Annotated in this window: 211 protein-coding genes, 1 tRNA gene and 2 pseudogenes (2 of these 214 running past the window's edge); 123 read left to right on the top strand and 91 right to left on the bottom strand. The window is 70.2% G+C overall.

The genetic code is table 11. From position 1 onward, the window contains the following. Both tet(V) and AC1MEY_RS15520 read right to left on the bottom strand, forming a co-directional pair. Positions 1-444, bottom strand: the 5' end (the start) of a protein-coding gene (gene tet(V), locus AC1MEY_RS15525) for a tetracycline efflux MFS transporter Tet(V) (RefSeq protein WP_480226385.1). 822 nt of this gene lie to the left of the window's left edge; the window shows 444 of its 1266 coding nt (coding positions 1-444); its start codon is at positions 442-444; its stop codon lies beyond the left edge, outside the window. Between the two features lie 61 nt (positions 445-505). Continuing rightward, positions 506-1315, bottom strand: coding sequence for an enoyl-CoA hydratase (locus AC1MEY_RS15520; protein ID WP_480226384.1), 810 nt, complete (start codon positions 1313-1315; stop codon positions 506-508). Between the two features lie 107 nt (positions 1316-1422). Here AC1MEY_RS15520 and AC1MEY_RS15515 point away from each other — a divergent pair, with 107 nt between their 5' ends. From AC1MEY_RS15515 to AC1MEY_RS15505, 3 genes are read left to right on the top strand one after another with little or no spacing between them, the layout of a single operon-like run. Next, positions 1423-2526: a CaiB/BaiF CoA transferase family protein gene (locus AC1MEY_RS15515; protein ID WP_480226383.1), complete on the top strand. Its 1104-nt coding sequence runs from the start codon at positions 1423-1425 to the stop codon at positions 2524-2526. Between the two features lie 54 nt (positions 2527-2580). After that, the gene (locus AC1MEY_RS15510) at positions 2581-3333 is read left to right on the top strand and encodes a 3-hydroxyacyl-CoA dehydrogenase (RefSeq protein WP_480226382.1); all 753 of its coding nucleotides are present in this window, start codon (positions 2581-2583) and stop codon (positions 3331-3333) included. 5 nt (positions 3334-3338) lie between these two features. Continuing rightward, on the top strand, positions 3339-4334 hold the full coding sequence (locus AC1MEY_RS15505) for an NAD(P)H-dependent flavin oxidoreductase (RefSeq protein ID WP_480226381.1): 996 nt from the start codon (positions 3339-3341) through the stop codon (positions 4332-4334). A 116-nt stretch (positions 4335-4450) separates the two neighbouring features. Here the strand turns inward: AC1MEY_RS15505 and AC1MEY_RS15500 are convergent, their stop codons facing one another. Both AC1MEY_RS15500 and AC1MEY_RS15495 read right to left on the bottom strand, forming a co-directional pair. After that, entirely contained in the window at positions 4451-4573 is a 123-nt protein-coding gene (locus AC1MEY_RS15500) for a hypothetical protein (protein ID WP_480226380.1), read from the bottom strand. Between the two features lie 247 nt (positions 4574-4820). After that, positions 4821-4943 carry a hypothetical protein gene (locus AC1MEY_RS15495; protein WP_480226379.1) on the bottom strand — a complete coding sequence of 41 codons (123 nt, stop codon included), beginning with the start codon at positions 4941-4943 and terminating at the stop codon, positions 4821-4823. 229 nt (positions 4944-5172) lie between these two features. On the opposite strand from AC1MEY_RS15495, the gene AC1MEY_RS15490 reads away from it, so the two are divergent. The 3 genes from AC1MEY_RS15490 to AC1MEY_RS15480 are packed head-to-tail and all read left to right on the top strand — an operon-like array spanning position 5173 to position 8786. Next, positions 5173-7470 carry an MMPL family transporter gene (locus tag AC1MEY_RS15490; protein ID WP_480226378.1) on the top strand — a complete coding sequence of 766 codons (2298 nt, stop codon included), beginning with the start codon at positions 5173-5175 and terminating at the stop codon, positions 7468-7470. A 1-nt stretch (position 7471) separates the two neighbouring features. Further along, positions 7472-8155, top strand: a complete 684-nt coding sequence (locus AC1MEY_RS15485; protein WP_480226377.1) for a TetR/AcrR family transcriptional regulator — start codon at positions 7472-7474, stop codon at positions 8153-8155. Further along, on the top strand, positions 8148-8786 hold the full coding sequence (locus tag AC1MEY_RS15480; protein ID WP_480226376.1) for a class I SAM-dependent methyltransferase: 639 nt from the start codon (positions 8148-8150) through the stop codon (positions 8784-8786). Before AC1MEY_RS15485 ends, AC1MEY_RS15480 begins: the two co-directional genes overlap by 8 nt. 102 nt (positions 8787-8888) lie before the next feature. Here AC1MEY_RS15480 and AC1MEY_RS15475 read toward each other — a convergent pair whose 3' ends face one another. Beyond that, positions 8889-9602, bottom strand: coding sequence for an NAD-dependent deacylase (locus AC1MEY_RS15475; protein ID WP_480226375.1), 714 nt, complete (start codon positions 9600-9602; stop codon positions 8889-8891). Between the two features lie 37 nt (positions 9603-9639). Between AC1MEY_RS15475 and AC1MEY_RS15470 the strand changes: the two genes are divergently transcribed. Next, positions 9640-10005 carry an Rv1152 family transcriptional regulator gene (locus tag AC1MEY_RS15470; RefSeq protein ID WP_480231511.1) on the top strand — a complete coding sequence of 122 codons (366 nt, stop codon included), beginning with the start codon at positions 9640-9642 and terminating at the stop codon, positions 10003-10005. On the opposite strand, the gene AC1MEY_RS15465 is transcribed toward AC1MEY_RS15470, so the two are convergent. From AC1MEY_RS15465 to AC1MEY_RS15455, 3 genes are all read right to left on the bottom strand, one after another. Next, on the bottom strand, positions 10006-10779 hold the full coding sequence (locus tag AC1MEY_RS15465; protein ID WP_480231510.1) for a class I SAM-dependent methyltransferase: 774 nt from the start codon (positions 10777-10779) through the stop codon (positions 10006-10008). It lies immediately after the preceding gene. 101 nt (positions 10780-10880) lie between these two features. Further along, the gene (locus AC1MEY_RS15460; RefSeq protein WP_480226374.1) at positions 10881-11405 is read right to left on the bottom strand and encodes a DUF1697 domain-containing protein; all 525 of its coding nucleotides are present in this window, start codon (positions 11403-11405) and stop codon (positions 10881-10883) included. Then, a complete protein-coding gene (locus AC1MEY_RS15455; protein ID WP_480226373.1) occupies positions 11402-12223 on the bottom strand; it encodes a class I SAM-dependent methyltransferase in 822 nt (273 codons plus the stop codon). Before AC1MEY_RS15455 ends, AC1MEY_RS15460 begins: the two co-directional genes overlap by 4 nt. A gap of 70 nt (positions 12224-12293) precedes the next feature. Between AC1MEY_RS15455 and AC1MEY_RS15450 the strand changes: the two genes are divergently transcribed. Both AC1MEY_RS15450 and AC1MEY_RS15445 read left to right on the top strand, forming a co-directional pair. Further along, the gene (locus AC1MEY_RS15450; RefSeq protein WP_480226372.1) at positions 12294-12737 is read left to right on the top strand and encodes a PPOX class F420-dependent oxidoreductase; all 444 of its coding nucleotides are present in this window, start codon (positions 12294-12296) and stop codon (positions 12735-12737) included. A gap of 58 nt (positions 12738-12795) precedes the next feature. Next, positions 12796-12975 carry a DUF5302 domain-containing protein gene (locus tag AC1MEY_RS15445; protein ID WP_480226371.1) on the top strand — a complete coding sequence of 60 codons (180 nt, stop codon included), beginning with the start codon at positions 12796-12798 and terminating at the stop codon, positions 12973-12975. On the opposite strand, the gene AC1MEY_RS15440 is transcribed toward AC1MEY_RS15445, so the two are convergent. From AC1MEY_RS15440 to AC1MEY_RS15405, 8 genes are all read right to left on the bottom strand, one after another. Next, entirely contained in the window at positions 12972-14276 is a 1305-nt protein-coding gene (locus AC1MEY_RS15440) for an acyltransferase family protein (RefSeq protein ID WP_480226370.1), read from the bottom strand. The two genes, AC1MEY_RS15445 and AC1MEY_RS15440, sit on opposite strands and share 4 nt — an antisense overlap. 49 nt (positions 14277-14325) lie before the next feature. Continuing rightward, positions 14326-15561, bottom strand: a complete 1236-nt coding sequence (locus AC1MEY_RS15435) for an MFS transporter (RefSeq protein ID WP_480226369.1) — start codon at positions 15559-15561, stop codon at positions 14326-14328. Positions 15562-15620: 59 nt separating this feature from the next. Next, entirely contained in the window at positions 15621-17252 is a 1632-nt protein-coding gene (locus tag AC1MEY_RS15430; RefSeq protein WP_480226368.1) for a solute symporter family protein, read from the bottom strand. Beyond that, a complete protein-coding gene (locus AC1MEY_RS15425) occupies positions 17249-17611 on the bottom strand; it encodes a DUF485 domain-containing protein (RefSeq protein ID WP_480226367.1) in 363 nt (120 codons plus the stop codon). Before AC1MEY_RS15425 ends, AC1MEY_RS15430 begins: the two co-directional genes overlap by 4 nt. Before the next feature lie 147 nt (positions 17612-17758). Next, complete coding sequence (locus AC1MEY_RS15420) at positions 17759-19495, bottom strand: sodium/solute symporter (protein WP_480226366.1); 1737 nt, start codon at positions 19493-19495, stop codon at positions 17759-17761. Between the two features lie 10 nt (positions 19496-19505). Next, a complete protein-coding gene (locus AC1MEY_RS15415; protein WP_480226365.1) occupies positions 19506-19871 on the bottom strand; it encodes a hypothetical protein in 366 nt (121 codons plus the stop codon). Beyond that, positions 19864-20685 carry a LytR/AlgR family response regulator transcription factor gene (locus AC1MEY_RS15410; protein WP_480226364.1) on the bottom strand — a complete coding sequence of 274 codons (822 nt, stop codon included), beginning with the start codon at positions 20683-20685 and terminating at the stop codon, positions 19864-19866. The genes AC1MEY_RS15415 and AC1MEY_RS15410 overlap by 8 nt, the downstream gene beginning before the upstream one ends. A 1-nt stretch (position 20686) precedes the next feature. Next, a complete protein-coding gene (locus AC1MEY_RS15405; RefSeq protein ID WP_480226363.1) occupies positions 20687-21895 on the bottom strand; it encodes a sensor histidine kinase in 1209 nt (402 codons plus the stop codon). Between the two features lie 57 nt (positions 21896-21952). Between AC1MEY_RS15405 and AC1MEY_RS15400 the strand changes: the two genes are divergently transcribed. Continuing rightward, on the top strand, positions 21953-22543 hold the full coding sequence (locus AC1MEY_RS15400) for an HhH-GPD-type base excision DNA repair protein (RefSeq protein ID WP_480226362.1): 591 nt from the start codon (positions 21953-21955) through the stop codon (positions 22541-22543). A 104-nt stretch (positions 22544-22647) separates the two neighbouring features. Then, positions 22648-22797 carry a DUF1059 domain-containing protein gene (locus AC1MEY_RS15395; protein WP_480226361.1) on the top strand — a complete coding sequence of 50 codons (150 nt, stop codon included), beginning with the start codon at positions 22648-22650 and terminating at the stop codon, positions 22795-22797. Between the two features lie 85 nt (positions 22798-22882). Here the strand turns inward: AC1MEY_RS15395 and AC1MEY_RS15390 are convergent, their stop codons facing one another. Next, entirely contained in the window at positions 22883-23953 is a 1071-nt protein-coding gene (locus AC1MEY_RS15390; protein WP_480226360.1) for an Rv1157c family protein, read from the bottom strand. 47 nt (positions 23954-24000) lie between these two features. Next, entirely contained in the window at positions 24001-24624 is a 624-nt protein-coding gene (locus tag AC1MEY_RS15385) for a hypothetical protein (protein WP_480226359.1), read from the bottom strand. A gap of 170 nt (positions 24625-24794) precedes the next feature. Here AC1MEY_RS15385 and AC1MEY_RS15380 point away from each other — a divergent pair, with 170 nt between their 5' ends. Further along, positions 24795-25994 (top strand): mannosyltransferase, encoded by a 1200-nt coding sequence (locus AC1MEY_RS15380; protein WP_480231509.1) that lies wholly within the window; start codon positions 24795-24797, stop codon positions 25992-25994. Here AC1MEY_RS15380 and AC1MEY_RS15375 read toward each other — a convergent pair. After that, complete coding sequence (locus tag AC1MEY_RS15375; RefSeq protein ID WP_480226358.1) at positions 25972-26256, bottom strand: 4a-hydroxytetrahydrobiopterin dehydratase; 285 nt, start codon at positions 26254-26256, stop codon at positions 25972-25974. The two genes, AC1MEY_RS15380 and AC1MEY_RS15375, sit on opposite strands and share 23 nt — an antisense overlap. 256 nt (positions 26257-26512) lie before the next feature. Here AC1MEY_RS15375 and AC1MEY_RS15370 point away from each other — a divergent pair, with 256 nt between their 5' ends. Continuing rightward, on the top strand, positions 26513-26923 hold the full coding sequence (locus AC1MEY_RS15370; RefSeq protein WP_480226357.1) for a (deoxy)nucleoside triphosphate pyrophosphohydrolase: 411 nt from the start codon (positions 26513-26515) through the stop codon (positions 26921-26923). A 190-nt stretch (positions 26924-27113) separates the two neighbouring features. Here AC1MEY_RS15370 and AC1MEY_RS15365 read toward each other — a convergent pair whose 3' ends face one another. Beyond that, positions 27114-27278 (bottom strand): hypothetical protein, encoded by a 165-nt coding sequence (locus AC1MEY_RS15365; RefSeq protein ID WP_480231739.1) that lies wholly within the window; start codon positions 27276-27278, stop codon positions 27114-27116. 72 nt (positions 27279-27350) lie between these two features. Between AC1MEY_RS15365 and typA the strand changes: the two genes are divergently transcribed. Further along, the gene (gene typA / locus AC1MEY_RS15360) at positions 27351-29246 is read left to right on the top strand and encodes a translational GTPase TypA (protein WP_480231508.1); all 1896 of its coding nucleotides are present in this window, start codon (positions 27351-27353) and stop codon (positions 29244-29246) included. A gap of 70 nt (positions 29247-29316) precedes the next feature. Continuing rightward, positions 29317-31131 carry an ABC transporter family substrate-binding protein gene (locus AC1MEY_RS15355; protein WP_480231507.1) on the top strand — a complete coding sequence of 605 codons (1815 nt, stop codon included), beginning with the start codon at positions 29317-29319 and terminating at the stop codon, positions 31129-31131. Here AC1MEY_RS15355 and AC1MEY_RS15350 read toward each other — a convergent pair. Beyond that, positions 31115-32350 (bottom strand): chloride channel protein, encoded by a 1236-nt coding sequence (locus AC1MEY_RS15350; RefSeq protein WP_480226356.1) that lies wholly within the window; start codon positions 32348-32350, stop codon positions 31115-31117. The two genes, AC1MEY_RS15355 and AC1MEY_RS15350, sit on opposite strands and share 17 nt — an antisense overlap. 22 nt (positions 32351-32372) lie before the next feature. Here AC1MEY_RS15350 and mshB point away from each other — a divergent pair, with 22 nt between their 5' ends. Beyond that, the gene (gene mshB / locus AC1MEY_RS15345) at positions 32373-33236 is read left to right on the top strand and encodes an N-acetyl-1-D-myo-inositol-2-amino-2-deoxy-alpha-D-glucopyranoside deacetylase (protein ID WP_480226355.1); all 864 of its coding nucleotides are present in this window, start codon (positions 32373-32375) and stop codon (positions 33234-33236) included. 129 nt (positions 33237-33365) lie between these two features. Further along, positions 33366-33794, top strand: a complete 429-nt coding sequence (locus AC1MEY_RS15340) for a hypothetical protein (RefSeq protein WP_480226354.1) — start codon at positions 33366-33368, stop codon at positions 33792-33794. 4 nt (positions 33795-33798) lie between these two features. Here AC1MEY_RS15340 and AC1MEY_RS15335 read toward each other — a convergent pair whose 3' ends face one another. Next, positions 33799-34953 carry a hypothetical protein gene (locus AC1MEY_RS15335; RefSeq protein ID WP_480226353.1) on the bottom strand — a complete coding sequence of 385 codons (1155 nt, stop codon included), beginning with the start codon at positions 34951-34953 and terminating at the stop codon, positions 33799-33801. 192 nt (positions 34954-35145) lie between these two features. Here AC1MEY_RS15335 and AC1MEY_RS15330 point away from each other — a divergent pair, with 192 nt between their 5' ends. The 3 genes from AC1MEY_RS15330 (at position 35146) to AC1MEY_RS15320 (ending at position 39088) form a co-directional block, all read left to right on the top strand. Beyond that, entirely contained in the window at positions 35146-37758 is a 2613-nt protein-coding gene (locus tag AC1MEY_RS15330; RefSeq protein ID WP_480226352.1) for a bifunctional FO biosynthesis protein CofGH, read from the top strand. A 221-nt stretch (positions 37759-37979) separates the two neighbouring features. Then, positions 37980-38447: a hypothetical protein gene (locus tag AC1MEY_RS15325; protein WP_480226351.1), complete on the top strand. Its 468-nt coding sequence runs from the start codon at positions 37980-37982 to the stop codon at positions 38445-38447. Between the two features lie 92 nt (positions 38448-38539). Further along, on the top strand, positions 38540-39088 hold the full coding sequence (locus tag AC1MEY_RS15320) for a YceI family protein (protein ID WP_480226350.1): 549 nt from the start codon (positions 38540-38542) through the stop codon (positions 39086-39088). A gap of 146 nt (positions 39089-39234) precedes the next feature. Here the strand turns inward: AC1MEY_RS15320 and AC1MEY_RS15315 are convergent, their stop codons facing one another. Together AC1MEY_RS15315 and AC1MEY_RS15310 are read right to left on the bottom strand one after the other, a co-directional pair. Next, positions 39235-41250: an FAD-dependent oxidoreductase gene (locus AC1MEY_RS15315; RefSeq protein WP_480226349.1), complete on the bottom strand. Its 2016-nt coding sequence runs from the start codon at positions 41248-41250 to the stop codon at positions 39235-39237. Next, complete coding sequence (locus AC1MEY_RS15310) at positions 41247-41813, bottom strand: PadR family transcriptional regulator (protein WP_480226348.1); 567 nt, start codon at positions 41811-41813, stop codon at positions 41247-41249. The genes AC1MEY_RS15315 and AC1MEY_RS15310 overlap by 4 nt, the downstream gene beginning before the upstream one ends. A 267-nt stretch (positions 41814-42080) precedes the next feature. Here AC1MEY_RS15310 and fdxA point away from each other — a divergent pair, with 267 nt between their 5' ends. Together fdxA and dapC are read left to right on the top strand one after the other, a co-directional pair. Then, positions 42081-42404 carry a ferredoxin gene (gene fdxA / locus AC1MEY_RS15305; protein WP_480226347.1) on the top strand — a complete coding sequence of 108 codons (324 nt, stop codon included), beginning with the start codon at positions 42081-42083 and terminating at the stop codon, positions 42402-42404. Positions 42405-42430: 26 nt separating this feature from the next. Then, entirely contained in the window at positions 42431-43519 is a 1089-nt protein-coding gene (gene dapC, locus AC1MEY_RS15300) for a succinyldiaminopimelate transaminase (RefSeq protein WP_480231506.1), read from the top strand. 96 nt (positions 43520-43615) lie between these two features. Here the strand turns inward: dapC and AC1MEY_RS15295 are convergent, their stop codons facing one another. Then, positions 43616-45190, bottom strand: a complete 1575-nt coding sequence (locus tag AC1MEY_RS15295) for a PucR family transcriptional regulator (RefSeq protein ID WP_480226346.1) — start codon at positions 45188-45190, stop codon at positions 43616-43618. A gap of 83 nt (positions 45191-45273) precedes the next feature. Between AC1MEY_RS15295 and pruA the strand changes: the two genes are divergently transcribed. Both pruA and AC1MEY_RS15285 read left to right on the top strand, forming a co-directional pair. Then, complete coding sequence (pruA, locus tag AC1MEY_RS15290) at positions 45274-46908, top strand: L-glutamate gamma-semialdehyde dehydrogenase (RefSeq protein WP_480226345.1); 1635 nt, start codon at positions 45274-45276, stop codon at positions 46906-46908. 2 nt (positions 46909-46910) lie between these two features. Next, entirely contained in the window at positions 46911-47864 is a 954-nt protein-coding gene (locus tag AC1MEY_RS15285; protein ID WP_480226344.1) for a proline dehydrogenase family protein, read from the top strand. Between the two features lie 100 nt (positions 47865-47964). Here the strand turns inward: AC1MEY_RS15285 and AC1MEY_RS15280 are convergent, their stop codons facing one another. From AC1MEY_RS15280 to AC1MEY_RS15270, 3 genes are read right to left on the bottom strand one after another with little or no spacing between them, the layout of a single operon-like run. Next, the gene (locus AC1MEY_RS15280) at positions 47965-49617 is read right to left on the bottom strand and encodes a nucleobase:cation symporter-2 family protein (protein WP_480226343.1); all 1653 of its coding nucleotides are present in this window, start codon (positions 49615-49617) and stop codon (positions 47965-47967) included. 56 nt (positions 49618-49673) lie between these two features. Further along, positions 49674-50528, bottom strand: coding sequence for an endo alpha-1,4 polygalactosaminidase (locus AC1MEY_RS15275; RefSeq protein WP_480226342.1), 855 nt, complete (start codon positions 50526-50528; stop codon positions 49674-49676). Further along, positions 50495-51043 (bottom strand): NUDIX domain-containing protein, encoded by a 549-nt coding sequence (locus tag AC1MEY_RS15270; protein ID WP_480226341.1) that lies wholly within the window; start codon positions 51041-51043, stop codon positions 50495-50497. The genes AC1MEY_RS15275 and AC1MEY_RS15270 overlap by 34 nt, the downstream gene beginning before the upstream one ends. A 37-nt stretch (positions 51044-51080) precedes the next feature. Between AC1MEY_RS15270 and AC1MEY_RS15265 the strand changes: the two genes are divergently transcribed. After that, positions 51081-52490, top strand: a complete 1410-nt coding sequence (locus AC1MEY_RS15265; protein ID WP_480226340.1) for an acyl-CoA synthetase — start codon at positions 51081-51083, stop codon at positions 52488-52490. After that, positions 52487-52837 (top strand): VOC family protein, encoded by a 351-nt coding sequence (locus AC1MEY_RS15260; RefSeq protein ID WP_480226339.1) that lies wholly within the window; start codon positions 52487-52489, stop codon positions 52835-52837. The genes AC1MEY_RS15265 and AC1MEY_RS15260 overlap by 4 nt, the downstream gene beginning before the upstream one ends. A 3-nt stretch (positions 52838-52840) precedes the next feature. Here AC1MEY_RS15260 and AC1MEY_RS15255 read toward each other — a convergent pair whose 3' ends face one another. Beyond that, on the bottom strand, positions 52841-55717 hold the full coding sequence (locus tag AC1MEY_RS15255; RefSeq protein ID WP_480226338.1) for an Ig-like domain-containing protein: 2877 nt from the start codon (positions 55715-55717) through the stop codon (positions 52841-52843). Here AC1MEY_RS15255 and AC1MEY_RS15250 point away from each other — a divergent pair. After that, on the top strand, positions 55686-56048 hold the full coding sequence (locus AC1MEY_RS15250; RefSeq protein ID WP_480226337.1) for a hypothetical protein: 363 nt from the start codon (positions 55686-55688) through the stop codon (positions 56046-56048). The genes AC1MEY_RS15255 and AC1MEY_RS15250 overlap by 32 nt on opposite strands. A gap of 527 nt (positions 56049-56575) precedes the next feature. Here the strand turns inward: AC1MEY_RS15250 and dapD are convergent. After that, positions 56576-57532: a 2,3,4,5-tetrahydropyridine-2,6-dicarboxylate N-succinyltransferase gene (gene dapD, locus AC1MEY_RS15245; protein WP_480231505.1), complete on the bottom strand. Its 957-nt coding sequence runs from the start codon at positions 57530-57532 to the stop codon at positions 56576-56578. Positions 57533-57610: 78 nt separating this feature from the next. On the opposite strand from dapD, the gene dapE reads away from it, so the two are divergent. Together dapE and AC1MEY_RS15235 are read left to right on the top strand one after the other, a co-directional pair. Then, positions 57611-58678 (top strand): succinyl-diaminopimelate desuccinylase, encoded by a 1068-nt coding sequence (gene dapE, locus AC1MEY_RS15240; RefSeq protein WP_480226336.1) that lies wholly within the window; start codon positions 57611-57613, stop codon positions 58676-58678. 141 nt (positions 58679-58819) lie between these two features. Continuing rightward, positions 58820-60436: an ABC-F family ATP-binding cassette domain-containing protein gene (locus AC1MEY_RS15235; protein WP_480226335.1), complete on the top strand. Its 1617-nt coding sequence runs from the start codon at positions 58820-58822 to the stop codon at positions 60434-60436. Here AC1MEY_RS15235 and AC1MEY_RS15230 read toward each other — a convergent pair. Then, positions 60425-61291: a type VII secretion target gene (locus tag AC1MEY_RS15230; protein WP_480226334.1), complete on the bottom strand. Its 867-nt coding sequence runs from the start codon at positions 61289-61291 to the stop codon at positions 60425-60427. The genes AC1MEY_RS15235 and AC1MEY_RS15230 overlap by 12 nt on opposite strands. 103 nt (positions 61292-61394) lie before the next feature. After that, positions 61395-62621: pseudogene (locus AC1MEY_RS15225) on the bottom strand (tetratricopeptide repeat protein); the annotation flags it as partial. 87 nt (positions 62622-62708) lie between these two features. On the opposite strand from AC1MEY_RS15225, the gene AC1MEY_RS15220 reads away from it, so the two are divergent. The 7 genes from AC1MEY_RS15220 (at position 62709) to AC1MEY_RS15190 (ending at position 68393) form a co-directional block, all read left to right on the top strand. Next, a complete protein-coding gene (locus AC1MEY_RS15220) occupies positions 62709-63281 on the top strand; it encodes an LOG family protein (protein ID WP_480226333.1) in 573 nt (190 codons plus the stop codon). Between the two features lie 34 nt (positions 63282-63315). Continuing rightward, complete coding sequence (gene fadD6 / locus AC1MEY_RS15215; protein WP_480226332.1) at positions 63316-65127, top strand: long-chain-acyl-CoA synthetase FadD6; 1812 nt, start codon at positions 63316-63318, stop codon at positions 65125-65127. A 115-nt stretch (positions 65128-65242) separates the two neighbouring features. After that, on the top strand, positions 65243-66073 hold the full coding sequence (folP, locus tag AC1MEY_RS15210) for a dihydropteroate synthase (protein ID WP_480231504.1): 831 nt from the start codon (positions 65243-65245) through the stop codon (positions 66071-66073). Further along, entirely contained in the window at positions 66070-67011 is a 942-nt protein-coding gene (locus AC1MEY_RS15205; protein WP_480226331.1) for a glucosyl-3-phosphoglycerate synthase, read from the top strand. The genes folP and AC1MEY_RS15205 overlap by 4 nt, the downstream gene beginning before the upstream one ends. Before the next feature lie 48 nt (positions 67012-67059). Beyond that, on the top strand, positions 67060-67440 hold the full coding sequence (locus AC1MEY_RS15200) for a DivIVA domain-containing protein (RefSeq protein ID WP_480226330.1): 381 nt from the start codon (positions 67060-67062) through the stop codon (positions 67438-67440). Continuing rightward, positions 67437-68066, top strand: a complete 630-nt coding sequence (locus AC1MEY_RS15195) for a DNA-3-methyladenine glycosylase I (protein WP_480226329.1) — start codon at positions 67437-67439, stop codon at positions 68064-68066. The genes AC1MEY_RS15200 and AC1MEY_RS15195 overlap by 4 nt, the downstream gene beginning before the upstream one ends. Positions 68067-68222: 156 nt before the next feature. Further along, on the top strand, positions 68223-68393 hold the full coding sequence (locus AC1MEY_RS15190) for a DUF3117 domain-containing protein (protein ID WP_480226328.1): 171 nt from the start codon (positions 68223-68225) through the stop codon (positions 68391-68393). Between the two features lie 82 nt (positions 68394-68475). Here the strand turns inward: AC1MEY_RS15190 and glgA are convergent, their stop codons facing one another. Next, entirely contained in the window at positions 68476-69648 is a 1173-nt protein-coding gene (gene glgA / locus AC1MEY_RS15185) for a glycogen synthase (protein ID WP_480226327.1), read from the bottom strand. Between the two features lie 134 nt (positions 69649-69782). Here glgA and glgC point away from each other — a divergent pair, with 134 nt between their 5' ends. After that, positions 69783-70997, top strand: a complete 1215-nt coding sequence (gene glgC / locus AC1MEY_RS15180) for a glucose-1-phosphate adenylyltransferase (RefSeq protein ID WP_480226326.1) — start codon at positions 69783-69785, stop codon at positions 70995-70997. Between the two features lie 9 nt (positions 70998-71006). Here glgC and AC1MEY_RS15175 read toward each other — a convergent pair whose 3' ends face one another. Next, on the bottom strand, positions 71007-71591 hold the full coding sequence (locus AC1MEY_RS15175) for a DUF4126 domain-containing protein (RefSeq protein WP_480226325.1): 585 nt from the start codon (positions 71589-71591) through the stop codon (positions 71007-71009). Positions 71592-71692: 101 nt separating this feature from the next. Between AC1MEY_RS15175 and AC1MEY_RS15170 the strand changes: the two genes are divergently transcribed. Beyond that, positions 71693-72136 carry a hypothetical protein gene (locus tag AC1MEY_RS15170; protein WP_480226324.1) on the top strand — a complete coding sequence of 148 codons (444 nt, stop codon included), beginning with the start codon at positions 71693-71695 and terminating at the stop codon, positions 72134-72136. Between the two features lie 16 nt (positions 72137-72152). On the opposite strand, the gene AC1MEY_RS15165 is transcribed toward AC1MEY_RS15170, so the two are convergent. Then, complete coding sequence (locus AC1MEY_RS15165) at positions 72153-72353, bottom strand: hypothetical protein (protein WP_480226323.1); 201 nt, start codon at positions 72351-72353, stop codon at positions 72153-72155. 4 nt (positions 72354-72357) lie between these two features. Continuing rightward, positions 72358-75399, bottom strand: a complete 3042-nt coding sequence (locus AC1MEY_RS15160; RefSeq protein WP_480226322.1) for an ATP-binding protein — start codon at positions 75397-75399, stop codon at positions 72358-72360. A 128-nt stretch (positions 75400-75527) separates the two neighbouring features. On the opposite strand from AC1MEY_RS15160, the gene AC1MEY_RS15155 reads away from it, so the two are divergent. Together AC1MEY_RS15155 and AC1MEY_RS15150 are read left to right on the top strand one after the other, a co-directional pair. Next, the gene (locus AC1MEY_RS15155) at positions 75528-75686 is read left to right on the top strand and encodes a hypothetical protein (protein ID WP_480226321.1); all 159 of its coding nucleotides are present in this window, start codon (positions 75528-75530) and stop codon (positions 75684-75686) included. Positions 75687-75715: 29 nt separating this feature from the next. Continuing rightward, the gene (locus tag AC1MEY_RS15150; protein ID WP_480226320.1) at positions 75716-76012 is read left to right on the top strand and encodes a hypothetical protein; all 297 of its coding nucleotides are present in this window, start codon (positions 75716-75718) and stop codon (positions 76010-76012) included. Positions 76013-76034: 22 nt separating this feature from the next. Here AC1MEY_RS15150 and AC1MEY_RS15145 read toward each other — a convergent pair whose 3' ends face one another. The 6 genes from AC1MEY_RS15145 to AC1MEY_RS15120 form a co-directional block, all read right to left on the bottom strand. Further along, positions 76035-77393 carry a neutral zinc metallopeptidase gene (locus AC1MEY_RS15145; protein ID WP_480226319.1) on the bottom strand — a complete coding sequence of 453 codons (1359 nt, stop codon included), beginning with the start codon at positions 77391-77393 and terminating at the stop codon, positions 76035-76037. 74 nt (positions 77394-77467) lie between these two features. Continuing rightward, positions 77468-78142, bottom strand: coding sequence for a methyltransferase family protein (locus tag AC1MEY_RS15140; RefSeq protein WP_480226318.1), 675 nt, complete (start codon positions 78140-78142; stop codon positions 77468-77470). 10 nt (positions 78143-78152) lie between these two features. After that, complete coding sequence (locus AC1MEY_RS15135) at positions 78153-79781, bottom strand: ABC transporter permease (RefSeq protein WP_480226317.1); 1629 nt, start codon at positions 79779-79781, stop codon at positions 78153-78155. Then, entirely contained in the window at positions 79778-80686 is a 909-nt protein-coding gene (locus AC1MEY_RS15130) for an ABC transporter ATP-binding protein (protein ID WP_480226316.1), read from the bottom strand. The genes AC1MEY_RS15135 and AC1MEY_RS15130 overlap by 4 nt, the downstream gene beginning before the upstream one ends. Beyond that, positions 80679-81341, bottom strand: coding sequence for a TetR/AcrR family transcriptional regulator (locus tag AC1MEY_RS15125; RefSeq protein WP_480226315.1), 663 nt, complete (start codon positions 81339-81341; stop codon positions 80679-80681). Before AC1MEY_RS15125 ends, AC1MEY_RS15130 begins: the two co-directional genes overlap by 8 nt. A 199-nt stretch (positions 81342-81540) precedes the next feature. After that, positions 81541-82200 (bottom strand): O-methyltransferase, encoded by a 660-nt coding sequence (locus AC1MEY_RS15120; RefSeq protein ID WP_480226314.1) that lies wholly within the window; start codon positions 82198-82200, stop codon positions 81541-81543. Between the two features lie 178 nt (positions 82201-82378). Here AC1MEY_RS15120 and sigE point away from each other — a divergent pair, with 178 nt between their 5' ends. The 4 genes from sigE (at position 82379) to tatB (ending at position 85656) form a co-directional block, all read left to right on the top strand. Beyond that, on the top strand, positions 82379-83170 hold the full coding sequence (sigE, locus tag AC1MEY_RS15115) for an RNA polymerase sigma factor SigE (protein WP_480226313.1): 792 nt from the start codon (positions 82379-82381) through the stop codon (positions 83168-83170). 96 nt (positions 83171-83266) lie between these two features. Further along, entirely contained in the window at positions 83267-83662 is a 396-nt protein-coding gene (rseA, locus tag AC1MEY_RS15110; protein ID WP_480226312.1) for an anti-sigma E factor RseA, read from the top strand. Positions 83663-83761: 99 nt separating this feature from the next. Beyond that, entirely contained in the window at positions 83762-85258 is a 1497-nt protein-coding gene (htrA, locus tag AC1MEY_RS15105; protein WP_480226311.1) for a serine protease HtrA, read from the top strand. 2 nt (positions 85259-85260) lie between these two features. Continuing rightward, entirely contained in the window at positions 85261-85656 is a 396-nt protein-coding gene (tatB, locus tag AC1MEY_RS15100) for a Sec-independent protein translocase protein TatB (protein WP_480226310.1), read from the top strand. A 10-nt stretch (positions 85657-85666) separates the two neighbouring features. Here the strand turns inward: tatB and AC1MEY_RS15095 are convergent, their stop codons facing one another. The 4 genes from AC1MEY_RS15095 to AC1MEY_RS15080 all read right to left on the bottom strand — a co-directional run bounded on the left by AC1MEY_RS15095 (position 85667) and on the right by AC1MEY_RS15080 (position 90135). Beyond that, positions 85667-86809: an Mrp/NBP35 family ATP-binding protein gene (locus AC1MEY_RS15095; protein ID WP_480226309.1), complete on the bottom strand. Its 1143-nt coding sequence runs from the start codon at positions 86807-86809 to the stop codon at positions 85667-85669. A 42-nt stretch (positions 86810-86851) separates the two neighbouring features. Further along, complete coding sequence (locus tag AC1MEY_RS15090; RefSeq protein ID WP_480226308.1) at positions 86852-88144, bottom strand: lytic transglycosylase domain-containing protein; 1293 nt, start codon at positions 88142-88144, stop codon at positions 86852-86854. A 93-nt stretch (positions 88145-88237) separates the two neighbouring features. Next, positions 88238-88816, bottom strand: coding sequence for a DUF1003 domain-containing protein (locus tag AC1MEY_RS15085; protein ID WP_480226307.1), 579 nt, complete (start codon positions 88814-88816; stop codon positions 88238-88240). Continuing rightward, on the bottom strand, positions 88813-90135 hold the full coding sequence (locus AC1MEY_RS15080) for a magnesium transporter MgtE N-terminal domain-containing protein (protein WP_480226306.1): 1323 nt from the start codon (positions 90133-90135) through the stop codon (positions 88813-88815). The genes AC1MEY_RS15085 and AC1MEY_RS15080 overlap by 4 nt, the downstream gene beginning before the upstream one ends. Positions 90136-90160: 25 nt before the next feature. Here AC1MEY_RS15080 and AC1MEY_RS15075 point away from each other — a divergent pair, with 25 nt between their 5' ends. Beyond that, positions 90161-91117, top strand: a complete 957-nt coding sequence (locus AC1MEY_RS15075) for an HpcH/HpaI aldolase/citrate lyase family protein (protein WP_480226305.1) — start codon at positions 90161-90163, stop codon at positions 91115-91117. Here AC1MEY_RS15075 and AC1MEY_RS15070 read toward each other — a convergent pair. Both AC1MEY_RS15070 and AC1MEY_RS15065 read right to left on the bottom strand, forming a co-directional pair. Beyond that, the gene (locus AC1MEY_RS15070; RefSeq protein WP_480226304.1) at positions 91114-91569 is read right to left on the bottom strand and encodes a DUF4190 domain-containing protein; all 456 of its coding nucleotides are present in this window, start codon (positions 91567-91569) and stop codon (positions 91114-91116) included. The two genes, AC1MEY_RS15075 and AC1MEY_RS15070, sit on opposite strands and share 4 nt — an antisense overlap. Then, positions 91566-92264 (bottom strand): DUF4190 domain-containing protein, encoded by a 699-nt coding sequence (locus AC1MEY_RS15065; RefSeq protein ID WP_480226303.1) that lies wholly within the window; start codon positions 92262-92264, stop codon positions 91566-91568. Before AC1MEY_RS15065 ends, AC1MEY_RS15070 begins: the two co-directional genes overlap by 4 nt. 119 nt (positions 92265-92383) lie before the next feature. On the opposite strand from AC1MEY_RS15065, the gene AC1MEY_RS15060 reads away from it, so the two are divergent. The 6 genes from AC1MEY_RS15060 to AC1MEY_RS15035 all read left to right on the top strand — a co-directional run bounded on the left by AC1MEY_RS15060 (position 92384) and on the right by AC1MEY_RS15035 (position 97948). Beyond that, positions 92384-92884, top strand: coding sequence for a YflT domain-containing protein (locus AC1MEY_RS15060; protein ID WP_480226302.1), 501 nt, complete (start codon positions 92384-92386; stop codon positions 92882-92884). A 166-nt stretch (positions 92885-93050) separates the two neighbouring features. Then, entirely contained in the window at positions 93051-94448 is a 1398-nt protein-coding gene (locus AC1MEY_RS15055; protein ID WP_480226301.1) for an ABC transporter substrate-binding protein, read from the top strand. Next, complete coding sequence (locus tag AC1MEY_RS15050; RefSeq protein ID WP_480226300.1) at positions 94445-95350, top strand: carbohydrate ABC transporter permease; 906 nt, start codon at positions 94445-94447, stop codon at positions 95348-95350. The genes AC1MEY_RS15055 and AC1MEY_RS15050 overlap by 4 nt, the downstream gene beginning before the upstream one ends. Before the next feature lie 8 nt (positions 95351-95358). Next, positions 95359-96183 carry a carbohydrate ABC transporter permease gene (locus AC1MEY_RS15045; protein ID WP_480231503.1) on the top strand — a complete coding sequence of 275 codons (825 nt, stop codon included), beginning with the start codon at positions 95359-95361 and terminating at the stop codon, positions 96181-96183. A 2-nt stretch (positions 96184-96185) separates the two neighbouring features. Next, positions 96186-97358: an ABC transporter ATP-binding protein gene (locus AC1MEY_RS15040; RefSeq protein WP_480226299.1), complete on the top strand. Its 1173-nt coding sequence runs from the start codon at positions 96186-96188 to the stop codon at positions 97356-97358. Beyond that, the gene (locus AC1MEY_RS15035) at positions 97355-97948 is read left to right on the top strand and encodes a suppressor of fused domain protein (RefSeq protein WP_480226298.1); all 594 of its coding nucleotides are present in this window, start codon (positions 97355-97357) and stop codon (positions 97946-97948) included. Before AC1MEY_RS15040 ends, AC1MEY_RS15035 begins: the two co-directional genes overlap by 4 nt. Before the next feature lie 83 nt (positions 97949-98031). Here the strand turns inward: AC1MEY_RS15035 and corA are convergent, their stop codons facing one another. Beyond that, positions 98032-99129, bottom strand: coding sequence for a magnesium/cobalt transporter CorA (gene corA, locus AC1MEY_RS15030; protein ID WP_480226297.1), 1098 nt, complete (start codon positions 99127-99129; stop codon positions 98032-98034). A gap of 135 nt (positions 99130-99264) precedes the next feature. On the opposite strand from corA, the gene AC1MEY_RS15025 reads away from it, so the two are divergent. Both AC1MEY_RS15025 and AC1MEY_RS15020 read left to right on the top strand, forming a co-directional pair. Further along, positions 99265-100452 carry an NAD(P)-dependent malic enzyme gene (locus AC1MEY_RS15025; RefSeq protein WP_480226296.1) on the top strand — a complete coding sequence of 396 codons (1188 nt, stop codon included), beginning with the start codon at positions 99265-99267 and terminating at the stop codon, positions 100450-100452. 8 nt (positions 100453-100460) lie between these two features. Continuing rightward, positions 100461-101291, top strand: a complete 831-nt coding sequence (locus AC1MEY_RS15020) for a glycine betaine ABC transporter substrate-binding protein (RefSeq protein ID WP_480226295.1) — start codon at positions 100461-100463, stop codon at positions 101289-101291. A 5-nt stretch (positions 101292-101296) separates the two neighbouring features. Here the strand turns inward: AC1MEY_RS15020 and AC1MEY_RS15015 are convergent, their stop codons facing one another. Then, positions 101297-102127 (bottom strand): SDR family NAD(P)-dependent oxidoreductase, encoded by an 831-nt coding sequence (locus AC1MEY_RS15015; RefSeq protein ID WP_480226294.1) that lies wholly within the window; start codon positions 102125-102127, stop codon positions 101297-101299. Between the two features lie 103 nt (positions 102128-102230). On the opposite strand from AC1MEY_RS15015, the gene AC1MEY_RS15010 reads away from it, so the two are divergent. Beyond that, a complete protein-coding gene (locus AC1MEY_RS15010; protein WP_480226293.1) occupies positions 102231-102605 on the top strand; it encodes a DUF732 domain-containing protein in 375 nt (124 codons plus the stop codon). 63 nt (positions 102606-102668) lie between these two features. On the opposite strand, the gene AC1MEY_RS15005 is transcribed toward AC1MEY_RS15010, so the two are convergent. The 3 genes from AC1MEY_RS15005 to AC1MEY_RS14995 form a co-directional block, all read right to left on the bottom strand. Next, positions 102669-103100 (bottom strand): VOC family protein, encoded by a 432-nt coding sequence (locus tag AC1MEY_RS15005; protein WP_480226292.1) that lies wholly within the window; start codon positions 103098-103100, stop codon positions 102669-102671. Positions 103101-103298: 198 nt separating this feature from the next. Then, positions 103299-107093: a multifunctional oxoglutarate decarboxylase/oxoglutarate dehydrogenase thiamine pyrophosphate-binding subunit/dihydrolipoyllysine-residue succinyltransferase subunit gene (locus tag AC1MEY_RS15000; RefSeq protein WP_480231502.1), complete on the bottom strand. Its 3795-nt coding sequence runs from the start codon at positions 107091-107093 to the stop codon at positions 103299-103301. A 245-nt stretch (positions 107094-107338) separates the two neighbouring features. Then, positions 107339-108082: a hypothetical protein gene (locus AC1MEY_RS14995; protein WP_480226291.1), complete on the bottom strand. Its 744-nt coding sequence runs from the start codon at positions 108080-108082 to the stop codon at positions 107339-107341. A gap of 158 nt (positions 108083-108240) precedes the next feature. On the opposite strand from AC1MEY_RS14995, the gene AC1MEY_RS14990 reads away from it, so the two are divergent. After that, positions 108241-109554: a multidrug effflux MFS transporter gene (locus tag AC1MEY_RS14990; protein ID WP_480226290.1), complete on the top strand. Its 1314-nt coding sequence runs from the start codon at positions 108241-108243 to the stop codon at positions 109552-109554. 278 nt (positions 109555-109832) lie between these two features. Then, a complete protein-coding gene (locus tag AC1MEY_RS14985) occupies positions 109833-111896 on the top strand; it encodes an MFS transporter (protein WP_480231501.1) in 2064 nt (687 codons plus the stop codon). Positions 111897-111986: 90 nt separating this feature from the next. On the opposite strand, the gene AC1MEY_RS14980 is transcribed toward AC1MEY_RS14985, so the two are convergent. The 3 genes from AC1MEY_RS14980 to AC1MEY_RS14970 all read right to left on the bottom strand — a co-directional run bounded on the left by AC1MEY_RS14980 (position 111987) and on the right by AC1MEY_RS14970 (position 117465). Then, positions 111987-113345 (bottom strand): FAD-binding oxidoreductase, encoded by a 1359-nt coding sequence (locus AC1MEY_RS14980; protein ID WP_480226289.1) that lies wholly within the window; start codon positions 113343-113345, stop codon positions 111987-111989. A 12-nt stretch (positions 113346-113357) separates the two neighbouring features. Further along, entirely contained in the window at positions 113358-116792 is a 3435-nt protein-coding gene (locus AC1MEY_RS14975; protein WP_480226288.1) for a TM0106 family RecB-like putative nuclease, read from the bottom strand. 127 nt (positions 116793-116919) lie between these two features. Continuing rightward, a complete protein-coding gene (locus tag AC1MEY_RS14970; RefSeq protein WP_480231500.1) occupies positions 116920-117465 on the bottom strand; it encodes an LppP/LprE family lipoprotein in 546 nt (181 codons plus the stop codon). Between the two features lie 151 nt (positions 117466-117616). On the opposite strand from AC1MEY_RS14970, the gene AC1MEY_RS14965 reads away from it, so the two are divergent. From AC1MEY_RS14965 to AC1MEY_RS14955, 3 genes are all read left to right on the top strand, one after another. Continuing rightward, positions 117617-119302: a DEAD/DEAH box helicase gene (locus tag AC1MEY_RS14965; protein WP_480226287.1), complete on the top strand. Its 1686-nt coding sequence runs from the start codon at positions 117617-117619 to the stop codon at positions 119300-119302. Positions 119303-119388: 86 nt separating this feature from the next. Continuing rightward, complete coding sequence (locus tag AC1MEY_RS14960; RefSeq protein WP_480231499.1) at positions 119389-120489, top strand: acyltransferase family protein; 1101 nt, start codon at positions 119389-119391, stop codon at positions 120487-120489. Positions 120490-120628: 139 nt separating this feature from the next. Continuing rightward, complete coding sequence (locus AC1MEY_RS14955) at positions 120629-122989, top strand: arylsulfatase (protein ID WP_480226286.1); 2361 nt, start codon at positions 120629-120631, stop codon at positions 122987-122989. 1 nt (position 122990) lies between these two features. On the opposite strand, the gene AC1MEY_RS14950 is transcribed toward AC1MEY_RS14955, so the two are convergent. Together AC1MEY_RS14950 and AC1MEY_RS14945 are read right to left on the bottom strand one after the other, a co-directional pair. Beyond that, positions 122991-123563 (bottom strand): TetR/AcrR family transcriptional regulator, encoded by a 573-nt coding sequence (locus AC1MEY_RS14950; protein WP_480226285.1) that lies wholly within the window; start codon positions 123561-123563, stop codon positions 122991-122993. Then, positions 123563-124816, bottom strand: a complete 1254-nt coding sequence (locus AC1MEY_RS14945; RefSeq protein ID WP_480226284.1) for a cytochrome P450 — start codon at positions 124814-124816, stop codon at positions 123563-123565. The genes AC1MEY_RS14950 and AC1MEY_RS14945 overlap by 1 nt, the downstream gene beginning before the upstream one ends. Positions 124817-124953: 137 nt before the next feature. On the opposite strand from AC1MEY_RS14945, the gene AC1MEY_RS14940 reads away from it, so the two are divergent. From AC1MEY_RS14940 to AC1MEY_RS14930, 3 genes are read left to right on the top strand one after another with little or no spacing between them, the layout of a single operon-like run. Further along, positions 124954-127524, top strand: a complete 2571-nt coding sequence (locus tag AC1MEY_RS14940; RefSeq protein WP_480226283.1) for an ABC transporter ATP-binding protein/permease — start codon at positions 124954-124956, stop codon at positions 127522-127524. Then, positions 127521-129251 carry an ABC transporter ATP-binding protein gene (locus tag AC1MEY_RS14935; RefSeq protein ID WP_480226282.1) on the top strand — a complete coding sequence of 577 codons (1731 nt, stop codon included), beginning with the start codon at positions 127521-127523 and terminating at the stop codon, positions 129249-129251. Before AC1MEY_RS14940 ends, AC1MEY_RS14935 begins: the two co-directional genes overlap by 4 nt. Positions 129252-129270: 19 nt before the next feature. Continuing rightward, positions 129271-129561, top strand: a complete 291-nt coding sequence (locus AC1MEY_RS14930) for a Dabb family protein (protein ID WP_480226281.1) — start codon at positions 129271-129273, stop codon at positions 129559-129561. On the opposite strand, the gene AC1MEY_RS14925 is transcribed toward AC1MEY_RS14930, so the two are convergent. Further along, positions 129558-130922 carry an FAD-binding oxidoreductase gene (locus tag AC1MEY_RS14925; RefSeq protein ID WP_480226280.1) on the bottom strand — a complete coding sequence of 455 codons (1365 nt, stop codon included), beginning with the start codon at positions 130920-130922 and terminating at the stop codon, positions 129558-129560. The two genes, AC1MEY_RS14930 and AC1MEY_RS14925, sit on opposite strands and share 4 nt — an antisense overlap. A 119-nt stretch (positions 130923-131041) precedes the next feature. Here AC1MEY_RS14925 and AC1MEY_RS14920 point away from each other — a divergent pair, with 119 nt between their 5' ends. Further along, a complete protein-coding gene (locus AC1MEY_RS14920; protein ID WP_480226279.1) occupies positions 131042-131692 on the top strand; it encodes a winged helix-turn-helix transcriptional regulator in 651 nt (216 codons plus the stop codon). Here the strand turns inward: AC1MEY_RS14920 and tap are convergent. Beyond that, entirely contained in the window at positions 131689-132915 is a 1227-nt protein-coding gene (gene tap / locus AC1MEY_RS14915; RefSeq protein ID WP_480226278.1) for a multidrug efflux MFS transporter Tap, read from the bottom strand. The two genes, AC1MEY_RS14920 and tap, sit on opposite strands and share 4 nt — an antisense overlap. Before the next feature lie 75 nt (positions 132916-132990). Between tap and AC1MEY_RS14910 the strand changes: the two genes are divergently transcribed. Continuing rightward, positions 132991-133812 (top strand): uracil-DNA glycosylase, encoded by an 822-nt coding sequence (locus AC1MEY_RS14910; protein WP_480226277.1) that lies wholly within the window; start codon positions 132991-132993, stop codon positions 133810-133812. 74 nt (positions 133813-133886) lie between these two features. Next, positions 133887-134930, top strand: a complete 1044-nt coding sequence (locus AC1MEY_RS14905) for an LLM class flavin-dependent oxidoreductase (protein ID WP_480231498.1) — start codon at positions 133887-133889, stop codon at positions 134928-134930. Positions 134931-134967: 37 nt separating this feature from the next. Here AC1MEY_RS14905 and AC1MEY_RS14900 read toward each other — a convergent pair whose 3' ends face one another. The 3 genes from AC1MEY_RS14900 to AC1MEY_RS14890 form a co-directional block, all read right to left on the bottom strand. Continuing rightward, positions 134968-135213: a hypothetical protein gene (locus tag AC1MEY_RS14900; protein ID WP_480226276.1), complete on the bottom strand. Its 246-nt coding sequence runs from the start codon at positions 135211-135213 to the stop codon at positions 134968-134970. Positions 135214-135430: 217 nt separating this feature from the next. Next, the gene (locus AC1MEY_RS14895; RefSeq protein WP_480226275.1) at positions 135431-135883 is read right to left on the bottom strand and encodes a nitroreductase family deazaflavin-dependent oxidoreductase; all 453 of its coding nucleotides are present in this window, start codon (positions 135881-135883) and stop codon (positions 135431-135433) included. Between the two features lie 12 nt (positions 135884-135895). Beyond that, the gene (locus AC1MEY_RS14890) at positions 135896-137584 is read right to left on the bottom strand and encodes a helix-turn-helix domain-containing protein (protein WP_480226274.1); all 1689 of its coding nucleotides are present in this window, start codon (positions 137582-137584) and stop codon (positions 135896-135898) included. Positions 137585-137688: 104 nt separating this feature from the next. On the opposite strand from AC1MEY_RS14890, the gene AC1MEY_RS14885 reads away from it, so the two are divergent. Genes AC1MEY_RS14885 through AC1MEY_RS14855 form a run of 7 tightly spaced genes read left to right on the top strand, consistent with a single transcriptional unit; the run spans position 137689 to position 143798 of the window. Further along, complete coding sequence (locus AC1MEY_RS14885) at positions 137689-138732, top strand: ABC transporter substrate-binding protein (protein WP_480226273.1); 1044 nt, start codon at positions 137689-137691, stop codon at positions 138730-138732. Continuing rightward, positions 138729-139559, top strand: coding sequence for an ABC transporter permease (locus AC1MEY_RS14880; protein WP_480226272.1), 831 nt, complete (start codon positions 138729-138731; stop codon positions 139557-139559). The genes AC1MEY_RS14885 and AC1MEY_RS14880 overlap by 4 nt, the downstream gene beginning before the upstream one ends. Then, positions 139556-140353, top strand: a complete 798-nt coding sequence (locus AC1MEY_RS14875; RefSeq protein WP_480226271.1) for an ABC transporter permease — start codon at positions 139556-139558, stop codon at positions 140351-140353. The genes AC1MEY_RS14880 and AC1MEY_RS14875 overlap by 4 nt, the downstream gene beginning before the upstream one ends. Positions 140354-140389: 36 nt before the next feature. Further along, positions 140390-141145, top strand: coding sequence for an ABC transporter ATP-binding protein (locus tag AC1MEY_RS14870; RefSeq protein WP_480226270.1), 756 nt, complete (start codon positions 140390-140392; stop codon positions 141143-141145). After that, complete coding sequence (locus AC1MEY_RS14865) at positions 141142-142128, top strand: amidohydrolase family protein (RefSeq protein WP_480226269.1); 987 nt, start codon at positions 141142-141144, stop codon at positions 142126-142128. The genes AC1MEY_RS14870 and AC1MEY_RS14865 overlap by 4 nt, the downstream gene beginning before the upstream one ends. Continuing rightward, positions 142121-143332, top strand: a complete 1212-nt coding sequence (locus AC1MEY_RS14860) for an FAD binding domain-containing protein (protein WP_480226268.1) — start codon at positions 142121-142123, stop codon at positions 143330-143332. The genes AC1MEY_RS14865 and AC1MEY_RS14860 overlap by 8 nt, the downstream gene beginning before the upstream one ends. Positions 143333-143342: 10 nt before the next feature. Further along, positions 143343-143798 carry a cupin domain-containing protein gene (locus AC1MEY_RS14855; protein WP_480226267.1) on the top strand — a complete coding sequence of 152 codons (456 nt, stop codon included), beginning with the start codon at positions 143343-143345 and terminating at the stop codon, positions 143796-143798. A 916-nt stretch (positions 143799-144714) separates the two neighbouring features. On the opposite strand, the gene AC1MEY_RS14850 is transcribed toward AC1MEY_RS14855, so the two are convergent. From AC1MEY_RS14850 to AC1MEY_RS14835, 4 genes are all read right to left on the bottom strand, one after another. Further along, positions 144715-145140 carry an HIT family protein gene (locus tag AC1MEY_RS14850; RefSeq protein WP_480226266.1) on the bottom strand — a complete coding sequence of 142 codons (426 nt, stop codon included), beginning with the start codon at positions 145138-145140 and terminating at the stop codon, positions 144715-144717. Between the two features lie 33 nt (positions 145141-145173). After that, positions 145174-146127 carry a hypothetical protein gene (locus AC1MEY_RS14845; protein WP_480226265.1) on the bottom strand — a complete coding sequence of 318 codons (954 nt, stop codon included), beginning with the start codon at positions 146125-146127 and terminating at the stop codon, positions 145174-145176. A gap of 118 nt (positions 146128-146245) precedes the next feature. Next, positions 146246-147199 (bottom strand): alpha/beta hydrolase, encoded by a 954-nt coding sequence (locus AC1MEY_RS14840; RefSeq protein WP_480226264.1) that lies wholly within the window; start codon positions 147197-147199, stop codon positions 146246-146248. A 59-nt stretch (positions 147200-147258) separates the two neighbouring features. Beyond that, positions 147259-147750 (bottom strand): DNA-deoxyinosine glycosylase, encoded by a 492-nt coding sequence (locus AC1MEY_RS14835; protein ID WP_480226263.1) that lies wholly within the window; start codon positions 147748-147750, stop codon positions 147259-147261. Positions 147751-147782: 32 nt separating this feature from the next. Between AC1MEY_RS14835 and AC1MEY_RS14830 the strand changes: the two genes are divergently transcribed. Next, positions 147783-148049, top strand: a complete 267-nt coding sequence (locus tag AC1MEY_RS14830) for a ribosomal protein L7/L12 (protein ID WP_480226262.1) — start codon at positions 147783-147785, stop codon at positions 148047-148049. A gap of 59 nt (positions 148050-148108) precedes the next feature. Here AC1MEY_RS14830 and AC1MEY_RS14825 read toward each other — a convergent pair whose 3' ends face one another. Then, on the bottom strand, positions 148109-149926 hold the full coding sequence (locus tag AC1MEY_RS14825) for an NAD(P)-binding domain-containing protein (RefSeq protein WP_480226261.1): 1818 nt from the start codon (positions 149924-149926) through the stop codon (positions 148109-148111). 95 nt (positions 149927-150021) lie between these two features. Here AC1MEY_RS14825 and AC1MEY_RS14820 point away from each other — a divergent pair, with 95 nt between their 5' ends. The 4 genes from AC1MEY_RS14820 (at position 150022) to AC1MEY_RS14805 (ending at position 154269) form a co-directional block, all read left to right on the top strand. Continuing rightward, complete coding sequence (locus tag AC1MEY_RS14820; RefSeq protein ID WP_480226260.1) at positions 150022-151071, top strand: 2,3-butanediol dehydrogenase; 1050 nt, start codon at positions 150022-150024, stop codon at positions 151069-151071. Between the two features lie 34 nt (positions 151072-151105). Beyond that, positions 151106-152392 (top strand): GAF domain-containing protein, encoded by a 1287-nt coding sequence (locus tag AC1MEY_RS14815; protein ID WP_480226259.1) that lies wholly within the window; start codon positions 151106-151108, stop codon positions 152390-152392. A gap of 4 nt (positions 152393-152396) precedes the next feature. Further along, on the top strand, positions 152397-153530 hold the full coding sequence (locus AC1MEY_RS14810; protein ID WP_480226258.1) for an adenylate cyclase regulatory domain-containing protein: 1134 nt from the start codon (positions 152397-152399) through the stop codon (positions 153528-153530). 130 nt (positions 153531-153660) lie between these two features. Next, positions 153661-154269, top strand: a complete 609-nt coding sequence (locus tag AC1MEY_RS14805; RefSeq protein ID WP_480226257.1) for a GIY-YIG nuclease family protein — start codon at positions 153661-153663, stop codon at positions 154267-154269. Between the two features lie 3 nt (positions 154270-154272). On the opposite strand, the gene AC1MEY_RS14800 is transcribed toward AC1MEY_RS14805, so the two are convergent. From AC1MEY_RS14800 to AC1MEY_RS14785, 4 genes are read right to left on the bottom strand one after another with little or no spacing between them, the layout of a single operon-like run. Then, complete coding sequence (locus tag AC1MEY_RS14800) at positions 154273-156441, bottom strand: heavy metal translocating P-type ATPase (protein ID WP_480226256.1); 2169 nt, start codon at positions 156439-156441, stop codon at positions 154273-154275. Continuing rightward, the gene (locus AC1MEY_RS14795) at positions 156438-156638 is read right to left on the bottom strand and encodes a copper ion binding protein (RefSeq protein ID WP_480226255.1); all 201 of its coding nucleotides are present in this window, start codon (positions 156636-156638) and stop codon (positions 156438-156440) included. The genes AC1MEY_RS14800 and AC1MEY_RS14795 overlap by 4 nt, the downstream gene beginning before the upstream one ends. A 49-nt stretch (positions 156639-156687) precedes the next feature. Continuing rightward, positions 156688-158253, bottom strand: a complete 1566-nt coding sequence (locus AC1MEY_RS14790) for a class I adenylate-forming enzyme family protein (protein ID WP_480226254.1) — start codon at positions 158251-158253, stop codon at positions 156688-156690. 3 nt (positions 158254-158256) lie between these two features. Continuing rightward, complete coding sequence (locus tag AC1MEY_RS14785; protein WP_480226253.1) at positions 158257-159177, bottom strand: AIM24 family protein; 921 nt, start codon at positions 159175-159177, stop codon at positions 158257-158259. A gap of 142 nt (positions 159178-159319) precedes the next feature. Between AC1MEY_RS14785 and AC1MEY_RS14780 the strand changes: the two genes are divergently transcribed. Together AC1MEY_RS14780 and AC1MEY_RS14775 are read left to right on the top strand one after the other, a co-directional pair. Beyond that, the gene (locus AC1MEY_RS14780; RefSeq protein ID WP_480226252.1) at positions 159320-159529 is read left to right on the top strand and encodes a hypothetical protein; all 210 of its coding nucleotides are present in this window, start codon (positions 159320-159322) and stop codon (positions 159527-159529) included. Positions 159530-159596: 67 nt separating this feature from the next. Then, entirely contained in the window at positions 159597-160151 is a 555-nt protein-coding gene (locus AC1MEY_RS14775; protein WP_480226251.1) for a hypothetical protein, read from the top strand. 90 nt (positions 160152-160241) lie between these two features. Here AC1MEY_RS14775 and AC1MEY_RS14770 read toward each other — a convergent pair whose 3' ends face one another. The 3 genes from AC1MEY_RS14770 to AC1MEY_RS14760 form a co-directional block, all read right to left on the bottom strand. Further along, complete coding sequence (locus tag AC1MEY_RS14770) at positions 160242-162467, bottom strand: molybdopterin-containing oxidoreductase family protein (RefSeq protein WP_480226250.1); 2226 nt, start codon at positions 162465-162467, stop codon at positions 160242-160244. A gap of 84 nt (positions 162468-162551) precedes the next feature. Continuing rightward, positions 162552-164444: an ABC transporter ATP-binding protein gene (locus tag AC1MEY_RS14765; RefSeq protein WP_480226249.1), complete on the bottom strand. Its 1893-nt coding sequence runs from the start codon at positions 164442-164444 to the stop codon at positions 162552-162554. Next, positions 164441-166228, bottom strand: coding sequence for an ABC transporter ATP-binding protein (locus AC1MEY_RS14760; RefSeq protein ID WP_480231497.1), 1788 nt, complete (start codon positions 166226-166228; stop codon positions 164441-164443). Before AC1MEY_RS14760 ends, AC1MEY_RS14765 begins: the two co-directional genes overlap by 4 nt. Before the next feature lie 130 nt (positions 166229-166358). Here AC1MEY_RS14760 and AC1MEY_RS14755 point away from each other — a divergent pair, with 130 nt between their 5' ends. Next, on the top strand, positions 166359-166943 hold the full coding sequence (locus tag AC1MEY_RS14755; RefSeq protein ID WP_480231496.1) for a DUF3558 domain-containing protein: 585 nt from the start codon (positions 166359-166361) through the stop codon (positions 166941-166943). Further along, on the top strand, positions 166940-167497 hold the full coding sequence (locus AC1MEY_RS14750) for a DUF3558 domain-containing protein (protein ID WP_480226248.1): 558 nt from the start codon (positions 166940-166942) through the stop codon (positions 167495-167497). The genes AC1MEY_RS14755 and AC1MEY_RS14750 overlap by 4 nt, the downstream gene beginning before the upstream one ends. A gap of 4 nt (positions 167498-167501) precedes the next feature. On the opposite strand, the gene AC1MEY_RS14745 is transcribed toward AC1MEY_RS14750, so the two are convergent. Continuing rightward, positions 167502-167984 carry a SixA phosphatase family protein gene (locus tag AC1MEY_RS14745; RefSeq protein ID WP_480231495.1) on the bottom strand — a complete coding sequence of 161 codons (483 nt, stop codon included), beginning with the start codon at positions 167982-167984 and terminating at the stop codon, positions 167502-167504. A 168-nt stretch (positions 167985-168152) separates the two neighbouring features. Between AC1MEY_RS14745 and AC1MEY_RS14740 the strand changes: the two genes are divergently transcribed. Genes AC1MEY_RS14740 through AC1MEY_RS14730 form a run of 3 tightly spaced genes read left to right on the top strand, consistent with a single transcriptional unit; the run spans position 168153 to position 173548 of the window. Continuing rightward, positions 168153-169304 (top strand): metallophosphoesterase family protein, encoded by a 1152-nt coding sequence (locus AC1MEY_RS14740; protein WP_480231494.1) that lies wholly within the window; start codon positions 168153-168155, stop codon positions 169302-169304. After that, positions 169301-171949 carry an AAA family ATPase gene (locus tag AC1MEY_RS14735; protein WP_480226247.1) on the top strand — a complete coding sequence of 883 codons (2649 nt, stop codon included), beginning with the start codon at positions 169301-169303 and terminating at the stop codon, positions 171947-171949. Before AC1MEY_RS14740 ends, AC1MEY_RS14735 begins: the two co-directional genes overlap by 4 nt. A gap of 57 nt (positions 171950-172006) precedes the next feature. Then, positions 172007-173548: a GMC family oxidoreductase gene (locus AC1MEY_RS14730; RefSeq protein ID WP_480226246.1), complete on the top strand. Its 1542-nt coding sequence runs from the start codon at positions 172007-172009 to the stop codon at positions 173546-173548. A gap of 154 nt (positions 173549-173702) precedes the next feature. Here the strand turns inward: AC1MEY_RS14730 and AC1MEY_RS14725 are convergent, their stop codons facing one another. Further along, complete coding sequence (locus tag AC1MEY_RS14725) at positions 173703-174914, bottom strand: acyl-CoA dehydrogenase family protein (RefSeq protein ID WP_480226245.1); 1212 nt, start codon at positions 174912-174914, stop codon at positions 173703-173705. A 90-nt stretch (positions 174915-175004) separates the two neighbouring features. Here AC1MEY_RS14725 and AC1MEY_RS14720 point away from each other — a divergent pair, with 90 nt between their 5' ends. Beyond that, complete coding sequence (locus tag AC1MEY_RS14720) at positions 175005-176255, top strand: alpha/beta hydrolase (RefSeq protein ID WP_480226244.1); 1251 nt, start codon at positions 175005-175007, stop codon at positions 176253-176255. Here the strand turns inward: AC1MEY_RS14720 and AC1MEY_RS14715 are convergent. Then, positions 176245-177912 (bottom strand): ABC transporter family substrate-binding protein, encoded by a 1668-nt coding sequence (locus tag AC1MEY_RS14715; protein ID WP_480226243.1) that lies wholly within the window; start codon positions 177910-177912, stop codon positions 176245-176247. The two genes, AC1MEY_RS14720 and AC1MEY_RS14715, sit on opposite strands and share 11 nt — an antisense overlap. A gap of 236 nt (positions 177913-178148) precedes the next feature. Between AC1MEY_RS14715 and AC1MEY_RS14710 the strand changes: the two genes are divergently transcribed. Further along, positions 178149-178979 (top strand): hypothetical protein, encoded by an 831-nt coding sequence (locus AC1MEY_RS14710; RefSeq protein ID WP_480226242.1) that lies wholly within the window; start codon positions 178149-178151, stop codon positions 178977-178979. Between the two features lie 113 nt (positions 178980-179092). Here AC1MEY_RS14710 and AC1MEY_RS14705 read toward each other — a convergent pair whose 3' ends face one another. The 3 genes from AC1MEY_RS14705 to AC1MEY_RS14695 are packed head-to-tail and all read right to left on the bottom strand — an operon-like array spanning position 179093 to position 182825. Further along, a complete protein-coding gene (locus AC1MEY_RS14705; RefSeq protein ID WP_480226241.1) occupies positions 179093-180916 on the bottom strand; it encodes a dipeptide ABC transporter ATP-binding protein in 1824 nt (607 codons plus the stop codon). Continuing rightward, positions 180913-181797, bottom strand: a complete 885-nt coding sequence (locus AC1MEY_RS14700) for an ABC transporter permease (RefSeq protein WP_480231493.1) — start codon at positions 181795-181797, stop codon at positions 180913-180915. The genes AC1MEY_RS14705 and AC1MEY_RS14700 overlap by 4 nt, the downstream gene beginning before the upstream one ends. A 47-nt stretch (positions 181798-181844) precedes the next feature. Beyond that, complete coding sequence (locus AC1MEY_RS14695) at positions 181845-182825, bottom strand: ABC transporter permease (protein WP_480226240.1); 981 nt, start codon at positions 182823-182825, stop codon at positions 181845-181847. A gap of 232 nt (positions 182826-183057) precedes the next feature. Here AC1MEY_RS14695 and AC1MEY_RS14690 point away from each other — a divergent pair, with 232 nt between their 5' ends. Continuing rightward, positions 183058-183309, top strand: a complete 252-nt coding sequence (locus AC1MEY_RS14690) for a hypothetical protein (protein ID WP_480226239.1) — start codon at positions 183058-183060, stop codon at positions 183307-183309. Positions 183310-183430: 121 nt separating this feature from the next. Next, the gene (locus AC1MEY_RS14685) at positions 183431-183697 is read left to right on the top strand and encodes a hypothetical protein (protein ID WP_480226238.1); all 267 of its coding nucleotides are present in this window, start codon (positions 183431-183433) and stop codon (positions 183695-183697) included. Here the strand turns inward: AC1MEY_RS14685 and AC1MEY_RS14680 are convergent. Then, complete coding sequence (locus AC1MEY_RS14680; RefSeq protein ID WP_480226237.1) at positions 183694-184140, bottom strand: hypothetical protein; 447 nt, start codon at positions 184138-184140, stop codon at positions 183694-183696. The genes AC1MEY_RS14685 and AC1MEY_RS14680 overlap by 4 nt on opposite strands. Before the next feature lie 175 nt (positions 184141-184315). On the opposite strand from AC1MEY_RS14680, the gene AC1MEY_RS14675 reads away from it, so the two are divergent. From AC1MEY_RS14675 to AC1MEY_RS14600, 16 genes and pseudogenes are all read left to right on the top strand, one after another. Further along, positions 184316-185020 (top strand): response regulator transcription factor, encoded by a 705-nt coding sequence (locus tag AC1MEY_RS14675; protein ID WP_480231492.1) that lies wholly within the window; start codon positions 184316-184318, stop codon positions 185018-185020. Then, on the top strand, positions 184998-186551 hold the full coding sequence (locus AC1MEY_RS14670) for a sensor histidine kinase (RefSeq protein WP_480226236.1): 1554 nt from the start codon (positions 184998-185000) through the stop codon (positions 186549-186551). Before AC1MEY_RS14675 ends, AC1MEY_RS14670 begins: the two co-directional genes overlap by 23 nt. A 23-nt stretch (positions 186552-186574) precedes the next feature. Then, the gene (locus tag AC1MEY_RS14665) at positions 186575-188431 is read left to right on the top strand and encodes a glycosyltransferase family 39 protein (RefSeq protein WP_480226235.1); all 1857 of its coding nucleotides are present in this window, start codon (positions 186575-186577) and stop codon (positions 188429-188431) included. 62 nt (positions 188432-188493) lie between these two features. After that, a complete protein-coding gene (locus tag AC1MEY_RS14660) occupies positions 188494-189765 on the top strand; it encodes a bifunctional glycosyltransferase family 2/GtrA family protein (RefSeq protein ID WP_480226234.1) in 1272 nt (423 codons plus the stop codon). Beyond that, positions 189762-191684: an ArnT family glycosyltransferase gene (locus tag AC1MEY_RS14655; protein WP_480226233.1), complete on the top strand. Its 1923-nt coding sequence runs from the start codon at positions 189762-189764 to the stop codon at positions 191682-191684. Before AC1MEY_RS14660 ends, AC1MEY_RS14655 begins: the two co-directional genes overlap by 4 nt. Before the next feature lie 68 nt (positions 191685-191752). Further along, a pseudogene (locus AC1MEY_RS14650) lies at positions 191753-191898 on the top strand (carbonic anhydrase); the annotation flags it as partial. Between the two features lie 220 nt (positions 191899-192118). Further along, positions 192119-192334 (top strand): ferredoxin, encoded by a 216-nt coding sequence (locus AC1MEY_RS14645; protein ID WP_480226232.1) that lies wholly within the window; start codon positions 192119-192121, stop codon positions 192332-192334. Next, positions 192331-193728 (top strand): NAD(P)/FAD-dependent oxidoreductase, encoded by a 1398-nt coding sequence (locus AC1MEY_RS14640; protein ID WP_480226231.1) that lies wholly within the window; start codon positions 192331-192333, stop codon positions 193726-193728. The genes AC1MEY_RS14645 and AC1MEY_RS14640 overlap by 4 nt, the downstream gene beginning before the upstream one ends. A gap of 12 nt (positions 193729-193740) precedes the next feature. Continuing rightward, positions 193741-195012, top strand: a complete 1272-nt coding sequence (locus AC1MEY_RS14635) for a cytochrome P450 (RefSeq protein ID WP_480226230.1) — start codon at positions 193741-193743, stop codon at positions 195010-195012. Between the two features lie 2 nt (positions 195013-195014). Then, complete coding sequence (locus AC1MEY_RS14630) at positions 195015-196049, top strand: NAD(P)-dependent alcohol dehydrogenase (RefSeq protein WP_480226229.1); 1035 nt, start codon at positions 195015-195017, stop codon at positions 196047-196049. Positions 196050-196240: 191 nt separating this feature from the next. After that, positions 196241-197167, top strand: a complete 927-nt coding sequence (gene cysD / locus AC1MEY_RS14625) for a sulfate adenylyltransferase subunit CysD (RefSeq protein ID WP_480226228.1) — start codon at positions 196241-196243, stop codon at positions 197165-197167. A 32-nt stretch (positions 197168-197199) separates the two neighbouring features. Beyond that, complete coding sequence (gene cysN, locus AC1MEY_RS14620) at positions 197200-199050, top strand: sulfate adenylyltransferase subunit CysN (RefSeq protein ID WP_480226227.1); 1851 nt, start codon at positions 197200-197202, stop codon at positions 199048-199050. After that, a complete protein-coding gene (locus tag AC1MEY_RS14615) occupies positions 199047-199793 on the top strand; it encodes a 3'(2'),5'-bisphosphate nucleotidase CysQ (RefSeq protein WP_480226226.1) in 747 nt (248 codons plus the stop codon). The genes cysN and AC1MEY_RS14615 overlap by 4 nt, the downstream gene beginning before the upstream one ends. A 93-nt stretch (positions 199794-199886) precedes the next feature. Continuing rightward, on the top strand, positions 199887-200558 hold the full coding sequence (locus tag AC1MEY_RS14610; protein WP_480226225.1) for a hypothetical protein: 672 nt from the start codon (positions 199887-199889) through the stop codon (positions 200556-200558). A gap of 9 nt (positions 200559-200567) precedes the next feature. Further along, positions 200568-201164: a cysteine hydrolase family protein gene (locus AC1MEY_RS14605; RefSeq protein ID WP_480226224.1), complete on the top strand. Its 597-nt coding sequence runs from the start codon at positions 200568-200570 to the stop codon at positions 201162-201164. A gap of 5 nt (positions 201165-201169) precedes the next feature. After that, complete coding sequence (locus tag AC1MEY_RS14600; protein ID WP_480226223.1) at positions 201170-201823, top strand: pyridoxamine 5'-phosphate oxidase family protein; 654 nt, start codon at positions 201170-201172, stop codon at positions 201821-201823. Here AC1MEY_RS14600 and AC1MEY_RS14595 read toward each other — a convergent pair. After that, the gene (locus AC1MEY_RS14595; RefSeq protein ID WP_480226222.1) at positions 201812-202639 is read right to left on the bottom strand and encodes a nitrilase-related carbon-nitrogen hydrolase; all 828 of its coding nucleotides are present in this window, start codon (positions 202637-202639) and stop codon (positions 201812-201814) included. The two genes, AC1MEY_RS14600 and AC1MEY_RS14595, sit on opposite strands and share 12 nt — an antisense overlap. A 92-nt stretch (positions 202640-202731) precedes the next feature. Here AC1MEY_RS14595 and AC1MEY_RS14590 point away from each other — a divergent pair, with 92 nt between their 5' ends. Next, positions 202732-203202: an Rrf2 family transcriptional regulator gene (locus tag AC1MEY_RS14590; RefSeq protein WP_480231491.1), complete on the top strand. Its 471-nt coding sequence runs from the start codon at positions 202732-202734 to the stop codon at positions 203200-203202. Between the two features lie 12 nt (positions 203203-203214). Here the strand turns inward: AC1MEY_RS14590 and AC1MEY_RS14585 are convergent, their stop codons facing one another. The 5 genes from AC1MEY_RS14585 to AC1MEY_RS14565 all read right to left on the bottom strand — a co-directional run bounded on the left by AC1MEY_RS14585 (position 203215) and on the right by AC1MEY_RS14565 (position 208449). Further along, positions 203215-204735 carry a sensor histidine kinase gene (locus AC1MEY_RS14585; RefSeq protein ID WP_480226221.1) on the bottom strand — a complete coding sequence of 507 codons (1521 nt, stop codon included), beginning with the start codon at positions 204733-204735 and terminating at the stop codon, positions 203215-203217. Further along, a complete protein-coding gene (locus AC1MEY_RS14580; protein WP_480231490.1) occupies positions 204732-205496 on the bottom strand; it encodes a response regulator transcription factor in 765 nt (254 codons plus the stop codon). The genes AC1MEY_RS14585 and AC1MEY_RS14580 overlap by 4 nt, the downstream gene beginning before the upstream one ends. A gap of 87 nt (positions 205497-205583) precedes the next feature. Then, positions 205584-206486 carry a DUF4097 family beta strand repeat-containing protein gene (locus tag AC1MEY_RS14575; RefSeq protein ID WP_480226220.1) on the bottom strand — a complete coding sequence of 301 codons (903 nt, stop codon included), beginning with the start codon at positions 206484-206486 and terminating at the stop codon, positions 205584-205586. 20 nt (positions 206487-206506) lie between these two features. Further along, positions 206507-207151, bottom strand: a complete 645-nt coding sequence (locus tag AC1MEY_RS14570; protein WP_480226219.1) for a response regulator transcription factor — start codon at positions 207149-207151, stop codon at positions 206507-206509. Beyond that, the gene (locus AC1MEY_RS14565; RefSeq protein WP_480226218.1) at positions 207139-208449 is read right to left on the bottom strand and encodes a sensor histidine kinase; all 1311 of its coding nucleotides are present in this window, start codon (positions 208447-208449) and stop codon (positions 207139-207141) included. Before AC1MEY_RS14565 ends, AC1MEY_RS14570 begins: the two co-directional genes overlap by 13 nt. A gap of 147 nt (positions 208450-208596) precedes the next feature. Here AC1MEY_RS14565 and AC1MEY_RS14560 point away from each other — a divergent pair, with 147 nt between their 5' ends. The 12 genes from AC1MEY_RS14560 to AC1MEY_RS14505 all read left to right on the top strand — a co-directional run bounded on the left by AC1MEY_RS14560 (position 208597) and on the right by AC1MEY_RS14505 (position 219525). Next, on the top strand, positions 208597-209007 hold the full coding sequence (locus AC1MEY_RS14560) for a DoxX family protein (RefSeq protein WP_480226217.1): 411 nt from the start codon (positions 208597-208599) through the stop codon (positions 209005-209007). 58 nt (positions 209008-209065) lie between these two features. Continuing rightward, the gene (locus AC1MEY_RS14555; protein WP_480231489.1) at positions 209066-209947 is read left to right on the top strand and encodes an LLM class flavin-dependent oxidoreductase; all 882 of its coding nucleotides are present in this window, start codon (positions 209066-209068) and stop codon (positions 209945-209947) included. A gap of 74 nt (positions 209948-210021) precedes the next feature. Beyond that, positions 210022-211347 (top strand): alkaline phosphatase, encoded by a 1326-nt coding sequence (locus AC1MEY_RS14550; RefSeq protein WP_480226216.1) that lies wholly within the window; start codon positions 210022-210024, stop codon positions 211345-211347. Between the two features lie 53 nt (positions 211348-211400). Beyond that, positions 211401-211823: a nitroreductase family deazaflavin-dependent oxidoreductase gene (locus AC1MEY_RS14545; RefSeq protein ID WP_480226215.1), complete on the top strand. Its 423-nt coding sequence runs from the start codon at positions 211401-211403 to the stop codon at positions 211821-211823. 34 nt (positions 211824-211857) lie between these two features. Further along, complete coding sequence (locus tag AC1MEY_RS14540) at positions 211858-212625, top strand: glutaminyl-peptide cyclotransferase (RefSeq protein WP_480226214.1); 768 nt, start codon at positions 211858-211860, stop codon at positions 212623-212625. A 72-nt stretch (positions 212626-212697) separates the two neighbouring features. Then, entirely contained in the window at positions 212698-214077 is a 1380-nt protein-coding gene (locus tag AC1MEY_RS14535) for an FAD-binding oxidoreductase (protein WP_480226213.1), read from the top strand. A 238-nt stretch (positions 214078-214315) separates the two neighbouring features. Then, positions 214316-215461: a tyrosine-type recombinase/integrase gene (locus tag AC1MEY_RS14530; protein WP_480226212.1), complete on the top strand. Its 1146-nt coding sequence runs from the start codon at positions 214316-214318 to the stop codon at positions 215459-215461. A 191-nt stretch (positions 215462-215652) separates the two neighbouring features. Then, positions 215653-215850 (top strand): helix-turn-helix domain-containing protein, encoded by a 198-nt coding sequence (locus AC1MEY_RS14525; RefSeq protein WP_480226211.1) that lies wholly within the window; start codon positions 215653-215655, stop codon positions 215848-215850. A 136-nt stretch (positions 215851-215986) separates the two neighbouring features. Further along, the gene (locus AC1MEY_RS14520; protein ID WP_480226210.1) at positions 215987-217438 is read left to right on the top strand and encodes an AAA family ATPase; all 1452 of its coding nucleotides are present in this window, start codon (positions 215987-215989) and stop codon (positions 217436-217438) included. Between the two features lie 230 nt (positions 217439-217668). After that, complete coding sequence (locus tag AC1MEY_RS14515) at positions 217669-217956, top strand: hypothetical protein (protein ID WP_480226209.1); 288 nt, start codon at positions 217669-217671, stop codon at positions 217954-217956. Beyond that, positions 217956-218525 (top strand): hypothetical protein, encoded by a 570-nt coding sequence (locus AC1MEY_RS14510; protein WP_480226208.1) that lies wholly within the window; start codon positions 217956-217958, stop codon positions 218523-218525. The genes AC1MEY_RS14515 and AC1MEY_RS14510 overlap by 1 nt, the downstream gene beginning before the upstream one ends. Before the next feature lie 151 nt (positions 218526-218676). After that, a complete protein-coding gene (locus AC1MEY_RS14505; RefSeq protein ID WP_480226207.1) occupies positions 218677-219525 on the top strand; it encodes a phage major capsid protein in 849 nt (282 codons plus the stop codon). A gap of 239 nt (positions 219526-219764) precedes the next feature. On the opposite strand, the gene AC1MEY_RS14500 is transcribed toward AC1MEY_RS14505, so the two are convergent. The 3 genes from AC1MEY_RS14500 to AC1MEY_RS14490 all read right to left on the bottom strand — a co-directional run bounded on the left by AC1MEY_RS14500 (position 219765) and on the right by AC1MEY_RS14490 (position 222506). Further along, positions 219765-220079, bottom strand: coding sequence for a hypothetical protein (locus AC1MEY_RS14500; RefSeq protein WP_480226206.1), 315 nt, complete (start codon positions 220077-220079; stop codon positions 219765-219767). Between the two features lie 313 nt (positions 220080-220392). Next, positions 220393-222105: an ATP-dependent nuclease gene (locus tag AC1MEY_RS14495; RefSeq protein ID WP_480226205.1), complete on the bottom strand. Its 1713-nt coding sequence runs from the start codon at positions 222103-222105 to the stop codon at positions 220393-220395. Between the two features lie 328 nt (positions 222106-222433). After that, positions 222434-222506: transfer RNA gene (locus AC1MEY_RS14490), tRNA-Arg, on the bottom strand. A 267-nt stretch (positions 222507-222773) separates the two neighbouring features. On the opposite strand from AC1MEY_RS14490, the gene argS reads away from it, so the two are divergent. From argS to rho, 6 genes are all read left to right on the top strand, one after another. Continuing rightward, positions 222774-224426, top strand: a complete 1653-nt coding sequence (gene argS, locus AC1MEY_RS14485; protein ID WP_480226204.1) for an arginine--tRNA ligase — start codon at positions 222774-222776, stop codon at positions 224424-224426. Continuing rightward, positions 224426-225847, top strand: a complete 1422-nt coding sequence (gene lysA, locus AC1MEY_RS14480; RefSeq protein ID WP_480226203.1) for a diaminopimelate decarboxylase — start codon at positions 224426-224428, stop codon at positions 225845-225847. Before argS ends, lysA begins: the two co-directional genes overlap by 1 nt. Further along, positions 225844-227169 (top strand): homoserine dehydrogenase, encoded by a 1326-nt coding sequence (locus AC1MEY_RS14475; RefSeq protein ID WP_480226202.1) that lies wholly within the window; start codon positions 225844-225846, stop codon positions 227167-227169. The genes lysA and AC1MEY_RS14475 overlap by 4 nt, the downstream gene beginning before the upstream one ends. Continuing rightward, complete coding sequence (gene thrC, locus AC1MEY_RS14470) at positions 227166-228248, top strand: threonine synthase (protein ID WP_480226201.1); 1083 nt, start codon at positions 227166-227168, stop codon at positions 228246-228248. Before AC1MEY_RS14475 ends, thrC begins: the two co-directional genes overlap by 4 nt. Then, positions 228245-229186 carry a homoserine kinase gene (thrB, locus tag AC1MEY_RS14465; protein ID WP_480226200.1) on the top strand — a complete coding sequence of 314 codons (942 nt, stop codon included), beginning with the start codon at positions 228245-228247 and terminating at the stop codon, positions 229184-229186. The genes thrC and thrB overlap by 4 nt, the downstream gene beginning before the upstream one ends. A 293-nt stretch (positions 229187-229479) precedes the next feature. After that, positions 229480-230686, top strand: partial view of a transcription termination factor Rho gene (gene rho / locus AC1MEY_RS14460; protein WP_480226199.1) — the 5' portion only. Its footprint extends 1055 nt past the window's final position; 1207 of the gene's 2262 nt are visible here — the first part of the coding sequence; the start codon lies at positions 229480-229482; its stop codon lies off the right edge, out of view.

Below are 230686 nucleotides of genomic sequence, written 5' to 3'. Positions count from 1 at the left end.
GTGTTCGGCGGGCAGGATCCGCGGCAGCAATGCGCTGTACGCGGGAAAGAAGAACGCCGCCGCGATGCCCAGCGTGCCCGCCGCCACCGCCATGTGCCAGATCCGTAGCACGCCAACCGAACCCAGCACCGCCGCCGTCGTCACGACGAAGACGTTCACGGTCTCGACGGCGATGATGATCGCACGCTGATCGATGCGATCGGCCGCGATGCCACCGACGAGGACGAAGGCCACCAGGCCCGCGCCCAGGCACGTGGCGACGATCGACAGCGACGTGGGATCGTCGTCGAGCGCCATGACCTGCAGTGCCATCACCACCGCCCACATGCCCTCGGCGAAGATCGACAGGGACACGGCGATGATCAGCAGGCGGTACTCGCGGAACCGGAACGGTGCGAGCACGCGCCAGCCACTCACCGGCCGGGTGTCGAATTGCGTACTCACACAGCAGATGGTCGCGTACCGAGGCGCCCCCAGTCGAACGATTTATCGCGCCGCGGTGTGGCTAGTGATCGGTGAACGTCGCGGAGCGACGCTGCTGGAACGCCCGGGTGCCCTCCCGGAAGTCCGGCGCGACGAGCAGTTCCAGCTGGCCCTCGGTCTCGCGGTCGAAGGCGCCCTCGAGTTCGGTCAGGGTCGCGGAGTTGATCGCCTGCTTGGTCTTGCGCAGCGCCACCGCGGGTCCGGACTTCAGCGTGGCGAGGACGGCGTCGACCCCGGCGTCGAGTTCGTCGGCGGGGTACACCGCACTGACGAGCCCGGCGGTGAAAGCGTCGGTGGCCGAGAGTCGTTCGGCCAGCAGCGCCATCCGCATCGCGCGCGTGCGGCCGATCGAGGCGGCCACCAGAGCCGAGGCGCCGCCGTCGGGCATGAGGCCGATCTTGGTGAACGCCAACAGGAAGTACGCTTTCTCCGACGCCAGGATGACGTCCGCGGCGATCGCCAGCGAGACGCCGACACCGGCGGCCGGCCCGTGGACCACCGACACCACCGGCTTGGGCAGCGCCACCATCGCGCGCACCACCAGGTTGGCGGCGGCGAGCACGTCCTCGGGCGCGCCACTCGCGCTGGGATCGGCGTGGTCCTCCGCGCTGATGCCTGCGCCCGAACTGAATCCGCGTCCGGCGCCGCCGAGTCGGACCACCCGCACGGCCGGATCGGTCGCGGCGCGATCCAGGTTGTCGCCGATGGTCTGCAGCATGGCCGCCGTCAAGGAGTTCAGGCTGTCCGGCCGGTTCAGGGTCAGCGAGAGCACCCCGTCGTCGAGGGACACCGCCAGATGGTCGATTCCGGTGTAGGACTCGGTCGCGGTCATGTGCCTCGCCTCGGTTGGGGCGAGCCGAAGGCCCGCAGCGGATTGACTTGGTTATACAAGTAGGCTTTGGCGGCGGTCAACTAGGTCTACTTCTGGAGGACAGGGCAATGGCAGGACCACTTCACGGATTGCGGGTCGTCGAGCTGGCCGGTATCGGCCCCGGACCACACGCGGCGATGATTCTGGGCGACCTCGGCGCCGACGTCGTACGCATCGAACGGCCGAACAAGGGTGGTGGCATCCCGGGTGGCAGCCGCGACTCGATGCTGCGGAACCGTCGCTCGGTGGCCGCGGACCTCAAGAGCGACGAGGGCCGCGACCTCGTGCTGACGCTCATCGCGAAGGCCGACGTGCTCATCGAGGGATTCCGTCCCGGCGTCACCGAGCGCCTCGGTCTCGGACCGGAGGACTGCGCCAAGGTCAACGAACGACTGGTCTACGGCCGGATGACGGGCTGGGGACAGGACGGTCCGCGGGCGCTGCAGGCCGGGCACGACATCAACTACATCTCGCTCAACGGGCTGCTGCACGCGGTCGGCCGCAAGGGCGAGCGTCCGGTGCCGCCGCTCAACCTCGCCGGCGACTTCGGTGGCGGATCGATGTTCCTGCTCGTCGGGATCCTGTCCGCCCTGTGGGAACGGCAGACGTCGGGCAAGGGCCAGGTGGTCGACGCGGCGATGATCGACGGCTCGAGCGTGCTGATGCAGATGATGTGGGGCTTCCGTGCGAGCGGGATGTGGAACGACGAGCGCGGCACGAACATGCTCGACACCGGAGCGCCGTACTACGACACCTACGAGACGGCCGACGGCAAGTACGTCGCCGTCGGGGCCATCGAGCCGCAGTTCTACGCCCAGCTGCTGGCCGGTCTCGACCTCGATCCGGCGACGCTTCCCCACCAGCAGGACATCGGCCGCTGGCCGGAGCTGAAGGAGACGTTCACCGCGGCGTTCGCGGCCAAGGACCGCGACCACTGGGCGTCGGTGTTCAACGGGACCGACGCGTGCGTCACCCCGGTGCTGAGCTTCGCCGAGGTGGAGACCGAACCGCACATCACCGAGCGCAAGACCTTCTTCCACGACGTGTCCGACGCCGGCGACAACCTGGAGCCGGCGCCCGCGCCGCGTTTCTCCCGCAGCAGGCCCGACGCGCCGACGCCGCCGCCGGTCAGTGGCGCCGACAACGACGCCGTGCTGAGCGACTGGGTATAGTCCCAACCAACCAGTAGGTCGGCACTGGCGCCGGCCCGGAGAGAGGAACGATCAGTGCAGATCAAAGACGCCGTTGCCGTCGTCACGGGCGGTGCGTCCGGGCTCGGCCTGGCCACCACGAAGCGACTGCTGGACGCCGGGGCGAGTGTGGTCGTGATCGACCTGCGCGAGGGCGACGAGCTGGCCAAGCTGGGCGAGCGGGTGCGCTTCGCCTCGGCCGACGTGACCGACGAGGCAGCCGTGACCCAGGCTCTCGACCTCGCCGAGTCGCTCGGCCCGGTGCGCATCAACGTCAACTGCGCGGGCATCGGCAACGCCATCAAGACCCTCGGCAAGGAAGGCGCCTTTCCCCTCGCCAAGTTCACGAAGGTCATCGAGGTCAACCTGATCGGCACGTTCAACGTGCTGCGGCTGGCAGCCGAGCGGATCGCCAAGACCGAGCCCATCGGCGAGGAGCGCGGCGTGATCGTCAACACCGCGTCCGTCGCGGCGTTCGACGGACAGATCGGCCAGGCCGCCTACTCCGCATCCAAGGGCGGCGTCGTGGGCATGACGCTCCCGATCGCCCGGGACCTGTCGCGCAGCCTGATCCGCGTCTGCACCATCGCGCCCGGCCTGTTCAAGACCCCGCTGCTGGGTTCGCTGCCCGAGGAGGCGCAGCGCTCGCTGGGTCAGCAGGTGCCGCACCCCGCGCGCCTCGGCGATCCCGACGAGTACGGCGCGCTCGCCGTGCACATCGTGGAGAACGCGATGCTCAACGGCGAGGTGATCCGCCTCGACGGTGCGATCCGCATGGCTCCGAGGTAGACGCGATGACGATCAGGACGAAGTTCACCGAGGTGTTCGGGGTCGAGCACCCCATCGCCCAGGGTGGCATGCAATGGGTGGGTCGCGCGGAACTGGTTGCGGCCGTGGCCAATGCGGGCGGCTTGGGTTTCATCACCGCGCTGACGCAGCCCACGCCCGCGGACCTGGCGCGCGAGATTGCCAAGACCCGCGAGCTGACCGACAAGCCGTTCGGGGTCAACCTGACGATCCTGCCGTCGATCAATCCGCCGCCGTATGACGAGTACCGGCAGGTGATCGTCGACGAGGGCGTGAAGGTGGTCGAGACCGCCGGCTCGAATCCGGCGCCGCACCTGCCGATGTTCCACGACCACGGCATCAAGGTGCTGCACAAGTGCACCTCGGTGCGGCACGCGGTCAAGGCGCAGAGCCTCGGCGTCGACGGCATCAGCATCGACGGCTTCGAGTGCGCCGGACACCCCGGTGAGGACGACGTGCCGGGACTGGTGCTGATTCCCGCGGCGGCCAAGCAGATCGAGATCCCGATGATCGCCTCGGGTGGCTTCGGCGACAGCCGGGGTCTGGTGGCCGCGCTGGCGTTGGGTGCCGACGGTGTCAACATGGGCACCCGCTTCATGTGCACCCAGGAGTCCTGCATCCACCAGAACGTCAAGGATGCGATCGTCGCCGGTGACGAGCGGGGCACGGAGCTGATCTTCCGCAGCCTGCGCAACACCGCCCGGGTGGCGAGCAACACCGTGTCCCGCGAGGTCGTGGAGATCCTCGCCGGCGGCGGTCAGTTCGAGGACGTCAAGGATCTGGTGGCCGGTGTCCGTGGTCGCAAGGTCTTCGACGACGGCGACCTGGACGCGGGGATCTGGACGGTCGGCACCGTGATGGGCCTGATCGACGACATCCCGACCTGCGAGGAGCTGATCTCGCGGATCGTCAGCGAGGCCGAGGAGATCATCGGCGGGCGGCTCGGCGGCATGCTGTCGGCCTCCGCTGCGGCCACCGTCTGACCCCTGAACGCACGAGAGCCGCCGACCCATGGGTCGGCGGCTCTTCGTGCATCGAGTCGGCGCGTCCGCTCGGTGACGCGCGCCGGCATCAGGCGGGCTCCAGGGCCCGCTTCGGCTCAGACAGCGAAGGCGAGTTCCGGGAACTGTTCGGTGGTATCACCCTCGATGAGGACGTCGCCGTGGTAAAGGGCGTCGAAATCAACCTTGATGACGTTGTCATTGCTCTCGTCGATCCACATGTACTGAACAGTAACCACGGGGATTGAGAGAACTCTGAGCCTGCTCTCTGAGTTTGGTGGCATTTCTTACCGCTCAGTAGGGTCCGACGCCGGTTCGCGCCCCTAGAACGAAGAAAGCCGCCGACGAATATGTCGGCAGCTCGTGTCAGGGCTGGTCGAGCCCGGTGCGCGCGTCATGGCGCGTCTCTCGTCCCGCGCGCGTGCGCGCGGCATCTCGGCCGAACCGGGCGGGCGAACCCGCCGTCGGTCAGACCGCGGCGGCGAGGTCGGGGAACTGCTCGGAGCAGTCACCCTCGACCAGGACGTCGCCGTGGTACAGCGCGTCGAAATCAACCTTGATGACATCGGCACTGGTGTCGTCGATCCACATGTACTGGACAGTAACCATCACCTTTAAGAGTTCTTTGAGTCACAGTTCAGAAAACGTTGGCAATTACTACCCGCGGGTAGGTTCGGCGCCGCGGGTGACGACCGGTGTAGCGGGTTGGTGCCGTTCAGCCGGGCCCCCCTTGCTCCGCTCGTCGGCTGCTGCGACACGCCGTTGACCAGCTGAGTTACCGCTGATAAGTTACCGCCGGTATCCGTAGGGGGGGTCGTTCGTGCTTCGCAGAATCGCCATGCTTGCCATCGCCGCGCCGAAGCGCATCCTCGCCGCCGCCGCGGTACTCCTGGTGGCCGCCGCCGTGTTCGGGATCCCGGTGGCGAAGAGCCTGTCCGCGGGCGGCTTCCAGGACCCGACGTCGGAGTCCGCGCAGGCCACCGAACTGCTGACCCGCACGTTCGACCAGGGTGACATGCAGATGCTCGTCACCATCACCTCGCCCGACGGCGTCGACGGTCCGGCGGCCCGGGCCGTGGCGGACGACGTCGTCACCCGGCTCGAAAAGTCACCGCACGTCGCGAACGTGACGTCGGCCTGGACCGTGCCGCCGCAGGCCGCCGCCGAGCTGACCAGCCGTGACGGCGCCACCGGGCTGATCGTCGCCGGCATCACCGGCGGGGAGAACGACGCGCAGAAGTTCGCCAAGACCCTCGCCGACGAGGTGGTCTACGACCGCGACGGGGTCGAGGTGCGCGCCGGCGGCGTCGCCATGGTCTACGCGCAGATCAACGCCCAGTCGGAGAAGGATCTGCTGCTGATGGAGTCGATCGCGATTCCGTTGAGCTTCCTCGTCCTGGTGTGGGTCTTCGGCGGGCTGGTGGCGGCGGCGCTGCCCATGACGATCGGCGCGCTCGCGATCGTCGGATCGATGTCGGTGCTGCGGCTGATCACGTTCAGCACCGACGTGTCGATCTTCGCGCTCAACCTGTCGACCGCACTGGGGCTGGCGCTGGCGATCGACTACACCCTCCTGATCGTCAGCCGGTACCGCGACGAACTCGCCGACGGCGTCCCCCGGGAGAAGGCGCTCATCCGGACCATGTCGACCGCGGGCCGCACGGTGCTGTTCTCCGCGGTGACGGTCGCCCTGTCGATGGCGGCGATGCTGCTGTTCCCGATGTACTTCCTCAAGTCGTTCGCCTACGCGGGCGTCGCGACGGTGGCTTTCGCGGCCGCCGCGGCGGTGATCGTGACCCCCGCGGCGATCTGGTTGCTCGGCGACCGGCTCGACGCGCTGGACGTCCGACGCCCGATGCGGCGGCTGTTCCGCCGACAGGCGCCCACGCCCAAGCCCGTCGAGCAGCTGTTCTGGTACCGGTCCACCCGCTTCGTCATGCGCCGCGCCGTGGTCATCGGCCTCGCGGTGGTGGTGCTGCTGCTCGCGCTCGGTGCGCCGTTCCTGTCGGTCAAGTGGGGCTTCCCCGACGACCGCGTGCTGCCCACCACCGCGTCGGCGCACGAGGTCGGCGACCAACTGCGCGACGACTTCGCCGATGACTCGTCGACGGCGGTCACCGTCGTGATCCCCGACGCCGAGGGACTCGCGCCGGCGGCTCTCGACGGCTACGCGGCGCAACTGTCCCGGGCGCCGGACGTCGCCTCGGTGTCGGCGCCGACCGGGACGTTCGTCGCCGGTGAGGCCGTAGGGCCACCGTCGGCCCCGACGGGACTCTCCGACGGCAGCGCCTTCATGACGGTCGGTAGCACCGCGCCGCTGTTCTCCGACCGCTCCGACGTCCAACTCGATGCGCTGCACGCCGTCCCCGGGCCGGACGGCCGCTCGGTTCAGTTCGCCGGCATCGCGCAGATCAACCGCGACAGCGTCGACGCGATCACCAGCAGGCTGCCGTGGGTGCTGGGCCTCATCGCGATCATCACCTTCGGCCTGCTGTTCCTGCTGACCGGGAGCGTGACGCTGCCGCTGAAGGCCGTGGTCCTCAACGTGTTGTCGCTGACCGCGGCGTTCGGTGCGCTCGTCTGGGTCTTCCAGGACGGTCACCTCGGGGCCTTCGGCACCACGCCGACGGGCACGTTGGTGGCCAACATGCCGGTGCTGCTGTTCTGCATCGCGTTCGGGTTGTCCATGGACTACGAGGTGTTCCTGGTCGCCCGCATCCGGGAGTACTGGCTCAAGCTCAAGCCCGCGGATTCGGTGCCGGGGGCCGAGGCGCGCCTGGCCAACGACGAGGCGGTGGCGCTCGGCCTGGCCCGCACCGGCCGGGTCATCACCGCTGCGGCACTGGTCATGTCGATCTCGTTCGCCGCCCTGATCGCCGCGGAGGTGTCGTTCATGCGGATGTTCGGCGTCGGACTGACGCTCGCGGTCCTCGTCGACGCCACGCTGGTGCGGATGCTGCTGGTGCCGTCGTTCATGCACGTGATGGGCGGGTGGAACTGGTGGGCGCCCGCGCCGCTCGCCCGGTTGCACCGACGGATCGGCATCAGCGAATCCGGGCCGGACGACGACGCGCCCGATCCGCCACTACCGGTGGCGAGTGCCTCCGAGGTGCACTGACATGACGGTCGCACCGCTCAAGCGACGGCGTGCGCCACGCGGTTCGGGGGAGCAGCTCCGTGACGAGATCCTCGACGCGACAACCGATCTGCTCAAGGAGACCGGCCACGCGAAGGCCGTGTCCATCCGTGCGGTCGCGCAGCGCGTCGGGGTCACGCCGCCGTCGATCTATCTCCACTTCGTGGACAAGGACGCCCTCCTCGACGCCGTCTGCGCGCGCTACTTCGAGCGCCTCGACCGGGTCATGCAACAGGTCACCGTCGATCAACCGTCGACGATCGACCGGCTGCGCGCCCAGGGCATGGCCTACGTGCGGTTCGCGCTGCAGACACCCGAGCTGTACCGCATCGCGCTGATGGGCGAGCCGATGCCCGGCAGCGACGTCGACGTCACCCTGAACAGCTCGGCGTTCGTGCACCTGCGGGACTCGGTGCGGGCGCTCATGGACGAGGGCATCTACCCGGACGGCGACGCCACCGTGATGGGACTCGAACTGGTGGCCGTCGCACACGGGGTGGTCGCCCTGCTGATCGCGCGGCCCTACCTGCCGCTCGGCGACGCCGAGGAGTTCGCCGACAGGGTGCTGCGGGCTGCGTGCCTGGGGAGGATCGTGATGGGGGCGGTGGGCGACGACGTGCCGCCACAGCAGACGCTGCTCGTACTGAAGGGATTGACCGATGACTGAGGCGAACACCGTGGACAACCCGTTCTTCGCCACGCTCTGGGCGAGGATGTCGGCCCGCGAGCCCGAGTCGATCCGGCAGTTGCGCCGGGAGAACCTGGCCGGGCTGACCGGGCGCGTGCTCGAGGTCGGCGCGGGCACGGGCACCAACTTCCCGTTCTACCCCGACTCGGTCACCGATGTGGTCGCCGTCGAGCCCGAGCAGCGCCTCGCGACGCTGGCCCGCGTCGCGGCGGCCGAGGCGTCGGTCCCGATCACCGTCACCACCGACACCGTCGAGCGGTTCGAGGATCAGCAGCCCTTCGACGCCGTCGTGTGCTCCCTGGTGCTGTGTTCGGTCGACGAGCCCGATGGCGTTCTGCGGCAACTGTTCTCGGCATTGCGGCCCGGCGGTGAGCTGCGCTACCTCGAGCACGTCGCGAGCACCGGCCCGCGGGCTGGCCTGCAGCGCCTGGCCGACGCCACCGTGTGGCCGCGGCTGCTCGGCAACTGCCACACCCACCGCGACACCGAGGGCTCGATCGTCGACGCCGGCTTCGAGTTGGCGGCTGCGCGCCGGGAGTGGGTGCTGCCGAGTTGGGTGCCCATGCCGGTCTCGGAGACGGCGATCGGCCGGGCCGTCCGCCCGGCGTAGCTCCGCCCCCGCCATTACCGCGAGCAGTCGTGAACTCCCCTCGTTGCACACGAAACAGGGGAGTTCGCGACTGCTCGCCGGAAGAAAGGGGGCGTGGGAGGGTCAGCCCAGCAGGGCGGGCAGCCGCTGCAGCAGGGTGGGCAGTGCCGACGCGGCCTTCTCGCGCAGGCTCAGCGTCGCCGACGCCGACAGCGCCGTCTCCTCGGGGTTGACCTCGATCACCGGGATACCACTGGACAGGGCCAGCTCGGGGAGCCCCGCCGCCGGATACACCACGGCCGAGGTGCCCACGACGATCGCGACGTCGGCATTGCGCACTGCCTGGACCGAGCGGTCCCACGCGTCGGCGGGCAGGCCCTCGCCGAACCACACCACGTTGGGCCGGATGAGGCCGCCGCAGGAACAGGTGGGCGGCTCGACCACCTCGACGGGCTCGGGCATCGCGGGGAGCGGCCCGGTGTAGGCCACATCGCAGCGGTCGCAACGGAACTCGAAGAGGCTGCCGTGCAGGTGGTACACCCGGCTGCTACCGCCGCGCTCGTGGAGATCGTCGACGTTCTGGGTGACGACGTGCACCTCGGCGTGGTCCTCCCACGCCGCGACGGCACGATGCCCGTCGTTGGGGTCGACGGCCTTCATCATGTAGTGCCGCCAGAGGTACCAGGCCCACACCCGCTCGGGATGGCGCTGCCACCCGTCGCTGCTGGAGATCTCGTACGGGTCGACCTTGGCCCACAGTCCGGTCTCGACGTCGCGGAACGTGGGCACTCCACTCTCGGCGGAAATGCCTGCTCCGCTGAGCACGGTCACTTGCACATTCACCAAACTAGCCGTTTTTTGCTTTACTGGGCAGGTGACCGATTTGGGGGAATGGGTACGGGTGGATCCGCACACGACGAGACCACTGTTCGATCAATTGCGAACTCAGATCATCGAGGGGATTCGGGAAGGTCGTTTGTCGCCTGGGTCGCGACTGCCGACGGTCCGGGATCTCGCCGGTGAACTGAACATGGCGGTGAACACCGTCGCCAGGGCTTATCGAGAACTGGAGTCGGCGGCGATCGTCGAGACCAGGGGGAGGTTCGGCACGTTCGTCGCCCGGGCCGATCCGGCCGACTCGGCGATGGCCAGCGCAGCGCACGCGTTCGCGACGGCCGCGAGGTCGCTCGGCGTGGACAAGACGTCCGCGCTCGAGTACGTCGAAGCGGCGCTGAGCTAGCTAGCCGAACTCCAGCAACGTCAGCGCAGGCCGCACGGGGTCGAGCAGCGGAGTGCGCTGCGCGAGCCACAGCAGCTTGTTCAGGACGAGGCCCCTGCCCTGGGGCAGCGTCACGTCGTGCACGGCACGCACGCCGGGGACGACGTCGACGAGTCTGGCGGCCTCGGCTGCCGACATGCTGAACGGCATCGACGGGATGCGGTAGCGCAGTGACGTGCGCATGCCGCGGCGCGCGAACCAGGCGAACCACGACGGCGGCAGGTCGAACATCATCCGTCCGCCGGGGAACCGCCGCGCGCACTCGGTGATCACCGACATGGCCTCGGTGGGCTGCAGGTACATCAGCAGACCTTCGGCGGTGACGAAGACGCCCTGCTCGGGGTCGATGCCGTCCATCCAGCTGAAGTCGAGCGCGGACTGTGCGCACACCTCGACGCGGTCGGACGGCGGCAGCAGCCGCTCGCGCAACTCGACCACCGGCGGCAGGTCGACGGTGCGCCAGCGGAACCGGTCGGTCTCGGCGGCGGCGGCCACGCGGTAGTAGCTGGTCTGCAGTCCCTCGGCCAGCGCGACGACGGTTGCCGACGGGTGGTCGCGCAGGTAGTCGAGCGTGGCGCGGTCGAATGCGAGCGCGCGCAGCGCCATGTCCTGCCGGTTGGTGTAGCCGAACTTCGCGAAGTCGAAGGAGATGGAGTCGACGAGCCGGATGGCTTCCGGATCGTCGATGATCCCGTCGGGCCTGCGCGCCTCGCTGGCCCGGACCTGCAACGTCATCAGGGCGGTCTCGGACACGCCGGTGAGCGGGGCGTCGACCTTGCCCGCGGGGTCGTCGTCCGGATGGGATTCGGGGGTCACCTCCGCGAATGTACCGAAGCTCAGGCGGACAGCACCTTGTCGATGGTGCGGAGGTTGCGCGTGGTGGTCGAGGACTTGTAGCGCTTGCGGCCCATCGTCTTGCCCATGACCGAGGTGAGCGTCGCGGCGCGGGGGATCTGCCAGTACACGACGCCGCGGCCGGGGCGGATCGACTCGTCGGGCCCGGCGTCGTCGGCGAGGGCGGCCAGTTCGTCGAGCACTGCGGCGTCGCTGACGAACGTGACGTAGGAGTGGTGGTCGGCGACCTCGCGGGTGAACGGGTAGGCGTCGGAGACGGCGCGGACCGTCGCGAGGTCGTAGGCCAGCACCCAGGCGTCGTAGCCGAACCGGGAGCGCAGCGCCGCCTCCGCCCGCGCGCGCACGCCGGTTGCGTCGTCGTCGTGGTCGACCAGGACGTTGCCGCTCGCCAGGACGGTCGTCACGCGCTCGAACTCGGCCTCGGTCAACGCCGTCCGCACGTCGGCCATCTTGAGCGTGACGCCGCCGACGTTGACGCCGCGCAGGAAGAGCGCGTAGCGGGTCACCCGAACTCCAGCAGCGTGGCGCTCGGGCGCGCGCGGCGCAGTGCGGCGACGCGATCCAGCGGCGGCCACGACGCCGCGCGCCACGCTCCGCGGCCGCGCGGGAGCCGGACGTCGTGTGCGATGCGGATGCCGGGGATCAGGCCCGCGAGCGCGACCGCGTCGTCGGCACTCTGCCCGAACGGCATCGGCGGGGCGATGTAGCGATCGGACAGCTGCCAGCCCTTGAGCGTGCGCCGGCTCAGCCACGGTGGGATCGAGTCGAACATCATCTGCCCGCCGGGGAAGCGCGCCGCGCACTCGCGGATCAGGCCGAGCGCGTCCTCGGGCTCGAGGTACATCAGCAGACCCTCGGCGGTGATGAACGCGCCGTCGGTCGAGTCGACGCAGTCCATCCACGACGTGTCGAGTGCGGACTGGGCGAGTTCGGTGATGCGCTCGTCGCCCGGCAGCAGTCGGCGGCGCAGGTCGATCACCGGCTCGAGATCGATGGAGTACCAGCGGACCCGATCGACGGCGCCGGTGCGGTCCAGCCGCCAGAAGCTGGTCTGCAGCCCCTCGGCCAGGGCGACGACGGCCGCCCGCGGGTGGTCGGCCAGGTAGGCGCGGGCGGCGGCGTCGAAGGCGACGGCCCGCAGTGCGTGCGACTGGTTGGGCTTGCCGAATCTGAGGTAGTCGTACGAGATCGTGTCGAGCAGCGTCACCGCCCACGGGTCGCGGATCACGCCGTCGGACCGCTTGGCCTCGGTACCGCGGTTGTGCAGTGTCCACAGGGTGGTCGCCGATACGCCGTCCAGGGTGTTGCCATCGATGGCCTGCATGGCTGTCATCGTAGGGACCCAAGGTGCCAAACCCGGCCGGTTCCCGCGGGGCGGTCGTAGGCTTGCGGGCATGACCCGCCACGTGTTCGACGACAAGCTTCTGGCCGTGCTCAGCGGCAACTCGCTCGGCGTGCTGGCCACCATCAAGCAGGACGGTCGACCGCAGTTGTCGAACGTCACCTACCACTTCGACGCACAGGCCGTCGCGCTGCAGGTGTCGGTGACCGAACCGCGCGCGAAGACGCGCAACCTCCGCCGGGATCCGCGCGCGTCGATCCACGTCGCGTCCGACGACGGCTGGTCCTACGCGGTCGCCGAGGGCGATGCGATCCTCACCCCACCCGCCGGGGCGCCCGACGACGACACCGTGGAGGTGCTGATCACGCTGTACCGCAACGTCGTCGGCGAGCATCCGGACTGGGACGACTACCGCCGGGCCATGGTCGACGACCGTCGGGTGTTGCTGACCCTGCCGATCTCGCACCTCTACGGCCTGCCGCCCGGCGTGCGCTGACCGCGCCATGCCGACGATCGCGGCGACGGCGTAGGCCCCGGCGCGCTACTGTTCGATCATGGCCGACGCACCCGAACCCGAACTGGACGACGAGAACAAGCGCAAGTTCCGCGAGGCGCTCGAGCGCAAGAAGGCCGCCGCCGGGAACGGTGCCAAGCACGAGGACGCCGGCAACAAGCAGCCCCGCGCGCACGGCCCGCAGGAGAGTCGCCGGGAGTTCCGCCGCAAGAGCGGCTAGGCCGACGCCGCCGTGACCGGCCGCGCCGCGATGCGCGCGGCGATCAATGCGGCCAGCATCAGCGAAACGCAGTACAGGCCCTGGTCTTTGAGGCCCCAGCCGACGGACGCCAGCGTCGCCGCGCCCGCGATGCACAGCAGCGTGCCGACCAGCGCGCTGCGTGGCCCCGCGGCGGGAACGGTGCCGCCGTCCCACAGCGGCAGCGGTGAGTTCTCCAGCGGCCGCAGGGCCAGGAACGCCAGCCCGACGAGTGCCGGCACCACCATCATCTGGACGACGCTCAGCACCAGGAAGTGCGGCTGACCGGGGTAGCGCGGCAACCCGAGGTGATCGAACGCCAGGTGGACGGCCAGCAGTACCGGCATGTGCCACAGGTACAGCGTCATCGCGCCCGTGTTGCCGATGACCGCGAACCGCCAGACCCCCGGGCGCCGGGCCCACCGGCGGATCGCGGGAGCACAGCCGATTGCCAACGCGCACAACACCAGCGCGTGTCCGGCCATCAGCAGCGACGGCGGCGACATGTTCTTGAGCTGCTGGGACTCGATGCCCACCAGGCTCAGCTCGTAGGGCCCCCACCGCAGCAGCGCCAGGTTGACCGCGAGTGCGCAGGCGCCCAGCACGAGGCCCTGCCGTGGACCGAGTAGGCGGCGCCGGTAGGCGACGCCGAGCATGCCCGGGATCAGCCACGCGACCAGGTTCACGTAGCCGAGGCCGGCGGGGACGTCGCCGCCGATGCGCAGGACGTCCACGACCGCGATCAGGAGGTAGGTCGCCGTCAGTGCGACGGCCACGCGCGCGGCCGTGGTGATGCGCGCCAGCAGTGGCATCGCCGCCAGCACCAGGACGTAGGCGCCGAGGAACCACAGCAGCTGGATGGAGATGCCGGCGACGGGCTCCCACACGTGCACGGGGAGCAGCGGTCGCAGTCCGATCAGCGCGACGGCCCAGAACGCGAGGTAGGAGAACACCGGCCGGTACAGCCGGGTGCAGCGCCTGAGCAGCCAGCCGCCCCAATTGCCCTGGTACGACTCGACCGACGCCGCCACCCCCGCGAAGAAGAACAGCGGCATGATCTGGAAGACCCAGGTGAGCGCCTGGAACACCACCGACGTGGTGAGCAGGTTGTCCCAGATGAAGACACCGTCGACGATGATGCTCGTCGCCATCACGGCGTGGCCGGCGACGACGCCGAGCAGCGCCATGATGCGAATGACGTCGATCGCGCGGTCACGGGTGACGGGGGTGCGCGCCTCGACCTCGGTCGCGCTGGGGAAGGCCTTGGAGAGAGCAGAAGCCATGCCGTCGAACCTAGGCGCGCGACGGCGCCGGAACCCTAGGTAGAACCACTCAATTCGCTGCGGCGGCGCGGGTGCGGGCCCGCGCCTCCTGGAACAGGATCGCGGCCAGGCAGATGGCCGAGAGCGCGGCCACCGCGATCGCGAACGTGATGCCCGCGGTACGCAGACCCCACTGCTGGGCGGCCAGTCCGGCTCCCACCACCGGCAGCGAGATCGCGACGTAGGCGACCACGAAGTAGGTCGAGCTGACCTCGGCGCGGCGCTCGGCGGGCGTGCCCTCGACGACGGCGGCCAGGCCGCGGCTGAAGCTGATGCCCTGCCCGGTACCGGCGACCACCGCGGCGACGATGAGCGTCGGCAGTGACGAGAAGTGCAGCGCGGCAGCCAGAACGCTCATGCCGACCACCAGCAGCGCGCAGCCGAACGCGACGGCGCGCGGCGGGTGCATCCGGCGGGCCAGCACCTGCGCGATCGCCGAGGCGACGAAGATCGTGCTCGCCACTGCGCCCGCGACCGCATGGTTGCCGATGCCGATCACGTTCGACAGGAACGACGGTGCGACGGCCATGAACAGGCCGGTGACGGTGAAGCCGGCGAACGCCGCGGTGGCCGCGGTGATGAACACCGGCCGCACGACCGGCGGGATCGACAACCGCTGCAGTCCGATCCGGCCGCCCTTCGACGACGTCTCCGGCACCCGCAGCACGGCGATCGCCGCGATCGCCATCAGCACGACGTGCAGGACGAACGGCAGCTGTAGCGGGTGCGGCACGTACTGGACGAGGATCCCGGCCACGATCGGGCCCAGGCTCAGGCCGCCGATGTTGGCGATCGTGGCGACCACGGCGGCGAACTCGCGCCGCGCCTCGGGGGCGGCCTCGACGATCGCGGCCGTCGCGGTGCCCGTCACGACGCCCGCCGAGAACCCCGACAGCAGGCGGGCGATCAGCAGGACGGGAACGCTGTCGGCGACTAGGAACACCCCGGCGCTCGCGATCGCGAACGCCACCCCCGCGAGTAGCAGCGGCTTCCGCCCGACGGCGTCCGACCAGCTGCCGAAGACGAGGAGCGCGGTCAGGACGCCGACGGCGTAGGTCGAGAAGATCACCGTCGTCGTCAGCACCGAGAAGTGCATCTCGTCGGCGTACAGCGCGTAGATCGGCGTCGGCAGGGTGGTGCCCATCATGGCCGCGGCGAACAGGTAGGCCAGGAACGGCAGCGCGTACCTGCCGGACGCGGCGGTGGATGGTCCGGTCTCGGGTGTCACCCGTCGAGTGTCGAGCACGACCCTTCACAACGCGCGGCGGGCACCCACGCTTCCCGGGATGCCCGCCTGCGCGACTGCTAGTGCGAGACCGCCTTCTCGGCGCCGATGCCGGTGAGCGACCGGACCTCCATCTCGGCGGCCACCTTCGGGTCCTCGTCGTCGGGCGAGGTGAAGGTACCGACGATGCCGAGGATGAACGCCAGCGGGATCGACACGATGCCGGGGTTGGCGAGCGGGAAGAAGGCGAAGTCCGCGCCGGGGATCATCGCCGTCGCCGAGCCCGACACGGCGGGGGAGAAGATGATCAGCACGATCGTGGAGATCAGCCCGCCGTACATGCTCCACAGGGCGCCGCGGGTGTTGAACCGGCGCCAGTACAGCGAGTAGATGATCGTCGGCAGGTTGGCGGCGGCGGCGACCGCGAAGGCCAGCGCCACCAGGAACGCCACGTTCTGCCCGTTGGCGAGGATGCCGAGGCCGATCGCGACGATGCCCAGCACGACGGCGGTGATCCGCGAGACCTTCACCTGCTCGGCCTCGGTCACCTGGTTCTTCTTCAGCACCGAGGCGTAGATGTCGTGCGCGAACGACGCCGACGCGGTGATCGTCAGGCCGGCCACCACCGCGAGGATGGTCGCGAAGGCCACCGCCGAGATGATGCCCAGCAGGACCACGCCGCCGAGTTCGAACGCCAGCAGCGGTGCTGCCGAGTTCACCTTGCCGGGCGCGGCCAGGATGCGGTCCGGTCCGACGATCGCCGCGGCGCCGTAGCCCAGCGCCAGGGTGAAGAGGTAGAACGCACCGATGAGCGCGATCGCCCACACCACCGAGCGGCGGGCTTCCTTGGCGGTTGGCACGGTGTAGAACCGCATCAGCACGTGCGGCAGGCCCGCGGTGCCGAGCACCAGCGCGATGGCCAGTGACAGGAAGTTGATCTGCGAGGTCACCGAGCCGCCGTACTGCGCGCCGGGGGCCAGCACGTCGCGGGCCGCGACGGCCTTGTCGGCGGACCCGGAGATCGCGGTCTGCGCGGCGCCGAGGATCTCGGAGAAGTTCGCACCGAACTTGGCGAGCACCATGACGGTCATCAGTGCGGCGCCGGCGATCAGCAGGACGGCCTTGATGATCTGCACCCACGTGGTGCCCTTCATGCCGCCGACGAGCACGTAGACGATCATCAGCACGCCGACGACGGCGATGACGACGGCCTGCCCGGCGGGGCTGGTGACGTTGAGCAGCAGCGCGACCAGGCCACCGGCGCCGGCCATCTGGGCGAGCAGGTAGAACAGCGACACGGTCAGCGTCGACGTGGCGGCGGCTACCCGGACCGGGCGCTGCTTGAGCCGGAAGCTCAGCACGTCGGCCATGGTGAACCGGCCGGTGTTGCGCAGCAGTTCCGCGACGAGCAGCAGGGCCACCAGCCAGGCGACCAGGAAGCCGATCGAGTACAGGAACCCGTCGTAGCCGTAGACGGCGATGGCGCCTGCGATGCCGAGGAAGCTCGCGGCCGACAGGTAGTCGCCGGCGATGGCGATGCCGTTCTGCGGACCGGAGAAGCCGCGGCCGCCGGTGAAGAACTCGTCGGCGGTGGCGTTCTTCTTGCTGGCGCGGATGACGACGATCATCGTGACGACCACGAACAGGGAGAAGATGCCGATGTTGGCGGCGGGGTTGCCGACGGCCTCGGCGGCGAGCAGCGTGGTGGTCACTTGGCGCGTCCTTCCAGTTCGGCCTCGAGTTCACCGCGGATGGCGGCGGCGCGGGGATCGAGTTCGCGGTTGGCGAACCGGACGTAGAGGCCGGTGATGACGAAGGTCGTCAGGAACTGCCCCAGCCCGATCAGCAGGCCGACGTTGACGTTGCCGAACACCCGGGTGGCCATGAAGTCGTGGGCGAACGCGCCGAGCAGCACGTAGACGACGTACCAGACGAGGAAGAACGCGGTCATGGGGAACACGAAGCGGCGCAGCCTGCTTCGCAGTTCCTGGAACTCGGGGCTGGCTTGGACTTCCTGATACCGCTCGCCGCTGATGGCGGCCGCGGGATCGGAGGGGAGGGTCTCGGGCACCGCTGGGTCTCCTGACGTGTGTGAACCGCGAACTGCGGATCAGCCTATTGAGACTCACGTCACACGCGGTCGGTTTCCGGCACCGGGACGCCGAAACCCGGGGGCGCTGCGGTGAGCGGCCACTTCGTGGCGACGAGCGGTCGGGGCTCAGCCCCGCGGTAGGCGTTCGATGCCCATGCCCAGCCGTTCGGGCAGGTGCATGCGGGCGAAGATCCGGGCGACGTCCTCGGGGCGCGATGCCGCGGTGAACCTGCTGACCACCACCATGACCAGGAACGCGAGGGGCACGGTGACGGCCGCGGGATAGCCGACGATGGCGGCGGGCCAGCCGCCGAGCAGCGCCTCGTCGAGGCCGCCGGTGATGGCCAGCGACGTGGCGACCCCCGACGCCGCGCCGCCCACGATCAGGCCGCACGCGGCACCGGCGGCGGTCAGTCCGCGCCACCAGATCCCGAGCACCAGCAACGGACACAGCGTGGATGCAGCGACGGCGAACGCCAGGCCCACGCTGCGGGACAGTTCCAGCGAGGAGGCCAGCAGCGCAAGGGGAATGGGGATCGCGCCGCCGACGAGCGCGGCGATCCGGAAGTCACGCACCCGGCCGCGCAGGACGTCCGTCGACAGGGCGCCGGCGATGCTGATCAGCAGGCCCGACGACGTCGCCAGGAACGCGGCGATGGCACCGGCGGCGACGAGCGCGGCGAGCCCCGCGCCGGCCATCCCGCCGATCGCCGCACTCGGCAGCAGCAGCACCGCGGCGTCGGCGGTGCCGGTGATCAGCAACTGCGGCACGAACTGTCGGGCGAACACCCCGAGCAGCGTCGGGAACAGATAGAACAGCGACAGCAGCGCGATGACGGCGAGCGCCGTCCGGCGGGCCGCGGTGCCGTCGGAGTTGGTGTAGAAGCGCACCAGGACGTGCGGCAGGCCCATCGTGCCGAGGAACGTCGCGACGATGATCGAGAGCACCTGGTACAGCGGATGACTGCCGCCGAGGCCGCCGCCGGAGGCCAGCCAGTCGGCACCGGCGCCGGGTGCCCCCGCGACCACCGGCGTCGCCGACCCCTCGGCGAGCGACAGGGTGCTCCCCGCCGCGAGCGTGTAGTCGCCCGAACCGGGGAACGGCCCGCCGTCGACCGGAGCGCCGTCGACGGTGCCGGTCACCGTGATGCCGGCCGGCGCGGCCACCTGCACCACGACGTCGGTCTCGACGGTGACGGTGGTCTGCTGGCCCACGAGCGGGGGCATCGGGCCGCCCAGGTCGGAGCCGTCGCGCACCACCAGCGCGAGCAGTGCGAGCGCGGGTACGGCGATGGCCGTCAGCTTGAGCCAGTACTGGAAGGCCTGCACGAACGTGATGGAGCGCATGCCGCCGCCGACGACGTTGACGATCACGATCGCGCCCACCGCCACCGGCCCGACCCAGACCGGGAACCCGAGCAGCGCCTTCAGCGCCAGGCCCGCGCCCTGGTACTGCGGCACCAGGTAGAAGGTGCAGACGACGACCACGACGAGCATCGCGACCTTGCGCAGGCGTGCGGACCCGAGCCGGAACTCGGCGAAGTCGGGCACGGTGTAGGCGCCCGACCGGCGCAGCGGCGCGGCGACGAACAGCAGCAGCCCGAGGTAGCCGGCGGTGAACCCGACCGGGTACCACAGCGCATCGGCGCCGTACTTGGCGATCAGTCCCGCTACCCCGAGAAACGATGCCGCCGAGAGGTATTCGCCGGAGATCGCCGCGGCGTTCCACTGTGGGCCGATGCTGCGGGACGCGACCAGGAAGTCGGACGTGGTGCGCGACAGCCGGATCCCGTAGAAGCCGATCGCGATGGTCGCCAGTGCGGCCGCCAGGAGTGCGGCGGCGGTCAGCGGGGCGTTGGTCACGGCCGGGGTGTCACGGTTCGTCGTCGATGACGCGGACGAAGTCGCGCTCGCCCTGCTCGGCGAGCCGCACGTACAGCCGCCCGACCCCGTAGAGCACCGGGTACACGACGACGGCCAGCAGCAGCCAGTTCAGCTGGATGCCGAGGACGCGGATCTCGGCGATCTCGGGGAACGCGCCGACGACGAGGGGGACGGCCGCCACGGCGGCCAGCACGACGGCGGCGAGGCGCAGCGCGAGGCCGAGCTGCGCGCGCACCAGCCCGCGCACCAGGGCGTCGCCCACCTGGGTCTGCTCCTGCACCTCCACGCGGGTCCGGATGACGCGGGCGCCGCGGCGGTGTGCCAGCACGACCCGTTCGCGTTGCGGCCTAGTCATGGTCGGGTTCGCCTCCCCGGTCGAGCCCGCCGATCCCGGGCCGCAGGTTGCGCATGGGGTCGCGGATCAGCCGGTCGCGCAGCTCCTTGGCCTGCCTGCGGCTCACCGGCAACTCCACGGCGGGCGACGCGCCGTTGGCCCGCAGCCGCACCAGCACCGAGCCATCGGTCGTGCGGACGCCGGTGACCTGCCGCAGCGCGACCAGGTACGAGCGGTGGATGCGCTGGAATCCGCGCTCGCGCCAACGGGATTCGAGCGTGCTGAGCGGGATGCGGACCAGGTGCGCACCGGATGCCGAATGCAGCCGCGCGTAGTCGCCCTCGGCTTCCACCCAGCCGATGCTCTCCCGCGGCACCAGCTGCGTGATGCCGCCGAGTTCGGCGGGGATGACGTCGGCGTCCTCGTCGAGCGGGGTCTCCTCGCGACGGTCGGTGGCGAGCGCCAGTACCCGGCGCACCGCCTCGTCGAGCCGGCTCTGCCGGATGGGCTTGAGAAGATAGTCGACGGCGCCGACGTCGAAGGCCTCGACGGCCTTGTCGTCGTGCGCGGTGACGAAGACGACGGCGGGCCGGTAGGAGAAGTTGGCCAGCACGCCCGCCAGTTCGAGACCGCTGAGCCCGGGCATGTTGATGTCGAGGAACACGGCGTCGATGTGGCGCTGGTTCAGTTCGCGCAGCGCCGACGTCGCATCCGCGGCGGCGGCGACCTCGTCGATGCAGGGATGTTCGCCGAGCAGGTAGGCGAGTTCGTCGAGGGCCGGTGCCTCGTCGTCCACGGCCAGCACCGTCAGGCTCTCTCTGGACGCCCCGCTCACGTCATGCCCCTCCGCCGGCCCGGACGCCGGACGCGAACTTCGGTACCCGCATGATGACCTTGGTGCCCGACCCCATCGCCGTCTCGACAACCAGACCGTAATCGTTGCCGAACGCCGCCCGCAGGCGATGGTCCACATTCGTCAGCCCGACGTGCGCCGAATGCCCCGCGACGGGTGTGGCACCGTCGGCCAGGGCGTCGGCCGGGCCCGACCGCAGCGCCTCGGGGTCCATGCCGACGCCGTCGTCCTCGACCGTGATGACGCAGTCGGTGCCCTCGTCGAGCGCCACGATCTCGACGCTGCCGCCCCGCCGGTCGGCGAAGCCGTGCCGAACGGCGTTCTCCACCAACGGCTGCAGCACCAGGAACGGCACCACGACGTTCAACATCTCGGGCGCGACCTGCAACCTGACCTTGAGCGCGTCGCCGAAGCGCGCCCGCTCCAGCGTCAGATAGCGGTCGATGTTGCGCAGTTCGTCGGACAGCGTCGTGTACTGCCCCGCCGCGCGGAACGAGTAGCGGGTGAAGTCCGCGAACTCGAGGACGAGGTCGCGGGCGCGGTCGGGATCGGTGCGGACGAACGAGGCGATGGTGGTGAGCGCGTTGTAGATGAAGTGCGGGCTGATCTGTGCGCGCAGGGCCAGCACCTCGGCGCGGTCGAGTCGGGCGCGCGACGCGTCGAGGTCGGCGAGTTCGAGCTGGCTCGCCGCATAGCGGGCCACCTCGCCGATCGCCCCGAGCGTGCCGGGCCCGGGTTCCCGCGCCAGCACCGCGACCAGCACGCCGAGGGTGTCGCCGCCGTCGGTGACCAGCGGTTGGGCCACCATCGATCCGCCGCGGTGCTCGGCCATGATGCGGCGTTGGCCGGTCAGTGCGTCGGCCGCGGCGGTGGTCGCCTCGGCGATCACGTCGTCGGGCCAGGTGGCGCGATCGGCGGGGTCGTGCGCGAGGTGCTGGCCGGCGTCGTCGAGCAGCACGACGCCGTCGGCGCCGGTGAGCCTGCGCAGGAACGGCGCCGCGCGCAACGCCGAGTCGGCGGTGAGCCCGTCGCGCAGTTCGCGCGCCGCGAGCGATGCGGTGTGCAGTGCCTCGTGGGTGGCGCGCTCGGTGGGGGTGGCCACGACGCGGCGGGTGCGCACCGCGACGACGGCGGCGATCACGGTGGCCAGGATCAACGCGGCCGCGAGTGCTATCGCGATCTCACCCGGCATGTCACCTCGCACTGATCGGGTCGGGTCCTCACGTGGGGGCCACCTTAGACTGGGCCGATGGCGAAACTGCAGCTCGTGCAAGATCCGGCGGCCGACGAGCTGCTGGAGTCGAACCCGTTCGCGCTCCTCGTCGGCATGCTCCTGGACCAGCAGATCCCGATGGAGGTCGCGTTCGCGGGTCCGCGGAAGATCGCCGACCGGATGGGCGACGTGGACGCGCGCGAGATCGCGGACTACGACCCGGAGAAGTTCATCGCCCTGGTGTCGGAACGTCCCGCGGTGCATCGCTTCCCGGGGTCGATGGGCAAGCGGGTGCAGGAGCTGGCCCGCGTCGTCGTCGACGAGTACGGCGGCAGTGCTCCTGCGTTGTGGACGGCGGGCGATCCCGACGGTGCCGAGGTGTTGCGGCGGCTCAAGGCGTTGCCCGGCTTCGGCGATCAGAAGGCGCGGATCTTCCTGGCGCTGCTCGGCAAGCAGTACGGGGTGACGCCCACGGGGTGGCGCGAGGCGGCGGGCGACTACGGCAGGGACGGCGTGCACATGTCCGTCGCGGACGTCGTCGACGCGAACTCGCTGGACGAGGTGCGGGCGTTCAAGAAGGCCGCGAAGGCGAAGGCGAAGGATCAGGCGAAGGCCGCCAAGTCCTGACCCCGGCCCGCCGATCCTGCTGGGAGATCGCGTCCGGGCCCGACATCGCGATCCGACCGCAGTCTCGGCAGCGGGGGAGACCCTGCTCGTGGGATCGTTGAGTCATGGCGAAGACACATTTGAACTGCCCGTGCGGCGAGGCGATCACCGGCTCGGACGAAGACGATCTGGTGGAGAAGGCGCAGAGCCATCTCTCGGAGTCGCACCCCGGTCGTGAGTACGACCGCGAGATGATCCTCTTCATGGCGTACTGACCGAAGCCGCGAGCGTGCGCGTCGCGCCGGGGAATCAGGCCGGCGTTCAGGTCGACGCGCACGCTCGCGGGGTGGGACGGTGGCTTCAGGGCACCACCGTCGAGCCAATGGTCGGCATGAACTGACACTGCTTCTCAGTGGTCGTCACCTGACCGAAGATCGTGGACATGATGGATCCGGACCCGGTGTCGGCGATCGCGACGAGGGTGGTCGGACCCGCGGGGTTGATGTCGCCCTGCGGCTTGAGCGTCGCCGAGCCGGACTTGCCCGACGTCAGGTTCACCCAGGTGACGTTGAGCGGCAGCTTCTGCTCTGCCGCGGGACCGGGGGTGCCCATGGCGGTGAACACGTAGGCGGTCTGGCCGGCCGCGGGGCCGGGGGCCGGGATCTTCGCCGGGCCGGCGACCGAGATCGCCGTCGCCAGAACGTTTCCGCCGTCCTTCATGCAGCCGTTGCTGATCGACGGGTACATGAAGTCCTGCGTCACCGGCGCATCCGGGCCGAAGCCGGGAGTGGCCTCGCCGGGTGCGGGCGCCGGCGCGGCAGCCAGTGCGGCCGCGTCGGGTGCGGGGACGGCGGGGTCGGGTGCCGGTGCGGGGACGGCCTCCGGTGCGGGGGCCGGAGCAGGTGCGGGCGCCGCGAGTGCGTCCGGCGCGGGAGCCGGCAGGGCCTCGGGGGCAGGAGCGGGTGCGGGTTCGGGTGCCAGTGCGGCCTCGGGAGCCGGGGCCGGTGCCGCCGCCGGAACTGCCTCGGGCGCAGGCCCTGCCGCGTGGGCGGGGTTGATGCCAGCAGGCAGGTGCGCCTCGGTGCCGGGTGTCACCCCGGCCGCCGGGACGTGCGCCACCTGAACCGCCGCCGGATCGGTGACGAACTGGTTGACCGCGGCGGCCACGTTCTTGGAATCCGCGGGGGCTGCCGAATTCCCCGCGAACGCCGCCGCGGCGGCCATGAGCATCGATGCGGCGTTCGTCGGATCCGCGGCCGCCTGCTGAATGGCGGGCGCGATGCTTTCGATCGCCGGCAGGCCAGGTGCCTGCAGGTTGCCGATCGGCACCGGCAGCGGTGCCGCCGGTTCGGCGTGGGCGACCGTCTGGGCACCCATGACCAGTACGGCCGATGCGCCGATCGCAGTGAACAGCGTCCTCATCGATGACATGACTCTCCCGTGTATTTGATTCCGAGTGTCTGTTGGTCAGCTGACGATCACGGCAGGCCGGAAGTCGGGAACATCAGCGGTGCAAGGCTTTCCAGGCTGGATGCACCGGCGGTCGCGGCGGCCGGGGCGGCTGCGACGGCGGGGCCGGCGGCGGCCGGGACCGCGGCCACCGAGTTGGTGGGCAGCAGGCCCGCGAGCGGGATGCCCGGGGGCAGCAGCGAAGCCAGGTCACCGGCCAGGCCGGCGGTCTGCGTGGACGGCGTCGCGACCGGTGCGACGGGTGCCTGCGGCAGCGTGACCTGGGCCAGCGGCGCGGGGGCCGCGGCCGGTGCGGTCTGGGGAAGGTTGACCTCGGCGAGCGGCGCCGGTGCCGCGGCGGGTGCCGCAGGCGCGGTCAGCGGCGCGGCGAGGGCGTTCAGCGGTGCGGGCAGCGAGCCCGGCTGCGGGAGGTTGACCGCGGCGGTGGGGGCCGGGGCGGCGGCGGCGACCGGCTTGGCGGGGCCGGTGAGCATGGAGCCCAGGGCCTGCAGCATCTGCGGCGCGGCGGCCACCGGGTCCAGGGGCAGGCCGGGGATGCTCGGCAACGCGGGGGCCGGCGCCGGAACGGGCTCGGCTGCGGCGGGAGCCGACAGCGCCAGTGCGGCACCGACTGTCCCGGCAGCGGCAATCATGCTGGTAGCGAACAGTTTTCTTGCGATGTTCATCGTTCTCCCAATCGGTTGTCGGCACGTCTGCAACCGAAGCTACGGAGTTACTGGTGTTACTCAAGTGACACGTGTGGCATTTACTCAACCGTTATGCACACGACGGCTCCGCGTGACCGGTCGCTAGAGTCGGGCGGATAGATCACCTTTCGCCCACGGCGCCGGCCGACGCCCCCACCAGGAGCCGCCTGTTGCGTGCGGCGCCCTGGCTGCTCGCGCTCAGCATCGCCGCCCGACTCGCCTGGACGTACCTGGTTCCCAACGGCGCGAACTTCGTGGACCTGCACGTCTACGTCGGCGGGGCCGCCACCATCGGGACCGGCCGGTCGCTGTACGACTTCGTCTACGCCGACCAGACGCCCGACTTCCCGCTGCCGTTCACCTACCCGCCGTTCGCCGCGGTGGTGTTCCAGCCGCTGCACCTGCTGCCGTTCGGCGTGTTGTCCTTCATCTGGCAGATCGGGATCATCGCGGCGCTCTACGGCGTGTCGTGGTTGACGCTGCGTCTGCTGAACCGCAGCGGCCATTCGCTCGCGATGCTGTGGACCGCCGTCGGCATTTGGACCGAACCGCTGCGCAGCACGTTCGACTACGGCCAGGTGAACGTCATCCTGGTCCTCGCCGTGCTCTACGCGGTGTACAGCACGCGATGGTGGCTGTCGGGACTGCTGGTCGGTCTCGCCGCGGGCGTGAAGCTGACGCCCGCGATCGCGGGGCTGTACTTCCTCGGCGCGAAGAGGTGGGGTGCGGCGGTGTTCTCGGGGGTCGTGTTCTTCGCGACCGTCGGCGTCTCACTGCTGGTGCTCGGCGACCAGGCGCGCTTCTACTTCACCGACCTCCTCGGCGACGCCGGACGGATCGGCCCGATCGGCACGTCGTTCAACCAGTCCTGGCGTGGCGGCGTCTCCCGGATCCTCGGGTACGACGCCGGATACGGACCGGCCGTGCTCGCGGCCCTCGCGGTGACCGCCGTGCTCGCGGTGCTGGCGTGGCGCGCGATCGGGGGCGCATCGGACAGGCTCGGTGCGATCCTCGTCGTGCAGTTGTTCGGGCTGCTGCTGTCGCCGATCTCCTGGACCCACCACTGGGTGTGGCTGATCCCGCTGATGATGTGGCTGCTGCACGGGCCGCTGCGCTCGCGCGCGGGCGCGCGGATCCTCGGCTGGGGCTGGCTGGCCCTGACGCTGATCGGCGTGCCGTGGCTGCTGAGCTTCGCCCAGTCGACGATCTGGGAGATCGGGCGGCCCTGGTACCTGGCGTGGGCCGGCCTGGTCTACGCCGTCGCCACGCTGGCGACCCTGGCGTGGATGGCCGCTAGCCGCCGACGATCCCGTTGATCTCCCGGGCCATGTCGACGTCCTTGTCGGTGATGCCGCCCTCGGAATGCGTGACGAGCGCGAATGTCACGGTGCGCCAACGGATGTCGATGTCCGGATGGTGATCCTGCTGCTCGGCCACCTGGGCCACGCGACGAACCGCGTCCACCCCGGTCAGGAACTCGGGGAAGTCGACCGACCGGCGCAGTGCCCCGTCGGCGCGCTCCCACCCCCCGAGGTCGGGTAGTACGGCGTCGACCTGCTCGTCCGTGAGAACCGTCATGCCTCGGGTATACCGCGTGCCGCCCTCGGAGACCAGGGGTCCTGTGGCCGCGGACGGCACGTGAACTGCCCACCTCGTAGCGACAACTCGCGACACGACGACCCATTGTCGCGACTTGTCGCTCAGAGGCGGGCACGGATCATTCCCGCTCCGGCGGGCCCGGCGGCACGGAGGCGGGCACGGATCATGCCGGCCCCGGCGGCACGGACCGAACCGCAGCCGCACCGGCCGCGTCGTCACGTACCTTGACCACATCGTGACCGGACCCGAACCCGTCGTCGTCGTCGCAGGAGCCCTCGTCGACGGCGCCACGCTGCTGATCGCGCAGCGCGAACGCCCGGCCGAACTGGCGGGCCTGTGGGAACTCCCGGGCGGCAAGGCCGCGCCGGGCGAGTCGGACCAGGAGGCGCTCGTCCGCGAACTGCGCGAGGAACTCGGCGTCGAGGTGACCGTCGGGGAGCGGGTCGGCGACGACGTGACGTTGAGCGCGTCGATGACGCTGCGCGCCTACCTCGTCACCCTCGTGGACGGCGTCGTCACACCGCACGACCACCGCGCGCTGCGCTGGGTGCGCGCCGACGACCTCCACGACGTGGATTGGGTGCCCGCCGACCGCGCCTGGCTGCCCGATCTGACGACGGCGCTGGGATCCGCTCGGCCCCGATGATCACCGGCCGTGGTGACTTGCGGCACACACCCGACGGAGGCGTCCCGACCCCGATCCGACGACGGCGCGCCCCGGGATGCCGCCGTAGAACGACGTGCCGGCCCGGCGCGGGCGCCGGCACGATCGGCTCCGAAGACGGGACGGCGGACGACGGGTCACCGACCCCGTCCTGCGCCATCCCCGCAGCTCATCACGCCTTTCTCGCGCGTTTGAACACCTTCTCCAGGTCCTTGCCGCGGATGCCGGACAGCTCCGCCCTGTGCACCTTGTGCAGGACCAGCGGGCACCGCTTGCACCGGGGCTTGGACCGGCAACACTTCTTCTTCGCCTTGACCCCAGCGAACTTCTCGACCACCACGACCCTCTCGTGTGTACCTGCACGTTTTCGCGATTGCCCACCTGCGCTGCGACAATCGTGGACGTGGATTTGCCCCAAGACTTTCGTAACGTAGCCATCGTCGCGCACGTGGACCACGGCAAGACGACCCTCGTCGACGCGATGTTGCGGCAGTCCGGCGCACTCAGCCACCGCGGCGACGACGCCATCGAACGCCTGATGGACTCCGGTGACCTGGAGAAGGAAAAGGGCATCACCATCCTGGCCAAGAACACGGCCGTGCACCGTCACAACGCCGACGGCACCATGACGGTGATCAACGTCATCGACACCCCCGGCCACGCCGACTTCGGTGGCGAGGTCGAGCGCGGTCTCTCGATGGTCGACGGCGTCCTGCTCCTGGTCGATGCGTCGGAGGGCCCGCTCCCGCAGACGCGCTTCGTGCTGCGCAAGGCGCTGACGGCGCACCTGCCGGTCATCGTCTGCGTCAACAAGACCGACCGCCCGGACGCCCGCATCGCCGAGGTCGTCTCCGAGAGCCATGACCTGCTGCTCGACGTCGCCTCCGATCTCGACGAGGAAGCGCAGAAGGCCGCCGAGTTCGCGCTCGGCCTGCCCACGCTGTACGCCTCGGGCCGCGCAGGCATCGCCAGCACGACCGAGCCCGCCAACGGCGAGAACCCCGACGGCGAGAACCTCGACCCGCTGTTCGACGTCCTCATGGAGCACATCCCGCCGCCGCAGGGCGACCCCGAGGCGCCGCTGCAGGCACTGGTCACCAACCTCGACGCGTCGGCATTCCTCGGCAGGCTCGCGCTCGTCCGCATCTACAAGGGCAAGCTGCGCAAGGGTCAGCAGGTCGCGTGGATGCGCGAGGTCGACGGACACCCCGTCATCACCAACTCGAAGATCACCGAGCTGCTCGCCACCGAGGGCGTCGAGCGCACCAGCACCGACGAGGCCGTCGCCGGTGACATCGTCGCCGTCGCGGGCATGCCCGAGATCATGATCGGCGACACCCTCGCCGACATCGAGCACGCCCACGCGCTGCCGCGCATCACCGTCGACGAGCCCGCCATCTCGGTCACGATCGGCACCAACACCTCGCCGCTGGCGGGCAAGGTGTCCGGCCACAAGCTCACCGCACGCATGGTGAAGAGCCGCCTCGACAGCGAACTGGTCGGCAACGTGTCCATCAAGGTCGTCGACATCGACCGTCCGGACGCGTGGGAGGTGCAGGGTCGTGGCGAGCTGGCGCTGGCCATCCTCGTCGAGCAGATGCGCCGCGAGGGCTTCGAGCTGACCGTCGGCAAGCCGCAGGTGGTCACCCGGACCGTCGACGGCAAGCTCCACGAGCCGTTCGAAATCATGACGATCGACTGTCCCGAGGAGTTCGTCGGCGCCGTCACCCAGCTGATGGCCGCACGTAAGGCCCGCATGGAGGAGATGGCCAACCACGCCGCAGGCTGGGTGCGGATGGACTTCATCGTGCCCTCGCGTGGCCTGATCGGCTTCCGCACCGACTTCCTGACGCTGACCCGCGGCACCGGCATCGCGAACGCGGTGTTCGAGGGGTACCGCCCCTGGGCCGGCGAGATCCGCGCCCGGCACACCGGATCGCTGGTCTCCGACCGGAGCGGCAAGATCACCCCGTTCGCGATGACGCAGCTGTCCGATCGTGGACAATTCTTCGTCGAGCCCGGTGACGACACCTACGAGGGTCAGGTCGTCGGGATCAATCCGCGTGCGGAAGACCTCGACATCAACGCCACCCGTGAGAAGAAGCTCACCAACATGCGTTCGGCCAACGCGGACGTCTTCGAGACGTTGGCGCGACCGATGGAGATGGGCCTCGAACTGGCCATGGAGTTCTGCGCCGAGGACGAGTGCGTCGAGGTGACCCCCGAGGTCGTCCGCGTGCGCAAGGTCGAACTCAACGCCTCGCTGCGTGCTCGCGCGAAGTCCCGCCTGAAGGCGCGCAACTGATCAGGTGCGGGTGGTCGTTAACCTGAACACCGTGCCGACGAAGACGCGACGCGTATCGACCGTCGTCGGCATGCTGTCCTGCGTGCTGCTGGTGGGTTCGTGCACGGTGAGCCCGCCGCCGGCGCCGCAGAGCACCGACACCACGGTGAGCACGCCGCCGCCGCCCATGAAGGCGACGCAGATCATCATGGCGATCGACTCGATCGGGGCTGGGTTCAACCCGCACCTCATGTCGGACCAGTCGCCGGTGAACGCCGCCATCTCGTCACTGGTACTGCCCAGCTCCTTCCGGCCGATCGCCGACCCGGCGTCCCCCACGGGATCGCGCTGGGAACTCGACACGTCCCTGCTCGAGTCCGCCGACGTCACCAACGGCGACCAGTTCACCGTCACCTACAAGATCCGGCCCGAGGCGTCCTGGACCGACAACGCCCCGATCGCCGCCGACGACTACTGGTACCTGTGGCGCCAGATGGTCAGCGAGCCCGGCGTCGTCGACCCCGCGGGCTACGACCTGATCACCGGGGTGCAGTCGGTGGAGGGTGGCAAGACCGCGGTCGTGACGTTCTCGCAGCCGTATCCGGCGTGGCGGGAACTGTTCAACGACCTGCTGCCCGCGCACATCGTGAAGGACGTGCCCGGCGGCTTCGCGGCGGGTCTGGCCCGCGCGATGCCCGTGACCGGCGGCCAGTTCCGCGTCGAGAGCATCGACCCGCAGCGCGACGAGATCCTCCTGGCCCGCAACGACCGCTTCTGGGCCGAGCCCGCCAAGCCAGACCTCATCCTGTTCCGGCGCGGTGGCGCACCCGCGGCGCTCGCCGACTCCATCCGCAACGGCGACACGCAGGTGGCCCAGGTGCACGGCGGGCAGGCGGCGTTCGCGCAGCTGAGCGCCATCCCCGACGTCCGCACCGCCCGCATCGTCACGCCCCGGGTCATGCAGCTGACGCTGCGCGCACAGCAGCCGATGCTCGTCGACCCGCAGGTGCGCAGGGCCATCCTCGGACTGCTCGACGTCGACCTGCTCGCCGCCGTCGGCGCGGGCAGCGACAACACCGTGACGCTGGCGCAGGCCCAGGTGCGCTCACCCTCGGACCCCGGCTACGTCCCCACCTCGCCGCCGGCGATGACGCGGGAGGCCGCGCTCGCCCTGCTGGGTCAGGCCGGTTATCAGATCGAGCCGGTGGCGACTCCGGTTCCGCCGACACCCGGCACGCCGCTGCCCGACGATCGCGGCCGCGTCACCAAGGACGGTCAGCCGCTGGCGCTGGTGCTGGGCGTCGCCGCCAACGATCCGACCTCGGTGGCGGTGGCCAACACCGCGGCCGACCAACTGCGCAGCGTCGGCATCGCGGCGTCGGTGCTGGCGTTGGATCCGCCGACGCTCTACGGCGATGCGCTGGCCGACAACCGGGTCGACGCGATCGTCGGCTGGCACCAGGCGGGTGGCGACCTGGCCACCGCGCTGGCATCGCGGTACGGCTGTCCGGCGCTGGTGGCCGCGGCCGTGACGACCGCGCCGCCCACCGGCTCGCCCGCGCCGAACCCGACGTCGACGACGACCACCCCGCCCACCACCACGACCACCACCGCGGGCCCGGCACCGGAGTCCGACCAGCTCGTCCAGGCGCCCAGCAACCTGACCGGGATCTGCGACCGCAGCATCCAGCCGAGGATCGACGCAGCGCTCGACGGCACCGAGAACGTGGCCGCCGTCATCGACGCCGTCGAGCCCCGCCTGTGGAGCATGTCGACGGTGCTGCCGATCCTGCAGGACACCACGATCGTCGCCGCGGGTCCGAGCGTCCAGAACGTCAGCCTCGGCGGTGCGGTGCCGGTCGGCATCGTGGGCGATGCCGGCAAGTGGATCAAGCTGCCGCGGTAGACCTTCGGCGGTCCCGTGCCCGACGGATGGTGTCTGCCGCGTAGGCCGCGACGCCGAACACCAGTAGCACCCACAGCGGCGGCCGGGCGAGTTCCCAGACGAACAATGCCGCCCACAGCGGTGCGCGCTGCGTGACCGCCAGCACGCCGGCGGCACAGGTCAGCGACACCGCCGACACCGAGAGATCGGTTCCCGTCCACTGATTCACCGCCAGGGTCACCACCGATCCCGCTGCCGCACCGGTCGCGAGCGCGGGTGTGATCATGCCGCCCACCGCGCCCGCGCGCAGGAACAACGCCGTCAGAAGCGGTTTGAGGCACAGGATGGCCGCCGCGGCACCGAGCGTCAGGCTCGCGTCGACGCTGACGGTGAGGACGCTGTGCCCGTTGCCGGGCAGTTCGGGCCGCCAGATGGAACAGACGCCGGTGACCAACCCGGCACCCGCGATCGTGGGAACGAGTGTCCACGAACGGATCTGAGGCTTTCGCCGAGCCGCCGTCACGAGCCGGTCGAAGGCCAGGCCGATCGCCACCGACAGCGGTGCGATCGCCAGCGCGAGGAAGACGAACAGGTAGGACAGCGACGGATCGGGCCACGTCAGCGAGCGCTCGACGTGCGTCACCGGCGACGCGACGGCGACGGCAATGCTCGAGGTGATGAGGGCGGTCCCCAGCGCGCGAGGATGCCACGTGCCGAGCAGGATTCGCGTCGCGAACAGTGCGCCGCCCAGCGGGACGCCGTAGACCGCGCCGAGTCCCGCACCCGCCGCGCACGCCAGCAGGATCTCCCGGTCGCGCGGCGTGAGCGACAGCCGCGACGTGCCGAGGTCGCCCATCGACGCGGACAGCTGCCGCGGCGCACCCTCCCGGCCCAGCGACGCGCCCGCGCCGACCAGCAGCACCTGCAGTCCCGCGTCGAGCGACATCCGCAGCCGGGGGATCGGCCGGTGCTCGGCGATGGTGGCCGACAGGCTCGGCACGTCGGCGCGGCGACGCAGCAGCCACCAGCCCAGTCCGGCCAGCGCGCCACCGATCATCGGTCCGATCGCCCGCCGAACCGGGCTGCTGTCGCCCACGCCGGACAGCAGGGACCCGAACGAATAGTGGTAGGTGAGGTGCTCGACGGCGTGCAGCAGCACCGTGGTCAACGCACCCGCGACGCCGGCGAGGATCCCGATCACCACGATGCCGCAGAGGTACTCGCACGCGCGCCGCGACACCGGGTGAATCTATCTTGTCCGAATGGAAGTTCCGCGGTTGCTCTTCGTCCACGCCCATCCCGACGACGAGACCCTCGTGACCGGCGCGACCATCGCCCACTACGCGTCCCGTGGCGCCGAGGTCTGCGTCGTCACGTGCACGTTGGGCGAGGAGGGCGAGGTCATCGGGGACCGCTGGGCCCGGCTCGTCGTCGACGGCGCCGATCAGCTCGGCGGTTTCCGCATCGGCGAACTCACCGCCGCACTGACCCACCTCGGCGTGGCCGAACCCGTGTTCCTGGGCGGCGCCGGACGCTGGCGCGACTCCGGCATGGTCGGGACGCCGCCGCGGCACCGGGAGCGGTTCGCCGACGCGGTGCTGGCCGAACCCGTCGCCGCGCTCGCCGAGATCATCGCGTCCATGCGCCCGCACGTCGTGGTCACCTACGACGGGAACGGCGGGTACGGCCACCCCGACCACATCCGCACCCACGAGGTCGCGATGGCGGCGGTCGCCGAGGCCGCCGGTTCCTGGCGGGTGCCCAAGGTCTACTGGACGGTGACGTCGCACACCGCGCTGGCCGACGGCCTCGCGGACCTCGCCGCCGTCGACCTGCCCGCCACCTGGACCCGGGTACCGGTCGCCGACTTCCCGTTCCGCTTCGACGACGGCGAGATCGACGCCGTCATCGACGCACCCGAGAGCCGCCCGGCCAAGATCGCGGCGATGCGCGCGCACGCCACCCAGGTCACCGTCACTCCCGACGGCCGGGCGTTCGTGCTGTCCAACGACGTCGTGCAACCGGTGCTGCACGCCGAGCACTTCGTGCTCGCGGCGGGCGACGCGGGGGAGCGCGACGGGCGCGGCTGGGAGACGGATTTGCTGGCAGGCGTGAATCTCGGATAGCTCGGCTAGGACGAGGTAAGCTCCGAACGACTCGGCGGCGCGACTGCGTGACTGACCAGAAGGGATGGCGATGGACCCGGACCTGGATCCCAACCTGCAGCACTGGCAGGACCGCCTGGACAACTTCCAGTGGGTCACGGGCTCGCTCGTCGCACTGCTCGACAGCATCCCGACCTGATCGTCGACGCTCCGGGCTGGCAACGGCCCGTGATTCTTGGTGTCCTCGCAGTCGACGGCGTGATCTCCGCGATCGCGGGCGCCCTCTTTCTTCCCCTCTACGTCGGCGGTCTGCCGTTCCCCATCAGCGGGCTGGTCAGCGGCGCCGTCAACCTGGCGCTGGTGTGGGCCGCGTTCCAGTGGACGTCGTCGGTCCGGGTCGCGGCGTTGCCGCTGTGGGCGTGGCTGCTGACGGTCGTCGGCCTGTCGCTCGGCGGACCCGGCGACGACATCGTGTTCGGCGGCGCGGGCATCATGCAATTGGGGCCGATCGTCATGCTGGTCCTCGGCGCGGCGCCCCCGGTCTGGTTCGTGTACCGGCGGACGCAGGTGCGGGTCTGACCGCTTAGGCGTCGGGCTTCGCGTCGGGCTTGGTGTCGGTGTCGGGCGTGGTGTCTGCGGCTGGCGGGGCGGCGGTCTCGACGTCCTCGACCTTGGTAGTCCCGGTGGTGGTCTCGCCCGTCGTGGCGCCGGTGGTGGCGCCAGTGGTCGGCGTGGTGGTCGGCGTGGTGGTCGGCGTGGTGGTGCCGCCACGCACCTCGCCCTGCGCCCGAACCGTGCCGTTGGTCGTGGTGGTCGGCGCGTCGTCCTCGACGGACTCGGCGGTTGGCTTCTCCGTGGGCTCTTCGGTCGTGGGCGCCTCTGCCGTGGGCTCCTCGGCCGGTGCTTCGGCCTGGGGCTCTGCGGGTGTTCCGGGCTCCGGTGTCGCGGGCCCGGGCGTCTCGACTTCAGCCGGCCCGGGAATCGTTCCGCCGTCGGCCCCGGCCCCGGCCGCGCCGTCGACGTCCTCCTCGACCGCCGCGGGCAGCTCGGCGTCCGGCTGCTCCAGCCGCGCGGCCTCGGTCGACGCGGCGGTGACGTCGAGCGACAGGCTGGTGGCGTCCTGAACGGTGAACGGCAACGGAGGGAGCGGCGGGATCAGCCAGCCGAAGAAGTTGTTGAACTCCGCGATGCCGGTGTTGATCAGCGCGATGACCGAGGTCGTCGCCACCGCGGCGAGGCCGTCCAGGTAGGCGAACAGATTGAGGGGGTCGTTGACCACCGGAACGATCAGGTCGTAGACGACGCTGTCGGCGATCGGCCGCACCAGGTTGTAGTAGACGATGCCGACCTGATCACCGATCAGGTATCCGTACGGGATGAACTGCAGGACGTACTGCGACAGCTCGACGCCGTAGTCCACCCACCCCTGCAGCCACTGGTAGCCGGCGACGATCCCGTCGGACAGGGCGTTCAGGGGCACCGGTGCGGCAAGTGCGGCAGGCAGCAGGTCGGCGGCCTCCGGGTCGATGCGCTCGATGGCGGCGCGTGCGGTGGCGAGCTGCTCGGGGCGGAGCGGCTCGACGACCAGCGGCGTGACCGCGGCGGCCAGGCCGACCTGCGTCGTCGACGTGGGCGTCGCGTCCCGGTGGGTGGTCACTTCGGTGGGGGCGGCGACCAGGGACGAGATGGCGAGCGCCGCGACACCGGCGGTCACGTGGGAACGGAGGGAGACGTTCATCGTGGTGGCCTTCCGGCGTGGGGAGCGACGGGGACGAACTTACGCGGGTGTCAGCCCGGTCGGACGTTTCTCGCGAGAAGGGCCACGCCGGTGTCGAGCCGCTCGGACTACTGTGACGTCTATGCGAGCAGCGGTTCCATGCGGAATGTGGACAGGGCGGATGATTTCCGTCGACCACGGAGTTACAGGGGAGTGGCTCTGAACTCCCAGCGCGGCACTGCTCTGCCCAGCCCGGTGGTCCCCTCGAAGTCGGGGCCCCCTGGAACCGCCGATTCCGCCGACGCCCCCGCGCCGAGCCCGGCAGCGATGAAACGGGTGCTGCGACGCGCACGCGACGGCGTCGCCCTCAACGTGGACGAGGCCGCGATCGCGATGACCGCGCGCGGCGACGACCTGGTCGACCTGTGCGCCAGCGCCTCGCGCGTCCGCGATGCGGGTCTCGAGGCCGCGGGTCGCCGCGGCGCGACGGGCAAGCTTCCGGTCAGTTACTCGCGCAAGGTCTTCATCCCGGTGACGCACCTGTGCCGCGACACCTGCCACTACTGCACGTTCGTCACGGTGCCCGGCAAGCTGCGCGCCGAGGGCCGCGGCATGTTCATGGAGCCCGACGAGATTCTCGAGGTGGCCCGCCGCGGCGCGGAACTCGGCTGCAAGGAGGCGCTGTTCACCCTGGGTGACCGCCCCGAGGCGCGCTGGGACGAGGCGCGTCAGTGGCTCGACGAGCGCGGCTACGACTCGACGCTCGACTACGTGCGGGCGATGTCGATCCGGGTGCTCGAGGAGACCGGGCTGCTGCCCCACCTCAACCCCGGCGTGATGAGCTGGTCGGAGCTGAGCCGGCTCAAGCCGGTGGCCCCCTCCATGGGCATGATGCTCGAGACCACGTCGCGGCGTCTGTTCGAGACGAAGGGCCTCGCCCACTACGGCAGCCCCGACAAGGACCCCGAGGTGCGGCTGCGCACGCTCGACGACGCGGGACGCCTGTCGATCCCGTTCACCACCGGTCTGCTCGTCGGCATCGGCGAGACGCTCACCGAGCGCGCCGAGACGGTCCACGCGATTCGCCGCTCTCACAAGGAGTTCGGGCACGTCCAGGAAGTCATCGTGCAGAACTTCCGGGCCAAGGAGCGCACCGCGATGGCCGGTACGCCCGACACCGGCATCGACGACTTCGTCGCGACCATCGCCGTCACCCGCCTGGTCATGGGGCCCAAGGTCCGCATCCAGGCGCCGCCCAACCTGGTGTCGCGCGAGGAATGCCTGGCGCTGATCGGCGCCGGCGTCGACGACTGGGGCGGCGTCTCGCCGCTGACGCCCGACCACGTGAACCCCGAACGGCCGTGGCCCGCGCTCGACGACCTCGCCGCGGTCACCGCCGAGGCCGGTTACGACCTGGTGCAACGTCTCACCGCCCAGCCGCAGTACGTCCAGGCGGGCGCGGCGTGGATCGACCCACGCGTGTTCGGGCACGTCGCTGCGCTCGCCGACCCCGAGACCGGACTGGCGCTCGACGTCTCCCCGGTCGGGCGGCCATGGCAGGAGCCCGACGAGGCGACCGAGTCGCTCGGCCGCACCGACCTGCAGGCCGCGATCGACACCGAGGGACGCCGCACCGAGACCCGTAGCGACCTGGACTCCGCCTTCGGCGACTGGGAGTCGATCCGGGCGAAGGTCGAGGAGCTGGCGGCCCGCGCGCCGGAGCGCATCGACACCGACGTGCTCGCCGCGTTGCGGTCGGCGGAGCGCGACCCCGCAGGCTGCTCCGACGACGAGTATCTGGCGTTGGCCACCGCAGACGGCCCGGCCATGGATGCCGTTGCGGCGCTGGCCGATTCGCTGCGACGCGACGTCGTCGGCGACGACGTGACGTTCGTGGTGAACCGCAACATCAACTTCACCAACATCTGCTACACCGGCTGCCGGTTCTGCGCGTTCGCGCAGCGCAAGGGCGATGCCGACGCGTTCTCGCTGTCCACCTCCGAGGTGGCCGACCGCGCCTGGGAGGCGCACGTCGCAGGCGCCACCGAGGTCTGCATGCAGGGCGGCATCGATCCGGAGCTGCCCGTCACCGGGTACGCCGACATCGTCCGCGCGGTCAAGGCGCGGGTGCCGTCGATGCACGTCCACGCGTTCAGCCCGATGGAGATCTCCAACGGCGTCACCCGCAGCGGCACGTCGATCCGCGAGTGGCTGACCGACCTGCGGGCGGCGGGACTCGATTCGATCCCGGGCACGGCCGCCGAGATCCTCGACGACGAGGTGCGCTGGGTCCTGACCAAGGGCAAGCTGCCGACGTCGATGTGGATCGAGGTCGTCACCACGGCTCACGAGGTGGGGCTGAAGTCGTCGTCGACGATGATGTACGGCCACGTCGACACCCCGAAGCACTGGGTCGGCCACCTCAACGTGCTGCGCGGCATCCAGGACCGCACCGGCGGGTTCACCGAGTTCGTGCCGCTGCCGTTCGTGCACCAGTCGTCGCCGCTGTACCTGGCCGGCGGCGCGCGCCCCGGCCCGACGCACCGCGACAACCGTGCCGTCCACGCGCTGGCGCGAATCATGTTGCACGGCAGGATCGACAACATCCAGACCAGCTGGGTGAAGCTCGGCGTCGACCGCACGCGCGTCATGCTCAACGGCGGGGCAAACGACCTCGGCGGCACGCTGATGGAGGAGACCATCTCGCGGATGGCGGGCTCGGAAAACGGGTCGGCCAAGTCGGTCGAGGAACTCGTCGCGATCGCCGAGGGCATCGGTCGTCCGGCCCGTCAGCGCACCACGACGTACACCCCCCTCGCCGCCTGACGCGTCCCCCCCCTGTGATCCGTGGGGGTCCTTCCGCGAGCGTGCGTGTTTGCGGGCGACACGCCGGGCTGGAACCTGAGTTCGTGCACGCTCACGGGTGCGCAGCCTAGGCTGCCCTAAGCCTTAGGAACCCGAAACACATTGCGCCGAGACTCTTTCAACGCACTCGGGGACGGCTGGTCGACCGCTATCTTGAGCTGTCGCCCAGCCCAGGAGTGCGCATGACCACGATCTTCGGCCTCCCCGCCCACGCACTGCTGGTGCACGGGCTGGTGGTCCTCGCCCCGCTGACCGCTGCCCTGCAGATCCTGTGCGCGCTGTGGCCCGCTGCGCGCCGCCGATTCGTGTGGCTGGTGCTCGCCTTCTCGGTCGCCGTGCTCGTCTCGACGCCGCTCGCCGTTTCCGCCGGCGAATGGCTCTACGGCCGCGAGGAGGAGCACAGTCCCATCCTCGAAGCCCACGAGGAACGCGGCGAGTGGATGATCTACTTCGCGGTCGGACTGCTGATCGTGTCCATCGCCCTGACGGCGCAGCATTGGCTCGAGACGCGGAAACCGGCGAAGCGCACCGTGCTCAACGTGACGGTGGCGGTGCTCGCGGTGGTCGTCGGTGTGTCCGCGGTGGTCGGAGTGGTGCGCATCGGCCACTCCGGGACCGAGGCGAAGTGGGGCGTCATCTCCGTCGGCTGATCCGGACCGCGGTCCGGAATAACATCGGACTGCGGTCCGTTTCACTCGGAAGAAGCGCCGACGCGCGGCGCTCACACCCGAGGAGACACGCCATGACCGCAGCAGTAGCCACCGACCTGACCGCAGGTACGTGGGCCATCGATCCCGTTCACTCGTCCGTCTCGTTCACCGTCCGCCACCTCGTGGTGAGCAAGGTCCGCGGCAGCTTCGGCACGTTCTCCGGCGCGATCGTCGTCGCGGAGGACGGCACCCCGTCGGTGACCGCGGAGATCGCCGTCGACTCGGTGGTCACCGGCAACGAGCAGCGCGACCAGCACCTCAAGTCGGCCGACTTCTTCGACGTCGCCAACCACCCCACCGCGACCTTCACGTCCACCGGCGTCCGCGCCGACGGCGACGCGTACGTGCTCGACGGTGACTTCACGCTGCACGGCGTCACCAAGCCCGTCAGCCTCCAGCTCGAGTTCAACGGCGTCAACCCCGGCATGGGTCACGGCGAGGTCGCGGGCTTCGAGGCCTCGGTCGTGCTGAACCGCAAGGACTTCGGCATCGACATCAACATGCCGCTGGAGACCGGCGGAGCCGTGGTCGGCGACAAGGTCACCATCACCCTCGAGATCGAGGCGCTCAAGCAGGCCTGATCTCACCCCGCGAGCGTGCGCTTTCTCGGGTTTCGCTCCGGCGTGTTGCCCGCAGACACGCACGCTCGCGGAAGGGGGCGACCCCCTCGGCGTCCGCGGAAGGGGGTCACCCCCTCGCAGACACGCACGCTCGCGGAAGGGGGCGACTACAGGCGGGCGGCGAGTTCGGTGCCCTGGCGGATCGCGCGCTTGGCGTCGAGTTCGGCGGCGACGGCCGCGCCGCCGATGACGTGCGGCTCGATCCCGTCGCGGCGCAACCCGTCCTCGAGGTCGCGGACCGGCTCCTGGCCCGCGCAGACGACGACGTTGTCGACGGCGAGCAGGCGGGTGCCGGTCCTCTTTGGCCCGAAGCTGATGGAGAGTCCGTCGTCGTCGATGCGTTCGTAGTTGACGCCGGACAGCTGCTCGACGCCCTTCGCCTTCAGCGACGCGCGGTGCACCCAGCCCGACGTCTTGCCCAGGCCGCGGCCCTGCGGTCCCGTGGTGCGCTGCAGCAGGTACACCTCGCGCGCCGGCGGCAGCGGGATCGGCGCCACCAGCGCGCCGCGGACCTCCTGCGGGTCGGCGGCGCCCCACTCCGCCTTCCACTCCTTGAGGTTCAGCGTCGGAGACTCGGTCGTGACGAGGAACTCGCTGACGTCGAAGCCGATGCCACCCGCGCCGATCACCGCGACCCGGTCGCCGATCGGCGCGCCGAGGAGGGCGTCGGCGTAGGACAGCACCATCGGGTGGTCGATGCCGGGGATCTGGGGCATCCGCGGGGTCACGCCGGTGGCCAGCACGACGTCGTCGAACTCCGCCAGGCCCTCGACCGAGGCCCGTGCGCCGAGGCGTACGTCGACGCCGTGCTTGGCCAGCATCGTGGTGTAGTAGCGCAGCGTCTCGGCGAACTCCTCCTTGCCGGGAACCCTTCTGGCGAGGTCGAATTGGCCGCCGATCGACGAACCCGCCTCGAACAGGGTCACGCGGTGTCCGCGTTCCGCGGCGGTGACGGCGGCCGACAGTCCGGCCGGGCCGGCGCCGACGACCGCCACCGAGCGGGCGCGCCGGGTGGGTCCGAGGACGAGCGTCGTCTCGTGTCCGGCGCGCGGGTTGAGCAGGCACGACACCGTCTGATGCTTGAACGCGTGGTCCAGACATGCCTGGTTGCAGGCGATGCAGGTGTTGATCTCGTCGGCCCGGTCGGCCGCGGCCTTGCGCACCCAGTCCGGGTCCGACAGCAACGGTCGTGCCATCGAGACCAGCTGCACGCGGCCGTCGGCGAGGATCTGATCGGCGGACTGCGGCATGTTGATCCGGTTGGACGCGACGACGGGGATGGTGACGTGTTCGGCGACGGCATTGCTGACGTCGACGAAGGCGCCCGTCGGCACGGACGTCACGATGGTCGGCACCCGCGCCTCGTGCCACCCGATGCCGGTGTTGATCATCGTCGCGCCGGCAGCCTCGACTTCGGTTGCGAGCGACACGATCTCGTCCCAGCTCTGGCCGTCCTCGACGTAGTCGGCCATCGACATCCGGTAGCAGACGATGAAGTCGCGACCCACGGCCTCGCGGGTGCGCCGGACGATCTCCACCGGCATCCGGCGCCGCTTCTCGGGGGTCCCGCCCCAGGCGTCGGTGCGCTTGTTGGTGCGGGGCGCGAGGAACTGGTTGAGCAGGTACCCCTCGCTGCCCATGATCTCGACGCCGTCGTAGCCGGCCTCGCGGGCCAACAGTGCGCAGCGCACGAAGTCGTCGATGGTGCCCTCGACGTCGCGCAGTCGCCGCGGCCGAAAGGGGTTGATGGGAGCCTTGATCGACGACGCGCTCACCGACAGCGGATGGAACGCGTACCGCCCCGCATGCAGCACCTGCAGCAGGATCTTGCCGCCCTCGGCGTGGACGGCGTCGGTCACCCGACGGTGTCTGCGGGCATCGGCGGACGACAGCATCTGCGCCGCGAACGGCAGCAGCCATCCCGTGCGGTTGGGCGCGTACCCGCCGGTGATGATCAGCCCGACGCCACCGCGCGCACGTTCGGCGAAGTACGCCGCGAGCCGATCGACGTCGCGGGCGCGGTCCTCCAGGCCGGTGTGCATGGAGCCCATGACGACCCGGTTGCGCAGTGTGGTGAAGCCGAGGTCCAGCGGGGCCAGCAGGTGCGGATAGGTGGTGCTCACGTGTCGCCTCCCAGCGCCCGCAGGATGTCGTCCAGCCAGTCCACCGACCCCTGCTCGGCGCGGATGCCGCCGCGCAACACCAGATGCTGGTGCAGCGCGGCGCCGGTGAGGGCGTCGGGGTCGGGGAACTGGCGCTTCTCGAGGCCCAGGTAGGTCTCGAGCGTGGTCGCGCGTTCCAGGCGCAGCGTGACCACCTGGTCGCGCAGTGCCTCGACGCTGGTGTCGTCGCCGAAGCAGAGGCCGCGCAGCTTCACCGCGAGTTCCCGGGTCCGCGAGTCGGTGACCGAGCTGCCGCGCCCGATTAGGGGCTCGGCAATCCAGCGGACCAGTTCGGCGCGGCCGGCGTCGGTGACGTCGTAGACCTTCTTGTCCGGTCGACCGGATTGCGCGACCACCTCGACGCTGATCCAGCCGTCGTCGGTCATCGTGCGCAGCGTCCGGTAGATCTGCTGGTGGGTGGCCGCCCAGAAGTAGCCGATCGAGCGGTCGAACCGGCTCGCCAGCTCGTAGCCGGAGCCGGCCTGCTCGGCGAGCGACACGAGGATCGCGTGGGGAAGGGCCACGGACGGCAGCGTAAGCGGTACCAGCGGTCCTATGCAACTGGGTGCACAGCGTCGCGACACGGCGCATTCCGGCTTGTCGTGTTTTATCTGCGACGTCTAGTATCAGTAATCACGCGCCACCCCTTCCTGGGGCGGCGCGTGAAGTTAGGGCACACTGAGACGAGCGTCCAAGTCCGGGCAACGCATACTTGCTCCGGTTTCGTCTCGGAGCCCCGTGATACACCCGAACGAGCCCGACCAGCAGCCCACTGGACAGGAGAGACACCCGTGACGTACACCATCGCCGAACCCTGCGTCGACGTCAAAGACAAGGCATGTATCGAAGAGTGCCCGGTCGACTGCATCTACGAGGGTGCTCGCATGCTGTACATCCACCCCGACGAGTGCGTGGACTGCGGCGCCTGCGAGCCCGTGTGCCCGGTCGAGGCCATCTACTACGAGGACGACGTCCCCGACCAGTGGAGTTCCTACACGCAGGCCAACGCCGACTTCTTCGGTGAACTGGGCTCCCCGGGCGGCGCGTCCAAGGTCGGCCAGACGGACAACGATCCGCCGGCCATCAAGGCGCTCGCACCGCAGGGCGAGGGCTGACGTCCCCGTTCTCGCTGCGCCGTCCGCTGTCGTCGGCGTTACCGGTCTTCCCGTGGGACACGCTCGCTGACGTCACGGCGCAGGCACGCGACCATCCGGACGGCATCGTCGACCTCTCGGTCGGCACTCCCGTGGACGCCGTCGCACCGCTGATCCGCGACGCGCTGACCGCAGCGAGTTCGGCGCCCGGTTACCCGACCACCGCCGGAACCGCCGCGTTGCGGTCCTCGATGACGGCCGCGATGCGCCGCCGGTACGGCATCACCGGCGTGGCTGACGACGCCGTGCTGCCGGTGATCGGCACCAAGGAACTCATCGCCTGGTTGCCCACGCTGATGAACCTCGGCGCCGACGACGTCGTGGTGGTTCCGGAGCTGGCCTATCCGACCTACGACGTCGGCGCCCGGCTGGCCGGCGCCCAGGTGGTGCGGGCCGATTCGCTGACACAGCTCGGGCCCCGGTCGCCCGCCCTGGTCTTCCTGAACTCGCCGAGCAACCCGACCGGCGCCGTCCTCGGCGTCGAGCACCTCCGCAAGGTCGTCGGCTGGGCCCGCGAGCGTGGCGCGCTGGTGGCCTCCGACGAGTGCTACCTCGGGCTCGCCTGGGACGCCGAACCCGTGTCCGTGCTGCATCCGTCGGTCAGCGACGGCGACCACACCGGCCTGCTCGCGGTGCACTCCCTGTCCAAGACGTCGTCGCTCGCGGGCTACCGCGCGGGCTTCGTCGCCGGCGATCCGGCCGTGGTCGCCGAGTTGCTGGCGGTGCGCAAGCACGCGGGCATGATGGTGCCCACGCCGGTGCAGGCCGCGATGATCGCCGCGCTCGACGACGACGCGCACGAGGCCGAGCAGCGGACGCGATACGCCGCACGCCGCACCGCCCTCCTGCGAGCGGTCCGCGACGCCGGGTTCACCGTCGACCACTCCGAGGCGGGCCTCTACCTGTGGGTCACCCGCGACGAGCCCTGCCGTGACACCGTCGCCTGGTTCGCCGCGCGCGGGATCCTGGTGGCGCCCGGCGAGTTCTACGGACCGCGCGGCGGCCGGCACGTGCGGATGGCGTTGACCGCCACCGACGAACGCATCGACGCGGCCGTCGCCCGCCTCGCCGCCTGACGCGTCCCCCACCTCCCGCCGAACTGGAGAGTCACGTCGTGATCGCGCGTCGTCAGCGACGTGACTCTCCAGTTCGGCGAGCCGACGGAGCGAGGTTCACGCCGTCGCGCGCAGGCTCAGCGACAGCAGTAGCCGGACGTCCGGATCGGCCAGCGACGTGCCCAGCTTGTCCTCGATCCGGCGCACCCGGTAGCGAACGGTGTTGGGGTGCACGTGCAGCCATGCCGCGGCGGTCGCCACGTCGCCGAACGCGTCGAGGTAGGCGCGCAGCGTCTCGGCCAGGACGGGATCCTCGTCGCGCAGCGTGCGGATGCGCGGGTCGGTGAGCCGGTCGTCGGCGGCGATCATCGTCACGATCTCGTCGAGCAGCACGGTGGTGCGCGCCTCGTCGAGCGACGTCACCTGGCCGAGCGTGCCGGGGTGACGGCCGGCGGTGTCGAGGACGCGGTCCACCTCCGTGCGCGCCGCCGCCGCGCCCGCGAGACCCGATGCGGGCGAGGCGATTACGGCCCGCAGCTCGATGTCCAGCTCCGACCGCAGCGCCGCGATGGTCCCGCGGATCCAGGACGGGACCGACGCCCGGCCGGTGTCGGGGAACACCACGTACACCCGCGATCCGTTCGCGGCGACCTGCGCGTCGGGCCGAAAGGCGCTGGCGCTCAGCGCGAGTACCTCGGGGAGGCGGGTGGAATCGGCTCGCGGACCGTCGAAGCCGATGACCGCGGGCCGTCCGTCGGCGACGATGCCCAGTCCGCGTGCCAGCTCCGCGATCTCGGCGGTCCGGTCGCGCAGGCCGAGCAGCTCCTGCACCAGGACCGCGTGGGTGGACGGGTTGGCGGCCAGCCGCGCCATGATCCGTCCGGCGAGGACCGCGGCGCCGCGCAGCACGTCGTCGGCGTCGTCGGCGAGGGGACGCGAACCCTCTTGGACCCAGATGGTGCCGGCGAACGTCGGTGGCCGCCGCGGGTCGGCGCCCTGGTGGTGGATGCCCACGGCGCGGCGTGGCCGCAGACCGAGTTCCGGCCTGGCGTCGACCCGGACGACGTCGCCCGCGCGGACGGCGTCGAAGATGCCCCACTGGCCGAGCCAGGCCAGGTGCTCCGGCGGGCCCGCCCGGCCGAGGATGGACAGCCGGCGGAGGTCGTCGGCCTCGTCGTTGGAGGCGGAGTAGGCCAGCACGTGCGACTCGGCGTCCTCGATGCTCACCATGCCGTGCGTGCGGTCGCCGATGGACTGCGCGAGCCCGAACAGGTCGGCGCCCGACTCGTCCCGCGGATCCGCGCGGTCGCCGTGGTGGGCGAAGACGTGGTCGACGAGTCGGTACAGGCGTTCCCAGCGGGCCCTCGGTTCGACGGCGACCACCGCGGTGCCCGCCGCGCGGGCCCGCTCGACGACCGCGGCGGACGGGTCCTTGACGAAGATGGCCGCCGGCGTGCGGGGCGCGGCCTGCCGGACCAGCCACGACAGCACCGCGTCGTCACCCACGCCGAGCAGGAAGAAGACGTCCGCGGACCCGGACGCCGCGGCGAGGCCCAGGCGGACGTCGTCGGAGTCGATGAGCGCCGCGGACGACACGGTGAGGTCGAGTCCGCGGGGCGCCTCGACGAGCGAGACCATCGTGGCGTCCAGCGCGAGCACCAGCTGGCCGAGGCTGACTCCGGGCGTCGTCATGTTGTCCGATCGTACGGTCGAATGGTCACGATGCTGTCCGATTGGCCAAGAAGATTCGAGGGTGGACGCGTCAGAGTGTGAGCATGACCACTCTCACCGCCATCACCGACGTTCCGATGCCGGTCAACGAACCCGTGCACGACTACGCACCCGGTAGCCCCGAACGGGCGCTGCTCACCACCGCGCTCGCCGATCTGGACGGTGCGGCCATCGACCTGCCCCACGTCATCGGCGGCCGCCACGTCATGGGCGACGGACAGCGCATCGACGTGGTGCAACCGCACCGCCACGCCGCCGTGCTCGGCACGCTCACCAACGCCGGCCACGCCGAGGCGACCGCCGCGGTCGAGGCCGCGATCGCCGCCAAGGACGCCTGGGCCGCGACGCCGTTCGACGAGCGGGCCGCGGTGTTCCTGCGCGCCGCCGACCTCCTGGCCGGCCCGTGGCGCGAGAAGCTCGCCGCCGCCACGATGCTCGGCCAGTCGAAGACCGCGTACCAGGCGGAGATCGACGCGGCGTGCGAACTCGTCGACTTCTGGCGCTTCAACGTCGCCTTCGCCCGCGACGTCATGGCGCAACAGCCGATCAGCGCGCCGGGCGTGTGGAACCGCACCGACTACCGGCCGCTCGAGGGCTTCGTCTACGCCGTCACGCCGTTCAACTTCACGGCCATCGCGGCCAACCTGCCCACCGCGCCCGCGCTGATGGGCAACACCGTCGTGTGGAAACCGTCGGTGACGCAGACGTTCTCGGCATACCTGACCATGCAGCTGCTCGAGGCGGCGGGGCTTCCCCCGGGCGTGATCAACCTCGTGACCGGCGACGGGTACGCCGTGTCCGACGTCGTGCTCGCCGATCCGCGGCTGGCGGGCATCCACTTCACCGGCTCCACGGCCACGTTCCAGCATCTGTGGCGGGAGGTGGGCACCCACGTCGACCGCTACCGGACCTACCCGCGACTGGTGGGCGAGACCGGCGGTAAGGACTTCGTCGTCGCGCATCCCAGCGCGCAGCCGGACGTGTTGCGCACCGCGTTGATCCGCGGTGCGTTCGACTATCAGGGGCAGAAGTGCTCGGCGGCGTCGCGGGCGTTCGTGCCGCGGTCGGTGTGGGCCCGGATGGGCGACGACTTCCTCGGCGCCACCGAGGCGCTGCGCTACGGTGACGTGACCGACCTGACCAACTTCGGCGGCGCGGTGATCGACGCACGCGCCTACCGCAGGTGCGTCGATGCCATCGAACGGGCGAAGAGCGCACACGTCACCATCGCCGCCGGCGGCGAGTACGACGACGCGGAGGGCTTCTTCGTCCGGCCGACCGTCCTGCTCTCCGACGACCCCGGCGACGAGGCGTTCAGCCGCGAGTACTTCGGGCCCATCCTCGCCGTCCACGTCTACGAGGACGACCGGTGGGACCAGGTGCTCGATGTCGTCGACGGTGGCTCGACCTACGGCCTCACGGGTGCCGTCATCGCCGACGACCGGGCCGCGATCCTGCAGGCGCAGAACCGGTTGCGTCACGCGGCGGGCAACTTCTACGTCAACGACAAGCCGACGGGTGCCGTCGTCGGGCAGCAGCCGTTCGGTGGCTCCCGCGCCTCGGGGACCAACGACAAGGCGGGATCCCCGCAGAACCTGCTGCGCTGGACGTCGGCGCGGTCCATCAAGGAGACGTTCGTGCCCGCGACCGATCACCACTACCCGCACATGGGAGTCTGATCATGGGAGTCTTCAGTCGCGTCGCGAGGCCGACCATCCTCGCGGCGAGCCGCTCGGACCGGCTGCGTCGCATCGCCGAGAAGGCGCCCGTCACCCGCGACGTGGTGCACCGCTTCGTGCCGGGGGAGAGCACGGCCGACGTCCTGACGTCCGTTGCCGCGCTGCGGGATTCGCGCCGTCTCATCAGCGTCGACTATCTCGGCGAGGACGTCACCGACGCCGACGCCGCCGACGCCACGGTGCGCGCCTACCTCGCCCTGCTCACCGCGTTCGGCGACCGCCGCGAGACCGGGGATGCTCCGCGGCCGCTGGAGGTGTCGCTGAAGCTGTCCGCGCTGGGGCAGGCCCTGCCGCGCGACGGCGAGAAGATCGCCTACGAGAACGCACATGCGATCTGCGCCAAGGCGCGCGACGTCGGCGCGTGGGTCACCGTGGACGCCGAGGACCACACCACCACCGATTCGACGCTGTCGATCGTGCGGGACCTGCGCGTCGACTTCGACTGGCTGGGCACGGTGCTGCAGGCCTACCTGCTGCGCACCGAGGCCGACTGCCGCGAGTTCGCGGCGGCGGGCGCGCGGATCAGGCTGTGCAAGGGCGCCTACGACGAGCCCGCGTCGGTGGCCCACCGCGAGCGGGCCGACGTGACCGACGCCTACCTGCGTTGCCTGCGAATCCTGATGTCGGGCAACGGCTATCCCATGGTTGCGTCCCACGACCCGGAGATCATCGACGCGGTACCGGCCCTTGCCGACGAGTTCGGCCGCGGCGTCGACGGCTTCGAGTATCAGATGCTCTACGGGATCCGCGACGGCGAGCAGCGCCGACTGGCCGACGCCGGCAATCACGTCCGCGTCTACGTTCCGTTCGGCACCCAGTGGTACGGCTACTTCGTCCGGCGCCTCGCCGAGCGGCCCGCGAACCTGACGTTCTTCCTGCGCGCGCTCGTCGACTGACGCGGGTGCGCGGCCGCCGATCCTGCTGTGTGATCGCGGAAATCACCGATACGGCGATCCCACAGCAGGATCGGCGCAAGAATCGCAGCGGGAGCAGGGCTCAGCCGCCGCGCGCGGAGAACCTGCCCTCGGTCACGTCGTCCCACTTCTGGCACACCGCCGCGACCTGCGGATCGCCCTGCTCGCGGATCCACGCGCAGGTGTCCCGGTCGGTCGACGGGTTGGTGACGATGATCGTCCGCAGTTCGGGGCGCTCCTCGGCCAGCGTCCGCAGGCGGTGCGGCGGCGTCGACGGGTCCGCGGCCCGCAGCGCGTCCAGCGGATCCGGCAGTGCGCCGCGTGGCGCGTCGTGGGCGGCGAGACCCGATTCGTCGTCGGACACGGAACGGCCGGCGTTCAGCACGAGGTTGAGCACGATCGCCGTGATCGCACCGGCCGAGATGCCGGAGTGGAAGATCGTCTGGAACCAGTCGGGGAACTGGCTGTAGAGGTCGAGCGACACGTTGACCGGGGAGTAGGTGAGCGACCGGTCGGTGTAGTAGAGCTTCGCCTCGGTCAGCATGGCCACGCCGATCGAGATGGCCACGACCAGGATGTTGGTGTTGTCGAACCTGACCTTGGTCAGCGTGCGGACGCCGCTCGCGGCGACCATGCCGAACAGCGCGACGCCGGCGCCGCCGAGCACCGCCAGCGGGATGCCCTCGACGACCGCGGCCATCTTGGGCAGCAGACCCAGTAGCAGCAGGATGACCCCGGCACCGGTGGCGACGTGGCGGGTGCGCACGCCGGTGATCGCGACCAGGCCGACGTTCTGCGCGAACGCCGTGTACGGGAACGTGTTGAACACGCCGCCGATCACCGTGCCCAGCCCGTCGGCGCGCAACCCGTCGGCGAGCCGGCCGGGTGTGATCTTCTCGTCGACGATCTCGCCCACCGCAACGATGTCACCCGTCGTCTCGGTCATGATCACGATGGCGACGATCAGCAGCGCGATGATCGACCCGATCTCGAAGGTGGGCAGGCCGAACTGGAAGGGCGTCACGACGCCGACCCAGCCGTACTCGCCCATGTGGCTCCAGTCGGTCATGCCGAGCGGAACGGCGACCACCGTCCCGATCAGCAGGCCGAGCAGGATCGAGACCCGGCGCAGACCCTCGGGCGCGAAGCGCTCGATGGCGATGATGACCGCGAGGGTGAAGAAGCCCATGCCGATGGCCTTCGGATCGCCGAAGTTCGGCCCCGTGCCGCCCCCGAACCAGCCGGCGGCCACCCGCATCAGGGAGACGCCGATGATGAGGATGATCGTGCCGGTCACCAGGGGTGGGAAGAACCGGATGAGCCGGCCGAAGACCGGTGCGAGCACGATCATGAAGAGTCCGCACGCGATCACCGATCCGTAGATCGCGGTGATGCCGTGGTTCGAGCCGATCGTGATCATCGGCCCCACCGCGGCGAAGGTGACGCCCTGCATCAGCGGCAGCCGTACGCCGAACCGCCAGAAGCCGACGGCCTGGATGATCGTGGCGATGCCCGCGACGAACAGGTCGGCCATGATGAGGTGCACGATGTCGGACTGCTCGAGCTGACCGGCGCTCACCATCGCGCCGCCGACGATCAGTGGCACGGCGACCGCGCCCGCGTACATCGCGAGCACGTGCTGGATCGCGAGCGGCAGGAGCCGCTTCAGCGGCGGAACGTCGTCCACCGGACGACGGGCGCGCCGGCCGTCGCGAAGAATCGTCACGAGCGTCATCGGCCCATGGTGGTGGCCCGGCGTTTCACGGCGTTGACCGCTGCGTCACCACGGGATTACGGGCATTGCGCGTAGACGTGTCCCTCGGCGCCCGCAGGCAGCAGCGCGCGGTCCCGCAGGATGGTCAGCGGTGCCCGGTCGGCCGACGCGCACACCTCGTCGAACGGTCGCGGCAGGGTGTCGGCGTACTCGACCTGCAGCACGTGGGGGCCGTACGCGTCGGTGTAGGCGGCGCACTCGTCGAACGCCGCGCACTCCTCGGCGACGGCGAAGTCGAAGCCCAGGTCGTGACGTCCGAGCGCCGCGGACTCGGCGGCGTTCTTCTGGCCGATCGCGAGTTCGCTGTCGTGGGCGAGTGCGACGAACGAGCGGGCGAGATCGAGTGCACCCGCCCGGTCGACGAGCCCCGAGTCGGCGTCGGTGAAGCGGGTGAACGTGTCCAGGTTGTCGATCTCGACGGCGTCGAAGCCGCGGTCCGCACACCCGGCGATCACCGGCCGTAGCGCGTCGAGGATGACGGTGCGTCGGGCCGCGGTCGACGGGTCGAGGACGTACTCGTCGGGCCAGTCGGGGTCGGTGACCGGGACGCCCGCGGCATCGCGCAGCACGGCGGTCGGACGGTGTGCAAGCCAGTCGGAGCCGGCGCCGGGCTGGGTCTGGAAGCCGTTGACGTAGCAGACGCCGTAGGCGCCGGCCGGCGGATCGGCGGTCGCGTCGCGCACGACGACGGCCGCCCCAGCCAGGTCGTACGCACCGCCCAGCTGGTAGTCGAACGCCCCCGCGACGGGCGGGAGCGGGGCGGCGGCCGCGGCATCCGGTGTCGCCGAGCAGCCGGCCAGCAGCAGGGTCGCCGCCAGCAGCGCGCGGCCGGCGGCGATCACCCGCGGCGGGACAGCCGGAGCAGGGTCCACGCGGCGATGGTCTGCGCGTCGGTGATGTCGCCGTCGACGATCATGTTCTCGATCTGCGCGCCCGTGAACCAGGCGCTGCGCATGTCCTGTTCCTCGTGTTCGCGTTCGTGCGCGCCCTCGGTGAGGTCGGTGGCCAGCCAGACCCATCCGCGCTGGCTGCTCATTCCCGGTGCGACGTCCAGCATTCCGAGCGCCACCATCGATCCGGCGCGCAGGCCCGTCTCCTCCCGCAGTTCGCGGGCCGCGAGTTCCTCGGCGGGCGGCTCGGCGCCGTCCGCCGACCCCGGCGCGGTGCCTTGCGGAAACTCCCAGCGCCGCAACCCGATCGGATAGCGGTACTGCTCGACGAGCCGGAACCGGTCGCCGTCGGTGGCCATCACCAGGGCGTAGGTGGGCTTGTCGATCACGCCGTAGATGCCCGGCGAGCCGTCCAGTCGGCGGACGTCGTCCTCCCGGACGACCATCCACGGGTTGCGGTAGACCTCGCGGGACGCGACGCGTTCGATGGGGTTCACGGGGTTCAGTATCGCCTGCACCGGTAACGTCGTGGACGTGCTGCTGGCCTCGCTCGACCCCGCGGCCGTCGCCGCCGGGCACGACCTCGAAGACGCCGTCCGGATCGCCGGGACCACCCTGAGCCGGAGCGACCTGGTGGGCGCGGGCACGTCCGTCGCCGAGCGCGTCGCCGGCCAGGTCGGTCCGCGAGGACGCGTGGCGGTGCTCGCCACCCCCACGCCGACCACGGTGCTGGCGGTGATCGGCTGCCTGATCGCCGGCGTCCCCGTCGTTCCCGTGCCGGCCGACGTCGGCGTCGCCGAACGGCGGCACATCCTCTCCGATTCCGGCGCGCAGGCCTGGCTGGGCGAGCTGCCCGACGAGCCGGAGGGGTTGCCGCACATCCCCGTGCGGATGCACGCGCGGTCCTGGCACCGGTACGCCGAACCGGCACCCGAGTCGACGGCGCTGATCGTCTACACCTCGGGCACCACGGGTCCGCCCAAGGGCGTCCTCATCAGCAGGCGGGCGATCGCCGCCGACGTCGACGCGCTCGCGGAGGCGTGGCAGTGGACGGTCGACGACACGCTGGTGCACGGCCTGCCGCTGTTCCACGTGCACGGCCTGGTGCTCGGGCTGCTGGGCTCGCTGCGCATCGGCAACCGGTTCGTCCACACCGGCAAGCCAAGCCCCGAGGCCTACGCCGCCGCGGCGGGTTCGCTGTACTTCGGCGTGCCGACGGTGTGGTCGCGGGTGGTGCGCGATCCCGACTCGGCGCTCGCGCTGTCGTCCGCGCGGCTGCTGGTGTCGGGCAGTGCGCCGCTGCCGGTGCCGGTGTTCGACGACCTGGTGCGTCTCACCGGCCATGCGCCGGTCGAGCGGTACGGCAGCACCGAGTCGCTGATCACGCTGAGCACGCGGGCCGACGGCGAGCGCCGTGCGGGATGGGTGGGCATGCCCCTCGCGGGGACCTTGACGCGCCTGGTCGACGAGGCGGGCGACGAGGTGCCGCACGACGGCGAGTCGATCGGGCGGCTGGAGGTGAAGGGACCCACGCTGTTCGACGGCTACCTCAACCGCCCCGATGCCACGGCCGACGTCCTCGGCGCGGACGGCTGGTACCGCACCGGCGACGTGGCGGTGGTCGACGCCTCCGGCATGCACCGCATCGTCGGGCGGGAATCGGTGGACCTGATCAAGTCCGGTGGATACCGGATCGGCGCCGGTGAGATCGAGACCGTGCTGCTCGGACATCCCGACGTCGTCGAGGCGGCCGTGGTGGGCGTGCCCGACGACGATCTGGGGCAGCGCATCGTCGCGTTCGTCGTGGGCGGCGCCGACCCCGGCACACTGAGTGACTATGTCGCCGAACAGCTCTCGGTGCACAAGCGGCCCCGTGAGGTCCGGATCGTGGACAGCCTGCCGCGCAACGCGATGGGCAAGGTGCTGAAGAAGGAGCTGTCGTGACCCTGCGTTTCAGCGACGTGTGCATCGACGCCCGGGACGTCCACGCCCTCGCGAGCTGGTGGGGTACCGCACTCGGGTGGCCGTGGGAGGACACCTCGGAGGGCGACGTGGCGTTGCGCGCCCCAGCCGGAGCGGGACCGGACTGGTTGTTCCTCGCCGTCCCCGAGGGCAAGACCGTGAAGAACCGCATCCACTTCGACTTCGTCCCCGACGACCAGCAGGCCGAGGTGGACCGGCTCGTCGCGCTCGGTGCGACGCACGTCGACATCGGGCAGGGCGAGCAGTCCTGGGTCGTGCTGGCCGATCCCGAGGGCAACGAGTTCTGCGTCCTCTCCGCCGAGGACTGACGGCTAGAGCAGGTCCTCCGGCCGCGAGTCGGCGACGAACAGGCACGTCGGCCACTGGTTCTCGGGACCGCCCAGGCCCGGGTACCAGTTCTCGCCACACGTCCCGTAGGCGGAATCGGATCCGGCCAGTGCGAGGGCCACGCCGTAGCTCGCCTCGGTGCCCGGGCCGTCCGGGGTGACGAGGATGGTGGCCGTCGCCCCGTCACCGAATTCGCCGCCGTCGAGCGCGAACTCGAAGGTGTCCTCGCCGACGAAGCCCTGATGCGGTGTGTAGGTGAACGACCCGTCCAGGTTGATGTGGACCGTGCCGTGGCTGGGCTGCCGGAACAGCCGCGCCTTGCCGTACTCCGCGTAGACGGTGTTGGACAGCAGGCCGAGGCCCCGCGGCACGGTGATCGTCCTGTCCTTGCCGACGGTGTAGGCCTTGTCCAACTCGACGGTCGTCGGGTCGTAGACGTTGACGCCCACCGTCGCGGTCGCCGTGTTCCCCGCGCCGTCGGTCACGGTGTAGCCGAATGTCACGTACCCCTGGAATCCCTTGTCCGGCGTGAACAGGATGGTGCCGTCCTTCTGGACGACGGCCGTACCGCCCGCGTCGGGCTTGGTCGTGATCGTGACGGTGAGGGGGCCGTCCTCGTCGTCGTAGTCGTTGCGCAGGACGTCGATCACCACTGCTTCGTCGATCGGCGTCGAGGCGGAGTCGTCATTCGGGTACGGCGCCTGATCGACGGTGATCGTCACCCAGGAATAGCTGGTGCGACCGAGGCCGTCGGTGACCTCGTAGCCGAATCCTCCGGCGTAGCTCTCCTCACCCGGGGTGTACACGAACGTGCCCGTCGCGTCGTCGAACCGCACCGATCCCACCTGGGGCTGCGAGGTGATGACGACGGTGGCCCCCTTCGGTATCGAGTCGTTGGCGAGGGCGTCGATGACGGCCACCTCGCCCGCGCGAATCGTCACCTCGTCGTCCACGGTCACGGGCGCGGTGGAGGGGAGCACGGTGACGGTGACGGTGACCGTCTGATCGGCCCACCCGTTCGACACGGTGTAGGTGAAGGTGGTGACACCGGTGAAGTCCGGGTCGGCGGTGTACTGGATGGTCCCGGATTCGGTCACCCGGACCTGGCCGCTGACCGGTTCGTCGACGGAACTCACCCAGAGCCCGATGCCATTCGGATCGACGTCGTTGCCGAGTACGTCGATGGCGACCGTCTCGCCGGCTTCGACGGTCGCCGAGTCCGGCGCGGCGACGGGCGGCTTACCCTCGGCTGCGACGATGAAGCGCACCGTGGCGGTGGCGTAGTCGGCCCCGTCGGAGACGGTGTAGGTGAACTCGAACGTGCCGGAGACGCCGGGTTCGGGTGTGTAGGTGAAGCTTCCGTCCGGTGCCAGCACGAGTGCGCCGCTCGACGGCAGCGTGTGGCTGACGATGGCGATCGGTTCCCGGTCCGAGTCGACGTCGTTGTCCAGCACGTTGCCGGTGTACACGCCGTCATCGCCGATGTAGACGTCGTCGCGCGTCACCACGGGGCCGTTCTTGACCACCACGGTGATGGTGGCGCCGGCGGCCAAGCCGGAGGGATCTGTGACCGTGTAGGCGACTGTCGCCTCGCCGACGAAACCGGCGCGCGGCGTATAGGTCACGGTGCCGTCCGGGTTCTGCGTGAACGTTCCGACGGTCGAGGGCGCGTCGAGCCGGAAGGTCAGCGGGTCGCCATCGGGATCGTTGAACGAGTCGCCGAACGAGACCGGAACGCCGTGCTGTGTCGTGATGATCCCGTCGACGGCGGTGGGCTCGTGGTTGATCGGCGCGATGGTGACCGAGACGGTGTAGGTCGAGGTGGAGACGCCGTCGGTCACGTCGTAGCTGAACGAGTCCGTCCCGGACCTGCCGGGTTCCGGTGTGTAGGTGAAGGAGCCGGTGGCCGCCACGGTCACGGTGCCCTTCGACGGACCGAGGCCGTGCGCGGCGGAGTAGGTGATCTTCTCGCCGTCGGCGTCCGTCACTGCGGGCAGTGATCCGGTGTAGCTCCCGTTCTCGGCCACGGAGATCGTCGTGTTCGACGCCACCGGCGGGTTGTTGACCATCCTGACGGTGAAGAAGACGGTGTAGTCCGCGCGGCCGCCCAGGTGGTCGATCACGCTGAACACGAAGGAATCTCGGCCGTAGAAGCCGGGCGTCGGCGTGTAGGCGTAGCTGCCGCCCGGGTCGACCGTCACCGTCCCGTTCACCGGCTTCTCTCGGACCGAGTACGTGAAGGGGTCCCCGTCGGCATCCGTCGCGGCCGGCAACGCGCCCACGTGCGACGTGTTCTCGTCCATGTCGACGTTCTGGATGTTCGAGACGGGCGCGACGTTGAAGGGGGTGACCGCGGCCGTCGGCTCCGCTCCTGCCTCGTCCGACTCCCGCCGCGTCCAGGCGAGCACCGCCCACAGCAGCGGTGACGCGGCGGGCCCGCCGGTCCCGGGCAGCAGGAACGGGGCGATCGCGGCCGCGAGCATCGTCGCCGCAGCGGCGGGCGGTGCGGGTTCCGGCACGGCCGGCTCCGAGTCGGCCGACTGGGTGACGGCGGTGCCCGTGGTGTCCGACGTCGGTGTGACCGCGCCGATGTCGTGGCTCTGCGCGGCCTCGCGGTCGCGCACCACGGTGCCCGCTGGCGTCGGATCGGAGGCCGCGGCCGGGCGTGGGGGTGCGGCCGGCTGCGGCGCCGGTGGCGAATCGTTCTGTCGCGGCAGCGGATTCGCGGCCGGGGTCGACGACGGCGAGGGGTCGACCTCGACGACGGCAGGCAGGTCGGCCTCGTCCTCGTCGTCCACCTCCGTGGCGCCGCCGGTCGCGGAGCCCGACGTGTGCGCACCGCCGGAACTGCTGACGTTCATCTCCGGGACGGTGGGACCCGAGTCCGGTGAGTGGCCACCTCCGTCGGACGTGCCCGGCGAGCCGCTCGGCACGGTCGTCGTGGTGTCCGTCGCGGATGTCGAGGTGGATCCCTCTGCGCCGGCGGTCGATTCGTTCGACGTCGACTCCGATGACGTTCCCGAGGAGGACGGCTCCGAACCGTCGTCGGCACGTGCCACCCCGGCGCCGTGGCCGGTCGCCACGGCGACGCCCACCCCGAGCGCGACCGCCAGTGCGCCGATGCGACCGATGTGGCGGGCCGCCGAGTTCGGCACCGATGTCGGGGCAGCGTCGAGGCTGAAGAGGGGATAGACGGCCTGCGGTCGGTCGTCGACCCGCCGGTGGCGTGCGCCGTTGCGATCCGTACGTGTTCTGGCCCCAGCGTGCATGGCGTCGTGCCTTCCGACCTATTCCGATTGTCAAGCGGATCAGACGGGTCGCGGCGTCGTCGGCAACGAGGTCTGGTGCTCGATCGGAAAGTTACGTGGTCGTCAAAGCAGTTCGCTAGCAAATTCGACGAATTGTTCTCGGCACGCGGTTCGGCGAATGCCGCCGGTTAACGCCAATTCGACCTGCCGGCTTCCGACATAATTATCCCCGGTGCCTATTCGGCAAAGTGCCTGACCAAAGGTATGAAAGCGAAAATCGGCCCGCGTAGTGGTCATTGTCGTGTTCGACGAAACGGACGCGGTGACCTTCGCAAGTTTCGATGCCGTATCCCGCCCGCGCCATTGATCTTGTGTTTGCTAGCTGGTGGCGGGATCTGCCACTTTCACGGCGGCCGGTCCGTCGACTCGCTTTGCCGTGACGCGCCCCGCGGAACGGGACGCGAAAAAGCGCTAGTTGGCGTGCAACGCCTCGTTCAGCGTGATGCCGGTTCCGTCGCGCTTGACCACCTCGACCGCGCCGGACAGCGAGTTGCGCCGGAACAGGAGGTTGTCGGCGCCCGACAACTCGATGGCCTTCACCGTGTTGCCGTCCGCTGTCGTGACCTTGGTACCGCCGGTGACGTAGAGGCCCGCCTCGACCACGCAGTCGTCGCCGAGGGAGATCCCGACGCCCGAGTTCGCGCCGAGCAGGCACCGCTCGCCGATGCGGATGACCTCCGTGCCGCCACCGGACAGCGTGCCCATGATCGACGCGCCACCGCCGACGTCGGAGCCGTCACCGACCACCACGCCCGCCGAGATGCGTCCCTCGACCATCGACGTGCCGAGCGTGCCGGCATTGAAGTTGACGAACCCCTCGTGCATGACCGTGGTGCCCTCGGCGAGATGCGCGCCGAGCCGGACCCGATCGGCGTCGGCGATCCGGACGCCCTTGGGCAGCACGTAGTCCACCATGCGGGGGAACTTGTCGACGCCGTACACGGCGACGGCGCCGCGCCGGCGCAACCGGGCGCGGGTCAGTTCGAAGCCGTCGATCGCGCACGGGCCCTGGCTGGTCCACACGACGTTGGCGAGGAAGGCGAAGATCCCGTCGAGGTTCAGACCGTGCGGCGCGACCAGGCGGTGGGACAGCAGGTGCAGACGGAGGTAGACGTCGTACGCGTCGACCGGCTTGGCGTCGAGCGACGCGATGGTCGTGCGGACGACCACCACGTCGACGCCACGCGCCTCGTCACGGTCCTCGAGTTCGCCGAGTTCCGCGGGCACCTCCGCCACCGAGAGGCGGGTCGTGCCGGCTGTGAGGCTTTCGTCCTCGAGCAATTCCGGCTCGGGGAACCACGTGTCGAGAACCGTGCCGTCGGCGGCGATGGTGGCGATGCCGACCCCAGATGCGCTAGTCACGGTGATCGAGGTTACTTGAGCGACCACCCGGGTGGCTGCGCCGTGCTCGCGCCGACGTGCCCGCCGCCACTAACCTCGATCACCGTGGCCCTCGATTTGCGTGCTGACCCGATCGCGCTGACCGCTGCTCTGGTGGACATCCCCAGCGAGTCGCGGCACGAGCGGCGCATCGCCGACGAGATCGAGGCGGCGTTGCGCGAGCAGACGACCGGTTACGAGGTGATCCGCAACGGTGACGCCGTGCTGGCCCGCACCGACTTCGGCCGCCCGTCGCGCGTGCTGCTCGCCGGGCACACCGATACCGTCCCCGCGGCCGACAACGTCCCGAGTCGTTTCGACGGGTCGATCCTGTACGGCTGCGGCACGTCCGACATGAAGTCCGGCGACGCCGTGTTCCTGCACCTCGCGGCCACCATCGCCGAGCCGGTGCACGACATCACCCTGGTGATGTACGACTGCGAGGAGATCGAGTCGTCGGCCAACGGTCTCGGCCGCATCGAACGCGAGCTGCCGGACTGGTTGCGCGCCGACGTCGCGATCCTGGGCGAGCCCTCCGGTGGCTTCATCGAGGCGGGCTGCCAGGGCACCATCCGGGTGGTGCTGCGTGCGACGGGCACCAGGGCGCACTCGGCGCGATCCTGGCTTGGCGACAATGCCATTCACAAGCTGGGTGACGCGCTGTCGCGGCTGTCCGCGTACGAGGCCCGCAGCGTCGACATCGACGGCTGCCGCTACCGCGAGGGTCTGTCGGCGGTGCGCATCGACGGTGGCATCGCCGGGAACGTCATCCCGGACGCGGCCTCCCTCACGGTCAACTTCCGGTTCGCCCCCGATCGCACGGTGGACGACGCCGTGGCCCACGTCGAAGGCGTGTTCGCCGGTGTGGACGTCGACCTGGAGCTGACGGACTCCGCGGCGGGCGCCCTCCCGGGACTCGGCGCGCCCGCTGCGGCAGCCCTGGTCGCCGCCGCCGGGGGCCAGGTGCGGGCCAAGTACGGGTGGACCGACGTCGCGCGCTTCGCCGCCCTCGGCATCCCGGCCGTGAACTACGGACCCGGCGACCCGAACCTCGCGCACCGCGCCGACGAACACGTCGAGACCGCGCAGATCACCGCCACCACCGAGACGTTGCGGAAATATCTGGTTGCGTGACGTCGCTACCATGAACGGGTACGTGCCGTCGAAGTAGAGGTGGGCCGCAATCGTGCTGGGTGACGACGTCTCCGGATAACCGGAGCCGAATCCGTCGTTCATCCTGCCCTGGTCCAGGGCCGCACTCGAGGAACCCCTCTCATGTCTTCCATCGTCGTATCCCATCTGTCGTTCGCGTTCCCCGACGACACTCCCGTGTTCTCCGACCTGAGTTTCGCCGTCCCGCAGGGGCGTACGGGACTCGTCGCTCCCAACGGCGCAGGCAAGAGCACGCTGCTGCGCCTCATCGCCGGCGAGGTCGCCCCCACCGCGGGGTCGGTCGTCGTCGAGGGGACGCTCGGGTACCTCCCGCAGTCGCTGCCGTTCGACGCGCACCTCACCGTCGCCGACGTCCTCGGCGTGGCACCGGTGGTCGCGGCGCTCGACGCGCTGGCCGCAGGCGACTCCTCCGACGCGGTGTTCGCCGCCATCGGCGACGACTGGGACGTCGAGGAGCGCTCGCGGGCACAACTCGGCAGGCTCGGCCTCGACCACGTCGGGTTGGACCGGACGCTCGGCACCCTGAGCGGCGGCGAGGTGCTGTCGGTCGGACTGGCCGCGAGACTCCTGGCCCGCCCCGACGTGCTGCTGCTCGACGAGCCGACCAACAACCTCGATCTCGACGCACGCCGGCGGCTCTACGGCGCACTCGACGACTTCACCGGAACCCTGCTGCTGGTGAGTCACGACCGCGTGCTGCTCGACCGCGTCGACCGCATCGCCGAGCTGCGCGACGGCGAGATCTCCTACCACGGAGGCGACTTCACGTCGTACACCGCGGCGGTGGCGGCGGCGCAGTCGGCGGCCGAGGCCGATGTGCGCACCGCCGAGCAACTCGTCAAGCGGGAGAGGCGTCAGATGCAGGAGGCGCGCGAACGGGCGGCGAAGCGGTCGAGCAACGCCGCCCGCACGCTCAAGGACGCGGGGCTGCCGAAGATCGTCGCGGGCAGGATGAAGCGCAACGCGCAGGAGTCCGCCGGACGCAGCGACGACGTGCACGCCAAGCGCGTCGACGAGGCCCGGCAGCGGCTCGACGGGGCCGAGCGCGCCATCCGCGACGACGACGTCGTGGTGCTCGACCTCCCCGACACCGAGGTGCCGGCCGGCCGCACCGTGATCGCGGCCGCCGGGGTGACGATCCGCCACGACGCACGAGACCTGTTCGCGGACGGCGGCATCGACGTCGACGTCCGCGGTCCGGAACGCATCGCGCTGGTCGGCCCCAACGGCGCGGGCAAGTCGACCCTGCTGCGGATCCTCGCCGGCGACCTCCGTCCCGATCGCGGGGAGGTGCGGCGCGGCGAGGGCCGGGTGGCCTACCTCTCGCAGCGGCTCGACGTGCTGGACGAGCACCGCACCGTCGCCGAGAGCCTCGCGGCGTCCGCGCCCGGGCTCGGCCACACGCGGCGAATGCACCTGTTGTCGCAGTTCCTGTTTCGCGGCGACCGCATCCACCTCCCGGTGTCGGTGCTCTCCGGCGGTGAACGGCTCCGGGCGACGCTGCTGTGCGTGCTCTACGCCGAACCGGCGCCGCAGCTGCTACTCCTGGACGAGCCGACCAACAACCTGGACCTCGCCAGCGTCGCGCAGCTGGAGTCCGCGTTGAACTCGTTCCGGGGAGCGATGATCGTCGTCAGCCACGACGAGTCGTTCCTGCGGGCCCTCGGCATCAGCCGTCGGCTGCGCCTGGCGGACGGGCGGCTCGAGTCAGAGGGGTGACTGCTGCGGGCGGGTCTGCGCGGGCGGCGGCGACTCGACCGGTGCCCGGCCGCCGGGGTTGGCGGAGGCACCCGGCGCGGCCTGGTCGGTCGCCGGGCTCCGGTCCGGAACGATTCCGGTCGGCGGCTTCTCGGCGTCGCGGTCCTCCTCGCGTCCGCCGTCCTTCTCGTCCTTGCCGTCCGTGGCCGGCGAGTCCTCGGGGACGATCCCGGTCGGCGGCTTCTCGCCCACCCCGGCGCCCGCGGCGCCGCCGAGTGCACCGGCACCGCCTCCGGCCGCGCCCGTAGCCGCCTGCACGATGCCCTGGACGCCCTGCATCACCTGCTGGGGGAGTTGGGACAGGCCCTGCGCCAGCCCGCTCACGCCCTGCGACATCGCCTGCGCGGCCTGACCGACCTGCTGTCCGACCTGACCGACCATCTGGCCCATCATGTCGCCGCCGCCTCCCGCACTGCCGGCACCGGCCGCGCCTGCACCGGCGGCGCCCGCCGCGCCACCAGCGCCCGCGCCGCCCGCACCCGCGCCGCCGGCACCGCCCTCCTGGAGCGCCTTCGCGGCCGCGTCGAGCTTCTCGGCACCGGCCATGTCGCCCTTGGCGTACATCTGCTGCGCCCGGGTCAGCAGGTCACCGATCGTCTGGCTGGACGTCTTGGTGGTGTCTATCGTGCCGCCGCGGCTCTGCAGGACGCCGTCGATGGCGTTGTTGACGTTGAACGCGATGTTGCCGAACGACTGCGCCACGTCCGCGGCCTGCGGGGCGCCCGCCCCGGTCAGCTGCGACAGACCGCCCGCGACCTCGGCGTGGATCTGCGACAGCGGCGAGAGGCCGGCGTCGTTGAGGTAGAAGTCGACCATGTGTTCGTCTCCCCGGGGTGTTCGCGGTCAGTAGGTCGATTCTATGTCCCACCTGGGCGGCCATCGACGGCGATTTCCCGGCGGTCAGCAGACGTTCGTACGGTCACCTGACGGCGGCGGCCTGCCGCGCCGCATCGGCCGCGACACCGGCCATGCCGATGCCGGCGAACGCCTCCGACGCCGCCACCAGGCCCGCACTGTCGCCCGCGACGAGCGCACGCGCGTAGTCCAGCGCGAAACCGGCCACGACGCAGTCCATCCCGAGTCGCTCGATGCCGTCGGCGACCCTGGTGTCGCCCAGCCGCACGCCGTCGAGTCGAGCGCGTAGCGCCACGGCGCGCTGCCCCCCGCGTTCGGCGGCGCGGGCGGCCTCCCGGGCGGCGTCGACGGCACCCGGTGCGTCGCGGCGCGCCGCCGAGGTCCACGCCTTGGCCAGCGCCAGCTCCGGCGCGAAGAGCATCGACTTGAGCCCGTGCCGCGCCTCCGCCCGGGCGAGCATCCGGCCGGCGTCGGCGGTCCGGCCGAGCTGACCGAGGCTCTGCGCCAACATCATCCACGCCAGCGGACCCCACGAGTACCCGGTCGGCGCCAGTGCGGTGGCCGCACCGTCGAGCAGCGTCGCGGCGGACTCGGCGTCGCCCCGCCACAGCAGGACGTCTGCCACGAGCAGTCGGGCGATCGCCGCGCCCGGCCCGGCGTCGGCACCGTCGACCAGATCCTCCGCCAGCCGCTGGGCGCCGTCGAGATCACCGGTCAGCACCATGGCGGTGGTCTGCCCGAGCGCGCTGGTGAAGCGCAACAGTCCGGGGTGGCCCGCCGCGATCGCGCGCAGCGCCAGCGCGTCGACGCCGGCGAAGTCGCCCATCCGGGCCGTGCAGAGCGCGGCCGCCGCGGCGGCCCACCCGACGGCCTGGTCGTCGGCATCGGGTGACGCCAGCACCTCGCCGGCCAGCTCCATCGCCCGCGCCGGGCTACCGGCGTTCATCGCGAACGTGCCGAGCAGCGCGTCGACCGTCGCGACGGCCGGACCCGACGTCACCCGTCCCCGCGTCGCCCGCAGGAAGGCCGTCGCGCGTTCGGGTTCGTCCAGCATCCAGAACTGATTGGCTGCGCGCGGCAGCGCCCACGTCAGCAGGTCCTGCTCGCTCAGCGTGCCCGGATCCACCTCGTCGAGGACCGCATCGGCGTCGCGGCCGCGGCCCTGCCAGGCCAGCGCCTGGGCCAGGACCAGCCGGGCCGCCAGGCTCCCGTCGTCGTGCACGTCGGACCGGGCCAGGCGCTCGGCCGACTCGAGGTCGCCCCGGCCCAGCGCCTCGGATGCCGCGGCGATTCGATCGACCACGGCGGCAGTGTAGGACCGACCGCGTCCCGGCCACCGGGAATCGGGCCGGTTCACCCCCGACCGTAGGGTTGCGGCGTGGCCGACGAACTCGAGAATCCCCGAGCCGACGACTGGGCGGTGTGCGTCTACTGCGCCTCCGGACCCCTGCATCCCGAGCTGATCGCGCTCGCCACCAACGTGGGCGCCGGCATCGCCGATCGTGGCTGGACGCTGGTCTCCGGCGGGGGCAACGTGTCCGCGATGGGTGCCATCGCCGACGGGGCGCGGGCGCACGGCGGACGCACGGTCGGCGTCATCCCCAAGGCGCTCGTCCACCGCGAGGTCGCCGACGTCGACGCCGACGAGCTGGTGGTCACCGACACCATGCGCCAGCGCAAGCAGATCATGGAGGACCGGGCCGACGCGTTCGTCGTGCTGCCCGGCGGCATCGGCACGCTGGAGGAGTTCTTCGAGGCATGGACCGCCGGATACCTCGGCATGCACGCCAAGCCGCTGGTCATGCTCGATCCGTTCGGCCACTATGACGGTTTGCTGACGTGGCTGCGCGGGCTGGCCGAGACCGGTTACGTGGGCGCCGGTGCGCTGGACAGGCTGATCGTGGTCACGGACGTCGATGCGGCCCTCGACTCGTGCGCCCCGGCCGGGTGATCGTGATCACGCCGCGCAGATAGGGTTGTCTGCCATGAGCGACCAGAATTCCGGAACCCGCAGCAGTGTCGGCCTGCTCGACATCGCGCCCCGCCTCCCAGGACTGCTGAAGGACACGCCGGCCATCGTCCGCGGGGCCGTCACCGGTTTCCTGGCCCGCCCCACGGCCAAGACGTCGATCGGCAAGGTCTTCCAGGACCGCGCGGCGCGCTACGGCGACAACGTCTTCATCCGCTTCGGCGAGGAGCAGATCACCTACCGCGAGGCCAACGAGACCGTCAACCGCTACGCCGCGGTCCTGGCGTCTCGCGGCGTCGGGCACGGCGACGTCGTGGGCGTCATGCTCCGCAACTCGCCGCACTCCGTCCTGCTGATGCTGGCCGTCGTCAAGTGCGGCGCGGTCGCCGGAATGCTCAACTACCACCAGCGCGGCAAAGTGCTCGCCCACAGCTTCGGACTGCTCGACGCGCGTGCCGTGGTCGCCGAGACCGATCTCATCGAGCCCATCACCGAGTGCGGTGCCGAGCCCGACGGGCTGATGACCGTCGACGAGCTGCAGCAGCTCGCCACCACCGCGCCCACGGCCAATCCGGCCGCCACCGCCGCGGTGCTCGCCAAGGACAAGGCGTTCTACATCTTCACCTCCGGCACCACGGGCATGCCGAAGGCCAGCGTGATGACGCACTACCGCTGGCTGCGGGCCCTCGCCGGGTTCGGCGGGCTCGGCATGCGACTCACCAGTGACGACACGCTCTACTGCTGCCTGCCGCTCTATCACAACAACGCGCTCACGGTCGCCACGTCGTCGGTGCTCAACGCCGGCGCGACGTTGGCGCTGGGGAAGTCCTTCTCGGCGTCCAAGTTCTGGGACGACGTGATCAAGTACGACGCAACGTCTTTCGTGTACATCGGCGAGATCTGCACCTACCTGCTCAACCAGCCGCCCAAGCCGACCGATCGCAAGCACCGCGTCCGCGTCATCGCCGGCAACGGTCTGCGCCCGGCCATCTGGGACGACTTCACCAAGCGGTTCGGCATCAAGCGGGTGTGCGAGTTCTACGCCGCCAGCGAGGGAAACACCGCGTTCCTCAACGTCTTCAACATCGACAAGACCACCGGCATCTGCCCGTCGCCGATCGCCTTCGTCGAATACGACGGCGAGACCGGCGAACCGCTGCGCGACGACGCCGGCCGGGTGCGCAAGGTCAAGACCGGATCGCCGGGTCTGCTGCTGTCGAAGGTCAGCAGCTTCCAGCCGTTCGACGGCTACACCGACAAGGACGCCACCGAGAAGAAGTTGGTGCGCAACGCATTCAAGGACGGCGACGTCTGGTTCAACACCGGCGACCTGATGCGCTCGCAGGGCTTCGGGCACGCCGCGTTCACCGACCGTCTCGGTGACACCTTCCGCTGGAAGGGCGAGAACGTCGCCACCACCGAGGTCGAAGCCGCGGTGTCGCTGGACTCCCAGGTCGAGGAGGCCACCGTCTTCGGCGTCGAGGTGCCCGGAGCGGGCGGCCGCGCCGGCATGGTCGCCATCCAGCTGAAGGACGGGCAGGAATTCGACGGCAAGGCGCTGGCCAAGGTCGCCTACGAGCACCTCCCGCCCTACGCCATCCCGCTGTTCGTCCGCGTCGCCACCGAACTCGCCCACACGTCCACCTTCAAGAGTCAGAAGGTGGACCTGCGCAAGGAGGGCTACGGCGGTGACAGCGGCGAGGGCGACGAGGACGCCGGCACGATCGAGGACCCGATCTACGTGCTGGCCGGTCGCGACGAGGGATACGTCGAGTACTACGACGAGTACCCCCAGGAAGTCGTCGACGGGAAGCGTCCCAAGAACTAGCGTCCCCGCCGGGTCGGGGGCGCTCGCCGCTCCCGACCGCGCCGACCGCGCCCGCGGCTAGCCTGGGGACGTGCCCTCCACGTTCCGTGGCCGACCCGTCGCCGGCGACCGCGCCATGATCATGGCGATCGTCAACCGCACGCCGGACTCGTTCTACGACCGCGGGGCCACCTTCACCGACGACGCCGCGATGCAGGCCGTGCACCGCGTGATCGCCGAGGGCGCCGACGTGATCGACGTCGGGGGAGTCAAGGCGGGTCCGGGCGTCGTCGTCGACGCCGACGAGGAGATCGCCCGCGTCGTCCCGTTCATCGAGTGGCTGCGGGGCGCCTACCCCGATCAACTGATCAGCGTCGACACCTGGCGCGCGACGGTCGCCGATCGGGCCTGCGCGGCGGGCGCCGACATCATCAACGACACCTGGGGCGGCGCCGATCCCGGCCTCGTCGACGTCGCCGCGAGGTTCGGGGCGGGCATCGTCTGCTCGCACACCGGCGGCGCAGTTCCCCGCACCCGACCCTTCCGGGTGAACTACGGGATTTCCGAGCGCGGGGTCGTCGACGACGTCATCGCGGAGGTCACCTCGGCGGCCGAGAGGGCCGTCGCCGCGGGAGTCCCCAGGGACGCGATCCTGATCGATCCGACCCACGACTTCGGCAAGAACACCCACCACGGGCTCGCTTTGTTGCGCCACGTGAAAGATCTTGTTAACACCGGATGGCCCGTCCTGATGGCCCTGAGCAACAAGGATTTCGTCGGGGAGACTTTGGGCGTGGGTTTGACCGAACGCCTGGAGGGCACGTTCGCCGCAACCGCGCTCGCCGCGGCCGAGGGCGCTGCGATGTTCCGCGTGCACGAGGTCGGACCCACGCGACGCGTACTCGACATGGTCGCGTCGATCCAGGGCGTGCGTCCACCGGCGCGGACCGTAAGGGGACTGGCATGAGCGTGACACCAGAACTAGCCGACGCCGTCGCGGGACACCGCTGGATGGCGGATCACAGTTGGAGTCGACCCTTGTGGACCATCGGTGAACTCGAGGCCGCCAAGCGCGGCCGCACCATCTCGGTGGTGCTGCCCGCACTCAACGAGCAGGACACGGTCGCGTCCGTCGTGGAGACCATCCGGCCGCTGCTCGGTGGCCTCGTCGACGAGCTGATCGTCCTGGACTCCGGTTCCACCGACGAGACGGAGATCCGCGCCGTCGCCGCCGGCGCCCGGGTGATCAGCCGTGAGACCGCCCTGCCGGAGGTCGAGCCGCAGCCTGGCAAGGGCGAGGTGCTGTGGCGGTCGCTGGCCGCCGCGACCGGCGACATCATCGCGTTCATCGACTCCGACCTGATCGACCCCGACCCCATGTTCGTGCCGAAGCTCCTGGGCCCGCTGCTCACCACCGACGGCGTGCACTTCGTCAAGGGCTTCTACCGCAGGCCGCTGAAGGTCAGTGGCAGCGAGGATGCCAACGGCGGCGGCCGGGTCACCGAGCTGGTCGCGCGTCCGCTGCTCGCCGCGCTGCGGCCCGAACTGACCTGTCTGCTGCAACCGCTGGGCGGTGAGTACGCGGGCACCCGCGAACTGCTCACCTCGGTGCCGTTCGCGCCGGGCTACGGCGTCGAGATCGGGCTCCTGGTCGATACCTACGACCGGCTCGGCATGGATGCCATCGCGCAGGTGAACCTGGGCGTCCGCACCCACCGCAACCGGCCGCTGACCGAACTCGCCGCCATGAGCCGGCAGGTCATCGCCACGTTGCTGACCCGCTGCGGGGTGCCGGACTCCGGCGTCGGCCTGACGCAGTTCTTCGCCGACGGCGACGACTACACCGCACGCACGTCGTCGGTGTCGCTCGTCGACCGTCCGCCGATGAACACGCTGCGTCCGTAATACCGGGGTCGTGCCTCCGCGTCTTACCGGTCAGGCAGTATCGATGCCGTGACCCTGATCCTGGTGTACCTGGTGGTCCTCATCCTGGTGGCCATCGTGCTGTTCGGCGTGGGCAGCGTGCTGTTCGGCCGCGGTGAGCGACTGCCCCCGCTGCCGCGCGAGACCACGGCCACGGTGCTGCCCGCCTCGGGCGTGACCGGTGCGGACGTCGAGGTGGTGAAGTTCAGCCAGACGCTGCGCGGCTACAAGGCCAGCGAGGTCGACTGGGTGCTCGATCGGCTCGGGCAGGAACTCGATCTCGTCCGCGGGCAGCTCGACGCGGTGCGGGCGGCGCACGGCATCGTCGACCCCGACGTTCCCCACCCGGGCGCCCACGAGCGGCTCGACGACGCCGTGGACGAGCGGCTCGACGCCGTCGACGAGCGGTGACGGCGGCCACGGGCCAGGACGGGCTGGTCCGCTGCGGATGGGCCGACTTCTCCGGACCGCGGTGGGACACGCCGGATTCGGTCCTGTACCGCGGCTACCACGACACCGAGTGGGGCCGCCCGCTGCGCGGCACGCGTGACCTGTTCGAGCGGATGTCGCTCGAGGCCTTCCAGAGCGGTCTGTCGTGGCTCATCATCCTGCGCAAGCGGGAGAACTTCCGGCGGGCGTTCGCCGACTTCGACGTCGAGACGGTCGCGTCGTTCACCGAACGCGACGTCGACCGTCTGATGGCCGACGAGGGGATCGTCCGCAACCGGGCGAAGGTGGTGGCCACCATCGCCAACGCGCGCGCCGCGTCGGAGCTGTCCGCTCAGCGGGTCGACCTCGGCGAGCTGCTGTGGTCGTTCGCGCCGCCGCCGCGTCCGCGGCCCGAGACGTTGGCCGACGTGCCCGCGGTGACTCCCGAGTCGACCGCGATGGCCAAGGAGTTGAAGCGGCGCGGCTTCAAGTTCGTGGGTCCGACCACGGCATATGCGCTGATGCAGGCCACCGGCATGGTGGACGACCACCTGGCGTCGTGCGTCGTCCGGTGGGACGCCGCAGGAGGGTCGGATGCGCACCGATAGCAGCCCGTGACCGGGTCTTTGCACACCGAACGGCCGGAATAGGGAAGAATGTATGGAGTTCAGATGCAGGTCAGTGCCGGGAGCTGTCGAGGGGTGGACGGTCCCGGCCCCCTACAGACTCGTCAGCACGGGTCGGAAGACGAGGAGGGAACTCCGATGGCGGCGATGAAGCCCCGGACCGGTGACGGTCCGCTGGAAGCAACCAAGGAGGGGCGAGGCATCGTGATGCGGGTTCCACTCGAGGGTGGTGGCCGACTCGTCGTCGAACTGACCCCCGCGGAAGCCGCCGCGCTGGGCGAGGAACTCAAGAACGTCACGGCGGGCTGACTGCGCGTCACCCGCGGAAGTGACCGTCGGCGCGACCGGTCGTGAACATCACGACCCGTCGCGCCGACGTCGTCGCTGACGGTCAGGACGCGTCGGGCGCCACCAGACGGTAGATCTCCAGGGTCTGCTCGGCGATGGTCGCCCAGGAGAACTCCTCGATGCACCGCTCACGGCCCGCGCGGCCGAAGCCGGCGGCGCGATCCGGGTCGGCGACGAGTTCGTTGACCGCAGCGGCGAGATCGCGCTCGAAGGTGGTGGTCTCGGCGGCGTCGTAGTGCACCAGCAGGCCGGTGTCGCCGTGCGCCACCACCTCCGGGATGCCGCCGACGTCGGACGCCACGACCGCCGTCGAACACGCCATCGCCTCGAGGTTCACGATGCCCAACGGTTCGTAGACCGACGGGCACACGAAAACAGTTGCCGCCGTTAAGATCTCGCGGATCTGCTCCGTCGGGCGCATGTCCTGCACCCAGAACACGCCCGGTCGGGACGCCTGCAGCTCCTCGACGGCCGTCCGCACCTCCGCGGCGATCTCCGGGGTGTCGGGTGCGCCCGCGCACAGCACGAGTTGGACGTCGGGGGCGAATCCGTGCGCGGCGGCGACGAGGTGTGCGACACCCTTCTGCCGGGTGATCCGGCCCACGAACGCCACGATCGGCTTGGTGGTGTCGACGCCGAGTTCTGCGAGCACCGACGTCCCCGGCTCGGGCGGCGCGGGATACCAGACGTCGGTGTCGATCCCGTTGCGCACCACGTGCACGCGCTGCGGGTCGAGCGCCGGGTAGGTGGCCAGCACGTCGGCGCGCATGCCGGAGCTGACCGCGATCACGGCGTCGGCGGCCTCCACGGCGGTGCGCTCCACCCAGGACGACACCCGGTAGCCGCCACCGAGCTGCTCGGCCTTCCACGGGCGCATCGGCTCCAGCGAATGCGCCGTCAGCACGTGCGGCACGCCGTGCAGCAGCGCGGCGAGGTGGCCAGCCATCCCGGTGTACCAGGTGTGCGAGTGCACGACGGTCGCGCCGGCGGCGGCGTTGGCCATCACGAGGTCGGCAGACAGCGTGGACAGCGCCGCGTTGGCGCCCTCGAGGGCGGGGTCGGGCTTGGCCACCGACACGCCCGGGCGGTCGCGGCCCATGCAGTGCACGTCGACCTCGCACAGGCGTTTCAGCTGTGCGACCAGTTCGGTCACGTGAACGCCTGCACCGCCGTACACCTCGGGCGGATATTCTCTGGTCATCATCGCCACCCGCATGGTCATGACGGTAGTGGCCCAGGGACCTCCCCGCACCAATCCCGCGCCAATTGTCTTGACCTACAGCACGTCGGAACCGTCACCAATAGTGCGAATGGCTAGCCGCAGTCGTGCAGGGCCGATAGGTTTGACGCATGAGGGAAGCCCCACACGTCCTCGGCATCGTCCTGGCCGGCGGTGAGGGCAAGCGGTTGTACCCCCTGACCGCGGATCGCGCCAAGCCGGCCGTTCCGTTCGGCGGCGCCTACCGGCTCATCGACTTCGTGCTCTCGAACCTCGTCAACGCGCGGTATTTGAAGATCTGCGTTCTGACGCAATACAAGTCGCATTCGCTGGACCGGCACATCTCGCAGAACTGGCGGCTTTCGGGGCTTGCCGGCGAGTACATCACGCCGGTCCCGGCGCAGCAGCGGCTCGGGCCGCGCTGGTACACCGGCTCCGCCGACGCGATCCTCCAGTCGCTCAACCTCGTCTACGACGAGGACCCCGACTACGTCGTCGTGTTCGGCGCCGACCACATCTACCGGATGGACCCGGAGCAGATGCTCCAGTTCCACATCGACAGCGGCGCAGGCGTCACCGTCGCCGGAATTCGGGTGCCGCGGGCGGAGGCGAGTGCGTTCGGTGTCATCGACGCCGACGAGTCGGGCCGCATCCGCGAGTTCCTCGAGAAGCCCGCCGATCCGCCGGGCACGCCCGACGATCCCGAGCAGACGTTCGCGTCGATGGGCAATTACATCTTCAGCACCAAGGTGCTCGTCGACGCCATCAAGGCCGACGCCGACGAGGACACCTCGGATCACGACATGGGCGGCGACATCATCCCGCGACTCGTACGCGACGGGATGGCCTCGGTGTACGACTTCAACGACAACGAGGTGCCGGGGTCCACCGAGCGCGACCACGGCTACTGGCGCGACGTCGGAACCCTCGACGCGTTCTACGACGCCCACATGGATCTGGTGTCGGTGCATCCGGTGTTCAACCTGTACAACCGGCGCTGGCCGATCATGGGCGAGTCGGCGAACCTCGCGCCCGCCAAGTTCGTCAACGGCGGCTCCGCGCAGGAGTCGGTCGTCGGTGCCGGCAGCATCGTCTCGGCCGCCTCGGTGCGGAACTCGGTGCTGTCGTCCAACGTGGTGATCGAGGACGGGGCGATCGTCGAGGGCAGCGTGCTCATGCCCGGCGTGCGGATCGGCCGCGGTGCGGTCGTGCGGCACGCCATCCTCGACAAGAACGTCATGGTGGGCCCGGGCGAGATGGTGGGCGTCGACATCGAGAAGGACCGCGAGCGGTTCTCGATCAGTGCCGGCGGCGTGGTCGCCGTCGGCAAGGGCATCTGGATATAACTGCCCGCCTCACGATCGCGAGCGGGTACCTCGGCGGCGCCGGAACAGCGCCACCGCACCCCATGCGATCCCGGCGACGATCACCAGCACCAGTACGGGCAGCAGGATCGCGACGAACACCAGGCCCACGCTGGCGACGTCCTCGACGGTGCTGAGCACCGGGGCGGCCACTCCCGCGGTGGTCGCGTTGGCCACCGGTCGCACCGCGGTCTTGGTCAGATGCACCACGAGCGCCGTCGCGATGCCGAGGACCACCGGGATCCACTGCCCGGAGCCGGCGAACGCGCCCGGATCGGTGACCGCCTGCGTCTGCGCCGCGGTACCCGACCCGAAGACGATGCCACCGGCCGTCGGCCGCACCAACGTCTGCACCACGTCGTTGACGCTGTCCAGCGCGGGCACCTTGTCGGCGACCACCTCGACGGCGAGCAGCACCGCGACGATCACCACCACCCAGCCGTTCTCCAGCCAGGCCCAGCCCGCGGGCAGTGTGACGAGATCGGTGAAACGCGCCAGCAGACCCAGGGCGAGCAGCGGAATGTAGGCGTTGAGGCCCGCCGCGGTCGCCAGCCCGAACCCGGTCAGCAGTTCCACGAGATCAGTATGAGCGCCGTGGAGGGGATGCCGATTGTGGTATCGCCCGCCGCGTCGGGAAAGATGAAGATCATGGGCGACGAACATTCAGGAGACCGACGATGAGCGAGTTGACGCCCGAACTGCGGGCCGAGATCGAAGAGATCCTGCAGAAGAGCCAGAAGCGGCACGGATACGTGTACCGCGAGCTGGCCGAGGGACTGGGTCCCGAGGAGATGGCGAAGCGCCACGAGAAGACGCCGGCGCACATGAAGCGGTTCGTGACCAGCGTGAAGCACATCCTCGAGGGCACCATGCCCACGACGTCGACCGTGCTGACCAACTCGTACGGATACCGCGAGCTGCTGAACTACGACACGACGGGCGCCCTGCACGAGTACGTGGCGTCGTGGTTGACCCGTCTCAAGGAGAAGAAGGCCGAGGTCAGCTTCGAACCGCTCGACGGCGACGCCCTGGTGTCACCGGTGGCGTCACGCAAGCGCGCCGACGTGGTCGAGGTCGTGTGCCCGCAGTGCTTCATGGTGCACCCCGGCGAGTGCTACTGACGCTCGGCGCGGCCGGCTAGCGCCGGTCGTCCGGCTGGCGGCGCCTGCCGGGCCGCTCGTGGCGCGGGACCTTCGGCGTGCTCTGGACGGTTCGTCCCTTGCCGGCGACGGTGGCGATCGTCCTCCTGCACCGTGGGCAGACCGGTCGACCCTGGATGTCGACCGTCCAGCTCTTGCCACCACCGGGGCACGGCCTGTCCGTGATGTCGTCTGTCACGTGATCAGTATGCGGTCGACCGGGTCCCGCGTCGTCGGGCAGCCAGTCCCAGCCGTCGCGCCGAGAGCTGAGCGTCCCATACGTGCTCACCGGTCGACGTGGCGATCGACTCGGCCCGAGCCACCAGGGGCAGCGCATCCTCGACGTTCCGATGCCGGGCAGTCGCATCGCACAGCAGGCCGAGGTACAGCGGCGTAAAGATCCGCCGTCCGCCCTGAGCGTGCAGTTCCAGGGCCGCTGCCATCTCGTCGACGGTGTCGACGCCGTCCGGTCCCATCGCCTGCGCCCAGCCCCGGATGATGCGCGCGCCGCCGATGAACTGATCGACGCCGAGTTCGGTCAGCTCGGCGACGACCTGCCCGCTACGCTCCACCATCCCGTCCGTCACGCCCGTCATCGCGGCGAGCTGAACGTCGGCCGTGCGCAGCACGGCCGCGCCGAACGCATCGCGTCGCCCCACCGCGAGCGACAGTCCGGCGGCCAGCGCCGCGCTCGCATGGCCGCCATCGCCGCGGAGACCGTGTGCGTGCGCGGCGACGCCGTAGGCGAGCACTTCGAATGACGCCAGTGCGCCGTAGTGTTCCCAGTCGACCGCGGGCACCGACGAGTGCAGCGCAGCAACGGCTTCGAGCGCACTATCGAGGCGACCGCGCATGAAGTCGGTGAGCGCCCGGATGTAGTAACCCGCAGCACCGGCGATGGGATCCGCCGTGGCGCCGAAGAAGTCGACCAGGCTGTCCGACAGCACGGCGGCGTCGTGGTATCGACCGGTGCCGCACGCCTCCAGGCAGCCCATCGCGACAGACGTAGTGGACTGGATCGCGTCGGTCCCGGTGTCCGACGACCGGCGAAGTTCCTGCAACACCTTGGCCGAACTCTGACCCGAGACGACCGCCTCGACGGAGGCGAGTTGCAGCTGTAGGTCGACTTCCGTCTCGAATCGCGCAGGCCCCTCGGGCAAACGAGCGCAGACGTCGAGGGCGCGGCGGTCGAGTTCTGCCACGTCACGGTAGGCCGAACGTGCCCACGCGTCGGTGCGGGCGCGCTCGAGCAGGTGCAGCGCCGTGGACGTGTCCAGTTCGGCACCGGCATGCCAGGCGTGGTGCGCACCGTCGATCGCATCCTGGCTGGCGACGTCGCCGAATTCGACGACGTAGGCGCGCGCGACGGCGGCGTGCAGGCGTGCTCGTTGAACCCCGGTGATCTCGCCGGCTATCGCGTCGCGCACCAATCCGTGACTGAAGCGGAAAGCGGCCGGCGCACTGCTGGATTCGACTATCAGGCCGGCGTTCTGCGCAGGCAGGAGCGCGTCGATCGCCTCGTCCATCGGGCACTCCATGACCGCCGCCATCCGGGCCACCAGGAACTCGGCGCCCGCCACGGCTCCGGCGTACAGCGCCGCCCGACTCGGCGCCGGCAGGGCGTTGAGGCGCGTACGGATGACACCGGACACGGCCTCGGGTACGGCGTCGCCGTCGATGGCGACGGTCGCTTCCTCGAGCCGGTGGTCGTCGATCAGCAGCCGGACGAGTTCCCGGGTGTAGAACGGGTTTCCGCCGGTGTGCGCGTGAACGCTGGCGGTGAACTCGGATCGGGGCGGAATGCTGCTCACGTCGGCGATGAGGTCCGCGGTGGCTTCGGTTCCGAGTCCTCGAAGTTTGACGAAATCGACGTCGGTGCGGCTCCGAAGATGATCGAGTGCAGCGGAACCGGCCGATCGGTCGGAACCGGTGCCGTCCTGCCACGTCGCGACGATCAGCAGCGGAAGCCGGTGTCCGGCCGAGACGATGTGCTCCAGGACGTCGTGTGTGAAGCGGTCGGCGCGTTGCAGGTCGTCGAGGACGATCAGCGCGGGCCGCTTCGACACGAGTTCCGCCAGCGCGGCCGTGACGGCCTCCACGGCCGTGAAACCCGTCGCCTCGGGGGACTCCCCGGCGTTGGCATCGTCTGCGGCGACACTCCACCAGTCCGGCAGCGGCGCGTGCAGTGCACCGGCTCCACTCGGAAGCTGTGCTCCCAGTTCACGAAGCGAGTGCGCCCAGGCCCAGGACGGCGGGCGCCGGATGTCGAAGGCGTGGCCCGCCCACGCCACTGCCATTCCCATGTCGGTCGCCACGTCGGCGGCGCAGTGCGCCAGCGCCGTCTTGCCGATACCGCTCTCGCCCGTCACCACGATCATTCCCCCGCGACGTTCGGCGGCGGCGCTCAGCGCTGCGCGAAGTCGCCGTAACTCCGACGAGCGTCCGAACAGGCCGCCGGACGAGCCGCTGGTCGGGCGCCCCTGGGGAGCGGCCGTGGGCTGCCATCTCAGCGACTCGGACTCGTTGCGGATGTCGGTGGCCAGCCGTTGCAGGGCGACGCCCGGCTGCACGCCCAATTCCATGTCGAGGATGGCGGCGACCCGTTCGTAGGCGCGCAATGCGTCACTCCGTCGCCCCGACCGGTACATCGCCAACATGAGCTGCGCCCACAGACTTTCCCGCAACGGGTTGACTGCCAGCTCGGACTCGACGTCCGCGATGAGGTCGGCGTCGACGCCCACGCGCAGCGCAGCCGCGACGCGCAGTTCGACGGCGTCGGCGCGCATGGTGTCGAGTCGGTGCACCTCGGGCATCGCAAAGTCGAGGCTGCGGAAATCCGCCAATGGTGTTCCGCGCCAATGGTTCAGGGCTTCGTCGAGGCACGACATCGCCGTCGCGGCGTCGCCCACGTCGAGCAGCTTGCGGCCGTGGGCCACCAGCCGTGCGAACTCGCGGACGTCGACGACGTCCGCCGCGGTGTCGAGTCGGTATCCGGGGCCGGACCGCGTCAACACCGCGTCGGCCCCCAGGATGCGGCGAAGGTTCGCGACGTAGGCGCGCAACGAAGCCAGCGGTTTCGCTGGTGCGCCGTCACCCCACACCTGCTCAATGAGCCGATCCACCTCGACCACGCGGTCCTCGGCCAGCAGCAGCACCGCGAGCACCGCACGCTGCCGTAGGCCGCCGAGGGGCAGGTCGTGGCCGTCACGCTGAACCGCCAACGGGCCCAGAATTCGATACTCCACGCGCTTCCTCCCCGATCGCCGCCCACCATCATCCGTCCTGACGCCCATTCTGTCTCGCTACCGCGTTTGTTTGCGGGGCCACGTCTCGTCCAATGAACTTCCAACCCGGCGTCGATACGGTCGGTGCCATGACCGCCACCCCGCACCGCGTCGCACCACGTGCCTCGGGCGCGACCACCATGCTGCTGACGATCAGCGTCGGCGAGTGCAGTGCGACGCCGTCGGCGACCAAGATCTCGGGGACGTCGCCGGACGGTTCGAAGGTCGTGTCCGGTCCGGTCGGATGACGGCAGCGTCGCGACCCGCGGGTGGCCGCATGAACGTCACGCCCCCGTTCATCGTCAGCTCGCCGCCGGAGTGCACCTTTCATCACCGCGCCGACGAGGCATTGTCCGCCGCCGTGGGTGGCGACGGCGACGTCTTCGATGCGCATGGTCAGCGTCTCTCGTCGACCGAGGACGGCGTGCGCGTCCGGTCGGTGGAGCCGCACGAGCTGGCGCACCTGCTCCGCCGGTGGCTGGGACATGCTGGCGTCCCGGGGGAGTCCACGTCGGCATGGCCGCTGTGGCTGCTGGTGCACACGGCGGTGGAACACCGCGGCTACGGTGCCTGAGGCGCCGTCACGGCCGCGGTGACTACGCCTCGTAGCCGACGCACACCTGGGCCCCGTTCAGGACGCCCTCGCGGAAGGCCCGAGTTCGGTCGAACCCTGCGCCCTGTCGGTCGACGTCCCCGGTTCCGCGAAACAGCAGTAGCGCCTTGATTCCCTCGTCCAGGTCACCCGGCGAGATGTGGTAGCTGCTGGTGGACTCGCGGTTGAACAGGATGACGCTCGCGGTGTAGGCGCCCGCGAGACAGTCACCGCGAAGGGTGGACGTCTTCTCGTCGGAGTCGTCGCCCAGCCGGCTGAGCGCGGCCAGCCCGAACTGCGTCGCCAGCAGTGTCGCGACCGCGTAGTCGCCGCCCTGCCGGTACACCTCGGGCATCGTCTCCGCGTTGTCCCAACCCACGTAGTCGTCGGGCACGCAGTAGAACAGGACGTACCCCTCGGCGGAGGAGCCGCCGCACTCGGGAGGGCTCGACGGCTCGAACGGTGCAAGGCCCCGAAGCGGCGACCACGCCTGCCCGTCGGTCAGCTCGGGGTAGACCTGCGTCCAGTAGTCCTCTAGGTCGTACGGCACGCCGTTGACGATGGAGTCGTAGGGCGCGTTGCCTTCGTTGGCCTCGTCCTCGGCGTCGTTGAACGGCAACTCGAGCACCATCGGTTCACCGTCCCGATAGTCCTTGCACTTCGCCGCGCCGTTGTCGTAGCCGTCCTGGAACGCGCTGACCCGATCGAACCCGCTGCCGTGGGCAGAGGGGTCCTGCGCGTTGGTCCCGGGTGTGTCCCGCAGGTCGAGGATGCCCGCCAGCGCACGGTCGAGATCAGCGCTGGACACGTCGAACACGTTGTCGTCCTGAGCGTGCCGGGCCCAACCACCCGCGAAGCAGTCCGCCTGCAGCTCGGAGGAGACGGTCAGCTGATTCTGGTCGAAGAACCCCGACCGCTGCTGCATCGCGTGGCCCCATTCGTGGGCAAGTACCACCGGAACGACGAAGTCCCCGTACTTGGACTGCAACTCGGGTAGCAAACCGTCGGCGTCCCAGGCCACGGAGTCGTCGATCTTGCAGTAGAACGCGTTACCCGCGACGTCGGCGTAGCTGCTCGCGCAGTCGGGCCCGATCTCGGAATCCGGGGTGGACGCGTACAGCCCACCCGTGACGGGTTCGTAGTCACGACCGTACAACGCGGGAAACTGCTCGGACCAATAGGTCTGAAGGTCGGTGATCGCCTCGATGGCCAGCTTGTTGACCGGGGTCGACGGGTCACCCTCGATCGTGACGTCGCCGGCTCCGGCCTTGTCGGCGGTCGGCGTGGGCACGGCCGTCTCCTGGCCGCCGCAACCAGCCACCAACACCGCCGCAGCGAACATTGCCACACCCGTCTTGATCATGGTCGGAAGGTAGCGACGGGGATTGGAAACCGGTTGGAAACGGCGTCTCTGGTGCCCGCGAACCGACCGCCCCCTCACCACACGCCCGGGACGAGCCTCGAACGCACCCGCGTCGCGTACTCGGCGTAGCCCGCCAGTTCGTCGCGCAGCATCTTCTCCTCGTCGGCGATGCGCAGCGCGAGGACGGGTACGGCGGCGGCCACCACCCCCAGTCCCCACAGCGAGTCGAGGGCGAGCGGCATGCCGACCATCATCACCAGGGCGCCCGAGTACATCGGATGGCGCACCACGCCGTAGAGGCCGGTCGACACCAGGGGCTGTCCCTCCTCGACGGTGATGTTCGCGGAGGCGTAACCGTTCTGCACGACGACCAACTGGGCGAGCAGGAGGCCCACTGCCACCAGCACATAACCGACCGCGACCGCCCACGGCGGCACCGACGACCAGCCGAACCGGTGATCCAACGCGGAGACCACGAGCGCGGCTATCACCAGCACCACGGTCGCGGAGATCACGATCCGTTGCAGCGGGCGGGTTTCCGCAGTCGGGCCCGCCCTCATCCGGCGCTGCAGGGCGGCCGGGTCGCGGACGGCGAGGTAGATGCTCGGCAGGATCGTCGTCACGAGGAACACCGCGATGAAGGTCCAGCCCTGCCAATACGCCACCGTCCCCGCGGGAACGAACAGTGCGACCGCGAAGAACGCGACGCCGAAGACGGCCGACGCCAGCGTCTGCAGTGCAATCTTCACGACGGCCCCCTCACGCTGCGTCGCGACGCCGGTAGAGCCACCCGGCGGCCGCCGACATCGCGACCGCCACCACGGCCATCACCTCGAGGGCGACCGCCGACGGGTCCGACGGCGCGGAGGTCCGGCCGATCGGCGACAGATCGATCAGCCACCGCGGCAGCCGCAGCAGGGCGCCCAGGTACAGCGCCAACACCACGAACGTCACGGCGAGCCAGGCGATCCAGGCCTGCCTGACCGACACCGCCAGCGCCGCGACGCCCGCCACGACGGCGAGTGCGGGGACGAAGGCCATGCCGGCCAGCGTCAGCCGCAGCACGGTCGACGGCTCGCCGAGCACCAGGCCGGCCCCCACCCCGTTGCCCAGCCCGGCGACGACCATCAGCACCGCCGCGCCCAGCACCGCCGACGCCACGGCCGACAGCAGCCAGCGCCACCGCGACACCGCTCCGGCGAGCACCGTCTCGCCGATCCCCGAACGCTCGTCACCGAGCACCCTGAGCACAGCCATGACGACGTACACGCTCGCCGCCGCGGCCAGGAACTGCGTCATCGTCGTGTAGACGCCGTCGTTGCCCTGCGCCGCGAGGACCCGGGCGAGCAGCTCGTTGCCCTCGGCAGCGTCCAGCAGCGACTTGGTCATCGACCCGAACGCCAACCCGGCCACGAACAGGCCCACCGCCCAGCCGATCGTCTGTCCCCGCTGCAGCAGCAGGTACAGCCCCAGAACGCCCCGCACCGGGCGGGCATCGGGCCGTTCACCGGACGACGCGATGGTGCCCGCGTCGTACTGGCGGCGACCCTCGAGCGCGGCGGCGGCCGCGACGAGCGCGACGGCCAACAGGATCAGCATCGCCAGCGGCCACCACCGGAGGTCGACGAAGGCGCGCATCTGCTGCGCCCAGGCGATGGGGGAGAGCCAGCTGACGGGGCTTCCCGAGTTGTCGATGACGTCGCCGACGCCGCGCACCAGGGCGGCCAGTCCGAGCGTCGCCATCGCCGCGCCGCTCGCCGTTCGGGCCTGCCGCCACAGCTGCGCGGTCACCGCCGCGACCGCACCGAACACCACGGCCACAGCGGTGATGCCGAGACTCATCGCGGCGGTGTCGACGACGCCGAAGCCGGTGGCGGACATCGCTGCCGTCATCGTCACGGCCAGCACGACGTTGACCCCGCCCACCAGGCTGAGTGCGGCGGTGGTGCGGGCGTACCGGCCGACGGGCGCCGCGAGGACCAGCTCGGCGGTGCCCGACTCCTCCTCGGCGCGGGTGTGGCGGATCACCGTGAGGATCGCGAGGATCGACGCCGCCACGATCAGGGTCAGCATCAGCTCGTTGGCCATCATGGCGCCCAAATCGGCTTCGTCGCCACCGAACATCGGCCCGCCCAGCATCATCCCGGCGGGGGTCTTGAGCAGGTTGACCCGCGACAGCCGTTGTGCCTCATCGGGATACGCCAGTCGGATGGCGTTCGGTGCGTACGCCATCATCGACGTCAACGCGACGACCCAGATCGACAGTCGCACCCGATCGCGGCGCAGTGCCAGGCGGATCAGGTGGGCGGTGCCCGTCCACGGTGATGCGGTGGTGGGCGCTTCATGGCGACCGGACCGTGCGACGGTCGCCGTCGCGCTGGCGCTCACCGGTCCGATCCCGAGTACTCCCGAAGGAACACGTCCTCCAACGAGGCAGGCGCGACGGTCAATTCGTCGATGCCGAGTCCGGCAATCCTGACCATCGTCTCGTCGAGATCCCCTCGGTCCACCGCGAAGGTCACGACGCCGTCGTCGACGCGCACGTCGTGGACGTAGTCGAGCCGCTCGAGTTCGGCGACGTCGCCGCGTAGGCGTGCGGTGACCGTGGTGCGCATCAGGTGCCGCATCTCGGCCAGCGTGCCCGAGCGCACCGTCTTTCCCGCCCGGACGATCGTGACGCTGTCACAGAGCCGTTCGACCTCGGCGAGGATGTGGCTGGACAGCAGTACCGCGGCGCCCGACGCCGCCACCTCGGTCACGCAGTGCTGAAAGGCCTGTTCCATCAACGGGTCCAGCCCGGAGGTCGGCTCGTCGAGGACGAACAGCTCACTGCGCGTGCAGAACGCGGCGACGATCGCGACCTTCTGCCGATTGCCCTTCGAGTAGGTGCGCGCCTTCTTGTGCGGATCGAGTTCGAAGCGATCGATCAGCTCGTCGCGCCGGCGCCGGTCGACCGAACCGTCGCCGCGCAGGGAGGCGAGGAAGTCGATGGCCTGCATCCCGGTGAGGTTCGGCCACAGCGTGACATCGCCCGGTACGTAGGCGATCCGGCGATGCAGGTCGACGGCGTCGCGCCACGGGTCGCCGCCCAGGAGTCGGACCGTGCCACCGTCGGCGCGCAACAGTCCGAGCAGGATCCGGATGGTGGTCGACTTGCCGGCCCCGTTGGGTCCGAGGAAGCCGGCGACGTCACCGGGTGCGACGGTGAGGTCCAGGCCGTCGAGTGCGGCGACGCGGCCGAACGCCTTCGTCAGTCCGGTGATCTCGACGGCGGGTCGAGTGTCGTCACCCATGCTGGTCTCCTTCTGCCGAGGTGAACGGGATGCCCTGCTCGCGCTGATGCCGGAAGGCGTCGTACATCGTCGGATCCGCCATCAGCCCGTTCGTGTAGACCTCGAGCGCCGGCAGCACCATCTCCTCGCCGTAGTCGCGTAGGACGGTGCGGAGGTCGGTCGGGTCGTCGTGCAGTTGCAGGTAGAGCAGGAAGGCGCCGCCGCCGGCCATCGCCAGGAACCGTGCCCGCGCCGCCGGGTCGGCGCTGGGCTGGATGGTGCCGGCTCGCACGCCGTCGTCGAGGTACTGCTCGACGTTGTCGATCATGCTGCGCCACAGCATCTTCGACAGGTCACCGCCGTTCTGCATGCTGCGGACGAGGTACGCCATCAAGGGGGCGTACTCGTCGATCTCCGACACCTGCGTCAGCCAGGACACCGGGTCCGAACTCTGGATGGCGTCGCTCTTGCGGGCGCGGATGGTCTCGGTGATGAAGTCGTCGCACGCCTTGCGCAGACCGTCCTTCGAGCCGAAGTGGTGGATGACCAGTCCCGGGCTGACGCCCGCGGCCGTCGCGATCGCGCGCACGCCGACCGCGAACCCGTCGCGGCCGAACAGTTCGATGGCGGCATCGCGGATGCGGGCCACCGCCGTGAGGTCGTCCGCTGAACGCATGTTCAACAGACTAAACGCGCGTTCAGTCGGCCGTCAAGAGTTTGGGCTAGGCGGTGATCGAAGGCGTGCGTCAACCGGCGAGCGTGCGGATTCTCGGGTTCTCACCCGGCGTGTCGCCCGCAGACACGCACGCTCGCGAAAGAAGGGGAGGGCTCGCGAAAGAAGGGAAGGGGCTCGCCCGGGGGGAGTGGGGGGCGGGTCAGTCGCGGGCGGCGGCGAGCAGACCGTCGCCGAGCGGGATGAGCACCGGCGTCAGACGTTCGTCCTCGGCGATCAGGCGCGCGGCCTCGCGGACGGCGGCGACCTCCTTGTCGGAGGCGTTCGCGTCCCCGGCCCGGCCCCCGAGGGCGGCGCGGTGCACGACGATGGCGCCGCCGGGGCGCAGCAGTCGGACTCCCTCGGCGACGAACTGCGGCTGGTCGATCGGGTCGGCGTCGACGAAGACGAGGTCGTACGACTCGTCGGCGAGGCGGGTCAGCACCTCCTGTGCGCGGCCACCGATCAGGCGGGTGCGCGACGGCCCGACGCCGGCCTCGGTGAACGCCTGCTTGGCCAGCCGCTGATGCTCGGGTTCGACGTCGATGGTGGTCAGGACGCCGTCCTCGCGCATTCCGGCCAGCAGCCACAGGCCGCTGACGCCCGCGCCGGTCCCGACCTCGACGACGGCCTTGGCGCGCGCGAGCCTGGCGAGAACGCTCAGGAGGGCGCCGACGGCGGGTGTCACGGCCCCCGCTCCGCTGTCGTCGGACCGCTCCCGCGCGGCGGCGGTGATCGAGTCCTCGGTGATCGACTGTTCTGCGTGCGTCAGGATGGACTCGGAGCGACTCGGCCGTACCTGACCGTCATCGGTGCTGGCCATGCCCGCAGCGTAGAGGTCGACCGTCCGGGGCGAGTCGGCGACACGCCCGCACGGCGACGTGGGAATGACCGACTCGGCGGCCGGTTTGTGCACTTCGGGGCGGGGGTAGACGGCTTTCTCAGGAAAAGTTCAGTCTGCTCATATGTCCACCTCAACAGGGTGCGGAACGGTAATCCTCATGACACGCGGCGCCGCCCCGGAATCCGGGCAGGACAGTGGGAATTATCGCGCCGGGAACTCGGTTTCCGAGGACATGACGCCGTCGCAGTCCAAGGGCGCGCGCACGAAGGATCTGGAGGATCTGACGACCACCACAAGCACGTCCCCCGTGTTCATGGCCCACCTCGAGGCCGGCTCGGACGCCGAGCAGGCCGGCTGGGTCGAGCCCACCGACGAGTTGACGGGCACCGCCGTCTTCGACGCCACCGGCGACCAGGCGGCCATGCCCTCCTGGGACGAGCTGGTCCGTCAGCACGCCGACCGGGTGTACCGCCTGGCCTACCGCCTGTCGGGCAACCAGCACGACGCCGACGACCTCACCCAGGAGACGTTCATCCGGGTGTTCCGGTCGGTGCAGAACTACCAGCCGGGCACGTTCGAGGGCTGGCTGCACCGCATCACGACCAACCTCTTCCTCGACATGGTCCGGCGTCGCAACCGCATCCGCATGGAGGCGCTGCCCGAGGACTACGACAGGGTGCCGGCCGACGACCCGAACCCCGAGCAGATCTACCACGACTCGCATCTGGGTCCGGACCTGCAGGCCGCGCTCGACTCGCTGCCGCCGGAGTTCCGCGCCGCCGTCGTCCTGTGCGACATCGAGGGCCTGTCCTACGAGGAGATCGGCGCCACGCTCGGCGTCAAGCTCGGCACCGTCCGCAGCCGCATCCACCGCGGCCGGCAGGCGTTGCGCGACTACCTGGCCGCCCACCCGAACGCCGACACCGGCCACCACGCCCGTTCCGCGTAATCCGTCGGGCGCTCCCGGGTGTCCGGGGCCACTGGTCGCGCTACATTCGAAGGGGCGCGCACCGCGTCGTGCGAAGGACTGGAGAGGAGCTGGATGATGGTCGATCCGGGACACGTCTTCCGTCGAGCGTTCTCGTGGTTTCCCACGCAGTTCGCGTCGCAGAGCACCGGTCCGGTGGGTCCACGCCAGTTCGGCTCCACCGAGCACCTGTCGACCGAGGCGATCGCCGCCTACGTCGACGGCGAACTGAGCATGAAGGGCCACCTCCGCGCGGCCGGGCACATGTCGCAGTGCCCGGAGTGCGCCGCCGCGGTCGACGCGCAGGGGCAGGCGCGGACGGCGCTTCGGGAGTCCTGTCCCATCTCGATCCCCACGTCGCTGCTGGGTGCGTTGTCGCAGATCCCGCACCACGTGCGGCACCATCCCGCCCCCGTCGACGACGACCCCTCGCTCGCCGACGACATCCTGCGTGACCGTCGCCGACGCCGGTAGGCTGAGACTTCACGGTTTGGGCAACGAACCGGGTGTGATCAGGAATCGCGCACGTCAGCCGTTCGGCTGGCGTGCGCCGCTACGAAAGTGGATCAACGGGTGAGCAATCAGGACCAGTCCGGGAACACGCACCGCCTGGCACCCCGCCCGGTGAACCGCCCACCCGTCGATCCGGCCGCCACCCGCGCGTTCGGCAGGCCCGAGGGCTTCAGCGGCTCCTTCCTCGGCGCCGACAAGCAGCGCGACCAGGGTGAGTACGCCCCCAGGAACCAGCCGCCGGATCCCGTACTGGCCGAGGCCTTCGGCCGCAACGGCGCCGGCGACTCGCTGCAGCGCCATCCCGCCGACGCGGGCGCCCTCGACGCCGAGCGCGACACCAGCGGCGACGTGCCGCCGGACCCGTGGCGCGATCCGTCGGCGGTCCCGTCGCTCGGAACGCCCGCGCAGCCGCAGGCCGCGCCGGTCGTCGCGCCCGTCCCCACCGGCAAGCTCGGCGTCCGCGACGTGCTGTTCGGCAACCGGGTGTCGTGGACGGCGCTGGCCCTGCTCGCGATCGTCGCGCTGGTCATCGGCATCGGCGGTGGCTGGGTGGGTCGCAAGACCGCCGAGGTCGTCGAGGCGTTCACCACCTCCAAGGTCACGCTGGAGACCGACGACAACCCCGAGGCGCCCGCGGGCCGGTTCGCCACCGTGGCCAAGGCCGTCGCCGACTCCGTCGTCACCATCGAGGCCACCAGCAAGAACGAGGGATCGCAGGGCTCCGGCGTCGTCGTCGACGGTCGCGGGTACATCGTCACCAACAACCACGTGATCTCCGAGGCCGCGAAGAACCCGGCCGACTACAAGCTCACCGTCGTCTTCAACGACGGCAAGGAAGTGCCCGCCAACCTCGTCGGTCGCGATCCGAAGACCGACCTCGCGGTGATCAAGGTCGACAACGTCGACAACCTGTCGGTCGCGCGGTTCGGCGACTCCGAGAAGATCATGGTCGGCGAAGAGGTCATCGCGGCCGGCGCGCCACTGGGTCTGCGCAGCACCGTCACGCACGGCATCGTCAGCGCACTGCACCGTCCGGTCCCGCTGTCGGGCGACGGCTCGGACACCGAGACCGTCATCGACGGCGTGCAGACCGACGCCTCGATCAACCACGGCAACTCCGGTGGCCCGCTGATCAACATGAACTCCGAGATCATCGGCATCAACACCGCAGGCAAGTCGCTGTCCGACAGCGCCAGCGGCCTAGGCTTCGCCATCCCCGTCAACGAGGTCAAGAGCGTCGTCGACACCCTGATCAAGGACGGCAAGATCGCCCACCCGACGCTGGGGCTGTCCGCCCGCTCGGTCAGCAACTCGGTCGCCTCCGGTGCCCAGGTCGCCAACGTCACCGTCGGCGGCCCCGCCGAGAAGGCCGGACTGCTCGAGAACGACGTCGTCGTCAAGGTCGGTGACCGCAAGGTGGCCGACGCCGACGAGATGATCGTCGCGGTCCGCCAGCTCAAGATCGGTCAGGAAGCCCCCATCGAGGTCATGCGCGACGGGCGCCCCGTCACCATGATGATCACCCCGGGCTCCGACGCAGACCAACCCAACTCGTAGTCGTGTTCGCCAATGTCGGGTGGGGCGAGATGCTCGTCCTCGTCATCGCCGGGTTGGTGATCCTCGGACCCGAACGGCTGCCCGGTGCCATCCGCTGGACGTCGAGTTCGCTGCGTCAGGCACGCGAATACCTCAGCGGCGCGACCAGTCAGCTACGCCAGGACCTTGGTCCGGAGTTCGAGGATCTGCGGGAGCCGCTGTCGGAGCTGCAGAAGCTGCGGGGCATGACGCCGCGCGCCGCACTCACCAAGCACCTGCTCGACGGTGACGACTCGTTCCTCACCGGGAAGTTCGACACGCCCGCCGAGAAGCCGCACTCGGCGCCCCCGCTCGGACCACCCCCGCCGAAGCCCGTGACGCCGTCGGCGGCGACGCCGTTCGACAGCGACGCCACCTGACCCCGCTGGGTCAGCGGCCGGCGGGATCCAGTCCGAGCGACATGCCGGCGAGCCCGCGCCTCCGGGAGGACAGCGCGTCGGCGACCTTGCGGAGTTCCTTGCCCGCCACCGAGTCCGGCGCGCTGAGCACCAGCGGCACGCCCGAGTCGCCCGCCTCGACGAGCGCCGGGTCGAGCGGCACCTGGCCCAGCAGTGGCACGTCGGCACCAACGGCCTTGGTGAGTCGCTCGGCCACCTGACGGCCGCCGCCCTCGCCGAACAGGTTGAGCGTCGAACCGTCGGGCAGCAGCAGCCCGGACATGTTCTCCACCACGCCCACGATCCGCTGACGCGTCTGCAGCGCGATCGCGCCCGCGCGTTCGGCGACCTCGGCGGCCGCCAGCTGCGGGGTGGTGACCACCAGGATCTCGGCGCCCGGAATCAGCTGCGACACGGAGATCGCGATGTCGCCGGTACCGGGCGGCAGGTCGAGGAGCAGCACGTCGAGGTCGCCCCAGTAGACGTCGGCGAGGAACTGCTGCAGCGCGCGGTGCAGCATCGGGCCACGCCACACCACGGGCGTGTTGCCCTGGGTGAACATGGCGATCGAGATGACCTTCACGTCGTGTGAGACGGGCGGGAGGATCATCGACTCGACCTGCGTGGGGCGGTCGTCGGTGCCCATCATGCGGGGCACCGAGTGGCCGTAGATGTCGGCGTCCAGCACGCCGACCGCCAGTCCACGCGCGGCCATGGCCGCGGCGAGGTTGACGGTGACGCTGGACTTGCCCACCCCGCCCTTGCCGGAGGCGACGGCGTACACGCGCGTCAGCGATCCGGGCTGGGCGAACGGGATGACGGGTTCGCGGGAGTCGCCACGCAGCAGCTTGCGCAGTTCGGTGCGCTGCTCGTCGTTCATGACGTCGAGCGTGACCTTCACCGTGCCGGTGCCGGGCACGTCGGCGACGGCCTGCTTCACCCGCTCGGTGATCTCGCTCTTCTTCGGGCACGCCTCGGTGGTCAGATAGACCTCGACGTGCACGCCGTGCTCGGCGTCGACGGTGACGTTCTTGACCATGCCGACTTCGGTGATCGGACGACGGAGTTCCGGGTCGATCACCTTGCCGAGAGCGGCGCGGACGGCCGGCTCGAGGTCGCTGGGTGTGGGGGACATCGACTCGAGTCTATGCCGAGGTGCCGACCGCTTCCGCGGTGGTCAGCCGAGGGGCGGCGGACCCGGCAGGGGTGCCAGTGGTGCGGCCCCCGGCTGGGCGGGCGGCACCGGGCCCGGCGGGCCGGGTGCGGGTGCGGGTGGTGCGAACGCAGCGGGCGGCGCGAACGCCGGGGGAGGCGGTGGCGGCGGTGCGAAAAGCGGCGGCGGGAACGGCGCGGGTGGCGGTACCGCCGCGGGTCCGGCGGGCGTGCCCTGCAGGCAGAACACCTGACAGTTCTGCTGGGGTCCGCCGGCGACTGCGGGTCCGGGCAGCTGACCGGGCGCGGCGCCGGGCCCGCCGATCTGCCCCGCGGTGTTGGTGCCGTTGATGTCGAAGAGCGGGGTGCGCGCCAGCGGGTCGCTCGCCGGCAGGCCCGTCGCGTCGCGCGGTAGGCCCGGCCCGAGTCCCTCGGCGGTGGCGGCGAGGTGGACGTCGGAGATCGGCGGGGGCGTACCGCCGATCTGCGGCAGGTCGACGGGTTCGACGCCGGTGGCGTAGGCCGCCGCCCAGCCCAACACGTTCTGCGCGTAGGCCATCGAGTTGTTGTAGCGCAGGATCGAGGCCAGCACCTGCGACTGGTCGCGCAGGTTCAGGTTGCCGCTGCACAGGTAGCGCGCCGCGGCCAGCGTGGAGTCGAACAGGTTCTGCACGTCGGCCTTGCCGTCGCCGTCGCCGTCGGAGGCGTACCGGGCCCAGGTGCCGGGCAGGAACTGCATCGGACCCATCGCGCGGGCGTAGGTGACGCGGCCGGACTGCACGCTCTGCACGATCACCTCGTTGCCGGCCAGCGTGCCGTCGAGGGTGGGTCCGTAGATCGGCTTGATCGGCGTGCCCGCGGCGTCGGTGGCGCCGCCGTTGGCGTGCAGCGACTCGATGCGCCCGATGCCCGCCAGCATGTTCCAGCTGACGCCGCAGCCCGGGTACGCGGACGCCATCATGCGTTCGGCGTTGCGGTAGGCGTTGAGCGCCATGATCGGGATGCGGAGGTTGCCGACCGGCGCCATCACGATCGGCGGGGGTGGCGGCGACGCGGTCGCGGCCACGAACCGCAGCGGCTTGAGGGGCTTCGGCGCGGCGATGACGCTGGCGCCGTCGCGATCTCCGGTGTGCGCGACGGCGGCGAGCGGCGTGTATCCGTCGGCGCTGACGGCGTGCGTCGGGGCGGGGGCGGACGCTCCCACCGACGCGATCAGGACCAGTGGCGCGAGCACGGCAACTCCGAATGCCGGGGTGCGGGCGACGCGAACCGCGCGCCGTCGAACCTCCGTCAAGGCGTCGCGTCCCGCAAAGTGCACTAGAACCGTCCTCGCCAGCCGACCATCGTGTGAACCAAGTCACCATACCTACTGGCGGTTCATCCGTTGCAGCAATGCCGAAGCAGTTTCCCGTCAGCCGTTCTGCGGTTCGGAGAGCACGTCGTCGCGGGGCTCCACGCGCGCCGCCGACTTGCCCTTCTTGTCCGACTTCGACTTGGTGCCACCGTCCTTCATCGTCTGCATCTGGTTGATCAGCTCGCGCAGATCCTCCAGTTCCCGGCGGAGGTAGTCACGGGTGGCCACCTCGCCGACGGCGATGCGCAGGGCGGCGAGTTCGCGCGCCAGGTACTCGGTGTCGGCCTTGGTCTGCTGGGCGCGGCGCCGGTCCTCGTCGAGGGAGACCCGGTCGCGGTTCTCCTGCCGGTTCTGAGCGAGCAGGATCAGCGGCGCCGCGTACGCCGCCTGCGTCGAGAAGGCCAGGTTCAGCAGGATGAACGGATACGGGTCCCACTCCAGGCCGACGGCGAACAGGTTGAGCAGGATCCACACGATCACGAAGACCGTCTGGATCGCGAGATACCGTCCGGTGCCCAGGAATCGGGCGAACGACTCACCGAACTGGCCGGCCGCCTCGACGTCGAACTGCGGCGTGAACCGTCGCCGCGACGTGCGAGGCGTGTCGAGACGCTGACGCGCGGTCGACTCGCTCACGAGGCGCTACCGGTGGTCGGTGCGGGTGCACCGTCGGTGGCGACGGGGAGTTCGGGTTCCTCGACGCTCACCCGCCAGTCGTGCGGCAGCAGGTGGTCGAGCACGTCGTCGACGGTGACCGCACCCAGCAGGTGGTTCTCCTCGTCGACGACCGGCCCGCACACCAGGTTGTAGGCCGCGAAGTAACGGGTCACCGCGGCGAGCGAGGTGTCGGGCGTCAGGCTCGGAAGATCGGAGTCGACCATGCCGCTCACCAGCGCCGCGGGGGGCTCGCGCAGCAGTCGCTGCAGGTGCACGCAGCCCAGGTAGCGGCCGGTGGGCGTCGCCGTCGGCGGGCGCACGACGAACGCCAGCGACGACAGTGCGGGCGTCAGGTCCGGGTCGCGGACGCGGGCGAGCGCCTCGGCGACGGTCGCGTCGGGCGCCAGCACCACGGGTTCGGACGTCATCAGACCGCCCGCGGTGTCGGGGGAGTGCTTGAGCAGGCGGCGCACCGGCTCGGAGTCCTCGGGGTTCATCCGGGCCAGCAGCACCTCGGCGCGCGACGAGTCGAGTTCGCCGAGCAGGTCGGCCGCGTCGTCGGGATCCATCTCCTCGAGCACGTCGGCGGCACGCTCGGTGTCGAGCTGCTCGAGCAGGTCCACCTGCTCGCTCTCGGGCAGCTCCTGCAGGATGTCGGCGAGGCGCTCGTCGCCCAGGGCGTTGACCACCTCGTAGCGGCGCTTGGAGGGCAGCTCGCGGATCGCGTCGGCGACCTCGATCGGCCGCTGTCCCTCGAACTGCGCGAGCAGCTGTGCGACGCCCTGGCCGGGCAGCGCGAGCGCCGACGGCGTCAGACCGGCCACGTTCTGCCAGTCGACGGTGTGCACGTTGGTGCGGCGTCCCAACCGCCGGTGGTTGCGCACCGCGACGCGGGTGACCACCCAGTCGCGGGACCGGATCTGCTCGATGCCGAGGTCGATGACGATCACGTCGACGCCTGCGAGGTCGGGCAGCTCGGGATCGTTGACGCGGACCCGGGTGTCGAGCACCTGGCCCAGGACGAGGACCTCACCGGGCCGCTGCGCGAACCGGCGCAGCGACACGTTGCCGGTCGTGAGCGTCACCGCGTTCGGCTCGATGGCGGTCACCCGCAGGATCGGGACGAAGATCCTCCTGCGGGTCAGCAGCTCGACCACCAGGCCGAGCACCCGGGGCTGCGAGCGCACGACGCTGATGCTGATCACGACGTCGCGGACCCGCCCGATGGATTCACCATCGGGCCCGAGCACGACCAGCCCGGAAAGGCGGGCCGCGTAGACCCTGTTCACCGCCGACATGCCTCAAAGGGTAGAGAGTGATCACGTGGAGAACCTGTATCGCCCCCGTCGAACCGTCCTGTCGGTCCCGGGCAGCAGCGACAAGATGATCCAGAAGGCCAAGCAGCTGCCCGCCGACGAGGTGTTCCTCGACCTCGAGGACGCCGTAGCACCGGAGGCCAAGGCCGAGGCGCGCACCCGCGTGGCCGCCGCGCTCGCCGAGCCCGGTTGGGGCACCCAGCTGCGGGGCGTGCGGGTCAACGACTGGACGACGCCGTGGACGCACGCCGACGTGATCGAGGTGGTCGCGGCGGCGGGCGCACACCTGGACCTGATCGTGCTGCCGAAGGTGTCCGCTGCCGTGCACGTGCACGCGCTCGACCTCCTGCTCAGCCAGCTCGAGGCGACGCACGGGCTGACGCCGGGCGGCATCGGGGTGGAGGCGCAGATCGAGAACGCCGCGGGGCTGACCAACGTCGACGCGATCGCCGCGGCGCCCCGCGTGCAGGCGCTGGTACTCGGGCCGGCCGACATGATGGCGAGCCTGAACATGCGCACGCTGGTGGTGGGGGAGCAGCCCGAGGGCTACGACGTCGGCGACGCCCATCACCACGTGCTGATGCGCATCCTCGTCGCGGCCCGCACCCGCGGGATCAACGCCGTGGACGGGCCCTTCCTGAAGGTGCGCGACACCGCCGCGTTCCGCCGGGTCGCCGGCCGCTCGGCCGCGCTGGGGTACGACGGCAAGTGGGTGCTGCACCCGGACCAGATCGAGGCCGGCAACGAGGTCTTCAGCCCGCGTCAGGCCGATTACGACCACGCCGAGCTGATCCTCGAGGCGTATGACTGGCACACCTCGCGTGCGGGTGGCGCACGCGGCGCGGTGATGCTCGGCGACGAGATGATCGACGAGGCGAGCCGGAAGATGGCGCTCGTCGTCGCGGGCAAGGGGCGCGCCGCGGGGATGCCGCGGACCACGCCGCCGTTCCGGCCGCCGGACTAGACGAGCGAGAAGTCGCCGGTGACGAGGACGACGACGAGCAGGAAGTAGAGCGCGTAGCCGATCGTCACCAGGGCGCCGATGACCACGCCCGCCAACGCCAGCCCGTACCCGTCCTGGCCGGTGCTGCGGGTCTCGCGCATCGCGACGATCCCGAGGATCAGACCCACGATCGAGGGCAGCCCGCAGCAGAGCAGGCCGACCAGCGACGTCACCAGTGCGGCCGTGGCCTTGCCGTTGGTGCCGGGAGGTGTGGCCGGGCGGTAGGGGTCGTAGCCGCCGTGGTCGTAGCCGGCGTACGGGTAGCCGGGTGCCTGCGGCGGTGGGCCGTACCAGGGCGGCGGCGGGTAGGCGCTGCCCTGTACCGCCGGCGGCAGGTCGGGACCGGCCGGGTAGTCCACCGGCGCGTGCGGGTCTGGTGGCGGGTGCTGCGGCGGCGGGGGGCCGTCGGTCACGCCAGCATGGTGCCCGCGAGCAGCAGGCTGATCAGCAGCGAGACGGCACCGACGGCGATGCCGGCGATGGCCAGGTTGCGGCCGTTCTGCGGGTTCTGCTTGATCTGGTTGAGCGCGATGACGCCGAGCGCGATGCCGATGATCGACCCGATGCCGCACAGCACGCCGATGCCGGACGCCACCAGCGAGTAGATCGCCAGCGAGTTCGTCTTCTGGCTCTGCTCGCCGTAGCCGGGGCCGCCGTAGCCCGGTCCGCCGTAACCGGGAGCGCCGTAGCCGGGCGGCGGGCCGTAGCCCTGGGCGCCGTAACCGGGCGCCTGGCCGTACCCGGGCGGTTGGCCGTAACCCTGTCCCTGGGGGTAGCCCGGCGGCGGATAGCCGGGTGCGGCACCGTACGGCGGGGGCGGCGGGTAGCCGCCCTGCGGGTAGCCGGGGTCGGCGCCGGGATGGACCGGATCGGCCGACGGCGAGCCGTACGTGGGGTTCTCGTAGGACGGGGCCCCGTACTGCGGCGGCGCGTCGTACTGCTGCGGTGGGTCGTACGCCGGGTTCTCGTACGCGGGCGGCGAGTCGCCGGACGGTTGCTGAGCGTTCTCGATGCCGGGGGCTTCATAGCCGCCGGACGTCGGTTCCGACGGACCCGAACCACTGTCGGGTGAGGACGACTGGCCGGAGTGTGAACCCTCATTCGTCATGGCGACAAACCTAGCGCACGGCCCGATACGAGGTGTTCGATGCGTATTTCGGGGCACGATGATGATCGCCGGTGCGTTCACACTCGAGACGAGCACGCCAGAGTCGGAGGAGAAGAACCATGACCAGCCCGCTTCAACCTGGCCCGAAGGCGGGCCGAGGCGGCCCCGCGGGGTTGCCGACGCCGCCCAAGGGATGGCCGATCGGGTCCTACCCGACCTACGCCGAGGCGCAACGCGCCGTCGACTACCTGTCCGATCAGCAGTTCCCGGTCCAGCAGGTGACCATCGTGGGCGTCGACCTGATGCAGGTCGAGCGCGTCACCGGCAGGCTGACGTGGCCGCGGGTGCTCGCCGGCGGAGCGCTGACCGGCGCCTGGCTGGGCCTGTTCATCGGCCTGGTGCTCGGCTTCTTCAGCCCCAGCCCGTGGGGATCGCTGGTCGCCGGCCTGCTGGCCGGTGTGTTCTTCGGCCTGATCACCTCCGGCCTGCAGTACGCAATGGCAAGGGGAACCAGGGATTTCAGTTCGACGATGCAACTGGTCGCGGGCCGCTACGACGTGCTGTGCGATCCGCAGGGCGCCGAGCAGGGGCGGGATCTGCTGGCGCGCTTGACGATCTGACCGCCGTCGGCGTCCGCCGCCGGACCTGACGTCCGGCCTGCCGTCGCAGGTCACGATCGGACTCCGATATCCGCCACGCGGCGGGGAGTGTTGCACATCACGCCCGAATCGCTCTACGGTTTGCGCGCGGGACGTTCCCGCATCGACCGGCGGACGGAGGCTGGTGGTGCACGCTCGGCGGCTGTGCGCTGCGGCAGTGGCTGCGTGTGTGACGGCCTCGGTCGTCACCGCGTGCGGTGCCAGTAGCGGTGGAATCGTCATCAACTACTACACGCCGGCAAGCGAGATGGCGACGTTCACCGCGGTTGCGGAGCGGTGCAACGCCGAACTCGGCGGCCGGTTCACCATCCAGCAGATCAGCTTGCCGAAGGGCGCTGACGATCAGCGCCTGCAGCTGGCACGCCGGCTCACCGGCAACGACAAGACCCTCGACGTGATGGCGCTCGACGTGGTGTGGACCGCCGAGTTCGCCGAAGCGGGCTGGGCGCTGCCCCTTTCGGACGATCCGGCGGGCGAGGCCGAGGCCGACGCGACGTCGAACACACTGCCCGGACCGCTCGAGACGGCGAGCTGGCAGGACGAGCTGTACGCCGCACCGATCACGACGAACACCCAATTGCTCTGGTACCGCGCCGATCTGGTGCAGGATCCGCCGCAGAACTGGGACGACATGGTGGCCGAGGCCACGCGGCTGCATGCCGAGGGCAAGCCCAGCTGGATCGCGCTGCAGGCCAAGCAGTACGAGGGTCTGGTGGTGTGGTTCAACACGTTGCTGGCCAGTGCGGGCGGGCAGGTGCTGTCCGACGACGGCAAGACCGTGACGCTCACCGACACCCCCGAACACCGCGCCGCGACCGTCAAGGCGCTGCAGATCATGAAGGCGGTTGCCACGGCACCCGGTGCGGACCCGTCGATCACGCAGACCGACGAGGGCACCGCGCGGCTGGCGCTCGAGCAGGGCAAGGCCGCGCTCGAGGTGAACTGGCCCTTCGTGCTGCCGTCGATGCTGGAGAACGCCGTCAAGGGCGGCGTGGAGTTCCTGCCGCTGAATCAGCAGCAGGACCTGGCGAGCGCCATCAACGACGCGGGCACCTTCTCGCCGACCGACGACCAGTTCGTCGCCGCCTACGAGGCGAGCAAGGACGTGTTCGGCTTCGCGAACTACCCGGGCGTGCTCCCGGGCCAGCCGGCGAAGGTCACGCTCGGCGGGCTCAACCTCGCGGTCGGCAAGAACACGCAGCACAAGAAGGAGGCCTTCGAGGCCATCCGCTGCCTGCGCAACGTCGAGAACCAGCGCTACACCTCGGTCGAGGGCGGCCTGCCCGCGGTCCGCGCGTCGCTGTACGACGACCCGGCGTTCCAGGCGAAGTACCCGCAGTACGCGATCATCCGCGAGCAGCTCGTCAACGCCGCCGTGCGCCCCGCCACGCCGGTGTATCAGGCGGTGTCGACCCGCATCTCGGCGACGCTGGCCCCGATCACCGACATCGATCCCGAGAGCATGGCCGACGAACTCGCCGAACAGGTACAGAAGGCCATCGACGGCAAGGGGCTGATCCCGTGACCGCCCCGGCCGTCGACGTGTCGACCGACGACGTCAAGTCCGAACGGCGGCTCGCGTTCTGGTTGGTGAGCCCCGCCGTCATCCTCATGCTGGCGGTCACGGCCTATCCGATCGCGTACGCGGTCTGGCTGAGCCTGCAGCGCTACAACCTCGCCGCCCCCGACGACACCGAGTTCGTGGGCCTGAGCAACTACCAGACCATCCTCACCGACGGATACTGGTGGACGGCGTTCGCCGTGACGCTGGCCATCACCGTGGTGTCCGTCGCGATCGAGTTCGTCCTAGGCATGGCGCTGGCACTGGTCATGCACCGCACCATCTTCGGTAGGGGCGTGGTGCGTACCGCGGTCCTGGTGCCCTACGGCATCGTCACCGTCGCCGCGTCGTACAGCTGGTACTACGCGTGGACGCCCGGCACCGGCTATCTCGCCAACCTGCTGCCCGAGGGGACGGCGCCGCTCACCGAACAGCTGCCGTCGCTCGCGATCGTCGTGCTCGCCGAGGTCTGGAAGACGACGCCGTTCATGGCGCTGCTCCTGCTCGCCGGTCTGGCGCTGGTACCGCAGGACCTGTTGAACGCGGCGCAGATCGACGGCGCGGGTGCGTGGAAGCGTCTGGTCAAGGTGATCCTGCCGCTGATCAAGCCCGCCATCCTCGTCGCGCTGCTGTTCCGCACGCTGGACGCGTTCCGCATCTTCGACAACATCTACGTGCTCACCGCCGGCGCCAACGACACCGGCTCGGTGTCGATCCTGGGGTACGACAACCTGTTCAAGGCGTTCAACCTCGGCTTGGGCTCGGCGATCAGCGTGCTGGTGTTCCTGTGCGTCGCGATCATCGCGTTCATCTACATCAAGTTGTTCGGCGCCTCGGCTCCCGGATCCGACGAGGAGAGGCGATGAGCGAGCGGGTGGGTACCGGCCGGGCCTCGGGCTGGGTCGTCGTCAACGTGATCGTGGTGCTGTACGCACTGTTCCCGGTGCTGTGGATCCTCTCGCTGTCGCTCAAGCCGACGTCGAGTGTCAAGGACGGCAAGCTGATCCCGGCGCAGGTGACGTTCGAGAACTACAAGGCCATCTTCCAGGGCGACGTCTTCAGTTCCGCGCTGATCAACTCCATCGGCATCGGGCTCATCACCACCGTGATCGCCGTCGTCGTCGGCGGCATGGCCGCCTACGCGATCGCGCGGCTGGCGTTCCCCGGCAAGAAGCTGCTCGTCGGCGTGGCGCTGCTGATCGCGATGTTCCCCCAGATCTCGCTGGTGACACCGATCTTCAACATCGAGCGGCGCATCGGGCTGTTCGACACCTGGCCCGGCCTCATCATTCCCTACATCACGTTCGCGCTGCCCCTGGCGATCTACACCATGTCGGCGTTCTTCAAGGAGATCCCCTGGGATCTGGAGAAGGCGGCGAAGATGGACGGCGCCACGCCCGGTCAGGCGTTCCGCAAGGTGGTGGCGCCGCTCGCCGCACCCGGCATCGTCACCGCCGCCATCCTGGTGTTCATCTTCGCCTGGAACGACCTGCTGCTGGCGCTGTCGCTGACCGCGACCGAACGGGCGATCACCGCGCCCGTGGCGATCGCGAACTTCACGGGCAGTTCACAATTCGAGGAGCCGACGGGATCGATCGCCGCCGGCGCGATGGTGATCACGGTGCCGATCATCATCTTCGTCCTCATCTTCCAACGTCGGATCGTGGCCGGGCTGACGTCCGGCGCGGTGAAGGGGTAGTCATGGCCGAGATCGTGCTGGACCGCGTGTCCAAGAGCTACGCCAACGGGTCGACGGCGGTGAAGGACCTGTCGCTCACCATCGCCGACGGCGAGTTCATCATCCTGGTCGGGCCGTCCGGGTGCGGGAAGTCGACCACGCTCAACATGATCGCCGGCCTGGAGGACATCACCTCCGGCGAACTGATCATCGGTGGCGAGCGGGTCAACGAGAAGGCGCCCAAGGACCGCGACATCGCGATGGTGTTCCAGTCCTACGCGCTGTACCCGCACATGACCGTTCGGCAGAACATCGCATTTCCGCTGACGCTGGCCAAGGTGTCCAAGGCCGACATCGCCACCAAGGTGGACGAGACGGCGAAGATCCTCGACCTGACCGAGCTGTTGGACCGCAAGCCCGCGCAGCTGTCGGGCGGGCAGCGCCAGCGCGTGGCGATGGGCCGCGCGATCGTGCGCAACCCCAAGGCGTTCCTGATGGACGAGCCGCTGAGCAACCTCGACGCGAAGCTGCGCGTGCAGATGCGTTCGGAGATCGCCAAGCTGCAGAACCGGTTGAACACCACGACCATCTACGTCACGCACGATCAGACCGAGGCGATGACGCTCGGCGACCGCGTCGTGGTGATGCTGGCCGGCGTGGCGCAGCAGATCGGCACCCCGGAGGAGCTGTACAACCGGCCCGCGAACCTGTTCGTCGCCGGGTTCATCGGCTCGCCGTCGATGAACTTCTTCCCCGCGACCCTCACCGACGTGGGGGTGAAGCTGCCGTTCGGCGAGGTCACGTTGACCCAAGAGGTCCACGACGTCCTGGACCGGCATCCCAAGCCGCAGAACGTGATCGTCGGCATCCGGCCCGAACACCTCGAGGACGCCGCGCTGATCGACAGCTACGCGCGGATCCGCGCGCTCACCTTCGAGGTGACCGTCGACCTGGTCGAGTCGCTGGGTGCGGAGAAGTACGTGCACTTCCGCAGCGAGGGAGCGGGCGCCGAGGCCTCGCAGCTCGCCGAACTCGCCGCCGAGTCCGGCGCGAGTCTCGACGAGTTCACCGCGCGGGTGTCCACCGAGTCGAAGCTGGCCGCCGGGCAGACCGCCCAACTCGCGTTCGACACCGCCAAGCTGACGCTGTTCGACGCCGACAGCGGGATCAACCTGTCGATCCCGCCCGCCGAGTGACCGACGTCCTCGCGGCCGTACGGGAACACCTGAACGGCCACTTCGCGACGGCGGGCATCGTCGACGACCCCGTCGCGGCGAGCATCACGTTCCTGGGTGCCGAGGCCGTCGAGATCCTGCGCTACGGCGCCGATCCCGACGGCGTGTATCACTATGTCTCACTGGGGTGTTCGCGGCACCCGATGAGCGACCCCCTGGACTTCGTCGCCGACGGGTCCTCGGGCCCACGCGCGGAGGTGGCCCTCGCGCTGCGCGGGCCGACGCCGGGCGGACTGGCCAAGTCGATCGCGGTGGTGGCGTCCACGCCGGCGGTCGAGGGTCTGATCCTCGTGCCGGACGCACTCGTCGACCTCGAGACGCCGCTGTGGGACGGTGCCGCGTTCACCGCGGTGCTGTTGGGCCCCAGCGAGATCGGTGACGTCGCGGTCGACGGCATCGATGCGCCGGTGACCGTGCTCTCCGCGACGCCGATCACGGCCACCGAGGCGGCGTGGGTGCGGCTCAAGGGCGCCGAGGCGATGCGCGAGGCGTGGACCACCGACGGCGTCGACGTCCGCGATCCCCGCCGCCGCGCCGCCAGCCCCAGCTGACCCCTTCCCGTCCCCGCCGAACGTGGGTTACCGCCACGGTCCTGAGCGAAAACCGTAACGCAGCATCACATTCGGCGCGCGGTCTACAGCCAGTGGTTGCGGCGGAAGTTGACGTACAGCAGCGAGCAGACCGTCACCATCACCAGCAGCACCGCCGGGTAACCCCAGACTTGGTGCAGCTCGGGCATGTGGTCGAAGTTCATGCCGTAGATGCCGGCGAGCGCGGTGGGCACGGCGGCGATGGCCACCCACGCCGAGATCTTGCGCATGTCGGTGTTCTGCTGCATCGAGACCTTGCCGACGGCGGCCTGGACGAGTGAGCTGAGCACCTCGTCGTAGCCCTCGATGCGGTCGGCGGCCTTGATCGTGTGGTCCAGCACGTCGCGCATGTACCGCCGGACCTCCTTGGAGATCAGGTCGTTGTGGTCGGTGTTGATGCGCTGCAGGTCGGTAGCCAGCGGGTTGACCGCCCGGCGCAACTCGACGACCTCGCGCTTCATCAGGTAGATGTGCTCGATCTCGGTGTCGCTGTTGGGGGAGAAGACGTTCTCCTCCATCTCGTCGATGTCGGTCTCGACCAGATCGGTGACGTCTAGGTAGTCGTCGACCACGTGATCGGCGATCGCGTGCATCACCGCGTACGGGCCGAGCTTGCAGCTCGCCGGGTTGCGGTCGAACGTCTTGCGCACACCGGCCAGGCCGCCGTGCTCGCCGTGGCGCACCGTGACGACGAAGTCGCGCCCGACGAAGATCATGATCTCGCCGGTCTCGACGATCTCGCGCGTCTTGGCCACGGCATCGTGCGCGACGTACTTGACCGTCTTGAGGACGAGGAACAGCGTGTCGTCGTAGCGCTCCAGCTTCGGTCGCTGGTGGGCGTGCACGGCGTCCTCGACGGCCAGCTCGTGCAGTCCGAAGACGTCGGCGACGGCCTGCATCTGGTGGTCGTCGGGTTCGTGCAGCCCGATCCAGACGAACGCGTCGACGCCGTCGAGTTCGAGTTCGCGGACCTTCGACAGCGCGGCGGCGTGGGTGTACTTGCCCGGGAGGCGCGACCCCTCGGCGTAGACGCCGCAGTCGACCATGGCGCGCGCGACGGGGACGTGTATCGACGTGGCGTCCCACGCCGGTGCCCGGCGAGCGGTGGGGCGGAGCGGTTGCAGAGCGCGGAACGACGGCACGAGCGAACCTCCCTCGAGGGGCCGACGGGACCCCCGTTCGACGCGGGAGATGTTACGCCAACTACCTGGCAGTAACCCCTGCGGCGACGGGGAAGCCCGGCCTGCGGCACCCCGGGGTGCAGTAACGTGACGCGCGTGTCGGACAGCATCGTCGCCGCCGAGAGCGCGCGCACCCCCCAGGTCGTGGTCGAGGACGCGGAGATCTTCGCGGCACACGAGGGCGGCAAGCTCTCCGTCGGGCTGAAGTCGCCCCTCGACACCCAGCGGGCGCTGTCGATCGCCTACACGCCCGGCGTCGCCCAGGTCAGCCGCGCCATCGCGAGCGACCACACGCTGGCCGCCAAGTACACCTGGGCCAACCGGCTCGTGGCGGTCGTCAGCGACGGCAGCGCGGTGCTCGGACTCGGTGACATCGGCCCCGCCGCATCGCTTCCGGTGATGGAGGGCAAGAGCGCGCTGTTCAAGACGTTCGGCGGCCTCGACTCCATCCCGATCGTGCTCGCCACCAAGGATCCCGACGAGATCATCGAGACCCTGATCCGGCTCCGGCCGACGTTCGGCGCGGTGAACCTCGAGGACATCTCGGCGCCGCGCTGCTTCGAGATCGAGCGGCGCGCGATCGAGGCGCTCGACTGCCCCGTGATGCACGACGACCAGCACGGCACCGCGATCGTCGTGCTCGCCGCGCTGCTCGGCGCCTGCAAGGCACTCGACCGCGACATGCACACCCTCAAGGTGGTCATCTCGGGTGCGGGCGCGGCGGGCGTCGCGTGCGCGAACATCCTGCTGGCCGCGGGCATCCGGGACATCACGGTGCTCGACAGCAAGGGCATCGTGCACAGTGGCCGCGACGACCTCAACTCCTTCAAGGCCGAACTCGCCGCGCGGAGCAACCCGCGGGCGCTCACCGGCGGTGTCGCCGAGGCCGTCGCGGGCGCCGACATGTTCCTGGGCCTGTCCGCGGGTCTGGTGCCCGAGGAGATCATCGCGACGATGGCGCCCGACGGCATCGTGTTCGCGCTGTCGAACCCGGACCCCGAGATCCACCCCGACGCCGCCCGCAGGCACGCCGCCGTCGTGGCGACCGGCCGCAGCGACTTCCCGAACCAGATCAACAACGTCCTGGCGTTCCCCGGGGTGTTCCGCGGCGCGCTGGACGCGCACGCCCGCCGGATCACCGAGGGTATGAAGGTCGCTGCGGCGCAAGCGATCTTCTCCGTCGTCGGTGATGACCTCGACGTCGACCACATCGTCCCCAGCGCGCTCGATCCGCGCGTCGGACCGGCCGTCGCCGCGGCCGTCGCGGAAGCGTCGAAGGTCTGAGCCGCTCGGTGCGCGGGTGGACGGTGGCGCTGGTCGCGCTGCTGATCGCCGCGTGCGGTGCCCCCGCGCCGGCCCCGTCGATCGCGGTGGGCGCCACCGACGACGTCGAGTCGGCCCTGCTGGCACACCTGTACGCGTCGGCGCTGCGGTACTACGGCAGCGCCGCGCACGTCGAGACGAGTGCCGATCCGGTGGCCGACCTCGACACCGGTGACGTGCTGGTGGCGCCCGGCCTCACCGGTCGCCTGCTGTCCCGGTTCGATCCGGGTTCGACGGCGCGGGCGTCCGAGCAGGTGTACCGGTCGATGATCTCGGCACTCCCCGAGGGCATCGCGGCCGGTGACTACGCGCAGTCCGCGGACGACGAACCCGCCGTCGCCGTCACCGAGGCGACGTCCCGCAGGTGGGGTGGCGGTGACGTCACCGCGCTGGCTCGGACCTGTGACGACCTGGTCGCGGGTGCCGTCGCCGACGTCGTCACGCCGGGGAGCGTGGGGGCCTGCCAGCTCGCCGACCCCCGTCAGTTCCGTGACGCCGCAGCACTGTTCGGCGCGCTGCGCGCGGATCGGATCGACATGGTGTGGACGTCGGCCGCGGCGTCGGGCGTGCCGGACTGGGCGGTGGTGCTCACCGATCGCACCGCACTGATCCGGGCCGAGAACGTGGTGCCGCTCTACCGGCGCAACGAACTGAACGAGCAGCAGGTGCTGGCGCTCAACCAGATCGCGGGGGAGTTGGACACCGGCGCGCTAGCCGACATGCTGCGGCAGGCCCGCGAGGGAAAGGACCCCGGTGCGTTGGCCGGCGACTGGCTGTCATCGCACCCGCTGGGTCACTGACGGCGTCAGTGGATGTTGGGCATGGCCTTCGCGATGACCGACGAGAACAGCCGCTGGTAGCCCGATCCGGTGATGCGCACGATGATGTCAAGGGCCTTGGCGTCGGCGCCGACGAGCACCCGCGCCTTGTTCTTGCGCACGGCCTCGAGGATGATCACGGCGGCCCGCTCCGGGGTGGTCTTGGCGAGCTTCTTGTCGAACGTCTTCGCGAGTTCCTGGGCGTCGATGCCCTCGGCCGCGGCGGCGTTGCGGGCGATGGCGGTCTTGATGCCGCCGGGGTGCACGGTGGTCACCTTCACCGGTCGCCTGCCGGCGACCATCTCCTGGCGCAGCGCCTCGGTGAACCCGCGCACGGCGAACTTGGCGGCGTTGTAGGCGGCCTGACCGGGCACCGCGAAGATGCCGAAGAGGCTCGACACGTTGACCACGTGGCCGTCACCGGACTCGATGAGGTGGGGGAGGAACGACTTGGTGCCGTTGACGACGCCCCAGAAGTCGACGTCCATGATCCGCTCGATGTCCTTGTAGGAGCTGACCTCGACGTCGCCGGTGAAGGCGATGCCCGCGTTGTTGTAGATCTGGTTGACCTTGCCGAAGTGGGCCTTGACAGCGTCGGCGTAGATCTCGAAGGCCTCGCGCTCGGTGACGTCGAGGCGGTCGGCCTTCACCGGGGCGCCGATGGCCTTGATGCGCTCCTCGGTGACGGCGAGGCCCTCCATGTCGACGTCGCTGATCGCGACGGACGCGCCCGAGCGGGCCAGTTCGATCGCCAACGCCTGTCCGATGCCCGATCCTGCGCCGGTGACGACGGCGACCTTGCCTGCGAAACCCTGCATGCCCACTCCTCGACTCGCTATTCGACTCGTGTGCACTTTAGCGGTACCGGCGGTATCGCCGAAATCGGGTAACGATCGCGGGCCCGTGCACGAAGGACACACCATGAAGCGCACCTGCACCGCGTCCGTCGCATCGCTCGCCCTGTCCGTCGGCATCATGGGCGCCGCGGCGTCCCTCGCCGCGCCCGCGCAGGCCGATCCGGGCAGCGACGCGTTCCTCGGTGCGCTGACGTCCGCGGGCCTGTCGGGCATCGACCCGGCCACTGCGACGAGTGTCGGTCAGTCCGTGTGCCCCATGCTCTCGGAGCCCGGCCAGCAGATGGCCGACGTCGCCGCAGGCGTGTCCGACGCGCTGGGCCGCCCGCTCGGCCCCGCGACCATGTTCACCGGCATCGCGATCTCGATGTTCTGCCCCGGCGCGGTGGCGTCGCTGGCCAACGGCCAGACGCCTTTCCCGATGGGCATGCTGGGCATCTGACCCAGAGATTTCTGCGTGGGGGTCGTCTGACCCGGCAGGCTGGCGACCCCCACGCAGCATCCGTCACACGGGTGCGCTGAGTTCCAGGTTGATGCCATCGGGATCCTGGAACGACAGGATCGCGATCCCGAACCCGTCCAGCACGTTCACCTCGCCGTGCTCGACGTCGGCGTCGGCCAGTTTCGCCGCGACGGTGTCGAGGGCGTCCTTCGACGACATCGCGAAGCTGACGTGGTCGAGGCCCACCCGCGTCGAGTCGAACCGGTCGCCGGCGTCCGCCACCGGACGGAGGCCGAAGAGCGTGCCACCCGTCTGGTAGACCACGCCGCCGTACAGCTGCTCGGGATCGGACCGGACGGCCGGGTCAGCGGGGTCGCCCGGCGACTCCTTGGCGACGTCGAACCCGAGCACCCCCTCGTAGAAGGCGCGCGAACGCGCGAGGTCGGTCACGGTGATGCGGACGTGGTGCAGCCCGGTGCTGTCGATGAGTGCCATGCCCGTGGGGTACCCACCCGCCGGCACGCGGGGTCGACCCGGCGTGTGACCGTGCGGTGACGGCCCCTTCGGTCAGCGAGCGTGCGTGAACTTGGGTTCGGCACCGGCGTGTCGCCCGCAGACACGCACGCTCGCCGAAAGTACCGCTCGCAGACACTGGAGCCGCTTGCGGAACGCTCGCGGAGAGAGGTGGGGACCTCAGATCGGGGCGAACGCCTCGTCGATGATCTCCTGCTGCTCGACGGCGTGCACCTTCGACGATCCCGACGACGGCGCCGACATGGCACGGCGCGAGATGCGCTTGATGCCGGTCAGCTTGTCCGGCAACAACTCCGGCAGCGACAGCCCGAACGTGGGCCACGCACCCTGGTTGGCCGGCTCCTCCTGCACCCAGCGGAACTGCTCCGCGTTCGGGTACTCGTCGAGGATGGCGGCGAGCCGGCGCCGGGGCAGCGGGTAGAGCTGCTCGACGCGCAGGATCGCGACGTCGTCGCGCTTCTCCTTGGCCTTGCGGGCGGCGAGTTCGTAGTAGATCTTGCCGCTGGTCAGCAGGATGCGCTTGGCCTTCGACCGGTCGCCGTCGCCGTCGGTGTACGTCGGCTCCTCCATGATCGAGCGGAACTTCTGCTCGGTGAAGTCGCGGATGTCGCTCACGGCGGCCTTGTTGCGCAGCATCGACTTCGGGGTGAAGACGATCAGCGGACGGTGGATCCCGTCGAGCGCGTGGCGGCGCAGCAGGTGGAAGTAGTTGGCCGGCGTCGACGGCATCGCCACCGTCATCGACCCCTCCGCGCACACCTGCAGGAAGCGTTCGATGCGACCCGACGTGTGGTCGGGACCCTGGCCTTCGTGGCCGTGCGGCAGGAGCAGCACGACGTCGGACAGCTGGCCCCACTTGGCCTCACCGGAGCTGATGAACTCGTCGATGATCGACTGCGCGCCGTTGACGAAGTCGCCGAACTGCGCCTCCCACAACACCATCGCGTCGGTGTTGCCCACCGAGTAGCCGTACTCGAAGCCGACGGCGGCGTACTCCGACAGCGCCGAGTCGTACACCATGAACTTGCCGCCGGTCGGCGTGCCGTCGGTGTTGGTGGCGAGCAACTGGATCGGCGTGAACTCCGCGCCGGTCTTGCGGTCGATGATCACCGAGTGCCGCTGAGTGAAGGTGCCGCGGCGGGTGTCCTGGCCGGACAGCCGCACCAGCTTGCCCTCCGACACCAGGGTCGCGAGCGCGAGGAGCTCGCCGAACGCCCAGTCGACCTTGCCCTCGTAGGCCATCTCCCGGCGCCGCTCGAGCACCGGCTTGACGCGCGGGTGCACCGAGAAGTCCTCGGGGAACGCCAGATGCGCGTCACCGATGCGGGCCAGCAGCGACTTGTCCACCGAGGTGTCGAGACCCTGCGGCGTGATCTGGTCGGACTCCACCGACTCGCTCGGCTCGATGTCGTGCTTCTCGACGTCGCGGACCTCGTTGAACACCCGCTCGAGCTGGCCCTGGTAGTCGCGCAGGGCGTCCTCGGCTTCCTTCATCGAGATGTCGCCACGGCCGATGAGCGCCTCGGTGTAGGTCTTGCGCACACCGCGCTTGGTGTCGATCACGTCGTACATGTACGGCTGCGTCATCGAAGGGTCGTCGCCCTCGTTGTGCCCGCGGCGGCGGTAGCACAGCATGTCGATGACGACGTCCTTCTTGAACTCCTGGCGGAAGTCGATCGCGAGCCGGGCCACCCACGCGGCGGCCTCGGGGTCGTCGCCGTTGACGTGGAAGATCGGCGCGCCGATCATCTTCGCCACGTCGGTGCAGTACTCGCTGGAGCGCGAGTTCTGCGGCGAGGTGGTGAAGCCGATCTGGTTGTTCACCACGATGTGGATGGTGCCGCCGGTGCGGTAGCCGCGCAGCAGCGCGAGGTTCAGCGTCTCCGCCACCACGCCCTGGCCGGCGAACGCCGCGTCACCGTGCAGCATCAGCGGGACGACGGTGAACCCGTCGGGTCCGTTGCCCTTGTCCAGCAGGTCCTGCTTGGCGCGCACCAGGCCCTCGAGCACCGGGTCGACGGCCTCGAGGTGGCTCGGGTTGGCCACCAGCGACACCTCGATGTCGTTGTCGCCGAACATCTGGATGTAGGTGCCGTCGGCGCCCAGGTGGTACTTCACGTCGCCGGACCCGTGGGCCTGGCTCGGGTTCAGGTTGCCCTCGAACTCGCCGAAGATCTGCGAGTAGGGCTTGCCGACGATGTTGGCCAGCACGTTGAGCCGGCCGCGGTGCGGCATGCCGATGACGACCTCGTCGAGACCGTGCTCGGCGGCCTGGTCGATCGCGGCGTCCATCATCGGGATGACGGTCTCCGCGCCCTCGAGCGAGAACCGCTTCTGCCCGACGTACTTGGTCTGCAGGAAGGTCTCGAACGCCTCGGCGGCGTTGAGCTTGCTCAGGATGTACTTCTGCTCGGCGACCGTCGGCTTGTCGTGCTTGACCTCGACGCGGTCACGGATCCACTTCTGCTGCTCGGGTTCCAGGATGTGGGTGTACTCGACGCCGACGTGGCGGCAGTACGCGTCGCGCAGCACCGACAGGACGTCGCGCAGCTTCTTGTACTCGGCGCCCGCGAACCCGTCGACCTTGAAGGCCCGGTCGAGGTCCCACAGCGTGAGGCCGTGGGAGTTGACGTCGAGGTCGGGGTGGCTCCGGAAGCGGGTCTTGTCCAGCCGCAGCGGGTCGACGTCGGCCATCAGGTGGCCACGATTGCGGTACGCCGCGATCAGCTCGATGATCCGGGCGTTCTTGTCGGTGATCGCATCCGGGTTGTCGGTGCGCCAGCGGACGGGCTCGTAGGGGATGCCCAGTTCGCGGAAGATCTCGTCGAAGAAGTCGTCGCTCAGCAGCAGGTTGTGGATCGTGCGCAGGAAGTCGCCGGACTCCGCACCCTGGATGATGCGGTGGTCGTAGGTGCTCGTCAGCGTGATGAGCTTGCCGACGCCCAGCTCGTTGATGCGCTCCTCGCTGGCGCCCTGGAATTCGGCGGGGTACTCCATGGCGCCCGCGCCGATGATCGCGCCCTGGTTGCGCATCAGGCGCGGTACCGAGTGCACGGTGCCGATGGTGCCGGGATTGGTCAGCGAGATCGTCACGCCGGAGAAGTCCTCGGCGGTCAGCTTGCCGTCGCGGGCCCGCCGCACGATGTCCTCGTACGCGGCGATGAACTGACCGAACCGCATGGTCTCGGTCTTCTTGATCGCGGCGACCACCAGCGTGCGGTTGCCGTCCTTGCCGGGCAGGTCGATCGCCAGGCCGAGGTTGGTGTGCGCGGGGGTGACGATGTTCGGCTTGCCGTCGACCTCGGCGAAGTGCCGATTCATCGACGGGAACGTCTTGACGGCCTGCACGATCGCGTAGCCCAGCAGGTGGGTGAAGCTGATCTTGCCGCCGCGGGTGCGCTTGAGGTGGTTGTTGATGACGACGCGGTTGTCGATCATCAGCTTCGCGGGGATGGCCCGCACGCTGGTGGCCGTCGGCACCTCGAGCGAGGCGCTCATGTTCTTGGCGACTGCGGCGGCGGCGCCGCGCAGCACCTGGGTCTGGTCGTCCTCGGCCGGCGGCGGGCCGGCGGGTGCCTTCGGCTTGGCGGGCTCGGGGTTGGCGGCCGTCGCGGACGTCGCAGGCTTGGTGGCCGGTGCGGCGGGCTTGTCGGCGGACTTGGCCGGTTCGGCCTTCGCGGCCTCGGGCTTCTTCTCGGGCGCTGCGGCGGCGGTCTTCGCGGGAGCCTTCTGGGGTTCCTTGGCGGGGGCCTTCGCGCCGTTGGACGTCGCGGCGGGCTTGCCGGGCGGCGGTGCGGGGGCGGCCGACGGCGGCGCCTTGGGGCCGCCCCCGTTCGAGCCGTTCGCGCTCACCGTCGCGGTCGTGTCGGTCGTCGGTTCCGGTGAGTAGTCGACGAGGAACTCGTGCCAACTCGGGTCAACCGAGGAGGGGTCCTCCCGGAACTTGCGATACATCTCCTCGACCAGCCATTCGTTCTGTCCGAATGGTGACGGTGTACTGCTCACGGCAGCTGTCGCCTCGATTCCTTCTGCCCTGCGAGGAGGCTCGTGCCCACTCGGCGTCTGTCTTCTCCTGTGGCCCACCCTTGCGCCACCTCAAGGCTATCCCTCGGGCACCGGGCAGACCACGGCAACGGGCTTATGGTCGTTGTGATCGCGGAATGAGCGTCGACGACCGGTCGGGTGGGCGCGGTGAACGGCTACCGATCGGGGGCCGGCAGCACCCGCAGCGTCGACGGCCACCGCTGCGGCGGCGGGCCGAACGCGGTTCGGGAGTTCGAGATGATCTTCTTGCCCATCATCCGGTTGCCGACACCGCCGACCACGGCGCCGACCCCGACCGGCAGCAGCTTGCCGAACGCGATCGCGCCGCGCTTGAGGGTGTAGCGCTTGACGAAGTACTTGAGCAGCCGCGAATTCAGCTGCGACACCGCGGGCAGCGGGAGCGACGCGGCGCCGTCGGCGAGCCACGCGCCGCTGGTGCGGCCGGGCCCGACGAGGTCCATCACCGCGTGCCTGCCGTCCTCGCCCACCAGCACGGCCAGCACCAGTGCGCGCCGGCGCTCGCGGTGCTCGGCGGGGATGCCGTACACCTCGGCCAGCGCGAGCACGTAGACGGCGGTGGCCTCGAGGAACACCACGGTCTCGCCGGCGACCGCCGACATCGCGACGAGCGTGCCGATGCCGGGGAACGCCGCCGCCGACCCGACCGCCGCGCCGCTGGCCGTCACCATCGCGACGTACTGCTTCTCCAGCTTGGCGACGATCTCGATCGGCGTCGCGCCCGGGTTGGCGTCGCGCAGTCTGTCGACGTAGGCCTTGACCGCGGGGCCCTGGACGCGGGCACCCCGCTCGATGATCTGGGACAGCGCCTTGACCGCGGCGCTCGGGTTCTCGTCGCCGCCGTCCGGTTGCGAATCCCTGGTGCGAAACCGTGCGCTCACGAGTCCGGCCCCTCCCTGTGTCGAACCGCTGAACCTCCAGGCTAACGCCCGATCAACGAACGACGACGGAGGCCGCGTGCCCGGTCGTGACGCTGATCACCGTCGGCGTCCTACGCCCTGCGGGAACAGAATATTGATATGCATTGCTAACCATCGTCATGGCAGCATCGCAGCACGTGGACCTTCGCAGCGCCGGCACGACGGCGATCGACGACGGATCGGCCCCTGCCCAGGTGCCGAACCGGACCCGGATGATCGTCGTCCTCGGCCTGCTGGTGGCGCTGGGACCGCTCACAATCGACATGTACCTGCCGGCGCTGCCGAAGATCGCCGACGAGATGTCCGTGTCGTCGTCGATGATCCAGCTGACGCTCACCGGCACCCTGGCCGGCCTCGCGCTGGGACAGCTCGTCATCGGTCCGCTGTCGGACTCGCTGGGCCGCCGCCGCCCGCTGATGGTCGGCATCGTCGTGCACATGATCGCGTCGGTGTTGTGCCTGCTGGCGCCCAACGTCGCGATGCTCGGCATCGCCCGTGGTCTGCAGGGCATGGGTGCGGCCGCCACGATGGTCGTCTCGATCGCGATCGTCGGCGACCTGTTCTCCGGTTCGGCCGCGGCCACCGTGATGTCGCGGTTGATGCTGGTGCTCGGCGTGGCCCCCGTGCTGGCGCCGTCGCTGGGTGCGGCGGTGCTGCTGCACGGGTCGTGGCACTGGGTGTTCGCGGCGCTCGTGGTCCTCGCCGGGCTGCTGCTGCTGCTCGCGGCGCTCGCCCTGCCCGAGACGCTGCCCGCCGCCCACCGCCGACCGCTGCGCGTCAAGGGCATCGTCACCACGTACGGCGGACTGCTCCGGGACACCAAGTTCGTGACCCTGGTGGTCGTCGCGGCGCTCGGCATGTCGGGACTGTTCGCCTACATCGCCGGCGCGTCGTTCGTCCTGCAGGGCCGCTACGGGCTGGATCAGCAGGCGTTCGCGCTGGTCTTCGGTGCCGGTGCGGTCGCATTGATCGGCGCCACCCAGTTCAACGTGGTGCTGCTGCGTCGCTTCACCCCGCAGTACATCGTCGTGCGCGCACTGATCGTGTCGGCGATCCTCGGGTTCGTGTTCGTCGGCCTGGCCGTGTCGAACGTCGGCGGTCTCGCGGCGTTCGTGGTCCCGGTATGGCTGATCCTGGCCGCGACCGGTCTGGTGCTGCCCAACGCGCCCGCGATCGCGCTCACGCGCCACCAGGAAGCGGCGGGCACCTCGGCCGCGCTGCTGGGGGCCGCGCAGTTCGGGCTCGGCGCCCTGGTCGCACCGTTGGTCGGCGTCCTCGGCAACGACGAGCTGGCGCTCGCGGTGGTGATGACCGCCGGCGTGGTCATCGCGCTCGTCGCGCTGCTGGCCTCCGGGGCGACGCGCGCGGACGCCTCCGCAGACGCCGAGACGGCCGACCCGGCGATGCCCGAGGTGGTCGGCGAGGCGGTCTGAGCACCGCCGACACCGACTTGTCGTCGTCCCCGACCGTCCGTAGCGTCGGGTTGGCTCGTTCGACCTGATGGACATGGACCCCCAGTGAGACCCGTGCAGACACACCCGTCGAGGGCGGCGCTCCGGCCCGCCCACCTCCCGGCCACCCCGCGCGTGGGTGCGCCGCTCGTCGTCGACGGCACGCCAGGACACCGGTCGTGACCGCCGCCGTCGACGCCCTGCGCCGTATCCGGGCGACCACGCCGCAGTCGGCCAATCCCTGGCACGCGCTGTGGGCGATGATGGTCGGCTTCTTCATGATCCTGGTCGACGCCACGATCGTCGCGGTCGCGAATCCGTCGATCATGGCCGACCTGCAGACCGACTACGACGCGGTCATCTGGGTGACCAGTGCCTACCTGCTCGCCTACGCGGTGCCGCTGCTGCTCGCGGGCCGGCTCGGTGACCGGTACGGACCGAAGAACCTCTACCTCGTCGGCCTGTTCGTGTTCACCGCCGCGTCGCTGTGGTGCGGACTGTCGGGCAGCGTCGAGATGCTGATCGCCGCGCGCGTCGTGCAGGGCGTCGGTGCCGCGTTGCTCACGCCGCAGACGCTGTCGACGATCACCCGGCTGTTCCCCGCCGACCGTCGCGGTGTCGCACTGAGCATCTGGGGCGCCACCGCCGGCGTCGCCACGCTCGTCGGCCCGCTGGCGGGTGGCGTGCTGGTCGACGGGCTGGGCTGGCACTGGATCTTCATCGTCAACGTGCCCATCGGCATCGTCGGTCTGGCGCTCGCGTACTGGTTGGTGCCGTCGCTGCCCACCGAGACGCGCGGGTTCGACGTGCCCGGCGTGCTGCTGTCGGGCATCGGCATGTTCCTGATCGTCTTCGCGCTGCAGGAGGGCCAGTCGCACGACTGGGCACCGTGGATCTGGGGCACCGCCGTCGCGGGCGTCGGTGCGTTCGTGGCGTTCGTCTACTGGCAGTCGGTCAACCCGCGGGAGCCGCTGATCCCGCTGCGGATGTTCCGCGACAACGACTTCAGCCTGTCCAACGTCGGGATCTCGGTGATCGGCTTCGCCGTGACGGCGATGATCCTGCCGCTGATGTTCTACGCGCAGGCCGTGGCGGGACTGTCGCCGACGCGCGCCGCGCTGCTCACCGCGCCGATGGCCCTCGCCTCGGGTGGGCTGGCGCCGGTGGTCGGCAAGCTGGTGGACCGGTACCCGCCCACCCCGATCGTCGGCTTCGGCTTCTCGGCACTCGCCATCGCGCTGACGTGGCTGTCGGTGGAGATGACGGACACGACGCCGATCTGGCGACTCGTCCTCCCGCTGACGCTGGTCGGCATCGGCATGGCGTTCATCTGGTCGCCGCTCGCCGCGACGGCCACCCGTCACCTGCCGCCCGACCTCGCCGGCGCCGGATCGGGCGTCTACAACACGACGCGTCAGGTCGGCGGCGTGCTGGGCAGCGCCGGCATCGCCGCGTTCATGACGTCGCGGATCGCCGCCGAGATGCCCGGCGGTGGTTCCGGGCCTGCGGGCGAGGCGGCGGCCGTCACGGAACTGCCCGAGGCCCTTCAGGTTCCGTTCGCCGCCGCGCTGTCGCAGTCGCTCCTGCTGCCGGCGTTCGTGTCGCTGCTCGGCGTCGTCGCTGCCATCTTCCTGCGCGGCTCCGGCAGCGAGCCGGCCCTGCCCGGCACCTTCCGGCCGCTGCGGGACGGCGACCGGTCCCCGCGCGCCGACCACGACTACTTCCGCGACGACGACGACTACGTCGAGTACACCGTCGACTGGGCCGATCACGGGCACGTGCACTCGACGGCCGTCGCGGCACCGGCGTCCCCGGTGGTCCCCGCCGTGCCCGTACCGCCGGCCGACGACACCGCGACGGACCGGTTCGTCGCGCACGTCGAGCACCCGCTGCCCGCGCCCGCCGACGAGTGGCGCGGCGGCCCGGTCGACTCCTGGGAGCACCTCTTCGAGTCGGACGCCGACGCCATGACACCGGACGCGATGACACCGGACGCCCCGGCCCCGCCCGGGCCCGCGCCGTCTCTGTCACCCGACCCGGCGCCGGTCGCCGTCGAGGAGGTCACCGACGTGCATCCCGTCGTCGTCGCCCCGATCCGGCAGAACGGCGTCGAACTCGACGGTCTGCCGCGCAACGGTGCGCCGCACGACGACGGCGACCGTCCGTGGCGCTCCATGTTGGACGCGCTGCTCGATCCGCCACCGTCCGAAGCCGTGTCGCACAACGGCTTTCACGTCGATGAGGCGACCTCGGGCGGGCGGCACAGCCGCGGCGAGGGCGACGCGGGCACCTACGGCAAGCACTCGATGCCGTTCCGGGAGTAGATCCGGTCCTCCGCGAGCAGTCCGCAAGCGGCTCCAGTGAACTTCCCTCGTTGCCCCCGGTTCAGGGGAGTTCACGCGTGCTCGCCGGGATCAGCCGAACAGCACCGCGCGGTTGAGGTAGCCGTCGGGATCGAACGCCGCCTTCACCGCGCGCATGGCCGCGATGTCGGCATCGGTGCGCGACATCGACAGGTAGTCGCGTTTGCGGCTCCCGACGCCGTGCTCGCTGCTGACGTTGCCGCCGTGGTCGGCGATCAGCGCCATCATCGCCGCGTACAGCGCGTGCTCGGCAGCGGCGTCGAGGGTGCAGCGCACCAGGTTCAGGTGCAGGTTGCCCTCGCCGACGTGGCCGAACAGCACGGGGATGGCGTCGGGCGCGTGTTCCGCCGCGAGTGCGGTGGCGGCCGTCGCGAACCCGTCGACGGCGGCCAGCGGCAGCGACACGTCGAACTTGAGCGGCGGCCCGTAGACGCCCAGAACGTCGCCGATGCCCTCGCGGACCGCCCAGAGGCGTTGCGACGCAGCGCCGTCCACCCCGACGGCGGGCTCACCGACGAGGTCGGCGTGCTCGAGCAGTTCGGCGAGGCGCTCGGTCTGATCGGTGTCACCCGCCAGTTCGACGAGCAGCTGCCACGCACCGCCGACGGGAGCGCCGATGCCGAGGTGCTCGTGTGTCAGCGCGCTCGCGCGTGCGTCGATCAGCTCACACGCGGCGATCCCGTCGGCGTCGCGGAACTCCCGGCCGACGGCGAGCAGCGCCTCGAGGTCGGCGAAGCCGGCGACCGCCGTCACCCGGTGGGCCGGCGCCGGGTGCAGCCGGACGTCGACCGCGGTGATGACGCCGAGCGTCCCCTCCGCGCCGACGAACAGCGACGTCAGGTCGTATCCGGTGTTGTCGCTGCGAACGTCGCTGTGGCGCCGCACGATTGACCCGTCGGGCAGCGCGACGTCGAGGCCGAGGATCTGTTCGGACGTGTTGCCGTACCGCACGGTGCGCAGGCCGCCCGCGTTCGTCGAGGCCATGCCGCCGATCGTCGCGCTGTCGCGGGAGGCCAGGTCCACCCCGAAGACCAGGCCCTCGCGGGAGGCGGCGTGCTGCAGCGCGGCGGCGGTGACTGCCGCGCCGGCCCGGACGCGGCGTTCGCGGGTGTCGACGGGGCCGATCTCGGTGAGCCGCTCGGTGGACAGCAGCACGTCGTCGTGTTCCGGCACCGTCCCCGCGACCAGTGACGTCCGGCCGCCCTGCACCGTCACCGGAACGCCCGCGTCGCGGCACGCCACCAGCGCCGCGGCCACCTCGTCGGCGGAGGCGGGCCGGACCAGCGCCGAGGCCCGGCCCCTGTAGCGCCCGGTGTAGTCGACGCACCGGCCGGCGAGGACGTCGGGATCGGTGCTGACGTGGCGCGCGCCGACGATCTCAGTCAGCCGGGTGAGCAGCGCTTCGGTCACCGCCCGGGTGTATCACAGGTCGACGGTGGGCGGTGTCGCCAGGGACAGGAAGGCGCCGAGTCCGATCAGCCCGTCGGGTGTCGACGGCAGGTACTCGGTCAGGTAGGCGGACCGGACGACGAACGCGGCGTACTTGGCCCGACTGACCGCCACGTTGAGCCGGTTCCTGTTGAGCAGGAACGAGATTCCCCGCGGCACGTCGGCAGCCGTCGACGCCGTCATCGACACGAACACCACCGGGGCCTGCCGGCCCTGGAACTTGTCGACGGTGCCGACCTCCACGTCGGTGAGGCCGGCGGCGTCGAGGCGGCGGCGCACCGTCACGACCTGGGCGTTGTACGGCGTGACGACCAGGACGTGCCCCGCCGCGAGGGGTACGGGGCCGTCCTCGTCGGTCCACGTGGCGCCGAGTAGCCGCCGGATCGCCGCGACGATCGCGTCGGCCTCCTCGGGACTGTCGGTCGAGTTCCCGTCGTGATCGACCTCGAGCACCCGCACACCCGGCGCGACGCCCTCGAGACGCCGGGCGCCGCTGACCGACGCCGCCGACGACAGCCGGCCGTCGTACGACAGCCGCGACACCGGACCGCACACGTCGGGATGCATGCGGTAGGACAGGTCCAGGAAGTAGCCGCGCTCCGGCGGCAGCGTGTGGTGGCCGTCGACCAGCCAACCCAGCGCCGACCGGTCGACCGGCTCGGGGTGGGTGCCCTGGCTGACCTGGGGGAGCTGCTGCGGGTCGCCGAGCAGCAGCAGGTTCCGGGCCGACGCCGCGACGGCGATCGTGTTCGCCAGACTGAACTGGCCCGCCTCCTCGATCACCAGGAGGTCGAGACTGTCGCGCGGGACGCGGGCGTCGTTGGCGAAGTCCCATGCGGTGCCGCCGATCACGCAGCCGTCGTGGTCGGCGACGAAGGAGGGATAGTCCTTCTCCTTCACGTCCTGCCACGGCGCGTCGGGACTCTTCTTCTTGCCGACCTGCGCCGCGTCGACCCCGGCGCGCAGGACGTCGGCGAACAGGTTCTCGACCACGGCGTGCGCCTGGGCGACCACGCCGATGCGCCAGTGATGCTGGTTCACCAGTCGGGCGATCACCTTCGCCGATGTGTAGGTCTTGCCGGTGCCGGGCGGGCCGTGCACCGCGACGTACGACGAGTCGAGGTCGAGCAGCGCCGCGGTGATGTCGTCGGCGGCGACCCCGGTGCGCGGCAGGGGACCGCCGCCCAGGGTGCGCGGTGGCCGTCGCAGCAGGATGTCGGTGACGGCGTCCGCCGGCAGGTTCGGCAACCCTGCGCCGATCAAGGCGGCGGTGGTGGCGATCGACTCCTGCAGCGGTTTGGTGTTGATGGGCGGGCCGGGGGTGAGCGCGAAGGGCAGCTGGTCGAACACGTCGCCGCCCTTGGGCTGCTTCTCGACGACGATGACCTCGGTGGGCGCCTCGGGGTTGTCGCACTCCAGCACGTCGACGCCCGCGAAGCCGCGCCGGTCGGGATCCTCGGCGGTGCCGGCGGGTGCGGGCGGGTCGTAGAGGGCGAACATGTCGCGCGACAGGTCCCCGTTGGCGATCTCGCCGAACAGCCGCACGTGGCGCTGCGGCTTGCGGGCCCGCGGCGGCTGATGCCAGTCCGCGACCACCTCCGCCCGGTCGGCGACGAAGACGCACCCGTTGTCGGACCACTCCTCGACGGGGCTGTTGACGCGGTCGAAGTGCGACCACCAGAACGGCTTGTCCTCCCGCTTGTGGTATCCGCGCGCCGCCGAGATCATCGCCACCGCAGTCTGTTCCGCGGTGCGCTCCTCGACACCGTCACCCGCGAACCGCATCAGCGTGCGCTCGAGGCCGTCGGCGATCTCGACGGGCGCCGTCGCGGCGGCGTCGCGGACCGGCTGCGGGCCGCGCGGCGGCACCTCCGACTCGATGGCGCGCGCCATCAGCCAGTCGCGCAGCCGGCGCGTGGAGCGGCAGTCGTAGCGGTTGTAGTCCTCGATGTCCTTGAGCACGGCGGCGGCGTCGTCGGTCCGTCCCTCGTCGCGCAGCGCGCAGAAGCGGGCGTACTGCGTGATCGAGTCGGTGGCCGTGGTGACCTCGCCGCTGCGCAACTCGTTGCCCATGTAGAGCGGCTCGAGGTACTTGATGCTGTAGCTCTCCGCGCCCACCCGAATGCTCTTGCGCACCAACGGGTAGAGGTCGACCAGGACGCCGTTGCGGAGCAGGTCGTCGACGTCGTTCTCGCCGACGCCGTACCGTCCCGCCAGTCGGAGCAGCGTGCTCGTCTCGTAGGCCGCGTAGTGGTAGACGTGCATCCCGGGGTGGCGCTTGAGCCGCTTGCGCACGAAGGCGAGGAAGTCGATCAGCGCCTGCCGCTCGCTGGCGCGGTCGTGGGCCCAGTACGGGGTGAACTCGCCGTCGACGGTGAGCACGCCCCACAGGTACTCGAGACCCCACTCCCGGCCGTTGACCGTCCACAGCGGGTCGCCCTCGAAGTCGAAGAACAGATCGCCCTTGTCGGCGTCGGGCAGCACCATCAGCGGCTGCGCGTCGATGACGCGGTAGGGCGGCTTGCCGTCGACGCGCTCGGCGACCTGCAGGCGCGCCTGCTCGGTGAGCGCGCCGAGCGTCCTGGTCGAGACCTCCGAGACGGGACCGTCGTGGGCCGCCAGCTCGTGCACGGTGGTTATTCCCGCGTCGAGGAGCCGGGCGCGCTGGGTCACCCGCATGCCCGCGACGAGCAGCAGGTCGTCGGTCGCGCGCACCTGGACCTCGCACTCGGGGCACCGGAAGCAGGCGCGCACCCCCTCGTCGGCCCACTCGACCGCCGACCCGCCGGCGAGGTGGTCGTCGAGCAGGCGCTCGAGGGCGTCGCGGCGGGGCAGGTAGACGGGCAGCAGCTCGTCGACGCGGTAGGTGGCGATCGTGCTGTCACCGAGGACGAGTTCGACCTCGTCGGCGACGGGGACGCCGCTGCGGGCGAGGGTGTCGGCGTAGGCGGCGAGCTGCAGCAGCGCCTCCACCTTCACCGAGCGGGCCAGTTTGGTGTCGCGGAGCCGGTAGCGGCCGTCGTCGAACACCAGGAAGTCGGCGAACCCGACGAAGCTGCCGTCGAACATCGCCGCCTGGTAGATCGCGGGCGCTCGCCTGTCGACCGCTGCGCGGGTGGCGTCGGCAGCGGCGGTCAGCCCCTCGACGGTGTAGCGCGGCTTGCCGATGACGACGACGTTGTCGTCCGCGTCGGCCGTCTCGTCGCGCAGCTCGTCGAGGTGGCGCCGTTCGTGGTCGAGGCCCAGCTGAGCGGTGCGGGCGAGCAGCTCGTCGTCGGACGACACCTTCGGCCCCCACCCGAGTTGCGCGTCGAACGACCGCAGCAGCGCATACTCGCACCGCGCGGCGGCGGCGAGATCCGATGCGCTGTAGACGACTTGACGATCGTCCCCCCCGGTCAAGAACACGTTCGCCACTGTAGGTCAGGGGTCCGACGCGTCCGCCGCCCCCGCGCCGCCGAGACTGCTGGGAGATCGCGTTTTCGGCCGCGTCGACGATCTCACCGCAGTCTCGGCGCCAAGCGGTCGAGCCAAGCTAGCCCGTGTTGCCGATCAACTCCACGCCGCTGCCGTTCCACCGGAACCGCACGGTGCTCTTGAGCCCGCTGGTCGAGCTGGAGTACATCAGGGCCACGGTGTCGCCGGTGGTCGCGGCGTCGTCGATGCCGTTGAACCCGTAGGTGTCCGGGACGCCGGTGGGGATGAACTTGCCGAGGTGGAACAGCACGGCGCGGGTGTTGGGGTTGGCGGCGTTGGTGTTGGCCTTGATGATCACGGCCGACAGCGGCGCGCACTCGTTGTAGTTGCCCGCCAGCGGCTCGGGACTCCACGGCTGATTGCTGCGCGGGTCGCGGGGGAGGTCGGACACGGCCTTCGCGATCTCGGGGGCGGCGAGGTTCACCGCGCAGGGATCGGCGGGGGCGGGCGCGGTCGTGGGGCCCGCGGCGACGGTCGGATCGGGTGGCGGCGGGGCGCTCGTCGTCGGGCCGACGGGCACGGTGCCCTCGGGGGTCTTGGAGACGGTGGAGTCGCTGGACCCGCAGCCCGCCAGGGTCACGGCCGCGGCGGCCAGCAGGGGGATGGCAGCGCCGCGAATTCCCCGTCGCGTCGCTCGCGCGGTGCCGATTTCCCGTCGCCTCGCTCGCCCCAAGCGCATCACATCACGGCACGGTACCCGCCCCGTTGGCCGCGAGGCGGGTGCGGCGTCTGCGAAGCCGTAGACTGACACACCGATGACGTCGCCCGAGTCGGAAGCCACAGGCCCCGAGACCACCTTTGCCGACCTGCAGATTCACCCCAAGGTGCTGCAGGCCCTCTCCGACGTCGGCTATGAGTCGCCGTCGGCCATCCAAGCCGAGACCATCCCCGCGATGATGGCGGGCTCCGACGTGGTCGGGCTCGCACAGACCGGAACCGGCAAGACGGCCGCGTTCGCGATCCCGATCCTGTCGAAGATCGACACGGAGAGCCGCGCCACGCAGGCCCTCGTGCTGGCGCCCACCCGCGAACTCGCGCTGCAGGTCGCCGAGGCGTTCAGCCGCTACGGCGCCCACCTGCGGGTCAACGTGCTGCCCATCTACGGCGGCACGTCCTACGGCCCGCAGCTGGCCGGCCTGAAGCGGGGTGCGCAGGTCGTGGTCGGTACGCCCGGCCGCGTGATCGACCACCTCGAGAAGGGCAGCCTCGACGTCTCGCACCTCGACTACATGGTGCTCGACGAGGCCGACGAGATGCTGCAGATGGGCTTCGCCGAGGACGTCGAGAAGATCCTCGCCGAGACCCCGGAGTACAAGCAGGTCGCGCTGTTCTCGGCCACCATGCCGCCGGCGATCCGCAAGATCACCAGCAAGTATCTGCACGATCCGGTCGAGGTGACTGTCAAGGGGAAGAGCCAGACCGCCGAGAACATCACCCAGCGCTACATCCAGGTATCGGGCCACCGCAAGATGGACGCGATCACCCGGCTCCTCGAGGTCGAGCCGTTCGAGGCGATGATCGTGTTCGTCCGCACCAAGCAGGCCACCGAGGAGGTCGCCGAGAAGCTGCGGGCGCGCGGCTTCAACGCCGCCGCCATCAACGGTGACATCGCCCAGGCCGCCCGCGAGCGCACCATCGCGCAGCTGAAGGACGGCTCGATCGACATCCTCGTCGCCACCGACGTCGCCGCCCGCGGCCTGGACGTCGAGCGCATCTCGCACGTGCTCAACTACGACATCCCGCACGACCCCGAGTCCTACGTGCACCGCATCGGCCGCACCGGCCGCGCCGGGCGTGCGGGCACCGCGCTGCTGTTCGTCTCGCCGCGCGAGCGACACCTGCTCGGGTCGATCGAGCGGGTGACCCGGCAGAAGCTCGTCGAGTCGCAGCTGCCGTCGGTCGACGACGTCAACGCCCAGCGCGTGGAGAAGTTCCGCGAGTCGATCACCAACGGTCTGACCAACCCGGGCATCGACCTGTTCCGCAAGCTCATCCAGGAGTACGAACGCGACCACGACGTGCCGATGGCCGACGTCGCCGCGGCCCTGGCGCTGCAGAGCCACGACGGCGGCGAGTTCCTGATGACCGAGCCGCCGCCGGAGAAGCGCCGCGAGCGTCCCGAACGGGACTCCCGCGACGACGGGCCGCCGCGCAAGCGTCGCGACGCCCGCGACGACCTGGCCACCTACCGCATCGCGGTCGGCAAGCGGCACAAGGTCATGCCGGGTGCCATCGTCGGCGCGATCGCCAACGAGGGTGGGCTGCACCGCAGCGACTTCGGGCACATCTCGATCCGCCCGGAGTACTCGCTCGTCGAACTGCCCAAGAAGCTCTCCCGCGAGACGCTGAAGAAGCTCGAGAACACGAAGATCCAGGGCATGCCGATCAACCTCTCCCTGGACCGCGGACCCAAGCCCTTTCGAGGCAACAAGCCGAAGTGACGTTCCGGGCGAGCGGAGCGACGGGAGACGGTCCGGGGGGAGCGCGGCAGCCGGCCGGCACCGATCCCGACGCGACCGAGGGGGGCCTGGAGTCCGTCGGCCCGGGCCGCGTCGACTCCCTCACGGGGGTGCGTGCGCTCGCCGCGATCCTGGTGGTCCTCACCCACGCGGCGTACACCACCGGCAAGTACACGCACGGCTACGTCGGACTGATCTACTCCCGCATGGAGATCGGCGTGCCGGTCTTCTTCGTGCTCTCGGGGTTCCTGCTGTTCGGCCCGTGGGTGCGGGCCACCGCGTCCGGCCGCGCGGCGCCGTCGGTGCGCCGCTACGCCTGGCACCGCGTGCGACGGATCATGCCCGCCTACGTGGTCACGGTGCTGGCCGCGTACGCGGTGTACCACTTCCGCTACGCCGGACCGAACCCCGGACACACGTGGGAGGGGTTGTTCCGCAACCTCACCCTGACGCAGATCTACACCGACCACTACTGGATCACCTTCCTGCATCAGGGGCTCACCCAGATGTGGAGTCTCGCGGTCGAGGCGGCGTTCTACGTGGCGCTGCCGCTGCTGGCGTACCTCCTGCTGGTGGTGCTGTGCCGCAGGCAGTGGCGGCCGGGCCTGCTGCTCGGCGGACTGGCGGCACTGACGCTCCTCACGCCGGCGTGGCTGGTGCTGGTGCACGTCACGCACTTCCTGCCCGACGGCGCGAAGCTCTGGCTGCCGACGTATCTGGCGTGGTTCGTGGGCGGCATGCTGCTCGCGGTGCTGCGCGAGATGCGCGTGCGCGCCTATGCGCTGGTGTGCATTCCGCTGGCGCTGGTGTGCTACTTCATCGCCTCGACGCCGATCACCGGTGCCCCGACGACGTCGCCGTCCGAACTCCGCGAGGGCATCGCCAAGGCGTTCTTCTACGCCATCATCTCGACCCTGATCGTGGCGCCGCTGGCGCTCGGCGACCGCGGGCTGTTCGCGCGGGCGATGGCGAGCCGGCCGATGGTGTTCCTCGGCGAGATCTCCTACGAGATCTTCCTGATCCACCTCGTCACGATGGAGTTGGTGATGGTCGAGATCCTGCACTTCCCGATCTACACCGGCTCGGTGGTCTGGTTGTTCGTCGCGACGATGGCGGTGACGGTGCCGCTGGCATGGCTGCTGCACCGGTTCACCCGCGTTCGGTCCTAGCCCGTGTCATTCAAGATCATCCGCGACCGGGAAACCACCGCGCGGGGCGTCGAGCGACCGTAGTCTGAGGCCCTCGGGTTCGAGCCAACGGTTCCGGGATCGCCCGCCCGGCGATGACTTCGGCGATCGGATGCCCGCGATGTCCACCCCTCGGCAGACGCCCCCGGTTCGGCGCGACATCCTCCCCATCCCGGACCCGCAGCACGTCGGACTGACGACGTACGACGCGAAGGACCCGAACACCACCTACCCGCCGATCACCATGCTGCGGCCGCCCGAGGGGGCGCCCAACGTGCTGATCGTGCTGATCGACGACGTGGGCTTCGGTGCCAGTACCGCGTTCGGCGGGCCGTGCAACACGCCGGTGGCCGAGCGGCTCGCCGCGAATGGACTCAAGCTCAACCGCTTCCACACCACGGCGCTGTGTTCGCCGACGCGCCAGGCGATGCTCACCGGCCGCAACCACCACTCGGTCGGGATGGGCGGGATCACGGAGATCGCCACGTCGGCGCCGGGGTACAGCAGCATCCGGCCCAAGGACAAGGCGCCGATCGCCGAGACGTTGCGGCTCAACGGGTATTCGACGAGCCAGTTCGGCAAGTGCCACGAGGTCCCGGTGTGGGAGGTGTCGCCGGTCGGGCCGTTCGGCCAGTGGCCCACCGGATCGGGTTTCGAGCACTTCTACGGGTTCATCGGCGGTGAGGCCAACCAGTACTACCCGGGCCTGTACGAGGGCACCAAGCCCGTCGAACCGGAGAAGACGCCGGAGGAGGGCTACACGCTCAACGAGGACCTGGCCGATCGCGCGATCACCTGGGTGCGCCAGCAGCAGGCGCTGACGCCGGACAAGCCGTTCTTCATGTACTACGCGCCGGGCGCCACGCACGCTCCGCACCACGTCCCCAAGGAGTGGTCCGACAGGTACGCGGGGAAGTTCGACGAGGGCTGGGACGTGCTGCGCGAGCAGATCCTGGCGCGGGAGAAGGATCTCGGCGTCGTGCCCGCCGATGCCGAACTGACCGAGCGGCACGACGAGATCCCGGCCTGGGACGACATGTCCGACGAGTTGAAGCCCGTGTTGGCGCGGCAGATGGAGATCTACGCCGGCTTCCTCGAGCAGACCGATTACGAGATCGGCCGCCTGATCGACGCGATCGAGGACCTCGGCGCGCTCGACGACACGCTGATCTACTACATCTTCGGCGACAACGGCGCCTCCGCCGAGGGCACGCCGAAGGGCTGCTTCAACGAGATGGTGACGCTGAACGGTCTTCCCGACATCGAGACGGATGAATTCCTGCTGTCGAAGATCGACGACTTCGGCACCGCCGACGCCTACAACCACTACGCGGTGGGCTGGGCGCATGCGCTGTGCACGCCGTACCAGTGGACCAAGCAGGTCGCCTCGCACTGGGGCGGCACGCGCAACGGCACGATCGTGCACTGGCCGGCGGGCCTCACCGACAAGGGAGTGTCCCGCAACCAGTTCCACCACGTGATCGACGTCGCGCCCACGATCCTCGAGGCCGCCGGCATCCCCGCGCCCACGATCGTCAACAGCATCCAGCAGGCGCCGCTGGAGGGTACGAGCATGCTGCGCACCCTGCGTGACGGCGATGCGCCGGAGACCCACGACCTGCAGTACTTCGAGATGTTCGGCAATCGCGGTGTCTACCACCAGGGGTGGACCGCGGTGACCAAGCACCGCACGCCGTGGCTGGCCGATCAGCCCGCCCTCGACGAGGACAGGTGGGAACTGTACGGCCCGGACGACTGGTCGCAGGCGCGCGACCTGGCCGCCGAGCAACCTGCGAAACTCGCCGAGATGCAACGGCTCTGGCTGATCGAGGCCGTGAAGTACAACGTGCTGCCCATCGACGACCGGTCCGTCGAGCGCTTCCTGCCGGAGATCGCCGGTCGGCCGCAGTTGATCCGCGGCACGACGCAGACGCTGTTCGCCGGCATGCGTCTCCTGGAGAACTGTGTCCTGAACATCAAGAACAGGTCGCACACCGTCAGCGCCCGCGTCACCGTGCCCGACTCGGGTGCGAGCGGTGTGATCATCGCCCAGGGCGGCGGCGTGGGAGGCTGGTCGCTCTACGCCCACGAGGGTGCGCTGCGGTACTGCTACAACTTCTTCGGCATCGAGTACTTCTACGTCACCGCCGACGAGGCGTTACCGGCGGGCGAGCACGAGGTGGCGATGCACTTCGTCTATGACGGAGGCGGTCTCGGCAAGGGCGGGACGGTCACACTGCACCATGACGGTCGCGCAGTGGGATCGGGTCGGGTGGAGCGGACCGAGCCCATGGCGTTCTCCGCCGACGAGGCGTGCGACGTCGGGTCGGACTCCGGCTCGCCCGCGTCCCAGGACTACGGGCCGCACGGCAACCGATTCACCGGCAAGATCGCGTGGGCGAAGATCGACATCGGGGACGACGGCCACGATCACCTGGTGACGGCCGAGGACAAATTGAACATCTCGATGGCCCGGCAGTAGGTCAGCGCGCCGCCCGGCCGCCGATCACCAGCGTGGGGAGCACGAAGTCCTCGAGCATGGTGCGCTCGTCGGCCTCGTCGCGTCCCGGAAACACCAGTAGCGACACCATGATCCGGACCAGCCAGCGGGCGCGGCGCTCGACGTCGTCGACGCCCAGCGCGGTCAGGTACGCCTCGGTCAGTCCGCCGATCACCTCCGAGCGGTCGGCCATCTCGCCGCCGATCGGGCGCTGCGCGGGTGCGAACCAGGACGACAGTGCCGGGCTCTCGCGGACCCGGCGCAGCGCCGCGAGGACGACGGCCACGATCCGGTCGCCCGGATCGGCGGAGGCGACGGGCTCGTCGGCGAGGTGCCGGAACACCCGCTGGGCCTCGCGGTGCACGTAGGCGGTGTAGAGCGCGTCGCGGTTCTCGAAGTACCGGTAGAGCGTCGCCCGCGAGCATCCCGACGCCTTGGCGACGTCGTGCATGCCGACGCCCGCCGCGTCCCGGTGGGCGAACAGTTCGTCGGCCGCGTCGAGGATGCGGTCGACGGCCGCCTCGCTCCGGCTGCCGGACAGCCAGTCGCCGGCCATCACCGGGCCGCCCGCGGGAGGACGGTGAACGGGATGGACAGCGGCCGGCGCACGTAACCGCCGTCCGCCCAGACGATGCGGTCCTCGTCGATCTCGAAGTCGGGGATGCGGGTCAGCAGTTCCTCGAGCGCGACCCGCGACTGCATGCGGGCGGCGGCTGCGCCGAGGCAGTGGTGGGCGCCGTGGCCGAAGGTCAGGATGTTGCGTGGCCTGCGCCCGACGTCGAGGGTGCCGGCGTCGTCGCCGTACTGGCGCTCGTCGCGGTTGGCCGATCCGTAGAGCAGCATCACGCGCCGGCCCTCGGGGATGGTGACGTCGCCGATCGTGACGTCGCGGGTGACGGTGCGGCCCAGTATCTGCACCGGCGAGGTGAGCCGGAGGAACTCGTCGACCGCGTCGCCGATCAGGCCGGGCTCCTCGGCGAGGAGCCTGCGCTGATCCGGCCGCTGGTGCAGCAGTTGCGTCGAGCCGCCGAGCATTCCGGTGGTCGTGTCGTTGCCGCCGGTGACCATCGTGAAGGTGAACGCCAGGATCGACAGGACGCCGGCCACGTCGCCGTCGGCGCCGACGCCTGCGGCCACCAGGTGGGACACCGTGTCGTCCCGCGGGTCGTCGCGGCGTCGTTCGATGAGCGCGGTGAAGTAGGCCATCATCCCGCCCAGGGCGTCGCCGAGACCCTCCAGTGCGCCGCCGATGCCGCCCTCGGCGGTGTTGGCGGCGACGATCGCGTCGGTCCAGCCGTCGAACTGGTCGCGGTCGGACTCGGGGACGCCGAGGTAGTGCGCCACCACCATCGAGGGCAGCGGTTTGAACAGGTCGGCGACGACGTCGCCGCCGCCGTCCGCGCGGAGCCGCTCGATGCGGTCGACGACGAACTGCCGCACCGTCGGTTCGACGGCCTCGACCTGCCGCGGTGTGAACCCGCGTGCGACCAGCCTGCGGAACTCGGTGTGGACGGGCGGGTCCTGCATGACCATCGGCGGGTTGTCGGCCAGCCCGATGAGGTCGAGTTCGCCGTAGTTGACGGTCAGGCCCTCCGCCGAGGAGAACGTCTCGTGGTCGCGGGCGGCGGCGAAGACGTCCGCGTGCCGCGACAGCACGTAGTAGTCGTGGTCGGGGCGATCCTCGGGCACGACGTGGTGGACGGGATCGTGATCCCGCAGCGCCCGGTACGTCGGCCAGGGGTCGGGCCACGTCGCCGCGGTCGCGAGCTGGAACCGCGCCGCAGCGGCATGAGACATCGGCGCTGTCATGTCTCATGGATAGGACATGGCGGGGCAGATGTCAACACCCGCTGCCGAGACCGACGGCCCACCCGACGGTCGAGTAAGGCTAGCCTTAGTAGGCCGGCTCGGCGTCCGGTCGAGGGGTACGTCGCGGAAGGGGATCGATGGCACGCGGACTGCAGGGCGTGATGATGCGCGGGTTCGGCGCACGCGACCACGAGGTGACCGTCCTGGGCAAGGAGTGGCTCGCCCCGCACTTCCTGCGCATCCGCATGGTGTCGCCGACGGTGTTCGACGACGCGGTCGCCGAACCCACGTCGTGGCTGCGGTTCTGGTTCCCCGACCCCGAGGGCTCGGAGACCGAGTTCCAGCGCGCCTACACGATCAGCGAGGCCGACACGTCCACCGGCCACTTCGCCATCGACGTCGTCCTGCACGATCCGGCGGGACCGGCGTCGTCCTGGGCGCGCACCGTCGAACCCGGTGCAACCGTCGCCGCGATGTCGATGGGATCCAAGGGCTTCGCCGTCGCCGACGACCCGGCCGATCGGCCCGCCGGTTACCTGCTGATCGGGGACGCCGCGTCGACGCCCGCCATCAACGGCATCGTCGGCGCGATTCCGCACGACATCCCCGTCGAGGTCTACCTCGAGCAGCACCACGACGACGACCTCGACATCCCCCTCGCCGAGCACCCGCGACTCCGCGTCCACCGGGTGCGCCCCGCCGACGGGATCACCCTGGCGTCGGCCATCGAGTCGCGGGACTGGTCGAACTGGTTCGCGTGGGCCGGTCCCGAGGCCGGCGTGCTCAAACACCTGCGCACGCGTCTGCGCGACGAGTTCGGCTTCCCCAAGCAGGAGATCCACGCGCAGGCGTACTGGACCGAGGGCCGCGCGATGGGGACGAAGCGCGGCGACGAACCGGCGCCGGTGGCCGCGCCCGAGACGCCCGTCGCCGCACCGGTGCCGACGCCCCCGGCCCGCGGCAACTGGCGCGCCCAGGGGGCAGGCCGGCTGCTCGCCCCCGTGAAGACGCCACTCGTCGTGTCCGGCGTGCTGCAGGGCGTGATCACGGTGATCGAACTGGCGCCGTTCGTGCTCCTGGTGGAGCTGGCCCGACTGCTGTTGTCGGGCGCCGACTCCGGCCGACTGGGGACGCTGGGAATCGCCGCGGTGGTGCTGCTCGCCGTCGGTACCGGCCTCGCGGCCACGCTGACCTGGTGGCTGCACCGCGTCGACGCGACGTTCGCCCGCGACCTCCGAGGTCGCCTGCTGACGAAGACGTCGCGGCTGCCGCTGGGCTGGTTCACCGCCCGCGGTTCGGGGTCGGTCAAGCAGCTAGTGCAGGACGACACGCTCGCGCTGCACTACCTCGTCACCCACGCCATCCCCGACGCCGTCGCGGCCGTGGTCGCGCCGGTGGCCGTGCTGGTGTACCTGTTCATCGTGGACTGGCGCATCGCGCTGGTGCTGTTCGTTCCCGTGCTGGCGTATCTGATCCTGATGTCGGTCATGACGATTCAATCCGGCAGCAAGATTCAGCAGGCCCCCCGCTGGGCGGAGCGGATGAGCGGCGAGGCGGGCGCGTACCTCGAGGGCCAGCCCGTCGTGCGCGTGTTCGGCGGCGCGGCGGCGTCGACCTTCCGGCGCAGGCTCGAGGACTACATCGAGTTCCTGGTGTCGTGGCAGCGGCCGTTCGTGGGCAAGAAGACGCTGATGGACCTGGTCACCCGGCCCGCCACCTTCCTGTGGCTGATCGCGGTCGCCGGCACCGCGCTGATCACGACCGGCCGGATGGAACCCGTCGACCTGCTGCCATTCCTGTTCCTGGGCACCACGTTCGGGGCCCGGCTGCTGGGCATCGGCTACGGCCTTGGCGGCATCCAGACCGGCATGCTCGCCGCCCGCCGCGTGCAGGCCGTGCTCGACGAGCCCGATCTGACCGTCCAGACCGGGGACGCGAGGGGCGGGACGCCGGCCGGCACCGTGCGCTTCGACCGCGTGACGTTCGGCTACCGGCCGGAGGTGCCGGTGATCAAGGACGTCTCGCTCACCCTGGCGCCCGGCACCGTCACCGCGCTCGTCGGCCCGTCGGGCTCGGGCAAGTCGACGGTGGCGGCCCTGCTGGCCCGCTTCCACGACGTCCACCGAGGCGCGATCAGCATCGGGGGCGACGACGTCCGCACGCTCACCGCCGACGAGCTGTACCGCCGCGTCGGCTTCGTGCTGCAGGACACGCAGCTCGTCCACGGCACCGTCGCCGAGAACATCGCGCTGGCCGACCCCGATGCCGGCCTCGACCGGATCCGCGCCGCGGCCCGCGACGCCCAGATCGACGAGCGCATCCAGCGCATGCCGGACGGCTACGACACCGTGCTGGGCTCGGGAAGCGGGCTGTCGGGCGGAGAACGCCAGCGGCTCACCATCGCCCGCGCGATCCTCGCCGACACGCCCGTGCTGATCCTCGACGAGGCCACGGCCTTCGCCGACCCGGAATCGGAGTACCTCGTCCAGCAGGCCCTCAACCGGCTCACCCGTGACCGCACCGTGCTCGTCATCGCCCACCGGCTGCACACCATCACCCATGCCGACCAGATCGTCGTCCTCGACGACGGCGCGGTCGCCGAGACCGGAACCCACGACCAGCTTCTCGCGGCGGGCGGGCGATACCGGGCGCTGTGGGACTCCGGCCGGCCCGTCGCCACCGCCTCGGCGGGGGAGGCGAGCCGATGATCCGCACGCTGCTCGTGCTCATCCCGGCCGACCGGCGCACCGCCGCGAGCGGTTACGTGGCGCTCGCCGTCGTCTCGGTGCTGCTGCGCGCGGCGGGCACCGTGCTGCTGGTGCCGCTGGTGGCCGCGCTGTTCGGCGACGACCCCGCCGACGCCTGGCCCTGGCTCGGCTGGCTCACCGCCGCCACGGTCGCGGGCTGGGTGGTCGACACGGTCACCGCCAGAATCGGTTTCGACATCGGCTTCGCCGTACTGGACGGCACGCAGCACGACGTGGCCGACCGGCTGCCCCGGGTCAGGCTGGACTGGCTGGGCCGTGACAACACCGCGACCGCCCGCCAGGCCATCGCCGCGACCGGCCCCGAACTCGTCGGCCTGCTGGTCAACATGCTGACGCCGCTGATCGGCGCGGTACTGCTACCTGCCGCGATCGCCGTTGCGCTGCTGACGATCTCGGTGCCGCTCGGCCTCGCCGCCCTGGCCGGTGTGCTGGTGCTCCTCGGTGCGCTCGGCCTCGCGGGCCGGCTCTCCCGCTCGGCCGACGCCGTGGCGGGTGAGGCCAATACCGCGTTCACCGAACGCATCATCGAGTTCGCCCGCACCCAGCAGGCGTTGCGCGCCGCGCGTCGGGTCGAACCGGCCCGCAGCCTCGTCGGCGCCGCGCTCGAGGCCCAGCACGGCGCCGGTCTGCGGCTGCTCACCATGCAGATCCCCGGCCAGCTCCTGTTCAGCCTCGCCAGCCAGCTGGCACTGATCTCCTTCGCCGGCGTGGCGACGTGGCTGACCGTCCGGGGTGACGTGGGCGTGCCCGAGGCGATCGCCCTGATCGTCGTGATCGCGCGCTACCTCGAGCCGTTCGCCGCGCTGGCCGAGCTGGCGCCCGCGCTCGAGTCGACGCGGGCGACCCTCGCGAGGATCGCGACGGTGCTCGACGCGCCCACGATGGCGTCCGGCGGCCACGTCCCCGCCGCGGCCGAGCCGCCGCGGATCGAGTTCGACCGGGTCCGGTTCTCCTACGGCGGCGAGGACGTGCTGGACGGGCTGACCCTGACCCTCGACGCCGGCGCGACGACGGCCATCGTGGGTCCGTCCGGATCCGGCAAGAGCACCATCCTCGCGCTGATCGCAGGCCTGCACCAGCCCACCGACGGCCGGGTGCTGTTCGACGGCGTCGACCTCGCGAGCATGGATCCCGAGGCGCGACGCGCCGCCGTCAGCATGGTGTTCCAGCATCCCTACCTGTTCGACGGGACGGTGCGGGACAACGTGCTCGTCGGCGACCCGGCCGCCGACGCAGAATCCCTCGCCACGGCCACCGGCCTCGCCCGCGTCGACGAACTCACCGCCCGGCTGCCCGACGGCGATCAGACGGTCGTCGGGGAGGCGGGCTCTGCGCTCTCCGGCGGCGAACGTCAGCGCGTGAGCATCGCGCGGGCGCTGGTGAAGCCGGCCCCGGTGCTGCTCGTCGACGAGGCCACCAGCGCGCTCGACACCGAGAACGAGGCGGCCGTCGTCGACGCCCTCGCCGCGGACCGCCGGCCCCGGACCCGGGTGATCGTCGCGCACCGGATGGCGAGCATCCGGCGCGCCGACCGCGTGCTGTTCGTCGAGGACGGCAGGGTGGTGGAGGACGGGCCGATCGACGAGTTGCTCGCCGCCGGTGGGCGCTTCGCGGAGTTCTGGCGCCGGCAGCGCGCCGCCGCCGAGTGGCAGATCGCATCCCGATAGCCCCTGCTAGGGTCCGGGCATGATCCGCAACGTGGTACTGGCCAAGCTGGTCGCCGACCATGACGTCGACGAGGTCCGGGACATCCAGGACGGTCTGCGCACCCTGAACCTCCCCGGCACCGAGAGCTACACCATCGGGTCCGATGCCGGACTGCGCGAGGGCAATTGGGACTTCGTGATCGTCGCCGACTTCACCGACGTCGACGCCTACCGGGCCTACGACGCCGACGACGCGCACAACGCGCTGCGCGCCCGGCTCGCGCCGATGATCGACCAGATCGCCCGCGCGCAGTTCGAGATCCCCGCCTAGATCCCCGACCCGGGGTTCAGTATCCCGTCGGGATCCAGCGCGGTCTTGATGCGCCGGTTGAGTTCCATGACCTCGGGCCCCAGGTAGCCCGCGAGCCACGGCAGCTTCATCCTCCCGACGCCATGCTCACCGGTGATGGTGCCGCCGAGTCCCACCGCCAGGTCCATGATCTCGCCGAACGCGGTGTTGGCGCGCTCGGTCATCGCGGCGTCGCTGGGGTCGAACACGATGAGCGGGTGAGTGTTCCCGTCGCCGGCGTGCGCGATCACCGAGATGAGCAGACCGTGCTGCGCGGCGATCTTCTCGATGCCGCTCACCAGGTCGGCCAGCGCGGGCAGCGGGACGCCGACGTCCTCGAGCAGCAGCGAGCCCTTGGCCTCGACGGCGGGGATCGCGAATCGGCGAGCGGCTATGAATGCCTCGCCCTCGTCGGGGTCGTCGGTCGAGAACACCTCCGTCGCACCGTGTTCGGTGAACACCCTGGCCATGAACTCGGCGTCCTCGCGGCCCGCCGCGCCGCGATCGTCCGACGCCGCGACCATCATGGCGGCCGCGTCGCGGTCCAGCCCCATCTTCAATTTGTCCTCGACCGCGTTGATCGCGACGGCGTCCATGAACTCGAGCATCGACGGCCGGATCTTGCCGGTGATCTCGACGACGGCGTCGGCCGCGGCGGACACGGAGTCGAACGACGCCACGACCGTGCAGCCCCGGTACTGGGCGGGCAGCAGCTTCAGCGTCACCTCGGTGACGATGCCGAGCGTGCCCTCGCTGCCCACGAACAGCTTCGTCAGGCTCAGTCCCGCAACGTCCTTCAGGCGGGGCCCGCCCAGGCGGACCGCGGTGCCGTCGGCGAGCACCACCTGCATGCCGAGTACGTAGTCCGACGTCACGCCGTACTTCACGCAGCACAGCCCGCCGGCGTTGGTCGCGATGTTGCCGCCGATGCTGCAGATCTCGTACGACGACGGGTCCGGCGGGTACCACAGGCCGTACTCCGCGACGGCCTTCTTCACCTCGGCGTTGAAGAGTCCCGGCTGCGTGACGGCGGTGCGGGTGACGGGATCGACCGCGATGTCGCGCATCCGCTCGGTCGACAGGACGATGCCGCCGTCGAGCGCGGTGGCGCCACCCGACAGGCCGGAGCCCGCTCCGCGCGGCACGACCGGCACCTGGTTCGCGGTGGCCCACCGCATGACCGTCTGCACCTCCTCGGTGCGCAGCGGCCGGACCACGGCGAGCGGCGTGCCCGCGGCCGGGTCGGCGGCACGGTCCTGCCGGTAGGACGCCAGGATGTCGGGGTCGGTGACGACGGTGCCCTCGGGCAACTCGGCGATCAGGGCGCTCAGCGCTGAGTCCATGCCCCGATGGTAGGCGTCGTTCGCACGGGGATCGGTCGAACGGCGACGGCCTCCGGGAACGCCACGTGGGATTGCTGGAACGCAGGTCGGGGGAGCCGGTCGGGCGGTAGCTTCGCGGAATGGCAGCCCGCTCCTACGGTCAGCACTGCGCCGTGGCGAAGAGCCTCGACGTGGTCGGGGACAGGTGGACGCTGCTGGTGGTGCGCGAACTCCTCGACGGACCCCGCCGCTACGGTGACCTGCTGTCCGCGCTCGCGCCGATAGCCACCGACGTACTGGCCGGCCGGCTGCGCGATCTGGAGGCCGCCGGACTGGTGGCCAAGCGTGCGCTGCCCAGGCCGGCGTCGGGCGCCCCCTATGAACTCACCGACGAGGGCCGGGCCCTCGAGGACGTCATCCACGCCTACGCCCGGTGGGGCCGACGCCTCATCGAGCGACGGTCGCCCGGCGACGTCGTGCGCCCCGAGTGGCTGGCCCGCGCGGTGCGGGCCCACCTGCGTGCCGACCGGCGCGGCCCGCCGGTGTCGCTGCGCCTGGCCACACCCGACGGCAGCGCCGCGGTGCTCATCACCGCCGACCGGATCGAGACGCTGGCCGACGACGAGGACGCCGACGTCACGCTCAGCGGTCCGGCCGAGATCGTCGCGGCCGCACTGGATCCCGGCCAGGTCGCCGATCTACTGGCCGCGGGGCGGCTGCGCATCGACGGCGATCCGGAGGTCGTGCGTCGGCTGGGCGAGCTGTTCGCGCCGGTGCCGGTGCGCGGCTAACCGTCCGGGGAGCGGTCCAGGTCGCGCAGCGCGGGCAGGAACACGGCGACGGCGCCCAGCAGCAGCATCGGCAGCGACAGCGCGAGGAACGTCGCGTGCAGACCCGCCGCGTCGGCGAGCGGGCCCGCCACGATCAGGCCGAGTGGTCCCGCGGCGTAGGCCAGCGACCCCATCACCCCGACCACCCGGCCGCGCAGGTGCACGGGCGCGCGGGTCTGCATGACGTAGTTGTAGATCGGGGCGATCGGGCCGTACACGAAGCCGAGGATCGCCGAGACCACCAGGATCACCGGCAGCGGCGGCAGGAAGGCGATCACCGTCATCGCGATGCCCAGGGTGATGACCGCGGTCAGCATGATCGTGCGCCGCCGCGAGTACCTGCTCAGCGCCGCGTAGCCGAGGGCGCCGACGAGCCCGCCCAGGCTCAGCGCCATGAGCACCCAGCCGAGTTGCGCGGGTTCGTCGCGGTCGGTGAAGTACTTCGGGAACAGCACGCTCTCGACCGGCATGTACAGCCCCGTCGCGATCAGGTCGACGGCGGCGAGCGTCCGCAGCACCGGTGTGCGCCACACGAATCGCAGACCCTCGACGATCCCCGCCCACACCTGCGGCAGGTCGTCGCGGTCCGGGGTGCCCGTGCCCTCGAGGCGCAGCACCGCGATCGCCGAGATCGACAGCAGGAACGCCGCCGCGGTGGCCCACATCGTGTCGATCCCGCCGAGGGTGGCGATCAGCAGGCCGCCGATGCCGGGTCCCACGATGTAGGCGAGGTTGAAGATCGCCTCGTACACGCCGTTAGCGCGGTCCAGCGTCCAGCCGGCGCGCGTCGCGGCCTCGGGCAGCATGGTCTCCCGAGCCGTCATGCCCGCTGGATCGAAGAACGCGCCGAGTGCGGCGAGGCCCGCGAGCACCGCCACGTCGATCGCCTCGACGCCGAACACCCACGCGATGACCGGCACGGCGGCCACCGACAGCGCCGAGAGCAGGTCGCTGATCATCGACACCCGCCGCCTGCCGAGGTAGTCGACGGCGGCGCCCGCGATCAGGGTGGCCACCAGCAGCGGCAGCGTGCCCGCCATCGCCACGATCGACGCGTCGACGGCAGAGCCGTTGCGCTGCAACACCAGCCACGGGAAGGCGACCAGGGAGATGCCGTTGCCCGCTCCCGCGGTCAGTGCCGCGAAGAAGATCAGGTAGAGCGGGCCGCGGGATGTCGTGATCATGAGCTGTCGCGGCTGAACATACAGCGGGCACGCCCCTCGCCGCGACGCATTTCCCGCCGGTGCGACAGTGGTGGCGTGCTGCTGCCCCATCCCCGCACCGGAGTGGAGTTCGATTCACCGGTGCCCGTCGCGTCCGGCTGGCCCGGCGACCCCGCCCGGCCCGACACCGTCGTCGCGAAGTCCGCGGCGGGCGTGCGTGCCGCGGCGAGGCGACTGCGATCCGTCGAGGACGTCGACGCGGCGGTCAGCGTGTGCCGGGCGTGCCGGCGGCTGGTGGCCTGGCGCGAGGACGTCGCCGTGGCCAAGCGGCGGTCCTTCGCCGCCGAGCCGTACTGGGGCAGACCGGTACCGGGCTTCGGGCCGCCGACGCCGTCGATCCTCGTCCTCGGGCTGGCGCCCGCCGCGCACGGTGCCAACCGGACCGGGCGGGTGTTCACTGGCGACCGCAGCGGCGACTTCCTGTTCGCGGCGCTGCACCGGGCCGGGCTGGCCAGTTCACCGACGCCCCTCGACGCCGCCGACGGGCTGACGCTGACCGACGTCCGGGTGGTCGCCGCCGTGCGGTGCGCGCCGCCGGACAACGCCCCGACGCCGGACGAGCGGGCGACGTGCGCGCCCTGGCTGGACGCGGAGTGGCGGCTGATGGCACCGAGCGTGCGGGTGATCGTCGTCCTGGGCGGGTTCGCCTGGCGCGCGACGCTCGACATGCTGCGCGGCTCCGGTGAGTCGGTGCCGACGCCGATGCCGAAGTTCGGCCACCTCGCGACCACCGTCATCGGCGACGTCACGCTCATCGGCTGCTTCCATCCGAGCCAGCAGAACACCTTCACCGGCAGGCTGACACCCGAGATGCTCGACGCGGTGTTCACCGCCGCCAAGGCCGTCGCCCACGCGTGAGGAGCACGCCCGGACCCGCCGAAATGGCACGGTCCGCGGGGAACGGATCGCCGAGCCGTGGCGTTGAACCGATGATGCGACTCTCGGTACTCGACCTCGTCCCCGTACGCAGCGACCAGACCACCGCCGCCGCGCTCGCCGCGACCGTGGGTGTGGCGAAGACGGCCGACTACCTCGGCTACACCCGCTACTGGCTCGCCGAACACCACAACATGCCGGCCGTGGCCGCCACCAGCCCGCCGGTGCTGATCGGCTACCTCGCCGCGCAGACCGCACGCATCCGGCTGGGCTCCGGCGGCGTCATGCTGCCCAATCATGCCCCGCTCGCGGTCGCCGAGCAGTTCGCGCTGCTCGAGGCGGCAGCACCCGGCCGCATCGACCTCGGCATCGGGCGCGCACCCGGCAGCGATCCGGTGACGTCGATGATGCTCCGCGGGCCTGCGGGCCGCACCGACGAGGACATCGAGCGCTTCCCGCAGTACCTCGACGACGTGACCGCGCTGATGAGCGCGGACGGCGTCGGCGTCTCCATGCGCGGTCGCAACGAGGGATACGTCCTGAAGGCGACGCCCGCGGCGGCGTCGGAGCCACGGTTGTGGCTGCTCGGCTCGTCGACGTACTCGGCCCACCTCGCGGCGGCCAAGGGCCTGCCGTACGTGTTCGCCCACCACTTCGCCGGCCAGGGGACCGAGGAGGCGCTCGCGATCTACCGCGAGGAGTTCCGGCCCAGCGACGTCGCCGCCGAACCCACCACGCTCATGACGGTCAACGCGTCGGTGGCCGCGACGCGTGCCGAAGCCGAGGAACTGCTGCTACCGAATCTGTTGATGATGGCGTGGTTGCGCACGGGACGGCCGTTGACCCCGATCGACCTCGTCGAGGACGCCCGGGAGATCGCGTTGACGCCGCAGCAGCAGGCCGTCGTCGAGTCCGGTCGTCGGCAGGCCATCGTCGGCGACCCCGTCGAGGCCGCCGACCAGGTTCGCGCCATCGCGGCGCACTTCGGGGTGGACGAGGTCATGGTCAACCCGGTCGCGTCCGCGTACCGCGGCGTCGACCCGACGACTGCGCCCGCCCGGGAGACCACCCTCGAACTGCTCGCGAAGGAGCTGTTCTAGGCGGATCCCGGACGGGCCGCGGGTCCGTCAGGAGCGATCAGTTGCCGACGGGAGGCTGGTTGCCGTTCGGTCCGTACGCGCCGTTCTGCTCGTTGGCCGATCCGGCGCCACCTGCGGGAACGGGCGGCGTGGCGGACTGGCTGGTCTGGTCACAGACCTGACCGGCGGCGACCTGCGTGCACTCCTGGGCGGGTTCCTGCGCCTGGGCGGGAGCACCGAACAGGATGGTCGCGACAGCTGCGCCCGCGGTGAGTGCGGACATGGAGACGTACTTCAGCATCATGAATGAGGTTCCTTCGGGTCGGATGTGGTCCATTCGACGCACGTGGGCGTCGTTCGGGAAGCACCGATCACTCGTCGAGGATCGTGGTGGTCCCGCTCCCGTGCTCGCTGCTCGGCGCCGGGAGGCCGGATGACCTGGTCATCGCGGCCAACCAAGTCATACCCGGGGGCCCGGTGGCCAAACACGTTGATCTAGAACGTGTTTGGCCGGGTGTTGATCAGGCGCGGGGTGTCAGCGCGATGATCGGGATGGTACGCGTGGTCCGCTTCTGATAGCCGTCGTAGCGGTTCGAGTTGTTGTCGTTGACCAACTTCCACAGCCGCGCGTATTCCGGGTCGTCCGCGCCGACGATGCGGGCGGTGGCGTGCAGGCGCTTGGCGCCCAGGTTGATCTCGACGTCGGGATCGGCCTTGAGGTTGAAGTACCAGCCCGGGGCCCTCGGGTCGCCGCCCTTGGACGCCACCACCAGGTACGCGCCGCCGTCCACGGCGTAGCTCAGCGTGGTGGTCCGCCGTATGCCCGTCTTGGCGCCCACGGTGTGCAGCAGCAGTGACGGTGGCGCACCGGGGATCCGGTGGCCGATCCTGCCGCCGGTCTTGCGGTAGATGGTGTCGTGCACGCGCAGCAGCGGGATGCCGAGGTAGCGCTCCCACGTGGGAATTCCGCTCATGGGCTCAGTCTGTCACCCGAGACCCGCGATGCGTGCCACGGTCAGCGCCGACGTCAGCTGCAGCAGGTCACGGGGGCGGCCGAGGCGCAGCCCGGTGAGCGCCTCGAGCCGGCGCATGCGCTGGGCGACGGTGTTGGGGTGCAGGTGCAGGGTGTCCGCCGCAGCTCGCCGGTCCAGGTCGCGGTCGAGCAGCACCCGCGCGGTGCGCAGCAGCTCGCTGCTGTGCTCGCGGTCGTAGTCCAGTGCCGCGCCGAGGACCGTCCTGGCGTAGCCGCGCAGCCGCTCCGGGTCGTCGAGCTGGAGCAGCAGGTGGTCGATCGCGACGTCGCGCAGGTCGATCACCGTCGACTCGCCGGCATCGGACGACAGGTCGAGTGCCCCGCGCAGCGTGCGGAACACGCCGGCCAGCTCGGCGGTCGGCACGGCGGACGTCACGCCGGCGACCGCCTGCTCGACGTCGCCCATGCCCGTCAGGAAGTCGACCAGCCGGCGCGCGATGTCGGCCGGACCCGTGACCCGTCCCGGCGCCGTCGCGCCGGGGGCCGCGATCAGCACCAGGTCGCCGCGGTACACCGCCGCCAGCGGTCGGGGCACGACGGTCGCCGCGAAGCGGTCCGCGCCCGCCAGCAGCCGTTCGGTGGCCGGGCGCGTCCCGCTCTCGACGCACCGCACCGAGATCAGCGTCTGCGCGCCGGACAGGTCCCAGCCCAGCCGTCGTGCCCGGTCCAGCAGCGCGGCCATGTCGGCGCCGTCGGTGCTCAGCAGGTCGGCGACCAGCGAGCCGCGCAGCCGCTGCTCCACCTCGGCCGCCGTCCGGGCCCGCATCAGCTCGAGCGCGGTGACGACGGTGGCGTGCTCGACGGCGCGGACGTCGAGCCGCGACAGGTCGTCCGCGGACGCCCGCACCCGCACCCGGGCCACCACGTCGCCGTCGAGCGCGACGTCCGCACCCGTGTCGTCGCCGTCGGTGCCGTCCCAGTCGACTGCCGCGAGCGCCGTGCCGTAGACGTCCTCGATCAGGACCGGTCGCGCCAGCAGGGCCGCCAGCGCCGCCGCCACCCCGGAGACGCCCTCACCGCGCAGTGCGGTGGCGGTGAGCAGCGCGTGCACCTCCTCGGCCCGGCGCAGCTCGCGGATGGTGTCCTGCTCGCGCGTGCGCAGTTGCGCGGTGCCCAGCGCGACGGCGACCTGGGTGGCCAGCGTGCTCACCAGGCCGACCTCGACGGGGTCGAACCGGTGCGGCGCCGCGTGGTAGCCGTTCAGCGCGCCGACGACGGCCCCCGCGCGGCGCAGCGGCACCGAGACCAGGGACCGGTACCCCTGTTCGTGCGCGACGCCTCCCCACGGGCCGATGCCCGGCACGTTCTCGATGTCCTCGAGGATCACCACCTCGCCCGTGCGGAACGCGACGCTCGTCGGCGCCTCCTCCGCACCGCTGACGTCGAGGAGGATCGGCCGGTCGGCGTTGACCTGCGCGACGTAGTCGGCGGACAGCCCGTGGGAGCCGACGATGGTCAGGGCCCGGCCGTCGGCGGTCGGCAGGAAGACCGCGCAGAAGTCGTATCCGAGCAGGTCGCAGGCCGTCCGCGCGACGCGGCCGACCAGGTCGGTGACGGGCTCGTCGCCCCCGACGGCCTCGCCGATGCCGGCCAGCGCGTCGAGCCATCCCTCGAGATCCGGCCGCAGTGTCTCCGATGACATACGGATCAGCATAAGTGTGTCGTCGCAGACATTGCCGCGATTGGCCGCGATCCCGCACGCTGATGCGGACGGTGACAGCCGTCACACGATCGAAAGAGGTTCCCATGCGAGGCACGACTCGGATGATGCGGAGCGTGGTCGCCGTGGCGGCCGCCGCGATGATGATTCTCGTGGCGGGATGCTCCGCCGGCCTGGGCGGGCCGGCATCGTCCCGCGCAGCCCGCGACGGCGTCATCCGGTTCACGTTCGCCCCCGATCCGATCTGGGACTACATGAACGAGACCGGCATCGTCGACCAGTGGCAGCGCGACACCGGCTACCAGGTGGAGAGCAGCGCCACGTGGGACGAGTTCGGCCTCTTCGCCGGCGGCCACGCCGACATCATCTCCACGGCGTCGTTCGAGGTGCCCGGCCTCGAGGAGCAGACCCAGCGCGAGACCACGATCATCGGCCGCTACAACTCCGAGCGCAGCCGCATCCTGGTCCGCGCCGACGATCCCGCCGTGACGCTGGCGGACATGAAGGGCAAGCGCCTCGGGGTGTTCACGACGGTGTCGGGCACCCTGGTGTGGAGCGCGCTGCTCAAGCAGATGCACGACGTCAACCTGGCCGACGACTACGAGATCGTGGTCGCCGACATCCAGAACCTGTCGAACCTGTTGGCGCGCGGCGAGATCGACGCCTGCATCTGCTACCCCGACCTGTCGGCGCGCGACCTGCGCGAGGCCACGGTCCGCCCGCTGTACGACGGCAAGTCGTCGGCGGAGGTGTTCGCCGCACTCGACGCCCCCGGCCACGACGGCCCCATGGGCAACGTGTTCGTCGCCCGCCAGGACTGGGTCGACGGCCATCCCGGCGAGGTGTCGGCCTTCCTCGACCTGTGGACGCGCGGCCTGGCCGAATGGCAGCAGCACCGCGACGAGATGGTCGAGCGCTACCCACAGCACTTCGCCGTCGACACGCCCGAGGACATCGCGTTCATGAAGGACTACGTCGCCGAACACGACTGGGTGGTCGACGACGTGCGCTTCGACCAGCAGTGGGCCGACGACGAGAGTTCGATCTTCGACCTGATGCGTGAGACCGGCGTCATCGGTGACGACGTCGCCGACCCGAAGTTCCTGCCCGCAGAAGGAGTCGAGAAGTGACGCAGACCATCACGCCGCCGGACGCGAATCCGGCGCCGCGCGAACCGGCTCCGCCGGCGAGGCGGCCGGCGACGGCGGGACCGCGGAGGTGGTTGGTCTCCGGCATCGCGCTCGTCGTCGCGATCGCCGCCTGGGCCGCCGTGGCCGCCTGGATAGACGACCCGATCCTGCCGCGACCGCTCGGCGTCTTCGAACGCGTCGTCGCGATCACCGTGTCGGGGGAGGCGTTCACGAACTTCGCCTCCAGCATCGGCAAGATCGCGGTGGGGTTCGCCATCGCCATGGTCTTCGGCCTGGTGATCGGGTTCTTCATGGGCCGAAGCAGATTCATGTCCTCGTACTTCTCGCTACCGCTGTTCGTGCTCGGCAACATGCCCGGCCTGACCTACGCGGTGTTCGGCCTGCTGATCTTCGGCGTCGGCGCCGGCGGGCCCATCGTGGTCTCGGCCCTCGTGGCGCTGCCGTTCATCGCGATGAACGTCGCCGAGGGCGTGCGGTCGGTCGACGGCAACCTGCTCGCGATGTGCCGCGCCTTCGAGCGCAACCGGCGCGACGTGCTGCGCCACCTCTACCTGCCGGCGCTGGTGACCTTCGTCTTCGCCGGTGTGCGTTACGGATTCGCGATGGCCTGGAAGGTGGAGGCCCTCACCGAGGTCTTCGGCGCCAGTGACGGCGTCGGCTTCATGATCCGCAAGGCCTACCAGGAATTCCAGGTCGACGACATGCTGGCGTGGACCACGCTGTTCATCGTCGCCATGATCCTCATCGAACGCGGGCTCGCCTACCTGGAGAACCGCTTCTTCGCATGGCGGAAGGACATCTCGTGATCACCCAGGCACTCTCCTCCCCGGCGCCGGCCTGGCGCCGCCAGCTCCGCGGGCAGTCGACGTCGCTGCTGGCCGTCGGCGCCGCCCTGCTCACCATCCTCGGTGCGTGGCAGCTCGCCGTCGTGTTCGGCAACCGGATCCCGTCGCCGGCGCAGACCGTCGACAGCCTGATCTCGGAGGCGGCGATCGGCCAGCTCTGGGGCAACCTGGCGATCAGCATGAACCGCTTCGCCCTCGGACTGGCGCTCGCGCTGGTGGTCGGCGCCGCGGTCGGCGTATGGATGGGTCTGTCGAAGTGGGCCGACCTCGCGCTCTCCGACGTCAACGCCGCCGCGCTCGCCATCCCGGCGGTGATCTGGGCGCTGCTGACCACCATGTGGTTCGGCTTCGGCTGGCTCACCCCGGTGGTGACGGTGTTCCTGTCCGGGTTGCCGTTCGTGGTGGTCAACATCGCCAAGGCCACCCGGGCGGTACCCGCCGACCTGGTGCTGATGTCCCGGGCGTTCGGCGTTCCGCGACGGAACGTGCTGCGCCACATCGTGGCTCCCGCCGTCGCCGGCTCGACCGTCGCCGCCGTCCGGTTCGCGATCATGAGCGCCTGGAACGGCCTGCTGCTCGCCGAGTGGTTCGGCTCCACCTCCGGTGTCGGGTGGCGGTCGCGGTACTGGTACGACGCCAACCAGCTCGACGGCTTCTTCGCCTGGGTGCTGGTGTTCATCGTCGTGCTCGTCGTCGCGGATCTGCTGATCCTCGGCCCCATCGAACGCCGCGCCACGCGCTGGCGCACCGCCTGATCGCCCACCACACCTCCCATCCGAAAGCGAGACACCATGGCCTCCATCGAGATCCGCGACCTGGTCAAGGACTTCCACGACCGCAGCGGCAACCGCACCCGAGTGATCGACGGCATCGACCTCACCATCTCCGGTGAGACGTTCGTGTCGGTCGTCGGCCCTTCGGGCAGCGGCAAGACGACCCTGCTCAACATCGTCTCCGGGATCGAGACGCACAGCTCCGGCACCGTCGACCTCGTCGGCAACGACGGCAGCGACGCCCGCGTCGGCTACGTCTTCCAGGACCCGCGGCTGCTGCCGTGGCGCACGGTGATGGCGAATCTCGGCTTCGTGCAACACGAACGGCCGGGCTGGGAGGAGCGCGCACGGCACTACCTCGACCTCGTCGGGCTGGCCCACTGCGCCGATCGCTTCCCCGCCCAGCTGTCCGGCGGCCAGCAGCAGCGCATCGGCATCGCGCGGGCCTTCGCCGTCGAACCCGACGTGCTGCTGATGGACGAGCCGTTCAGCCACCTCGACGCCATGACCTCGCGGACGTTGCGCGAGCACCTCGAGCGCATTTGGCTGGAGTCGCGCCGTACGGTCATGTTCGTCACCCACGACGTCACCGAGGCCGTCCAGCTGTCCGACCGGATCGTCGTCCTGGCGCCCGGCGGACGCGTCCACGAAGTGATCGACGTCGATCTGCCCCGGCCCCGCAAGGCATCCGACCCCGCGGTCGCCGTCCTGCAGGCCGAGGTCCTGGCACGATTCGAGGCCCTCGAGGCCGCTACCGCAGGGAGCCCCGCATGACGACCCTCCACCCCGGACCCATCGACATCCACGCCCACTGGCTGCCCGAGGACATGTTCGGACTGCCGCCGGGCTCGCCCGTGCCGCCGCTCAACGGCCGCGACGGCGAGATCTACCTCGGGGATCTGCCGCTCTACATCGAGACGACGGCGATGACCGACGCCACCCGGGTGATCGCGGACACCGACGCCGCCGGCCTCGGCGCGCGGGTGATCTCCGCGCCGCCGTTCGCCTTCCCCGTCGCCGCCGATCCCGGCGTCGACGACTACGTCGGCGCGTTCAACGACGAACTGTCGAAGGCGTGCCGGGACAGCGATGGCCGGCTGCTCGGACTCGGCCTGGTCTCGCTGCACGATCCGGACGCCGCCCGCAGGCAGATGCAGGCCATCGCATCGTCCGGCGTGGTGCGCGGCATCGCGGTGCCGCCGCTGCTGAACGGCACGTCATTCGACGTCGCCCCGATGCGCGACCTGCTGCGGATCGCCGCGGAACTCGACCTCGCGGTGTTGGTCCATCCGATGCAGCTGCCGCGGCCGGAGTGGTCGTCGTACTACCTGGTGAACTTGATCGGCAACCCCGTCGAGACCACCACGGCTGCAGCGTCTCTGGTGCTCGGTGGGGTGCTCGAGGAACTGCCGGGGTTGCGGATCTGCATGTTGCACGGTGGCGGATGCGCACCATCGCTGGTCGGCAGGTGGCAGCACGGGTGGAACCAGCGCGCGGACGTCCGCAGTGCGGAGACCGGGTCACCGCGCGAGGGGTTCAAGAGCCTGTGGTTCGACACCCTCAGCCACGACGGTCCAGCGCTCGAGCTGCTGCGTGCGCACGCCGACCCGTCGCACCTGATGTGCGGTAGCGACTACCCGTTCGACATGGGCCTGCCCAACCCGCTCGACATGCCCCGGGATGCGGGGATCACCGATGACGTAATGGAACGGAACGCCCGGTCATTCCTGGGGCTCGAAGGAGAAGGACATGTCTGAGACCGTCAACACCCGGCACGACTGGAGTGGCCACCGCGCGCTGGTGATCGGAGGGTCGATCGGCGGCCTGACGACGGCGCTGCTGCTGCGCCGGCTCGGCTTCGACGTATCGGTGTTCGAGCGCACCCCCACCAACCTCGACGGCCGCGGCGGCGGCATCGTGCTGCAGCCCGACACGCTGCGATGGTTCGTCGAGTGCAGTGATCAGCATCCCGAGGAGGTGAGCACGTCGACGCACTACGTGCAGTACCTCGGGGCGGGCAACGAGATCGTGCACCGCGAGAACGCGCCCTGGAGCTACACGTCGTGGGGCACGTTCTACCGGGCGCTGCTGTCCGACTTCGGCACCGACGACTACCACCTCGGCGAATATGCGGCCGGCTTCGACGAGGACGCCGACGGCGTCGAGGTGCGCTTCACGTCGGGCCGTCGCGAGCGCGCCGACCTGGTGGTGTTCGCCGACGGCATCGGCTCGCCGAGCAGGCGCCGCATCTCGCCGGACACCAAGCTCGAGTACTCCGGCTACGTCGGATGGCGCGGCACCGTGCCCGAGCGCGAGGTGACCCCGGAGACCTTCGAGCTGCTGCACGACTCGATCACCTACAGCCTCGCGCCGCACACGCACATCAACGTCTACCCGATTCCGTCGACCGACGGCGGCCTTGCGGTGGGCGAGCGGCTGCTCAACTACGTCTGGTACCGCAACGTGCCGGAGGGTCATCAGCTCGACGAGCTGATGACCGACAAGCGCGGCTTCCTGGCCGGCGTGTCGCTGCACCCCGGTTCGGTGCAGGATCGGTTCGTCGAGGAGATGCGTTCGGCGGCAACCGAACTGCTGGCGCCCGCGGCAGCCGAGGTCGTGCTGCGCACCGAGCAGCCGTACCTGCAGGCGGTGTACGACGCGGTGACGCACCGGATGGCGATGGGGCGCGTCGCGCTCGTCGGGGACGCCGCCAGCGCCGCCCGTCCGCACGCCGCGGCCGGCACCGCCAAGGCGGCGGCGAACGCGTGGGCGCTGTACGACGCGCTGTCGGACAGCGGCGACATCGCGGAGGCACTCGCGAAGTGGGAGCCCGGCCAACTCGAACTGGGGCAGCGTTTGATGCGCCGCGTCAAGGAGATGGGCACGCGTTCACAGTTCGACTGCACCTGGGTCCCCGGCGACCCGGACAACCGTTTCGGCCTCTACGGCCCCGGACACTAGGAGACCCCGCATGACACAGAACACCTCCCCGTCGCTTGGCTCGCCCGAGTTCCTCACCGACGCCCCGCTCGCCGGCGCCCTCGTCGGCACCGACTTCGACGGCTGGACCGACGAGTTGCGGGCCGAGTTCGACTCGCACGCCCACGACGGGCACGTCGGCTCGCGGCTGCTCAGCCAGAACGAGCGGGTGCGGGTGTGGGAGATCCGTCTCGCCCCCGGTGACCGCTTCCACGCTCACCGTCACGTGCTGGACTACTTCTGGACCGCGGTCGTCGCGGGGACCAGCCGTCAGCACACCGCCGATGGCACGACCCGCGAGGTGTCGTATTCGGCGGGGGAGACGCGGCACTTCACCTTCGCCGAGGGCGAGTTTCTGCTGCACGACATCGAGAACGCCGGCGACACCGAGCTGGTGTTCACCACCGTCGAGCACCTCGACTCGGCCAACGCGCCGCTGGACCTCTAGGGCGCTCCTCGAGGTCCTCGAGCGCTCTCGAGTGTGAATCTGACGACGCCGCACGCGGCGGATATCCGTCGTCAGATTCACACTCGGGTGGGGGCCGCCGCCGACGTGTCCCGAAGTGCCCGCCTCTGAGCGACAACTCGCGACAAGTGGTCACTTCGCGGGCGTTTGCCCCGCTGGCGTTCGCCCCGCGAGCCCAAAGCCGTCGCCACCACGCCCCGGCGCCGTTCGCCCCGCGGTTCCTTCGCTGCTGCCACCGACGCCGCCGCCACCTTGCGCACCGCGTCGCCGCCCCGCACCCCGCCGCCCTGTCCTGCCCGGCGACGTGTCCCGAAGTGCCCGCCTCTGAGCGACAACTCGCGACAATCCGTCGGGATGCCCCGTTTGTGGAGGCCCAGCGAGCCCGAAGCCGCGCCGCCGTCATTCGGCCGGAGCCGCCATCGACCCGCAGCCATACATCTGCCGCCGCCTTAATCCGGCACCGCCGCCACCCTGCGCACCGTGTCGCCGCCCCGCACCCCGCCACCCAATTGTCGCGACTTGTCGCTCAGAGGCGGGCACGCGCGAACGTTCCTCGCCAGGACCCGAACCAAAGCCCCCGTCGAGCGTGCGTCCATGGCGGGAAATCGACCGATTCGCCGCCACCACCGCACGTTCGCGCCCCACGACTGGGACCGGTCAGTCGGGCGGGGGCGCCGCCGCCGCCAGCCACTGCCCGCACCGCACCGCGCCGCGCCGCGCCGCACCGCACCGCACCACCCAATTGTCGCGACTTGTCGCTCAGAGGCGGGCACGCGCGAACGTTCCTCGCCTCGCCCCCGAAACCAAGCCCCTGCCGAGCGTGCGTCCATGGTGTGAAATCGACCGATTCGCCGTCACCACCGCACGTTCGCGGCCGGCGCCACACGACGGGGACCGGTCAGTCCGGCAGGCCGGCCAACGCCTCGCGCAGGATGCGGCCGGTGGTCTCGCGGTCGGGGTCGCGGCGGACCACCAGCCCCTTGGCGAACGACAGCTTGTCACCGGTCTTGCGCGGCGCCACGTGCAGATGAATGTGGAACACGCTCTGGAACGCGGCCTTGCCGTCGTTGATGGCGATGTTGTTGCCGTCGGCCCGCAGCTCCGAGGCCCGGGCCGCCCGCCCGATGCGCTGTCCGATGCGCACCATGTCGGCGAGCGTCGACGGCGGCGTGTCCGTCAGGTCGACGGTGTGACGCTTGGGCACGACGAGCGTATGTCCGCGCACGATGGGCCTGATGTCCAGCAGCGCCAGGTAGTCGTCGTCCTCGTAGACCCGGATAGCGGGCGCCTCGCCGGAGACGATGGCGCAGAACACACATGACATCCCGCCACCGTAGCGACCACCACCGAGCCGCCCCTAGCCCGCCGCGAGCACGCCCACCGGTGCGGTCGCAGCCGGCGGGACGTAGACCAGGTCGCCGGAGGTCTCCGTGCCGTCGTCGAACATCGCCACCACGTCGTCGGGGATGGGAGAGAGGTCGGCCACCGAACGGAAGTCACGGATCGACGATCCCGTGCACCGGCCGTCGACGTTGCGCGCGCCGCGGCCGGCGCGAACGTCCTCGACGTCGACTGTCCTGAAGTCGATCGAGAAGCGAGTCCTCCCACTGGTATTGGGCACACTCGAGTGCAACTGGTGCCCGGAGAACTGCAGCAGACCGCCGACCGGCGGGACGAACACCGTCGACGACGAGAGGTCGACGGGCTCGCTCGGTCCTGGCAGCGGCCGGCTCTCGCCGGTCACGTTGGCCGCGGCGACCGCGCGATGCTTCGCATTCCACTGGTAGTAGTTGTAGACCGCCGAGTCGTTGGGCACAGCGCGGTCGAAGTACTCGGGATGGAACGCCATGGCGTTGTCCTCGCAGACGTCGTACACCGGCATCCAGTAGTTGAGCTGCGCGAGTGGGGCCGAGTACCACGTGTCGCGGTGCGGATGCCAGGCGTAGGCGATGCCGGTCACGAGGTATCCGTCGCTGGTCGACGACCGCAGTCGAGGGACGTCGAAGTACGTGGTGGCGGGATCGCAGCCCCGCTCGATCAGCAATTCGCGAAGGAACCGCTTCGAACGTGGGTGGTGGATGAACGTCGGTTTGAGCGAGCCCAGGACTGCCGCATACCGCTCGACGGGCATGGCGAACTGCGCGACCTCCGGGTCGAGTCCGCCGAACGCGTCGTCGATCAGCTCCCGGGCGAACATGGCGAAGGCGACCGACGTCGCAGACGGCGCGACCACGTTGATGGCCCCGCCGTACAGTCTGGCCCGCTGCGCCGCGGTCCCCACGGGCTGGTCGAACTGCACTGCCATCGACATGGTCGGCCTCCCACCGTCGCGCGCCATGTCTTTGCCAACGGCGCGCCCTGGTGACATTTGTACCAGCAAAACGCGCTCACTGAGAAGTCTCTCAGCATTGCCCCAAGGCGAACCGGCGTCAGCGCGCCCCGAGCGTGCTTTGAATGTCGGGCAGCATCTGCTGCAACTGCTGACCCCAGTACGGCCACGAGTGGGTGCCGTCGGGCGGGAAGTTGAACGTGCCGTTGCTGCCACCCGCGGCGACGTAGGCGTTCTGGTAGTCGCGATTCGACCCGAGGGTGAAGCTCTCGAGGAATTGCTGCGGGAGGCCGGCCACCGCACCGGGCAGATCGCTGGGCGTGCCGCTGCCGCAGTACACCCAGATGCGGGCGCCGGTCGCCACCAGCTTCGCGACGTTGACGGTCGGATCGTTGCGCGCCCACGCCGGATCGGTCCGCGGCCCCCACATGGCGTCGGCCTTGAACCCGCCCGCGTCGTTCATCGCCAACCCGACGAGCGTCGGCCAGAACCCGTCGGATAGGTGCAGGAAGCCCGACAGCGATGCGGCGTAGCGGAACTGGTCGGGGTAGTAGGTGGCCAGGTTCAGTGCGGTGGAACCGCTCATCGAAAGGCCGACGACGGCGTTGCCGGTTCGCGAGATGCCCTTGTTCTCGGCCAGCCAGGCGGGCAGTTCCTGGGTCAGGAACGTCTCCCACCGGTAGGTCTGGGTGGTGCCGTTGCCCACCGCAGGCTGGTACCAGTCCACGTAGAAGCTGGACATGCCGCCGACCGGCATCACGACCGACAGCCCCGAGTCGAGGAACCACTCGAACGCGGGGGTCTCGATGTCCCAGCCGCTGAGGTCGTCGCGCGCCCGGAGGCCGTCGAGCAGGTACACGGCGTTCGAGCCGCCGCCCTGAAACTCGACGCGGACGTTGCGGCCCATCGCCGCCGATGGCACGTCGAGGTACTCCACCGGAAGACCTGGACGCGAGAACGCCTGCGCAGGTGCCGGACTCGTGACGACGACGAGTCCGGCCGTGACGACGAAAGCCAGGCCGATGCCCAGCAGTTTCTTGACGAAGCTGGTCATGAATCCGTTCTACTCGCCGAGGCCCGTCGACGGAACCCCTCTGCACTACCGACGTGCTGTCAGGCCAACACTCGCCACTGCGCGAGCTTGTCGCCGAACGCCATGGTCGCCGCCGGACTGCTCGACGGGACGCGGACGGCGGGTACGCCCACCCGCACGTTCCGGTCGAACATCTCCATCGCGGCCGACCCGTTGACCACGATCCGGTCGATGCCGGGGTAGTCGGCCAGCAGCGCTCCGATGTCGTTGACCAGGGCCGTCTTCCGATCGATCCGGGCGTCGAGACTGCCGGCCCGGCGACAGCTGTGCAGCACGTCCCACAGCGCGACGCCGTGCCCTCGCGCGGCCGCGATGCGCGCCTCGTACGGCACGGCGGCGTCGAAGCCGAACACCTCGCCCACCAGCCGCCAGAACTGGTTGCGGGGGTTCGCGTAGTACTGCCCGAGCGTCAGCGACTGCTCGCTGGGGAACGACCCGAGCACGAGCACCCGGGCGGCGTCGTCGACGACGGGCGGCAACCCCTCGCGCAGTGGCGTCGTCGACTCGGTCATGTGACGAGGATAAATGGGTCAGGATGTCGGGCATGGCACTCTTCGGTGGCTCCGACGACGACCTTCGGCGCCGGGTCGACGCGCTCGAACAGCGGGTCGTGGCGCTCGAACGCGCACTCTCCCACGCCGGCATCGACCGCACGGTGCCGACGCCGGTGGGGGAGTTCCACGATCGGTGGGTCAGCGCCGACGTGCGCGCGCTGGTGGCCGCTGGCAAGAAGCTCGAGGCCATCAAGCTGCTGCGCGAGCAGACCGGCATCGGCCTCAAGGAGGCGAAGGACGCCGTCGACCGCCTCTGAGACTTGCGATTAGTGCACGCGCAGCCGCGCTCACCGCGGCTGCGCGTGCACTAATCGGCTCAGCTGAGGTGATGGACCTCCTGCAACCCGTAGACGGGTGTCGGGATGCCCTCGCGGCGGGCCTTCAGCTGCAGCGCCAGGTACAGCGAGTAGTGCCGGGACTGGTGCAGGTTGCCGCCGTGGAACCACAGGTTCTCCTGCTGGGTGGGCTTACACATGTTGCGCTGCTCGCCCTCCCACGGGCCGGGGTCCTTTGTCGTTCCCGAGCCCAGGCCCCACACCTTGCCGACCTTGTCGGCGACGTCCTGGCCGATGAGGTCGGCGGCCCAGCCGTTCATCGAGCCGTAGCCGGTGGCGTAGACGACGACGTCGGCGGGCAGCACCGTGCCGTCGGCGAGCACCACGGCGTCCTCGGTCAGGCGGTCCACCTGACCGTGCGCAAGCTTGATCGTCCCGTCGGCGATCAGGTCCGAGGCGCCGACGTCGATGTAGTAGCCCGACCCGCGGCGCAGGTACTTCATGAACAGGCCCGACCCGTCGTCACCCCAGTCCAGGTCGAAGCCGGCCGCGGCGAGCCGATCGTAGAAGTCCTTGTCGCGCTCGCGGATCGCGTCGTAGATCGGGATCTGGAACTCGTGCATGATGCGGTACGGCAGCGACGCGAACGTCAGGTCCGCCTTCTCGGTGGTCATGCCCGCGGCCAGCGCGCGCTCGGAGTAGAGGTCGCCGAGCCCGAGGTCCATCAGCGAGTCCGACTTGACGATGTGCGTGGAGGACCGCTGCACCATCGTGACGTCGACGTCGTTCTCCGCCAACGCCTTGCAGATGTCGTGCGCGGAGTTGTTGGAGCCCACCACCACGGCCCGCTTGCCCACGTAGCCGTCCGGGCCGGGGTGCGCGCTGGAGTGGTGCTGATCGCCGCGGAACACGTCCTGGCCGGGAAGCGTTGGCACGTGCGGCTTTCCGGACATGCCCGTCGCGAGCACCAGTTGGGCCGGGCGCAGGGTGACGCGTTCGCCGTCGCGGTCCACCTCGACGGTCCAGCGCTGCTCGGCCTCGTCGTAGGACGCCGACAGGCACGACGTCTTCGACCAGTACGGCACCTCCATGACCCGGGTGTAGAACTCGAGCCAGTCGCCGATCTTGTCCTTCGGCGCGAACACCGGCCAGTTCTGCGGGAACGGCAGGTAGGGCAGGTGGTCGTACCAGACCGGATCGTGCAGGCACAGCGACTTGTAGCGGTTGCGCCACTGGTCGCCCGGCCGCTCCTGGCGGTCGAGGACGAGTGCGGGCACCCCGAGCTGGCGCAGCCGCGCGCCCAGCGCGATGCCGCCCTGACCGCCGCCCACGACGACGACGTAGGGCTGCTCGGCGTATCCGAGTGCGGCGTCTTCCGCGGCACGCTTCTCGGCCCAGGAGCGGGTGTCGGCGTCGCTGCCGTGCACGGCGCCCATCACCCGGGTCGCGCCCTTGCGCTCCTCGTGACCGGTGAGTTCCTGCAGCGCGGTCAGGAACGTCCACGCCTCGTCGCCCTTGAGGCGCAGGTGTCCGGTGCCGCGGCCGACGGCGGTGTCGAACTCGATGAACGCGGAGGTGACGCCGTCGCCGTCGTCGGTCGCGGGTTCGCGGGTGCGGAAGTTGGTCGCGTCGGTGGGCGCCGCGCGTTCGGTGAGCAGGTGCGCGATCGCGTCGCGCCCCTCGACGGTCTTGAGGTTCCAGGTGAACGACACCAGGTCGCGCCAGTACGAGTCGAGGGCGAACTTGGCGGCGGCACGTTCAACGTCGCGCGACGCCAGGGCCAGTTCGAAGTCGCGCAGCCAGGAGTCGACGCGTTCCTGCGGCGTGAGGTCGGTGGTGGTCTCGAGCGTTGATGTCATGTGAGCCAGGACACACCCTCGGGCCCAACAGGCACAAGGGCTGCAACCCCCTGCAACCCTTACGCGTGTGCGCCAGGTCACATAGAAACGACGGCATGAGAGCAGCTGTGTACTACGGACCGAACAAGCTCGAGGTCGCGGACGTGCCCGAACCCGAACCGACGGCGGGCACCGTCAAGGTGAAGGTCGGGTTCAACGGAATCTGCGGCACCGACCTGCACGAGTACTACGCGGGCCCGATCTTCGTGCCCACCGAGCCGCACCCGCTCACCGGTCAGCAGATGCCGCTGACCATGGGACACGAATTCTCCGGCACGATCACCGCGATCGGGTCGGGCGTCACCGACTGGGCCGAGGGCGACCGGGTGGCGATCATGCCGCTCTACCGCTGCGGGCACTGCCCGGCGTGCCGGGCGGGCAACTACAACATCTGCGCCCAGATCGGCTTCCACGGGTTGATGTCCGACGGCGGCATGGCCGAGTACACCGTGGTCCCGACCGACATGCTGCACCGGCTGCCGGACAACGTGTCGCTCGAGCTGGGCGCGCTGGTCGAGCCGATGTCGGTGGCCTATCACGCGGCGACGCTGGGGGAACCGAACACCGACGGCACCGCGATGGTGTTCGGTGCGGGACCGATCGGCATCGGGCTGTGGTTCGCGCTGCGCGGCAAGGGGGTCGAGGACGTCTTCGTCGTCGAGCCGTCGGCGACGCGGCGCGCGGCGATCGAGGCACTCGGCGCGCGGACGCTCGATCCCACGGCTGTCGACGTACCGGCGTTCATCGCCGACCACACCGACGGCCGCGGCGCCGACGCGGTCTACGACGCGGCGGGTGTCGCGCCCGCGGTCGAGACCGCGCTGGCGTGCGTGGGCGCGCGCCGGGCGATGGTGAGCGTCGCGATCTACGAGAAGCCGCTCGTCACACCGCTTCTCAACCTGGTGATGAACGAATCGCGCATCCAGGGTTCGCTCTGCTACACCGCACCCGACTTCGCGGCGGTCATCGACCTGATGTCCCGCGGCGTCTACGACACGACGGGATGGGTGACGCCGATCGCGATCGACGACGTCATCGAGGAGGGCTTCGAGGCTCTCCACGCCGGACGGAAGATGAAGGTCCTCGTCGATCCGGGGGTCGCGTGAAACGGCGGTGTGACGTGGCGCACAATCGAGGGCGATGCCTTCCTCATCGGTGACGCCGGAACCCGCCGTGGCCGCGGGCGACGACCCGCGCAGCTACGCGATGCTGCTGTCGGAGGTCTACGACGCCACGATGGCGGGCACCCGCGCGCCGGCCCGGCCGCGCGACGTGATCGCCGATTCCTGGAAGCGGCTGCTGGGCAAGGGGATCGATCCGGACCGGCACTGCCCGCCCAACGTGGACAGCAGCGGACTGGACGCGCTGCGCCACGCCTCCGGACTCTTCTCGGTGCTCGACGACGTGTCGCGCGGGCTGAACTCCGTCATCGACGGTGGCGACAACATCCTGGTGGTCGCCGACGCCCGCGGCCGGGTGCTGTGGCGCTACGGGGCGCCGCGAGTGCTGAGCAACGCCGACCGGCTCGGCTTCGTCGAGGGTGCGCAGTGGAGCGAGAGCGCCGTCGGCACCAACGCGATCGGCACCGCGCTGGCGTCGCACCGGGCGGTGCAGGTCTTCTCGGCCGAGCACTTCCTGCGCAGCCACCACGCCTGGACGTGTGCCGGCGCACCGATCAAGGACCCGCGCACCGGGCAGGTCGTCGGCATCGTCGACGTCTCGGGACCCGCGGCCACCGTGCACCCGACGACCGTCGCGCTGGTCGACCTCGTCGCCCGGCTCGCGGAATCGCAGCTGCGCGAGGCGCACGACCGCACGCTCAACAGGTTGCGCACCGTCGCCGCCCCGATCCTGGCCAGGGTGGGCCGCCCCGCGCTCGCCGTCGACCAGCACGGCTGGGTGGCGGCGGTCGACTCGCTGCCCCCGCACAGCCGGATCATGCTGCCCGACGACGGCGTTCCCGGCCGGACGTGGATCCCGTCGCTCGGCGCGTGCGACGTCGAGTCGCTGCCCGGCGGTTGGCTGGTGCGACTGGCCGAGGAGGATGCCGGCGGTCCCGCGCAGTCACGGGTGACGCTCGACCTACGCGACGGCGCCGCGCCGACTCTCGACGTCATCGGCGGGTTCGGCACCTGGCGGCGCGACATCTCGCCGCGGCACGCCGAGATCCTGCACGTGCTCGCGACGCACCGCCAGGGCCGCTCCGCGCCCGAGTTGGCGGCCGACCTCTACGGCGACCGCTCGCGGGTGGTGACGGTCCGCGCGGAGATGTCGCGACTGCGCAGGCAGTACGTGGGGCTGGTGCTCGGCAAGCCGTACCGCTTCCCCGAGACCGCCGTCGTCGACGTCGTGTATCCCGACGACGCGACGACGTTGCTACCGGCGTCGACGGCTCCAGCCATCAGGGCCGCCCGCGGTATACGTTGACTCCGTGACGGCTGACTTCGACATCGAGTCCTTCGACGTCGAGGCGTCCGGACTGCTCGACGGGCTCGAGGGCGCCGCCCGCGAACAGCGCGCCGAACTCATCCCGTGGCTGCTGCAGCGGGGTGTTCGCCTCGACCAGATCCGCGATGCCTACCAGCCGATGCTGCTGGCGTCGCGCCGCATCCTCGGCGACGACGGCCACCTGCTGTCGGCGCGGGACATCAGCGAGCAGACCGGTGTCGACCTCGAACTGCTCGCGCGGGTACAGCGGGCCAGCGGTCTGGCGCGCGCGGAGGACCCGAACGCCAAGATCCACATGCGCGTCGACGGCGAGGCGGCCGGCTACGTGCAGGAGTTCGTCGAGCTGGGGTTCAGCCCGGATCAACTCGTCCTGGTGGTGCAGGTGCTCACCGAGGGTCTGGCCCGCGCGGCCGACGTGATGCGGTATGCGGCGCTCGCCGCGGTGAGCGCACCCGGCGCCAGCGAATTGGACGTCGCGCAGCGGTCCGAGGCGCTGATGGTGAAGGTCGCGCCGCTGCTGGGTCCGATGATCGGGGACATGCTGCGGCTGCAGCTGCTGCACCTGATGGAGACCGAGGCGGTGAACGCGGGCGAGCGCGCCGAGGGGCTGCCGCTGCCGGGTGCGCGCGAGGTGACGATCGCCTTCGCGGACCTCGTCGGATTCACCCGGCTGGGCGAGGTCGTGCCGCCGGAGGACCTGGAACGGCTCGCGCACACGCTGACCGACCTGGCCCGCGAGGTGGCCCAGCCACCGGTCCGCTACGTGAAGAGCATCGGCGACGAGGTGATGCTGGTGAGCACCGATCCGGCCGCGATGCTCGACGCGATGCTGGCGCTGACCACGGCCACCGAGGCGATCGAGGACTTTCCCCGCCTGCGTACCGGGCTGGCGACGGGGCTGGCCGTCAGCCGTGCCGGCGACTGGTTCGGCGGGTCGGTCAACCTTGCGGCTCGGGTGACGACGGCAGCGCGCCCCGGCGCCATCCTGGTCGCGGAGGCCACCCGCGAGGCGATCGGCGAGGACCCGCGGTTCGCGTGGTCGTTCGCCGGGGCGCGGCACCTCAAGAACATCAAGGACGACGTGAAGGTGTTCCGCGCCCGCCGGGCCGACGCGTGATCGTCGGCGGGGTAACCGTTCACGTGATCGTCGAGATAGCGCTCAGGGCGACGACGTGCGAGTGACCCTCGCCGTGACCGCTATCTGAACGGATGGACCTAAGCTAAGTGGATGGACGACGGGAACAGTCATGAGTAATCGGCCGGATGTAGCCAAGTTCCTTGCCGCCAAGCCGGTTACGCGTGAGCAGGTATTCGCCGATCCCAGTCCCGTGCCCGAGGAGCCGGGTGCGTACGGGTGGTGGTTCCGCACGATCCCCGGTTCGATCGACACCTCCGGCTGCGAGCAACGCGACGGCCTCACGCTGCTGTACGTGGGCATCAGCCAGGGGCCGCCGCCCGAGAACGGGAGACCCCGTACCCCGCAGAACCTCCGGAAGCGCATCGGCTATCACTTCGGCGGTGGTGGCGCCGATGCCGACGGATCCACTCTGCGCAAGTCGCTCGGGCTCCTTCTCGCCGACGACCTCGAGATCGAGCTGCGGCGAATCGGCTCCGGCGATCGCATGACGTTCGCGGGCGGGGAGCCGGTGCTCACCAGGTGGATGGACGAGAACACGTCGGTGTCGTGGGTGGTGCACCCCGAACCGTGGCTGCTCGAGAAGGAGTTGATGGCCACGTTGGACGTTCCGCTCGTCGTGAGGGGCAACGAGCGCAACGCATTCCACCCCGAACTCAAGCGAATCCGTCGAGAGGGTGCCACCCGCGCGGGCAAGCAGCGCATCCTCAAGGAGTGGTGACCTTCACCCCCGCGTCGGCGTGAACCGGCGCAGGCGCAGGCTGTTGGTCACGACGAACACCGAAGAGAACGCCATCGCGGCCCCGGCGATCATCGGGTTCAGCAGGCCGAGTGCCGCCAGCGGTATCGCCGCGACGTTGTAGGCGAACGCCCAGAACAGGTTTCCCTTGATGGTCCGCAGTGTGGCCCGCGACAGGCGGATCGCATCGGGCGCGGCCCGCAGGTCGCCCGTGACGAGCGTCAGGTCCGACGCCTCGATCGCCACGTCGGTGCCGGTGCCCATCGCCAACCCGAGATCGGCCTGAGCCAGAGCCGCCGCGTCGTTCACGCCGTCGCCGACCATCGCGACCACGCGACCGTCGGCCTGCAGCCGCTTCACGTGGGCGACCTTGTCGGCGGGCAGCACCTCGGCGACGACGTCGTCGATGCCGACCTGGGCCGCGACGGCGCGCGCCGCGCGCTCGTTGTCGCCGGTCAGCAGGACGGGCAGCAGCCCGAGCGCCCGCATCTCCGAGATCGCCTCCGCCGCAGACTCCTTGACGGTGTCGGACACCACGATGACCCCACGCACCTCGTCGTCGACGGCGATCCACACGGGTGTCTGACCGAGCCCCGCGGCGTCGTCCGCCACCCGCGCCAAGTCGTCCGGGGCGGCCCCGCCGGGCAGCCACGACAGCCGGCCGGCCGTGACGCGTCGGCCCGAGACGGTGCCGGTGACGCCCAGCCCGCCGTGGTTGACGAAGTCGCTCACCGCGGGCAACGGGCCCGCCTCGGCGGCGTGCTCGGCGATGGCCTGGGCGATCGGATGCTCGGAGCCGGCCTCGAGACCGCCTGCGAGGGCGAGGAGTTCGCGGTCGGCGGGGTGGACGTCGACCACCGTCATGCGTCCGGTGGTGACCGTGCCGGTCTTGTCCAGCACGACGGTGTCGACGCGGCGGGTGGACTCCAGCACCTCCGGGCCCTTGATCAGGATGCCGAGCTGGGCGCCGCGGCCGGTGCCGACCAGCAGCGCCGTCGGCGTCGCCAGACCCAGCGCGCAGGGGCACGCGATGATCAGCACGGCGACGGCCGCGGTGAACGCCGCCGTCGCCGAGCCGCCCGCGACGAGCCAGCCGACGAGCGTCAGGGCCGACAGCGCGATGACCACGGGGACGAACACCGCGGACACCCGATCGGCGAGCCGCTGGACCTCGGCCTTGCCGCTCTGCGCGTCGGCGACGAGACGGGCCATCTGGGCGAGCCGGGTGTCGGACCCCACGCGGGTGGCCCGGATGCGCAGCAGCCCGGCCACGTTGACGGTGGCGCCCACGACGTCGTCGCCGGGGCCGACCTCCACGGGAACCGACTCGCCGGTGAGCATCGCCGCGTCGACGGCCGACGCGCCGCTCAGCACGACGCCGTCGGTGGCGATCTTCTCGCCGGGACGCACGACGAACTCGTCACCGACCGCCAGCGCGCTCACCGGGATCCGCGTCTCGACGCCGTCGCGGATCACCGCGACGTCCTTGGCGCCCATGTCGAGCAGTGCCCGCAGCGCGGCGCCCGACTGTCGCTTGGCGCGCGCCTCCACGTACCGGCCGGCCAGCACGAACGTCGTGACGATCGCGGCGACCTCGAGATAGAGGTGCGGCTGGTGACCGCCGCGGACGGCGGTGGCCACCAACTCCCACGTCGACCACAGGTACGCGGCCAGCACGCCGACGGAGATCAAGGTGTCCATGGTGGCGGCGCCGTGGCGCAGGTTCGCCCACGTCGCGCGGTGGAAGGGGTACGCCGCCCACGCCACGACCGGTGTCGTCAGCGCGAACGCCACCCACGCCCAGCCGCCGAACTGCAGCGCCGAGACCATCGACAGCAGCAGGACCGGCACGCTCAGCGCCGCCGCCACGATCAGTCGGGGCAGGTAGGACTCGTCGCCGGACTCCGCGGAGTCGGCCGTCGGCAGCGTCGCGGTGTAGCCGGTCGCCTCGACGGCGGCCACCAGGTCGTCGGGCGTCACCGAGCCGGGGAACTCGACGGTGGCCTGCTCGGTGGCGAAGTTCACGGTGGCGTGGACGCCGTCGATCCGGTTGAGCCGCTTCTCGATTCGAGCGGCACACGACGCGCACGTCATGCCGCCGACGTCGAGGGTGACGGCGGTCAGTTCACCGGGGGCCTCGTGCGTGACGCTCATGCCGCTGCGACGTCGTATCCGGCGTCCTCGATCGCGGCGGTGACGGCCACGCGGTCGGGGTCGCCGTCGACGCGGACGGCGCCCGCGGCGAGGTCGACGTGGACGTCCGCGACGCCGGGCAGCGCCGACACGGCGGAGGTGATCGCGGCGACGCAGTGCGCGCAGCTCATGCCCTGCACTTCCAGATCCAAGCTCATGAGTCCGAGTGTATACCCATAGGGGGTATGGGTAGGAGCGTCCGTCGGGTCAGGTGCCGAATGCGCGCGCCAGCGTCTTCTTGTCCACGTTCTCGCCGGCGAGCGTGGGCAGCGGCTCGGTCCGGATCTCCCAGCGCGTCGGCACCGCGAAGTAGGAGAGCGTGCCCGTGACGTGCGACGCCAAACCCTCGGCCGTCGGCGCCGGTCGGTCGGCGCGGTGCACCACCACCGCCACCAGTTCCTCGCCGAGGTCGGGATGCGGGACGCCGAGGGCCGCGACCTCCACGACGTCGGGATGGGTGGCGATGGCCGCCTCGACGTGCGGACATGCGATGTTCTCGCCACCCCGGATCACGACGTCCTTGGCCCTGCCGTCGATGAACAGGTAGCCGTCGCCGGACAGGTGCCCGAGATCGCCGGTGTGCAGCCATCCCTCGTCGTCGACGGTGTCGTCGTCGGGCAGTCCGGCGTAGCCGTTCATCACGGTGGGGGAGCGTGCGAGCACCTCGCCGACGCCCGCCGCGTCCGGATCGGCGATCCGCAGCTCGACCACGCCGTAGGGACGCCCGACCGTGCCCGGCTCTGAGGCGAGGTCACGGGAGTCGGCGGCGGTCAGGAAGCCGCCCGCCTCGGTCATGCCCCACGTGTTGCTGAGCCCGCGGGTGCGCAGGTTCGGCAGCTTCTCCCGGATGCGGTCGAGCAGGTCGGTGGTGACCGGTGCGCCGCCCAGCGGCCACGACTTCAGGCTGCTCAGGTCGCGGGACGCGAAGTCGGGATGGGCCAGCAGCCGGACCGCCATCGTCGGCACGGCGCCCCAGATCTGGATGCCCTCCCGTTCGATCAGCTCCAGGATGCGGCCGGCGTCGAACTTGCCCTCGGTCATGACGATCTTGCCGCCGGTGAGGAGGTGGGTGAGCAGGCTGGACAGACCCCCGACGTGGAACATCGGCGTTGTCGCGAGGCTCACCGCCTGCGGCGAGTCGTCGTCGAGCAGGTGGGGGAAGCGGCGGTTGCGAGCCAGGATGTTGTGCTGATTGGCGATCACCGCGCGCCGGGACAGTTCGACGGCCTTGGGCATGCCCGAACTGCCGGAGGTGAACAGCACCAGCGCCGTGGCGTCGGCGTCGGTCGCGGGGGTGGGCGCGACGTCGCCGGGCGGCGCGTCGAACGCCACCCGAAGGTCGTCGAGCGGGCTGGACGGCGCGTCGATCACCAGGGCGGTGTCGGTCAGGACGTGGGCGGGCGCGAGCACCTCGACCGCGTGGTCGATCTCGGCGGCGCTCCACCACCGGTTGGCCAGCACCGGGACCGCGCCGGACAGCCACGTCGCCCACAGCGCGACGATCCACTCCGGCGAGTTGTAGCCGAACACCATGACGCGATCCCCGACGCCCACCCCGAGCGAGGCCAGCAGCGGCCGTGCCGCCGCGGCGGCGTCCCGGAAGCCCGCGAAGGAGATCCGTCGGTCACCGTGCACCAGGAAGGTGCGGTCGGTCCACGGCGTCGTACCGTCGATCAGGTCGTCGAACGTCGACGGACCGTGGGCGTAGAGCAGGCCGTCGTGCCCGGCGAAGGTGCCGGCCCGGACGTCGCCGCTCCAGATGGTGGGGGCCACCCGCTACTGCACCGGGATCTGGATGCCCTCCGACGGCTGGACGATCACGAAGCCCTGGCCGTGGAACGACACCTGCAGTGCCTCACCGGATCCGCGGCCGATCAGTGCGCCCGCCTTGAAGCTCGTCTTGAGTTGCGTCTGGAGGTTGGCCGACCACGCGACGACGGCGTTGGTGTCGGCGAACGTCGGCGCCTCGCCGGCGTCGAGCACCACGGGCGGGCCGTCGGTGGTCAGCGCCACCCAGCCGGTGCCCCGCAGCGTCGTGTTGAACAGACCGCCGGTGGCGATGCTGCCGCCCTTGACGCGTTCGATGTTCCAGTCGAGGTTGGCCGAGAAGGCCAGCACGTTCTTGCCGCTGATCGACAGGCCCGCGTCGGTGAGGTTCAGCAGGTGGACGTCGTAGGCGCGTTCGGCGAGGAACACGTCGCCCTGGCCCTGGCACCGCATCAGCGGCAGGCCCTCGCCGGTGAGCGCCTTCTTCAGGAACTTGCCCGCGCCGCCACCTTCGAAGGAGAAGTCGACGTTGCCCTGGTAGGCGACCATCGACCCCTGCCGCGCCATGAACGGTTCGCCCAGCCGCACGCGCAGCAGCTTGGCGTTCTGGTTGGCGATGGTCTTCGCTTCCTTCTCGCTGAAGCGGCCGTCGACGAGATCGCCGGTGATGCCGGAGAACCCGTCACCCATCGGCTGCGCCTGCCCGTGCGTCTGCGCCTGGCCGTGGTCCTGGACCTGAGCCTGGGCGGTCTGCGACGACTGCTCGTACTGCGGCGGTCCCTGCTGCTGCGGTGCTCCGCCGCCGAGGGGTGCCACGTACGAGCGCCCCTGGTGGGACACCTGGTCGGTCCACTGGCGGCCGTCGAACCAGCGGTAGTCGAAACGGCCTTCGGGGTCGGGTTGCCAGCTACCTGCTCCGGGTCCAGTCACCGGTCACTCCTCGCGATCGATCGAATGTGTCGGGTCTCTGCATCGGACCCTAGGGCAACCGGGTGACCATCAGGGCGATCGACGCTGCCCGACGGCCCGTCGATTCGTCGGCCGGTCGGCCCGAACTGGCATGCTGAACTGCATGTCCAAGGAAATCGACCCCGCCCGCGCGCGGGGCGCACTCGCCGTCGTCAAGCAGCATCCGGGCATGGTGCTGTTCATGGCGACACCGGCGCTGGCCGTGGTGGGAGTCGTGTGGCTGCTGGCCGGTCCCGGGTGGGCGGCGCTGCTGTTCGTCGTCCTCGCCCTGGGCGCCGGTACCGCCGTCTACAAGGGTCTCAAGCAGCGCTGATCCGCTCGCCCGTTCGCCCGTGGCGAAGCTCGCCCTCCTACGTCCGTAACGGTGTAATCATGTAATCATGAGAGCACATCACAAGGGCCGCTCCGGCGGCTGGCAGCAGTCCCAGCAGCCCGACGCGAGCACCGCACCCGACTGGATCGCCGGGCGTCTGCCCGACGGCTGGTTCGTCGGCGACCCCACCGTCGTCGTCGACCGCGAGGAGATCACCGTGATCGGCCGTCTCCCCGAACCCGACGGCGATCCGAGCGAGGCCCGGACGTCCGGGCGTGCGGCCCGGTTCCGCGAGGAGACGCGGTCCGAGCGCATGCGGATCGCCGACGAGGCCGAGGCGCGCTACGACCGCAAGGTGGCCTGGGGTGTCGAGATCGGCGCGGGCGACGACGCCGAGCGGATCCTCTTCACCCACGTCGCCGTCCCGGTGATGACCCGGCTGCGCCAGCCCGAGCGCCAAGTGCTCGACACGCTCGTCGACGCGGGCGTGGCGCGGTCGCGGTCCGACGCCCTGGCGTGGTCGGTCCGGCTGGTCGGCGAGCACGCCGACGAGTGGCTCGGCAAGTTGCGCGAGGCGATGTCGACCGTCGACGACCTGCGCGCCGAGGGCCCCGCGCTCTAGCAACACCCCGCTCTAGCCACACCCCGCCGAGCGCACGCTTGATGAACGCATTCCCCGAGAGGGGCCGTCAACAAGCGTGCGTTCGGCGCCTCATGCCAGCCGCTCGAGGCCCACGTACGTCGCGCTCAGCGTCGAGGTCTGCGAGAGCGGGTCCATCCCCTCGCCGTCGACCAGCAGGTTGCGGTTGACGCCGTAGGACAGCGGCTCGCCGCCGCCCCGCGGGTCGAAGATCCGCGAACCCCACCCGTGGTCGACCACCACCAGGCCCCGGCGCAGCCGCGGGGACAGGGCGGCAGTCAGCTCGATCGACCCGACCGTCGAGAACACCCGGACGCGGTCGCCGTCGGCGATGCCCAGCGGGGCCGCGTCGTCGGGGTGGATCAGCACCTCGTTGGTCCGCCCGGACGGGTGCAGCCCGGGCAGCTCGTTGAGCCACGAGTTCATCGAGTGCCGGTGGCGCCGGTTGCCCAGCTGGAACGGAAGGCCCTCGGGCGCAGCGGGGCTCGACGTGGCCAACAGCTCACGGGTCCGGGCGACGAACTCGGGCGGCGCGGCGTGCACGCGCTTGTCGTCGGTCCGCAGCGCCTCGCGGAAGTGCCCGTACTCGCGCGGCCCCAGCACCATGCCGTGCGGGTGGCCGACGACGTCGCGCCATCTGAGCCTGCGGCCGTTGACCTTTCGGCTGGTGGCGACCAGCAGCCGGTTGATCCAGTGCGGGCTGAACTCCACGTTCGGGCGACGGGTGAGCCTCGCCGCCCGGCGGGTGGCGCCGATGAAGCCGTTGACGCCCCTGGCCCCGAACAGCGGCCGACGCATCGCCATGGCGAGGTCCACCCAGATGCGCCACTCCTCGCGCGCACCCGGTGGGGGCTCGACGGCCTTGACGCCGTACTGCACGAACGGTTCGTCGTGCATGCTGCTGGTGAACGCGGGCAGGTCGTTGCGCTCCAGCCAGTGCACCGCGGGCAGCAGCCAGTGGGCGTGCCGGTGGCTCTCCCGCTGCACGAAGTCGACGGCCACCAGCAGGTCGAGCGTTTCCAGCGCCGCATCGAGTTTCGCGCCGTCGGGTCCGGAGACGACGGGGTTCCCGCTGTTGATCACCAGCGCCCTGACCTGTCCGCGGCCGGGCATGGTGATCTCGTCGGGCAGTTCCGCGAGGGCGTGCGCGCCGGCGATCATGTCGCGGCCGCGCAGCCGGCTGAAGTGCGGTTCGACCTTCGCGAGTTCGAACATCCGCAGCGCGTCGACGTAGCCCCGCTCGAACCGCCGGCCGCCGGGCCGGTCCATCCGCCCGGTGATCACGTTCAGCACGTGGCCCAGCCACTCCGCGACGGTGCCGGCCTCGTGCAGCGACACCCCGGTGCGGGTGACCACCATCGCCGCCCGCGCCCGGGCGAATCCCCGTGCCACGTCCTCGATCTGGCTGCGGGCCACCTCGCAGCGCGCCGCGAGGTCGTCGAGGTCGGCGTCGGCGACCAGCGTCCGCAGGTCGTCGACGCCGGTGGCGAGATCGGCGCAGTCCCCGCGGTGTTCGAGGCCCTCGTCGAGGATCACCTTCACCATCGCCAGCAGCAGCGCCCAGTCCTGGCCCGGCCGGACCGCGACGTGGACGTCGGCCTTGCGAGCGGACTCGGTGGCCACCGGATCCACCACCACGATGGTCGCGCCGGCCTGCTGCCGCTCGAGCGCGCGCCGCCAGCCGCCCGGCACCGTCTCCAGCCAGTTCCAGGCGCTGACGGCCGGATTGGTGCCCACCAGCAGGAAGTAGTCGCAGTGGTCGACGTCGGAGACCGGCGACATCAGCTGGGAGCCGTACATCGCCTCGGACACCACGTGCATGGCGTTCTGGTCGACCGATCCCACGAAGTACCGGCTCTTGGTGCCGATGGCGTCGAGCCACCCGTTCATGAAGATGATGTTCGACGACGAGAAGCCGGCCGGGTTGCCGTAGTACACGCCGATCGAGTCCGGCCCGCCGTCGTCGATCAGTGCGTTCATCCGGCCGGCGATGTCGGCCAGCGCCTCGTCCCACGTGGCCTCGACGTAGCCGTCGCCGACCCGGCGCATCGGGGCGAGGATGCGGCGGGGGTGTTCGACGAGCTGGTTCGCGGTGCGGCCCTTGGCGCAGAAGTCGTGCCAGCTGTGCGGGTTCTGCTTGTCGGGGCCGATCTTGGTGACGCGGTTGCCGGCGACGGTCACCTCGATGCCGCACGACGCGAGGCAGTACCGGCAGAAGGTGTGCACGGTGCGAGTGGCCGCGTCGGGCGTCGCCGTCGACCGGGCGTCACCCGCGGATTCGATGGGCGCGATGCTCATGGACCGCATCCTGCCCGAGCGGCCGCGGGCTGCACGGGTGATTGGCATTGAGCAGAGCGCTTGATCGTCCGGCTCGTGACGCGGTCAGGCCCGGGTCATCTCCCAGTACTCGCCGTGGCGGGCCAGCAGCTCCTCGTGGGTGCCGCTCTCCACGATCCGGCCGGCCTCCATGACCAGGATGGCGTCGGCGTCGCGGATGGTCGACAACCGGTGGGCGATGATGAAACTGGTCCGGTCGCGCCGCAACTCGGCGGTGGCCTGTGCGATGAGCAGTTCGGTGCGGGTGTCCACGGAGCTGGTCGCCTCGTCGAGGATCAGCAGGTGCGGGCGGGCCAGGAATGCGCGCGCGATGGTGATCAACTGCTTCTCGCCCGCGCTGACGTTGCCGCCGTCGTCGTTCACCACGGTCTGGTAGCCGGCGGGCAGGGTGTGCACGAACCGGTCGACGTGGGCGGCGGTGGCGGCGGCCACCACCTCGTCCTCCGAGGCGTCCGGTCTGCCGAACGCGATGTTGTCGTAGATGGTGCCGCCGAACAGCCAGGTGTCCTGCAGCACCATGCCGATCCGGGACCGGACGTCGCGGCGGCTCATCGTGGTGATGTCGACGCCGTCGACGAGGATGCGTCCGGCGTCGACCTCGTAGAACCGCATCAGCAGGTTGACCAGGGTCGTCTTGCCCGCGCCGGTGGGGCCGACGATCGCGACGGTGCTGCCCGGCTCCGCCACGAACGACAGGTCGGAGATGACGGGGGTGTCGGGCCGGTAGGCGAAGTCGACGTGCTCGAACTCCACCCGTCCGGCCGACCGGTCGGGCACCCGTACCGGCAGCTGCGGATCGGGTGACTGCTCGTCGGCGTCGAGGAGGTCGAAGACGCGTTCGGCGCTGGCGATTCCGGACTGCAGGGTGTTGTACATCGCCGCGACCTGCGTGAGCGGCTGGTTGAACTGGCGGACGTACTGGATGAACGCCTGGATGCCGCCGAGCGTGATCTGGCCCGTCGCGACCTGCAGGCCGCCGACCACTGCCACCGCCACGTAGCTGATGTTGCCGATGAACGTCGTCACCGGCGACACCAGGCCGGACAGGAACTGGGCGCCCAGGCTGGACTGGTACACGTCGGCGTTGAGGTCGCGGAACCGCTCCTGCGCCTGCTCGCGGTGCCCGAACGTCTTGACCACCGTGAAGCCGCTGTAGGTCTCCTCGATGTGGGCGTTGAGCCGACCGGTGTTGCGCCACTGCGCGACGAACAGCCGCTGCGACCGGCGGGTGATCGCGCGGGTCGCCCACAGGGACAGCGGCACGACGAGCACCGTGATCCCGGTCAGCAGCGGCGAGATGGTCAGCATCATGGCCAGCACGGCGACCACCGTCAAGACCGACGTCAGCAGCTGGCTGATGGTCAGCGACAGCGACGACTGGATGTTGTCGACGTCGTTGGTCACGCGGCTGAGCACCTCACCGCGCTGCCGGGTGTCGAAGTAGGACAGCGGAAGTCGGTGCACCTTGGCCTCGACGTCGGCGCGCAGCGTCACCATGGTCCGCTGCACCGTCACGTTGAGCAGCCGGGCCTGCAGCCAGATCAGCAGCGCCGCGATCAGATAGAGGCCGAGCGCCAACAGCAGGGTGCGGCCGATCGCGTCGAAGTCGACGCCGGCGCCCGGAACCACGTTCATCCCGGAGAGCAGGTCGGCGAAGGTGCCGTCGCCGCGCGCGCGGGCCGCCTCGACGGCCTGCTCCTTGGTCAGGCCGGCGGGCAGTTCGCGACCGATGACGCCGTTGAACAGCAGATCCGTCGCATGCCCGAGGATGCGTGGTCCGATCACGCCGATGGCGATGCCACCGATCCCGAGCAGCAGCACCGCCGCGGTCAGCCCACGCTGCGGGGTCAGCCGCTTCACCAGCCGCAGCGCCGAACCCCTGAAGTCCCTGGTGCGTTCGGGCGGCAACTCGAGCATCGCGCGCATCGGCCGGGTCATCGGGGACCCGCTTCCCGCGTGCCCGCCGGGGCGGCTCCGTGCTTCGATGTGCCCGCCGGGGCGGCTCCGACCGACTGGGAGTCGGCGAACTCGGCGTAGATCGCGCAGTTGGCGAGCAGCGACCCGTGCGTGCCGATCCCGACGATCGCGCCGTCGTCGACGACCACGATCTGGTCGGCCTCGGACACCGTCGAGATGCGTTGCGACACCACGACGACGGTGGCCCCGGCGGCGGCGTCGCGCAACGCCGCGCGCACCCTCGCGTCGGTGCGCACGTCGAGCGCGGAGAACGAGTCGTCGAACAGGTACACGGCGGGCCTGCGGATGACGGCGCGGGCGATGGCGAGCCGTTGGCGCTGGCCACCGGAGAAGTTGATGCCGCCCTGGGCCACCTTCATCTCGAGCCGGTCGGGGTGGGCCGAGACGAAGTCGTCCGCGGCGGCCACCCGCAGTGCCGCCCACATCTCGTCCTCGGTGGCGTCGGCCTTGCCGTAGCGCAGGTTGTCGGCCACGGTGCCGGTGAACAGGTAGCCGCGCTGCGGGACCAGTCCGATCTCCGACCACAGCCGCTCCGGGTCCTGCTCACGGACGTCGACGCCGTTCACGCTTACGGAGCCCGCCGTGACGTCGTAGAGGCGGCAGATCAGCGACACCAACGTCGACTTGCCCGCCCCGGTCGAGCCCACGATCGCCGTCGTCGTCCCCGGTCGCGCGGTGAACGAGACGTCGCGCACCACCGGGCGGTCGGCGCCGGGGTGGCTGAACGTCACCCCATCGAGCACGATCTCACCCGTCGCCCGCTCCGGATGGCGCGGCTGTTCGGGGACGCCGATCGCCGCGTCGGTCGACAGCACCTCGGTGATCCGCTCGGCGCACACCGCGGCGCGCGGCAGGATGACGAGCACGACCGTCACCAGCAGCACGGCCATCAGGATCTGCATGAAGTAGGACAGGAACGCGATCAGCGCGCCCACCTGCATCTGGCCGGCGTCGATGCGCATGCCGCCGAACCAGATGAGCGCGACGCTGGAGACGTTGATGACGAGCGTGGTGACCGGCAGCATCAGTGCCTGCAACCTGCCGACGCCGAGCGCGGTGTCCGACAGCGACTGGCTGGCCGCGGCGAAGCGCCTGGTCTCGTCGGGTTCGCGGGCAAAGGCGCGGACCACCCGGATGCCGGAGAGCTGTTCGCGCAGAACGCGGTTGATGCCGTCGATCAGACCCTGCATCGCCCGGAACAGCGGCAGCAGCCGCTTGACGATGAGGTAGTTGGTCACGGTCAGCAGCGGCACGCTGACCAGCAGCAGCCACGACAGCCCGGCGTCGAGGTGGACCGCCATCGCGATGCCGCCGATGCTCATGATGGGCGCGGTGATCAGCATCGTGGCCGTCATCTGCACCAGCACCTGGATCTGCTGGACGTCGTTGGTGGTGCGGGTGAGCAGCGATGCCGTCCCGAAGCGCGACGTCTCCTCGGCCGACAGTCCGGTCACGTGGTGGAACATGGCCGACCTCAGGTCGCGGCCGAATCCCATGCCCGCGCGGGAGCCGTAGAAGACGGCGCCCACCGCGCACAGCACCTGCAGCGCGGTGATGCCGAGCATGAGGACGCCGAGTTCGACGATCACGCCGGTGTCGCCGCGTGCCACGCCGTCGTCGATGATCGCGGCGTTGATGGTCGGCAGGTACAGCGACGCGAGCGTGCTGACCACCTGCAGCAGCGCCACGACGGCCAGCAGACCGCGGTACGGCCGTACGTACCGCGCGAGCAGCGCCCAGAGCATCTCGTAACTGTCGCACACCGATCCGGGCGGGATCATGATCGGCCGACGCGCGCGAGAATCGCCGAAACACGCAGGTCAAGGGATGTGCTGGTGGTCGGGGTTCCGGGCTGCCGCTACAGTTGCGGGCGTGATGGGACTTCCGCGCGCCCGCCCGGGCAGCACTCGTGGCGGGCACCACGCGAAGGCACTGGCCGTGGCGCTCCTGGCAGTCGTTCCGGTGTTCGCCGCGTGCTCCTCGTCCGACGAACCGTCGAACGTGGGTGCCTCCTCGGCGCCCGAGCAGGGTGGCGCGATCAAGCACGGGCCGTTCTTCCCGGAGTGCGGCGGTGTGACCGACCAGAGCGTCGGCGAACTGACCCAGGTCCCCGGTCTGGTCAACACCGCGAAGACGTCGGTGGGCTGCCAGTGGCTGGCCGGTGGCGGCGTGCTCGGACCGCACTTCTCGTTCTCCTGGTTCCGCGGCAGCCCGATCGGCCGCGAACGGAAGACCGAGGAACTGTCGAGAACGAGCGTCGAGGACATCAACATCGAGGGCAACGACGGCTTCATCGCCTTCAGTGACGACCCGACGCTCGGCGTCAGCCTCTGCGAGATCGGCATCGGTTTCGACGACGACTTCATCGAGTGGTCCGTCAGCTTCGCCCAGAAGCCGTTCCCGGACGCGTGTGAGGTCGCCAAGGAACTCACCCGCCAGTCGATCGTGAACAGCAAGTGAGCGCCCGCCGCGTCACCACCGGGGTCGGTGCCGTCCTCGGTGCGCTGACCGTGCTGCTCGGCGTCCAGGGCTGCTCGCAGTCCGTCGAGGGCACCGCGGTCAAGGCCGGCGCCGGCGACGTACAGCGCAACGACGACTCCGAGCGTCAGTACCCCAACCTGCTCAAGGAGTGCGACGTCCTGACCCAGGACATCCTCGCCGAGACGGTCGGTGCCGATCCGCTCGACATCCAGAGCACGTTCGTGGGCGCGATCTGCCGCTGGCAGGCGCTGAACCCGGCCGGTCTGATCGACATCACCCGCTTCTGGTTCGAGCAGGGCAGCCTCGACAACGAGCGCCAGACCGCGCAGAAGCTCAACTACCAGATCGAGAGCCGGGCCGTGAACGGCGTCCCGTCGATCGTCATGAAGCCCAACGACCCCAACGGCGCGTGCGGCGTCGCGAGTGACGCCGCCGGTGTCGTCGGCTGGTGGGTCAATCCCCAGGCCCCGGGCATCGACGCGTGCGGCATGGCGATCAAGTTGATGGAACTGACGCTCAACACCAACAACTAGCCCGCTACCGCGGCACGTGGAAGGCGACCAGCGTCGCCCCGCCGAGCGCCAGGTCCGCCCACGCTCCGTCGGTGCGCAGCATCGCGATGGCCGACGTCGGGAACTTCGCGGAGATCTCCTGGGCGACCGCGGCGGCGTCGTGGTCGCCGTCCGGGTCCGCGAGACCGAGTGCCAGACCGCTCGTGGTGGGCTCGTGGCCGACGACGAGCAGCGTCCGCACGTCCTCGGCGACGCCGTTGATGGCGGCGATGACGGTGCCGGGTACCGCGTCGTACAGCTCGTCGAGGTAGGTCACGGGCGCCTCGATGCCGGTGCGGGCCAACGTCTGCCGGGTGCGGGTGGCCGTCGAGCACAGCACGGCGTCGACGTCGGGCGCGTTGGCCCGGATCCAGTCGCCCGCCAGTGGCGCCTCGCGGATGCCGCGGTCGGCGAGCGGGCGGTCGTGGTCGGCGACGCCACCCGGGTAGTCCGACTTGGCGTGTCGCATCAGCAGCAGGGTCCTGGTCACCCCCTCAAACTAGCCGGGCCGCGGCCTGCCGGGTGGGGCCGCACCCGGTAGGTCGCCCACATGCCGGTCGAGGTCCGAGGACTTGTCGGAGCCCGGACCTACACTCCTCTCACACCCGAAAGACGAGATGGGGGAGGGACGATCCGGATGCGCTTCCTGCACACCGCCGACTGGCAGCTCGGCATGACGCGGCACTTCCTCAACGACGAGGCGCAGCCGCGGTATTCGGCCGCGCGGCGTGACGTGGTGGCGGCCCTGGGCCCGCTCGCCGCCGAGGTCGGTGCCGAGTTCGTCGTGGTGGCGGGCGACGTCTTCGAGGACAACCACCTCGCGCCGCGCGTCGTCAGCCAGTCGCTCGAGGCCATGCGGGGCATCGGCGTCCCGGTGTACCTGCTGCCGGGCAACCACGATCCGCTCGACGCCGGGTCGGTCTACACCAGCGCGCTGTTCCGCGCGGAGTGCCCGGACAACGTCGTCGTGCTCGACCGCGCCGGGGTGCACGAGGTGCGGCCGGGACTGCAGATCGTCGCGGCGCCATGGCATTCGAAGGTGCCCACCACCGATCTGGTGGCCGACGTCCTCGCCGGGCTGTCCGCCGAGGACGGGGTCACCCGGATCGTGGTCGCGCACGGCGGCGTCGACGTGCACCAGGCCGACCGGGAGAAGGCGTCCTACATCCGGCTGTCGGCGGTCGAGGAGGCCCTGGCCGAGGGGTCGGTGCACTACGTGGCGCTGGGCGACAAGCACTCTCGCATGCAGGTCGGCGGCACCGGCCGGGTGTGGTACTCCGGTTCGCCGGAGGTCACCAACTACGACCACGTCGAGAACGATCCCGGCCACGTCCTGGTGGTCGACGTCGACGAGGCGGATCCGGCGCGGCGCGTCGAGGTCGGCGCACGCCGGGTCGGCAGGTGGCGGTTCGTGTCGCTGCGCCACACCGTGGACACCAGCCGCGACGTGACCGATCTGGACCTCAACCTGGACCTGCTCACCGAGAAGGACCGCACCGTGGTCCAGGTCGGCCTGAACGGGACCCTCACCGTCACCGACAAGGCCGCGCTCGACGCGTGCCTCGACAAGTACGCGCGCCGGTTCGCCGCACTGACGGTGTGGGAGAGCCAGACCGACGTCGTGGTGATGCCGGCCGACGGCGAGTTCGACGATCTCGGCATCGGTGGCTTCGCCGCGGCGGCCGTCGACGAGCTGGTCGCCGCCGCCAAGCTGGAGGACGACCAGTCCGACGACGCACGCGCGGCCCTCGCGCTGCTGCTGCGTCTCGTCGATCGGGGTGCGGCGTGAAACTGCACCGCCTGACCCTGCGCAACTACCGTGGAATCACGTTCCGCGACATCGAGTTCCCCGATCGCGGCATCGTCGTGGTCAGCGGCGCCAACGAGATCGGCAAGTCGTCGATGATCGAGGCGCTCGACCTGCTCCTCGACGCGAAGGACCGCTCGAGCAAGAAGGAGGTGAAGCAGGTCAAGCCCACCCACGTCGACGAGGGGGCAGAGGTCACCGCCGAGATCTCCACGGGTCCGTACCGCTTCACGTACTTCAAGCGCTTCCACAAGCGTCCGGTCACCGAACTGACGGTCACCGCGCCCGCGCGCGAGCAGTGGACCGGCGACGAGGCCCATGACCGCGTCCTGGCGATCCTCGCCGAGACCGTCGACGTCCGGCTGTGGGAGGCCCAGCGCGTCCTGCAGGCGTCGGCCACCTCACCCGTCGACCTGTCCGGCTGTGACGCGCTGTCCCGGGCGCTCGACGTGGCGGCGGGGCAGTCGGTCAGCCTGACCGGTTCGGCGTCGACGGGTGCGGCGCTGTCGGGATCGGAGCCGCTCCTGATCGACCGCATCGACGTCGAGTTCAAGCAGTACTTCACGTCCACCGGACGGCCGACGGGGGAGTGGGCCGCTGCGGGCAAGCGACGCCAGGCCACCGCGGACGCGGTCGACGCCTGCCGCACGGCCGTCGCGGAGATCGACGAGGCGGTCGCGCGGCATGACGCGCTTACGACCGAGCTGGCGGCGGTCGTCGTCGAGCGCGACGAGGCGGTACGACGGCTGGACGCGGCACGTCTGCGCGCCGACGCGGTGGCGAAGATCGCCGGGCGGCTCGAGCAGGCCCGCGTGCTCGCCGAGGCCGCGGCCACGACGCACGCCGCCGCATCGGCTGCCGTCGACGAACGACGCCGTCTGGCAACCGAACTCGCGCGCGACGAGGCCGCCATCGCCGGTCTCGAGGCCGACCTGCAGCAGGCCGTCGACCAGGAGGTGGCCGCCCGCGCCGCGCACGCCGCAGCAGCCGACGCGGCGGCCGCAGCCGCCGTCGACGTCGAGACCGCCCAGGCCGGGGTCGAGGCGGCGCGCACGGTGGTCGAGCAGATCGCCCGCCGCACGGATGCGGACGTCCTCGCCGCCCGGATCGCGAAGATCGACGCCGCCGACGCCGGGTTGCGCACCGCCGCAGCGGAACTCGCAGACATCCGGCTGACCGACCGGTCGATGCGGCTCATCGAGACGGCCGCCGCGGAGGTCGACGTCGCCGCCGCGGCCGCCGACGCCGCCTCGGCCCGCATCGAACTCGTCGCGGCCACCGACATCGCGGTCGACGTCGACGGTGAACCGGTGTCGCTGCCCGTGGGCGACACGTGGGTCACCAGCGCGACGTCCCCGACCGAGGTGAGCCTGCCCGGCGTGCTGACCGTCCGCGTGGTGCCCGGCACGCCCGCCGCACACAGGGGTGAGGCGCTGGAGGCGAAGCGTCAGGTCCTCGCCCGCGCCCTCGACGAGGCCGGCGTGTCCGACGTGGCGGCGGCGCGGGTGCTCGACGGGCAGCGCCGCGAACACGCCGAGCTGGCACAGCGCCTGCAGGCGGCGCGTGACGCGCTCGCCGGCGACGACGACGTCGAGACGCTGCGGGCGCGGCTGACGCGGCTGCGGGCCGATCTGCCCGCAGGTGAGTCGCCGACCGTCGACCAGGCCCGGGCCGCGTTCGACGCGGCGACGGCCGCGTACCGCGAGAAGCGCACCGCTGCAGGCGAACTCCGGGATGCGAGCGCCACCGCGGCCACCCTCGTCGCGCAGTTGGCCGCGCGGTCGGAGGGTGTGCGGACGGCCGTGGGATCGGCACGCACCCGCACGACCACGCTGGCCGAGCGGCTGGAGCAGGGTCGTGCGGCCGCCACCGACGACGAGCTGACGCTGCGGGCGTCGGCCGCCGCCGACCGCGTGCGCGACACCGCCGCTCGCGTAGAGGAACTGACCACCGAGTTCGAGGCCGCCCACCCGGCCGCCGTCACCGCCGAGTTCGACCAGGCATCCGCGCACGCGGCTCTGCTGAGCCGTCGGCACGACGACGTCGCCGAGCAGCTCGTCCGCACCGAGGCGGAGCTGGGCGTCTACGGCACCGAGGGGCGCCGGGGACGGCTCGACGAGGCCCTGCTCGAGCACGGCTACGCCGAGGGCACCTGGTTGCGGCTCAAGCGCCGCGCCACCGCCGTGATGACGTTGCGCACGGTGATGGCGCGGCACCGCGACGACGCCCGGCAGCGGTACGTCGACCCGTTCCGCCTGGAGGTGGAACGGTTGGGCCGCATCGTGTTCGGCGCCGACTTCGAGGTGGAGATCGACGCCGAGCTGCGCATCCAGAGCCGCACGCTCGACGGCTGCACGGTGCCCTACGACTCGCTGTCCGGCGGCGCCAAGGAGCAACTCGGCATCGTGGCCAGGCTCGCGGGTGCGGCGTTGGTCGCCAAGGAGGACGGCGTCCCCGTCGTCATCGACGACGCGCTGGGCTTCAGCGACGCCAACCGCCTGAGCCGGATGGCCGAGGTGTTCGACGCGGTCGGCGGCGACGGGCAGGTCATCGTCCTGACCTGCAGTCCCGAGCGCTACGCCGGCGTCGTGGACGCCCACCGCATCGAGCTGACGGCAGCCGTTTAGGCGGCAAGCGCCGCGTTCGGCTGAAAAGCGCCGTCGCGGCTCCTACACTCGTGCCACGTGAAGGCCGACTACATCGTCGTGGGAACGGGATCCGCCGGCTCGGTGGTCGCCAACCGGCTCGGCGCCTCGCCGGGTGTCCGGGTGGCCGTCATCGAGGCAGGCCCGCCCGACAAGGACAAGTTCGTCCACATCCCCGCCGCGTTCTCCAAGCTGTTCCGCGGGCCGATGGACTGGAACTACCTCACCGAGCCGCAGAAGGAACTCGACGGCAGGCAGGTGTACTGGCCGCGCGGCAAGATGTTCGGCGGCTCCTCGTCGATGAACGCCATGATGTGGGTCCGCGGGTTCGCCGCAGACTACGACGAGTGGGCGCGACGTGCGGGGCCGGAGTGGTCGTGGTCCAGCGTCGCGAAGTACTTCAACCGCATCGAGAACGGCCCGCTGGAGGTCTCCCCGCAGCGCAGCCCGCGGCAGTCCACGGCGGCGTGGCTGGCGGCTGTCCGAGAGTGTGGCTACTCAGTCGAGCCGCCGAATCAGGAGAACCCCGAGGGGTTCTGCGAGACGCGGGTGACGCAACGCCGCGGCGCCCGTTGGAGTACCGCCGACGCCTATCTCAAGCCGGCCGTGCGCAAGGGCAACCTGAAGGTCTTCACCGAATCCACCGTCACCCGGGTCATCTTCGACGGCCGCCGCGCCGTCGGCGTCGAGTTCACCCGGGGCGGCCGACGCGAGATCGTGGAGGCGCGCCGCGAGGTGGTGCTGTGTGGCGGTGCGGTGAACACGCCGCAGTTGCTCATGCTGTCGGGCATCGGCGACCGTGACCGGCTGGCCGAGTTCGGCATCGCCTCGGTTCGACACGCCCCCGAGGTCGGCCGCAATCTCCTCGACCACCTCGTGGTGCCGCTGGGCTTCGACGTCGCCGGCGACTCGCTGCAGGCCGCCGAGAAGCCGCTGCAGCTGATCAACTACCTCGCTCGGCGCCGGGGGATGCTCACGTCGAACGTCGGGGAGGCGTACGGCTTCGTCCGCAGCAGGCCCGACCTCGACCTGCCGGACCTGGAGTTGCTGTTCGCGCCCGCACCGTTCTTCGACGAGGGCATCGGCGAACCGCCCACCCGCCACGGCGTGGTGACCGGGCCGATCCTGCTCACGCCGAAGAGCAGCGGGACGATCACGCTCGCCTCGGCCGACCCGCTGGTGAAGCCGCTGATCGATCCCGGCTACCTCACCGATCCGGAGGGCGCCGACCGCCAGGCCCTGATGGCCGGGCTACGGATGACCGCCGAGATCGTCGCCGCGCCGTCGATGCGCCGTCTGCTCGGCGCGATCGCGCGGCCCGTCGGCGCCACCGAACTGTCCGAGGAGACCCTCGAGCGGGCGCTGAACACCGTGTCGCACACGCTGTATCACCCCGTCGGCACCTGCCGCATGGGCAGCGACGAGGACAGCGTCGTCGATCCGCAGCTGCGCGTCCGCGGCGTCGACGGCCTCCGGGTGGCCGACGCGTCGGTGATGCCGACCATCATCCGCGGCCACACCCATGCCCCGTCGGTGCTGATCGGGGAGAAGGCCGCCGACCTCATCACGTCCGCGTCGTAGCCGGGGTCAGCCGGCCGCCTGCACTGCCGGTCGCCGGGGTGCGGAGAACGTCGCGGGCGGCAGGCCCATTTCCTCCCGCGAGCAGACGTAAACGTGCACGAAACACCGTGCCAAAGTGCACGTTTGCGTCTTTTCGCGGGTTGTTCGGGGGCGGTCAGAAGTAGGCGTTGGCGGGGATGGGGGTGTCGTGCAGCAGGTTCTCGCCGATCACCCGGGCCTTGTACGCCACCGGGTTGTGCAGCGTGATCGTGCGGATGTTGCGCCAGTGCCGGTCCAGGTTGCGCTGCCGGCTCGCCGCGCTGGCGCCGCCGAGTTCAAGCAGCCGGGTGGCCGCCTCGGGTGCGACGTCGTCGAGGTGGACCTTCACCTTGGCCGCCCGCAGCTGGGCCTCGGTGGCCAGAGCGGCGTCGGGAACGCCGTCCACCTCGGAGTCGACGGCATCGGCGATCGCCTGGGCGGCGTCGAGCACGGCGGCCCGCGCGATCGACGCGGTGGAGGCGAGGACGCCGAGCTGGCGCTGCAGCAGCGGGTCGTCGGTCGGCCGCTCCGACGTGGCGTGGCTGAAGCTGCGGGCGCGGGACCGCAGCAGTGCGACGCCGTCGTCGACGACGTTGGCCAGGATGCCCGCGACCACGGCGTGGATGAACAGCTGCAGCGCCGCGTACTGCACCGTCGGCACGGGCTCGGCGTCATAGGAGCTGTCCGAAAGCACCTCGTCGGCCGACACCGCGACGTTCGTGAACGTCGTCGTGCCGGTGCCGGTGCGACGCTGACCGAAGCCGTCCCAGTCGTCGACGATCTTCACCCCGGACCGGTCGGCGGGGATCACGACGTTGGCCACGGAGTCGTGGTCGGTGGTGGCCGTGACCGTGAGGTAGTCGGAGAACAGCGTGCCGGTGCTGTAGTACTTCTCGCCGTCGAGCCGGAGGCGCGCACCGTCGGGCAGCAGGCGCGTGTTGAACACCAGGCTGCCGACGGCGTTGCCGCCCTTCTCGCTGAACGCGTTGCCGAACACCTTGCCGGCCGTGACCTCGCGCAGCCAGCGCAGCGAGCCCTCGTCCGAGACGGTGCGCAGTCGCTCCTCGACGAACCAGAAGTGCGTCCGGAAGATGTGCGCCACAATCGGATCCGCGCGGGCCACGTCGATGATCGCGGAGAACAGATGCGGCAGCGTCAATCCGGCGCCGCCCAGCTCTTCGGGTACGCGCAGTGTGCCGAAGCCGGCCTGCTTGAGCGCGGCAACCTGATCGAAGGGGTTCTCGTCATTGAGGTCTCGGTCCTTGGCGCCGGATCCGATGCGGGCGAGTAGTTCGGTCCAGCCGGTCGAGCCGGGCAGGATGCGGTCGATGCCTTCCACGGTGGTCATGCTCACCGTTCTACGGACGGCGACGCCGGGTGGCACTGCTTTGAATCACCCCGAACCGAAGCGACGCGCTCCGCAGGCACAATGGTGGTGATGACGATGAACGAGAAGCGCAGGCGGACGCACGACAAGCTCGCCGCGCTGCCGGGCGTCCGGTCGGTCCGCAGACCGGTCGGGGACGGCCGCGAGTTCGACCTCTTCTACGTCCGCACCGGCGAGCCCTCCGAGCATCCGATGGTCGTCATCCCGGGCGGTCCGGGGGCCGCCTCGATCGCGCTCTACCGGGCGATGCGTGGCCGGTGGGCCGCGCGTGGACTCGACGTGGTCATGATCGAGCACCGCGGGGTCGGCATGTCGCGGCACGACGACGACGGCGCGGACCTTCCGCCCGAGGCGCTGACCATCGAGGCCGTGGTCGACGACGTCGCCGCCGTCCTCGACGACGCCGGCGTGTCCACCGCGTCGGTGTACGGCACGTCCTACGGGACCTACCTCGCCGCGGGCGTCGGGGTCCGCCACCCCGACCGCGTGCACGCGATGGTGCTCGACTCGCCGCTGCTGTCCGCCGACGACGTCGACGAGGTGCGTGCCGCCATTCGTCGCGTGCTGTGGGACGGGACCGAGCCGGGGACGTCCGACGTGGCCGAGAAAATGCAGCGCCTCGTCGCCGGCGGCGTCCTGCGCTCCACCGCCACCCAGATCGCGGCCGACCTCTACGGATACGCGGGGCCGGACGTGCTGCGCCGCCAGCTCGACCTGCTGCTCACCGGCCACGACTGGCTTTGGGGCGCAGTCGGATTCGGCGCCAGGTTCATGTTCGAACGCAAGACGCCGTACCACCACGAACCGGACCTGGTCGGCAGGATCGGATACCGCGAGCTGAACTACGGCGCGGTGCCGGACGGCGGTCCGCTGGACCCGGCGGTGGCACTGCGCGAACTGGCCACCGGTGACCCCGACTTCGTCGCCGAGCCGTTCGACCTGATCGCCGACATGCCCCGCTTCGACTGGCCCACCGTCGTCGTCTCCGGCGGACGCGACCTGACCACCCCGCCGTCGGTGGCGCGGCGCATCGCGTCGCTCGTCCCCGGCTCGGTACTCGTGGAACTGCCGACCGCGGGCCACAGCGTGCTCGACGCCAAGGAGCCCGCCGCCCTCGAGATCGCCGTGGCGCTCGACGCCGGCCACGCCGACCGACTACCCGCCCGCGCCGCCGATCTCGACGCTCAGCCGGGGTCGCTCGCGTTCCGCTTGCTCACGTGGGGCATCGGCGCCGCCGCGGTGGCGGAGTCGGTGGTGCCCGCCGCGGTCCCGCGTGCGGTGCGCAACGCGACTACTTCGTGAAGCCGATCGCGGTGTAGTCGACGTCCGACAGTCCCGCGGCGCCGAAGTTCGCGAGGTTGCTGCGCACGGCCACGTTGCCCGGCGACTGCGTCAGCGGCAGGCTGAAGCCCTCGGCCCAGATCAGCTCGTCGAGTTCGTTGGCGAGGACGCGCGCCTTGGCGGGGTCGAGTTCCTCGAGGGTCTGCTCGATCTTCGCGTCGATCTCCGGGCTGCCGATCTTGCCGAAGTTGCTCTCGCCGGTCGACAGGTAGATCTGCGTCAGGCCCGACAGGGGGAACGCGTCGGCGACCCAGCTGAACTGCGCCATGTCGAAGTTCCCGACGGTGATGTACTGGCTGAAGAAACCGTTGCCGCCCTTGGCCTCCAGGTCGAGCTTCACGCCGATCTGGGCGAGGTTGTTCTGCGCGATCTGCGCCACCTGACGGGTACTGGCGGCGTCGTAGAAGATGTCGCGGATGACGAGCTGCTTGCCGTCCTTCTCCCGGAACTGACCGTTCATGGTCCAGCCGAGCCCGTCGAGTTCGCGTTTGGCGGCCTCCGGATCGAACGCGACGACGCCGCTGTTGTCCTGGTAGCCCTCCTGGCCGGCGACGAAGATGTGGTTGTTCAGCGGAACGGGATTGTCTGCGAGGCCGCGCTGCGTCACGCTGGCGATGGTCTGCCGGTCGATGCCCTTCGACACGGCCTGCCGCACCGCCTTGTCGGCCAGGATCGAGCCGGGGGCGCCGTTGAACGTGAAGTGATACCAGCCCAATCCGGGTGCGCGACGGATCGAGATGCCTGCCGTGCGGCGGGCGATCTCCATCTCGTCGAGGCTGCCCAGGCCCGTCGCGTCCAGTGCATTGCTCTGCAGGGCGGGGATGCGCGCGGCGTCGTCGAGCACCGAGTAGGTGATCGTGTCCAGACGCGGTGTGGTGCCCCACCACTTCGGGTTGCGGGTCAGGGTGATTCGCTGCGCGGTCCGGTCGACGTTGGTGATCTGGAACGGTCCCGCGGACGGGCCGGGCTGGCTCAGCTGAGACTTGTTGAACGCCTCCGGCGTCGCGGTCGAACTCCTGGGCAGCAGCATCGTGTTGCCGGAGAGCATGCCGCGCCACTCGGAGTACGGCTTGGCGAAGGTCATGATCGCCTGCCGGTCGTCGACGCCGCGGGTGACCGAGGCGACGCGCTCGCTGCCGTTGGGGCTGGCGATCGCGAAGTCCTTGTTCTTGCCGTTGGTCGCGTCGATCTGGGACCTGATGTCCTCCCAGGTGACCGGCGTGCCGTCGGTCCAGGTGGCCTTGGGGTTGATCGTGTACGTGACCACCTGGGGGTTGGTGCCGGTCAGCTCGACGTTGGTGAAGTAGTCGGTGTTGACGGTGGTGCTGCCGTCGGGCGCGATGCGGAAGGCCCGCGGCAGCGTGGCGCGCATCATAGCGCCCTGATCGGCGACGTTGCCGTCGATGTGCAACGAGTTGAAGTTCTCCGGGAAGCCGGAGAGCGCCAGGCGGAGCGCGCCGCCCTCCTGCAGGGTCGCGGGGTCCTGCGGGTTCATGTCGCTGGTGCTGCCGACGGCGGCGTCGCCACCGGCCGACGGAGGGGTCTGGTCGCCGCTCGAACAGGACACGAGGAACAGTCCGGCCACCACGAGGAGGCTGGCAAGGCGTCGGCACGTCATGCGGACCGACTCTAATGGTGGTGCGGGCCGTCGCGCCGGAGGCCGTGGTCCGGTCGGGTTCGCCGGCTTGCGACCCACCGTCGCGGCCCAGGCCCCCGCCGTACGTGCGAGTACGGCGGGATTTCGGCCGCTTCTCCGCCGTACTCGCACGTACGGCGGGCGATGTCGGTGACCGGGGTGACACTGCGGCCATGGGGTAACCGATCATCGGTACGGAGGCCGTCGACTCGGGCCAGATGACGCGGCACCGACTGCGGCGCGACTACGTCGCCTTGCATCCCGACGTCTACCTGCCGCGAGGGGTCCGGCCGACCGCGTCGATCCGCGCGCGGGCCGCGTGGTTGTGGTCGGGCCGTCGGGGTGTGCTCGCGGGGCGATCGGCGTCGGCGATGCACGGCGCGAAGTGGGTCGACGACGCGGCGCCGGCCCAACTACTGCATCCCAATCGTCGCCCGCCGCGGGGCATCGACGCCTGGTCGGACCGCTACCAGCCCGACGAGGTGGTGACGATCCGGGGGATGCGGGTGACCACGCCGGCCCGGACGGCTCTCGACCTGGCGTGCCGGTTGCCGGTCGACGCCGCCGTCGCCGCGATCGACGCCCTGGCCAACGCGACCCGCCTCGACCTGGCCGAGGTGCACGAGCTGGCGCGACGGTATGCGGGTCGGCGATCGATGGTGCGGGCTCGCGAGGTGCTCGATCTGGTGGACGCCGGCTCGGAGTCGCCGCAGGAGACCCGGCTGCGACTGCTCTACGTGCGCGCCGGTTTCCCTCGGCCCGAGACGCAGATCCCCGTCCGCGACGAGTACGGACAACTGGTGGCGGTCCTCGACATGGGGTGGCGCGACGTGGGCGTCGGCGCCGATTACGAAGGGGAGCACCATCGCCTGACGGCTCGCCGGTTCAATCGGGACATCCGGCGGCACGAGTCGGTGACGGCGCTCGGCTGGGACGACGTGCGGATCACGATGGATGACACCGACGCCACCATCATCGAGCGCACGCGGCTGGCGTTCGAGCGACACGGCGTTCCCACCCCGTGGCTGTCGATCGGCTTCGCGGCGTGATCCGTCCCGCCGTACGTGCGGGTACGGCGGGATTTCGGCCGATTCTCCGCCGTACTCGCACGTACGGCGAGAAGCGACGACGAGAACAGGACCTGACGCGCAGGCCCACCCCCTCAGATCTGCGGCACCGCCGACAGCAACCGGCGGGTGTAGTCGTGCCGGGGGTCGGCGAAGACGGTGTCGGCGTCGCCGGCTTCCACGATCACGCCGTCGTGCATCACCACCACGCGATCGGCGAGGTGCTTGACCACCGACAGGTCGTGCGAGACGAACAGGTACGACAGTCCGAACCGCTCCTGTAGGTCGAGCAGCAGGTTGATGATGCCGGCTTGGATGGACACGTCGAGCGCCGACACCGGCTCGTCGAGGGCCAGGATCTTGGGTTGCAGCGCCAGTGCTCGCGCGATGCCGATCCGCTGCTTCTGGCCACCCGAGAACTCGGCGGGGTAGCGGCTGGCGTCGTCGCGCCGCATGCCCACCAGTGTCAGCAGCTCGGCGACTCGCTCGTCGATGTGGCCCTTCTCGAACCCGTTGGCGCTCAGCGGTTCCGACAGGACGTCGAACACCGGCAGCCGGGGGTCGAGCGAGGCCACCGGATCCTGGAACACCACCTGCAGGTCGCCGCGCAGGGCCCGTCGGCCGCGGCGGTCCAGGGACGCGACGTCGTGGCCGAGCACCTCGATCGACCCGCCCTGCGGCGCCTCCAACTCCAGGATCTGGTGCAGCGTCGTCGACTTGCCCGAACCGGACTCGCCGACGATGCCGACCGTCTGCCCCTGACGGAGGTCGAAGCTGATGCCGTCGACGGCGCGCACCTCCCCGACCTTCCGCTTGAACACCACGCCCTTGGTCAGGTCGTAGGTCTTCACCAGGTCGGTCACCCGCAGCACGACGGGCGCATCGGGATCGGGCGCCGCGTCGGTGGGGGCGGTCGACACGCCGTACACCTCGCTCGCGGTGCGTCCCTGGACGTGTTCGGTGCGGATGCACGCCGCGGTGTGGGCGGTCCCGACGGGGATCAGCGGCGGCTCGGCCTCGCGGCACTCGTCGATCACCAGCGGGCAGCGCGGCGCGAACGGGCAGCCGGCGGGCAGCCCCGCCATCGACGGCGGCACACCGGGGATGGGCACCAGCCGCGCGCCCTGCGGGGCGTCGAGTCGCGGTACGGAGCCGAGCAGGCCGACGGTGTAGGGCATCACGCGGTCGCGGACGATGTCGGCCACCGGCGCCGTCTCGACCGCCCGACCCGCGTACATAACCAGTGCGCGGTCGGCGAACTCGGACACCACGCCGAGGTCGTGGGTGATGATCAGCACGCCCGCCCCGGTGACGTCGCGCGCGGTGCGCAGCACGTCGAGGATCTGCGCCTGCACGGTGACGTCGAGGGCGGTGGTCGGTTCGTCGCAGATGATCAGGTCGGGATCGTTGGCGATCGCGATCGCGATGACGACGCGCTGCCGCTCGCCGCCGGACAGCTCGTGGGGGAACGCGCGGGCCCGTCGGTCGGGTTGGGCGATGCCCACCAGTTCGAGCAGTTCGACGGCTCGCGCCTTCGCCGCGGCGCGGCCGAGATCGCGCTGGTGCACCCGCAGCGCCTCGGCGATCTGGTCGCCCACGGTGTAGACCGGCGTCAGCGCCGACATCGGATCCTGGAACACGGTGCCGACGACGCGCCCGCGGATGCGCGACATCGCGGTGTCGTCGAGCCCGATCAGCTCGTCACCGTGCAGCTTGACCGATCCGCTGACGTCGGCGAACTCGGGCAGCAGTCCGATCACGGCCATCGCGGTGGCGGACTTTCCGGCGCCGGACTCGCCGACGAGTGCGACCACCTCGCCCGGGCCGACGTCGAAGGACATGCCGCGCACCGCGGCGACGTCCGGCCCGTCGGTGGGGAAGGTGACGGTCAGGTCCGTCACGGACAGCAGGCCGGTCACGGGCGCCGCCGCCGTCGCAGGGTCCGCGAGCTCGGGTCGAGCGCATCGCGCAGACCGTCGCCGATGACGTTGGCGCACATCACGATCAGCACCAGGATGCCGGCCGGGAACAGGAACAGCCACGGGAACGTCAGCGCCGACGGGGTGCCGTCGCTGATGAGCGTGCCGAGGGAGACGTCGGGCGGCTGGATGCCGAAGCCCAGGAAGCTCAGGCCGGTCTCGGCGAGGATCGCGATGCCGACGTTGAGCGCCGTGTCGATGATGATGATCGACGCCACGTTGGGCAGCACGTGCCGCACGATGATCCGGCGGTTCGACACCCCCATGTACCGCGCTGCGGTGACGAATTCGCGCTCGCGCAGGCTCATCGTCAGGCCGCGGACGATGCGTGCGCTGATCATCCAGCTGAACGCGGCGAGCAGCAGGATCAGCCAGAACACGGTGTCGGCGCCGCGGGTGCGCGGGGTGATGATCAGGATCAGGATGAAGCTCGGCACCACCAGAAGCAGGTCCACGACCCACATCTCGACGCGGTCGCGCCAGCCGCCGAAGTAACCGGCGATGGCCCCGACGGTCGCGGCGATCACCGTCGACACGAACGCCACGCACACGCCGATCAGCAGCGACTTCTGCATGCCGCGCAGCGTCTGCGCCAGCAGGTCCTGGCCGAGCGAGTTGGTGCCGAACCAGTGGCTGGTGCTCGGCGGCTGCTGCAGCGCCAGGTAGTCCAGCTCGGTGTAGCTCCACGGCAGCAGCGGCGGCAGCGCGTAGCAGCCGACGAACAGCAGGACCAGGATCGCGAGCGCGCCGACGGCGAGGCGGTTGCGCAGGAAGCGGCGCGTGGTCAGGGTGCGGCGCGACGCGAATCCGCCTGCGGAGATGCCGGACTGGGCCGTCGACGACGCCTGCGTGGTCACCGGTTCGTCGCTCACGCGGACACCCTCACCCTCGGGTCCAGCGCCGCGTAGATGACGTCGGACAGCAGACCGGCCAGCAGCACCGTGGCGCCGGTGAAGACGGTGATGGCGGCGACGATGTTGGTGTCCTGGGTGGCGATGCCCTGCACGGCCCATTCGCCCATGCCGTGCCAGCCGAAGATCTTCTCCACGAACACCGCCCCGGTGACGAGACCGCCCACGCTGTAGGCGAACAGCGTCGCCATCGGGATGAGTGCCGTGCGCAGCCCGTGGCGCAGCAGCGCCTGCCGCCGGGTGAGTCCCTTGGCCCGCGCGGTGCGGATGAAGTCCTGGCCGAGCACGTCGAGCATCGCGCTGCGCTGATAGCGGCTGTACCCCGCGATCGAGAACAGGGCCAACGTCACCGACGGCAGGACCAGGTGCTGCACCCGGTCGACGACGCCGCTCGTGAACCCCGGCGACACGGTGGTCGACGTCTCGCCGATGTACTGGAACAGCTGAAAGCCCAGGGCGGTGTTGATGGCGTTGGCGGGCAGCATCAGCAGGGTCGCGAGGACGAAGGTCGGCGTGCTGATCAGCAGCAGCGAGACGACCGTGATCAGCCGGTCGGAGAACCGGTACTGCCGGACCGCGCCCCACGCGCCGACCACCACGCCGATGACGGTGCCCAGCACCGACCCGATGACGACGAGTCGCAGGCTCACCCCGATGCGCCGCCACATGTCGTCGGAGACCGGCTGGCCGGTGATCGTGGTGCCGAAGTCGCCGCGCACCGCGCCGGCCGCCCAGTGTCCGTATCGCTCGAGGACGGGCTTGTCGAGGTTGAGTTCGGCGGCCTTGGCGTCGATGACGGCCTGCGGCGGGCGGGGGTTGCGGCTCTCCAGGTTCTCCAGCGGGTTGAACGCCCATGCCGTGAGGCAGAAGGTGAGGAACGACGCGAGGACCAGCAGCACCGCGTAGTTGAGGAGTCGACGAGCCAGGAACCGCGTCACGTCGCGCTCGCCGGTACTCGCATGCGGCAAGGGTAGGAGATCGCCGGGCGCACACCCCTCAACGGCCCCGATGGGCGCGCCCGCGCCGCGCGTCGGACGAGGGGGACGGGGAAGAGAACTGGCAGCACGGCCACAGCGTGCGTCCAGCTTCGGCGCGTTCACTCGGGTGTGGAGTCGGACCCCGCGGGCGGGAGTGCGACGGAGATGACGATCATTCGAAGGTGACGGACACATGACCAACGAGACCCGTAGGCACGTCAGGACGTACGCCGCGATCATCGGTGGGAGCGCGCTGGTGGCGATCGGCGCGATCAGCGCCGCGACGGTGCCCTCGACCGGACCCGATCTGGCGAAGAGCACCACGATGACGATCGGTGCGACGAGCACGGAGACCACGCCGTCGAACGCGCCGGCGGTGGCGGAGGCCGTGCCGAAGATCAAGGGACCCGCGCCGCTGCCGTCGGAGGAGGAGTCCGCCAAGTAACGGCGTGTAACAGGCAACTGGCAGGCGTTTGGCAGAACTTCACATCGGTTACCCGGTGTCTCGAAGGGGTTCGACATCCCTTTGGACACGTTCGAGCGATCGATGGGGAGTGATCCGCGTGATGACCACGAAGTTGAAGACTGTGACCGCCGCCGTTGGTGCCGGTGCTCTGCTGGCCATGGGCGGTGTCACGATGGCGACCAGTGCCGCCGAGCCCGAGCCGGCGCCCCCGGGCCCGGTGCAGCCGAGCATCACCACCTCGGAGGCGACGGTCGGTGAGACCAGCACCGAGACCACCGCGCCGCCGACGCCGACGACGACGTTCGCGGAGCCCGAGATCGAGGGCCCCGCGCCGCTGCCGTCCGAGCTGGAGGGCGTGCCGGGCTAACCCGCCGCCGACAGGGGAGGTCGCGAGGTCTGGTCGATCGACCGGATCACCGCGGCCTCCCCTTCACGCGTCGCGGCCACCTCGACGTCGTCGCCGACCCGGACGGCGGGCGTGCCCGCGCCGGGCGGCAGGACGTAGGTCGACGTGAAGTCGTCGGAGCTGCGGACGGTCACCGCCGTCGGTGACAGCGCGATCAGCCGTCCCGTCTGCGTGAGCTTCGTGGTGACGCCGGATCCGTCGGCGACGGCGATTTCCGAGTGCAAAGACGGCGTCGTCGGCGCCGATCCGAACCCCGCCTGACGGCCGGATGGTGGGCCACCGTGCGGCGGTCCCAGCCGCGGCCCCTCGGCGGTGGCTCTGTACACCGCGGCGCCACCGCCGCCGGCGACGACGACGGCGACCCCCACTGCGGCGAGTGTGCCGCGCACGCCCCACGAGTTCATCGCTCCACTGTGCGCGCCCGGCATGTGAGCGCGCTGTGGACGGCGTCAGCGGCGGCTGAGCGGATCTCTCACAGCCGGCGCATAGGTTCGACACAGGGTCGGCCCACCGGTCCGGTCGATAATGGGGGACATGACCACCGGTTCGACTCACGACAGGGACGCCGGGCGCGTCGTCATGCGGCGCGCGGACGGCAGCCCGATCAACGTCCTGGTCGTCGACGACGAACCCGTGCTGGCCGAGCTGGTGTCGATGGCCCTGCGGTACGAGGGCTGGGACATCACCACCGCGGGCGACGGCGCGTCGGCGATCGCCGCGGCCCGCCAGACGCCTCCCGACGTGGTCGTGCTCGACGTGATGCTGCCCGACATGAGCGGCCTCGACGTCCTCGCGGAACTGCGTGCCCAGACGCCCGGCCTGCCGCTGCTGCTGCTCACGGCCAAGGACTCCGTCGAGGACCGCATCGCGGGCCTGACCGCGGGCGGCGACGACTACGTGACGAAGCCGTTCAGCATCGAGGAGGTGGTGCTGCGGCTGCGCGCGCTGCTGCGCCGCACCGGCATCGCCGACGAGTCCGGCGGGGCACAGATCGTGGTGGGCGACCTGGTCCTCGACGAGGACAGTCACGAGGTGACCCGCGCGGGCGAGTCGATCACGTTGACCGCCACCGAGTTCGAGCTGCTGCGGTTCATGATGCGCAACGCGAAGCGCGTGTTGAGCAAGGCGCAGATCCTCGATCGGGTGTGGAGCTACGACTTCGGCGGCCGGTCCAACATCGTCGAGCTGTACGTCAGCTACCTGCGCAAGAAGATCGACAGCGGACGCGAGCCGATGATCCACACCCTGCGGGGGGCCGGGTATGTCCTCAAGCCCGCCCGCTGACGGTTCCCGCACCCGCGTCTTCTCCCCGCGCACCTGGTCGCTGCGGGTCCGGCTGCTGGTCACGCAGATCGTCCTGCTCGCCACGGTGTGCGCGGCGATCGGCGTCGGGACTGAGTTGGCGCTGCAACGCTTCCTCAGCCATCAGCTCGACGAGCAGTTGCTCGAGGCGGGCAGACGCTCGGCGGCCATCTTCGACCTGCCGTTCCCGCCGCCGGACCTGCCCGCGGACAGGCGCTTCAATCCCGAGGCGGGCCCGGGGCCGGGCTTCCTCAACGCGCCCGGCCAGGCCGCCCGCACTGCCGGGGCGGTCATCGAGACCGACGGCGCCGTCGATGCCGGCGTGATCACCGCCGACGGCAGCCGATCCGAGGTGAGCGCCGCCGCGGCCGCCGAACTCGCCGCGGTGCCGCCCACCCACACGCCGCAGACCGTCGTCCTCGACGGGTTGGGCCGCTACCGCGTCATCGGACTGCACTCCCGGCACGGCAGCCAGACGATCGTGACCGGGCTGCCGACGGCGGTGATCGACGACACCGCGTTGTGGGTGCTCGGCATGTTCTGCGTGGTCGCGATCACCGCGCTGCTCGCCGCGACGATCGCGGGAATCCTGGTCATCCGACGCCAACTGGCGCCGCTGTCCCGGGTGGCGGCCGCCGCGCGCGACGTCGCCGACCTCGAACTCGACCGCGGCGAGGTGAGCCTGCCGACGCCGATCGTCCGGGTGGACCCGGCGGGCGCGCACACCGAGGTGGGTCAGCTCGGGTCGGCGCTCAACCGGATGCTGGACCGCATCTCCGGGGCGCTGTCGGCGCGACACGAGAGCGAGACCCGGGTGCGCCGGTTCGTCGCCGACGCCAGCCACGAGCTGCGCACCCCGCTGGCCGCCATCCGCGGGTACACCGAACTGGCGCAACGCAAACGGGACGAACTGCCCGACGACGTGGCGCACGCGATGAGCCGGGTGCAGTCCGAGACGTTGCGCATGACCCAGCTCGTCGAGGACATGCTCCTGCTGGCCCGCCTCGACGCGGGCCGCCCGCTCGAACGCGAGAGCGTCGACCTGTCGCGACTGGTCGTCGACACGGTGAGCGACGCGCACGTCGCCGGCCCCGACCACGCGTGGTCCATCGACCAGCCGGAGGAGCCGGTGCTGGTCCTCGGCGACGAGGCACGCCTGCACCAGGTGCTCGCGAACCTCCTCGCCAACGCCCGGACGCACACCCCGGCGGGAACGTCGGTGACCACGTCGCTCGAGGTGGACGGTGACGCCGTGGTTTTAAGCGTCGCCGACGACGGGCCCGGCATCTCCGCCGCACTGCAGGGCGAGGTCTTCGAGCGGTTCGCCCGCGGTGACTCGTCGCGCTCCCGGCGCGACGGCGGCACCGGGCTCGGCCTCGCGATCGTCGCTGCCGTGGTGAAGGCGCACGACGGCACCATCGAGGTCGACAGCGTCCCGGGGTCGACGGAGTTCGTGGTGCGGTTGCCCGGCGGTTCACAGCCCACCCACAGCAGAGGCACATCAGGGGCCTAGTCGGCCGAACGACACTCGGAGGAGTGACAGCCGTACTGCCGCGCGCGGCGACACCCGAGGACACCGCCCGCGGCGGATCGACGACGCAGCGGTGGGAACGGGTCCGGTTCGGCGCCCTGCTGGTGGCGACGGCGGCACTGTACCTGTGGAACCTGTCGGCCAGCGGATGGGCGAACGCGTTCTACTCCGCTGCCGCACAGGCCGGTTCCACCGACTGGACGGCCATGCTGTTCGGCTCGAGCGATGCGGGCAACGCGATCACCGTCGACAAGATCCCGGCGGCGCTGTGGGTCATGGATGCCTCCGTGCGGCTGTTCGGCTTGGGCTCGTGGAGCGTGCTCGCCCCGCAGGCGCTGATGGGCGTCGGCGCCGTCGCCGTCCTGTACGCGGCCGTCCGCCGCGCTGCCGGACCCGGTGCCGCGCTGATCGCCGGCGCGGTCTTCGCGCTGACACCCGTTGCGGCCCTGATGTTCCGCTTCAACAACCCCGACGCCCTGCTGGTGCTGATGCTGGTGATCGGCGCCTACTGCACGCAGCGCGCGTGCGAGCGGGACGCCGGACGGTGGTGGCTGGTCGCGACCGGCGTCGTGGTGGGCGTGGCGTTCCTGGCGAAGATGCTGCAGGCGTTCCTCGTCCTGCCCGCGTTCGCCGTCGCCTACCTCGCGACCGCGGCCGTCCCGTGGCGCCACCGGGTGCTCCGGCTCGCCGCGGGCACGGTGGCGCTCGTCGTGTCCTCGGGCTGGTACCTGGTGCTCGTCGAACTGTGGCCCGCGTCGTCACGGCCCTACGTCGGCGGCTCGCAGAAAGACAGCATCGTCGAACTGGCCCTGGGCTACAACGGGTTGGGTCGCCTCACCGGTGAGGAGGTCGGCGGTCTCGGCAACCTCGACTACGACGTCGGCTGGAGCCGCCTGCTCGGCAGCGGGATGGGCGCCTACGCCGGCTGGCTGCTGCCGACCGCGCTGATCTGCCTCGTCGCGGGGCTGCTGATCACGCGGCGAGCGCCGCGCACCGACGCCGCACGCTGCGGGCTCATCCTGTGGGGCGGCTGGCTGGTCGTCACCGCGGTGGTGTTCAGCGCCGCGGGCGGCATCGTGCACTCCTACTACACGGTCGCGTTGGCGCCCGCGATCGGCGCCGTGATCGGCATCGGCTCGACGATGCTGTGGCGCAACCGGTTCGACGTCCGCGCGGCGAGTGCCATGGCGTCGACGGTCGCGGTGACGGTGGTGCTGGCGGCCGTCCTGCTGAACCGGCACGCGGACTGGCCGGCCTGGTTCACGGTCGGCGTCGCCGCGGTGGGCATCGGCGCGGCGGTGCTGCTGCTGGTCAACGCGCGTCTGCCGCGCCGGGTGGCGCTGGCCGCCGCCGGGCTCGCCGTCGCCGCCTGCCTCGCCGGACCCGGTGCCTACGCCGTCGCGACCGCCGCCACGCCGCACAGCGGGGCCATCCCGTCGGTCGGGCCGGCGAGCGGTGCGGGCCAGTTCGGCGGCATGACGGGGTTCCTGGGAGCACCCACGCCCGGCGCCGGTCTGACGGCGCTGCTCGCCGAGGACGCCGACCAGTACCGTTGGGCCGCAGCGGTCGTCGGCTCCAACAATGCCGCCGGGTACCAGCTGGCGAGCGGCGCGCCCGTGATGGCCGTCGGCGGGTTCAACGGCACCGACCCGGCGCCCACGCTGCCGGAGTTCCAGCGATTCGTGGCCGACGGCGACGTGCACTACTTCATCCGCAGCCGCATCATGGGCACCTTCGGTCGGGGCGAGGCCACCGGCAGCCGCGCCGCCGCCGACGTCGCGGCGTGGGTGGAGTCGCACTTCACCCCGATGATCGTCGACGACGTCGTGGTCTACGACCTCACCGCACCCCCCGCCGCGTGATTCACAGCCGGCGCATAGCTCGCCCAAACGGCCGCCACACCACGCCCCCCGAGGATGAGGTCATGACGCAACTCGACACGCGGCCCGAACGGGTGACCCGCTTCGCCTCCCGCCCCAATGCGGCTCGCGCCGCCGCCGCGCGCGGGGTGCCGGTGCTCGACGTGGTGATCCCCGTCTACAACGAGGAGGCCGCCCTCGCGGAGTCGGTGCACCGGCTGCACCGGCACCTGCACGAGACGTTCCCGTACGAGGTGCGCATCACGATCGCCGACAACGCCAGCGTCGACGGCACCCCGCGGGTGGCCGCCGAACTCGCCGCCGACCTCGAGGGCGTGCGCGTCGTGCGGCTCGAGCAGAAGGGCCGCGGCCGGGCGCTGCACGACGCGTGGCTGCACTCGGACGCCGAGGTGCTGGCCTACATGGACGTCGACCTGTCGACCGATCTCACCGGCCTCGCCCCGTTGGTCGCGCCGCTCATCTCGGGGCACTCCGACCTCGCGATCGGCACCCGGCTGGGCCGCGGGTCCCGCGTGGTCCGCGGGGCCAAGCGCGAGTTCATCTCCCGCTGCTACAACCTGATCCTGCGGTCGACGCTCAGCGCCGGCTTCTCCGACGCGCAGTGCGGGTTCAAGGCGATCCGCGCCGACGTCGCCCGCGAGTTGGTGCCGCACGTGTCCGACACCGGCTGGTTCTTCGACACCGAACTGCTGGTGCTCGCCGAGCGCAGCGGGCTGCGCATCCACGAGGTCCCGGTCGACTGGGTGGACGACCCCGACAGCCGCGTCGACATCGTCTCGACCGCGGCGGCCGATCTCCGTGGTGTCGGACGGCTGCTGCGCGGCTTCGCCGACGGCTCCATCCCCGTCAACGCCATTGCGGCGCAACTCGGTCCGTCACGACGTGCGGCCGCACCGCGCTCGCTGTTCCGGCAGGTGGTCAGGTTCGGCGCCGTCGGCGTCGCGTCCACGGCCGCCTACCTGGTGCTGTTCGTGCTACTCCACGGCTGGATCGGCGCGCAGGCCGCCAACCTGGTCGCCCTGCTGGTCACCGCCGTCGGCAACACCGCGGCCAACCGCCGGTTCACGTTCGGCGTCGCGGGCAACGGCGCGCGCCACCACGTCGAGGGTCTGATCGTCTTCGGCATCGCCCTCGCGATCACCAGCGGCGCACTCGCCGGCCTGCACGCGTTCGTCGAGACCCCGCACCGCATGGTCGAACTCGGTGTGCTGGTGGTCGCCAACCTGGTCGCGACGGCGGTCCGCTTCGTCCTCCTCCGCGGCTGGGTCTTCCATCCCCGCCGCTCCCGTTCGACCTCGAAGGAAATCCAGTCATGACCCTCACCGCAGACCGCCGGGCGGAGGTGCGCGCCCACGACGGCGACGTTCCCGATCCGCGCTGGGCCAGCTCCGGCCTCGTGGCCCTGCTCGTCGGCACCGCCGTGCTCTACCTCTGGGGGCTCGGCTCGTCGGGCTGGGCGAACAGCTACTACGCCGCCGCCGCCCAGGCCGGAACGCAGAGCTGGAAGGCGTGGCTGTTCGGCTCGCTGGACGCGGGCAATGCGATCACCGTCGACAAGCCGCCCGCCGCGATGTGGGCGATGGGCCTGTCCGGCAGGCTGTTCGGCTTCAACGAGTTCACCATGCTGCTCCCGCAGGCGCTGATGGGCGTCGCGTCGGTGGCGCTGCTGTACGTCACGGTGAAGCGCTGCAGCGGTGCGGGCGCCGGCCTCGTCGCCGGGACGGTCCTCGCCCTCACCCCGGTGGCGACGCTCATGTTCCGCTACAACAACCCCGACGCACTGTTGGTCCTCCTGCTCGTCGTCGCGGCCTACTGCACGGTGCGGGCCATCGAGAACGGCAGTTACCGGTGGATGGCGCTGACCGGCGTCGCCGTGGGCTTCGCGTTCCTCACCAAGATGCTGCAGGCGTTCCTGCCCGTGCCGGCATTCGCACTGGCGTTCCTCGTCGCGGCGCCGACGTCGCTGTGGCGGCGGCTGGGCGCGCTGGTGGTCGCCGGGGTCGCCGTGATCGTGTCGGCGGGCTGGTACGTCGCGCTGGTCAGCCTGTGGCCCGCCGACACCCGGCCCTACATCGCCGGGTCTACCGACAACAGCCTGCTGCAATTGGCGCTGGGTTACAACGGGATCCAGCGCATCGTCGGCGGTGGCGGACCCGCCGGAGGCGGCGGCGACGCGGGCCCCGGTGGAGAGGGCAGACCGTTCGGCGGCAACGTGTTCTTCGGCGGCGAGCCCGGCATCGGCCGCATGTTCGGACCGTCGTTCGGCACCGAGGCGTCGTGGCTGCTGCCCGTCGCGCTCGTCGGCATCGTCGTGCTGGCGTGGCTGACGTGGCGTGCCGCGCGCACCGACCTGCGCCGGGCGAGCATGCTGCTGTGGGGCGGTTGGCTGCTGATCACCGCGCTCGTCTTCAGCTTCATGGACGGCACCGTGCACCCGTACTACGTCGTGGCGCTGGCCCCGGCGATCGCCGCACTGGTCGGCATGACGGTGCCCGAGCTGTGGCGTCGCAGGGCCGTCCTCGTACCGCGCCTGATACTCGCGGCGATGCTCGCCGGCACCGGGGCGTGGGCGTTCGTCCTGCTGGGCCGCAGCCCCGAATGGCTTCCGGCACTGCGCTGGGTGATCCTGGTCGGCTCCGTCCTGGTGGCCGCCGCACTGGCCGTCGGCGCGCAGCGTGCCGGTCGGGCGACGGCCGTCCTCGCCGCGCTCGCCTGCCTCGTCGGACTCGGCGCCACCGTCGCGTACTCGTGGCAGACGGTCGCGGGGCAGCACAATGGACCGGTCGCGACGTCTGGTCCCGCCAAGGCCGGCGGGTTCGGCTTCGGGCCCCCGGGAGGAGACGACAAGCCCGACGACGAGTCAGCCGACAAGTCCGGCGATCCGTTCGGCACGAGGGACAACCCGCAGCTGGAGGGCCTGCTGAAGGGCACCGACAGTCGTTGGGCCGCAGCGGGAATCGGGTCCATGCAGGTGAGCACCCTCGAGTTGAAGACCGGCGAGTCGTTGATGGCGATCGGTGGCTTCACCGGTGGCGATCCGTCGCCGACGCTCGAGCAGTTCCAGAAGTACGTCTCCGACGGTCAGGTGCGGTACTTCATCGCCTCCGAGCGGTTCGGTCCGCCCGGACACCGCGACGGCACCGCGACGGAGATCTCGTCGTGGATCGAGGCGAACTTCGCGAAGGCCGACGTCGGCGGCACGACCGTCTACGACCTGGAATCACCGCGATCCTGACGCTGTCGGGCCCGGGCAGGCGTCACTACCGTCGGTGGTGACGTCTGCCCGCATCGCCAGGAGATCCCATGTCCGTGACCGACGAATACCTGAAGAACAACGAGGCCTACGCGGCCCGGTTCGAGGGCCCGCTGCCGCTGCCGCCGAGCAAGCACGTCGCGGTGGTCGCCTCGCCTGCATGGACGCCCGGCAGTCGCTGAGGCGCATACGAGGCCGGCACGTTCCTCACCCTGCAAGAGAGACCCCCGAGCGCACGCTTGTTGACGCTCCCTCTCGGGAAACGCGTTAACCATGTGTGCGCTCGGCATCCGCGGTGACGTGCACTTCCGCGAATGTCGACTGCCCCTGCCGCATTTACCGTAGCGTCAACGCGATCATCTCTGCGAGGCGTCGCCGATCAGCCCTCGGCGCCGGCTCGAGAAGGGCCGGTCCGCATGCGCATCGTCGTCGACCTCAACCGCTGCCTGGGTTACGCGCAATGCGTGCCCCTGGCGCCGGAGGTCCTTCAACTCAGCGGCGAAGAGGCGCTCATGTACGACCCGAATCCCGATGAGTCGCAACGCCAGCAGGTAGCGCGTGCCGTGGCGTCCTGCCCGGTGCAGGCCATCATCGCGGAGATGGACCCGCCGTCGGACCGGACGACGACATGAGGACGCTGATCGACGAACTCGTCAGCACCTTCAAAGCCGAGGGCCGGATCGTCATCGTCGGTGCGTCGCTGGCTGGCCTCCGCGCCGCGGAGGCGTTGCGCGACGAGGGTTTCACCGGCTCCCTGACGATCATCGGCGACGAGGTGCACGAACCCTACGACCGGCCGCCGCTGTCCAAGCAGGTGCTGAAGGGATGGGTGCCTGCGGGGAACACAAAGTTGCCGCGATTGCGCGCCGTCGACGCCGACTGGCGCCTCGGCGTGGCGGCCACGGGACTGGACCGCGACAACCACGAGGTCCTGCTCGCCAACGGCGACAGGGTGCCCTACGACAGGCTGCTGATCGCCACCGGCGTCCGCTCCCGCGAGTGGTTCAATCCCGAGGAGGCCAAGCTCAAGGGCCTCTTCACGTTGCGCACCAGTGACGACGCGGCGGCGATTCAGGCGGCGTTCAAGGCCGAGCCGAGGCGGGTGCTGATCGTCGGAGCCGGGTTCATCGGTTCCGAAATCGCCTCGGTGTGCCGTGATCTCGGATTGAACGTGACGGTCGCGGAACGATCCAGTGCACCTCTGGTGGGACCGCTCGGCGGTGTCATCGGCGACATCGCTGCCAAGATGCAGCGCGACGCCGGAGTGGATTTGCGTACCGGGGTGGCAGTCGAAGCGCTCAAGGGTGACGCCGACGGTCACGTCCGGCAGGCTCAACTGTCGGACGGCACGCTGCTCGACGTCGACGTGGTGGTGGCGTCGCTCGGTTCAGTCCGCAACATCGAGTGGCTCGACGGCGCGGAACTCGCGACCGGGTTTTGGGGGGTCGGCTGCGACGCCGGGTGCCGGGCCTTCGACATCAACGGAGTGGTGACCGACAACATCTTCGTCGCCGGTGACATCGCCCGAGCACCGCACGTGCTCTACGAGTACCAGTTCATGGCGATCGAACACGTGGACGCCGCGGTGCTGGGTGCCCAGACCGCCGCGCACAACATGGTCAATCTCGAGAAGGCGCGCCGACCGCACCTGCCGCTGCCGCAGTTCTGGTCCGGCCAGTTCGGCGTCAACATCAAGGGTGTCGGCGTGTGCTCGTTCGGTGACGAGATCGTCTTCACCCAGGGCTCGGTGGAGGACTTGCGATTCGCCGCCGCCTTCGGCAAGAACGGCCGCATCGTCGGCGCGATCACGTTCAACCACGGTAAGTGGCTCGAGTACTACGCACGGCTCATCGAACGGTCTGCGCCGTTCCCGCCACCGCCGCCGGGCTATGACGTGCCCGCGAACTCGGAGGTGATGTCGGCTCGTTTCGGTGACCCGCGTGCACCGACCGGGATTCCCGACGTCGTCCTCACCGGCCACGACCCGACCTCCCGCGGCGCCGAGTTCCGCGCCAGAGCCCGCTAGAACGGACCAAGGATGACTACTGCTGCCACCGCCTGGACCGAGGCGATGAAGTACGAGAACCGCCATGACCCCTACCGGTTCTTCGACGAGCTGCGCCAGACGCCCGTCGTGCAGGTCGCCGACCGGGTCTACGTGGTGACCGGCTACCGCGAACTGTTGCAACTCGCGCACGACCCGCACGTCAGCTCCGACATCAGCCGCAGCCCGATCTCGGGCCAACCGCCGGAGCAGGCGAGCGCCGGCGCCGAGCACATGCAGGCTTACGGCCGCGAGGCAAGCCTGATCGTGTCCGACCCGGCGAAGCACGACAGGCAGCGTCGACAGGTCATGCGGCACTTCGCCCCGCCGCACTCTCCGGACGTCATCCCCAACATGGCCGCTGACATCCAGACCCTGTGCGACGACTCCCTCACCGGCCTCAAAGCCAAGGGTGGCAACACGTTCGACGTCGTCGACGATTACGCCTATCCGGTACCGGTCGCCGTCATCTGCCAGATCCTCGGCGTGCCCCTCAAGGACGAGCCGACCTTCCACGGCTGGATCTTCGACTTCATGGCGGGCATGGACCTGGGTCCGGACGCCGCCACCGAGGAGGGGCAGGCGCGCAGGGCGAAGGGTCAGCAGAGCACCGCCGCGCTGACCGCGTACATGGATGATCTGATCCGCGGTTTCCTGACCGATCCGCAGGACAGCGTGCTGTCGAAGATGGTGAATGACACGGACGGCCCGGATGGGCCGATGACGGTGCAGGAGGCGGCGGCCAATGCCATGCTGCTGCTGATCGCCGGCCACGACTCGACGGTCAACACCATCGCGCACTGTGTGCTGCTGCTCCTGCGCAACCCGGAGTCGCTCGATCTGCTGCGGGCGAAGCCCGAGCTGATCCCCGCGGCGATCGAGGAGGTGCTCCGGCTGCAGTCCGCCGTCCAGTTCTTCCCGAGCCGCAGCGTCACCGCCGACGTCGAGGTGGGCGGTGTGGTCATTCCGGCGGGTTCGGCGGTGCACCTGCTGTACGGCGCCGCCAACCGCGACCCGAAGCGGTTCCCGGACCCGGAGAAGTTCGACATCGAGCGCAAGGACAACCAGCACGTGGGCTGGGGCCGCGGCGTGCACAGCTGTGTCGGCGGTCCACTGGCGCGTCTCGAGGTCAACATCGCGGTGGAGACGTTCCTGCGGCGGGTCGAGAACCCGCGTCTGGTCGTCGATCCGCCGCCCTACCGGCAGAATCAGGTGTTCCGCGGACCGCTGCACCTCGAGGTCCAGTTCGACCGGATCACGCCCTGACGATGCGGGCCTTCCAGTTCGTCGAATGGCAACAGCCAGGGCAACTCCGAGACGTGCCGGTGCCCGAACCGGGCCCGGGGGAGGTACTGGTCAAGGTCGGTGGCGCAGGCGCGTGCCACTCGGACCTCCACCTGCTGGAGGCGCCCGCGGGAGCCCTGGAGCTACCGTTCACGCTCGGCCACGAGAACGCCGGATGGGTGGAGCAGATGGGCCCTGGCGCAACCGGTTTCGCGACTGGCGATCCCGTCATCGTCTACGGGCCGTGGGGCTGCGGCCTCTGCATGAACTGCCGTCGGGGGATGGAGAACTACTGCCAGATGCCTGGCAAGCCGACCCCGGGTGGGCTGGGCGGCAACGACGGTGGCATGGCCGAGTACCTGCTGGTCCCCTCGACGCGCTACCTGATCCCGCTCGGCGACCTGGATCCCCGTGACGCGGCGCCGCTCACCGATGCGGGCCTGACGAGCTACCACGCGGTCAAGCGTTCGGTGCACCTGCTGGGGCCGGGTTCGACGGCGGTGGTCATCGGCGCGGGCGGCCTCGGGCAGATGGCCATCCAGGTGCTGAAGGCGCTCAGCGGCGCAACCACCGTTGTCGCCGTCGACACGTCGGACGCCAAACTGGAGATCGCCACGAGCATGGGTGCCGACGAGGTCCTCGTCTCCGGCGACGACGCCGTGCGGCAGATCGGGGACGTCACCCGGGGACTGGGCGCCGAACTCGTCCTCGACATGGTCGGCATCGCGCCCACCCTCACGATGGCGGCCAGGGTGTCGCGGACGCTCGGACACCTCACCGTCGTCGGCCTCGGCAACGCCTCACTTCCGGTCGGTTTCCACAGTCCGGCGCTCGAATGCTCCGTCGCAGCACCGTTCTGGGGCAGCATCCCCGAACTCATCGAGGTGGTCAGCCTCGCGCAGAGCGGCAAACTCACGATGCTCGTCGAACACTTCCCGCTCGACCAGGCTGAGCACGCGTATCACCTCTTGCACGACGGCAAGATCCGCGGTCGCGCGGTCATCACGCCACACGGCTAGGGGTTCGGCGCGTCGGCGGCGCCGAGTGTGTGGGTCGTCGACCGTGCTCTCGGCGGATGCATTCAGAACCCGCACAGTGGCGCTCGGTGCGCCCGTTCGCACCCCGACCGTTGACACCGCACCGCACCCCGTCGTACATTCCAGGGCATGATTGTAATTCTGGCTAACTCTACCAACTTAAAGAGGAAGTCATGACGACCGCTGAACTCGATCAGCCGGCCGGCAAGTACGAGTTGAGCCACCTGCGCTCGCTCGAGGCCGAGGCCATCCACATCATTCGCGAGGTCGCCGCTGAGTTCGAGAAGCCGGTGCTGCTGTTCTCCGGTGGCAAGGACTCGATCGTCATGCTGCACCTGGCGATCAAGGCGTTCCAGCCCGGCCGCCTGCCGTTCCCGGTGATGCACGTCGACACCGGACACAACTTCGACGAGGTGCTCGCCGTCCGCGACCAGCTCGTCGCCGAGAGCGGCGTGCGGCTCGTCGTCGCCAAGGTGCAGGACGACATCGACGCCGGCCGCGTCGTCGAGACCATCCCGTCGCGCAACCCGATGCAGACCTTCACGCTGCTGCGGGCCATCCGCGAGAACAAGTTCGACGCGGCCTTCGGTGGTGCCCGCCGCGACGAGGAGAAGGCACGCGCCAAGGAGCGCGTCTTCAGCTTCCGCGACGAGTTCGGCCAGTGGGATCCCAAGGCCCAGCGGCCGGAGCTGTGGAACCTGTACAACGGCCGCCACCACAAGGGCGAGCACATCCGCGCCTTCCCGATCTCCAACTGGACCGAGTTCGACATCTGGTCCTACATCGGTGCCGAGAAGATCACGCTGCCGTCGATCTACTACGCGCACCAGCGCAAGGTCTTCGAGCGCGACGGCATGCTGCTCGCGGTGCACGAGTTCCTGCACCCGCGCAAGGACGAGCCGATCATCGAGAAGACCGTGCGGTTCCGCACCGTCGGCGACGTCACCTGTACGGGCTGCGTCGAGTCCACGGCGGCCACGGTCGCCGAGGTGATCGCCGAGACGGCCATCTCGCGGCTCACCGAACGTGGCGCCACGCGCGCCGACGACCGGATCTCCGAGGCCGGTATGGAAGATCGCAAGCGCGAGGGGTACTTCTGACATGGGGCGAGCGAAGCGACGGGAAAATTGACATGGCAACGCTTCTGAGGATTGCGACCGCAGGGTCGGTCGACGACGGCAAGTCGACGCTGATCGGCCGGCTGCTGTACGACTCGAAGGCCGTCATGGAGGACCAGCTCGCCGCCGTCGAGCGCACCTCCAAGGAACGCGGCAACGACTACACCGACCTCGCCCTGGTGACCGACGGCCTGCGGGCCGAGCGCGAGCAGGGCATCACCATCGACGTCGCGTACCGCTACTTCGCCACGTCGAAGCGCAAGTTCATCATCGCCGACACGCCGGGGCACATCCAGTACACCCGCAACATGGTGACCGGCACGTCGACCGCTCAGCTCGCGATCGTCCTCGTCGACGCCCGGCACGGCCTGCTCGAGCAGTCCCGCCGGCACGCATTCCTTGCGTCGCTGTTGGGGATTCAGCACATCGTGCTCGCCGTCAACAAGATGGACCTCGTCGACTGGTCGCAGGAGCGGTTCGAGAAGATCCGCGACGAGTTCCACGAGTTCGCCGCCCGGCTCGACGTGCACGACGTCACGTCGATTCCGCTGTCGGCGCTCAACGGCGACAACGTCGTCACCAAGTCCGACGCCACGCCGTGGTACGAGGGGCCGGCGCTGCTCAATCACCTCGAGGAGGTGTACGTCGCCGGTGACCGCAACCTGATCGACGTGCGCTTCCCGGTGCAGTACGTGATCCGCCCGCAGACCCGCGAGCACGCCGACCACCGCAGCTATGCGGGCACCGTCGCGAGCGGGGTGCTGCGTCCCGGTGACGAGATCGCCGTGCTGCCATCGGGACAGACGAGCCGGATCACGGCGATCGAGGGTCCCACCGGACCCGTCGACGAGGCGTTCCCGCCGATGGCCGTGTCGATCAGCCTCGCCGACGACGTCGACGTGTCGCGCGGCGACATGATCGCGCGGGACAACAACCGCCCGCACGTCACGCAGGAGTTCGACGCGATGGTGTGCTGGATGGCCGACGCAGCCGCGCTCGAGCCCGGTCGGGACTATCTGATCAAGCACACGACCCGCACCACGCGGGCCAAGGTCGTCGCACTCGACTACCGTCTCGACGTCAACACGCTGCACCGGGACAAGAGCGCAACGGCGTTGAAGCTCAATGAACTCGGCCGGATCACCCTGCGCACCCAGGTGCCCCTGCTGCTCGACGAGTACGCCCGCAACGCCGCCACCGGATCGTTCATCCTCATCGACCCCGACACCAACGGCACGATCGCCGCGGGCATGGTGCGCGACACCACGCCGGTGGCGAATCGCTCCGCGACGCCGAACACCGTGCGCCACCAGTCGCTGGTGCGCACCGACGACCGGCTCTCGAAGGGCCGCACGGTGTGGTTCACCGGTCTGTCGGGTTCGGGCAAGTCGTCGGTGGCGGTGCTCGTCGAGCAGAAGCTGCTCGCCAACGGGTGTCCCGCCTACGTGCTCGACGGCGACAACCTGCGGCACGGACTGAACGCCGACCTCGGCTTCTCGATGTCCGACCGGGCGGAGAACCTGCGCCGCCTGGCGCACATCGCGACGCTGATGGCCGACTCGGGCCTCACGGTGCTGGTGCCGGCCATCAGCCCGCTCGAGGAGCATCGCGAGCTGGCCCGGAAGGTGCACTCCGAGAAGGGGTTCACCTTCTTCGAGGTGTTCATGGACACCCCGCTCGACGACTGCGAGGCACGCGACCCCAAGGGGCTCTACGCCAAGGCCCGGGCCGGCGAGATCACCCACTTCACCGGCATCGACAGCCCGTACCAGCGGCCCAAGAACCCGGACCTGCGGCTCGTCCCCGGACCCACGCCCGACGAGTTGGCGGATAGCGTGGTCGACATGTTGAAGGCCCACGCGTGACCGACCACGAGGTGGCGGCGCGCCTCGCCACCGAGGCGGGCGCACTCCTGCTGGAGGTGCGCCGTGAGTTCGCCGACGCGGACGCCGCGGAGCGGAAGGCCGCGGGTGACACGCGCGCCCACGAGTTCCTGATGCGCGCGCTGGCGTCCGAGCGCCCCGACGACGCCGTGCTGTCCGAGGAGGCCACCGAGGAGGAGCGCGCCAACTCCAGGCGGCTGACCGCCGACCGGGTGTGGATCGTCGACCCGCTCGACGGCACCCGGGAGTTCTCCGAACTCGGCCGTGACGACTGGGCCGTGCATGTCGCGCTGTGGCAGTCCGGCGAACTGGTCGCCGGTGCGGTCGCGCTGCCGGCCCAGGGCGTCACGCTGGCCACCCCGGACGTGGCCCCGCCGCCCGCGGCCCCCGCGGTACCGCGTGTCGTGGTGTCGCGGACCCGTCCGCCTGCCGTCGCACTCGCCGTGTGCGAGGCGCTCGGCGGCACGCTCGTCGAGATGGGATCGGCGGGTGCCAAGGTCGCGTCCGTGGTGCAGGGCGTGTCCGACGTGTACGTGCACGCCGGCGGGCAGTACGAGTGGGACTCCGCGGCGCCCGTCGCGGTGGCCCGCGCCGCGGGCCTGTACACCTCGCGCCTGGACGGGTCGCCGCTGCGCTACAACCAGTCCGACGTCTCGCTGCCGGACCTGATCGTGTGCCGGCCCGAGTTCCGGGACGCGGTGCTCGCCGTCACGACCCGGGCCTAGGGCCGTCAAGACGGCGTAAACATCGGCCGCGGCGGTGTCATGGGCCCGTATGGATCCGCGCCGACGCCCGCCGTCCGGCGTAGTCCTGATGGCATGCCCTCCGCACTCGTCACGAACGACCCCTCGCCACTGCGCAATTCGATCAGGGGCGTCCGCAGCGCGCTCCCCGGCGCCGGCTGCGGCGTGTCCGCGGCCGCGCTCGCCGATCCGGCGGTCGCCCGGTGGGTGCGCGAGCACGGGCTGACGGTCACCGTCGACGCCGACGACCACCTGGCCCGGGTGCTGTCGACCGGGGTCCGCCCCAACCAGCTGGTGTTCCGGTGCGGTCCGGTGACCGACTCGATCCGTCAGGCGGTGAACCTCGGGCTGACCCGCTTCGTCGTCGGGACGTCCCGCCACATCGCCGGCCTGTCGCGCTGCGCCCAGCGCACCAAGTACCTCTACCTCGACGGTCGCTGCCCGCTGGTGCTCTGCGACCGCCGGTTGAGCGTCATCGGCCTGCACGCCGACGTGGACGACTCCGGCGGCGCCGTCGAGTGGGCCGCCGAGGCCGAACGGCTGCTCTGCCGGGCGGCGCTCCTCAAGACGTGCGGGTCGCCGGTCCGGCGGATCGTGCTCAGCGGCGGATCCGGCGACCCGGGGCCGACGGGCGGGACCGATCGGCTCACCGGCATCGCCGCCGCCGTCGACGCCGCACTGCGCGAGGGGTGCGACCGCTGGCAGGTGTCACGCCCGGCCGTGACGCTGATCGCGGGCTCGCACTAGCCTGGCGAGATGACCAATCCCACGCTGCGCGCGCTGGCCGAACTTCCCCTGACGCCCGCGCCGCTGGGCGACTCGACGCTGGTGCTGATCGACTGCCAGAACACCTACACCCGGGGCGTCATGGAACTCGAGGGCGTCGGCGCCGCGCTCGAGGAGGTCGCCGCGCTGCTGGACCGGGCCAGGACGGCCGGGGTGCCGATCATCCACGTCCAGCACAGCGACGGCCCCGGCTCGCTGTACGACGTCGAGGGGGAGAGCGGCGCCATCGTGCCGCTGGTCGCGCCCCGCGACGGCGAGCCCGTGGTGGTCAAGCAGTATCCGAACTCGTTCGTGCAGACGGACTTCGACGAGCGCCTCAAGGCCGTCGGGGCGCAGAACCTGGTCCTGACCGGCTTCATGACGCACATGTGCGTGAACTCGACTGCCCGTGGTGCGTTCAACGGCGGCTACTCGCCGACCGTGGTGGCCGCGGCGACCGCGACGCGCAGCCTCCCCGGCGTCGACGGCACCCCCGTGCCCGCGGCCTCGATCCACGGTGCCAGCCTCGCCGGGCTCGCCGACATGTTCGCCGTCGTCGTTCCCGACGCCGCCGCGATCCCGGACTGATCGCCGTGACGCGTCCCTCCACCGAGGTGTCCCGGCTCGCCGAGAAGCAGACCACGTCGCGCGATGCCCTCGACGAACTGCTCGCGGCGACCCCACTGGCGACCGTCGCGCTGGTCCGCGACGGCCACCCGGTGGTGTTCCCGACCGGCTTCACCCGCATCGACGACGACCTCGTGATCCACGGTTCCACCGGGTCGCCGTGGATGCGGGCACTGGCCGCGGGTGCGCCCGCGGCCGTGTCGGTGACGGCGCTCGACGGGGTCATGGTGGCCCGCAGCGGATTCGAGTCGTCGTTCCGCTACCGCAGCGCCGTGCTGTTCGGCGTCTTCGAGCAGGTGCCCGACGCCGACAAGGTCGCCGCTCTGGAGGCGCTGACCGACGCGTTCATCCCCGGCCGGGTCGCCGAACTGCGTCCCAGCACGCGTAAGGAGGTCGCGGCCACGCTGGCGCTGCGACTGCCCATCGGCACCGACAACTGGTCCCTCAAGGTCAGCGCCGGCTGGCCGGACGATCCGGACGAGGACGTCGCGGGCGACGCGTGGGCGGGCGTGGTGCCGATGTCGATCGCCTACAGCGCACCGCACCCCGCGCCCGATCTACGGCCCGGCATCCCCGTGCCCGGGTCGGTGCGCGCCCTGGGCGGTCCCTCAGTCGAGTAGCGACGTCCGGCGGTAGAGGTCGGTGCGGCGGTCGCCGTGCACGTCGTTGTTCTCGTTGAACCGCTTGATCCGAGACAGCGCCAGGTCGAGGTCGGCCGTGACGTTGCCCGGATGGCCGAACTGCCCCAGCGCCGCGGGGTAGCCGTCGGCGTCGGTGATGACGGAGCCGCCGATCCAGTCCTGTCCGCGCTCCACGCCGACGCGGTCGCACACGGCGATCGGCATGCGGTTCATGCCGGCCCCCGCGAGCACGCGCACCATCTCGGTGGGACGCTCGCCATCGGGCCGGGGGAGCAGCGGCCAGTTCACGGGTGCACACAGCAGATCGGCGCCGTAGAGTGCGACGGCGCGCACCCACTCCGGGAACTCGACGTCGTAGCAGACCAGGACGCCGATGCGGCCGTGCTCGGTGTCGACCACCACCGGTAGGTCGTCGGAGCGGTCGAAGACGGAGTTCTCGGTGTCCCACAGGTGCGTCTTCCGGTAGACGCCCCGGACGCCGCTGGGGTCGACCACCACGGCGGAGTTGTACACCCGGTCACCGGCGGCCTCGGGGAATCCCGCCACGATTGTCAGCCCGAAGGACTCGGCGAGGTTCGCCCACTCGGTGATGCTGGGTCCGTCGCGCGTCTCGGCGAGCGACTCGAGTTCCGCGCGGTCGGCGAACACGTAGCCCGAGGTCACCAGTTCCGGGAGCACCACGATCTGGGCGCCGTCGGAGGCTGCCTGCTCGATCGCGGCACGCGCGGTGGTCCGGTTCCCGGTGACGTCCCCGATCAGCAGCGGCACCTGGCAGCACGTCACGCGAGTGGTCATCCCTCGATGGTGGCGCATTTCTTGTCCCGTCGCTCGCGCTCGCCCCGAACCAGTCCCCGATTGAAACCCCCTCGATGGCACAATCTGCAGACATGCGGATGTCGGCGAAGGCGGAATACGCCGTTCGGGCGATGGTCCAGCTGGCCACGGTCGACGAGGGAGTGCTGGTCAAGACCGACGACCTCGCCAAGGCGCAGGGCATTCCGGCGCAGTTCCTGGTCGACATCCTGAGCGATCTGCGCACCGACCGTCTGGTGCGCAGCCACCGCGGGCGCGACGGCGGCTACGAATTGGCCCGCCCCGCCGCGGACGTCAGCATCGCCGACGTGCTGCGCTGCATCGACGGGCCGCTCGCCAGCGTCCGCGACATCGGCCTCGGCGATCTGCCGTACTCGGGTCCGACGGCGTCGCTGACCGACGTGTGGCGGGCCCTGCGGGCCAGCATGCGGTCGGTGCTGGAGGAGACCAGCCTCGCCGACGTGGCGTCCGGCGACCTGCCCGGCCACGTCGCGACCCTGGCCGGCGACTACAAGGACCAGGAGTCCGAGCGCGGCCACGGCTGACCGGTCGGGCGGTCAGCGGACCGCCACCGCCAGGTCGAGTTCGGGCGAGAGCGACGTGGTCGCCGACGGCAGTTCGATGGTGAACGTCGTTCGGCCGCTCCCAGATTCGGCCACGATGGTGCCGCCGTGCGCCTCGACGATCGACTGGGCGATCGCGAGGCCGAGCCCCGAGTTGCCGGATTGGCGCATGCGAGCCTTGTCGGCCCGGACGAACCGCTCGAACAGGTGCGGCAACAGGTCCTGCTCGATGCCGGGTCCGTCGTCGCGCACCGTCAGCGTGATCGCCGTGCCGGCCTCGAGATGGGCGACGACGGCCGTGCCCCCGGGGGTGTGGTCGCGGGCGTTGGACAGCAGATTCGTCACGGCCTGATGGAGTTTCGCGCGATCGCCGCGGGCCCACACCGGATGGTCGGGCACCTCGATGGTCCAGCCGTGGTCGGGCGCGGACACCGCCACGTCGTTGACGGCGTTGACCACGAGGTCGGCCACGTCGACGTCGGTGGTCTCGAAGTCCTGGCCCTCGTCCAACCGGGCCAGCAGCAACAGATCCGACACCAGGGCGTTCATCCGGGCGGCCTCGGCCTCGATGCGCGCCAGCGAGTACTCGGTGGTCTCGGGCAGCACCGAGCTGTCCTGACGGGTGAGTTCCGCGTACCCCTGGATGGCCGCGAGCGGTGTGCGCAGTTCGTGACTGGCGTCGGTGATGAACTGTCGCATCCGGCGATCCGACGCGGAGACCTCGGTCAGCGCGCGTTCGACGTTGTCCAGCAGCCGGTTCAGGGTGTCGCCAACGAGCCCGACCTCGGTGCGGGCGTCGGTGTCGCCCTCCGGGACGCGCGGGGTGATGGCGTACCGGTCGCGGTTCAGCGGTGTCTCCGCGACCTCCGCGGCGGTGGAGGCCACCCTGCCCAGCGGCCGCAGCGCGACCCTGACGATCGCGAGAGTGCCTGCGGCCGTGACGATCAGCGCCAGTGCGGTGAGGACGGCCACGACGATGGTCTCGCGGGTGGCCGCCGCGCTCGCCTGCCGCAGCGAGGCCGCCGTCAGTAGTTCCTCCCCGGGACCTGCCGGCCGGCTGGTCAGCCGGTACTTGCCGAGATCGGGCAACCACAGGTTCACCGACTCGTCGAGCGTGCCGGCGCGCTCGGTGAGTTCGCGTACCGCCGACGGTGGCGCGGCCGTGGCGTCGCCGTCGCCGAACATCGCGGTGTCGACCACCTGGCCGTCGCGCATCAGCACGACGATGTTGCCCGGCGCCTGACCGATCAGGTAAGTCAGCGGCTTCATCCCATCGGGCGGTGGCATCGCGCCGGTGGGCAGCGGGGAGGCGCGGTACTTGGTCACCGACTGGCTGAAACCCTCGGCGGCGGAGTTGAGTTGGGTGTCGACGATCCCGGTGACCGATGCCCGCAGCGTCAGCACCGACATGGTGCCGACGGTGATCAGCACCGTGGTGACGACCGCGGACACGCCCACCACCAGTTGCCTGCGCAGCGGCCAGGTGCGCCAGCCGCGCGCCTGCCGGGTGCTCATTCGGCGGGCCGCAACGCGTAGCCGACGCCGCGCACGGTGTGGATCATGGCCGGGCGGCCGGAGTCGACCTTCTTGCGCAGGTACGACACGTAGAGGTCGACGATGCTGGACTTCCCGCCGAAGTCGTAGTTCCACACCCGTTCCAGGATCTCCTGGCGGGTGACGGCGCGCCGCTGGTTGCGCATCAGGAAGCGGAGGAACTCGAACTCGGTGGACGTCAGTGCCACGTCGTCGCCGCCGCGGGTGACGGTGCGGTTGGCGGCGTCGAGGACCAGGTCGCCGACGGTGAGGGTCTCGCCGTCCTCGGGGGTGAGGTAGGCCGAGCGGCGCAGCAGGCCGCGGAGCCGGGCGACGAGTTCCTCGAGGCTGAACGGCTTGGTCATGTAGTCGTCGCCACCGGCGGTGAGGCCGTTGACGCGGTCGCGCACCGAATCGCGTGCGGTGAGGAACAGGATCGGCACGTAGGTGCCTGATTCGCGGAGTCGCTGCAGGACGCCCAGCCCGTCCATGTCGGGCAGCATGATGTCGAGGACGACGACGTCGGGGGTGTTGGCCTGGTACTTGCCGACCGCCTCCGCCGCGTCGTGGGCGACGTCGACCTCCCAGCCCTCGAACTTCAGCGCCATCTGCACGAGGTTGGTCAGCGCTCGCTCGTCGTCGACGAGCAGGGTCCGGATCGGCGACCCGTCGGGGCGGTACATCCGCGGCAGCCGACCCAGCACGGCCTGCCGCGGTGGCGCACCCCTGACCTGCTGCTGCATCGTCATGGGGAACATTCTGCCGATCTGGCCGCCACGCGCGACCCGATTCATAGACGGTTCACATGTACGCAGGTCAGCGCGTGCGAGCTAGCGGTGCGGCCGCTCCGCGCGGCTGGATCCGAGCCGGTCGACCACGATGTCGCCGTCCGACGAGCGCACCGTCACCTCGGCCGAGGCTCCGGCCGGGTTCTCGGTCTCGGAGACCCGCACCCGCGTCGACTCGCCGGAGGTGCGGACCAGGTAGGGGCCGGGGTCCGGCAGTCCGAGTGCGACGTCGCCCGTCTCGGTGGTCGCCTCGATGGTGCGGGGCGGTGCGCCGGTGAAGTCGACGCTCACGTCGCCGTCGGCGGAGTCGACCACGAACGACTCCCGCACCGAGAGCGGTTCGCGGGCAACGACGTCCGCATCGGTGGTGCGGATCTCGATCCGGCGCGCGGACCCGCTGAGCATGACCGCGCCGTCCTCGTTGGTGGCGTTCAGGGTATCGACGTCGGCCTGGGCGAACAGCGCCCCGGTGTCCTGCCGCGTCGTCAGCGACAGTCGCCGCGCCATCTCGGGTGGCAGGGTGACGGTGACCTCGCCGGCCCGGCCCCAGCTGAGGAAGTCGGAGCGCACGCCGGCGACCGTCACGACGGTGTCGCCGCCGACCCGGCTCACGTCCAGGGTCTGGTCACCCGACCGCGACGAATTGATCAGCCGCATCGAGACCCGAGGTTCCGTGGCGTCGGGATCGGCCTTCACCCGCACGGCGGCGGTCACGTCGCGGGCGTCGATCACCAGCGACCGCGTGTCCCCGGGGAGCGCCTTCTCGTCGGCGACCACGCGGAACGTGCTGAGCCCCCACGCCGTGACTCCTAGTGACGCCACCGTGCCGACGACGACGACGGTCGCCGCGACGACCAGCAGCACGCGGATGGCTGTCCGCCCGCCCGGCGTCAGCGCGGGCGGCGGGTTGGTGGGGGGTACCGGCGGGGGAGCGATGATGGTCACGGGTGAGCCCTTTCGGCAGTTCAGGATTCGAGGTAGCGGAGGACGGCGAGGACGCGACGGTTCTCGCTCTCGTCGGGGGCCAGGTCGAGCTTGGTGAAGATCGAGGCGATGTGCTTCTCGGCGGATCCCACCGACACGTGCAGCGCGGCGGCGATGGCCGAGTTGGTCCGGCCCTCCGCCATCAGCTGCAGGACCTCGGTCTCCCGCGGGGTCAGCGCGTCGAGGGCGGAGCGTTGCCGCGACCGGACGAGGATCTGCGACACCACTTCCGGGTCGAGCACCGTGCCGCCCCCGCCGACCACGTCGACGGCGTCGAGGAACGCGGGAACGTCCGCGACCCGGTCCTTGAGCAGATAGCCGAAACCCTTTGTGTCCGAGGCGATCAGGTCGGCGGCGTAGCGCTCCTCGACGTAGTGCGACAGCACCAGCACCGGCGACTCGGGGTTCTGGCTGCGGAGCAGGGCGGCGGCCCGGATGCCCTCGTCGGTGAACGTCGGCGGCATGCGGACGTCGACGATCGCCAGGTCGGGGTGGAGTTCGTTGACGATGTTCAGCAGGTTGGTGGCATCGGCGACGCCGGCGACGACGTCGTGCCCGGAGTCGGTCAGGATCCGCTCGATACCGGCCCGCAGCAGTGCGGAGTCCTCCGCGATCACGATGCGCATGGCAGAACCGCCGTCACGACCGTCGGACCGGTGGCCGGACTCGACACCGCGAACGTGCCGCGGGCGGCGCGGACGCGGTCGCCGAGACCGCGCAGGCCGGTGGCGTCGTCACCCGCGGGTGCCTCGGCACCGCCCACCCCGTCGTCGAACACCGAGACGTAGAGCGTCTGGGTGGACTCGTCGAGCCGCACGGTCACCACGGCCTGTCCGGCGCGGGCGTGCTTGGCGACGTTGGTGAGTGCCTCGGCGACGACGAAGTACGCGACCGACTCCACCTCGTCGGGCAGCCGACGGGGGAGGTGGACGTTGAGCGTCGTGGGGATGCCCGAGATGGTGGTGCGCTGTGCCACCGCGGACAGCGCCGCATCGAGGCCGCGGTCGACGAGGATCGACGGGGCGATGCCGCGGGCGACGTTGCGCAGCTCGACGAGGGCGCCCTTGACCTCGTCCTGGGCCTCGTCGATGAGGACGCGTGCCTGCGCCGGGTCGGTGTCGAGTTTGGTCCGTGCCAGCCCGATCGTCATCGCCAGCGACACCAGGCGCGGTTGCACGCCGTCGTGCAGGTCGCGTTCGATGCGGTGTCGTTCGGACTGGGCCGACGAGACCGCGCCCTGGCGGGCGTCGGCGAGCGCGCTGACCTCGTGCTGCAGCGCGGCGGTGGGCGACGGTGGCAGCAGCCAGCGGTCGATCGACGCGTCGACCGCCGGGGCGAAGATCAGGATGGCCACGGCCGCCGCGACCGCGACGACCGCGAGCAGCCAGGCGAGCGGCGGTGAGATGAAGTCCAGTCCGGCGGCGTCGTCGCTGTTGCCGATCGCCGTCGCCACGGCCGGGCCGGTGAACGCGAACACCACCAGCGCGAGGGCAATCGCCGTGGCGAGGATGTCGAACACCATCCGCAGGTAGTGGTGCGCCGCCGTCTTCCAGAACGTGGCGCTGCTCGCGTCGAGCCACAGCTGGTGCGCCCAGCCCTTGAAGCCGTTGCGCGAAGACGTCTTTCGCGCCGGCACGGGGATGTCGAAGCCGAACACCGCTTCGCTGCGCACCCGCTCCACCCGGTCGGCGCCGCGGATCAGGTAGACGAACACGACGGCCGCCACCGCGAACCCGATGATCGACGGGATGGACGAGATGCCGACGACCAGCACCACCAGGGGGATCCAGAACCAGAAGATCCCGATCGCGGCGCCCGTGACCATCGACGCCGACGGCACCGGTCCGATGCGCCTGCGACGTTCGTCGGGTGTCGCACGCGCGGGCTCGGTGATCGGTTCGAGGGGCGTGGTGACTGCAACCATGCACTCAACCTATGGATCGCGGCGGCCTCGGAACACCGCGATTGCCCGACACTTCGGTGGGGGTTATCCCCCTCGGCGCCGCCGCGATGAGTTTCCGCGAGGACCGCGGTCTGCCCCGGTGACCGTTCCGCCTCCCGAGGAGAAGCCATGAGCACCGCCACCGTCACCACCGCCCCGACCCGGACCACCTCCTGGAAGGTGGGGGTGGCCATCAGCGTGCTCGTCGGCGCATTCCTCGCGTTCGACGCCGTCGGCAAGCTGATGCGGCCGGCCCAGGTGACGGAGAGCCTGGCGGCACTGGGCTTTCCGGGCGGGCAGGCGCTCGTCATGGGCATCGTGCTGGCCGTGTGCGTCGTCGTCTACGCGATCCCGCGGACCGCGGTGCTCGGCGCGCTGGGGATCACCGCGTACCTCGGTGGCGCCGTCACGGCCAACATGCGCATCGAGGCGCCGCTGCTCGGCACGACGCTGTTCGCCGTGTACTTCGGCGTGCTGATGTGGGCCGGCCTCGTGCTGCGCCGCCCCGAGCTCCTGCGGGTCGCGGGTCTGGCGCGTTGAGGGCAGGCGGCCTCGAAGTCCGCCCGCCACGTGCCAGAATCCCGGGGTGCAGATCGGGATGACGATGCCGGTGATGGAGCCCGACCTCGACGCGGCGACGCTCAAGGCCTGGGCCACGACCATCGACGACGGCCCGTTTTCGTCGCTGTGCTGGGGCGAGCGCATCTGCTTCGACAACCCCGAGACGCTGACGCTGCTGGGCGCGCTGTCGGCGTGGACGGATCGGGTGCGGCTGGTGACCACGGTGATCGTCCCGCAGCTGCACGATCCCGTGATGCTGGCCAAGGCCCTCGCGACCGGCGACATGCTCAGTGGCGGACGCCTGACGGTCGGCTTCGGCGTCGGCGGGCGGCACGAGGACTACGAGTCGGTGGGTGCCGACACCGCCACCCAGACGATGCGCGGCATGGCCGAGCGCGTCGCGATCATGAAGCGCGTGTGGGCGGGGGAGAAGGTCACCGACTCGGTGCTGCCGGTCGGTCCGCCGCCCGTGCAGAATGCAGGGCCGCGACTGCTCGTCGGGACCATCGGCCCCAAGACGATCCGCAGCGCCGCCGGCTGGGCCGACGGGCTGGCCGGCACCACCCTGGATCTGAACGTGGCGCGGGAGAACGAGCTGTTCGACGTGGCCCGCACCGCCTGGGCCGAGGCGGGAAAGCCCGCGCCGCACCTCGCCACGTCCTTCTGGTTCGCCCTCGGCGACGACGACGGTGCCCGCGCGCAGGTGCACCGGCACCTGCGGCGCTACATGAACTGGATTCCGGCGGAGTTCGTCGACGCGATGGCCCCCACCACCGGGTGGGCCGGCACCGAGGACGACCTGCACGCGGTGCTGCGGCGCTTCGAGGAGATCGGCGCCGACGAGGTGCATCTGATCCCGACGAGTTCCGACGTCGACCAGGTGCGGCGCGTCGCGGACGCGGTCGCAGACTTCCGCTGACGGATAAGCAGGTATTGGTGCGCCGTTCACGTCCGCGCCGCCACCTGGACCGGTGATCTTGACATGGTTCCGCCATGTCACCGCACAGCCGCACTGCGCTCGTCACCACTGCTCTGGCCTCCGTGGGCGTACTGATCCTCGGCGGATGCAGCGACACGTCGTCCGACGCCGGGGCCGCCGGCCCGAGCGTCATCATCCTGAGCGGTGACGGCATGGGACCGCAGCAGCGCACCGCGCTGCAGTACTACCTGTACGGCCTCGACGAGCGTCAGCCGATGGACGCGTTGCCCTACGCGGGCTTCCTCGACACCATCCCCGGCGACCCCGAATACGTGGTCACCGATTCCGCGGCCGGAGCAACGGCGTGGGCGATCGGTCAGAAGGTGCCCAACGGCACCACCGGGCTCGGCCCCAACGGCGAATCCGTACCGACCCTGCTCGACGTCGCCAAGGGACGCGGGATGTCGACCGGCCTGATCGACGACCACGACGTCACCAACGCCACCCTGGCAGCGTTCGGCGCACCGGTCGCCGACCGCGACCTCAAGGTGGACATCGCGAAGGGATACCTGGACCGCGGCGTCGACGTGCTCTTCGGCGGCGGCGAGAAGTACTGGTACCCGGCCGGCGATCCGGGGAAGATCCCCGACGAAGGCGAGGACGACGCGAGCGAGGGTGACGCCGACCTCGTCGCCCGCGCCCGCGACGCGGGCTACCAGTACGCCTTCGACCAGACCACGTTCGACGACCTGTCGGGCCCGAGGGCGCTCGCGCTCGTCCAGGACAGCGCCAAGCGGCGGTCCACCGAGATCGAGGGGTACGACTACACCCGGGATCCGCACTACGTCGCCCCCGAGCGGCTCGTCGCCAAGGCCCTCGACATCCTCGGCGCCAACGACAAGGGCTTCTTCCTGGTCGTCGAGAGCGACGACCTGGACTCCGCCGGCCACGAACACGACGCGCAGAACATGATGCTCGCCGGCGAATCGGTCAACGCGATGGTCCGGGTCATCACGGAGTACCAGAAGGACCACCCGAACGTGCTCCTCATCGTGACCGCGGACCACGAGACGGGCGGCATGACGATCGAGAACCTCAGCGACGACGGCGAACCCGAGCCGAACAGCGACCAGGTGGCCGACGATCCGGTGCCCTACTGGGCGAAGGTCCCCGAGAACATGCCGCTGCCCGACGGCGGCGTGCCCAAGCGCAGCGGACCGTTCACCATCAAGGGCACCGACCGCCGGTTCAAGGTCGACTGGACCACCGCCGAACACACCGGCACGATGGTCCCCGTGACGGCAGCGGGCCCCTCCGCCGAACGATTCACCGGCGTACACCCCAACACGTACGTGCACGACGTCGTCACGGAGCTGTGGGACGGTGCTCCTGAGCGGTAGTCCGTCTCGGAAGAATCGGGAATAAAACCTCTGAGAAAGGTGTTGTCGCGACCGTGAGTAACGAAGCTGAGCTGAGCCCCACCGACTGGGTACGTGAGCAGACCGAGCGCATCCTCGCGCAGGGCACGACGGAAGGCGTCGAGGTCCTCGACCGCCCGATCGTGCTCTTCACGACGACGGGCGCGCAGTCCGGCAAGAAGCGCTACGTCCCCCTGATGCGCGTCGAGGAGAACGGCAAGTACGCGATGGTCGCCTCCAAGGGCGGCGATCCGAAGCACCCGAGCTGGTACTTCAACGTCAAGGCCAACTCCGCCGTGAGCGTCCAGGACGGCGAGAAGGTCTTCGAGGGCACCGCCCGCGAGATCGAGGGCGAGGAGCGCGAGCACTGGTGGAAGCTCGCCGTCGAGGCGTACCCGCCCTACGCCGAGTACCAGACGAAGACGGACCGTCAGATTCCCGTATTCGTCATCGAGTAAGCCTCGTCCTCACCGAACCTGTAGAACGGCAGTCGTGACTTCACGGCTGCCGTTCTCGTTCGTCCTGCTCCTCGTCGCCGCGCTGTGGACGTCCGCGCCGGCAGGCGCAGACCCCGTGCGGACGGTGGTGCCCACGGTCCTCGGGACCATCCCGCACGACACCGCCTCCTACAGCGAGGGCCTCGTCTTCGACGGTCCCGCTCTCTACGAGGCGACGGGCGAGGTCGGCCGGTCGCAGCTCCAACAGCTCGACCCGAACACCGGCCGCATCCTGCGCGCCGCCGACCTGCCGCCCACGTACTTCGGCGAGGGCATCGCCGTCGTCGGTGACCGCATCTGGCAGCTGGTCTACGACAATCCCGTCGCCATCGAATGGGACAGGGCGACGTTCACCCCGATCCGCGAGGTGCCGATCGCCGGTCAGGGCTGGGGGCTGTGTTCCGACGGGTCGCGGCTCGTCGTGAGCGACGGCACCGACCGGTTGTTCTTCCACGACCCCGACACGATGGCCCGGACGGGCGCCGTCGACGTCACCCTCGACGGGCGACCACTGCGCGGTCTCGACGAACTCGAGTGCGTCGACGGCCAGGTGTGGGCCGCGGCGTGGCCGGACGACGAGTTCGTCCGCGTCGACCCCGCGACCGGCGTGGTCGACACCGTGCTCGACACGTCGAACCTGTGGCGCTTCGGGGCGCGGGACGCCCGGCAGGTGGTCAGCAGCATCGCCCACATCGGCGGTGACGAGTACCTGATCTCGGGTAAGGAATGGCCGGAGAGCTTCCGGGTGCGCATCCCCGCTTGACCGGCGCGCGAATTATTGACGAATTCGCAAGATCGATGAGCAGACGCTGGTGGCCGCCCCTAGGGTTGCTCGATGACGTCCACCACCGCAGGACCGACCACGCTGACGGGCCGGGTGATCCGCCCGGGGGACGCCGCCTATCCCGACGCCGGCGCAGGCTGGAACCTCCTCTTCGCCCACCAGCCCGCCGTGATCGTGTTCGCCCAGAACACCGCAGACGTGGTGCACGCGTTGGCCTGGGCGCGGGAGAACGACGTCACGCCCCGCGTCCGCAGCGGACGGCACAGCCTCGAAGGGTGGTCCAGTGTCGACGGCGGCATCGTCATCGACGTCAGCGACATGAAGTCGGTGACCATCGACGCCTCGTCGGGCACCGCCACCGTCGGCGCGGGACTCAACCAACTCGAAGCCGTCACCGCGCTCGGCGGGGCGGGCGTCGCGGCACCGACCGGGACCGAGGGGTCGGTCGGTCTGGTCGGCGCCACCCTCGGCGGCGGCTTCGGCCTCCTGACGCGCGCGTTCGGCATGGCGTCGGACAACCTGCTGGCAGCCGAGATCGTGGTCGCGTCCGAGGACGGCGGGGCCCACGCGATCGTCGTCGACGAGAACTCGCACGCGGACCTGCTCTGGGCGCTGCGCGGGGCCGGGAACGGCAACTTCGGCATCGTCACGTCGCTCACCTATCGGGTGCGTCCACTGGTCCGGACCACGTACGTGACCGCGACATGGCAGGGACTACAGCAGTTGTCGGAGGTGTTCGACGAGTGGCAGCGCACCGCTCCGCACACCGACGAGCGCCTGACCAGTCAGCTCGAGATCAGTAGGAACGACGTCACCCTCATCGGCGTGCTCGGCGACGGATCCGAGTCGGAGGCGCGGCAGCTCCTGGCCCCCATCCTCGCCGTCGGCGACCCCGTCGTGTCGGTGACGGACGCCGGGTGGGCGGACACCTATGCGGCCTTCCAGATCCCGAAGGACGACGAGCCGTCGAACTGGAAGTTCATGTCCCAGTTCATCACCGACCCGTTCCCGGCGGAGGCGATCGACGTCATCGCCTCCTTCATGGCCGCGGCTCCCACGCCGGGCTGTAACTACTTCGTGAACGCATTCGGCGGGGCCGTGGCGCGCAGCGAGCCGTCGGGCGGGTCCGCCTTCGCGCACCGCGACACGCTGTTCTACGCCGAGCCGGGGGCCGGCTGGGGCGTCCGGGGCGACGGTGTGAGCCCGGACTCCGACCCGCTGACGGAGGTGTGCCTGACGTGGGTGGCAGAGTTCGCCGGCGCGTTGGCGCCCTACGTCCGGGGCGCCTACGTCAACGTGCCCAACGTGGGTCCGGACGACTGGGCGACCGCGTACTGGGGGTCCAACGTCGAACGACTCCGAGGCGTCAAGTCGGCCTACGACCCAGACGACGTCTTCCACTACGAGCAGAGCATCCCGCCGGCGACGTGACTCCGGAAGGGATGGCCGCTTCAGAAGCGCCGTATCCCTGCTGATGAGTAGGTTTTCGACGTGGTGCCCCCGGCAGGATTCGAAATTGCCGTACGATCATCCAAGGTTGCAGGCCCTACCTGCAAAAATACGCTTTGGCCTGGGTATTTGTCCGAAGTAGAAGACGCTGTGTCATCCTGTTGGCGTACGTGTCTGGACAAACTAATGGCACACAGATGGCACACGAATGGGACGTCACATGGCAGGCAAGCAGGGGCGTCGTGGGTGGGGCCGCATCCGACGGCTGCCGTCATCGCGGCGGTTCCAGGCGAACTACGTTGGACCCGACAAAGTGCGATACAACGCCCCGCTCACTTTCACCAGCAAGCTCGACGCGGAGGCGTGGCTGGCTAGTGAGCGTCGCCTCATCGAGTTGGCCGCTTGGACGTCGCCGACGGTGCGCGCCGCCCACCAGGCGGCCACCTCCGTCACCGTCACTCAGTACGCGGAAAAGTGGATCGGCGAACGAAAGCTCACCGAGCGCACGCGCAGGGAGTACGAATCCAAGCTCCGACTACACATCGCGTCGACGCCGGTGGGCTTGGTCCCTGTACGTAGCCTGACGGCTCCCATGGTGCGGTCGTGGCATGGCGGCCTGGACAAGAAGTACCCGACGCGCAACGCGCATGTGTACAGCCTGCTGCACGCGATCTGCGAAACCGCAGTGCGTCAAGACGAGCTGCTGACGGTCAACCCGTGCCAGATCAAGGGTGCGATGTACGCGGCGACCCAACGTGGGGCGGTTGTCTTGTCGATGCCGGAGATGGCTGCGCTCGCTGATGCGATTCGGCCCGCGCGGCTCAAGGCCTTGATCCTGTTGTCGGCGTGGTGCGGCCTGCGCTGGGGTGAAGCCATCGAGTTACGGCGCAAGGACATTGATGCCGATGCCGAGGTGGTCAGGGTGCGCCGGGGGGCGACCCACCGCGGCGGGTGTCACATCGGCATGATCAAGCAGAAGAAACCGCACAACGTCGTGATCCCCCCGCACATCCGGGCTGACGTCCTCCACCATCTCGCCGTAGACGTGGCGGCAGACGACGAAGCACTGTTGTTCCCGCCAACACGGGGCGGGTGCCACCTCAACGACCGGGTGATGCGCGATTACCTCGATAAGGCGCTGGTGGCCATTGGGCAGAAGACGGGCTCCGGTGGAGACACCATGACAATTCATGACTTGAAGCACTTCGCCGGCACTCATACGGCCAAAGTCGCGAGCCTGAACGAGACCATGAGCCGCCTAGGGCACACCACGGTCAAGGCCGCCTTGGTCTACCAAGGCGTGGTGTCGGGACGCGACGCTGAGATCGCCGAGGCGTTGTCCGCGCTGGCCGCGGGAAGTGCCTGACGGCGCGACACTCCAAACATTTTGGACGTGTCGCGGGTGTGTCGTGGAAACATTCGGAAACATGTTATTGGCGTTTCACGCCTGGTCGGGATGGCTAGGCGTCGTGTTTCCATGTTTCCGAACGAATTAAATTGCGCGACAACATGTTCAGAAACATTGCCAAGGGTGTTCGACGGCCTTAACGTTCCCCTATGACCAGCTATGAATCGGCGCGAGCCGAAATGCCCTCTCGGCTCACGATGCGTCAGGCGTCGGCCTACACGCAGTTGAGCGAGAAGACGATCCGCCGCTACATCAGTGATGGTCGGATCAGGGCGTATCGAATCGGCCCTCGGCAACTGCGAGTCGATCGGGAATCTCTGCTCAAATTTGCGCAGAATCCGTTGTAACACAGGATATTCGGTCACGTTGGCAGCCTGAGTGAGTTCGTTCGCTGCCGAGTGGATCCACTGTTCCCTCGCGTCTAGCCACGGCACGAGGCGAGGCCGCCGACGGCCCCGACCGGTGTGACATCAGGAGTGCAAGATGGCAAACAACTTTTGGGAAGCGGCCGACCGCGAGATAGCCGCGCGAAAGGCCGAAAGTCACGAACGAGCGAAGGCCCGCAAGGCTGAGCACGACGCCGCCGCGCGCGGCCAAAGTGCTCGCGCCATCAGCACCCTGAACGTGCCTTACGCCGAACAGACGCTTGCCAACCTTATGGACGAGATGGCGGCGGCACCCGAAGGCCAGCGCAATGATCGGTTGAATCACTCAGCCCTGCGTGCCTACCGGGTCGCAGACGCTCATGGCCTCGACAGCCAGCTTGTGTCCGACGGCCTTGGCCATGCCGCGCGCGTGTCCGGTCTCGACGACCGAGAGATCGAGGGAACGCTGCGTTCTGCCCGCGAAGCCGCGGACAAGTTTGGCCCCGCGGGGCTGCCCGCAAACCCAGCCCCGGTCATCCCAATCAGATCGAACTCCGCTAACGCGACGATTCCTGCTGCCGCCGCAGCCGGGGCCGCTGCTACGACCGACGATGCCGCTACAGAGCTGATGCCGCTCTACGCCGACTTCGTCCTCACACGCTCGGCGCTGCGCAGCCTCCCGGATCCCGAACCTGTCATTGACGGCACGCTCGACCGGGGCACCGTGGCGCTGCTCTACGGAAGGCACGGCACGTGCAAGTCGTTTCTCGCATTGGGGTGGGCGGCGTCGGTGTCGACGGGCTCCACGTGGCAGGGGAGAGCGACCCGCAGGGGGCGCGTGCTGTACGTCGCCGGAGAAGGGGCGTACGGATTCAAAGCGCGCGTACACGCTTGGGAAGTCGGCTGGCACGCGAACGTCCAGGATGTCAATTTCAACATTCTGCCGTTCGCGGTGAACCTGTTCCGGCCGACGGACGTAGCCAACATGGCGGCCCTCATCTCTTGGGGCGGGTACGAATTTGTCGTGTTCGACACCCTGGCGCGGTGTTCGGTCGGCGCAGATGAGAACTCCGCGAGGGACTCCGGCCTCGTGGTTGATGCGCTGGGCCGACTACTAGCCAGCACGCCGGGCGGACGGGGCCTGGTCCTCGGCGTTCACCACGCGGGGAAGGACGGCAGGACGATGCGCGGCTCGTCAGCCTTCGAAGGGGCGGCGGACACCGTCTACTTCACGCGCCGCGACGGTGACGCCATCATTCTCGACCGTGAGAAGCGCAAGGACGGACCCGAAGCCGACCACCACGAACTCAAACTCGACCCCATCGAGGGCACTGGAAGCGCGGTCCTGTCGATCTACCGCGCCGCGTCGGCGGTGCTCGCGGGGCGCAGCGACGAATTGCTCGCAATCTTTGTCCGCCACTTCTCGCACACCGGCGCGAGCAGGGTTGCCCTCCGCGACGTTGCCGACTTCCCCCACGCCAGCTTCCACCGCGCGCTTAACGACCTGATCGAACGGGGTCTGCTGGTGAACGTGGGGACCGACAAGCAACCGTTTTACCGGGGACGGTGATGTCCGCCATGGGTGTCCGTCACGGGTGCGGACACGGTCGTGTCCCCGCGGACCGGATGTCCGTTCGTGTCCGTTCTATACAAGCGCCCCTGACCTGCGGGTGTCCGTGGTGTCCGTTGATGTCCGTCGAGTCGGCGGACATGTCCGTCCACCCTCCCTCCTTTAGGAGGGTGGACAACCGGGATCACTGACGAATCAACCGTGAGTACAGCAACAACGAAAGGGCCGAAATGAACAACCGCCACGACCAAAACTCAATCGATCAGTTTCTCAACGGTGCCAGGGTGATCGTCGCCGACGATGGCGTCGCCGTCACGTACGGCTACCTGGAAGACACTCGTGCAGACGCCGTGATCACGACGCTGCGAACACCCCAACGCCACAGGTACGCAGTCATTCTGCGCCCCGAAGACGCCAGGAACCTAGCGGACGGCATACGGACGATGCTCGACAGGCTGGCCCTGGTCACCGGCGACGGGCGGTCACCCGCGCGTGGCGACGACGCAGGTGACCAATGATGAGCGACGAATATTCACAAAACTATTCGGCCGCCGAGGACACGGCGGAAGGGCACGATGCTTCGTTGGACATGCGGGACGACAATCACCGGCATGATCGCGTGAGCACTACGTCCGCTGGGGATTCGAGCCTAATCGACGACGATGATCAGCAAGGTCCCGACGACTTCGAGGAGGACTATCTTGACCAGGCGGACGCCGACGTGCGCGACCGCGACGGCCGATACCGGGCGCGCCTACGTGAGGCTGAGCGGCACCGTGACGACCTAGCCGCCGTCGTCACCGACATGCAGGCCCGGGAGGTGGAGCGCCTGGCGGCCGACTACCTTGCCGATCCGGCGGGTGACTTCTGGCGCGAAAAGTCGTTCGACGACGTCCTCGTCGACGGCCTGGTCGACGACGAGAAGGTGCGGGAGGCCTGCGCCGACCTCATTGCGCGACATGAGCACTGGGCGAAGCCGATCGCCCGGTACGCGGGGCCGCTGCACAGCGGGGCGACGTCGGTTCGGTTCGAGAAACCCACCAAGTCGTTCGTCGACGCCTTCAAACCCAGGACTGACCGCGGGTAAGCTCGTAGTCAGCGCGCGCCGAACACCCTGCCCAGGGTAGGCGCGCACACCGCGCGGGGCGCGGGCCGGCATGGCGGGTCGCTAGCCGAAATTCATTTAATTCCGAGTTTCGTATGCGGCCCGCTATTGCCGCGGAAAGGGCTCTAGCCCAATGTCTTTCCTCACCACCGTCACCAGTGCGGCCGCCTGGCGGCCCGACGACTACTACTTCGCCCCCGAAGACGCCATCCCCGACGCCCTAATCCTCACCTGCTCCACCATCAGCGGCGACATCGAGGGCGACGCGCCCAGCGTGCGCGTGGCCTACATCCGCGACGACGAGGCCCAGTTCACCGCAGAGGGAAACGTGATCCCCGAGGCCGACCCGACGCTCGCCGAGGTCCTGGTCCACACTGCCAAGGCCACCCAGCTAGTGCGGATATCCAACGAACAAATGCTGCAAAATAATACGGCCAGCCAGTTGTCGGCCTCGGTCACTCGTGCCATCACCCGCCGCGCAGACATCGCGTTCGTAGCCGAGGTCGCGCCGACGTCGCCCGCCGTCGCGCCCGTGGCCGGGCTGGTCAACGTCGAAGGGATCGTCGACGGAGATGCGATCGACGGTAGCCTCGACGCCCTGGTCGACCTCGTCGCGCAGTTGCAGGACAACCTGTCCATCCCCACCCACATCCTCGTCGACCCGCTCGGGTGGGGCGAACTGCGCAAGCTCAAGGTGGCCAGCAGCTACAACCAGTCGCTGCTCGGCGCGGGGACCACCGACGCGCGAGAAATGCTCCTGTCGCTCCCCGTGATCGTCAACCCTGCGATGCCCAACTACACCGGCCTGGTCCTCGATCGGTCCGCGGTGGTCAGTGCCGTGGGTGACGTGCGGGTCGCGACCTCCGACCACGCCCTGTTTTCGTCGGATTCCGCCCTCCTACGGGCCACCTGGCGCTTCGGGCACGCCGTGGTCCGCCCCGAACGACTCGGCACCTTCACGATCGCCGCGGCCGGGTCCTGAACCGGTGGGCGGCGACGGGAATTGTTCCGGAATAATGATTAATCCACGCAGGCGGACGCCTGGCGGCCGTCGCCGCCCACCCCAATAAATCACCGAATATTCGGTGATTTAATCGGGCGTGGACGCCGGCCATCCGCGCCTGGTCGCAGGGGCCAGGGGGGCGGCTCCGATCTTGATCTACGCGAGATCGCTTTGCATAGCGTCTAACAGGTTGTGCAGAATTCGGCCCAACCCGAAAGCTAGTCAATCACCGTCGTCGGGGTGGTGCTGAGTCCGGCGATGTAAGGCTGCGATGCGACAATAGCCAGTTCAACCAGTCCTCGCGTCTGTTGGTCGACTAGCTCGTACAGTTTTGCGAGTACTGCTTGGAGTTCTGTGACGTCCGGCTCGTAGTTGTATTCAACGATGAATGCGGAGATCGCAGCTCGTCGATCATCGTTCAACCGCGGGTGGTCTTGCCACGGTTTGTCGCCCTTTATGTCATTGCATTCCTTGCATGCCGGTACGACGTTTCCCCAAGCGTGCAGTCCGGCTGACCGCCGGTTTATGGGCACCAGGTGCTCCTCACGCAATTGGCCGGGTGGGGGTGGATTGCCGCAATACGCGCATGCACTCGCAAATCGTATTTGGAGCGCGGGGGTCAGTTTTCGATAGGGCGTGTATCCCCGGTTGACGTCGTACTGACTTCCTACCTTTTCAAGGAAGAGCCTTATCGTCCGATTAGGTACGTCAGCGAAGCTTCTGGGTGCCAAGCGATCTCCACATTTCGGTCAACCTGCCCTGCCGGTGGTCCGGCGGGGCTTGATGGGTGTAGCAGCCAAACAGCGGTGCGAGCGGGAGCAGATGGATGGTGAGCGCCCATACCGCTCAGCCCGCAGCCGCCAGCAGTCGACGCGCGTGTTCTGCTGCTGCGGAGGTCTTCTGGGCACCCTCCTGGAAAGCGACCGGTAGCCAGCTAGGTCCCTTGGGTGCGCTCACAGTGGTCAGAAAGTTCTCAAGCTCACCAACCTTGACGGTGACGATGCCAATGCTATCGAGATAGTCCAGGAGCCTCGACGCTGCCGCCTTATCGGCCTTGAAGGCGCTTACGCCGAAATATTTCAGTTGTCGCCACCCATGCTTGGGAAGTTTCACAGCATCGGTGATCCGCGTGGATAGGCCTTCGGTCATTTCCTCGTCTGTGTTCGACGCAAACATTTCAGCTACGTCGGCCCCAACTTGAGCCGCGGTCGGAGGCTTGGGCGCATTATGGAACTCGGCCGTCGCCTTTGCATGGTCAGGCTGCACGCTTGACCAGTCACCGCCGTGAGCTTCGACGAGAGCTTTCAGCTTCTTTGTGTCATTCAACATGTCGAGGTCCGGGCAAGTGACACTGCGCACACCCAACGCTGAAAGCCGCGTCACGTATTGCGCCATGTTTTGCTTCCCATTGCTGCTCAAGAACATCAGGTTGTGCGCGGGACTGTCGGGCGATTCCGAGGCCCGCATTGCATCAATGGCAGCGGCATAGAAATGCGAATCCCGGTCACTTTCGGTGATTATAACCGCGCTATGGAAAAGGCCGTCTAAGGCATCGCCATATCGGAGGGTTACATCTTCCCAGAGTGCCTCAACGTCTTTTACATCGAGCATTTTGGCGCTCGGGACAGAATCGACGCGCTTGAGGTGAATTATGGTTACAGGCGCGCCGCTTTCGACAAGGCCTTGGAGCATGTTCTTATCGTGAGTTGCGATTATCACCTGAGAATTATTGTCCTTCGCAAGCTTCCCAATCTCGGCACCGACAATGCGCGCCTGCGGGGGATGGAGGAAGGCTTCGGGTTCATCAATCAAAGTAACGGGCGTGTTATCTGTAATGAGTGGTATCAGCAGGCCGAGGGTCGAACGTATCCCGTCGCCTTGGGCGGATAATGGTGGTAAAGCGGAGACTGCTCGCGCGTACTCCTTGGTGACCCCATCTACGGCGGGAGCCGGCATCCCTGGATGGCCAACCCGATACATCAGGTTTCCGCTCAACGTATCCAAGGAAAGTTCGATCCCGAAGATTCTGTCCGCCAGAGAGTGGAGCCGATCTCGCGCATCCTCATTCATTCTCAGAATGTGCAAAGGATGTGTTGGCGGGTCTCCAATTGATGGCAATTGGGCGACGCCTTCGCACATGTTAATTCGTTCTAGGGGCCTTTGCAGGCTCACGAACCACGGCGTGACGTGTTGAGGGGTAACGCCCGACCTTAGGGCCATACTGATATCCAAACGATAGTTTATGCCGGATCGGATGACATAATCCAATCCTTCCCGATCGTCGATACTTGCATTCTCTAGTAACCAAGCCTGCATGTCATCCGGTTCACCTAGCCAAGGGTAAGCGATCTCGCTCACCACCACCGGATGTGATGATCTGGTCAGAGTCGTTGATTTTAATATCTGATCGATGTTTTGCAGGAATGTGGATTTTCCAACATTATTCGACCCGACGATTGCGGTCACGCTTCCGGGTCCAGGTAAGGCAAGCAATGCGCCCTCGCCGACTTTCACGCCAAAAATGCCAAAACCAAAATTGCCTGCATCCCCGCTCAACATCGCCCCCTGTATCGGTGTTCCAGGTATCGCCTCGGATAGTAGGTGGGCCCTGCGCCCAAGCGGTGAATCGACATGGGTTGTGGCTGTTTCGCCGAGTCGACCGACACACGGCCAGCCGATGGTGTGGGAGCTACCCCCAACTCCGTTGGCCCCTGACGGGGAAGGGGCGCTCAACCTTCGGGCAGAGCAGCGGCGCGACGAGAGGTCGACCCAGAATTGCACGCGTTTGCCGCTAGGTCAGGAATCGACACATCGCTACTAATGGCACATACATGGCACACCGTCGCCAAGCGTCTGTCAAAACCGCTTGGAGCTGCACTTTAAAGAGTGCCCCCGGCAGGATTCGAACCTGCGGCCTTCCGCTCCGGAGGCGGACGCTCTATCCCCTGAGCTACGGGGGCGCGGGGACGTGCACCCCGGCGCCGTTGGGCTTCGACAGCCTAACGCATCCCGCGACCTCGCCCGAACGCCGACCGTCCGCGCCCTTGTTCGCGCCCAACGTGCGAGTACGGCGAGGAATCGGGCTCCCGGCCGCCGTACTCGCACGTACGGCGTCGACCCGTGCGCCCCGACGTACGGGTGTGGCCGGGCCGGCCGTGCGTTCGGCGGGGACGGACGGCATAAACCGATTCGGGTCGTGACCACCCCAGACCATAGGATGGTCCCTCGTGACCCCCGCCGATCTGGCCGAGCTGCTCAAGACCACTGCCGCGGCGGTTCTGGCTGAGCGTGGCCTCGATGCCGCCGCCCTGCCGGCGACCGTGACCGTGGAGCGGCCGCGCAACCCCGAGCACGGCGACTACGCCACCAACCTGGCACTTCAGCTGGCCAAGAAGGTCGGCACCAACCCGCGCGAGTTCGCCGGGTGGCTGGCCGAGGCGTTGGCGTCCGCCGAGGGGATCTCCGCCGCCGACGTCGCCGGACCCGGCTTCGTCAACCTGCGGATCGAGGCGTCCGCGCAGGGCGTCGTCGTCGCCAACGTCCTCGAGGCCGGCGCCGCGTACGGCAGTTCCGCGGACCTCGCCGGCGTCAAGGTCAACCTCGAGTTCGTCTCCGCCAACCCGACCGGGCCGATCCACATCGGCGGCACCCGCTGGGCCGCGGTCGGCGACGCCCTCGGCCGCCTGCTCAGCACCCAGGGTGCCGACGTGGTGCGCGAGTACTACTTCAACGACCACGGCGCGCAGATCGACCGGTTCGCCCGCTCGCTGGTGGCCGCCGCCAAGGGTGAACCCGCGCCCGAGGACGGCTACGCCGGTGACTACATCGTCGACATCGCCGCCCAGGTGACCGCTCGGGTCCCCGACGTGCTGACCCTGCCCGACGACGAACGGCAGGAGACGTTCCGCGCCATCGGCGTTGACCTGATGTTCACCCACATCAAGAAGTCGCTGCACGACTTCGGCACCGACTTCGACGTGTACACCCACGAAGACTCGATGCACACGTCCGGCCGCGTCGACCAGGCCATCGCAAAGCTGCGCGAAACCGGCAGCATCTACGAGAAGGACGGCGCAACGTGGTTGCGCACCACCGAGTTCGGTGACGACAAGGACCGCGTCGTCATCAAGAGCGACGGCAACGCCGCCTACATCGCCGGCGACCTGGCCTACTTCCTGGACAAGCGGCAGCGCGGCTTCGACCTGTGCATCTACATGCTCGGCGCCGACCACCACGGCTACATCGCGCGGCTGAAGGCGGCCGCCGCGGCGCTCGGCGACGATCCCGACACCGTCGAGGTGCTGATCGGCCAGATGGTCAACCTGGTCCGCGACGGCCAACCCGTCCGCATGAGCAAGCGCGCGGGCACCGTCATCACCCTGGACGACCTGGTGGACGCCATCGGCGTCGACGCCGCCCGGTACGTGCTGATCCGCAGCTCGGTGGACAGCCCCATCGACATCGACCTGCAGCTCTGGTCGAGCGCGTCGAGCGAGAACCCGGTCTACTACGTGCAGTACGCGCACGCGCGGCTGTCTGCACTGGCCCGCAGCGCCGCCGACCTGAACATCGCGGCCGACGTCAGCCACCTCGACCTGCTCAGCCACGACCGTGAGGGCACGCTGATGCGCAGCATCGGCGAGTTCCCCCGCGTGCTGAACACCGCAGTCTCCCTTCGGGAACCGCACCGCGTGTGCCGCTACCTGGAGGACCTCGCCGGCGACTACCACCGGTTCTACGACAGCTGCCGCGTGCTGCCGCAGGGCGACGAGGAGCCCGGCGACCTCAACGCCGCCCGCCTGGCGCTGTGCGCGGCCACCCGGCAGGTCATCGCCAACGGTCTGCAGATCCTCGGCGTCAGTGCACCGGAGCGCATGTAATGGCACATCCCGCAGGTCCGCGTCACGCGGAGGACAAGCACCACGGCGGCACCCCGGCCCGGCCCACCTCGGGCGACGAGATCATGCTCATCGCGCCGAACGTGTGGCCGCTGAACGCCGCTCGCGGTGACGACGGTGAACTGTCGATCGCGGGCGTGCCCGTCAGCCGGCTCGCGGCCGAGTACGGCACGCCGCTGTTCGTCATCGACGAGGACGACTTCCGCACCCGCTGCCGCGACATCGCAGCGGCCTTCGGCGGCGGCGAGCACGTGCGCTACGCCGCGAAGGCGTTCCTGTGCACCGAGATCGCCACGTGGATCGAGCAGGAGGGTCTGGCGCTCGACGTCTGCAGCGGCGGCGAGCTGGCCGTCGCGCTGAACGCGAACTTCCCGCCCGAGCGAATCGCGTTGCACGGCAACAACAAGTCGGTCGCCGAACTCACCGCTGCGGTCGCCGCGGGCGTGGGTCACGTCGTCCTCGACTCGATCATCGAGATCGAGCGCCTCGACGCCATCGCCGGTGCGGCCGGCGTGGTGCAGGACGTCCTGGTGCGCGTCACCGTCGGCGTCGAGGCCCACACCCACGAGTTCATCTCCACTGCCCACGAGGACCAGAAGTTCGGCCTCTCGCTGGCCAGCGGTGCCGCCATGGACGCGGTCCGCAGGGTGTTCGCCGCCGACAACCTGCGACTGGTCGGACTGCACAGCCACATCGGTTCGCAGATCTTCGACGTCGCCGGCTTCGAGATCGCCGCGCGGCGCGTGATCGGCCTGCTCCGCGACGTGGTCGCCGAGTTCGGCGTCGAGAAGACCTCGCAGATCTCCATCGTCGACCTCGGCGGCGGTCTGGGAATCTCCTATCTGCCGCAGGACGACCCGCCGCCGATGGCCGAACTCGCCGACAAGCTGTGGTCGATCGTGCGCACCGAATCCGCCGCGGTGGGCCTGCCGTCGCCCGACCTCGTCGTCGAACCCGGCCGCGCGATCGCCGGCCCCGGCACCATCACCCTGTACGAGGTGGGCACCGTCAAGGACGTCGCCATCAGCCCGTCCGCGCACCGCCGGTACGTCAGCGTCGACGGCGGCATGAGCGACAACATCCGCACGTCCCTGTACGACGCGGAGTACGACGCCCGCCTCGTCTCTCGCACCAGCGACGCGCCGCCGACGCTGGCCCGCATCGTCGGAAAGCATTGCGAGAGCGGCGACATCATCGTGCGCGACACCTGGGTGTCCGACGACGTCGTGCCCGGCGACCTGATCGGCGTCGCCGCGACCGGGGCGTACTGCTACTCGATGTCCAGCAGGTACAACCTGCTCGGACGACCCGCGGTGGTGGCCGTGCGGGACGGCGTCGCACGCCTCGTCCTGCGCCGCGAGACCACCGACGACCTGCTCAGCCTGGAGGTAAGGAACACATGACGGACACGCACCGGCCCATCGGCTTGGCGGTTCTCGGACTCGGCAACGTCGGCAGCGAGGTCGTCCGGATCATCGAGGAGAGCGCGACCGATCTCGCGGCGCGCGTGGGTGCGCCGCTCGTGCTGCGCGGCATCGGGGTCCGGCGGGTGGCCGACGACCGCGGCGTCCCCGTCGACCTGCTCACCGACGACGTGCAGGCACTCGTCGCGCGCGACGACGTCGACATCGTGATCGAGCTGATGGGCCCGGTGGAACCGGCCCGGCGGGCGATCCTCAGTGCGCTCGAGCACGGCAAGTCCGTCGTCACCGCCAACAAGGCGCTGATGGCGCAATCCACCGGCGAACTCGCCCAGGCCGCCGAGAACGCCCGCGTCGACCTGTACTTCGAGGCTGCCGTCGCCGGCGCGATCCCGGTGATCCGCCCGCTGACCCAGTCGCTGGCCGGTGACACGGTGCTGCGGGTGGCGGGAATCGTCAACGGCACCACCAACTACATCCTCTCGGCGATGAACGACACCGGCGCCGACTACGCGGACGCCCTCGCCGACGCCGGCGCGCTGGGCTACGCGGAGGCCGACCCGACCGCCGACGTCGAGGGCTACGACGCCGCCGCCAAGGCCGCGATCCTCGCGTCCATCGCGTTCCACACCCGGGTCACCGCCGACGACGTCTACCGCGAGGGCATCACCAAGGTCACCGCGGAAGACATCGCGTCTGCCAAGGCCCTCGGCTGCAACATCAAGCTGCTCGCGATCTGCGAGCGGCTGACGAATGACGAGGGGCAGCAGCGGGTCTCGGCCCGCGTGTACCCGGCGCTGGTGCCGCTGAGCCATCCGCTCGCGACCGTCAACGGCGCGTTCAATGCCGTGGTCGTGGAAGCCGAGGCCGCCGGTCGCCTGATGTTCTACGGCCAGGGTGCGGGTGGTGCCCCGACGGCGTCGGCGGTGATGGGCGATCTGGTGATGGCCGCCCGCAACCGCGTGCAGGGTGGCCTCGGGCCCCGCGAGTCCAAGTACGCGCAGCTGCCGATCGCACCGATCGGGTTCATCCCGACGCGCTACTACGTCTCGATGAACGTGGCCGACCGCCCCGGTGTGCTGTCCGCCGTCGCAGCCGAATTCGGCAAGCGCGAGGTCAGCATCGCCGAGGTCCGCCAGGAGGGCATGGTGGACGAGGGCGGGCAGCCCTGTGGCGCGCGCATCGTCGTCGTCACGCACCGCGCCACCGACGCCGCACTCTCCGAGACCGTCGAAGCCCTCGCCGACCTCGATGTCGTGCAGGACATCAACAGCGTCCTCCGCCTGGAAGGAACGAGCGAATGAGCCCCACCGATACTGCCGTGCACAAGGCGTGGCCCGGCCTCATCGGCGCCTACCGCGACCGGTTGCCCATCGAGGACGGCTGGACGCCCATCACGCTCCACGAGGGTGCGACCCCGCTGATCCACGCGACGCGGATCAGCGAACTCACCGGCTGCACCGTGCATCTCAAGGTCGAGGGCCTCAACCCGACGGGCTCGTTCAAGGACCGCGGCATGACCGTCGCGGTGACCGAGTCGGTCGCGCGAGGTCAGAAGGCGGTGCTCTGCGCCTCGACGGGCAACACGTCCGCCTCCGCCGCTGCCTACGCCGCCAAGGCCGGCATCACCTGCGCGGTGCTCATCCCGCAGGGCAAGATCGCCATGGGCAAGCTCGCGCAGGCGGTGATGCACGGAGCCAAGATCATTCAGGTCGAGGGCAACTTCGACGACTGCCTCGAACTGGCCCGGAAGCTGACCGCGGACTTCCCGACGGTCGCGCTGGTCAACTCCGTGAACCCGTACCGCATCGAGGGTCAGAAGACCGCCGCGTTCGAGATCGTCGACGCGCTCGGCACCGCCCCCGACGTGCACGCCCTGCCCGTCGGCAACGCGGGCAACATCACCGCGTACTGGAAGGGCTACTCGGAGTACCACCGCGACGGCCTCAGTGACCGGCTGCCCCGCATGCTCGGCACTCAGGCGGCCGGCGCCGCCCCGCTGGTCGAGGGCGCACCGGTCAAGAACCCCGAGACCATCGCGACGGCCATCCGGATCGGCGCCCCGGCGTCGTGGAACCAGGCGGTCGAGGCGCAGCAGCAGTCCGGCGGCAAGTTCCTCGCCGCCACCGACGACGAGATCCTCGCCGCGTACCACCTGATCGCCCGGAGTGAGGGGGTGTTCGTGGAGCCCGCGTCGGCGGCCAGCGTCGCCGGCCTGCTCAAGTCGGTCGAAGACGGCTGGGTCGCCAAGGGCTCGACCGTGGTCTGCACCGTCACCGGCAACGGACTCAAGGATCCCGACACCGCGCTGGCGGGCATGCCGCAGGTGACCCCGGTGCCCGTCGACCCGGTGGCCGTCGTGGCCGCGCTGGGCCTGGTGTGACCCAGACGCTGTCCCCGGGGCTGACCGCCCGCGCCGTCGTCCCGGCGTCGAGCGCCAACCTGGGACCGGGCTTCGACAGCCTCGGTCTCGCACTGAGCCTGTACGACGAAATCAACGTCGAGACAGTCGAATCGGGCCTCACCATCGAGGTGTCCGGCGAGGGGGAGGGGCAGGTACCCCTCGACTCGTCGCACCTCGTGGTGCGCGCCATCGAACACGGCCTGCTGTCGGCCGGGGTGTCCGTCCCCGGCCTGGTCGTCAGGTGCCGCAACAGCATTCCGCACTCCCGGGGCCTCGGATCCTCCGCAGCCGCCGTGGTGGGTGGCCTGGCCGCCGCCAACGGCCTTGTCCGACAATCGGATTCCCCCGCCCTCACCGATGACGAGCTGATCCAGCTGTCGTCGGAGTTCGAAGGGCACCCGGACAACGCGTCGGCCGCAGTCCTGGGTGGCGCCGTGGTGTCGTGGACCGAGGGCGGGGGACCGCTGCCCCGCTACGCGGCGGCACCGCTGCGCCTGCATCCCGACATCCGACTCTTCCCGGCGATTCCGCAGGTGCGATCGTCGACCGCCGAGACCAGGGTGTTGCTGCCGGACTCGGTCAGCCACGTGGACGCCCGCTTCAACGTCAGCCGTGCCGCGCTGCTCGTGGTGGCACTCGCCGACCGTCCGGACCTGCTGCTCGAGGCCACCGAGGACCGGCTGCACCAGCCGCAGCGGGCGGCCGCCATGCCCGCGTCGGCGGAATACATCGACATCCTGCGCCGTTGTGGAGTGGCAGCGGTGCTTTCCGGCGCCGGACCTGCAGTGATCGCGTTCAGTACCCAACCCGAGCTGCCGGTCGAGGCGCTCGAGTTCGGCGCCGCGAACGGGTTCACCATCGCGGAGATGGCAGTCGGACGGGGCGTCCACTGCACGTCGGGCGATCCGGTCCGGTAGCGGACGACTCGACACGAGCCACACGCGCAGCAGGGGCATTCTTGCTTCCCACTCGGATGCGGGTTATCCTCGGATTCGTCCAGCAATCGCAGCGTCTGTGCCTGCGCCGACACTAGGACGATCACTCTTTCTCTTTAGGTGTTCAACCCTTGCACTGAAGGTTCGCCGCTCCGCGGCGGACACACAGGCGATCACCGTTGCAGAGGCGACGGTGGGCCCCTCGACATTCGGCGGATCTGCCGAATGCGAAGAACCCTCGCGCGATCACATCACCGAGGGAGGAAAGGAAATCCGTGACCGATACGGACCTCATCACGGCTGACGGCAGTAGCGACGACGTCGCCACGCCCGACACCACCTCTGCACCGAAGTCCGACTCCGCCCCGGAAACGGCAGGCGCAGTGACGACTCCGACCGCAGAGACCGCACCCAAGGGTGCCGCCGCATCCGGCGACCGCGCCACCTCGCTCACCGCGATGGTGCTCCCGGACCTGCGTGCACTGGCCAACCAGCTGGGCGTGAAGGGCTCCTCGGGGATGCGCAAGGGCGAACTGATCGCCGCCATCCGCGAGCACCGCGGCGAGACCAACGGCACCGCCGCTGCCGCGCCGACCACCCAGAAGGCCCCCGAGCAGACCGGTGAGCCCGCCGCGGACGCCGCTGCCGAGCCGGCCGTCGCTGCCACCACCCGCCCGCGTCGCGAACGCCGTGGCGCCTCCCGCCAGACGGGTGCGCCGGTCGCGGAGTCCGACGCCGCCGACACCCGCACCGACGCGCCGACGGCACCCAAGGCCGAGACCGCCCAGGTCGACACGGCCGACGCCGCGCCGGCCACGCAGTCCGAGCCGGCCGAGAAGACCGAGAAGACCGAGAAGACCGACGACAAGCAGCCCGATAAGGCCGACAAGGCCGACGTCAAGGGCGAGTCCACCGACGGCGACGATTCGCGTCGGCGCCAGCAGAACACCAAGGGTGGTCAGGGCGGCCAGGACGATCAGGCCAACGCCGGCGGCGGCAACCGCAATCGCAACCGCAACAACAACGAGGGCGGCAACCGGAACGACGGTGGCGGCAACCGGAACGACGGTGGCGGCAACACCCGCAACAACGACGGTGGTGGCAACCGCAACAACGACGGTGGCGGCAACCGGAACAACGACGGTGGCGGCAACAACCGCAACGATCGCAACGACAACCGCAATGACAACGGCGGCGGTCGCGGCGACAACCGCAATGACAACCGCAACAACAACAACGACGACGACGACGACGATGGCGACGGCCGCGGCGGGCGTCGTGGACGTCGGTTCCGCGACCGCAGGCGCCGTGAGCGCGGCGGCGGCGCCGAGGGCGGCGGCGGCGGTGGCGACACCGAACTGCGCGACGACGACGTCGTACAGCCGGTCGCCGGCATCCTCGACGTGCTCGACAACTACGCGTTCGTGCGGACCTCGGGTTACCTGGCGGGACCGAACGACGTGTACGTCTCGATGAACATGG

It is taken from the genome of Mycobacterium sp. PTI7 (assembly GCF_056679845.1).
This window is presented reverse-complemented; position numbering and strand designations above follow the sequence as displayed.

Coding starts and splice junctions, on each gene's coding strand:
- AC1MEY_RS15520 (WP_480226384.1), bottom strand. CDS start 1,315: ATGACCGCGACCGAGTCCTACACCGGAATCGACCATCTGGCGGTGTCC.
- AC1MEY_RS15515 (WP_480226383.1), top strand. CDS start 1,423: ATGGCAGGACCACTTCACGGATTGCGGGTCGTCGAGCTGGCCGGTATC.
- AC1MEY_RS15505 (WP_480226381.1), top strand. CDS start 3,339: ATGACGATCAGGACGAAGTTCACCGAGGTGTTCGGGGTCGAGCACCCC.
- AC1MEY_RS15500 (WP_480226380.1), bottom strand. CDS start 4,573: ATGTGGATCGACGAGAGCAATGACAACGTCATCAAGGTTGATTTCGAC.
- AC1MEY_RS15495 (WP_480226379.1), bottom strand. CDS start 4,943: ATGTGGATCGACGACACCAGTGCCGATGTCATCAAGGTTGATTTCGAC.
- AC1MEY_RS15485 (WP_480226377.1), top strand. CDS start 7,472: ATGACGGTCGCACCGCTCAAGCGACGGCGTGCGCCACGCGGTTCGGGG.
- AC1MEY_RS15480 (WP_480226376.1), top strand. CDS start 8,148: ATGACTGAGGCGAACACCGTGGACAACCCGTTCTTCGCCACGCTCTGG.
- AC1MEY_RS15465 (WP_480231510.1), bottom strand. CDS start 10,779: ATGACGTTGCAGGTCCGGGCCAGCGAGGCGCGCAGGCCCGACGGGATC.
- AC1MEY_RS15455 (WP_480226373.1), bottom strand. CDS start 12,223: ATGCAGGCCATCGATGGCAACACCCTGGACGGCGTATCGGCGACCACC.
- AC1MEY_RS15450 (WP_480226372.1), top strand. CDS start 12,294: ATGACCCGCCACGTGTTCGACGACAAGCTTCTGGCCGTGCTCAGCGGC.
- AC1MEY_RS15445 (WP_480226371.1), top strand. CDS start 12,796: ATGGCCGACGCACCCGAACCCGAACTGGACGACGAGAACAAGCGCAAG.
- AC1MEY_RS15440 (WP_480226370.1), bottom strand. CDS start 14,276: ATGGCTTCTGCTCTCTCCAAGGCCTTCCCCAGCGCGACCGAGGTCGAG.
- AC1MEY_RS15415 (WP_480226365.1), bottom strand. CDS start 19,871: ATGACTAGGCCGCAACGCGAACGGGTCGTGCTGGCACACCGCCGCGGC.
- AC1MEY_RS15405 (WP_480226363.1), bottom strand. CDS start 21,895: ATGCCGGGTGAGATCGCGATAGCACTCGCGGCCGCGTTGATCCTGGCC.
- AC1MEY_RS15400 (WP_480226362.1), top strand. CDS start 21,953: ATGGCGAAACTGCAGCTCGTGCAAGATCCGGCGGCCGACGAGCTGCTG.
- AC1MEY_RS15395 (WP_480226361.1), top strand. CDS start 22,648: ATGGCGAAGACACATTTGAACTGCCCGTGCGGCGAGGCGATCACCGGC.
- AC1MEY_RS15390 (WP_480226360.1), bottom strand. CDS start 23,953: ATGTCATCGATGAGGACGCTGTTCACTGCGATCGGCGCATCGGCCGTA.
- AC1MEY_RS15385 (WP_480226359.1), bottom strand. CDS start 24,624: ATGATTGCCGCTGCCGGGACAGTCGGTGCCGCACTGGCGCTGTCGGCT.
- AC1MEY_RS15375 (WP_480226358.1), bottom strand. CDS start 26,256: ATGACGGTTCTCACGGACGAGCAGGTCGACGCCGTACTACCCGACCTC.
- AC1MEY_RS15355 (WP_480231507.1), top strand. CDS start 29,317: ATGCTGTCCTGCGTGCTGCTGGTGGGTTCGTGCACGGTGAGCCCGCCG.
- mshB (WP_480226355.1), top strand. CDS start 32,373: ATGGAAGTTCCGCGGTTGCTCTTCGTCCACGCCCATCCCGACGACGAG.
- AC1MEY_RS15335 (WP_480226353.1), bottom strand. CDS start 34,953: ATGAACGTCTCCCTCCGTTCCCACGTGACCGCCGGTGTCGCGGCGCTC.
- AC1MEY_RS15325 (WP_480226351.1), top strand. CDS start 37,980: ATGACCACGATCTTCGGCCTCCCCGCCCACGCACTGCTGGTGCACGGG.
- AC1MEY_RS15320 (WP_480226350.1), top strand. CDS start 38,540: ATGACCGCAGCAGTAGCCACCGACCTGACCGCAGGTACGTGGGCCATC.
- AC1MEY_RS15295 (WP_480226346.1), bottom strand. CDS start 45,190: ATGACGACGCCCGGAGTCAGCCTCGGCCAGCTGGTGCTCGCGCTGGAC.
- pruA (WP_480226345.1), top strand. CDS start 45,274: ATGACCACTCTCACCGCCATCACCGACGTTCCGATGCCGGTCAACGAA.
- AC1MEY_RS15285 (WP_480226344.1), top strand. CDS start 46,911: ATGGGAGTCTTCAGTCGCGTCGCGAGGCCGACCATCCTCGCGGCGAGC.
- AC1MEY_RS15280 (WP_480226343.1), bottom strand. CDS start 49,617: ATGACGCTCGTGACGATTCTTCGCGACGGCCGGCGCGCCCGTCGTCCG.
- AC1MEY_RS15255 (WP_480226338.1), bottom strand. CDS start 55,717: ATGAACGTCAGCAGTTCCGGCGGTGCGCACACGTCGGGCTCCGCGACC.
- AC1MEY_RS15235 (WP_480226335.1), top strand. CDS start 58,820: ATGTCTTCCATCGTCGTATCCCATCTGTCGTTCGCGTTCCCCGACGAC.
- AC1MEY_RS15230 (WP_480226334.1), bottom strand. CDS start 61,291: ATGGTCGACTTCTACCTCAACGACGCCGGCCTCTCGCCGCTGTCGCAG.
- fadD6 (WP_480226332.1), top strand. CDS start 63,316: ATGAGCGACCAGAATTCCGGAACCCGCAGCAGTGTCGGCCTGCTCGAC.
- folP (WP_480231504.1), top strand. CDS start 65,243: ATGATCATGGCGATCGTCAACCGCACGCCGGACTCGTTCTACGACCGC.
- AC1MEY_RS15205 (WP_480226331.1), top strand. CDS start 66,070: ATGAGCGTGACACCAGAACTAGCCGACGCCGTCGCGGGACACCGCTGG.
- AC1MEY_RS15190 (WP_480226328.1), top strand. CDS start 68,223: ATGGCGGCGATGAAGCCCCGGACCGGTGACGGTCCGCTGGAAGCAACC.
- glgA (WP_480226327.1), bottom strand. CDS start 69,648: ATGCGGGTGGCGATGATGACCAGAGAATATCCGCCCGAGGTGTACGGC.
- glgC (WP_480226326.1), top strand. CDS start 69,783: ATGAGGGAAGCCCCACACGTCCTCGGCATCGTCCTGGCCGGCGGTGAG.
- AC1MEY_RS15170 (WP_480226324.1), top strand. CDS start 71,693: ATGAGCGAGTTGACGCCCGAACTGCGGGCCGAGATCGAAGAGATCCTG.
- AC1MEY_RS15155 (WP_480226321.1), top strand. CDS start 75,528: ATGACCGCCACCCCGCACCGCGTCGCACCACGTGCCTCGGGCGCGACC.
- AC1MEY_RS15150 (WP_480226320.1), top strand. CDS start 75,716: ATGAACGTCACGCCCCCGTTCATCGTCAGCTCGCCGCCGGAGTGCACC.
- AC1MEY_RS15145 (WP_480226319.1), bottom strand. CDS start 77,393: ATGATCAAGACGGGTGTGGCAATGTTCGCTGCGGCGGTGTTGGTGGCT.
- AC1MEY_RS15130 (WP_480226316.1), bottom strand. CDS start 80,686: ATGGGTGACGACACTCGACCCGCCGTCGAGATCACCGGACTGACGAAG.
- AC1MEY_RS15125 (WP_480226315.1), bottom strand. CDS start 81,341: ATGCGTTCAGCGGACGACCTCACGGCGGTGGCCCGCATCCGCGATGCC.
- AC1MEY_RS15120 (WP_480226314.1), bottom strand. CDS start 82,200: ATGGCCAGCACCGATGACGGTCAGGTACGGCCGAGTCGCTCCGAGTCC.
- sigE (WP_480226313.1), top strand. CDS start 82,379: ATGACACGCGGCGCCGCCCCGGAATCCGGGCAGGACAGTGGGAATTAT.
- rseA (WP_480226312.1), top strand. CDS start 83,267: ATGGTCGATCCGGGACACGTCTTCCGTCGAGCGTTCTCGTGGTTTCCC.
- AC1MEY_RS15095 (WP_480226309.1), bottom strand. CDS start 86,809: ATGTCCCCCACACCCAGCGACCTCGAGCCGGCCGTCCGCGCCGCTCTC.
- AC1MEY_RS15080 (WP_480226306.1), bottom strand. CDS start 90,135: ATGTCGGCGGTGAACAGGGTCTACGCGGCCCGCCTTTCCGGGCTGGTC.
- AC1MEY_RS15065 (WP_480226303.1), bottom strand. CDS start 92,264: ATGACGAATGAGGGTTCACACTCCGGCCAGTCGTCCTCACCCGACAGT.
- AC1MEY_RS15060 (WP_480226302.1), top strand. CDS start 92,384: ATGACCAGCCCGCTTCAACCTGGCCCGAAGGCGGGCCGAGGCGGCCCC.
- AC1MEY_RS15040 (WP_480226299.1), top strand. CDS start 96,186: ATGGCCGAGATCGTGCTGGACCGCGTGTCCAAGAGCTACGCCAACGGG.
- AC1MEY_RS15015 (WP_480226294.1), bottom strand. CDS start 102,127: ATGCAGGGTTTCGCAGGCAAGGTCGCCGTCGTCACCGGCGCAGGATCG.
- AC1MEY_RS15010 (WP_480226293.1), top strand. CDS start 102,231: ATGAAGCGCACCTGCACCGCGTCCGTCGCATCGCTCGCCCTGTCCGTC.
- AC1MEY_RS15005 (WP_480226292.1), bottom strand. CDS start 103,100: ATGGCACTCATCGACAGCACCGGGCTGCACCACGTCCGCATCACCGTG.
- AC1MEY_RS15000 (WP_480231502.1), bottom strand. CDS start 107,093: ATGTATCGCAAGTTCCGGGAGGACCCCTCCTCGGTTGACCCGAGTTGG.
- AC1MEY_RS14990 (WP_480226290.1), top strand. CDS start 108,241: ATGGCAGCATCGCAGCACGTGGACCTTCGCAGCGCCGGCACGACGGCG.
- AC1MEY_RS14985 (WP_480231501.1), top strand. CDS start 109,833: ATGATGGTCGGCTTCTTCATGATCCTGGTCGACGCCACGATCGTCGCG.
- AC1MEY_RS14965 (WP_480226287.1), top strand. CDS start 117,617: ATGACGTCGCCCGAGTCGGAAGCCACAGGCCCCGAGACCACCTTTGCC.
- AC1MEY_RS14955 (WP_480226286.1), top strand. CDS start 120,629: ATGTCCACCCCTCGGCAGACGCCCCCGGTTCGGCGCGACATCCTCCCC.
- AC1MEY_RS14950 (WP_480226285.1), bottom strand. CDS start 123,563: ATGGCCGGCGACTGGCTGTCCGGCAGCCGGAGCGAGGCGGCCGTCGAC.
- AC1MEY_RS14945 (WP_480226284.1), bottom strand. CDS start 124,816: ATGACAGCGCCGATGTCTCATGCCGCTGCGGCGCGGTTCCAGCTCGCG.
- AC1MEY_RS14940 (WP_480226283.1), top strand. CDS start 124,954: ATGGCACGCGGACTGCAGGGCGTGATGATGCGCGGGTTCGGCGCACGC.
- AC1MEY_RS14935 (WP_480226282.1), top strand. CDS start 127,521: ATGATCCGCACGCTGCTCGTGCTCATCCCGGCCGACCGGCGCACCGCC.
- AC1MEY_RS14930 (WP_480226281.1), top strand. CDS start 129,271: ATGATCCGCAACGTGGTACTGGCCAAGCTGGTCGCCGACCATGACGTC.
- AC1MEY_RS14925 (WP_480226280.1), bottom strand. CDS start 130,922: ATGGACTCAGCGCTGAGCGCCCTGATCGCCGAGTTGCCCGAGGGCACC.
- AC1MEY_RS14920 (WP_480226279.1), top strand. CDS start 131,042: ATGGCAGCCCGCTCCTACGGTCAGCACTGCGCCGTGGCGAAGAGCCTC.
- tap (WP_480226278.1), bottom strand. CDS start 132,915: ATGATCACGACATCCCGCGGCCCGCTCTACCTGATCTTCTTCGCGGCA.
- AC1MEY_RS14905 (WP_480231498.1), top strand. CDS start 133,887: ATGCGACTCTCGGTACTCGACCTCGTCCCCGTACGCAGCGACCAGACC.
- AC1MEY_RS14900 (WP_480226276.1), bottom strand. CDS start 135,213: ATGATGCTGAAGTACGTCTCCATGTCCGCACTCACCGCGGGCGCAGCT.
- AC1MEY_RS14895 (WP_480226275.1), bottom strand. CDS start 135,883: ATGAGCGGAATTCCCACGTGGGAGCGCTACCTCGGCATCCCGCTGCTG.
- AC1MEY_RS14890 (WP_480226274.1), bottom strand. CDS start 137,584: ATGTCATCGGAGACACTGCGGCCGGATCTCGAGGGATGGCTCGACGCG.
- AC1MEY_RS14885 (WP_480226273.1), top strand. CDS start 137,689: ATGCGAGGCACGACTCGGATGATGCGGAGCGTGGTCGCCGTGGCGGCC.
- AC1MEY_RS14870 (WP_480226270.1), top strand. CDS start 140,390: ATGGCCTCCATCGAGATCCGCGACCTGGTCAAGGACTTCCACGACCGC.
- AC1MEY_RS14865 (WP_480226269.1), top strand. CDS start 141,142: ATGACGACCCTCCACCCCGGACCCATCGACATCCACGCCCACTGGCTG.
- AC1MEY_RS14860 (WP_480226268.1), top strand. CDS start 142,121: ATGTCTGAGACCGTCAACACCCGGCACGACTGGAGTGGCCACCGCGCG.
- AC1MEY_RS14855 (WP_480226267.1), top strand. CDS start 143,343: ATGACACAGAACACCTCCCCGTCGCTTGGCTCGCCCGAGTTCCTCACC.
- AC1MEY_RS14850 (WP_480226266.1), bottom strand. CDS start 145,140: ATGTCATGTGTGTTCTGCGCCATCGTCTCCGGCGAGGCGCCCGCTATC.
- AC1MEY_RS14845 (WP_480226265.1), bottom strand. CDS start 146,127: ATGTCGATGGCAGTGCAGTTCGACCAGCCCGTGGGGACCGCGGCGCAG.
- AC1MEY_RS14840 (WP_480226264.1), bottom strand. CDS start 147,199: ATGACCAGCTTCGTCAAGAAACTGCTGGGCATCGGCCTGGCTTTCGTC.
- AC1MEY_RS14835 (WP_480226263.1), bottom strand. CDS start 147,750: ATGACCGAGTCGACGACGCCACTGCGCGAGGGGTTGCCGCCCGTCGTC.
- AC1MEY_RS14830 (WP_480226262.1), top strand. CDS start 147,783: ATGGCACTCTTCGGTGGCTCCGACGACGACCTTCGGCGCCGGGTCGAC.
- AC1MEY_RS14825 (WP_480226261.1), bottom strand. CDS start 149,926: ATGACATCAACGCTCGAGACCACCACCGACCTCACGCCGCAGGAACGC.
- AC1MEY_RS14820 (WP_480226260.1), top strand. CDS start 150,022: ATGAGAGCAGCTGTGTACTACGGACCGAACAAGCTCGAGGTCGCGGAC.
- AC1MEY_RS14815 (WP_480226259.1), top strand. CDS start 151,106: ATGCCTTCCTCATCGGTGACGCCGGAACCCGCCGTGGCCGCGGGCGAC.
- AC1MEY_RS14805 (WP_480226257.1), top strand. CDS start 153,661: ATGAGTAATCGGCCGGATGTAGCCAAGTTCCTTGCCGCCAAGCCGGTT.
- AC1MEY_RS14800 (WP_480226256.1), bottom strand. CDS start 156,441: ATGAGCGTCACGCACGAGGCCCCCGGTGAACTGACCGCCGTCACCCTC.
- AC1MEY_RS14795 (WP_480226255.1), bottom strand. CDS start 156,638: ATGAGCTTGGATCTGGAAGTGCAGGGCATGAGCTGCGCGCACTGCGTC.
- AC1MEY_RS14780 (WP_480226252.1), top strand. CDS start 159,320: ATGTCCAAGGAAATCGACCCCGCCCGCGCGCGGGGCGCACTCGCCGTC.
- AC1MEY_RS14775 (WP_480226251.1), top strand. CDS start 159,597: ATGAGAGCACATCACAAGGGCCGCTCCGGCGGCTGGCAGCAGTCCCAG.
- AC1MEY_RS14770 (WP_480226250.1), bottom strand. CDS start 162,467: ATGAGCATCGCGCCCATCGAATCCGCGGGTGACGCCCGGTCGACGGCG.
- AC1MEY_RS14765 (WP_480226249.1), bottom strand. CDS start 164,444: ATGACCCGGCCGATGCGCGCGATGCTCGAGTTGCCGCCCGAACGCACC.
- AC1MEY_RS14760 (WP_480231497.1), bottom strand. CDS start 166,228: ATGCTCTGGGCGCTGCTCGCGCGGTACGTACGGCCGTACCGCGGTCTG.
- AC1MEY_RS14755 (WP_480231496.1), top strand. CDS start 166,359: ATGGGACTTCCGCGCGCCCGCCCGGGCAGCACTCGTGGCGGGCACCAC.
- AC1MEY_RS14745 (WP_480231495.1), bottom strand. CDS start 167,984: ATGCGACACGCCAAGTCGGACTACCCGGGTGGCGTCGCCGACCACGAC.
- AC1MEY_RS14740 (WP_480231494.1), top strand. CDS start 168,153: ATGCGCTTCCTGCACACCGCCGACTGGCAGCTCGGCATGACGCGGCAC.
- AC1MEY_RS14725 (WP_480226245.1), bottom strand. CDS start 174,914: ATGACCACCGTGGAAGGCATCGACCGCATCCTGCCCGGCTCGACCGGC.
- AC1MEY_RS14720 (WP_480226244.1), top strand. CDS start 175,005: ATGACGATGAACGAGAAGCGCAGGCGGACGCACGACAAGCTCGCCGCG.
- AC1MEY_RS14715 (WP_480226243.1), bottom strand. CDS start 177,912: ATGACGTGCCGACGCCTTGCCAGCCTCCTCGTGGTGGCCGGACTGTTC.
- AC1MEY_RS14710 (WP_480226242.1), top strand. CDS start 178,149: ATGACGCGGCACCGACTGCGGCGCGACTACGTCGCCTTGCATCCCGAC.
- AC1MEY_RS14690 (WP_480226239.1), top strand. CDS start 183,058: ATGACCAACGAGACCCGTAGGCACGTCAGGACGTACGCCGCGATCATC.
- AC1MEY_RS14685 (WP_480226238.1), top strand. CDS start 183,431: ATGACCACGAAGTTGAAGACTGTGACCGCCGCCGTTGGTGCCGGTGCT.
- AC1MEY_RS14680 (WP_480226237.1), bottom strand. CDS start 184,140: ATGAACTCGTGGGGCGTGCGCGGCACACTCGCCGCAGTGGGGGTCGCC.
- AC1MEY_RS14675 (WP_480231492.1), top strand. CDS start 184,316: ATGCGGCGCGCGGACGGCAGCCCGATCAACGTCCTGGTCGTCGACGAC.
- AC1MEY_RS14670 (WP_480226236.1), top strand. CDS start 184,998: ATGTCCTCAAGCCCGCCCGCTGACGGTTCCCGCACCCGCGTCTTCTCC.
- AC1MEY_RS14660 (WP_480226234.1), top strand. CDS start 188,494: ATGACGCAACTCGACACGCGGCCCGAACGGGTGACCCGCTTCGCCTCC.
- AC1MEY_RS14655 (WP_480226233.1), top strand. CDS start 189,762: ATGACCCTCACCGCAGACCGCCGGGCGGAGGTGCGCGCCCACGACGGC.
- AC1MEY_RS14645 (WP_480226232.1), top strand. CDS start 192,119: ATGCGCATCGTCGTCGACCTCAACCGCTGCCTGGGTTACGCGCAATGC.
- AC1MEY_RS14640 (WP_480226231.1), top strand. CDS start 192,331: ATGAGGACGCTGATCGACGAACTCGTCAGCACCTTCAAAGCCGAGGGC.
- AC1MEY_RS14635 (WP_480226230.1), top strand. CDS start 193,741: ATGACTACTGCTGCCACCGCCTGGACCGAGGCGATGAAGTACGAGAAC.
- AC1MEY_RS14630 (WP_480226229.1), top strand. CDS start 195,015: ATGCGGGCCTTCCAGTTCGTCGAATGGCAACAGCCAGGGCAACTCCGA.
- cysD (WP_480226228.1), top strand. CDS start 196,241: ATGACGACCGCTGAACTCGATCAGCCGGCCGGCAAGTACGAGTTGAGC.
- cysN (WP_480226227.1), top strand. CDS start 197,200: ATGGCAACGCTTCTGAGGATTGCGACCGCAGGGTCGGTCGACGACGGC.
- AC1MEY_RS14610 (WP_480226225.1), top strand. CDS start 199,887: ATGCCCTCCGCACTCGTCACGAACGACCCCTCGCCACTGCGCAATTCG.
- AC1MEY_RS14605 (WP_480226224.1), top strand. CDS start 200,568: ATGACCAATCCCACGCTGCGCGCGCTGGCCGAACTTCCCCTGACGCCC.
- AC1MEY_RS14595 (WP_480226222.1), bottom strand. CDS start 202,639: ATGACCACTCGCGTGACGTGCTGCCAGGTGCCGCTGCTGATCGGGGAC.
- AC1MEY_RS14590 (WP_480231491.1), top strand. CDS start 202,732: ATGCGGATGTCGGCGAAGGCGGAATACGCCGTTCGGGCGATGGTCCAG.
- AC1MEY_RS14585 (WP_480226221.1), bottom strand. CDS start 204,735: ATGAGCACCCGGCAGGCGCGCGGCTGGCGCACCTGGCCGCTGCGCAGG.
- AC1MEY_RS14580 (WP_480231490.1), bottom strand. CDS start 205,496: ATGCAGCAGCAGGTCAGGGGTGCGCCACCGCGGCAGGCCGTGCTGGGT.
- AC1MEY_RS14570 (WP_480226219.1), bottom strand. CDS start 207,151: ATGCGCATCGTGATCGCGGAGGACTCCGCACTGCTGCGGGCCGGTATC.
- AC1MEY_RS14565 (WP_480226218.1), bottom strand. CDS start 208,449: ATGGTTGCAGTCACCACGCCCCTCGAACCGATCACCGAGCCCGCGCGT.
- AC1MEY_RS14560 (WP_480226217.1), top strand. CDS start 208,597: ATGAGCACCGCCACCGTCACCACCGCCCCGACCCGGACCACCTCCTGG.
- AC1MEY_RS14555 (WP_480231489.1), top strand. CDS start 209,066: ATGACGATGCCGGTGATGGAGCCCGACCTCGACGCGGCGACGCTCAAG.
- AC1MEY_RS14550 (WP_480226216.1), top strand. CDS start 210,022: ATGTCACCGCACAGCCGCACTGCGCTCGTCACCACTGCTCTGGCCTCC.
- AC1MEY_RS14535 (WP_480226213.1), top strand. CDS start 212,698: ATGACGTCCACCACCGCAGGACCGACCACGCTGACGGGCCGGGTGATC.
- AC1MEY_RS14530 (WP_480226212.1), top strand. CDS start 214,316: ATGGCAGGCAAGCAGGGGCGTCGTGGGTGGGGCCGCATCCGACGGCTG.
- AC1MEY_RS14525 (WP_480226211.1), top strand. CDS start 215,653: ATGACCAGCTATGAATCGGCGCGAGCCGAAATGCCCTCTCGGCTCACG.
- AC1MEY_RS14520 (WP_480226210.1), top strand. CDS start 215,987: ATGGCAAACAACTTTTGGGAAGCGGCCGACCGCGAGATAGCCGCGCGA.
- AC1MEY_RS14515 (WP_480226209.1), top strand. CDS start 217,669: ATGAACAACCGCCACGACCAAAACTCAATCGATCAGTTTCTCAACGGT.
- AC1MEY_RS14510 (WP_480226208.1), top strand. CDS start 217,956: ATGAGCGACGAATATTCACAAAACTATTCGGCCGCCGAGGACACGGCG.
- AC1MEY_RS14505 (WP_480226207.1), top strand. CDS start 218,677: ATGTCTTTCCTCACCACCGTCACCAGTGCGGCCGCCTGGCGGCCCGAC.
- AC1MEY_RS14495 (WP_480226205.1), bottom strand. CDS start 222,105: ATGTTGAGCGGGGATGCAGGCAATTTTGGTTTTGGCATTTTTGGCGTG.
- lysA (WP_480226203.1), top strand. CDS start 224,426: ATGGCACATCCCGCAGGTCCGCGTCACGCGGAGGACAAGCACCACGGC.
- AC1MEY_RS14475 (WP_480226202.1), top strand. CDS start 225,844: ATGACGGACACGCACCGGCCCATCGGCTTGGCGGTTCTCGGACTCGGC.
- thrC (WP_480226201.1), top strand. CDS start 227,166: ATGAGCCCCACCGATACTGCCGTGCACAAGGCGTGGCCCGGCCTCATC.